The organism is Agromyces flavus, assembly GCF_900104685.1.
GTDB lineage: Bacteria > Actinomycetota > Actinomycetes > Actinomycetales > Microbacteriaceae > Agromyces > Agromyces flavus.
This window is the reverse complement of the sequence record NZ_LT629755.1, coordinates 221,628-449,418: the sequence shown is the minus strand read 5'-3', so window position 1 is coordinate 449,418 and position 227,791 is coordinate 221,628. Positions and strand designations below refer to the sequence as shown.

Below are 227,791 nucleotides of genomic sequence, written 5' to 3'. Positions count from 1 at the left end.
CGAGGATGTGGAGGACATCATCGCCGACCTCGACCAGGCGCTCGCCGTGGCGACGCACGGCCGATCGCTGGCCGGCGCGACGATCGGAGCAGACCGATGAGCACCGCGATCGACCCCACGGCCGAGCCGGCGACCCAGACGACGGATGCCGCGACCGACGGCGACGTCGAGACCGTGCGCCTCGTCAACGGCCTGTCCTGCGACCTGCCCGCCGATTCGCCGCTCGCGAAACTGCTGAAGTCGCAACGCACGTGGAACGGGCCCGACGCGAAGCAGCGGTTGCGCATCCTGAACGCGGCGAAGTCCGTGGCGATCGTCGGCGCCTCCCCCAAGCCGCAGCGCTCGAGCTACTTCGTCGGCACGTACCTGCAGCAGTCGAGCGACTACCGCCTGTACTTCGTGAACCCGAACGAGACCGAGATCCTCGGCGAGCCGGCGTATGCGAGTCTGGCCGACCTGCCCGAAGTGCCCGACATCGTCGTGGTGTTCCGGCGCGGCAGCGACATCCCGGCCGTCGTCGACGAGGTGGTCGCCGCCGGCGCGAAGACCATCTGGGTGCAGCTCGGCATCTGGAACGAGCAGGCGGCCTACTACGGCGAGGAGCGGGGCCTCACGGTGGTCATGGATCGCTGCATCAAGGTCGAGCACGCGCGCTTCCACGGCGGGCTGCACCTGCTGGGCTTCGACACCGGCCAGATCACGAGCCGGCGCGGCGGACGCTGACCCGCACCGGGCACGACGCGAATAGGCCCCGCGACCGAGGTCGCGGGGCCCGTCGCATCCGGAATCAAGACACCAACGCCTGCTGCCACTCGATCAGGTCGTCGATCTTGGCGACGAGCGCGTCGTCCTGCAGGCCGTGCGCCTTGCCCTTCGCCTGCACGAGCACCGCGATCGCGCCGGCGTGATCGCCCGAGTCGGCGGCGAGCTCGGCCGCGTCGAGGTACGCCTCGACATCACCGCCGAGCTGCCCGATGCGCTGCGATCCGTCCTCGAGGCCGCTGACGATGCCGTCGACCTCCTTGAACGTCACGCAGTCGCCGCCACCGGTGACCTTGCCGGCGGTCCACTCGATGCCGCCGAGGATGTGGTCGAGGAACAGCGGGTCCGTCCATGACGAGTCCACGTGGCCGGCGCCCTCGTACCACGAGCGGCCGCCCTCGAAGTTGTGGCACCACGCGAGCGGGTGGTCCTCGCCCATGGCGCCGTTGCCCGGGTTGTACGTGGACTCGTCGAGCGTGATGAGCACGTGCACGTCCTCGCGGGGGTTCGCCGTGAAGTTGTACCACTCGTCGAACCGCACCCACTCGGTCGGCAGCATCTCGGTCGACGGGTGGCCCGGGCTCTCGACGCGCATGGTCGCGGTCTGCTGCGCGGGGTGGTTGCGGAACCGTGCGCTGCCACCGGTCAGCTCGCTGTACCACGGCACCGTGTGCATGGAGTCGGTCGCGGCGTGCAGGCCGACGTACCCTCCGCCGCCGCGGATGTAGCCCTGGAACGCGGCGAGCTCGGCGTCGTTGAGCAGGCGCGGTCGGTTGGGGTCGAGGTTGTTCGTCGCGTCGACCGGTGAGGCGAAGATGATCGTCGCGTACTTCGACAGGTCCTCGGCGGTCGTGAACGGGGAACTCGGCAGCGTGAGGGCGGGCTGACCGGGTGACGTGCCCTGCGGCGGGTCCCAGACGTCGACGCTGAACCCGTGCTCCTCGCCGAGCTCGATGATCGCGTTCGTGGTGTCGTCGATGTGCGAGTGCCGGAAGCCGAGCGTCTCGCCGACGACGAGCACCTCGTACTCGTCGCCTTCGGCGTTGGCCGGGGTGGCGATGAGACCCAGGCTGAGTGTGATCGCGACGGCGCAGGCGCCGGTGATCGCATGTCGGACGTGTTGCTTCATCAGTCGTTTCTCCTCTTCGAGCGTGGACCGTGCCAACCGCCTGTGCAGGCGCGCGGGAACAATATGTTGCCTCAGGCGACAAATGGCTCCCGGGCATGAGACTATTGCCCCGTTCGGGGGGATGTCAACGGCTCGCCGACGTTAGATGAACGGCCACTGCGCTGCTTTTGCCGCTTCGTTGCTATAAGGCTGCCGGAGCAAGCCCGCCGTCACGCAACGGAAGCGGAAGCCGACGCGTCGGGCGCACGGCGAACCACCTCGCGGCCGTACGCCATCATCAGGAAGCTCGTCCCGTCGGCTCGCTCGAAGCGATACTCGCGCTCGGGCAGGCGCGCGAACCCCAGCCGCTCGTAGAGTCGCTGCGCCGACCTCATCTCGGGTCCGGTGTTGAGCACGACGCGACGGATGCCGCGACTCGCCGCCAGCGCGAGCACGTGCCGCACCAGCGTCTCGCCGACCCCGCGGCCGCGCGCGTCGGCCGCGACGCCGAGGAACCGGAAGTCGAGCTCGTCATCGTGGCGGGCGACCGGTGAGAGCCTCGCTCCGGCGCGCGGCGTGGTGACGCTTCCGAGCAGCGTTCCCGTCGACGCGTCCGCGGCGACCCACACCTCGGCGGTGAGCGCCCGCTCGGCGACGCGCTCGATCTCGGCCAGGTAGGCGGGGTTCAGCTCGAAGTCGCCGGCGTAGGCATCACGCACGAGCTCGCGAACGGCGCCGATCTCGTGCTCGCGCACGAGCCTGACTTCGGAAACGGGCGGCATGGGAGGCATCCGATCAAGCCTAGATGTGGTCCCATGCGAGTCGGCTGAGCGCGTGACACCGTGATGACACCATGTCGCATCAACACTGACACCAGAAACGTTGACATGACACCATATTGGTGTCATATTGGTGTCATGGACCTCACGGGATACGTCAACGAACTCCAGCGGCAGTTGGCCGTCGCGGCCGAGGCCGGCGGCGACGAGGCGCTCGGGCTGGCACAACGCCTGACCGCGCCGCTCGACGCCTCCGCGCGCCTCGTCCTGCTCGAGGCGCTCGCCGCCGCCGCGGCGGAGATCACGGCCGAACTCGCTCCCGGCGCCGTCGACGTGCGACTCCGCGGACGCGATCCCGAGTTCGTCGTCACTGTTCCACCCACGGCCTCGTTCGAGCCCGCGGCCGATCGATCTGCGACGGCGTCCGAGGCTCCCGCCTCAGTGGCATCCGCTGCCATGCCCGTCGCCGACGACACGTCGACGAGCCGCACCACGCTCCGCATCCCCGACCAGCTCAAGGCCCAGGTCGAACTCGCCGCCGCCCGCGACGGCGTCTCCGTCAACACCTGGCTCGTGCGCGCGATCGCCGCCGCTATCGAGCCCGCCCCGACACGGCCCACCGAGACCCGCCCGGCCGACGGTGACGCGAACCGCGTCACCGGCTGGGTCCGCTGAAACCCACACCACCGAGGAGTCATCATGACCACCTTCCAGACCCCGCACCCCGTCGTGATCGACGTCGATCTCGGGTGGGGCGACGTCCACGTCGTCGCATCCGACCGCGCCGACACCGTCGTCGAGATCCGGCCCGCCAACCCAGACAAGTCGGGGGATGTCAGGACCGCCTCCGAGGCCAAGGTCGAACTCGTCGGCGATGTGCTCGCCGTGCGCACGACGAAGGGATGGCTCCACTACACCCCGTTCGGCAACGCCGGCCAGGTCGACGTCACGATCGAGGTCCCCGAGGGGTCCGAGGTCCGCGGCGCCACCGGAGCCGGTCGTCTCCTGGTCGAGGGCGCAATCGGTGCGATCGCCTATCGCACCGGCGCCGGCGACGTGCGGGTCGACGAAGCCGAGCGCGTCACGGCGCGCACCGCATCGGGCGCGATCATCATCGGTCGCGCGACCGGGGCCGTCGAGCTCCATTCGTCGTCGGGCAGCGTCCGCATCCGCGAGCTCGCGGGCGAGGCGACGATCAAGAACCCGAACGGGTCGACGACCATCGGCGAGGTCACCGGCACGCTGGTCGTGCAGGGCGCGCACGGCGATGTCAACGTCGCCAACGCGAGAGGTGACGTCACCGCGAAGACCAGCTACGGCAACCTCCTCGTCGAGCGCATCGACGGCGGCCGCGTGCAGCTCGAGGCCGGCTACGGCGGCATCGAGGTCGGCGTGGCCGAGGGCACGGCCGCCTGGCTCGACGTCTCGAGCCAGCACGGCGCCGTCCGCAACAAGCTCACGCCGTCCGACGCGCCCGGCGCCGACGAGAACACCGTCGAGCTGCACGCCCGCACGAGCTGGGGCGACATCCTGATCCGCCGGCCGAGCTCGACGCCCGCCCGCTAGACCGACCCGCACCGCCACGCACGACCCGCCGGACGAATCGCGCCCGACGTCGGGGTGGTCGAGTGCGCCCGGAAACACCCGAACACGCACACCGAGAAACGGAGATCCAGATGACCACCGATCAGACCCAGGCGCCCGCCATCAGCGTGCAGGGCCTGGAGAAGTCCTACGCGAAGGACCTGCAGGTGCTCCGCGGCGTCGACTTCGACGTCGCCCGCGGCAGCATCTTCGCCCTCCTCGGCTCCAACGGAGCCGGCAAGACCACCGTCGTGAAGATCCTGTCCACACTGCTCCGGGCAGATGCCGGCTCGGCCGTCGTGAACGGCTTCGACGTCACCGCGAAGGGGGCCGAGGTCCGCGCGTCGATCAGCCTGACCGGGCAGTTCGCCGCGGTCGACGAGGTCCTCACCGGTCGCGAGAACCTGGTGCTCGTCGCCCGGCTGCGGCACCTCCCCGGCCCGGGCCGCATCGCCGACGACCTGCTCGCCCGCTTCTCGCTGACCGATGCCGGCAACCGCAAGGTGGCCGAGTACTCGGGCGGCATGCGCCGACGCCTCGACATCGCGATGAGCCTGATCGGCGACCCGCCGATCATCTTCCTCGACGAGCCGACGACCGGCCTCGACCCGCAGGCGCGGATCGAGGTGTGGCAGTCCGTCACGGAGCTCGCCGCCAACGGCACCACGGTGCTGCTCACGACGCAGTACCTCGACGAGGCCGAGCACCTCGCCGACCGGATCGCGATCCTGCACCAGGGCCGGATCCTCGTGAACGGCACCCTCGACGAGCTGAAGCAGCTGCTGCCGCCCGCGAAGGTCGAGTACGTCGAGAAGCAGCCCACCCTCGAGGAGATCTTCCTCACCCTCGTCGGCGACGACACCGCCACCGCGGACGCCGACGCCGACGCGGCCACGACCGCCACGACCCGGAAGGACCGATGATGACCACCGCAACCGCACCGATGGCCACGACCACGCATTTCTTCGGCGACACCGCCGTGCTCACGGGCCGATCCCTGCGGCACATCACCCGCAGCCTCGACACGATCATCACGACCGCGATCATGCCGATCGCCTTCATGCTGCTGTTCGTGTTCGTCTTCGGCGGGGCGATCGACACCGGCTCGGACACGCAGTACGTGGACTACCTGCTGCCCGGCATCCTGCTCATCACGGTCGCCTCGGGCGTGTCCTACACGGCCTACCGGCTGTTCCTGGACATGCAGGGCGGCATCTTCGAGCGGTTCCAGTCGATGCCGATCGCCCGCTCGAGCGTGCTGTGGGCGCACGTGCTGACCTCGCTCGTCGCGAACCTCGTGTCGCTCGCGATCGTCGTCGGGGTCGCGTTCATCATGGGCTTCCGCACCGGCGCCGACGTGCTGGCCTGGCTCGCCGTCGCGGGGATCATGGTGCTGTTCACGCTGGCGCTGACGTGGCTCGCCGTCATCCCGGGCCTCACCGCGAAGTCGGTGGACGGCGCGAGCGCGTTCTCGTATCCGCTCATCTTCCTGCCGTTCATCAGCTCGGCCTTCGTGCCGACCGAGAGCATGCCGGGCCCGGTCCGCGTCTTCGCCGAGTACCAGCCCGTCACCGCCATCGTCGACGCGATCCGCGCGCTGTTCACCGGCCAGCCGGTCGGCGCCGACATCTGGATCGCCATGGCATGGTTGGTCGGCATCCTGGTCATCGCGTACGCCTTCGCGATGCTCGCCTACCGCCGCAAGATCTCCTAGGGGCCAGCGGATGTCGCAGCACGCGCCCGGCTTCGCGCACGATTCTTCGACCGACCGGCGAATCCGTGCGCGTGCTGCGACGTACCCTAGGTTCGTGACAGCGTTCGTCTCAGCCCTCGATCTCTTCTCGATCGGGATCGGGCCCTCCAGTTCCCACACGGTGGGGCCGATGCGGGCAGCCCGAGCGTTCGTCGAGGAGCTGGCCGACGACGGACGGCTCGACGCGGTCCGCCGCGTCACCTGCTCGCTCTACGGCTCGCTGGGCGCCACCGGCCTCGGCCACGGCACGCCCGACGCCGTCGTCGCGGGCCTCGGGGGCCTGGTGCCCCACGACTGCGACCCCGACGACGTCCGCGGGGCGTGGACGCGGCTCGGCACGGCGGGCGCCGAGATCCGGCTCGCCGGCCGTCACGCCATCATGATGACCCAGTCCGACGTCAGCCTCGAGCCGCGGACCCGGCTGCCCGGCCACCCCAACGCGATGACGCTGCAGGCCTGGGGCGACGACGACGCCCTTCCGATCGCCGAGGAGACCTACTACTCGGTCGGCGGCGGGTTCATCCGCCGCGAGGGCGACACCCCCGAGCAGGCCGAGGCGCTGCGCCATCCGCTCCCTTACTCGACGGCCGCCGAGCTGCTCGACCTCTGCGACGCCCACGGCGTCAACTTCTGCGACGTCGCCTGGCGCAACGAGGTCGCCGTGCACGGCGAGGAGGGCATCGTCGCCGGCCTCGACGCGATCTGGGCCGCGATGGCCGAGTGCGTCGAGCACGGCCTGCGCACCGAGGGCATGCTGCCCGGCCGGCTCGGCGTCAAGCGCCGTGCCTCCGAGGTGCGCCGCCGGCTCGAGGAGTACGACCGCGACGACGCCGCGCGCACGCCGCTGGGGCGCGACACGTCGACCGAGTGGCTCCACGCATTCGCGCTCGCCGTGAACGAAGAGAATGCGTCGGGCGGCCGCGTCGTCACCGCGCCGACCAACGGCGCCGCCGGGATCCTCCCCGCGGTGGGCCACTACTACCTGCGGTTCGTGCCGGGTGCCGACCAGGCGGGCATCCGACGATTCCTCCTCACCGCCGCAGCGATCGCGAGCCTCGTGAAGAAGAACGCGTCGATCTCGGGCGCCGAGGGCGGCTGCCAGGCCGAGGTCGGCTCCGCGTGCGCGATGGCGGCGGGCGCCCTGTGCGCCGTGCTCGGCGGCACGCCGCGCCAGATCGAGAACGCCGCCGAGATCGCCATGGAGCACCACCTCGGCCTCACGTGCGATCCGGTCGCCGGACTCGTGCAGGTGCCCTGCATCGAGCGCAATGCGATCGCCGCGTCCACCGCGGTGTCGGCCGCGCGGCTCGCTCTCCACGGCGACGGCACGCACGTGGTCTCGCTCGACACCGTGATCGAGACCATGCGGCAGACGGGCCTCGACATGATGACGAAGTACAAGGAGACCAGCGAGGGCGGCCTCGCCGTCAACGTCATCGAGTGCTGACCGTCCGGCGCACGGCCGGTCGCGAGGGGCCGTGTCCCCCGATCGGGTCGCTACTGCCCGACCGCACCACTCTGGCAAGGTAGCCGGGTGGACCCGAACATCTCCCCCGACGTCATCGGCGGCATGAGCGCCGCCGCGCTCATCATCGGCTCGCTCATCTACTTCGCCCTGCTCGCGCTCAGCCTGTGGATCGGCTACCTGATCATCAAGACCGCCGTACGCAACGGGCTGCGGGATCACACGCTGTGGCTCGAGTCGCGACGCGGCCCGCTGCGCTGAGCGGATGTCGCGGCACGCGTCCGCCGCAGCGGCCCGTGTCCCCCATTCCGGCGCTCAGCAGGCGCACTCGATCGGGGGCGCGTCGGCGGCGACGTTCGTGAGGGTGTCGACCGGTCGCCGTTCACGGCCCGCGTCGCGCTCGACCTCGAAGCCCTCGCGCGCCCAGTACTCGAAGCCGCCGAGCATCTCCTTGACCGGGTACCCGAGGGTCGCGAACGCGAGCGCGGCGCGCGTCGCGCCGTTGCATCCCGGCCCCCAGCAGTAGACCACGACGCGCGTCCCGGCCGGGAACCGCGCCTCCGCCTCATCGGCGATCCTCCGCCCGGGCAGGTGCACGGCGCCGGGGATCCGGCCGGCGAGCCACGCCGCCTCGCTGCGCGTGTCGACGAGCACGAAGCCCGGTTCGGAAGCGGCGAGCGCGGCGGCCACGTCGGAGACGTCGGTCTCGAAGTCGAGCCGGGCCCGGAAGTGGCGCACCGCCTCCGAGGGGACGGCAACGTGGTCGAAGAGCGAGGAAGTCGCGGGAGCGGGTGCGGGGGTCGTCGTCGTCATGTCACGATGCTCGCACCCGTGAGGCGCGCGCCGCGGTGCGGATCCCGTCGGACGTGCGCGACATCCTGCCGTTCAGGCGACGGCGGCAAGCCGGCGTGCGGGTACCGACCCGCCTCAGGCGCCCGCGAAGAACGCGGCAAGGGCCGCGCCGAGCGCGCGCAGGTCGTCGACGTGCGCGAGCTCGCGCGCCGAGTGCATCGACAGCAGCGGCGGGCCGACGTCGACGGTGCGGATGCCGAGGCGCGTGGCCGTGAGCGGTCCGATGGTCGAGCCGCACGGGATCGCGTTGTTCGAGACGAACGGCTGGGTCGGCACGCCGGCCGCACGGCACGCCGCCGCCCAGCGCGCCGAGCCGGCGGCATCCGTCGCATATCGCTGGTTCGCGTTGAGCTTGAGGAGCGGGCCGCCGCCGAGCACGGGCCGGTTCACGGGGTCGTGCCGCTCGGGGTAGTTCGGGTGCACCGCGTGGCCGGCATCGCTCGAGACGTGCCACGACGCGGCGAACGCGCGACGACGCTCCTCGACACCGGCCCCGAGCCCGGCGCCGATCCGCGTGAGGACGTCGTCGAGGAATGGACCGCTCGCTCCCGAGCGCGACTCGGAGCCGAGCTCCTCGTGGTCGAACGCGGCGAGCACGCTGATGTGGCCGGCATCGTCGGGCGCCTCGAGGAGCGCGGTGAGTCCGGCGTGCACCGACGTCAGGTTGTCCATGCGGCCGGATGCGAGGAAGACGTCGCCGCGTCCGAAGCGGGCCGGTGCGGCGGCGTCGGCGACGTGCACGTCATGCCCCACGACCTCGTCGGGGTCGACGCCCGCCAGCCCGGCGAGGTGGCCGACGACGTCGGCCGGCTCGATCCCGGCCTCGACGCCCCAGATCGGCTGCACGTGCCGCTGCTTGTCAAGCGTGAGCCCGTCGGCGTTGACGCCCCGGTCGAGGTGGATCGCGAGCTGCGGGATGCGAAGGAGCGGACCGGTCGCCACGAGGTGCGTCGTGCCATCCGCCGTGACGAGCCGACCGGCCAGCCGGAGCTCGCGATCGAGCCAGGAGTTCAGCAGCGGGCCGCCGTACACCTCGACGTTCGCCTGCGAGAGCCCGGCCGCGGCGCTCGACGGGTTCGGCTTGAGCTTGAACGACGGCGAGTCGGTGTGCGCGCCGAGGATACGGAACGGCGTGACCGGACCGGCCGACTCGGGCTGCACCCACGCGATCACGGCGCCGTCGCGCACGACCACCCGGCGCCCTGCGCCGGAGGGCCACGCCTCGGCCTCGTCGAGGCGGTCGAATCCGGCCGCCTCGAGCCGCCGGGCCACCTCCTCGGCCGCGTGGTACGACGACGGCGATGCCGTGACGAATGCGGTGAAGTCCTCGATGTACGCGTCGACCGCAGGGATGCCCATCCCTCCATCTTCGCGTACGACGAGCGACCCGCCGGACGCGGTGCCGCCGGTCAGGCGAAGCGCAGGGTCGCCTGGAGGCGGGCCCGCACCTCCATCGAGTCGGCCCCGCCGAGGTGCGGCGCGCCGGGGAGCCCGTCGCGGATCGCGCTCGCCAGCCTCGACCGGCGCACCAGCGCGACGACCGCGCCCCGGTTCGTGCCGCCGATCTCCAGCGGCGCGGCGGCGTCCTCGTCGGGCACCACGATCACGAGCGCCGTCGGCTTGACCCTCGCGGGCCGCGTCACGGCCTTCGCGCGCGCCGCGAGCGCACGGATCGGCCGCTCACCGGCGAGCGCCTCGCCGATCAGCTCGCCGCGCTTGAACGCGACCGGGCCGCCCCAGTCCTCGGACTGGATGGCGATCAGGCCGGTCGGCCCCAGCACGAGATGGTCGAGCTTGGGCGGCATGCCCGGCCCCGCGGCGTCCGTCGCGAGATCGTGCCACACCGTGTACGCGATGCCCAGCGTGGCGAGCGCGCGGGCCGTGTCCTCCTCGGCGAGCGCGTCGGCGAGCACATGGCGGATGTCGCGCGGCGCGCTCCGCACGAGCGCCGGGTCGTACGGGTCGTCGAGGGTGACTCCGCGCCCCGCCCATTCGCGGATGAGCGCGAGGTAGCGTTCGCGCGTCCATCCCCCGGGGTGGCCGTAGGATCGCGCGAGCGGCCGCGAGTCGCGGCGAGGCTTCGGCGCGGCGGGCGCCCATGGGGCGTGCGGGGCGTCCGACGGAGCCACCGTGCGAACCCCCCGGTCGAAGGCGGCCCGCGCCTCGGGTGTGCCGACGAGCTCCCACGCCGCCTGCACGGCGTGGAACCGCACCGCGTCGCCGCCCGTGTCGGGGTGGGCGTGACGCAGCGCGCGCCGGTACGCGCGGCGGAGGGCCGCGGCATCCGCGTCGGACGGAACGCCCAGGACCTCGTAGGGCGACTGGGAGAGTGGGCTGTCGGGCATGGGCTCGCTTTCGGTGGCGAGCATGAGGATACCGCCGCGCGCCGCGAGGGCGCCGCGAACGCCGCGCGCTATCGGACGACCGGGCGCAGCAGGCCGCCCGCGACGAGTTCGCGCACGGCTGCAGCGAACTCGTCCCAGAGGTCGGCCGGCTCGACCTCGAGCAGTTGCGCGATCGCATCCGAGAGCACGCCGAGCGGCAGTTCTCCGTCGGCGGCGCCGACCAGGGCCGCGAGTCCCGTGCCCGCGTCCACGACCCGACCGAAGCCGCCGCCCTGCCGGAGCAGGATGACGGTCGGCCGCTCATCGCCGGGCCAGTGATGGCGCTCCTCGGTGACGTCGCCGGCCACTGCCACGCGCAGCGCGCGCATTCCGGCGTCGTCGAGGGGAGCGACCCGGTCGACGGCCTCGAGGCATTCGGCCAGGTGCGCGCCGAGGCGGCCGGGCGTCTCGCCGAGTGGGCCGTGCTGCCGTTCGGCGCGCGCGAGCCGCGGCCCGGTGTCGTCCACCGGACGTCGGAGCAGCACGTAGCCGAAGCCCACCGACTCGACGCCGCGCTCCGCGAAGTCGTCGAGCCAGGCGGCGTGCAGCGCCTCGAACTCCGGGGTGCCCGGTCGCGTGCCGCCGTCGCGGATCCATGTCTCGGCGTACTCGCTCGGGTCCTGGCGCTCGCGTTCGACGATCCAGTACTCCAGGCCGGATGCCGCGGCCCACCCGGCCGCGCGTTCCAGGCCGTCCTCGAGCTCGCCGGACTCGCTCGTGCCGCCGGCCCGCCGGTACTCCCAGTTGCCCAGCAACTGCGCGGTGCCACCCGGGGTGAGGTGCTCGGCCGCGCCGCGGACCACGGCCTCGACGATGCCGTCGCCGACCATTCCGCCGTCGCGGTACTCGTACGCGGGCACGCCCGCGCGGCGCGGCGTGATGACGAACGGCGGGTTCGAGACGATCCGGTCGACGCGCTCGGCGGCCACCGGGTCGTACAGGCTGCCGAGCCGGAACTCGATCCGATCCATCCGGTTGAGCCTCGCGTTGAACCGCGCGAAGTCGAGCGCCCGCCCGGAGATGTCGGTCGCGATCACGCGGTTGCTGAACCTCGCCGCGTGCATCGCCTGGATGCCGCAGCCCGTGCCGAGATCGAGCGTGGTGCCCGCGTGCGATTGCATGAGCAGGCCGCTCAGCGTCGTCGAGGCGCCGCCTACGCCGAGGACGTGCCCCTCGGGCAGCGGGCCGCCGGTTGCCAGCTCGCCGAGGTCGGACGCGAGCCACCACTCCCCCTCGCCGGCCGCGTCCGCGAAGGCGTACGGCCTGAGGTCGACGCGGGGCCGGACCGCCCCGCCGGCGTCGCCGATCGGCTCGATGAGGCCGAGGCCTGCCGCCCCCTCGATCCCGAGCGACGGCAGCGCCGCCTCGAGGTCGACGGATGCCACGGGCGCGCCGAGCACGAAGCAGCGCACGAGCGCGGCCAGCGGCCGGTCCGCGGCATCCACTCGTTCGAGCGCGCGCATCGCCGGGACCCGGTGCCCGCGTCGCAATGCGGCACCGGGATGCGTCGACTCCGCCTCTGCCGACCGCTCCCAGAGGCGCTCGATCGCCGCGACCGTGAACCGGGCAGCGCCGAGGTCGGCCGCGAGCGCGTCGACGAGGCGATCGTCGGTCACGGAATGCACGCGACCATTCAAGCAGGCCCGGCACCGCGGCATCCGTCCCGCGATCGTCACCGCGGGGACATCTCGTGTCCATTCCCCGACTCGAGGCGTAACCCCGCCGACACATGCGCCGCGTAGCGTCGGTTACCATCGGACGAGCGAGGGGAGGTCGCGACATGGCTGAGTCGTCCACACTGGAACGCCTGCGTCAGGATGCCCGCGACGAGCTCGCCGCGCTCATCGAGCTGCGCTGCCGCCTCGGCGAGGACCCGTGGTCCTTCCTGCCCGAGCTGCCCTCGGTCGACGAGCAGGTCGTCGCGACGCTTCGCGAGGAGCGGCTGCACTCCGACCGCTGGAGCCCGGCTCGGGCCCGCGCGTACCATCCGACCGCGCGCCGGGGCGAGGCGGCCCGCTTCGAGTTCGAGGTGCTGCGCGAGATCGCGCTCGACCATCCCGAGCTCAGCACCGCGGTGTGGAGCGTGCTCGGGCGCGTCCCGTCGACCTGGTGAGGCCCCGGGCGATCGCATCGATCCGGCGGGTCAGCCCACGGCCGGTGCGGTCGCGGCATCCGCTCGTCGCTGCACGCGCACCCAGGTGATGAAGCCGATGATCGTGAAGACGCCGTAGAACAGGTACAACAGCGCCGACGCGTAGTAGCCGGCGCTCACGAGCAGCGGCACGCCGACGATGTCGACGGCCACCCAGATCAGCCAGAACTCGGTCCAGCCGCGGGCCATGCCCCACGTCGCCAGCAGCGAGCCGACGAAGATCCACGCGTCCGCCCAGACCGGCTCGAACGAGCCCAGCATGCGGAAGATCGGGGTGAGCACGAGCGTGCCCCCGATGAGCACGACCACGAGCAGCAGGCGCTCGCGCCCCGACGCCCAGCGCGGCGTGACGGCGGCGTGCTCGCGACCCAGGCGGCGGTTGCGCGACCACTGCACCCAGCCGTAGATCGACACGGCGATGAACATGAGCTGCCGGCCGGCCTGGCCGAGCAGGTTCACCGGGTTGGGGGTGTCGAACACGGCGCCGAGGAAGACCGTGAACAGCAGCACGTTGCCGACGATGCCGACCGGCCACGCCCACACCTTGCGCCGCATGCCGCCCACCGCCGACGCGAGGCCGAACGCGTTGCCGACGATCTCGCGCCACAGGATCACCTGGTCGCCGATCACCAGTTGCGCGTCGAACAGCCACTCGATCGGGTTCACCGCGCGGCCGCCCCGGTGCGTCGGCGCGTACGGAACTCGAGCGCGGCGGCGACGGCAGCGCGCCATCCGATGAGGAACAGCGCGAGCGTGAGGGCCGCCACGATGATGAACGCCGTCGCCGTGCCCTGCCCGGTCAGGACGCGCAGCAGCATTCCTCCGACCAGCGCGCACGCCCAGACGACGACGCCCGTCGGCCACACCGCCAGCGGCCGCCGCCATGCGCGGATGGCGACCCATCCGATCGCGGCCCCGGCCAGGAACGGCCACGCCGTGCCGACGACGCCCAGGAGGTCGAGCCGCTCGTCGTGGCTGCCGCGTCCGGTCACGGCGAACGCGGCGATCAGGATGGCGTCGGCTGCGGCGGCACCGACGATCGCGCCGAGGCTGCGGGGGCGCGCACGGGTCATGCGTCCATCGTAGGGCGGCCCGTCAGGCGTCCGTGACGAGCGCCGCGAGCTCGTCGGCGGTTCCGACGGGAAGCGCGCACACGAACTCATGGCAGCGGTATGCGGCAGGGCGCGCGCCTCGTGCCGTCCGGCCCTCGAAGAGCTCGAATCCCGCGGCGGCGAACGCTCGGGCCTCACCCTCGGTGACGACGGTCGAGACGGATGCCGCGTGGCCGCGCGTCGCGTGGACGAGTGGATCCTCGTCGGCACCGCCCCCGCCGCCGCGTTCACCGTCGGGCACGACCGTCACGAGCTGCACGAGCGGTGCGGCCATGCGCGCCATGAGCTCGAGGGCACCGCCGAACGCGATCGGCCGCTCGACCGCGATGCCCGCGACCGCACGCATGGCGCGCTCGGCCAGCTCGCGGTACCGGTCGCCGGCCCCGAGGGCGTACAGCCGCCAGGCCGCGTCCGCACACGCGGTGGCTCCTGCCGGCGTCGCGCCCTCGGCGGGGTCCTCGGGCATCGCGAGGCCGCGGGCGACGAGCACGGGATCCGCGCCGCCCGGAGCGCGGAACGGCGACGACTGGCCCTCGCCGGTGGGGACGCCGTCGTCGTCGGATGCCGCGGCGTCGATGAGCGCGCGCGCGGCGACCGCGTAGGACACCTCGCCGGTCGCCGTCGCGAGCTGCACGAGTCCGCCGGCGAACATGCCGGTGTCCTCGAGCGTGGCGCGTGCCGGCGACGCGACGCCGTCGAGCGACGCGCGGACGAGCGTGCCGTCCGCGCGAACGTGCTGTTCGAGCAGCAGGTCGGCCGCGCCGCGCGCAGTGCGCTGTGCGGCCTCGTCGGCGAGCACCTGGCCCGCGTGCGCCAGTGCCCCGATCGCGAGGCCGTTCCATCCGGTGAGCACCTTGGCGTCGAGCGCGGGCGGCTCGAGGTCGGCTCGGCCGGCGGCGTCGCGCAGGTAGTACCCGCCCTCGCTGCGCATGCCGTCGATGACGCTCTCCGAGTCCTGCGCGCTCGCGAAGCCGCCAGAGGGCACGCGCATGCGCCCGGTGAGGAAGGCGATGAGCCCGCGCGCGACCGGGACGACCGCGTCGGATCGTGCAGGCTCGCTCGCCAGGTCGGCGGCGACGGAGAGCAGGAGCGCATTGTCGGTGAGCATCCGCTCGTAGTGCGGCTCGCTCCAGTCGGCCCGTGTCGCGTACCGGAAGAAGCCACCCTCGACGGGGTCGCGGAGCGGTGACGCGGCCATGGCGAGGAACGTGCGCGCGGCGAGTTCGCGGCCGGCCGTTCCGGATCGCGCGAGGAAGGCGAGGACCGGCGCGACGGGGAACTTCGGCGCGGTGCCGAAGCCGCCGTGCACCGGGTCCTCCTGGGCGGCGAGCTCGGTTACGGCATCCTGCAGCCGGGACGAGGTCGGAAGTTCGCCTTCGGTACGCGATGCGGATGCTGCGGCGATGGCCTCGCCGATCGCGTCGGCGGTGCGGTCGAGGTCGTCCCGTCCGTCACGCCAGGCCTCGCCGACCGCCGCGAGCACCTCGCGGAAGGACGGCACGCCACGCACGGGTCGCGGCGGGAAGTAGGTCCCCGCGTAGAACGCACGCCCATCGGGCCGGGTGAACACGGTGAGCGGCCAGCCGAGCTCGCGAGTGAAGGCGGACGCGGCGGCGAGGTAGCTGGCGTCCACGTCGGGGTGCTCCTCGCGGTCGACCTTGATCGCCACGTATCCCTCGCTGAGGATCGCGGCGACCTCGGGATCGCTGAAACTCTCGCGCGCCATGACGTGGCACCAGTGGCACGTGGCGTAGCCGATCGAGACGAGCACGGGGATGTCACGACGTGCCGCCTCCGCGAACGCCTCCTCGCCCCACGGATACCAGTCCACGGGGTTGTCGGCGTGTGCGCGCAGGTACGGACTGAGCGCGTCGGCGAGGCGGTTGCCCATCGCCCAAGCCTAGGCCCGCGCGTCCGGAGCGGCACGGGAAGCGGCTTAAATGCAGAAGAGCCGCCCAGCATTGGGCGGCTCTTCAGTGAAGAATGTCCGGCGGTGTCCTACTCTCCCACAGGGTCGCCCCTGCAGTACCATCGGCGCTGCGAGTCTTAGCTTCCGGGTTCGGAATGTGTCCGGGCGTTTCCCTCGCGCTATGGCCGCCGAAACTCTAGGACCAACGTGTCCCGCACCCGGGGGGGTGCGGGGGTTGGTGGTTTCGGTGCCCACCACGCCCCACGTGTGTGGTGGGGTGGTGGGGTGCTCTGTTCTGTTGAGTGTGTTTCCGTCTGTTGGGAACCACAGAGTGGACGCGAGTACATCAGGCTCCACACCGCTGCCTTACAACGATGGTGTGGATAGTGATTGTCAAGTTGTCGGCGTATTAGTACCAGTCAGCTGCACACCTTGCGGTGCTTCCACATCTGGCCTATCAACCCAGTCGTCTGGCTGGGAGCCTCTCCCCCGAAGGGATGGAAATCTCATCTTGAGGCCGGCTTCCCGCTTAGATGCTTTCAGCGGTTATCCATCCCGAACGTAGCTAACCAGCGGTGCTCCTGGCGGAACAACTGGCACACCAGAGGTTCGTCCAACCCGGTCCTCTCGTACTAGGGTCAGATCCTCTCAAATTTCCTGCGCGCGCAGAGGATAGGGACCGAACTGTCTCACGACGTTCTAAACCCAGCTCGCGTACCGCTTTAATGGGCGAACAGCCCAACCCTTGGGACCTACTCCAGCCCCAGGATGCGACGAGCCGACATCGAGGTGCCAAACCATGCCGTCGATATGGACTCTTGGGCAAGATCAGCCTGTTATCCCCGAGGTACCTTTTATCCGTTGAGCGACAGCGCTTCCACAAGCCACTGCCGGATCACTAGTCCCGACTTTCGTCCCTGCTCGACCTGTCAGTCTCACAGTCAAGCTCCCTTGTGCACTTACACTCGCCACCTGATTGCCAACCAGGTTGAGGGAACCTTTGGGCGCCTCCGTTACTCTTTGGGAGGCAACCGCCCCAGTTAAACTACCCACCAGGCACTGTCCCTGAACCGGATCACGGTTCGAAGTTAGATATCCAGAGTGACCAGAGTGGTATTTCAACAATGACTCCACGAACACTGGCGTGCCCGCTTCACAGTCTCCCACCTATCCTACACAAGCCACACCGAACACCAATACCAAGCTGTAGTAAAGGTCACGGGGTCTTTCCGTCCTTCTGCGCGTAACGAGCATCTTTACTCGTAATGCAATTTCGCCGAGTTCGCGGTTGAGACAGCTGGGAAGTCGTTACGCCATTCGTGCAGGTCGGAACTTACCCGACAAGGAATTTCGCTACCTTAGGATGGTTATAGTTACCACCGCCGTTTACTGGGGCTTAAATTCTCAGCTTCGCCGTGAGGCTAACCGGTCCTCTTAACCTTCCAGCACCGGGCAGGCGTCAGTCCGTATACATCGTCTTGCGACTTGGCACGGACCTGTGTTTTTAGTAAACAGTCGCTTCCCACTGGTCTCTGCGGCCTTCAACGCTCCGGGAGCAAGTCCCTTCACGAATCCGGCCCCCCTTCTCCCGAAGTTACGGGGGCATTTTGCCGAGTTCCTTAACCACGATTCTCTCGATCTCCTCGGTATTCTCTACCTGACCACCTGAGTCGGTTTGGGGTACGGGCGGCTGGAACCTCGCGTCGATGCTTTTCTCGGCAGCATAGGATCACCCACTTTTCATCCGCGTCACGTCTCAGCCTGGATGAGCGACGGATTTGCCTATCGCTCGGCCTACACGCTTGCCCCGGGACAACCATCGCCCGGGCTGGGCTACCTTCCTGCGTCACACCTGTTATCACGCTCACTCCACCAGATGGGGTCGCATGCCGCCCCGCGACGTTCCCCGAAGGGTCGGTCACGGCTTGGGATGCTTAGCACTCCTGGTTTCGTGTGGGCGGTTCTTCGCCGGTACGGGAATATCAACCCGTTGTCCATCGACTACGCCTGTCGGCCTCGCCTTAGGTCCCGACTTACCCAGGGCAGATTAGCTTGACCCTGGAACCCTTGGTCTTCCGGAGGACGGGTTTCTCACCCGTCTTTCGCTACTCATGCCTGCATTCTCACTCGTGTGCCGTCCACGGCTGGTTTCCACCGCCGCTTCACCCGGCACACGACGCTCTCCTACCCATCACCACGACTGGACCACGAAGGCCTATCGATATGCGGTAATGCCACGACTTCGGTGGCGTGCTTGAGCCCCGTTACATTGTCGGCGCGGAATCACTTGACCAGTGAGCTATTACGCACTCTTTCAAGGGTGGCTGCTTCTAAGCCAACCTCCTGGTTGTCTGTGCAACTCCACATCCTTTCCCACTTAGCACGCGCTTAGGGACCTTAGTCGGTGGTCTGGGTTGTTTCCCTCTCGACGATGAAGCTTATCCCCCACCGTCTCACTGCTGCGCTCTCACTTACCGGCATTCGGAGTTTGGCTGACGTCAGTAACCTGTTGGGGCCCATCGGCCATCCAGTAGCTCTACCTCCGGCAAGAAACACGCAACGCTGCACCTAAATGCATTTCGGAGAGAACCAGCTATCACGAAGTTTGATTGGCCTTTCACCCCTATCCACAGCTCATCCCCTCAGTTTTCAACCTAAGTGGGTTCGGTCCTCCACGACGTCTTACCGTCGCTTCAACCTGGCCATGGATAGATCACTTCGCTTCGGGTCTAGGACCTGCGACTGAATCGCCCTATTCAGACTCGCTTTCGCTACGGCTGCCCCACACGGGTTAACCTCGCCACAGATCACTAACTCGCAGGCTCATTCTTCAAAAGGCACGCCGTCACACCAACACGGGCGCTCCGACGGTTTGTAAGCAAACGGTTTCAGGTACTATTTCACTCCCCTCCCGGGGTACTTTTCACCTTTCCCTCACGGTACTTGTCCGCTATCGGTCATCTGGGAGTATTTAGGCTTATCAGGTGGTCCTGACAGATTCACACGGGATTTCTCGGGCCCCGTGCTACTTGGGATACCTCTCCGGCCGGCCGCGCATTTCGACTACGGGACTCACACCCACTCTGGTCCGGCTTTCAATCCGGTTCGTCTATACACGACACGTCACCGCCGCTGCCCGGCAGAACAGCGCGAAAGGTCCCACAACCCCGACCATGCAACCCCTGCCGGGTATCACACATGACCGGTTTAGCCTCATCCGCTTTCGCTCGCCACTACTCACGGAATCACGGTTGTTTTCTCTTCCTGTGGGTACTGAGATGTTTCACTTCCCCACGTTCCCTCTACCCGCCCTATATATTCAGGCGGGAGTCACCAGGTCACCACAAGGGGCCCGGCGGGGTTTCCCCATTCGGAAATCCTCGGATCACAGCTCGTTTATCAGCTCCCCGAGGCTTATCGCAGATTACGACGTCCTTCTTCGGCTCCAGATGCCAAGGCATCCACCGTTTGCTCTTAGAAACTTGAAATCACATGAGTTCGAATCGCACACCCGAACCCGAAGGCCCGGATGCGAAATTGACCAGTGAAGACGCCAGCACAGGCACCCCGAAAGGCACCCACCTGGCGACTCACCTATTGTGAAACAGCCCGAAGGCTGCTTCTAAGATGCTCGCGTCCACTATGTAGTTCTCAACAGACGGCCAGAACCCCCACCCCCGCCGGCAACCGCCGACCTCGGTGAAGGCCTGAAGAGTCCAAACCGCCCCACCACGAACCCGCACCCGAAGATGCGACCCGCAGCAGGACTGCGCCCGGTCCCTCAGGACCCAACAGCGTGCACGCACCAACCCCCTCGCCCCGACCCGTTCCAACCAGCCCCGAAGGACCGGCGTACTGAAACCAGGACGACTCAGCTGATGCCTATGTCAATGTTCCACCCATGAGCTGCCAGCAGCGAACGTATGCCGCTGATCTGGCATGCCTGGAAGGCCGAAACCTCCAGATGCTCCTTAGAAAGGAGGTGATCCAGCCGCACCTTCCGGTACGGCTACCTTGTTACGACTTAGTCCTAATCACCGATCCCACCTTCGACGGCTCCCTCCACAAGGGTTAGGCCACCGGCTTCGGGTGTTACCGACTTTCATGACTTGACGGGCGGTGTGTACAAGGCCCGGGAACGTATTCACCGCAGCGTTGCTGATCTGCGATTACTAGCGACTCCGACTTCATGAGGTCGAGTTGCAGACCTCAATCCGAACTGAGACCGGCTTTTTGGGATTCGCTCCGCCTTACGACATCGCAGCCCTTTGTACCGGCCATTGTAGCATGCGTGAAGCCCAAGACATAAGGGGCATGATGATTTGACGTCATCCCCACCTTCCTCCGAGTTGACCCCGGCAGTCTCACATGAGTCCCCACCATAACGTGCTGGCAACATGCGACGAGGGTTGCGCTCGTTGCGGGACTTAACCCAACATCTCACGACACGAGCTGACGACAACCATGCACCACCTGTATACGAGTGTCCAAAGAGTCCCGTATCTCTACGGTGTTCTCGTATATGTCAAGCCTTGGTAAGGTTCTTCGCGTTGCATCGAATTAATCCGCATGCTCCGCCGCTTGTGCGGGCCCCCGTCAATTCCTTTGAGTTTTAGCCTTGCGGCCGTACTCCCCAGGCGGGGCGCTTAATGCGTTAGCTACGACACGGAAACCGTGGAAAGGTCCCCACATCTAGCGCCCAACGTTTACGGCGTGGACTACCAGGGTATCTAATCCTGTTCGCTCCCCACGCTTTCGCTCCTCAGCGTCAGTAAGTGCCCAGAGACCTGCCTTCGCCATCGGTGTTCCTCCTGATATCTGCGCATTCCACCGCTACACCAGGAATTCCAGTCTCCCCTACACCACTCAAGTCTGCCCGTACCCACTGCAGGCCCGGAGTTGAGCCCCGGGATTTCACAGCAGACGCGACAAACCGCCTACGAGCTCTTTACGCCCAATAATTCCGGACAACGCTCGGACCCTACGTATTACCGCGGCTGCTGGCACGTAGTTAGCCGGTCCTTTTTCTGCAGGTACCGTCACCCCGAAAGGCTTCTTCCCTACTAAAAGCGGTTTACAACCCGAAGGCCGTCATCCCGCACGCGGCGTTGCTGCATCAGGCTTGCGCCCATTGTGCAATATTCCCCACTGCTGCCTCCCGTAGGAGTCTGGGCCGTGTCTCAGTCCCAGTGTGGCCGGTCACCCTCTCAGGCCGGCTACCCGTCGACGCCTTGGTGAGCCATTACCTCACCAACAAGCTGATAGGCCGCGAGTCCATCCCAAACCGAAAAAACTTTCCACCCAACCTCATGCGAGGAAAGGTCCTATCCGGTATTAGCTCCGATTTCTCGGGGTTATCCCAGAGTCCAGGGCAGGTTACTCACGTGTTACTCACCCGTTCGCCACTAATCCCCAGGTGCAAGCACCCGGTTCATCGTTCGACTTGCATGTGTTAAGCACGCCGCCAGCGTTCGTCCTGAGCCAGGATCAAACTCTCCAAAAAAAATGGTTCAACCAACCCCGAAAGGAAGGTCAAGTTCAATCACTGACAGAGAAACAACTGACTCGAAAATCAAATTGTCCATCAATCAAAGGAAACCCATCCCCCACCCCAAAAACGAGGCAAGAAACACGGGGTTCAAAAAATTGGCATTGAACATAGTGCACGCTGTTGAGTTCTCAAGAAACGGACGCACCCGGGTTGCAGCCTCGCGGCCTGCCCCCAGGGCAACCTCTCTACTGTAGCACCCCGCGAGCCATCCTCCGACAGCGGGATCCGCGGCCGGATGCACCTCGAGAGGTGCGGTTCGTGTTGGAGTGCAACTAGATAATCTTAGGCTTGAAGCAACCGAGTCGCAATGTGCGCCTTCGAGGCTGTTTGGCTAAGATCTTCGCCCGGTCTGCCAGGGCTTCTCGCTCCCGGCCGCCGCGGCGACAAGAAGAAATCTACGTGGCCCCGGCCGCGGCGACAAATCGAGCGTGCATCCCGGGCGTGTCGCGCGACCGCGAGCTGGCGACCGGGAGCCGGCGACCTGCGCCGAACCCCCGGTCGCGCAGCGAATCGATCAGCCGAAGTGCGCGGGATCCGGCCCCAGCCGGCCGTCGTAGGCGCCCTCGAGCGCCGTGATGGCGTCGACCTCGTCGTGCGTGAGCTCGAAGCCGAACACGTCGAAGTTCTCGGCCATGCGCTCGCGCCGGTTCGACTTCGGGAACACGATGAACCCGCGCTGGAGGTGCCAGCGGATGACGACCTGCGCCGGCGTCGCGCCGTGGGCCGCCGCAGCATCCGTCACGGCCGGGCTCTCGAGCAGCGGGTACTTGCCCTGCCCGAGCGGTCCCCACGACTCGATCGCGATGCCGTGCCGCGCGGCGAAGTCCACGACGGCCGGCTGCTGGTGCGCGGGATGCAGTTCGATCTGGTCGACGGCAGGCGTCACGCCGGTCTCGCTGATGATGCGCTCGAGGTGCGGCACCATGAAGTTCGAGACGCCGATCGACCGGGCGCGACCCGACTCGCGGATCTGCGCGAGCGCCTGCCACGCCTCGACGTACCGGTCCTGGGACGGCACCGGCCAGTGGATCAGGTAGAGGTCCACGTAGTCGAGGCCGAGCCGCTCGAGACTCGCATCGAACGCGTCGAGCGCCGATCCGGTGCCGTGGTCGTCGTTCCAGAGCTTGGTCGTGACGTACAGCTCGTCGCGGGCGATGCCCGAGGCGGCGAGCGCTCGGCCCACGCCCTCCTCGTTGCCGTAGATGCGCGCGGTGTCGAGGTGCCGATAGCCGACCTCGAGCGCATCGGTGACGACGCGCTCGGTCTCGGTCGGATCGACCTTGAACACCCCGAAGCCGAGTTGGGGGATGGAGTGGCCGTCGTTGAGTTGGATCAGGGGAACGGATGTCGCTGAGGTCTGCGTCATACCGTCATGCAACCGCAGGCCGCCCGAAGTTCCATCCCCTGTTCGCCGGTCGCGAAAGCTGATCGTCCGGCCCGTCGGCGCCTCGGACCGAGCCCCGGGCGCGTCGTAGGATGGATGGCTATGCCTGCGCCCATCCCCGCGACGATCACGTACCCGGCCGAGCTGCCGGTCAGCGGTCGACGCGACGACATCGCGCGCGCGGTCCGAGACCACCAGGTCGTCATCGTCGCCGGCGCGACCGGCTCGGGCAAGACGACGCAGCTGCCGAAGATCTGCCTCGAGCTCGGCCGCGAGTCCATCGCGCACACCCAGCCGCGACGCATCGCGGCGCGCACGATCGCCGAGCGCGTGGCCGAGGAGCTCGACACCGAGCTCGGCGGCCTCGTGGGCTACCAGGTGCGATTCACCGATCGCGTGAGCGAGTCCACGCGCATCAAGGTCATGACCGACGGGATCCTCCTCAACGAGATCCACCGCGACCGCGACCTGCGCCGCTACGACACGATCATCATCGACGAGGCCCACGAGCGCAGCCTCAACATCGACTTCCTGCTCGGCTACCTGACGCGCCTGCTCCCCCGCCGGCCCGACCTGCGCGTGATCATCACGAGCGCCACGATCGACCCCGAGAGCTTCGCGAGGCACTTCGCGGACGCCGCCGGCACGCCGGCTCCCATCATCGAGGTCTCGGGCCGCACGTATCCGGTCGAGGTCCGATACCGCCCGCTCGTGGCCGAGTCGGCGGGATCGGAGGCCGACGAGGACGACGAGGGCGCGGCGGCGGAGGACCGCGACATCCAGCGGGGCATCCTCGATGCGCTCGACGAGCTCGGGCGGGAGGCGCCGGGCGACGTGCTGGTGTTCCTCTCCGGCGAGAGCGAGATCCGCGACGCCGAGGCGGCCGTGCGGACGCACGCCACCCGGCGAGGGGCGGCCGACGTGACCGAGGTGCTGCCGCTGTACGGCCGGCTCTCGTCGGCCGACCAGCACCGCGTCTTCGAGGCGTCGAAGGTTCCGGGGCTGCGGCGAAGGGTCGTGCTCGCCACGAACGTGGCCGAGACGAGCCTGACCGTGCCCGGCATCCGGTACGTCATCGACGCGGGCACCGCGCGCATCAGCCGGTACTCGGCGCGCTCGAAGGTCCAGCGGCTCCCGATCGAGCCCATCTCGCAGGCGTCCGCGAACCAGCGCTCGGGGCGCTCCGGCCGCACGAGCGACGGCATCGCCATCCGCCTCTACTCCGAGGACGACTACGGCAAGCGGCCCGAGTTCACGGATCCCGAGATCCTGCGCACGAACCTCGCGGCCGTCATCCTGCAGATGGCCTCGCTCGGACTCGGCGCGGTCGAGGACTTCCCGTTCCTCACGCCGCCCGATCGCCGTGGCATCCGCGACGGCATCGAGCTGCTGCGCGAACTCGGGGCGATCGACGACTCGGATGGCACGGAGGGCCCGCAGCTCACCCGGATCGGGCGGCAGCTGGCCCGCCTGCCGATCGAGCCGCGATTCGCGCGCATGGTCCTCGAGTCGAAGACGCAGGGCGTGAGCCGCGAGGTGCTCGTGATCGTGGCGGGCCTGACCATCCAGGACCCCCGCGAGCGCCCGCTCGAGCGTCGCGAGCAGGCCGACGCGATGCACGCGCGCTTCGTCGATCCGACGAGCGACTTCCTGACGCTGCTGAACCTCTGGAACCACCTCGAGGAGCAGCAGCGCGAGCTGTCGGGCAACGCGTTCCGTCGGATGTGCCGCGGCGAGTTCCTGAACTACCTGCGCGTGCGCGAGTGGCAGGACCTCTACCGGCAGCTCGTCCGCCTCTCGAAGCCGCTGGGCCTCCATGTGGCGAATGCGGCGGGCGCGCCGAACCCCGACGGCGTCCATCGTTCGCTGTTGGCGGGGCTGCTCTCGCAGATCGGGCTGCGCGACGACGCCAGGACCTCGAGCGGTCGCGGCGGCGCGGGCGGGCAGCGCGAGGCCGAGCGTCGCGGTCGCCGCCCGCAGGCCGAGTTCGTCGGCGCACGCAACGCGCGGTTCGTGGTGTTCCCGGGTTCGGCGCTCGCGAAGAAGCCGCCGCCCGCGCTCATGGCGGCCGAGCTCGTCGAGACGAGCCGGCTGTTCGCCCGCACCGGGGCTGCGATCGACCCGGCGTGGGCCGAGCAGCTGGCCGGTCCGCTCGCCAAGCGCACCTACTCCGAACCGCGCTGGGAGCGGCGTCAGGGCTCAGCGGTCGCCGACGAGAAGGTCACCCTGTTCGGCGTGCCGATCGTCGCGAAACGGCGCATCCAGCTCGCCCGTGTCGACGCCGCGCTCGCGCGCGAGCTCTTCATCCGGCACGCCCTGGTCGAGGAGGACTGGGACTGGTCGCGGCTCGACCAGCGCGTCTACGCGTTCGTCCGGAGGAACCGCGAGCTGCGTCGCGAACTCGGCGAGCTCGAGGAGCGCACGCGCCGACGCGACGTGCTCGCCGGCGACGAGGCCGTGGTCGCGTTCTACGAGCAGCGACTGCCGGCGGATGCCACGGACGCGCGCGCGTTCGAGCGCTGGTGGCGCGGCGCGCACCGCCGCTCCCCGGAGCTCCTGACGATGACCGCGGCCGACCTCGTCGGCGACGAGGACGTGAGCGCCGACCGCGGGTTCCCCGACCGGTGGCGCCAGGGCGACCAGACGCTCACGCTCCGCTACCGGTTCGAGCCGGGCGCGTCCGACGACGGGGTGAGCGTGCTGGTGCCGCTCGTGCTGCTCCCCCGCCTCGAGCCGTCGGGCTTCGATTGGCAGGTGCCCGGGCTCCGCGACGAGCTCGTCACCGCGATGCTGCGCACGCTGCCGAAAGTCCTGCGCCGTCAGGTCGTGCCGGCGGCCGAATGGGCCGCGAAGATCGGGGCGGAGCTCCCGGACGGTCCGGAATCCGGTGAGGCCCGTCCGCCCTTCGCCGAGGCGGTCGCGGGCGTGATCAAGCGACTGACGTACGCGCCCGTGTCGGCCGACGACTTCGAGCTCGATCGACTGCCGCCCCACCTGCGCGTGACGTTCCGCGCGGTCGACGAGCGCGGTCGGGCCGTCGGCGATGACAAGGACCTCGCTGCGCTGCAGCGGCGCCTCGCCGAGCGGGCCGGGCGGGCGGTCGCCTCGACGTTCGCCGGCGACGGCGGCGGCCGACCGGGTCGGCGCGGTGGTCGATCGGATGGCGCGGACCGCGCCGGCCGCGAGGGCGCCCCCGGCCCCACTCACGACACCACACCCTCCCGCGGCGACGCGCGCAGTGCGGCGCCGGCCTTCGCCGAGCAGGCCGGCCTCACGACATGGCCGTGGGACGAGCTCCCGGCGCACGTCGACACGCGCCAGGCGGGGAACGTCGTGCGCGCCTATCCCGCGATCGTCGACGAGGGTGCCTCGGTGGCGCTGCGCCTGGTCGCGACCGCCGAGGAACGCGATCGCGCGTCGCGTCGCGGCATCCGTCGCCTGCTCGTGCTCGCCACGCCGTCGCCCGTCGCGTACGTGCAGGAGCACCTGTCGAACCAGGAGAAGCTCGCGCTCGCGACGAGCGCGTACGCCGGGCCGCGCGCCCTGCTCGAGGACTGCCTCGCCGCCGTCGTCGACGCCGAGCTCCGGTCGCGGCATCCCGACGGCCTCGTGCGCAGCCGCGCCGAGTTCGAGTCGGTGCGCGACGCCGTCTCGGCGAGCGTGATGGACCGCATGTTCGAGACGGTGGCGCTCGTCTCGCGCATCCTCGTCGCAGCACGCGAGGCCGATCGTGCGATCGCGAAGGCGTCCAGCCTGCAGCTCATGGCGGCGCTCGCGGACGCGCGCGCGCAGCTCGAGGCGCTCGTGCCATCCGGGTTCGTGTCGGCCACGGGTCTCGAACAGCTGCGGCACCTGCCGCGCTACCTCGAGGCGATCGTCGTGCGCGTGCGCCGCATGCAGGACAATCCGGGCCGCGACCGGCAGCTCACGACGGAGTTCGACCAGGCGCGCGCCGCGTACGAGAAGGCCGGCGGTACCGTGCCGATCGATCCGGAAGCCGAGCCGCGGCTCGTCCGCGTGCGCTGGCTGCTCGAGGAGCTGCGGGTCGGCCTGTTCGCGCAGGAGTTGCGCACCGCCGAGACGGTGTCGGTCAAGCGGATCGTCAAGGCGCTGGCCGACTGAGCGCCGCGAACCGCTCGGCGTACGACGGCTCGAGCTCGGCGATCCGCCGGACCCACTCGTCGCGGTCGCGTTCGGCGGCGGGATCGGCGACGTGGCGCGTCAGTCCCTCGAGGTGCGAATGCCATCCCGGCCCGTACTCGAGGCGGGTCACGTGCTCGTGCCGCAACCGCAGCCGCGTGCGCGCCCCCTCGGGTTCGAGCTGCACGGTCACGAGCGTGGGCTGCTCGCCGACCACGGTCCAGGTCGTCGTGAACCCGACGGGCCGTTCGCACGAGGTGACCTCGCCGTCGCAGTAGACGCCGCCGTCGCGCTGCATCGCCTGCCAGTGCCCGCCCAGGCGGAACTCGCCCTGATAGGTCGCCATCCATCGCGCGAGCCGCTCGGGCGTCGTGAGTGCCTCCCACAGGTCGTCGGGGTCGGTGTCGTACACCTCCTCGAATTCGAGCACGACACCCGGGTCATCGGGCAGGATCTCGCCGGTCACGCTCATCATGCGTCCTTCCGTCGGGCGCGCGTGCCGCGCGCGACCTCGGTGTGCAGCGCATCGAGCCGCTGTCGCCAGAAGCGCCGGTAGCGGTCGAGTTCGGCGGCCGCCTCGTCGACGCCCGCGCGCTCGAGCGCGTAGATGCGGCGCGCGCCGTCGGCGCGGACGCTCGCGAACCCGTGCTCGCGCAGGATCCGAAGCTGCCGCGAGACCGCGGGCTGCGTGATGCCGAACTCGCTCGCCACGACGTCGACCACCGCGCCGGCGGGCCGCTCGCCGTCGGCGAGCAGGTCGAGGATGCGGCGGCGCACCGGGTCGCCGAGGACGTCGAACGCGTGCACGACGACATCCTATCAGTCTCGCGTTATATATGCACAGCCTGATTCGCGCGGGCCGGAGCAGCGGATGACGCGACCGCGGCCGCGCCATCCGCCTCGGTCACAGCACCTTCGATAGGAACGCCTGCGTGCGCTCGTGCCGCGGGTTCGCGAGCACCTCGCGCGGATCGCCCGACTCCATCACGATGCCCTCGTCCATGAACACGAGCGTGTCGGCCACCTCGCGGGCGAAGCCCATCTCGTGCGTCACGACGATCATGGTCATGCCGCTCTTCGCGAGGCCCTTCATGACGTCGAGCACCTCGCCGACCAGCTCGGGGTCGAGCGCGGACGTCGGCTCGTCGAACAGCATGAGCTTCGGGTCCATCGCGAGCGCTCGCGCGATCGCGACGCGCTGCTGCTGCCCGCCCGACAGGTGCGCCGGATAGTAGTCGGCGCGCTCGGCGAGGCCGACGCGGGCGAGCAGTTCGAGCGCGCGCGCCTTCGCCTTCGCCTTGGGCACGCCCTTGACGGTGACCGGTGCCTCCATGACGTTCTCGATCGCCGTCATGTGCGGGAACAGGTTGAACCGCTGGAAGACCATGCCGATGTCGCGTCGCTGCTTCGCGGCCTCCTTCGGGTTGAGCTCGTAGAGCTTGCCGCCCGCCTCGCGATAGCCGACCAGGTGGCCGTCGACCGACAGCCGTCCGGCCGAGACGTTCTCGAGGTGGTTGATGCAGCGGAGGAACGTCGACTTGCCCGACCCGCTCGGCCCGACGAGGCAGAGCACCTCGCCTCGCTTGACCTCGAGCGTGATGTCCTTGAGCACCTCGTGCGAGCCGTAGCTCTTCGAGACGCCCTCGGCGAGCACCATGGGCGTCGTGCCGGTGCTTCCGGTGGCCGCGGACGTGCCGCTCTCGTGGACGTCGCTCATCGCGCGTCACCTCCGTGCTTGTCTGCGATGGGCGGCAGCTCCGGCGACGACTCGTCGCCCGCGACCGCGGGCACCACGCCGGTCGGCACCGTGCCCGCGACCGTGTTCGGGCGCGCGCCGATGCCGCGCGCGAACCGCTTCTCGAGGAAGTACTGGCCGACCATGAGCACGGACGTGAAGAAGAGGTACCAGATCGACGCCACGATGAGCAGCGGGATCGGGTTGAACGTCTCGGCCGAGATGTCGCGCGTACGCGTGTAGAGCTCGAGCGTGAACGGCACCGCCGTCACGAGCGACGTGGTCTTCAGCATCGAGATGACCTCGTTGCCGGTCGGCGGGATGATCACCCGCATCGCCTGCGGCAGGATGACGCGGCGCATGGTCTGGAACCAGCCCATGCCGAGCGCCGTCGCGGCCTCGTCCTGGCCCTTGTCGACCGACAGGAGGCCGGCGCGCACGATCTCGGCCATGTACGCGGCCTCGTTGAGCGCGAGCCCGATGACCGCGAGCCAGAACGGGCCGAGCACCTCCTTGGTCTCGAAGGACGCCCACGGCTCGGTGAACGGGAGGCCGATGTCGATCGTCTGGTAGATGATCGCGATGAGGCCCCAGAACACGAGCTGCACGTACACCGGGGTCCCGCGGAAGATCCAGAGGTAGAACCACGCCACCGACTTCACGACCGGGTTCGGCGAGAGCCGCATCACCGCGAGCACGACGCCGAGGATGATCGCGATGATCATCGACAGCACGGTCAGTTCGAGGGTGACGAGGGCCGCTGCCGAGACGCGACGGTCGAAGAGGTATTGGCCGACGACGGGCCAGTCGTACGCGGGGCGCTGCGCGGCGTCGATGACGAACAGCGCGAAGAGCAGCACGAGCACCACGGCGAAGACGTTCCGCCAGGGGTGCCGCAGCTTGACCGCCTTGATCGGCGCGCGCCCGGCGGCGGCGCCGGCCGGCGCGCGGGTGTCCCCGCTCGCCGGCCGGCCCGATCCGGTTGCGGACATGATCAGCCCTGCCCGGCCGCGTTGATCGTGATCTCGTCGATGCCGCCGTCGGCGACGCCCCACTCCTCGAGGATGTCGCCGTAGGTGCCGTCGTCGACGAGCGACTGCATCGCCGCCTGGATCGCCTCGGTCAGGCCGCGGTCCTTGCCGACGGCGATGCCGTAGGGCGCGACGTCGAACGACTCGCCGGCGGCCTGCAGCTTGTCGCCGGTCTGCTGGATCGCGTACAGGGTCACGGGCGAGTCGGCGCTGAGCGCGTCGGCCTGGCCGAGCGCCACGGCGTTGGTCGCGGCGTCCTGCGTGTCGAACGGCACCTTCTCGATCGGGTCCTTGCCGGCGGCGACGCACGCGTCGGACTTGGCGGGGACCTCGTCGGTGTCCTCGTAGGTCGTGGCCTGGACGGCGACCTTGAGGCCGCACGCGTTGTCGGGGTCGACCTCGTTGCCCTTGGCCGAGGCCCACATGATGCCGGCCTCGTAGTAGTTGACGAAGTCGACCTGCTCCTCGCGCTCGACCGTGTCGGTGAACGACGAGACGCCGATGTCGGCCTTGCCGCCCTTGATGCTCGGGATGATGTTGTCGAACTTCGCGACCTGGAACTCGGCCTCGAGGCCGAGCTTGGCGGCGACGGCCTCGGCGAGCTCGGCGCCCCAGCCGGTGGGGTTGCCGTCGGCGTCCTTGAACTCGTTCGGCGGGTACGTCGGGTCGATGCCGACGATGAGCGTGCCGGACTCGGCGACGTCGTCGGGCAGGAGCGCGACGGCCGCGTCGTCGGCGGCGATGGAGGCCTCGGGTGCAGAAGTGGAGCCGGTGCCGCCGGTCGACGAGTTGTCGACGCAGCCGGTCAGCAGCAGGGCCGCGGCCGCGAACGCGGCGGGAACGGCGACGAGTCGAGTGCGCATTTCATGTCCTCTGGGTTCGGGTGAATGGTCGGCACGACGGCCCAGCCGGTCGTCGTCGACACGGGAGACCCTAATACAGCCGGAGACGGATGGCGCTCGCCGCCGTGTCGAGCGACCGTCCGCTCTTCGCCACCCGGGCGCCCTGGGCCGCCGGAACCCCGCCGATAGGATCGAGCCACCGTGGGAAGCTACACCGAACTGCTCAAGACCTCGGGCGTCGCTCGCATCATCGCCGCCCAGCTCACGGCACGGTTCCCGTCGGGCATGCTCTCGCTGGCGTTCCTGCTGCACGTCGAACAGCAGACCGGTTCGTACGGCGCGGCCGGACTCGTGCTCGCCGCGACCTCGATCGGGCAGGCGATCGCCGGCCCGCTCACCAGCCGCCTCATGGGCCGGCTCGGCATGCGCCCCGTACTCACCGCGACGCTCGTCGTGTGCGCGAGCTCGGTCATCGCGATCGGCGTGCTGCCGCTCACCGTGCCGCTCTACATGGCGGTCGGCCTGCTGTGCGGGCTCGCGACCCCGCCCGTGCAGCCCGCGGTGCGGACCATCTACCCCAAGATGGTCAACTCGCGCCAGCTCACGCCGCTGTTCTCCCTCGATGCCTCCGCGCAGGAGATCATCTGGGTCGTCGGACCGGTGGTCACGACGTTCGTCTCGACGCAGATCGGCACGGTCTGGGGCATCCTGCTCGCCGCCGTGATGATGATCGGCGGCACGACCTGGTTCATCGCGTCGCCCGAGCTCGGGCGCGTCCGCATCCCGCGGTCCAAGCGGAGGTTCGGCACGGTGCTCGCACGACCCGCGGTGCTCCTCGCGACGGTCGTCGGCTTCCTCCTCATCGGCGCGTGCGCCGCGGTCGAGGCCGGGGTCGTCGCGGCGTTCGGGCACGACGGCGCCGAAGCCGGCATCGTGCTCGCGATCTTCTCGATCGGAAGCCTCGCGGGCGGACTCACGCTCGGGCACGTCCCGATCAGCCCCTGGTCAACCGCACGTCGCATGCTCATCGTGTTCGTGGGCGTCTCGCTCGCGGCGTTCGCGATGGAGTTCTGGTGGCTCGCCGTCACGCTCTTCATCGCCGGCATCGGCATCGCACCGGCACTCGCCGTGCTCTTCTCGATCGTCTCGGTGAGCGTCAAGTTCTCGGACACGGCCGAGGCGTACGGCTGGGTCGGCACGGGGCAGCTCATCGGCGCGGCACTCGGCTCGGCGGCGGCCGGCTTCCTCATCGACGGGTACGAGGCGGTCGGCGCGTTCTGGGCCGCCTCGGTGCTCGCATTCCTCGGCGTCGTCGTGCCGGCGCTCGCGCGGCGCTGGCATCCCGACCTCCGCGGGCGCGACGCGAGCCCCATCCCCGACACCGAGCCGGTCCCGGTCACTCCCAGCTGACCCCGACCGACTCCCCTTCGAGAGAGGCGTACGGATGGCACATCCCCCACTGGCTCCCATGATCCCGCTCGCCGACGGCCGCGCCATCCCGCAGGTGGGATACGGCATGTACAAGGTGCCCCGCACCGACGCCACCCGGCTCGCGCGCACCGCGATCGAGCTCGGGTACCGCCACCTGGACACCGCGGCGCTGTACGGCAACGAGGCCGAGGCCGGTGCGGCGGTGCGCGAGTGCGGGCTGCCGCGCGATGAGGTCTTCGTCACGAGCAAGGTCTGGAACGACGACCACGGGTACGACCGGACGCTCCGCGCGTTCGACGCGGCGATGCGGGCCTTCGGCCTCGACCGGCTCGATCTCTACCTCATCCACTGGCCCGTGCCGTCGCGCGACCGCTACGTCGACACGTGGCGCGCGCTCGTGCGCCTCCGCGAGGAGGGGCGGGTGAGCTCGATCGGCGTCTCGAACTTCCACGCGCACCACCTCGAGCGCATCATCGACGCGACCGGTGTCGCGCCTGTGGTCAACCAGGTCGAGCTGCACCCGTGGTTGCCGCAGCACGAGCTGCGCGCCGAGCACGAGCGCCTCGGCATCCGCACCGAGGCGTGGTCGCCGCTCGCCCGCGGGCGCCTGCTCGGCGATCCGGTGCTCGAGCCGATCGCCGCGAAGCACGGGCGATCGGTCGCCCAGATCGTTCTGGCGTGGCATGTGCGGCAGGGCACGATCGTGATCCCCAAGGCATCGAGCCCCGAACGCATCGCCGAGAACCTCGACGTGTTCTCGTTCGACCTCGACGACGCGGATGTCGCGGTGATCGCGACGCTCGAGAGCGGCGTCCGCACCGGGCGCGACCCCGACCACGACTGACGCGCTCCCAGCCGACCGCAACCCGATCGTGACCCGACTCCCAGCGGGCCTCCAGACATGGACTCGCGCCCCGGCAGTACCTTGACGGCATGACCCGCCGACGCGCTCATCATGCCGCGGCCATCGCCGCGATCGCCGCACTCCTCCTCTCCGGCTGCAGCATGGGCCAGGGCAGCTCCGAGAGCGGCGGCGACTCCGGCGTGGCACCTCAGCCCGATGTCGGGGTCGAGGAACCGGCCGACGGCGGCGACGCGAGCGGCGAGGAGTTCGCGCCCGAGCAGCCGGTCGACGACGATCGCAGCGTCATCACGACGGGCCGGCTGGCGATGACGGTCGACGACCCGACGGATGCCGCGGCGCAGGTGACCGACCTCGTCGACGCCGCGGACGGTCGTATCGAGAGCCGCAGCGAGACGCCCGGAACCGACAGCCAGCAGGCGCGCGCCACACTCGTGGTGCGGATCCCCGCGGACGAGTTCGAGCGCGTGCTCGCGGACCTCCGCGAACTCGGCGAGGTGGATTCGGTGCAGCTCGAGGCGTCCGACGTGACGCAGCAGCGACAGGACCTGGACGCCCGCATCGAAGCGCTCGAGGCCTCCGTCGACCGACTGCTCGCATTGCTCGCCGATGCCGACACCACGGCCGACCTCATCGCGATCGAATCCGAGCTCTCGTCGCGGCAGGCCGAGCTCGACAGCCTCGTCGCGCAGCGCGACTACCTCGCAGACCAGGTCGACTACTCGACGCTCACGGTCGAGCTGCTGTCGGAGGGCATCGCCCCCGACGCCGGACCCGACGACTTCTGGAGCGGACTCGTGACGGGGTGGGAGGCGCTCGTCGCCTTCGCCTCCGGGCTGCTCGTGGTCGCGGGCGTGCTCCTGCCCTGGCTCGCCGTGCTCCTCGTCGTCGCGGCGATCATCGCCGCCGTCGTGATCCTCGCGACCCGCCGCCGCCACCATCCCGACGGCGGCCAGGAGGCGGCCCGGACCGACGGCGATCGCCCGGCGTAGGCTGTCGACGTGAGCGCGCCCACCCCGGACTCCCTGCTCGACGACGACCTGCTCGAGCGCCTGCGCGCCCGGGCCGCCGAGTACGACCGGCGCAACGCGTTCTTCACCGAGGACCTCGCCGACCTCGGCGAGCGCGGCTACCTCCGCGCCCTCGTGCCCGTCGACTTCGGTGGGCTCGGATGGAACCTCGACGAGGTCGTGCGCGCGCAGATGCGCCTGGCCGGCGCGGCGCCCGCGACCGCGCTCGGCGTGAACATGCACCTCGTCTGGACCGGTGTCGCTCGGGTGCTGCACGACCGGGGCGACGACTCGCTCGACTTCGTGCTGCGCGAGGCGGCCGACGGCGAGGTGTTCGCATTCGGCATCAGCGAGGCCGGCAACGACCTCATGCTCTTCGGCTCCGGCACGGTCGCCGATCCCCAGCGCGATGGGAGCGTGCGCTACACGGGCCGCAAGATCTTCACGTCGCTCTCGCCCGCATGGACGCGACTCGGGGTCCACGGGCTCGACACGCGGTCCGACGACGCGCCCAAGCTCGTGTACGGGTTCATCGACCGCGAGGACCCCGACGTCCGAGTGCTCGACGACTGGGACACGATCGGGATGCGCGCGACGCAGAGCCGCACGACCGTGCTCGACGGCGCGGTCGCCGCACCCGACCGCGTCGTGCGCCGGCTCGACCCGGGCCCGAACCCCGACCCGTTCGTGTTCGCGATCTTCGCGTGCTTCGAGCTCTTCCTCAGCTCGGTCTACGCGGGGCTGGCTGCGCGGGCGCTCGACCTCGCGATCGAGTCGGCGAGGGCACGTGTCTCGAAGAAGACGGGCAAGCCGCGCTCGGAGGATCCCGACGCGCGGCGCCGGATCGCGTCGGCCGCGCTCGCGCTCGACGCCGTCCCGCCCCAGCTCCTGTCCCTGGCACGCGACGTCCGCGACGGCGTCGACCATGGTCCGTTCTGGTTCGCGAAGCTCTCGGGCGTGAAGGTGCGCACCGTCCAGACCGCGCGCGAGGTCGTCGAGCGCGCCGTGCAGGTCTCCGGCGGAGGCACGTACTTCGCGGGCGACGAGCTGGGGCGGCTCCAGCGCGACGTCCTCGCGGGCGTGTTCCATCCCTCGAGCGAGGACGCCGCGCTCACGACCATCGCGAACGCATGGCTCGGACCGGTGACGGACTGACGGCGGCACGGCCCCTCGATAGACTGGCGCCGCGGCGCGTGCCGCCCGTGCAAAGGAGTCCGTCGTGAGCCTGTTCCCCTTCCTCATCGCCATGGCCCTCTTCGTCTTCGGCCTCTGGCTGATGAGCGTCGCCGACGTGGTGGCCGGCTTCGAGGCGATCGTCTTCTTCGGCGGCATCCTGTGCGCTTCGGCCGCCCTCGCGATCCCGATCAACGTGCTCGGGCGCCGCGAGTCCGGCATCTGATGGCCCTGCCGGGCATCGATACCGTCGTCACGTTCCCGACCGGCGACCTGCGGGCCACCGCGAGCGTCGTCCACGTCGCCCCGCACGGTGAGCGGCTCGCGGTCATCACCGAGCGCACGAGCATCCACCCCGTCGACCACGCGTGGCCCGACCAGCCCGCCGACCGCGGCGTGCTGCGCAGGGGCGACCGCGAGTTCGCCGTCCGCGATGCGGTCGTGGCCGCGACCGACGGGACCGAACTGCATATCGGCGACCTCCCCGTGCGCACGGGCACCGACGGCTGGGCCTTCCTCGTGGCGCACCTGATCGACGCCGACGCGGCGATCGCCGAGGGCGACGAGGTCGAGGTCGAGGCCGATGCCGCGACGCGCCGCTCGCTCTCGATCGGCCACACGGCCTGCCACGCGGCATCCCTCGCCCTGAATCGCGCGCTCGCCGGCCGCTGGAGCAAAGCCGCACGCGAGGACGCGCTCGGCTCGCCCGACTTCGACGGAATCGCGATCGCGTCCTCGCGCATCCACCCCGAGGGGTCGGTCGACCGCTACCGGCTCAACAAGTCGCTGCGCCGGGCCGGCTTCGACCCGAGCGGGCTCGCCGACGGGCTCGACGCGCTCGCGGCGTCCGTCGACGCCACCCTCGCCGAGTGGGTCGCCGCCGACGCGGTCGTCCGGGTGGAGCGCGTGGGCGAGCACCTCACCGACCGGCGCACCTGGGTCTGCGAGCTGCCCGAGGGGTCGGCTCGGATCCCCTGCGGAGGGACCCATGCGGGCTCGCTCGGCGAGCTCGGCACCGTGCGCGTCGCCTTCGAGCTCGTCGACGACGGCGGGACGCCCGTGCTCGAGATGACGACGACCGCGGCCCCCGCCCGCGACTGAGCGCCGCTCAGCACCGACGTCGCCCGGCGGGGTTAGCATGTCGGGCGTGGGTATTCGCATCGAGAAGGTCGATCTGCCCGGGATCGGCTTCCGCCACGACCTCGTGACCGAGGGCGGGCGGCGCATCAGCGTCGTGTCGCACCGAGACGGCGAGCGCGATCTCGGCGTCTTCGACGACGACGACCCCGACGCCTGCCGCGATTCCATCCCGCTCAGCGACGACGAGGCCGCAGCGCTCGCCGACGTGCTCGGCGCCTCGGTGATGATGTCCCGGCTCACCAGCCTCTCCGACGAGACCGCGGGGCTCTTCACCGAGCAGCTCGCGCTGCCGACGGATTCGCCCTACCTCAACCGGCCGCTCGGCGACACCAAGGCCCGCACGCGCACGCACGCGTCGATCGTCGCGATCGTGCGCGACGGCCAGGTGATCCCGTCGCCCACGCCCGCCGACGTACTGCGCGCCGGCGACGTGATCGTGGCCGTCGGAACCCGGCACGGCCTCGACGGAGTGGCCAACCTGCTCGCACACGGCCCCGACTGATCCGGGGCCCGCGATGCACGAGACCACGCTGCTCCTCGTCGAGGTCGGCGCGCTGCTCCTCGCGATGAGCCTGCTCGGTCGACTCGCCCTCCGCCTCGGCATCTCCCCCATCCCGTTCTACCTCGTACTCGGCCTCGCGTTCGGCGAGGGCGGCCTCCTGCCGTTGCAGGCGAGCGAGGAGTTCCTCGCGACCGCGTCCGAGATCGGCATCATCCTGCTGCTCGCGCTGCTCGGACTCGAGTACACCGCGCCCGAGCTCTTCTCGAGCCTCCTGACCTCGCGGCGGGCCGGCATCGTCGATGCCGTCCTCAACGCGCTGCCGGGTGCCGCGCTCGCGCTCCTGCTCGGCTGGGGTCCGGTCGCCGCGGTCGCCCTCGCGGGCGTGACGTGGGTGTCCTCCTCGGGCGTGATCGCCAAGCTCCTGCGCGACCTCGGGCGCCTGTCCAACCGCGAGACGCCGTCGGTGCTCGCGGTGCTCGTGATCGAAGACCTCGCGATGGCCTTCTACCTGCCCGTGCTCTCGGCGATCGTCGTCGGCGTGAGCCTCGTGCAGGGCGCGATCGCCGTCGCCGTCGCGGTGGGCGTGGTGGCCCTCATCCTGTTCGTGGCGCTCCGGCACGGCCACGTGATCTCGCGGCTGTTCCCGGCCGAGCACGCCGAGCCGCTCCTCCTCGGCGTCCTCGGACTCGTCATGCTCGTCGCCGGCATCGCGCAGGAGGTCAGCGTCTCGGCGGCCGTCGGGGCGTTCCTCGTGGGCATCGCCCTCTCGGGTCGCGTCGCCGCGAACGCGAGCGCGGTGCTCACGCCGCTGCGCGACCTGTTCGCGGCCACGTTCTTCGTCTTCTTCGGGCTCACGACCGATTCGGCGGCCTTGCTCACGATGCTGCTGCCGGCGACGCTGCTCGCGGCGATCACGATCCTGACCAAGCTCGTGTCGGGCTCCTACGCGGCACGCCAGGCGGGCGTCGGCACGCTCGGCCAATGGCGCGCCGGGCTCGTGCTCGCGCCGCGCGGCGAGTTCTCGATCGTCATCGCAGGACTCGCGGTCGGCGCGGGCGTCGAGCCGGCGCTCGCGCCCCTCGCCACGGGGTACGTGCTCGTCACGATCCTGGCCGGCACGTTCCTGTCGAGGCTGCCGGATGCCGCGTGGTTCCGCGCCGCGGTGCGCCGGCGCCGCGCGGCGTCCGGTCAGGCCGGCACGGCCAGCGCCGCGCCCTGAGTCCGCGCCCGACCGCGCGCGTCGGGATCAGGCCTTCGTCGGGGTGTCGGCCGGCTCGTCGGCCGCCGCAGCGCCGTCCGCGCCGTCGGTTTCGGCGAGAAGCTCGCGCACGCGCGGCACGACCTTCGTCGCGTACAGCTCGATGCTGCGCATCATGACCTCGTGCGGCAGCGTGCCGTTGGAGTACTTCAGGTCGAACCGGTCGGCGCCGAGCGTGCGGAGCGCCGCGGCGATCTTCTGCGCGACGGTCTCGGGCGATCCGGCGTACAGGGCCCCGTGCGGGCTCGACTCGCCCTCGAAGTGCTCGCGGGTCACCGCGCCCCAACCGCGCTCGCGACCGATGCGATTCATGATCGTCTCGTAGTGCGGCCAGAGGATGTCGAGCGCCTCCTGGTCGGAGTCGGCGATGATGCCGGGCGAGTGCACGGCGATGGGCTGCGGGTCGTGGCCGAACTGCGTGAGCGCCTTGCGATACAGCTCGGCGAGCGGCGCGAAGCGAACCGGGCTCCCCCCGATGATCGCGAGCACGAGCGGCAGCCCGTAGTTCGCGGCGCGGACGACCGATTCGGGACTGCCGCCCACGCCGACCCACGTCTTCAGCGTGCGCTGCTCGATCCGCGGGTAGACGAGCTGGTCGGTCAGCGGCGGTCGCAGCTTGCCCTCCCAGGTGACCGGCTCCTGCGGCAGGAGTGCCGCGAAGAGGTTGAGCTTCTCCTCGAACAGGTCCTGGTACTGGCTGAGCTCGTAGCCGAACAACGGGAACGACTCGATGAACGATCCGCGGCCGAGGATCACCTCGGCGCGACCGTTCGAGAGCGCGTCGAGGGAGGCGAAGCGCTGGTACACGCGGATGGGATCGTCCGAGCTCAGGACGGTGACGGCCGATCCGAGGTGGATGCGCTCGGTGCGGCCCGCGATCGCGGCGAGCACGACCTCGGGCGCCGAGATCGCGAATTCGTGACGGTGATGCTCGCCGACGCCGAAGAAGTCCAGGCCGAGACGATCCGCGAGCTCGGCCTCGGCCACGACGTTGCGCAGCACCTGCGCCTGGGAGAGCAGGTCGCCGTCGGGCCCGACCGTGACGTCGCCGAACGTGTCCAGCCCGAATTCGTGGTGTCGCGTCATCCGCCTGCTCCCCGTCCGTGGTCGATGCGCCTGCCGGCATCGGACGGAACCCCGTCCACCCCGAGACTATTCCGGGCCGGTCCCTCCGGGAATGCCCGCATGCGGTGGGGCGTTGCCACGGGTGACGGCGTCGCGAGGCGCTGCGGCGGGTTGCGCCTTCCGGCTGCCCGCAGACGAGGAGGGACACGTGGCGGACCGACCGGTGATCGGCATCTTCGGAGCCGGCAAGGTGGGCACTGCGCTGGCCCGGCTGCTGGTCGACGGCGGCTACGAGGTCGCGCTCACGGGTTCGCCGCGCCAGACCGCGCTCGACCTGCTCGTCTCGGTCGTGGCACCGGGGGCCCGGGTCGCGACGCCGGCCGAGCTGGTCGAGCGATCCGACGTCATCATCGTCGCGGTTCCGTTCGGCAAGGCCGCCACCGTGCCGTGGGAGGCCTTCGACGGCAAGGTCGTCGTCGACGCCACCAACTACTGGCCGCCGGTCGACGGGCACATCGCCGAGATCGACGCCGACGAGCGCTCGACCAGCGAGATCCACGCGGCGCTGAATCCGCGCGCCCGGGTGGTGAAGTCGCTCAATCACCTCGGCTACCACGACATGGAGGACGACGCCATGCCGGCGGGCTCGCCCCTGCGGCGCGCGCTCGCGGTCGTCGGCGACGACGAGGGCGCTCGCGAGGTCGTGGCGCGCCTCATCGACGACCTCGGCTTCGATCCGGTCGACGGGGGCGGACTCGCGAACGGACGCGCGCTCGAGCCGGGCCACCCTGCGTTCGGCCGCGAGCATTCGGCGTCCGAACTCGCGGCGCTCCTCGACGCGGAGCGCGTGCTCGCCGCCTGATCGGCTCGCACGTGCGCCGGCTCGGGTCGGTCAGGTCCCCCGCCGGTCGGCGAGACGCTGCCGAAGGTCGACGAGGCCGACGACCAGCGCCACGACGAGGAGTCCGCCCACCGCCGCCATGCCCGCCGCGTACGCCGCGTGGAACACGTCGATGCGCGCCGCCTGGCCCTCCTCGCCGTAGATCGTCGAGTAGAAGAGCGAGAGCGCGACGGCCGTGCCGATCGCGGTGCCGATGCGTTGTCCGAGCTGGCCGACCGATCCGGCGAGGCCGCCCTGTACGACGGGGACGTCGGCGAGTGCGAGCACCTGGTTCGGCGCGATGACGAACCCGCCGCCGGTGCCGCCGATCAGCATCACGGCCGCCATGATCCACGGTGTCAGCTCGGGCGGGGTCCCGACCGCGACGAGCACGAGCAGCCCCTGGCCCACGAGCAGCAGCGCAACGCCCAGGACGACCAGCGGGCGTCCGATCCGGTTGACCAGGCGCCCGCCGATCCACGACGTGACCGCGCTCGTGAGCGCGAAGCCGATCGTGACCATGCCCGCATAGACGGGGGCGAGGCCGAGGCCCTGCTGCAGGAACAGGTTCGTCAGCAGGAACGACGCCGGCGTCGCGGCGAAGTACGCGGTCGACAGCAGCGTGCCGTTCCGGTACGAGCGAAGTGAGAAGAGACCGAGCGGCACGAGGGGCGCATGACCGGATGCCGCGTAGCGCCGTTCCCACCAGATGAACGCCACGGTCGCGACGACGAACGCGACGAGCGTCCACCAACGCGCAGGGTCGTCGTCGGGCGAACCGGTCGTGAACAGGAACGGCCACATGAGCGCCACGACGACCACGCCGAAGATGAGGACGCCGACGGGGTCCAGCGAGATGCGGGCTCGATCGCCCGGCGGTCGACCGGGCAGCAGCCAGGCCGCGAAGACGATGGCGACCAGCGCGAGCGGCACGTTCATCCAGAAGATGCCGCGCCATCCGTCGACCGGACCGCCGATCGCGATCGCCAGCCCTCCGAGCGTCGGCCCGAACGCGGTCGCGATCCCGATCGTCGCCCCGAACAGGCCGAACGCGGCACCGCGCTCGGCGCCCTGGAAGAGCTGCTGCACCAGGCCGAGCACCTGCGGCATCTGGATGCCGGCGGCGACACCCTGCAGGAGGCGGCCCACGAGCAGGACCCCGGTGGTCGGCGCGAGCGCGCACACCAGGCTGGTGAGCGTGAACAGCGACAGGCCGATCAGGAACATCACCTTGCGCGAGCCCTGGTCGCCGAGTCGCCCAGCCGGAACGAGCGTGAGCCCGAAGGTGAGCACGAAGCCCGCGACGAGGAGCTGCAGCTCGGTCGAGCCCGCGCCCAGCGCCTCCTCGATGGACGGGAGGGCGACGTTCACCTTGGTGAGGTCGACGATCGTGATCGCCGCGACGCCGACGCAGACCCAGTATGCGCGCCAGCGCTTGTCGTTCGCGATCGGGGCGGCGGAACCAGGCTGCTGCGGCATCCGTTCCACCCTACGCCCGGGGTCGCCGCCGCTCTCGCAGGCTAGGGCTGCAGTCGCTCGAGGCGCCAGCCCGCGGCATCCGCCCCCGGCTCGCGCGCGAACACCAGCCGATCGTGCAGCCTCGACGTGCGCCCCTGCCAGAACTCGACGCGCCACGGGCGAAGGCGGTACCCGCCCCAGCGTTCGGGCCGGCCGACCTCGTCGACGCCGGCGTACTGCTCCTCGAGCGCCGCGACGGCGGCCTCGAGCTCGGCGCGGGAGCCGATCGGCTGCGACTGCCGACTCGCGCTCGCCGAGATCCGGGAGCCGTACGGCCGACCCGCCCAGTACGCGTCGGACTCCTCGTCGTCGACCAGGTCGACGTCGCCCGTGACGATCACCTGCCGATGCAACGCGTACCAGGGGAAGAGGAGCGTGGCCGTCGGATGCGCGGCGAGCGCCCGCCCCTTGCGCGACTCGCGATCGGTGTAGAACACGAACCCGCGGTCGTCGACGCCGCGCAGCAGCACCGTGCGGCTCGACGGCGTGCCGTCGGGATCGACCGTGGCGAGCACCATGGCGTTCGCCTCGTACACGCCGCGCGCGTCGGCCTCGGCGAGCCATCGGTCGAACTGCACGAGCGGGTCGGATGCCACGTGCTCCTCGTCGAGCACCTCGGCGCCGTAGTCGCTGTGCCGGTGCAGTGCGTGCTCGATCCCGCGGTCCAGTCGCTCGGCGTCGACGGCATCGCTCATGGCTCCAGCGTACGAGCCGGACTTCCCCGCAATGCAGCGACGCCCCCGGATTCCGAGGAAACCGGGGGCGTCGCGACGATGGTGGACCCAGGGGTGTCTGGTTCCACGACCTTGTGAACGGGTGTCCCGCGACATTGTGAACGGTCGCCGCATCGGGGCTGGGATGTCCCGCGACATTGTGAACGGCTTCGCGGCACGGTCGGAGGGTGAGCAAGCCCGAGGTGCTGATCAAGGCCGTGACCGTGCAGAAGCTCTCCTACGGGCAGGTCGCCCGCCGGTACGGGGTGTCCAAGACGCTGGTGCATCGGCTGCATCACCGCTGGCTCGAGGAGGGCGATGCCGCGTTCCGGCCGCGATCGTCAGCGCCGCACTCGAACCCGAACCGCGTGCCGGGACCGCTTCAGGCGCGAGTGCTCGAGTTGCGCGACCAGCTCACTGCGGACGGCCTGGACGCGGGGCCGGACACGATCCACACCCACCTGCTCGGTGAGGGGCACCGGATCGGCCGGACGACGGTGTGGCGGATCCTGACCCGGGCCGGAAAGGTCACCCCGCAACGCCAGAAACGGCCCAAGAGCTCGCTGCTGCGGTTCGCGGCGGACCGGCCGAACCAGATGTGGCAGTCCGACTTCACGCACTGGACCCTCAGCACCGGGGCCGGGGTGGAGATCATCGGCTGGCTCGACGACCACTCCCGCTACCTGCTGCACCTGAGCGCGCACCGCCGCGTGTCGGGGCGGACGGTGACCGACACCTTCACCGCCGCCGCGGACAAGCACGGGTATCCGGCGTCGACGCTGACGGACAACGGAATGGTCTACACCACCCGGTACGCCGGCACGATCACCGGGACCGGGAACCCGAACGCGTTCGAGACCCTGCTGGCGCTGTACGGCATCGCGCAGAAGAACGGGCTGCCATACAAGCCCACCACCCAGGGCAAGATCGAGCGGCTCTGGCAGACGTTGAAGAAACACCTGCACGCCCACCCCGCCACGACGATCGAGGAGCTGCAGGTCGTGCTCGACGGGTTCCGCGACTACTACAACACCCAGCGCCCGCACCGGTCGATCAACCGGCGCACCCCCGCGTTCGCGTACGAGCTCATCCCCAAAGCATCCCCGACCGCGCCGGACGACCCGAACCTGTGGCGGGTCCGCTACGACCGCGTCGACCCCGGCGGGAAGATCTCACTCCGCTACGCCAACCGGATGATGCACCTGGGCATCGGACGACCCCACGCCGGCACCGACGTCATCGTCCTGATCCACAACACCGACGCGACCGTGATCGACGCCGACGGGACCGTGCTCAGCGAACACGAAATCGACCCGGAACGGACCTACCAGCCACAAACGAAAAACGGCTGAACCCGCGTTTCCGCGGGTTCAGCCGTTCACAATGTCCTGAGACATCACAATGGTGGACCCAGGGGGATTCGAACCCCCGACCTTCTCATTGCGAACGAGACGCGCTACCAACTGCGCCATGGGCCCGAGCCGTGAACGACTCTATCATCCCCGTGCGGGTGGTCCTGACCACCCTCGGTGGCGGATCAGACGGCGGTGCGCCGACGACGGAGCACGAGGTCGAGGTCGCCGATGCCCGGCTCGGTCGCGTCGACGATGCCCATGCTCGCGTACGGGTTCGCCGGCTCGGGGTCCGGCGACTCCGGCGCCGCGGGGCGCCCGGGTGCGGGTGACGGGGAGGCCGCTGCGGACGGCCGCAGCACGGGCAGCTTCGGTTCGCGGCGTTCGGCGCGCTCGACCATCTCGGCCTCGGCGGCGGCGCGCTTGAGCTGCTCGGCCTCCTCGATCGAGGCCATGACGCTCGCCGCGATCGTGCCGCGCGAGAGGTGCAGCGGCTTGGGCAACGGCTGGGGCGTCCAGCCGCTGGATGCCTCGGGCTCGGCTTCGACGTCGATGGGCTCGAACGGCTCGGCGACGGGTGGGGCGACCACCGTCGCCGGGGCGGCGGTCGGGGTCGCGCGGCGGCGTGCGAGTATCACCAATCCGGTGAGGGCGACCAGGATCCCGGCGGCACCGCCGAGGGCGATGAGCGGCGTGGCGCCGAAGGGCAGCGCGACCAGCCCGCCGACGACGGTGAGGAGGGACGCCAGCAGCAGAAGGGAGCACGTCGCGCGGCGCCGCCGCAGGCCGCGGCGCGTACCGCTCGCGCGAGCGGGCACCCGCACCGCGGCATCCGCCATCGACGGCACCACCGGAACCGGCGCGGTCACCGCGGATCGGGCGGCCTGCTGCGCGTGCTCGGCGCGCTCGGCGAGTTCGCGCTCGGCCGCGGCCGCCGCCTCCTCGGCGGCGATCCGCTCGGCGATCGCGAGGTTCTCGGCCGCCTGGGCCTCGAGGCGGGCCGCGAGTTCATGCTCGTGGAGGATGCGCTCCTGTGCGGCGACGTCGCGGGTCGTCATCTCGACGCGCACCTCATCGGGCGTCTCGGCCGTCTCGGCGAGGATGCGCAGCGTCTGCTGGAGGCGGACGGCGTTGCGCTCCGTCGCGAGGTACTGGCGCCGGCGAAGCCAGCTCGGCAGGAGGTACGCGATCCAGAGCGTCGCGGCCACAGCCACGAGCACCCCACCGCCGAGCGCGTCCATGGGTCAACGCTAGGTCACGCGCCAGCGCCCGATCCGCTCACCGCGGGCGTGTCAGCGATCCCGCACCCGAAGGGGGGTGAGCGCCGCCTCGCGGTCGGCCGCGGGGATGGTCGCGGCGTCGGTCGGCGCACGCCCCTCGCGCCAACGACGCAGCACGCCGCCCGGCACTTCCTCGGCGACGAGCGCGAACGCGAAGTGGTCGCGCCAGTCGCCGTCGATGTGGATGAAGCGGCGCCGGAGCCCCTCGTAGCGGAATCCGAGCTTCTCGACCACGCGCAGTGACGGGCCGTTCTCGGGGCGGATGCAGATCTCCATGCGGTGCAGCCGCAGCGCGAGGAAGCAGTGGTCGGTCGCGAGCGCGACGGCCGTCGGGGTGAGGCCTCGGCCGGCCATGTCCTTCGCGACCCAGTAGCCGATCGTCGCCGACGACAGCGAGCCGTGCGTGATGGACGACACGTTGAGCTGGCCGACGAGCTCGCCGTCCCACTCCATCACGAAGGGCAGCGCCGTGCCGGCCCTCGCGTGCGCGGTCAGGTTGCGGATCGTGGCCCGCGTGTCGATGACGGAACCGCCGCCCGGGTACGTCGCCTCCCACCGCCGCAGCCAGCCGCGGTTGTCGAGAAGCACCCGTTCCAACGGCCTGGCGTCGCGAGCGCGAACCGGCCGGAGCGTCAGCGACCCGTCGGTGAGGGTCGGAACGGATGCCGCAGGCACCTCAGCCTCGCTCGAGCCCGGCCGAGTACTCGACCAGCCACGGACGCAGCTCGGGGCCGAGGTCGTCGCGTTCGGCGGCCAGCTGCACGACCGCCTTGATGTAGTCGAGCTTGTCGCCCGTGTCGTAGCGGCGGCCCCGGAACACGACACCGTACACGCCGCCGGTGGCCTCGACGTCGTTCGCCATCTCCATGAGCGCGTCGGTCAGCTGGATCTCGCCGCCCTTGCCCGGCTCGGTGCGGTGCAGCACCTCGAACACCTCGGGCTTGAGCACGTACCGGCCGATCACGGCGTAGTTGGACGGCGCGACCTCCTTCGCCGGCTTCTCGACGAGGCCGGTGATGCGCACGACGTCGGCGTCGTCGGTGGTCTCGATCTGGGCAGCGCCGTAGAGGTGGATGCTGTCGGGGTCGACCTCGAGGAGGGCGACGATCGAGGCATCCCGTCGCACCTGCTCGTCGAGCATGCGGGTCAGCAGGACGTCGCGCGCATCGATGATGTCGTCGCCGAGCAGCACGGCGAACGGCTCGTCGCCGACGTGCATCTCGGCCCGCAGCACCGCGTGGCCCAGGCCCTTGGGATCGCCCTGGCGGACGTAGTGCATCTGCGCGAGGTCGGTCGACTGGTTCACCTTCTCGAGCTTGGCGGTGTCGCCCTTCGCCTCGAGCGTGGCCTCGAGCTCGGCCACCCGGTCGAAGTGGTTCTCGAGCGCGTTCTTGTTGCGGCCGGTGATCATGAGCACGTCGGTGAGGCCGGCGTCGACCGCCTCCTCGACGACGTACTGGATGGCAGGCTTGTCGACGACCGGCAGCATCTCCTTCGGCATTGCCTTCGTCGCGGGCAGGAAGCGAGTTCCCAGGCCGGCGGCAGGGATGACGGCCTTCGTGATCCGTTCGGTCATGGGCTTCAGCGTAGCCGTACCTGGTGCCCCCGCCGGCGCCGGCCCCGGCGACATCGCGTCCTAGGATGGCTCGCATGCGCGACGATCCGACGGTGGTGAAGCGGATCCTCCGCGCCGAGCTGCGCGAGCGACGGCAGAACATGCCGGCGCACGAGCGCGAGCAGGCGAGCGAGGGGTTCACGTCGCGCCTCCAGGAGCTCGTCGGATCGACCGGCGCCGAGTCGCTCTCCTGCTACCTCTCGATGCCGACCGAGCCCGACACGCGGCCGTTCGTGCGCTGGGCCGAGTCGAACGGCATCCGGGTGCTCTTCCCCGTCACGCGCGAGGACGGCCTGCTCGACTGGACCGTCGGCGAGGAGGAGGACGAGGTGAAGGGCCTGCACGGCATGCCCGAACCGGTCGGCGAGCTCCTCGGTCCGATGGCGATCAACGACGTCGACCTCATCCTCGTGCCGGCCGCGGCGGTGGATGCCACGGGCATGCGCCTCGGCTGGGGGCGAGGCTATTTCGACAAGACCCTCGGGTCGATGGGAAAATGTCCTCCGGTGTACGCCATCGTCTTCGACACCGAGTTCGTCGAGGAGGTTCCGCGCGAGGTCCACGACCAGCCGGTGAACGGCGTCGTGACGCCCACGCGCATCGTGGCGTTCTGACCCGGGCGTGCACCCCTCAATCCGCACCGAAACCCGAAAGCCACCACGCCGATGCCCACCTATTCGTACCGCTGCACCGAGTGCGGCCACGCCTTCGACATCCAGCAGTCCTTCACCGACGACAGCCTGACCGAGTGCCCCGCCTGCCACGGCGCGCTCCGCAAGCTCTTCAGCGCGGTGGGGGTCACCTTCAACGGCTCCGGGTTCTACCGCACGGACTCGCGGGCCGGCTCCGCCAAGTCCGGCAGTTCGACCGGTGAGACGTCCTCCTCGTCGGGCGCGACGGGTTCGGCGACGTCCGCCGGTGCGTCGAGCGGCACGAACTCGGGCGGCTCCTCGTCGAGCAGTTCGAGCAGCGCCGCGTAGCCCGCGCTCGACTCCGGACGACGCACACGAACGAACGAACGAACGAACGAACGAACGGGAAGGGATCCGCCGCGTGCTCAAGGGATTCAGGGAGTTCATCCTCAGGGGGAACGTCATCGACCTCGCGGTCGCCGTCGTCATCGGCGCGGCGTTCACCGCCGTCGTGAACTCGATCGTCGACAACGTCTTCAACCCGCTGATCGGTGCGCTGTTCCGGGCCGACAGCCTCGACTCCGCGATGATCCTCCGGATCCCGACGACCGATGGGGCCGTCGCCGAGGTGAAGTTCGGCGCGGTGATCGGCGCCATCCTCACGTTCCTCATCGTGGCGGCCGTCGTGTACTTCGTGTTCGTCCTGCCGATGAACGTCCTCAAGGAGCATGCCGAAGCGCGTCGGAAGGCCGGCGAGCCCAAGCCCGAGGATCCCGAGACCGAGCTCACGCTGCTGAGCGAGATCCGCGACCTGCTCGCGGCCGAGCGCGCCGGATCCGGAGCGCATCGGGCCGAGTAGCCGCCTACGGCGCCCGACCGCGACTCACCAGTGCGGCGGGCGCTCGCGCGTGATCCGCTCGTCGTCTGGCCGGGCGGGCTGCGGCGCGCCCTCGTCATCGGCCTCGTGCGCACCGGGCACCGCCGACTCGGGCGCCGGATCGGACCCGGGAGCCGGCGTCAGCTTCGCCCGCCGCCCGCGGCGCGCCCGCTCGACCCGCTGACGGGGCTCCTCCTCGTCGGTCATGAGGCCGGCGACTCCTCGGCCGGCTCCCCCGGCTGCCCCTTTCCGAGCACCGCGGCGACGCGTTCGGCGACCGATTCCGGATCCCCGAACAGCTCGAAGCTGTGCACGCGCAGGTGGTGCCATCCGAGTCGCCGCAGCACGTCGGGCCGAAGGCGAAGCGACTCGCGGAGGCTCCATCCGGCGAGCGCCGGGTCGGTCTCGACGACGACCGCCTTGCCGGCGTGCGCGGCCGCGAGCGAGAGCGTGCCGCGATGACCGACGCTGGTCCGGATGCCGCGTCGCTCCAGTCGCCGCGCGAGATCGACGAGCATCGGGTCGCCCACGCCCTGCGCGACGCGTGGCGAGGACTGCTGCTCCTCGGTCTCGGACAGGACGTTCGCGAGCGCGATCACGCCGTGGCGCTGCCGGTCCTCGTCGATGTCGTCGGGCCGGAACGCCGACACGATGTCCATCGATCGTCGGGCCCGCGTCATGGCCACCGCGAGGAGTCGTTCACCGCCCGGCTCGCCGAGCGAGCCGAAGTTCGACAGGAGGCGCCCGTGGGGGGTGCGCCCGAAGCCGATCGAGAAGATCACGCGGTCCCTGCTCTGCGCGACGGCCTGCTCGAGCGTGAGCACCGTGAACGGCTCGGCGCGGTCTCGCAGGATGAAGTCCGACAGGTCGGTGCGCTTGGCGAACGCGGCGAGGACGGCCTGGTGCACGCGCGCCGAGTGCCGGGCGCTCGCGGTGATGACCATGAGTGATTCGCGCGGGCGCTTCACCGCATGCTCCATCACGAGCTCGACGACCTTCGCCACCTCGGCGTCGAGGCTCTCGACCGTGCCGGTCACCGGATCGGGCAGGCCGTTGCCGCGCACGTAGTGCAACCCGAGGCTGCCGTGACCGAGGAAGCTGCCCGCCCAGGGCATCGAGACGATCCGCCCGCCGTAGAACCGGCGGTTGACGAGCTCGGCGAGGTCCTCGCCGCCGGCACGGTAGCTGCGGGTGAGCGTCATGGTCGGCAGCAGGTCGGACAGGCGCGCGAGAGCAGAGTCCGCGTGCAGCGCGTCGACGCTGTGCTCGGCGGCGGCCGGCTCGTCGGGTTCGGCGCGGACGGCGGTCTCGAACCGCGTCGGCGTCTGGGTGACGGGGTCGCCGAAGGCGACGACCTGCCGGGCGCGCCGGATCGCGCCGAGGTTCTCGGCGATCGTCGTCGCACCCGCGTCGACCAGCAGCACGGTGTCGAACGGGATCGCGTCGTCGATGAGCGGTACCTCGTAGGGCGACGCCAGCCAGACCGGCGCGAGGGCCCGGAAGAGGTGCGGGGCCTCGCGGTGCAGGCGGTCGGGACGCACGCGGTCGCCCCGCAGCATCCGCCTCAGCCGTTCGGCCTCTTCGTGGTGGTCGACGATCGCGACGCGCCAGGCCTCGGCGAGCCGCCAGGCCAGGAGCGGGCCGGCGGCCGACGCATGCGCGTCATCGACCAGCCGGAAGTCGGCCTCGAGCCGGTCGAGCACCGTCGTGTTGGCCCCGAGCAGCGCCGGATCGCCCGCCAGCATCGTCTCCAGCACCGACTGCCACCACGCGAGCTCGAGTTCGGCCGCGACCTGCTGCTCGGGCACGTGACGCTCGGCCAGGTCGACCAGCAGCGGGTCCAGGCCCAGTCCCCGCAGCTTCTGGAGCAGCGCGGTGCGCTCCTGCAGGTTGTGCAGCACCTCGGAGTCGGCGGCGAGTCCGGTGAGCGTGGCCTCGAGTTCGCGCAGGGGGCGCGCGGCGAGGCGCCGCGGCGACCCCTCGATGCCCAGCGGGCCGTCGAGCGACTGCAGGTCGGAGGAGACCGTGTGGTAGCCGACGTGGACGTCGTCGAGGCCGACCGGCACACTGGGTACCGCGCCCGCCTCGGAGTACCGATGCCACAGGGTGCGCTGCTGCTGGATGCCGCGGAGCGCCGCATTCAGGTCGCCGACGTGCACGCCCGGCCGCACGTACTCGAGCGCGAGTCGCTTGAGGCGTCGCCGGTTCGCGCCCGACATCCCCGTCTCGCGGCGCGGCGCGGTCGCCGCGATGAGTTCGCCGAGCGGACGGTCGTAGACCGCCGGCAGGAACTTGTCGAGCGTGTCGCGCACGTCGTGCAGGAGGCGCAGGAACACGCCGAGCTCGGCGATCGACTCGAACTGGCGGAGACGAGTCTGCGCGATCAGCGACCGGGCGCGCTCGAGCAGCCGCGGCACGTCGGTGCCGCTCAGGCGCTTGGCGAGCCCGTGCGCTGCCGACGCCTCCTCGGAGGTCGCGAAGGCCGCGCCGTACCACGGCGAGTCGCCCGGTCCGTACCGGAACTCGCCGAGGGCGGCCGCCCGTACGAGGTCGGCGGCCACGACGTCGCGGCCCGTCGCGAGGCCGACGAGCGAGCCGCGATCGAGTCGCGCCGTGGTGTCGGGGGGTGAGGGCATCGCCGCGAGGCCGGCCAGCGCGGTGAGCGCGTCGAGCACCGACGCCTGCAACTCGGGGTCGCGCCGCGTGAGTGCGTGCCGGTAGTCGAGCAGGACCTTGCGCAGCCGGACGAGCGCGTCGTCGACGTCGGCGACGCGCGGCTGCTCGGCCTTCTCGTTGCGGTTGATCGACTGGATGAGGTCGCGGCGGAGGCGCTCGGTCGTCACCGCGAGGCCGCCGAGGCCCACCTGGCCGAGGCGGTGGCCGATGCCGTCGAGGCTCGAACGACGCGCCCCGACGACGAGCACGCGCTTCTCGTTCGCGACGAGTGCGCCGATGGCGTTCACGATCGTCTGCGTACCACCGGTTCCGGGCAGCGTCTTCACGACGACCGAAGCGCCCTGCTCGATCCGCGCGATCACCTGCTCCTGCTCGGAGTCGGCGTCGAGCAGCAGCCGGTCCGTCGAGGGCGGCCGCTCGTCCTGGGGCACGGTCCTCGGCGGGTCGGGCGGCGTCGCGTACGCGGCGCGGGCGGACGGGTTGCCGGCGATGGCGTCGATGACCGGGTGCTCGAGGCGCGCGGCATCCGCCCCCATCGCGGGACCGACCTCGGCGAACGAGGACACCACGAGGCGCGGGGCGACCTGGAACGACGGGAGGTGGGACGTGAGCCCGCGGAGCCGGTCGATCACGGGCTGCGGCTTGAACACGCCGTTGCTGATCGCGAGGGCGACGAAGGCGTCGGCGTCGAGCGTGATCTGGAACTGTTGGTGCAGCTCGCGCGCGAGCGCGGGATTGAGGTACGGCTGGCCCTTCAGCTTCAGCTCGAAGTCGCGGCCGTAGCGGCGGATGGCGAGGGGCCGGAGCAGCACGGGCGCCAGGAACTCCTCACCGCCCTGATGCCACGATGCCAGTCCGATCGCGAGATGCACGGCGTCGATGCCGCGCACCGAGCGGAGCTCGATGCCCTTCTGCGTGATCTCCGCGGCCGCCAGTCGCGCATTCCTCAGGGCGAGCTCGTCGCGGATGAGGCTGGACAGCAGCGTCGAATGACCCGTGATGAACTGCGGCAGGCCTCCGGGGTGCGTGGTCGACAGCTCGATTCGTGTGCGCGACGAGTCCTCGAAGTGGACGAGCGGCGAGCGTCCGCCGAGCTCGCGGAGTTCGGCGTGCCAGCGGCGCCAGCTGGGCTCCGCGACATTCGCGGCGACCACGCCCGGGTCGCCGACGGTGACGGCCTGGGGCGCTGCGGGGTCGCGTCGTCGGCCCGAGGATCCGGCCGGCGCGGGAGCACGGGTCTCGGGCTCGTCCTCGAGGAAATCGTCCTCGTCGTCATCCCGATCGAGCCGTTGCACACCGACACCATACGGCGCGCTCGGCCGTTCGCCCGGAGCATCGCCGCGCGCGCGCAGATTTGGATACCCCGCGGGTATTGATACCATAGGGGTATCCGGATGACCGTCCCCGAGGAGCCCCCATGAAGTCGATCACCCCCGCAGAGGCGCACGCGACGAGCGGCGCCTTCATCCTCGACGTGCGCGAGCCCGAGGAGCTCGTGCAGGCCCGCGTCGAGGGCACGCACCACATCCCCCTCGGCTCCTTGGTCGAGCGCCTCGACGAGGTGCCGCGCGATCGCACCGTGTACGTGATGTGCGCGGTCGGCGGGCGCAGTGCCAGGGCGACGCAGTACCTCGAGCAGCAGGGCGTCGACGCGGTCAACATCGACGGCGGCATCGCCGAGTGGCACCGGGCCGGGCTGCCCGTCACGGTCGGAGGCGCGGCATGAGCACCACGACGACCGCCTCGAAGTCCGACGCGCAGCGGCGCATCGCCAACCGCCTCAAGCGGGCTCGCGGTCAGCTCAACGCGGTGATCGACGCCGTGGAGTCGGGAGCCGACTGCCGCACCGTCGTGACGCAGCTCGCCGCGGTGTCGAGCGCGCTCGATCGTGCCGGGTTCGCGGTCATCTCGACCGCGATGCGGGACTGCGCCACCGACCCCGAAGGTGCCGCCGACGGCGATCGACTCGACTTCGACGAACTCGAGAAGCTCTTCCTCTCGCTCTCCTGAGCCGAGGAGTCCTCGTCGACGATATGGGGAGCGGCCTCTTCACCGGGCTGGCGTGGCATCCGACGCCGCTGCCGTGAACGGGTTCGCATCGACATGACGGCGCCGACCGGTCGCAACCGGTCGGCGCCGTCGTCCGCTCACGGAACGCCGGTTCGGGCGCCCCGGCGTCAGGCGAGGGAGGCGAGCTCCAGTCCGTGGGCCTTCGCGACGCCCTCGTTGGTCAGCTTGCCGCCCGTGGCGTTCAGGCCCTTGGCCAGCGCCGCGTCCTCGGCGAGCGCGGCCTGCCAGCCGAGGTCGGCGACCTTCAGCACGTACGGCAGCGTGGCGTTCGTGAGCGCGGGCGTCGAGGTCGCGGGCACGGCGCCCGGCATGTTGGCGACGCAGTAGAAGATGGCGTCGTGCACGCGGAAGGTCGGCTCTGCGTGGGTCGTGGCGCGGGACCCCTCGAAGCAGCCGCCCTGGTCGATCGCGATGTCGACGAGCACGGCGCCGCGCTTCATGGTGGCGACCATCTCGTCGGTGACGACCTTGGGGGCCGCGGCGCCGGGTACGAGCACCGCGCCGATCACGAGGTCGGCGTCGCGCACCTGGCGCGCCGTCTCGTACGGCGACGAGGCGAGCGTCTTGATGCGGTGATCGTAGCGCGCGTCGAGCTCGCGCAACTTGGGCAGCGAGATGTCCATGACGGTCACGTCGGCGCCGAGGCCGAGCGCGGTCGCCGCGGCCTGCTCGCCGGCGACGCCACCGCCGATGACGAGCACCTTGGCGGGTGCCGTGCCGGGCACGCCGGCCAGCAGCACGCCTCGGCCGCCCTTCGACGCGTGCAGCTCGGCCGCGCCGACCTGCGGGGCGAGTCGGCCCGCGACCTCGCTCATGGGAGTGAGCAGCGGCAGGGAGCGGTCGGCGAGCTGGACCGTCTCGTACGCGATGGCGGTGACGCCCGAGTCGAGGATGGCGCGCGTCAGGGGCAGGTCGGCCGCGAGGTGCAGGTAGGTGAAGAGCGTGAGGTCCTCGCGCAGGAAGCGGTACTCCTGCTCGATGGGCTCCTTGACCTTGAGCACGAGCTCGGCCGCCCAGGCCTCCTCGGCGGTCGCGACGATGTGCGCGCCGGCGGCGCGGTACTCGTCGTCGTGGTAGCCCGCGCCCTCGCCGGCGCCGGTCTGGATGTCGACGCGGTGGCCGCGCAGCGAGAGCGCGTTCGCCCCCGCGGGCGTCATGGCGACGCGGAATTCGTTGTTCTTGACCTCAGCGGGCACGCCGATGTGCATGTGTTCGCTCCGAATGCTGTGTTGGTGTGTACCTCCATGGTCGCCTGTTGTTCGTCAGAGCGGAAGTCGCTCCGCATTCTGTTCGGTAGACTGGTCGCATCCGTTCCGAATGTTCGAAGGGAATCGTCGCCGTGACCGATCTGCCGCAGTTCAGCGAACCCGCCCGCGTGGCCCTCGACGCGATCGACCGGCAGATCATCGCCCGACTGCATGAGAACGCGCGCATCCCGAACGTCGAGCTCGCACGCGAAGTGGGCGTCTCGCCGTCCACCTGCCTCGCGCGCGTGCGCTCGCTCCGGGAGCGCGGCGTCATCACGCGGTACACCGCCGAGATCAATCCTGCGGCGCTCGGCTACACCCTCCAGGCGCTCGTCTCCGTGCGCATCCGGCCCGGCGCGCGGCACCTCATGGAGCAGATCTCCGACGAGCTGCGCCGCGAGCCCGAGGTGGCGCAGCTGTTCTTCCTCGGCGGCAGTGAGGACTTCCTCATCCACGTCCGCGTGCGCGACAGCGAGCACGTGCGGCAGTTCGTGCTGAAGAACCTCTCGGCCAACCCCGCCGTGGCGCTCACCGAGACCAACCTCGTGTTCGAGCACCACACCGCCAACTCCGCGGGACTGCGCACGGTGCTCTGACCCTGCCCGGATGACGCGGATGGGGCGTCAGCCCCGAACCGGCAGGATCTCGCCGAGGTCGAGACCGGCCGGGGCCTCGAGCTGCGCATACGTGCAGCTCTCGGGTGTGCGGTCGGCGCGCCAACGCCGGAACTGCGCGGTATGCCGGAAGCGATCGCCCTCCATGTGGTCGTAGGCGACCTCGACGACGAGCTCGGGACGCAGCGGCACGAACGAGAGGTCCTTGCCGGCGCTCCATCGGCTGACCGCCCCGGGCATCCGGCCGGTGCGTTGGGCCTCCTGGCCCGCCCACTCCCCCCACGGATGGCGCGCCAGGTCGGCTTCGACGTATGGCGCGAGCTCGTCGACCAATGCCCGACGTCGTGCCATCGAGAAGGACGCCGAGACGCCCACGTGCTGGAGGCGGCCGTCGTCGTCGTACAGCCCGAGCAGGAGGGACCCGATCACGTCGCCGCTCTTGTGCCATCGGTAGCCCGCGACGACGCAGTCTGCGGTGCGCTCGTGCTTGATCTTGAACATGGTGCGCTTGTCGGGCTGGTACGTGCCGTCGAGCGGCTTGGCCACGACGCCGTCGAGCCCGGCGCCCTCGAACCGCTCGAACCACTCCCGCGCCACGGCCGGGTCGGCCGTGGCCGGCGTCACGAAGACCGGGTCGGATGCGTTCGCGAGCGCCTGCTCGAGCCGCGCGCGTCGTTCGGCGAAGGGGTGGCTCGTCAGGTCGTCGTCGCCGAGCGCGAGCAGGTCGAACGCCACGAACGAGACCGGTGTCTGCTCGGCGAGCAGCCGGACCCGGCTCGCGGCCGGATGGATGCGCTGCTGCAGCGCGTCGAAGTCGAGCCGACCGTCGCGGGCGAGGATGATCTCGCCGTCGACGACGCATCGCTCCGGAAGGTTGTGCCGGAGCGCCTCGACGAGTTCGGGGAAGTAGCGGGTCATCGGTCGTTCGTTGCGGCTGCCGAGCTCGACCTCGTCGCCGTCGCGGAAGACGATCGTGCGGAATCCGTCCCACTTGGGCTCGACGTGCCCCACATCGGGGATGTCCTTCACGGACTTGGCGAGCATGGGAGCGACGGGCGGCATCACCGGCAGGTCCATGCGACCATCATGCTCCCTGGCACCGACGATCGAAGACACCCCCCGTCCGGGTAGCACCGGGTTGCGGGACGGTCAAGTCCCTGCCCCGCCCCCCACGGACCGCGTAGCTTCGGAAGCGGTCGCCGACCTGACCGTGCACGCTGGGGTGCGCGCCGCGACCAGACGAGATGGGGGATGACCATGTCCGACCCGCAGAGCGACGATCCCACGACGGATCGCGAGATGGACGCCGCGCTCGAGGAAGCCGAGCGCAAGGCACGCGCCGAGGAGGACGCCGACCCGGAGGAACGCGTCGCCGTGCGCGACGACGACACGGGCGGGATCACCGAGGAGCGTGCGCAATGACCTCGCTGCTCGACGAACCGGGCCAGGAGGCGCCGGCCGCGGAAGGGCCCCTGCCCTCGATCGGCATCTGGTGGCCGATGCTCGAGAGTCCGCTCCAGCTCGAGATCCTGGAGCACCCGACCGCGCCACTGCGCGGACTGGTCGTGCGACGCATCTTCGAGCTGTGCGACCTCGAGGACCAGCCGGTTCCGCGCTCCGGCGTCCGTCTCGGTCCGAACGAGCGTGCCTACATCGCCGGCTGGGTGCACGCCGTCGACTGGATCTGACCCGGTTGGCCGGGTGAGAGACGCACATGAGATCACGGCATGCCGGTCCGGCGCAAGATCTTGAGCCGATCCGGTGCAACCGGTAGACCTGCACCATGCAGCGGATCCATTACGCCGGGGGCGTGCTGCTCACCGGGAGCGACATCGCGGACGCGATCGTCGACTACGCGGCGGCCCTCGCCACCGGCCACAACGCGGCATCCGTCGACATACCCGTCCGCACCGCTGACGGCGGCGTCGGACGTGCCCATCTGCTCGTCGGCCCGGCGAGCCAACTGGTGACCGAACCGGTCGAGTCGGAGTTCGAGGAGCTCGTCGACGAGGCGCTCGTCGAACGGCTGCGCAGCGCCACGACCGGACTCTCATCGACGCGCCCGCTCGTCGGCGGCGCCGCCCCGTACGAGGAGATCGACGACGCCGACACCGACGACCTCGAGTGGCCGCCGATCCGCTGAGTCAGCCGAGGTCCTCTGCGACCACCCGCTCCGACTCCGACGCATCGTCGGTTCCACCGAGATCGTCATCGGGCGGGATCGGGATGACGCTGATGGGGATGCCGGGGCCCACGAGCAGGTCGGCAGGTTGCGGGCGCCCCTCGCCGAAGTTCACCGTGATCCAGCGAGCCGTGCCGGTCGCATGCGCCTGCTCGATCGTCGCCTTGATGGCCTCGAGGTCGGCGTGCCCGACCGAGTACTGGAGACCGTCGTAGAGGATGTTGACGCGCTTCATGACTCGTGCTCACGGACATGGTTCTCGCCCTCGACACGACCCTCGGGCTCGGGCACGAGCACGAGCCCACCGGGCGAGTTCGCCGTCGCCATGAGCGCGTCGACCCAGAGCCGGTTGATCGCGGGCTGCCGCCCGCCCGCGTACTTGAAGATGAGCGAGACGCGCGGGTGCATCCAGATGGTGCTGCGGCCGTCGCCGATCGACGGATCATCGCGCCAGCTGAAGTAGAAGGACTCGCCGCGCCGCAGCTTCGCCCCGATCACCAGCTGCAGGTGCGCGAGCACGCGATCATCGAAGTCGACGCCGAGCGACGAATCGTACGTGAGCTTTCCCACAGGCCACCTCCGGGCAGGACCCAATCGGCATCAGCGTAGCCGTGAGACGCCGAGCGCGTGCAAGGGGGTTGCGTGACCGCGCGGTGCCCCTGGAGGGACTCGAACCCCCAACCCTCTCCTTAGGACGGAGCTGCTCTTCCATTGAGCTACAGAGGCTGACCGGACGAGTCTACCGGGCGGTCAGTTGTAGCCCAGGACGACGATCGCCGAGGTCGCCGGGGCGAGTTCGTCGACGAACCCGGTCTCATCGGGCCGCCCCTGGTCGGATGGCTGCGTCATCGCGGTCACCTGCTTCCTGCGTGATCGTCCGCCCACGGTAGCCCGTGGAGCGCATCGTGCCTACCTGCCGCCGTGTCGAACCTCATGCGATGTGATCGCCGTCGTGTCGGCGCCGGTCAGACCGGCGGGTAGAGATAGAGGGCGTCGCCCACCGGGATGGTGCGGACGTGGTACGAGTGGTCGGAGTTCTGGTTGTACTCCTCGATCGTGACCGTGCCGTCGCCGTTCACCGACTGCACATAGGCCACGTGGTTGTACGGGAACCATGCGACCGAGCCGACCACCGGCTCGCTGCTCGTGGGCCAGCCCTTGGCCTGCCACTCGTCGGCCCACACCCAGGCACTGCCCGATGCGAGATTGCCCCAGTCCCACTTCCACGGTGCGCTCGTGACGCCGGCATCGCGGTTCAGACGCCACGCGACGAAGTCCACGCACTCGCGGTAGTAGTACCGCAGCGGCGAGAGGCCGCCGCCGTAGTCGTCGGGCGTCTCGTACCACCACGGGTAGTCGTCACCCTCGGCCTGCTGGGTGACCTGCGCGTACGCGCCGTCGCCGCGCGACGCGAGCTCGGCCTCGCGCGCCGCCTGCTCGGCTGCGGCGGCCTCCGCGGCGGCGGCGTCGATCTCGGCCTTGGTGGTGACCGAGAAGCTGTCGGCCGAGACGGCGGCGCCGCCGGCCTGGTCGGAGACGCTGAGGCCCTGGGCGCCGGCGACGGAGAGGCTGAACTTCGTCTGCACTCCGGGAAGCTGCCCGCCCGGGAGGAACGCGTACGCCGGCAACGCGACGGTGCTGACGAGCGCAGGCACGATGAGGAGTGCGGCAGCCACGCGCGCCGGGCCGTTGCGCCGACGAGACGGCGAGCTGGCGGGCGCCGACGCCCCGCGTGGGATCGCCGCCACGGCTCGCACGCGGTCGAGGAGGACCGCGCGACGCGGGCCGGCCTGCGCACGTCGCCGCCGAACCGGTGCCGGACCGTCGGGAGCCGACCGGCTCGGCTCGGGCGGGGCGGGTTCGGGAGCGCGCCGCATCGTCGGCTGCGGAACGGTGCGAGCCGGCGACCGGTCGAGGTGGTGTGCGGACGGCTCGGGACGGCGGATCGGCGGCGCGTCGAAGTGGTGCGGCCGCGGCTCGGGTCGGCGCACACCGGGATCGGGTCGATGGGCCGACGGCTCGGGACGGCGGACGGGCGGCTCGGCTCGATGCGCCGACGGCTCGGCACGGCGCACCGGCGCCTCGGCTCGATACGCCGACGGCTCGGCACGGCGCAACGGCGGCTCGCCTCGATACGCCGACGGCTCGGCACGACGGGCCGGCGGCTCGGACGCCCGCCGGCCCGATGGCGGCGGCGCACGATGCGGCTCGGGCGCGCGGTACTCGACGGGGCGTCCGTCGGCGTCGGCGGGCTGCGGCGAACGCGGGCGAGCCGACGGCTCGGAGGGGGCGGGACGCCGAACTGGGGGCGGCGCGAAGCGCGCTTCGGCGGGCGGTTCGGCGGCACGCCGCGGTCGCAGGCTCGGTGGGCGGCCGTGCGTGTCGTCACCGTTCAAGGGTCGTGAACCTCCGGGGCCTGCGCGCGGCCTGGGGAACCGGGACGCAGGTTGCTGCGGTCGTGGAGCTTCAGGGGCGCTCCGGACTCGTACCACCATAGGGCACGCCCCGACGCGTTGTCACCGGCTCTGTTCCGGCGCGTCGCGTCCCGAGCGTGTCGTCCTCGCAGGGCGGCCGTCGGGCCCTGTTCAGGCCGCTCGTTCGAGGAAGTCGCTCCACTGCGGCAGGGGTCGCTCGACGCCTCGGACCACCCAGCCGCGACCGTTCGGCATGCGCGGCGTGATGCGGAGGTTCCAGCCCATCTCGGCGGGCGTGTGGTCGCCCTTGGCGTTGTTGCATCGCAGGCAGCACGCCACGAGGTTCTCCCAGGTGTCCCGTCCGCCGCGCGACCGTGGCAGCACGTGGTCGATCGTCGCCGCGGACTTGCCGCAGTAGGCGCAGCGATGCTCGTCGCGTCGCAGCACGCCGCGACGGCTGACCGGGACCTGGTGGACGTGCGGCGTGCGGACGTATCTCGTGAGGAGGATCACGCTCGGCCGCACCCACTCGCGGCTCGTGCCGTGGACCGGATTGCCTTCGTCGTGCAGGATCACGGTCGCCTTCTCGTTCATGACGAGGAGCAGCGCCCGCTTGAAGGAGACGACTGCCAGGGGCTCATATCCGGCGTTCAGCACGAGGGTGCGCATGGGGTGCCTTTCGATCGGTGCTGGATGGCTTCCAGCCGCGTGAAGGGATCGACGACCCGTGCATCGGGAGGGTGAGGCCACGGCCCCGAAGACGCGAAACGGGCACCGTCGTGAAGACAGTGCCCGTCGGCATCCCGGCGCAGCCGCGACTCGGCTGACTGCTGCGCCGCTGGTCGTAGAGCGCGCGCGCACCCGCGGAATGGGTGCTGCTGCGCGGACCGACCATCGGACTTCCCCTACCCGGTATTCGGATCGTCAGGAGTCAAGGGTACGACACGAATGGCGCGCCGGGTTCCCCCGGCGCGCCATTCAGGACACGCTTCACGCGGTGTTCACGCGTCAGATGCGCACGATCCAGTAGTCGCTCGTCCAGATCGGCTGGGTCCGGACCACGGTTCCCTCGTACGGGGCGTGCAGGATCTGCCCGTTGCCCGCATAGAAGCCGATGTGACCGGACATGACCACGAGGTCGCCGGGCACGGCCTGGTCGATCGAGATCTGGGTGCCCGCGGCGCCCTGCGCGCTCGACGAGTGCGGCAGGTCGATGCCGAACTGCGCGTACACGTACATGACGAGGCCAGAGCAGTCGAAGCCGGCGGGGGTCGCGCCGCCGTAGACGTAGGGCACGCCGAGGTACTGCTGGGCGACGGCGAACACGCTCGCCGGGTCGGCGGACCCGTAGACGGCGGCCGGCGCGGAGTACTCGGCGGCGGATGCCGCGTAGGACGTCATGGCGGCCGCGGCGGCCTGGCGAGCGGCCTCGGCCTCGGCCGCGGCCCGCGCGGCCTCGATCTCGGCGGCCGTCGTCGCCGCATAGGCGTCCTCGGAGACGGGGGCCGCGATGACGTCCTCGGTGACCTCGACGTCCTGCGCCTGGGCCTGGGTGAGGCGGGTCTGCGCGGTCGCGCCGAACTGGACGCCGTCGGTGCCGGGCGCGAACGCGTAGGCCGGGATGGCGAGCGTGCCGACGAGTCCGGCGGCGACCGCCATCACCATGACGTTCTTGGTGCCGCCGCGGCGAAGTCGGCGAGCCAGCGAGTCCGTGCGGCGCGGCGGCGCGGCTGCGGTCGTCGTCGCGGCCGTCGACGGCGCGGCAGGCGACTCGCGTCGGACGAGTGCGGTTCGGGTAGTGGGCTTGGGGGCGATCGGTGCGCCGGAACGGCGCCGGGGGAATCGAGCCAAAACGTGTCCTCCGCCCCACGACGCCTGAGCGTCGTCCCACCGGTTGCACCCTCGGGCGCGTCACGGGTATCGGGGCCGAGCGGTGGGCGCCGGAGGCGTCTCGACCCTGTTCCGCCGGATGGCTTGTCGCCGGCGGACTCGAACGACAATAGGCGAAACTCCGCCGATTGTCACATTTCGATCACGGAGCGGCGGAATCAGTCGCCGATGAACAGGTGACCGGCGATCTCTGCGGGGAGCTCGAGGGTGTCGGCGCGACCCTCGACCTCGACCCGCACCGAGCGTCCGTCGCGGCGGAACGAGGCGACCGCACCCGGGACCAGGCCGGCGTCCTTGAACTGCGCCAGCAGCTCGGGATCGAACTGTGCGGGCTCGGCCAGCCGGCGGATGGCACCGCTCGCCGCTCCGTCGCCGTCGTCGAGCGCGATGAGCACGTTGCGGACGCCCTGCATGAAGGGCGCGGCCGGCGCGACGCCGAGTTCGTCGAGGCCGGGGATGGGGTTGCCGTAGGGCGAATGGGTGGGGTTCCCGAGGATCTCGACGAGCCGACGCTCGACCTGCTCGCTCATCACGTGCTCCCAGCGGCAGGCCTCATCGTGCACGTACTCCCAATCGAGCCCGATCACGTCGGCGAGCAGTCGCTCGGCCAGACGGTGCTTGCGCATGACGTGCACGGCCTTGCTGCGCCCCGCGGGCGTCAGCTCGAGGTGGCGGTCGCCCGAGACCACGACCAGTCCGTCCCGCTCCATGCGGGCGACGGTCTGCGACACCGTCGGGCCGGAGTGCCCGATCCGCTCCGAGATGCGGGCGCGCAGGGGCACGATGCCCTCCTCCTCGAGGTCGAGGATCGTGCGCAGGTACATCTCGGTGGTGTCGATCAGGTCCGTCAAGTCGCTCCTCCTCGGCCGCCGCGCGCGCCCACCGGACAACTCTACTGTCCCCCGCCGATCCCTCACCCGGGCGACCGGACCCCGCCGCTCGACGCGGCGACGGGTCGCCGTCGCGTCATCCGCCGCCATGGCGAACGGGGCGAGTCGTAGGATCGGACGCATGCCTGAGCTCGTCATCCCCTCGTCGCTCCTGCCCGCCGACGGACGGTTCGGATGCGGCCCGTCGAAGGTACGGCCCGAGCAGGTCGCGCACCTCGCGGAGGTCGGCCCGAGCATCCTCGGCACGTCGCATCGGCAGGCGCCCGTCAAGGAGCTCGTCGGCCGGGTCCGCCGTGGCATCGCCGACCTCTACGACCTGCCCGACGGATACGAGGTCGTGCTCGGCAACGGCGGCTCGACCGCGTTCTGGGATGCCGCGGCCTTCGGCCTCATCGAGCGCCGCGCGCAGCTGGCCTCGTTCGGCGAGTTCGGCGCGAAGTTCGCCAAGGCCGCCTCGGCGCCGTGGCTCGAGTCCCCCGACGTGCGGAAGGCCGAGCCGGGCACGCGCACCGACGCCGAACCCGTCGAGGGCGTCGACGTCTACGGCTGGCCACAGAACGAGACGTCCACGGGCGTCCAGGCCCCGGTGCGCCGCGTGCACGGCGACGAGGGGGCGCTCACCCTCATCGACGCGACGAGCGCGGCGGGCGGCATCCTCGCCGACCCGGCCGAGTTCGACGTGCTCTACTTCGCGCCGCAGAAGAACTTCGCCTCCGACGGCGGCATCTGGTTCGCGATCATGTCGCCGGCGGCCATCGAACGCGTCGAGCGCGTCGCGGCGTCCGGGCGCTACATCCCCGAGTTCCTCTCGCTCAAGAACGCGGTCGACAACTCGCGGCTCGACCAGACGCTCAACACGCCGGCGCTGGCGACGCTGCTCCTGCTCGAGAGCCAGCTCGAGTGGATGAACGCCTCGGGCGGACTGTCATGGGCCGACGCGCGCACGCGCGAGTCGTCCGCCGTCCTGTACGACTGGGCCGAGGCCAGCGAGGTCGCCACGCCGTTCGTCGCCGACCCCGCGCATCGGTCGCAGGTGGTGGTCACGATCGACTTCGCCGAGACGACGGATGCCGCGGGCCTCGCGCGCACGCTCCGGGCCAACGGCATCGTCGACACCGATCCGTACCGCAAGCTCGGACGCAACCAGCTCCGTGTCGCGACGTTCACCGCGATCGAGCCCGACGACGTCCGGGCGCTCACCGCGTCGCTCGACTGGGTGCTCGCGCAGTCCCGGTAGGGTGACGGCCATGCGGCTGTGGCTCTCCGAGTCCGAGCGGCGCCCCGACCCGGCGCCCGCCCGCACCGATGCGCGCAAGGCGCTGCTGGTCGGCACCGCGGCCTGGATCGTCGCGCTGATCGTGTCGATCGGCCTGAGGGGGCCCCTCGACGCCGCCGGATTCGGCTGGTTCACGACCGCGGCCGCGATCGGGGTCCTGCTCGGGCTGATCGGCCTCGTCGTGGTGCAGCTCCGGCGCCGGCGATACCGGAATCCGAAGATCTAGCCCCGAGCGCGATCAGACGTCGTCGTCGTCCGAGTCGTCGTCGTCCGAGTCGTCCCCGTCGGAGTCGTCCTCGTCCGAGTCGTCTCCGTCGGAGTCGTCCTCGTCGGAGCCGTCCTCATCCTCGTCGTCCTCGTCCTCCGAGACGTCGTCGAGGGCGTCGATGTCGATCCCGTCGAACACGTCGTCGCCGTCGGAATCGTCGTCGCCGAACTCCTCGGCGGCATCCTCGGCGTCGTCGTCGACCTCTGCCTCCTCGCCGAACCCATCGCCCGCCTCGAGCTCCGCATCGTCGGACTCGGGCTCCTCGCCGGACTCGGCCGCCTCGGCCGCCGCTGCGGCCTGGGCGGCCCGATACTCGGCGAGCCGCTCGGACCACGGCACCCACTCGGGCGCCAGCAGTGCCTGGCCGCCCGGGAGCAGCTCGGTCTCGAGGACGGTCGGCTCCTCGCCCTCCACGCGTGCGAGCGTCACGCTCCAGTGCCATCCGGGATACCCGGCGAGATCGGAAGCGAAGTGCAGCGAGAGCACGTGCTCGCCGTCGACGACGTGGCCGATCACCGAGCCGACCGTCTCGGGCGCGGTCACCTCGAGCAGGGCGCGCTGCGCGAGCGCGACCGCGCCGAGGAGCACCTCGTCGGCGGGCGGCGGCGGCGGCGGCGGCGGCGTCGCGGACTCGAGCGGTTCCTCGGACTCAGGCATCCAGCTCGTCCGCCACCTTGCGCAGCAGCGCGGCGATCTTGCGGCTGTGCGCGTTGTCGGGGTACCGGCCGCGCTTGAGGTTGGCGCCGATGCCGTCGAGCACCTTCACGAGGTCTTCCACGATGATCGCCATGTCGTCGGCGGGCTTGCGGTGCAGGCGCTGCATGCTCGGCGGCGCGTCGAGCACGCGCACCGAGAGCGCCTGAGCGCCTCGCTTGCCCTCGGCGACACCGAACTCCAAGCGGGTGCCCGCGCGCACGGTCGCGCCGGCGGGAAGCGCGGAGGCGTGGAGGAAGACCTCCTGGCCGTCATCACTGCTGATGAAGCCGAACCCCTTCTCCTCGTCGTAGAACTTGACCTTGCCGGTGGGCATCGTTGGAACTCCCGCTCTCGTCGTCGGCGTCGCCGGGATGCGCGGGCGACGTCCCGTCAAGTCTATGGTCCGGCACCCGCGCGGACGGCCCGCTGGCTATTCTGGACGAGTGAGCAGCCAACCTCCGGTCACCGACCATCGCACCGAGCGGGTCCTCGCCTACATGGTCGCGGCCACCGTGGGGCTCTCGATCCTCTCGTTCCTGGCGGTCATGATCGCCACGTTCGCGGGCGTCGGCGCGAACGACGGGTTCAGCCAGGGCATCTGGCCGGTCATCCTCGTGCTGCCGCTGATCGGCCTGCCGATCGGCTTCGTCCTCCTCATCGTCCTGCTCATCGTCAACGGCGTGCGACGCACGCGGGAGTCCCGGCAGGGCTCCGCCTGACGGCCATGCTGGTGCTCGCCGCGAGGCTCCGCGCAGTTCCGCGCGAGAGGCTCGCCGCCGCACTGTCGACCCGCGAGTTCGACCACTCGGGCGTCCGCGACCTCTTCGACCTCGCCGAGGCGCTGACCGCGCCCGAGTCGCTCGACCACGCGATCGACCGACTCGAACGGCCCACGCTCGCCACGCTCGCCGCGGCGCATGCGATCGCCGACGACGTCGGCTGGACCCAGGCCGACGCCATCGGGGCCGAGCTCGCCCGGCTGGGCGCCGCCGAGCCCGTCGTGGCCTCCGCGTCCGACGCCCTGATCCGGCTCGACGGCCGCTTCCTCGTCGTCCGCGACGGCGCCCGCGTGCACGTGCCCGCCGAGGTGCATGCCCGCCTCTCCGCACGTCTCGGCGTCGACCTGCCCGATCCCGAGGCCCTCGCCGCCCCGGCCCCGCCCGTCGCGGTCGCCCTCGAGCACGCCGACCGCGGCCTCCTCGAGCGCCGCGCGTCCGAGGCGGCGTACGCCACCGTCGCGGCGACCGCCGAGCTGCTCGCCGGCTTCGCCGCGCAGCCGGCCCGCGAGCTGGCGAAGGGCGGGCTCGCGCTGCCCGACGCCAAGCGGCTCGCCGAGGCCACGGGCGTCGAGCTCACCGAACTGCCCCGGCTCGTGCGGCGCGCCGTGGAGGCCGGGCTCGTCGTCCGGGAGGGGCCTGTCTGGCTCGAGTCCGATGCCGGCGCCCAGTGGGTGCTGCAGGGCACGGAGGCCCGGTGGACGCGTCTCGCGGACGCCTGGCGCGAGCGCATCCCGCCGGCGCTCCGCGATCTCGTCGTGCGTCGCAGCGATGCGATCAGCTCCAACTCGATCCGCGACGACGTGGCGTGGTACTACCCGGGCGGCGGCGCGTGGCTGCGCGACGGGCTCGACCGGCTGCTCGAGGACGCCGAGGCACTCGGCCTCGCGGTCGGCGGCGAACCGGTCGAGGCGACAGCGCTCGTCCTGGCCGGCGACGTGGCCGGCGCCGCGGAGCGCCTTGCCCGCCACTTCCCGCCGCAGGTCGACAAGGTCTACGTGCAGCACGACCTCACGATCGTCTCGCCGGGGCCGCTCGAACCGGCGCTCGACGCGCGCCTGCGCCAGTTCGCCGAGGTCGAGGGGCGCGACCTCGCGTCGAGCTACCGCGTGACCGCGTCATCCGTGAACCGCGCCCTCGCAGCGGGCGAGTCGGCGGAGTCGATCCGTTCGTTCCTCGCCACGATCTCGCTGACCGGCATCCCGCAGCCGCTCGAGTACCTCCTCGCCGAGTCGGCCGCCCGGTTCGGCAGCGTCCGCGTGAGTGCGGCCGATCCCTCCGACGCCCCGGCGAGGTCCTCGGTCCGCAGCGACGACGACCAGCTCATCGGCACGCTCGCGGTCGACCAGAGCCTCTCCTCGCTCGGCCTCCGGCAGGCCGGTCCGCACCGCCTGCTCTCGCGCTTCCCGCCCGACGTGGTGTTCTGGGGCCTGAGCGATGCCCGCTACCCGGTCGCCGCCGAAGATGCGGAGGGTCGCATCATCCGACTGCGCCGGCAGCACGTCGCGCACGTGCCCGCCGCAGCGCCTCGAGTCGACCCGATCGAGGCCATGCTCGACCGCCTCGACGCGTCCGACGCCGACGGCGGCACCGAGTTGGCCTGGCTGGCGCGCCAGCTCGAGGCCGCGGCCCGCGCGAAGGAGACGCTGACCGTCACCGTGCGCATGCCCGGCGGCGACACCGCCGACTACCTGCTCGCGCCCGCGAGCGTGGCCAACGGCCGCCTGCGCGCCCGCGATCGCAAGGCAGACATCGAGCGCACACTGCCGATCTCGGCCATCGCGGCGGTCTCGCCCGCGCCCGCCGGAAGCTGACCCGCCGACGCGCGGGCCCGGGGCATCGGGCGACCTCGGAGGAAGCGGGCCTAGACTGGTCCGCTATGTCAGACGGCCCCCTGATCGTCCAGAGCGACCGAACGGTGCTCCTCGAGGTCGCGCACCCGCTCGCCGAGGATGCGCGGCACGACCTCGCCATCTTCGCCGAGCTCGAACGCGCGCCCGAGCACATCCACACCTACCGCATCACGCGGCTCGGCCTGTGGAACGCGCGGGCGGCCGGCCACACGGCCGAGGACATGCTCGGCACGCTCGAGCAGTACGCCAAGTTCCCCGTGCCGCAGACCGTCGCCGTCGACATGCGCGAGACCGTGGCACGGTACGGCCGACTCGTGGTCGACCGCACCGACGACGGCGCGCTCCGGCTGCGCAGCGACGACATGGCGGTGCTGACCGAGGTCGCCGGCGCGAAGCGCATCTCGCCGCTGCTCACCGAACGCCTCGACGAGTCCAGCTTCCTCGTCGAGGCGTGGGCTCGCGGGCAGCTCAAGCAGGAGCTCGTCAAGCTCGGATGGCCCGCCGAGGACCTGGCCGGGTACACGCCGGGCACGCCGCACGAGATCGACCTGCAGGAGAACGGATGGCACCTGCGCGACTACCAGCAGAAGGCCGTCGACAACTTCTTCGACGGCGGATCCGGCGTCGTGGTGCTCCCCTGCGGCGCCGGCAAGACCCTCGTCGGCGCGGGCGCGATGGCCACCGCGAAGACGACGACGCTGATCCTCGTCACGAACACCGTCTCGGCGCGGCAGTGGCGCGACGAGCTGCTCAAGCGCACGAGCCTCACCGCCGAGGAGATCGGCGAGTACTCCGGCCAGTCGAAGGAGATCAAGCCCGTCACCATCGCGACGTACCAGATCCTCACGGCAAAGCGGAAGGGCGAGTACGCGCACCTCGCGCTGCTCGACGCGCTCGACTGGGGCCTCGTGGTCTACGACGAGGTGCACCTGCTGCCGGCCCCGGTGTTCAAGCTCACCGCAGAGCTGCAGGCGCGGCGTCGACTCGGCCTCACGGCCACGCTCGTGCGCGAGGACGGCCGCGAGGGCGACGTGTTCTCCCTCATCGGACCCAAGCGGTTCGACGCGCCGTGGAAGGAGATCGAGGCGCAGGGCTTCATCTCCCCCGCGGCCTGCTACGAGGTGCGCATCGACCTGCCGCAGTCCGAACGGCTCGCCTACGCGGCATCCGCCGACGACGAGCGCTACCGGCTCGCCGCCACCGCTCCCGCCAAGCTCGACGTCGTCCGGCAGCTCGTCGCCCGGCACGCGGGCGAGCGGATCCTCGTGATCGGCCAGTACCTCGACCAGATCGACGAGCTCGCCGACGCGCTCGGCGCGCCGCAGCTCACCGGCTCCACGCCGGTCGATGAGCGCGAGCGGCTCTACCAGGAGTTCCGCGACGGGCGGACGCCCGTGCTGGTGGTGTCGAAGGTCGCGAACTTCTCGGTCGACCTGCCCGAGGCCACCGTCGCCATCCAGGTGTCGGGCTCGTTCGGATCGCGGCAGGAGGAGGCGCAGCGCCTCGGCCGGCTGCTGCGGCCGAAGGAGTCCGGGCTATCGGCGAATTTCTACACGCTCGTCGCGCGCGACACGGTCGACCAGGACTTCGCGCAGAACCGCCAGCGGTTCCTCGCCGAGCAGGGGTACTCGTACACGATCCTCGACGCGCACGCCCTGGCGGCCTGAGCAGCGTGGTTGCGGCGCACGGGGAACGCGGTCACGCTCGCGCGTAGCGCAGGAACAGCATCCGCTCGCCCTGGATGGCGTGGACGAGGCGCAGGCGGTGCTCCACCTCGCGTGACGAGGTCGCGATGCGCGACGCTCCGCCCGCGACGAGCACGGGGCTCAGCGTCACGCACACCTCGTCGACGAGGTCGGCCTCGGCGAGCGCACCGAACAGGCCGGGGCCGCCCTCGGAGAGCACCGAGCGCAACCCGCGCCCGGCGAGCTCGGCCAGCGCGACGCGCAGGTCGACGCGCTCGGCGCCCGCCACGACGACGTCGGCGACCTCGGCGAGCGCCTCGAGTCGCCCGCGAGGCGCCCGGGCGCTCGTCACGACGAGCGGCCGGCGCACGGCCTCGGCGAAGAACGGATGGCGCGGCTCGAGCTCGAGCCGCGAGGACACCACCGCGAACCGGGGCTGCGCGTCCCGGCCGCGCGACGCCCGCCACGCGGCATCCGCCTCGTGGACGGCCGCTCCGCCGTATCCCTCGGCGGACACCGTGCCGGACCCGACGAGCACGACGTCGGCGTGCGAGCGCAGCACCGACATGAGCCGTTGGTCCTGCGCGTCGCCGAGCGTGCCGCTGCGCCCGCGGAGCGTCGCCGCGCCGTCGAGGCTCGAGACCATGTTGACGCGACAGAACGCGGCATCCGCCCTGCCGCCGGCGTCGACCACGTCGACGGCGTACGCGGCGTGCATGCGGTCGGCGTCGAACGGCGCGCTCATGCGTCGCCCCCCGGCGGCATGTTGTGCTCGAGGAACTCGGGCTCGCGCCATCCCTCGATCGCCTCGACCATGCGGACGGCGTCGACGGTCTCGCGCACGTTGTGCACGCGCAGGATCCGCGCGCCCTTGCCGATGCAGTACACGGCGGCCGCGAGCGAGCCCGCGACGCGGTCACGGCGGTCGCGACGACCGAGGCTCTCGCCGATGAAGTCTTTGTTCGAGAGCGCCACGAGCAGCGGCGGACCCACCGCCGCGATCTCGTCGAGCCGGCGGGTGAGCTCGAGCGAGTGCCGCGTGTTCTTGTTGAGATCGTGCCCGGGGTCGATCACGAGTCGCTCGTCGGGCACGCCGTGGGCGCGGGCGACATCGAGTCGCTCGCGCAGGAAGCCCGCGACCTCGGCGACCACGTCGCCGTACGCGGGGTTCGGGAAGGCCGTGCGCGGCTCGGCCAGGCTGTGCGTCACGACGAGCGTCGCGTCGCTCGCCGCCACGACATCGGCCATGGCGGGATCGTGGATGCCGGTGGTGTCGTTGATCACGTGGGCGCCGGCCCGGATCGCCATCCGCGCGACCTCGGGGTGGAACGTGTCGACCGACACGACCGCGCCGGATCCGGCGAGCGCGGCGACCACGGGGACCACGCGGTCGGCCTCAACGTCGACGGGGATCGGCGGGCCGGGCGCGAACTTCGCGCCGCCGATGTCGATCCAGTCGGCACCGGCCTCGATCGCGGCGTGCGCCGCCTCGACGGCCGCGTCGAGTGCGAAGGTCTCGCCCCGGTCGTAGAACGAGTCGGGCGTGCGGTTGACGATGGCCATCACGGCGACCTGACGCGAGAAGTCGAACGTGCGCGGCCCGATGCGGCGCGGCGCGCGCGGTGGTGGGGCGGAGCTCATCCGGCGACGCCGGCGAGCGCCTCGAGCGGTACCGCGGGGTCGGCGAGGGCCGCCGGATCCACGACGGCCCGCGAGCGGATCAGCTGCTGGACCGTGTCGTTCACCTTCCAGACGTTCACGTTCATGCCGGCCACGACCCGTTCGTCGCGAAGCCAGAACGCCACGAACTTCCGCCCCTCGCGGTCGCCCCGGAAGATCGGCGCCACACCGGACGCGAGCGGTCCGTAGCCGGAGTACTCCATGCCGAGATCGTACTGGTCGGTGTAGAAGTACGGGATGTCGTCGTACTCGACGGCCTCCCCCGCGAGCGAGCGCCCGGCGGCCTTGCCCGCGTGCTCGGCGTTGGCCCAATGCTCGGTGCGGAGATGGGTGCCGAGGAAGGGCAGGAAGACGCTCGCGACGTCGCCGACCGCGAGCACGTCGGGGTCGCTCGTGCGGAACGCGGCATCGGCCACGACGCCCCGGCCGACGTCGAGGCCGGCGGCCTCGGCGAGCTCGGTCCGCGGGATCGCGCCGATGCCGACCACCACGAGGTCGGCGGCGACGACGTCGCCGCCCTCGAGCTCGATGCCCGTCGCCCGCCCCTCCTCGCCGACGATGCGGGCGACGCTCGTCGACATGCGGAGGTCGACGCCGTGCTCGCGGTGCAGCGCCGCGAAGACCTCGCCGGCGTCGTCGCCGATCGCGCCGTTGAGCGGGACCGCCTCGAGCCCGATGACCGTCACGTCGTTCCCGTAGCCGCGTGCCGCTGCGGCGACCTCGAGCCCGATCCATCCGGCCCCGATGATCGCGACGCGCCGACCGCCCGGCTCGAGCGCCTCGCGGAGTGCGATCGAATCGTCGACGGTGCGCAGCAGGCGCACGCCGTCCAGGTCGCCTCCCGGACCACCGAACGGTCTCGGCGCGGCGCCGGTCGCGAGCAGCGCGCGTTCGTACGGCAATCCGGTCCCGTCGTCGAGCGTGATCCGGTGGGACCGGGGATCGAGCCGCTCCGCGCGCCGGCCGAGTCGCAGCTCCACGCGATGCTCGTCGTACCACTCGCGCGGATGCACGTCGATCGCGTCGCGGTCGTCCGTGCCCGCCAGGAACTCCTTGGACAGCGGCGGACGGATGTACGGCGGCACCGCCTCGGCGCCTACGAGCACCAGCGGGCCTTCGTACCCGGCCTCGCGCACCCCCTCGGCCGCCCGCGCCCCGGCGAGTCCGCCACCGATGATGACCAGCGATCGCGCCGTCTGCGTCATCGCAACCACCCCTTCCCGATCGGGCGCGACCTCAGGCCGCGCCGCCCGCGCGACAGCGCGCGAGGAACTCGGCGCGAGTGCGCGCATCGTCGTGGACCACTCCGCTGTAGGCGCTGGTCACCGTCCGCGTGCCGCGCGCCTGCACGCCGCGCAGCGACATGCACAGGTGCTCGGCCTCGATCACGACTCCGACGCCGCGCGGGTCGAGCTCGTCGTCGAGCCAGCCGACCACCTGGCGGGTGAGCCGTTCCTGCACCTGGAGGTCGCGCGCGAAGTGCTCGACGACGCGGGCGAGCTTCGACAGCCCGACCAGCCGATCGCCGGGAACGTAGCCCACGTGCGCGACTCCGCTGAACGGCAGAAGGTGGTGCTCGCACAGCGAGTCGAACGGGATGCCGGCGACCACGACGAGGTCGTCGTAGCCCTCGTCGTTGGCGAAGCTGGTGGGGGCGAACGGGCGTGGCGTGAGCATCTCGGCGAACGCGTCGGCGACCCGGCGCGGCGTGTCGGCCAGATGCGGCGAGCGGATGTCGCGACCGAGCGCCTCGAGCAGGTCGGCGACGGCGGCCGCCGCGCGGTCGCGGTCGACGGGCCGCGGACGGTCGGTCTCGGACCCGCCGGCGACCTCGACGGCGTGGAGCCGCGGCCGCTCGGCACCCGGCTCGACGAGCTCGATCGAGGTCATCGCACGCCCCCTTCCCTTGTGCCCGACGCTAGGCGTGTGCCACTCTTTTGTCAAGGGTTATTGATTTTAGAGAGCGGGTGTCCGATGACGTCCAGTGCAGGCGACTTCGAACGGCGCGTCAGCGCGATCTCCGCACTGGCCGACCCGCTTCGCCGACGCGTCTACGACCTCGTGGTTCGCAGCCCCGAGCCGCTCGGCCGCGACGCCGTGGCGGCCGCACTCGAGGTGCCTCGCAGCACGGCCGCGTTCCACCTCACGCGCCTGGCCGGCGAGGGCCTCCTCGACGTCGAGGCCCGGCGGTTGGGCGCACGCACCGGTCCGGGTCAGGGCCGCCCGGCGAAGCTCTACCGGCGTGCGGCAGGCGATCTCTCCGTCGAGCTGCCCCGGCGCCGATACGAGCTCGCCGGCCGCATCATGGCCGAGGCCATCGCGACCGCCGACTCCCGTCCGGCCCGCGACGCGGTCGTGACCGCACTCCGGGCCGCCGCCGCCAGCGAGGGAGCACGCCTGGCCGAGGCATCCGCCGATCTCGACGACGCGCTCGAGCGCGCGGGAATGGAGCCGACCGCCGAGGGCGACGACGTCGTGCTGGGGGTCTGCCCGTTCCACGTGCTCGCGCAGGAGCACCAGGACGTCGTCTGCGCGCTCAACCACTCGCTCGTCTGCGGCATGGCGGCGGGCGTCGGCGACGACCCCGCGCGCGTGCACCTGGACCCCGGAGCGGGGCGCTGCTGCATCCGCATCGCGGGGGCCTGACCCGCCGGCCCAACGAATTCCCAGCCCGGTTCCAGCCAACGCGCAGCAGAATCGTGGGTATGAGCGACGGACCCCGCATCCTGATCGTCGACGACGAGCCCAACATCCGCGACCTGCTCACCACCAGCTTGCGGTTCGCGGGCTTCGCGGTGCGCGCCGTCGCCAATGGCGCCCAGACCATCTCGGCGGTGCTCGAGGAGGAACCCGATCTCATCATCCTCGACGTGATGCTGCCCGACATGAACGGCTTCGGCGTCACCAAGCGCCTCCGCTCGGCGGGCTACACCGCGCCGATCCTCTTCCTCACCGCGAAGGACGACACCGAGGACAAGATCACGGGACTGACGGTGGGCGGCGACGACTACGTCACCAAGCCCTTCAGCCTCGACGAGATCGTGGCGCGAATCCGCGCCATCCTGCGCCGCACGATGCACGCCGAAGAGGACGCCGTCATCCGCACGGGCGAGCTGACGATGGACCAGGACACGCACGAGGTGCTCGTCGGCGACGTGCCCGTCGAGCTCTCGCCCACCGAGTTCAAGCTGCTGCGCTACCTCATGCTCAACCCCAACCGCGTGCTGTCGAAGGCGCAGATCCTCGACCACGTGTGGGAGTACGACTTCAACGGCGACGCCGGCATCGTCGAGAGCTACATCTCGTACCTCCGGCGCAAGCTCGACCAGCACTCCTCCGAGCCGCTCATCCAGACCAAGCGCGGCTTCGGCTACATGCTCAAGTCGTCGAAGTCGTAGCACAGGCCCGGTACAGGGTGCCTGCGTAGACTCGGCCCGCCATGCACCAGACCCTCGCCGACCGCTGGAACCGGATCTCGCTCCGGACCAAGATCACGGGCGTCACCGTGCTCATGCTGACGCTGGGCCTGCTCGTGTCCGGCATCGGCACGGCGGCCATGCTGCGCAGCTACGTCGAGAGCCAACTCGAATCGAAGCTCAGCGCGATCGCATCGGGCGACTACTACAAGTACTTCACGCAGGACGGCGCCGAGCCCGACGACGACGCCAACCTCAGCGGCCTGGACTTCAGCTCCTCCGACGACGTCTTCGTGGCGGTGTACGACCCCGAGACGGGCGACTTCCGCGGCCACAACTGGGCGAATCGCGATCGGTCCACCTACCCGAACCTGCCCGAGCACCTCACGCAGGCCGACGTCGTCCGGCAGAACAACGGCGGCGACTACCGCGTGTTCTCGCTGTCGGACGCCAACGGGGAGCCCACCTTCCGCGGCGTCTACGCACTCATGGAGGCCGATGAGCGCGGCCGTCTCGCGCCCATCATCCTCGCGATCTCGTCGCAGGACACCGAGCGGCTCCTCGCGGCGTACCTGACGATCTTCCTCGGCTTCGGCCTGGGCGTCGTCCTCGTGGGCGCGCTGCTCACGCGCATGCTGGTCACCTCGACGTTCATGCCGCTGCGCGAGGTGGAGCGCACGGCCGCGGCGATCGCCGACGGCGACTTCAGCCAGCGGCTCGGCGGCGCCACGCCGAACACCGAGGTCGGGCGCCTCAATCGCTCGCTCAACACGATGCTCAACCGCATCGACCGCGCCTTCCGCGACCGCGCGCGCACGATCGACCAGATGCGCCGGTTCGTCGGGGATGCCTCGCACGAGCTCCGCACGCCGCTCGTCTCGGTGCGCGGCTACGCCGAGCTCTACCGCATGGGCGCCCTGCAGTCCCCCGATGACGTGGCGCAGGCCATGGACCGGATCGAGAAGGAGGCCATCCGGATGGGCGGCCTCGTCGAGGACCTGCTCGCGCTCGCGCGCCTCGATGAGGCGAAGCCCCTCGACCTCGCCGAGGTCGACCTCGTGCCGCTCGCCCGCGACGCGGCGCTCGACGCCATGGCGGCCAACCCCGGCCGCACGGTGACGGTCATCGCGCCCGAGGACCTGCGGACCGACTCGATCGAGGTCGTCCCCGTCGACGTCGAGGTCGACCTCGACGCGGCGCCGGCGCGCAGCACGGCCGGGCCCATCGCGCTCGCCGGAGCCACGCTGGCGCGACTCCGGGGTCGCCGGACGCCCGCGGCCGTCGACGCCGCGGTCGCGGGCGGCGCGACACCGCGTGCACGACGCGGCGGGCGAGGCTCGTCAAACGGCACGCGAGCGGCTCGCGCCGAGGCGCGCGCCGCCGCCGCGATCGGCCGCTCGGCGAATGCGAACGCGGGTGTCGGCGGCGGCGACGACGCGGCGATGACCGGCCCGCTGCCGGGAGACCCGCCGACGGTGCCCGTGCGGCGCGCCGTGGTGCTCGCCGAGGAGAACAAGATCCGGCAGGTGATCACCAACCTCATGGGCAACGCGATGCGCTTCACGCCCGAGGACAGCCCGATCGAGATCCGCGTGTCGATCGACGACGTCGCCGAGCGAGCCATGCTCGAGATCGTCGACCACGGCGAGGGCGTGCCCGCCCAGATCAGGGAGAAGATCTTCCAGCGCTTCTGGCGCGCGGACACCTCGCGCACGCGCGAGACCGGCGGCTCGGGCCTCGGACTCGCGATCGTCTCGTCGATCGTCGCCGCCCACAACGGCCACGTCGACGTGGTCGAGACGCCCGGCGGCGGCGCGACGTTCCGAGTGGCCCTGCCGCTGGCGGGCTCCGCGGCGGCGCCGCAGCCCGTCGTGCCGGCCTGATCCGGGCAGGCCGCCGAACGCCCGTTCCGGACCGCTCCTCCACAGCGGCCCGCCGCGAAGACGGCACGACGGATGTCGCGCCCCGCACCCGCCCGCCGACTCCCCCGGCCTAGCGTTGCCGACGTACACCGAGCGAAGGGAACACGATGACGCGATACCAGGTCGACAGCGAACAGGTGCAGATGGCCACCCAGAGCGTGCAGGGCACCATCGGGCGGATCCGCTCCGAGGTGGGCTCGCTGCTCGCGCAACTCGGCGGACTGCAGGGATCATGGACCGGTCAGGCGTCCACCGCCTTTCAGGCCGCAGTCGACGACTGGCGGATGACGCAGCAGCACGTCGAGGAGAGCCTGTCGGGCCTGAGCCAGGCGCTCGGCGCCGCCGGCGCGCACTACGCCGAGGCCGAGCAGGCCAATGCGCGCCTGTTCCTGCGCTAGGCGGTCTCAGACCAGTCCCGTGTAGGCGTCCCAAGCCGGTCCGGGGTCCGGCGCGTCGTCGCGCAGCACGCTGGCCTGGATCAGCCCGTACGGGCGATCGTCGGCGTGGAACACCTCGCCCGGATTCTCGATGCCGAACGGTGACAGGTCGTAGAGGAAGTGGTGCTTGTTCGGCGCCGACAGACGCACCTCGACCACCTCGTCGTACGCCTCGAGCACGGCGCGGCCCATCTCGTAGAGCGTCTGCTGCAGGGCGAGCGACTGCACGGTGGCGTACTGCTCGACGAGTATCCGGCGGATCCCGGCGTACGCGGCGTCCCAGTCCACCTCGGCATGCGCGAATCGCCACTTGGCGACGAGCGAGGTCGCCATGATCCGGTCGGTCGTGGGCTGCAGCACGGTGTACCGGTCGACGAGGAAGCCGTGGAACTCCGATCCGGTCGACTTCAGGATGACGAGGTCCTTGAGTCCGCCCGTCACCCACGTCCGGCGGTCATCGCCTGAGCCCTCGACCGTGATCGACGCGGTGCGCACCTCCTGGCCCCGCCGCACCCAGGTGTGGTCGGCCTCGACGCCGCCGACCCGCACGCGCTCCCACGCGTACTCCTCGATCTCCACGCGCGCGCCCGTGACCGGGGGCACGTCGTCGACGAAATGGCGTGCGAGGTCGAGCCCGTACGACTCGATCGTTCCGAGGGGCTTCTGCTTGGCGAAGGCGTACGCCGTCTGCTTCTGGGTGTCGGTCGGCAGCACGTTGGACTGGTCTCCCACGAGGTGCGCTGCCGCGAAGTCGCCTCGCAGCGCCGTCGAGACGTTGAGGTCGCGGATCTCGTGCCGCGACTCGTCCCGGAAGATGCGCACGATGCGGTTCTCGGCCTTGCCGTACCGGTTGTCGCCCAGGATGATCGCCATCGCCGCTCCTCGCGCCTCGATGCTCAGCTGCCGCGATAGGTCGAGTACGCGAACGGGCTCAGCAGCAGTGGAATGTGGTAGTGCTCCGTGGTGTCGGCCACCTCGAACGCGACCGACACCTCGGGGTAGAACGAGGGTCGATCGCCGAAGTAGGCGGCGGTGTCGAACACGACCCGGTAGACGCCCGCGCCCAGCTGCGCGGGTCCGAGGTCGGCGACCCGACCGTCGGCGTCGGTGCTCGCCTCCGCGAGCGTCGACCAGGTTCCATCGTGGAGGGCGTCGAGCCGGATCGAGAGGCCCTGTGCCGGCCGACCCAGCGTGGCGTCGAGCACGTGACTGGTGACGTGGCTGCGCGTCGTCACGACGGCGTCCCGATGGGCGCGGCTGCGTCGGCGTGCAGCGACCTGAGCCGCAGCAGAGCGATCTCTCGGAGCTGCTCGCCCACGACCGCGAGTTCGGCGCCGTCGTCGAGGCCGAGCCGCCGGTGCAGCTCTTCGAGGATCTCGGCGCGCGTCCGCCCCGCGGCGCGGATCAGGAAGATCCGGCCGAAGCGCGCCTCGTAGTCGCGATTGCCCTGAGCGATGGCGGCGGCGAGCCGCGCATCGTCGGCGTCGGCCGCCGCAGCCTGCTCCGACCGCGAGAACCGCTCGGCGGCACCGTCGCCGGCGGCGCGTTCCCCGATCCGCGGGTGGGCCGCCAGCGCCTCGTCGATCTCAGCCGGAGACAGCGGGGTCGCGGCGGCGTCTGCCGCGGCGAGCAGGTCGTCGACGGTGTCGTACGGCGCGCCGCGCGCGACATCCCGGACCCACCGCTCGACGTGGAGGCAGGCGCGCAGCTCGTCTTCGAACGCGGTGGTCGCGTCGGAGCCCTGGGACATCGGCATCCCCTCCTGCCGCCGGGCTGGCGTGGCTCCACTGTAGCGGCCGCGACACGACGAAGGGCGCCTCCCGGAGGAGACGCCCTTCGCGTGGTGCGGTACGGACCGCGGTATGGACTAGAAGTCCATACCTCCGCCCATGTCGGCGGCTGCGGGCGCAGCGGCCTTCTCGGGCTTGTCGGCGACGACGGCCTCGGTCGTGAGGAAGAGGCCGGCGATCGACGCGGCGTTCTGCAGCGCCGAGCGCGTCACCTTCGCCGGGTCGATGATGCCCTGCGCGAGCAGGTCGCCGTACTCGCCGGTCGCGGCGTTGAGGCCGTGGCCCGCGGGCAGCTCGGAGACCTTGTTGGCCACGACGCCCGGCTCGAGGCCGGCGTTGAGGGCGATCTGCTTGAGCGGCGCCTCGATCGCGACCTTGACGATGTTCGCACCGGTCGCCTCGTCGCCCGAGAGGCCGAGCTTCTCGAACGCGACCTTGCCGGCCTGGATGAGCGCGACGCCACCACCGGCGACGATGCCCTCCTCGACGGCGGCCTTCGCGTTGCGGACGGCGTCCTCGATGCGGTGCTTGCGCTCCTTGAGCTCGACCTCGGTGGCCGCGCCCGCCTTGATGACGGCCACGCCGCCGGCGAGCTTGGCGAGGCGCTCCTGGAGCTTCTCGCGGTCGTAGTCGGAGTCGGTGTTCTCGATCTCGGAGCGGATCTGGGCGACGCGGCCCGCGATCTGGTCGGGGTCGCCCGCGCCCTCGACGATGGTGGTCTCGTCCTTGGTGATGACGACCTTGCGGGCCTGGCCGAGCAGGTCGAGGGTGGCGTTCTCGAGCTTGAGACCGACCTCCTCGGAGATGACCTGGCCGCCCGTGAGGATCGCGATGTCCTGGAGCTGGGCCTTGCGGCGGTCGCCGAAGCCCGGCGCCTTGACGGCGACCGACTTGAAGATGCCGCGGATCTTGTTCACGACGAGCGTGGCCAGGGCCTCGCCGTCGACGTCCTCGGCGATGATCAGGAGCTGCTTGCCCGACTGGATCACCTTGTCGACGATCGGGAGCAGGTCCTTGATGTTCGAGATCTTCTGGTTGGCGATGAGGATGTACGGGTCCTCGAACACCGCCTCCTGGCGCTCCGGGTCGGTGACGAAGTACGCCGACAGGTAGCCCTTGTCGAAGCGCATGCCCTCGGTCAGCTCGAGCTCGGTGCCGAAGGTGTTCGACTCCTCGACGGTGACGACGCCCTCCTTGCCGACCTTGTCGATGGCCTCGGCGATGATCTCGCCGATCTGCTGGTCAGCGGCCGAGATCGAGGCGGTCGCAGCGATCTCGTCCTTCGTCTCGACCTCCTTGGCGGCGGCGAGGAGCTCCTCGGAGACGGCCGTGACGGCCTTCTCGATGCCGCGCTTGAGGGAGATGGGGTCGGCGCCGGCGGCGACGTTGCGGAGGCCCTCGCGGACGAGCGCCTGCGCGAGCACGACCGAGGTCGTGGTGCCGTCACCCGCGACGTCGTCGGTCTTCTTCGCGACCTCCTTGACCAGCTCGGCGCCGATCTTCTCGTACGGGTCGTCGAGCTCGATCTCCTTGGCGATCGACACGCCGTCGTTCGTGATCGTGGGGGCGCCCCACTTCTTCTCGAGGACGACGTTGCGGCCGCGCGGGCCGAGGGTCACCTTGACCGCGTCGGCGAGCGTGTTCAGGCCACGCTCGAGGCCGCGACGGGCCTCCTCATCGAAAGCAATGATCTTTGCCATGTGTGTCTCTCGTCCCTTCCGGACGTTCAAGATTCCAAGGGGTTAGCACTCAAATCAGGTGAGTGCTAAGTCGATTCTGGCACTCTGCCGCGGTGAGTGCAAGCGCGCGGGAACCCGACGAGACGCACGCGGACATGCGGAAGCGCCGCCGTTCCCACGGCGGCGCTTCCGGAGTCGAGGCTCAGGCGGGGCGCACGGCCTCGGCCTGCGGGCCCTTGGAGCCGGAGCCGACCTCGAAGGTCACCTGCTGGCCTTCCTCGAGGACCTTGTATCCCGCCATGTCGATGGCGGAGTAATGGACGAACACGTCCTGACCTCCGCCGTCGACGGTGATGAACCCGTATCCCTTTTCAGCGTTGAACCACTTGACGGTTCCGTTCGCCATGCGTTGCTCCCATGTAGCCGTGTATCCGAGTCAGCACGTGCCTTCCGCCTGTACCGGGCCGTCCGACGTGCTGACGTGGCGCCTGGTGCGGCGCCGGGTGCTTCACACGGGTTCGAGCGACCGATTCCAGATAGTCACAGCCCACGAGCCGCGCACAAGAGCCTCGGCGTCACGAATGGTCGCAGAATGGCAACGATTCGATCACCGGTCAGCCGGCGACCTGCTCCGCGTAGTCCGCGCCGAGGACGACGACGATCTGCAGGCCCTCGGAGGCGAAGTCCTCGTTGAGCCGCACGTCGGCCTCGGGCAGCAGCTGGGCGACCCCCCGCGCCGCGCCCTCGAGGTCGGGGCCGGCGTAGTAGACGACCGTCTCCTGGAGGTCGGACGAGTCGGCGTTCGAGGCGACGCCGACCGTCACGCCACCGGCGGTGAGGGTCTCGCTCGCCTGCGCGGCGAGACCCGAGGTGGTCGTGCCGTTGAGCACGGTGACCGGGATGTCGGGCGCGATGGTCGGCGGCACCGTGGCGACGGGCGTCGCCGAAGCGGACGGAGCCGGCACGTCGTCGAAGTTCAGGCGGTCGTTGAAGACCGCGACGGCCGCGATGCCGGCGCCCGCGAGCACCACGGTCGCGAGCGCCGCCCAGCCGAACGCGATCCAGCGCGCCCCGCGCCGAGCGGGCGCACGGTGGGCCCCGACCCGCTCGATGCCGTGGGGAATCGAGTCGAATCGATCGCGGGGGAACTTCTGCGCCATGGGTCCAGTCGGGGTCGGGGCCGGGCTCAGGCGAGCGGATGGCCGTGGGGAATCGTACGACGTGCGCGGGCGTCCGCGCGCGCCTCGCGCTGCCGTTGCAGCCGCTTGACGAGCATGGGGTCGTGCCGCAGCGCGTCCGGGGAGTCGACCAACGCGCCGAGCAGCCGATAGTACCGGGCCGCCGACATGCCGAGCTCCTCGCGGATCGCATCGGCCTTGCGTGCCGGGTCGCGCCACGACCGGCCCTCGAAGGCGAGGATGTCGCGCTGGCGGGCGTCGAGCCCGCCGGTCGCCGCGACCCGTTCCGGTCGGCTCCCGCCCTCGCGGTCGGCGTCGTCCGGTCGGCGTTCCGCGTCCATCCCGCCTCCGTCCGCTCCTCGCACGTGACGCCATCCTAGGGACCGCACGCCGCGAACCCGCCGCACGCCACGCGTCGACGCGCGCCCGGGGAACACGGCCGCCGGGACAGGCGTTGCACCACCCGGGTCGCGGATGCGCGACGATGGAAGTCCCACGTGCACGAGGAGCAGGTCGCAATGGCATACCAGGTGAGCAAGTCCGACGACGAGTGGCGCGAGCAGCTCGGCGGCGATCGGTACGCCGTGCTGCGCGAGGCCGCAACCGAGCGCCCGTGGACGGGCGAGCTCCTCGACGAGGAACGCGCGGGCGTGTACGCGTGCGCCGCGTGCGGCGCCGAGCTGTTCAAGAGCGGGACCAAGTTCGACTCGGGATGCGGTTGGCCGAGCTTCTACGAGTCCGTCCGGCCCGAGGCCGTCGAGCTCATCGAGGACACCTCGCTCGGCATGGTGCGCACCGAGGTGCGGTGCGCGAACTGCGGCTCGCACCTGGGGCACGTGTTCCCCGACGGATTCGGCACTCCCACGGGCGACCGCTACTGCATGAACTCGATCGCCCTCGACTTCACGCCCGAGTCCTGAGCGTGGGCGCGGTCCGAACGGCGGCGCTGGCACGGCGGTCCTGGCCGAAGGTCACCGACGTCGCGCCCTCCGACGCCGAGCTCGCCGAGCTCCTCGAGGCGGCGGGGCGGGTCTCCGACCACGGCGGGTTGGTCCCCTGGCGCGTGATCGCCCTGCGCGACGAGGCGCGGAGCCGTCTGGGCGATGCGCTCGTGCAGGCCGCCGGCCTCGAGGGCGATGAGGCCGCCAAGCTCGCGGCGAAGCCGCTCCGAGCGCCCGTCCTCCTGGCGCTCGTCGCCGTCGTGCGTCCCCACCCCAAGGTTCCCGAGTGGGAGCAGGAGGCCTGCGCCGCGGGCGTCGGTCACCTGCTGACCCTCCTGCTCGACGAGGCGGGCTGGGGCGTCATGTGGCGGACCGGCCCGCACACGCGGCATCCGTCGGTCGCCCGCGCGCACGGCCTCGCCGACGGCGAGCGGCTCATGGGCTGGCTCTACGTCGGGGGCAAGCCCGAGTCGGGCCGGCCCGAGCGACGCCGGGCGCCGGTCGCCGAGGGCCGGCTCAGCGAACTGGCCTGACGGCCTCGGGCGACGCATGGCGCGCCCGGCGGCGAATCCCTGAGAGCGCGACGGCCGCCAGCGCGAGCACGGTGCCGCCCACGGTGGCGATGCCCACGGCATGGTCGGAGGTCGGCAGCAGCAGGTCGAGCGCGAGCGCGGCCGACAGCTGGCCGGCCACGACGCCGAGCACGAGCACGCCCACGCGTCGCACGAGGCCGGCCTGCATCGCGATGAACACGCACCCGACTGCGCCGCCCGCGTACAGCCAGGGCTCGGTCGGCATCGAGTCGGGCCAGCCGACAGAGGTCGCGTGCACCGCGAGGACGACGACGAGCGCGGTCGTACCGACCGCGAAGTTCACGAGCGTCGCGGCGAGGGCGCTGGATGCCGCAACCCGCACGCGCCCGTTCATCGCCTGCTGCCACGACACCGCGAAGCCCGCGGAGAACGGCAGCAGCAGGAGCAGGACGGGCACCGCCGTCTCGACCTGGGCCGACACGGCCCAGCCGACCGCCGCGAGCGCGAGGATCGCCGCGGCCGCCCGCGGGAGCGTGAGCGGCCGCCGCCCGCCCGGGCCGATGCCGATCACGTCGACCACGACGCCGCCGAGTGTCTGCCCCGCGACGATCGCGACCGTGAACAGGGCGACGCCCAGCACCGCCGCCGCGATGCCCTGCGTCGCGACGAACCAGGCACCGGCGAGCCCGCCGAGCAGCATCCACCACGCGAGCCGACGGTCGGCGAGGGCCTCGCGGACGCGACCGACTCCGCGTCGACCCGCCGGCCAGGCGGCGACGACCACGAGGAGGATCAGCAGGCCCGAGCCGAACGAGATCACCGCCGCGACCGCGAAGTCGTCGAGACGTCGCGCCAGTTCGCCGTTGATCCGCGACTGGACGGCCGTCAGCGCACCGGAGACGACGGTGAGGGCGACCGCGACCCACATCGGCAGGCGCGACACCTCGACGTGCGCGTGCCGGTGCGGCTCGGCGGGGACGTCGGTGGACGAGATGGCCGGGGTCGCGACATCCGTCGGACCGGGTGCTGGCGTGCTCGACATGGAGCCGGCTACGGGACTCGAACCCGTAACCACCGCTTTACAAGAGCGGTGCGCTACCAATTGCGCCAAGCCGGCAGGTGATTCCCGAACATCCTACCGATCCGCCGCCGGGGACGACGATGGCCCGGCCGGAGCCGGGCCATCGATGCGGAGGAGCGCTCAGCCCGCCGCCGGCGTCGGCGTGGGGGTGGGCGTCGGGGTGCCGTTGGACTCCGAGTAGCTCTCTCCGGCCGCCTGCAGGACGAACGCCTGGAACTCCGCGGTGTCCTCGAGGGAACCGACGTACTGCTTGCCGTTGACGAGCACGGTCGGGGTGCCGGTCACGGCGTCGAGCTCGGAGTTCGGAATCGGGCCCTCGAGCGCGCGCTGCGTGGCGGCCTGGACCCAGCCCTTGAACCGGGTCTCGTCGATGCACGCGTTCACCGACGACGACGCGCCGGCCTCGGCGGCGATGTCCTTGATCTCGTCGTTGGAGAGACCGGCCGAGAGCTCCTCGGGCTGGTTCTCGAACATGAGCCCGTTGAAGTCGAAGAACGCCTCGGGCGAGTACTCGGCGACGCACGCGGCGGCGTTGGCCGCTCGGAGCGAGTACTGCGTGCCCGCCGACTTGTTCGTGAGGATCGCGATCGGGTGCACCTCGAGCGTCGCCGCGCCCGACTCGACCATGGTGCGCATGGTCTCGTTGTTGGTCGTCTCGAACTGGCCGCAGTAGGGGCACAGGTAGTCGATGTAGGTGACGATGTTGGCGACCGTGCCGCTCTCGTCGGGCTCGGTCGGCGTCGGGTCCTCGCCGTCGGCGATGGCCGGGGTCGCGACCGCCTCGATCCCGTTCTCGCCTCCGACGAGGAGGATGCCGTCGCTGGCCATGTTCGCGGGACCGGGGCCGGCCGGCTTGGTGCTCTGCAGCACGAGGCCGATCACGAGGCCAGCCACCGCGAGGATCGCCACCACGACGCCGCCCTGGATGAGCAGGCGGTTGCGCCGATCGCGCTTCTTCTGCTCCTCGCGCAGGAGGCGGGCCTTCTCACGGGCCGCCTCGCGACGCTCGTTACGGGTGGGGCGTGGCTGGGTCGGTCCGCCAGTGCTCATCGATGGTCAACTCCGGGTCGCTGTGGGGCGCGCGCACGCGGGCACGCGCACCGGTCGAGTGTAGGAGCGATCGCTGGGAAACGCCCAAACGGCGCCCCGACGGCCGCTGGACGTCACCTCGGCGCCGCGCGGGCCGCCCGCCGCCGCCGGTCGTCGCGATTCATCGGAGCACAGGCGCGCATGACATACTGAGGGAGCGTCGACACCGATGTCGGCGTTTCCATTCACTACGGATCGTCCGGCACGTACCTGCCGGTGAAGGAGAACAGAACCATGGCGTCAGTCACGTTCGACAAGGCCACCCGCCTGTATCCCGGTGGCACCCGTCCCGCCGTCGACAAGCTCGACCTCGAGATCGCAGACGGGGAGTTCCTCGTCCTGGTCGGCCCCTCGGGCTGCGGCAAGTCCACCTCGCTCCGCATGCTGGCGGGCCTCGAAGAGGTCAACGAGGGCAACATCTTCATCGGCGAGCGCAACGTCACCGACGTGCCGCCGAAGGACCGCGACATCGCGATGGTGTTCCAGAACTACGCGCTGTACCCGCACATGACGGTCGCCGAGAACATGGGCTTCGCGCTCAAGATCGCCGGCGTCGGCAAGGACGAGCGCGCCGCACGCGTGCTCGAGGCCGCGAAGCTGCTCGACCTCGAGCCGTACCTCAACCGCAAGCCGAAGGCCCTCTCGGGCGGCCAGCGCCAGCGCGTCGCCATGGGCCGCGCGATCGTGCGCCAGCCCCAGGTGTTCCTCATGGACGAGCCGCTGTCGAACCTCGACGCCAAGCTCCGCGTCCAGACCCGCACCCAGATCGCGTCGCTGCAGCGCCGCCTCGGCGTCACCACGGTCTACGTCACGCACGACCAGACCGAGGCGCTCACCATGGGCGACCGCATCGCGGTGCTCAAGGACGGCGTCCTCCAGCAGGTGGGCACGCCGCGCGAGCTATACGAGCGGCCGAACAACGTCTTCGTCGCGGGCTTCATCGGCTCGCCGGCGATGAACCTGTTCCACGCCGACGTGGTCGAGGGCGGCATCAAGTTCGGCACTGCGACCGTCGACGTCGACCGCGACGCGATCGCGTCCGCCTCGAGCGGCGTCGTGACGGTCGGCGTGCGGCCTGAGGACATCCAGGTCTCGAGCACGCAGGGCGAGGGCCTCGAGGTCGTCGTCGACCTCGTCGAGGAGCTCGGCGCCGACGGCTACCTCTACGGTCACTCGACCATCGAGGGCAAGCGCACCGACATCGTCGCGCGCGTCGACGGCCGCGTGCACCCGTTCGCGGGCGACACCGTGTACCTCCTGCCGACGCCGAAGCACGTGCACGTGTTCGACGCCGAGTCGGGCGCGCGCCTCCTCGAGGCGCCGGTCGTCAGCTGACGTCGGTCCATTCGATCGCGATGCCGGTCGGGCTTCGGCCCGGCCGGCATCGTCGTTCCCCGGTACGCTGGGCCTGATGAGCGGCACACTCTCCATCACGTCGGCGATGACCGATCCGGCCCTGCTCGACCTCCCGTGGGACGTGCCCCTCGAGGCGTGGCCGAGCGAGCACATCGCGGCGCTGCCGAAGGGCATCTCGCGCCACCTCGTGCGGTTCGCGCACCTGAGCGGGCACGTCGTGGCGATCAAGGAGACCACGGCCGAGATGGCCCGGGGCGAGTACGACATGCTCCGCACGCTCCAGCGCCTCGAGATCCCCTGCGTCGAACCCGTCGCGGTCATCACCAACCGCACCGACGCCGACGGCGCCGAGCTCGCGCCCGTCCTCGTCACCCGGCATCTCCGCTTCTCGCTGCCGTACCGCGCGCTGTTCTCGCAGACACTGCGGCCCGACACCGCCACGCGCCTCGTCGACGCACTGGCGGTGCTGCTCGTCCGCCTGCACATCATCGGGTTCTTCTGGGGCGACGTGTCGCTGTCGAACACGCTGTTCCGCCGCGATGCGGGCGCGTTCGCCGCCTACCTCGTCGATGCCGAGACCGGCAAGCTCTACGAGGGCGGTCTCTCCAACGGGCAGCGCGAGAACGACCTCGAGATCGCGCGCGTGAACATCGCGGGCGAGCTGCTCGACCTCGAGGCCGGCGGCCGCGTGGCCGACGAGCTCGACCCCGTGCGGATCTCCGACGGCATCGTCGACGCCTACCGCAACCTCTGGAAGGAGCTCACGGGCAGCGAGTCGTTCGGCGTGGCCGAGCGGTGGCGCATCAACGAGCGCGTCAACCGCCTGAACGACCTCGGGTTCGACATCGAGGAACTGGCGATCCGCACCGACGAGACCGGCACGACCCTGCGCATCCAGCCGAAGGTCGTCGACGCCGGGCACCACCAGCGACGGCTCCTTCGGCTGACCGGGCTGGACACCGGCGAGAACCAGGCGCGGCGGCTCCTCAACGACCTCGACTCGTACCGCGCCGCGTACAACAAGCAGGCGCAAGACGAGGAGATGGTCGCGCACGAGTGGCTCATGCGCGTGTTCGAGCCCGTCGTCCGCGCCGTCCCGCCCGAGCTGCGGGGCAAGCTCGAGCCCGCCGAGATCTTCCACGAGCTGCTCGAGCACCGCTGGTACATGGCGCAGCAGCAGGGGCGCGACATCCCGCTCGCCGAGGCCCTGACGGCCTACGTCAACGACGTGCTCCGCCACCGCCGCGACGAGGCCACCGTGATCGGCCCGCCAACCGAGGCGATCACGACCGCGCTGCCCTCGATCGCGCCCGACACCAGCGCGATCCCCGTGCACGACCCCGACGACGAGGGCGACTGGCGCCTGAAGGTCTGAGTCGCGCGCGGCTACTCGGCGCGGAGCTTCGCGATCTCGTAGAGCGTGACGGATGCCGCGATGCCGGCGTTCAGGGACTCGGTCGCCCCCGAGATCGGGATCGACACGATCGCATCGCACGTCTCGGTCACCAGGCGCGAGAGCCCCTTGCCCTCGGAGCCGACGACGACCACGATGGGGCGGTCGGCGAAGTCGAGGCCGGGAAGCTCGACGTCCCCGCCCGCGTCGAGGCCGAGCACGAAGACGCCGCGCTGCTTGAGCGCCTTGAGGGTCTGCGTGAGGTTCGGCGCCATCGCGACGGGCACGCGCGCGGCGGCACCGGCCGACGTCTTCCAGGCGGCGGCGGTGACGCCGACCGAGCGGCGCTGCGGAACGATCACGCCCTGCCCGCCGAACGCGGCGGTCGAGCGGATGATCGCACCGAGGTTGCGTGGGTCGGTGATGCCGTCGAGCGCGACGAACAGCGGCGTGAGGTCGTCGGCGAGCACCTCGTCGAGCAGGTCCTCGGGGTGGGCGTACTCGTACGGCGGCACCTTGAGCGCGAGGCCCTGGTGCACGCCGCCCTCGCCCGCGAGCCGGTCGAGCTCGGGGCGCATGACCTCGAGGATGGGGATTCCGCGGTCGGTCGCGATCTTGACGGCTTCCTTCACGCGATCGTCCATCTCGATGCGCGCCGCGATGTAGAGGGTCGTCGCCGGGATGCGCGTGCGCAGCGCCTCGACGACGGCGTTGCGACCCGTCACGATCTCGGACTCGTCGCCGGACTTCGCCCGGCGCGACGCACCCGACGCGCCCCGCGGTGCACCTGGACGCGCCGGCGCGCGACCACCCGACTTCGCGGCCGCCCGCTCGGCGGCCGCCTTGCGCTTGTACGCCTGGTGGTACGGCCGGTCCTCGGCCTTGGGCGTGGGGCCCTTGCCCTCGAGCGCCTTGCGGCTGTGCCCGCCCGTACCGACCTTCTGGCCCTTGCCCTTCTTGCGCACGGCTCCCGCGCGAGGCTTTCCGCTGCTGCCCTTCATGAGGTGAGGCTCCAATGCGTTCCGGTCTGGCTGTCTTCGATGGTGATGCCGGCGTCCGCGAGCTCGGCGCGGATGCGATCGGCGGCGTCCCAGTCCTTGGCGTCGCGCGCGGCACGACGGTCGGCGATGAGTCGCATGACGAGGCCGTCGAGGGCGGATGCCGCGGGGCCGGCGTCGGCCGTCCAGTGCGGGTCGCTCGGGTCGATGCCGAGCACGCGCACCATGGCGAGCACCTGGCGGCGCAGGTCGGCCGCTGCCCCGAGGTCTTCGCCGTCGAGCGCCTGGTTGCCCGCGCTCACGGCTTCGTGCAGGACCGCGAGCGCCTGCGGCACGTTGAGGTCGTCGTCCATGGCCTCGGCGAACGCCTCGGGCCACGTGCCATCCGTTCCGGTGTCGGCGTACCGCGTGCCCGCGAGCCGACGCTCGACGCGGGTGAGGAACGTGCGGATGCGGTCGACCGCCGCCTCGGCCTCGGCGAGCGAGTCGGGCGAGTAGTCGAGCGTCGAGCGGTAGTGCGCCTTGCCGAGCAGGTAGCGCACCGCGAGCGGCGAGGCGAGCGCCGTCAGCTCGTACGCGTAGACCGAGTTGCCGAGCGACTTCGACATCTTCTGCCCGCCGACGTTCACGAGCCCGTTGTGCACCCAGTACCGCGCGAACGCCTGCCCGGCCGCGGTCGACTGTGCGAGCTCGTTCTCGTGGTGCGGGAAGCGCAGGTCGAGCCCGCCGCCGTGCAGGTCGAACTCGGGGCCGAGGTAGCGGGCCGCCATCGCGGAGCACTCGATGTGCCATCCGGGCCGGCCGGCCCCCCACGGCGACTCCCATCCGGCCGACACGGGCTCGCTGGGCTTGTGCCCCTTCCACAGCGCGAAGTCGCGCGGGTCGCGCTTGCCGCGCGGGTCGGAGTCGGCCGCGGCTTCCATCTTGTCGCGAGACTGACGCGTGAGCTCGCCGTACACCGGCCAGCTCGAGGTGTCGAAGTAGACGTCGCCCGAGCCGTCGGGCGCCGGGTACGCGTGCCCGAGCTCGATGAGCCGCTGGATGATCTGCTGCATCTGCGTCACGCTCGCGGTGGCCCGGGGCTCGTAGGTGGGCGGGAGGATGCCGAGCGCGTTGTAGGCCTCCGTGAACTCGAGCTCGTATCGGTACGCGAGCGACCACCACTGCTCGCCGATGCCCTCTTCGGCGGCGGCGTTCAGGATCTTGTCGTCGATGTCGGTGACGTTGCGGATGAACGTGACGCGGTAGCCGCGCGCGGCGAACCAGCGGCGCATGATGTCGTAGACCAGCGCGCTGCGCAGGTGCCCGATGTGCGGAGCCGACTGCACGGTGGGACCGCACACGTACATGCCCACGTGCCCCTCCTCGAGGGGCACGAAGTCACGCAGGGCCTGGGCCTTCGAGTCGTAGAGTCGCACGGTCACCCCGCAACTCTACCGGCGGGGCGCGCGGCGGGCCGGGCGATGACGGATGCCGCGTCGCCGGTGCCGCACGCGACGTTCGACCGAGGCCGTCAGGCGTCAGACCGCGACGCCGCCGGCTGGCAGGATCGTGGCGGTCGCGATCGCCGCGACGCCCTCACCGCGACCCGTGAAGCCCAGGCCGTCGGTCGTGGTCGCGGCGACGCTGACGGGCGCGCCGACGACGCGCGAGAGCACCGCCTCGGCTTCGGCGCGTCGCGGCGCGAGCTTGGGCCGGTTGCCGACGACCTGCACCGAGACGTTGCCGACGCGCCATCCGGCGTCGGCCAGGCGGCGCACCGTCTCGGCGAGGAACACCTCGCCGTGCGCGCCCGCGAGCCCCGGGTCGTCGGTGCCGAACATGCCCCCGATGTCGCCGAGTCCGGCGGCGGAGAGGAGCGCATCGCAGATCGCGTGCGCGGCCGCGTCGCCGTCGCTGTGGCCGGAGAGTCCGCGCTCCTCCCGCCAGTGCAGTCCGGCGAGCCAGAGCGGGGTCTCGTCGTCGTCGGCGAAGGCGTGCACGTCGATGCCCGTTCCGACGCGGGGCCCGGCATTGGATGCCGCGGACGGCGCGCGCTCGAGTGCGGGGCGCGTCGCGCCATCCGCTCGCCGCCGATCGGCCACGAGCTGCTCGGCCCGGTGCAGGTCAGCGGGCACGGTGATCTTGAAGGCGCGCGCGTCCCCCGGGACGACGTCGACGGCCACCCCGATCGCGGCGAACAGCGCGGCGTCGTCGGTGTGCTCGCGCGTCGCCTGGGCGTAGGCGATCTCGAGCGCCTCGCGCGGGAAGCCCTGCGGAGTCTGCATCGCCGCGAGCTCGGACCGGTCGACGGTCGCGAGCACGTGGCCCTCGGCGTCGACGCGCTTGATCGTGTCGACCACCTGCAGTCCGGGCACGATGCCGTGACCCCGCGCCCGGACGGCCGCCGCGACCTCGTCGAACACCGCCGACGGCGTGAGCGGCCGGGCCGCGTCGTGCACGAGTACGGTCTCGACGACGTGCGGCAGGACCGCGAGGCCGTTCGCGACCGACTGCTGGCGGGTGAGCCCGCCGGGCACCACGTCGAGGATCGCGGATGCCGCATCGGCCCGCGCCGCGTACCGTGCACGCACCTCGCCGACCCGTTCGTCGGGCGCGACCACCACGACGAGCGGCGCCTCGCGCATGCCGAAGACGGCATCCAACGCGACACCGAGGATGGTGTCGCCGCCGAGCGGCACGAACGCCTTCGGATCGGAGTGGCCGAGGCGGGTGCCGCTGCCGGCGGCGACGACGATGACGGCGACGGTGGAGGCGCTCACGCTTCGAGCGTAGCGCGCGGCTCGGCGCGCGCCGTCGGCGCAACTCGATCGCCGTGGCTACGAGGCGAGCACCTCGTCGAGGACGGTCGACGCCTGCTCCTCGTCGGTCTTCTCAGCGAGCGCGAGCTCGGAGATGAGGATCTGACGCGCCTTGGCGAGCATGCGCTTCTCGCCGGCCGACAGGCCGCGGTCCTGGTCGCGGCGCCACAGGTCGCGCACGACCTCGGAGACCTTGATCACATCGCCTGACGCGAGCTTCTCGAGGTTCGCCTTGTAGCGACGCGACCAGTTTGTCGGCTCCTCGGTGAACGGCGCGCGCAGCACCTCGAAGACCTTGTCGAGGCCCTCCTTGCCGATGACGTCGCGGACGCCGACGAGGTCGACGTTCTCTGCGGGCACCTCGATGACGAGGTCGCCCTGCGTGACGTTCAGCTTGAGGTAGAGCTTCTCTTCGCCCTTGATGATGCGTTTCTTGACTTCGACGATCGTTGCGGCGCCGTGGTGGGGGTAAACGACGGTCTCGCCAACCTCAAAAAGCATGAATCGGTGTCCTTTCGGCAACTTTCAGGATATCACACCGAGTTCCTGCTAGGGTTCCGCCCCCGCGCCCGGGCGGGCCTCTAGCCGTAGGCTACACTCGACCCGAACCCACGCGCGCGGGCTGCATGCGCCTGCGCGCACACGTCATTGGAGGTCCTGTGAAGGCGCGTCTCGCGGCATCGGCTGCTCTGGCTCTCGGCATCGCGATCGGCGGAAGCGGCTGCGCCATGATCACCTACCAGGCGACCACCGAGAAGTACGACGCGAGCGACGGGGTCTCGGCCGACCTCGGCACCATCGAGCTGCGCAACATGCTCGTCGTCAGCGACGACGGCGAGCAGGGCAACCTCGTCGTGGCGGTCGTCAACACCGGCGAAGACGACGCGACCGTCGAGTTCGAGGTCGTCGACAGCGGCGAGCGCTTCGAGGTCGACGTCGACGCGGGCGACGTCGTCTCGCTCGGCGCCGGAGACGAAGACCCGATCACCATCGAGGACCTCGGCGCCGAGGTCGGCGGACTCGTCGCCATCTACGCCCAGCACAGCGGTGAGGAGGGCCAGGAGATCCAGGTTCCGGTGCTCGACGGGCGACTCCCCGAGTACGAGGACCTCGCTCCCTGACCCGCCGCACGGGCGCTCACCCCGCCCCGTGCCGCACGAGAGCGGATGGCGCGACGCGAGTCGCACCATCCGCTCTCGTCGTCTGTGCGGCGCGCGTCGGACGCTACGCCTCGAAGCGGTAGCCGAGGCCGCGCACCGTGACGAGCTGCACGGGCTCGGACGGCGTGACCTCGATCTTCGAGCGGATGCGCTTGATGTGCACGTCGAGCGTCTTGGTGTCGCCGAAGTAGTCGCTGCCCCACACGCGGTCGATGAGCTGCCCGCGCGTGAGCACGCGGCCGGCGTTGCGCATGAGCAGCTCGAGGAGTTCGAATTCCTTGAGCGGCATGGCCACCGGGCGGCCGTCGACCTCGACGGTGTGGCGGTCGACGTCCATGCGGACGCGTCCGCCCGCGATGATGCCGTCGTCGAGTTCGTCGGGCTCGATCCGCCGGCGCAGCACCGCCCGGATCCGTGCGAGCAGCTCTCGCGTCGAGTAGGGCTTCGTCACGTAGTCGTCGGCGCCGAGCTCGAGCCCGACCACGATGTCGACCTCGGAGTCCTTGGCGGTCACCATGATGATGGGCACCGACGATCGCAGCCGGAGCTCGCGGCACACCTCGGTGCCGGGCAGCCCGGGGAGCATGAGGTCGAGGAGCACGAGGTCGGCGCCGTCCCGCTCGAACGCCGCGATCGCGGCCGGGCCGTCTGCGGCGACCTCGACCTCGTACCCCTCGCGTTCGAGCAGGAAGCTCAGCGGATCGCTCAGGGCGATCTCGTCCTCGACGAGCAGGATGCGGGTCACTCGGTGTCTCCTCGGGCGGGCGCCGACGGCAGGGCCGCGGCGATTCGGGCGGGGGGCTCGGCGCGGACCGGCGCCGGGGCGGACGGCACGGACGCGCCCGCGTCGACCTCATCGGCCGGCGCGGTCGCGTCGACCACGGGCACGGGCCGCTCGGCGAGCGGGAGCCGGATGGTGAAGGTCGACCCCTTGCCCGGGCGCGACCACACGCGGACGTCGCCGCCGTGGTTCTGGACGGTGTGCTTGACGATGCTGAGGCCGAGGCCCGAGCCGCCCGTGTTGCGAGAACGGGCCTGGTCGACGCGGTAGAACCGCTCGAAGACGCGGTCGAGGTCCTCGGTCGCGATGCCGATGCCCTGGTCGGCCACCGAGATCTCGACGGCGTCGCCGTCGACGCGGACGCCCACGCCGACGCGGCCGCCCTCGCTCGAGTACGCGATCGCGTTCGCGACGAGGTTGTGCACCGCGACGACCAGCAGCGCCTCGTCGCCGTACACTTCGGCGCGCGATTTGGCGCGGACCCGGACCTCGACGCCCTTCGCGGCCGCGACGACGCGGTTCTGGTCGACGGCGGCGGCGACGATGCGGTCGACGTCCAGCAGCACGTCGGGGCGGAGGGCATCGCGGGCCTGCAGTCGCGAGAGCTCGATGACCTCGCCCGTGATGTGCCCGAGCCGCTTGGATTCGGCCGAGAGCCGATGGGCGAAGCGCCGCACCTGCTCGGGCTCGTCGGCGGCGTGGTCGAGCGCCTCGGCGAGCAGGCTCACCGATGCGATCGGCGTCTTCAGCTCGTGGCTGATGTTGGCGATGAAGTCGCGACGGACCTCGTCGAGGCGGTGGGCCTCGGTGCGGTCGTCGGCGAGCAGCAGCACGAACCGGGTGCCCAGGCGGGCGACGCGCACCGCGAGCCGCATCGTGGCATCGCTGAACGGCCCGCGCGCCACGTCGAGCTCGGTGGCGATCGGCTCGCCGGTGCGGCGCACGGATGCCACGAGCTCGACGAGCTCGGGATGCACGAGCATCTGGTTCCGCACGAGCCCCAGCACGAGGGCGCCGGGCGAGGCCCGCAACACGTTGTTGGACGGGTCGAGCACGACGCCGGCCGACTCGAGGACGTCGAGCACCTGGTCGACGCCGTCGGGGATGGTGGGCGCCACGACGCGAGCGGCGCTCTGCCCTCGGCGCTCGGCCATGTGCAGCACGACCGTGAATCCGGCTCCGAGCAGGATGCCGAAGGTCAGCGCGGCCAGCACCGACCAGGTGGTGTCCATGGCACCACCCTAACCATGGGTGAACGGCCCTCCGGCCCGGGAAGGCCGCCGAACGGGGGTAGGTTGGGGAGTGTTCAGCAGGAGGGCACCTGCCGTTCACCTTCGACGGCGAGGATGTCGCGAGCCGGTTCATGCCGGTTTCCCGCGTGCCCGACGCGGGGGTTGAGACCGAAGGGGTCGGAAGAGACATGCGTGAGGTGTTCCAGCAGGAACTGCGCGAGGTGCAGGACGGACTCGTCGAGATCGCGGCCCTCGTCGCCGAGGCGATCGACAAGGCCACCCGTGCGTTCAACGAGTCGAACGTGAGCCTGGCCGAGGAGGTCATCGCCGACGACCACCTCATCGACCAGCGCACGCAGGCGCTCGACGAGCTGGCGATCACGATCCTCGCCCGGCAGCAGCCGGTCGCTCGCGACCTCCGCATCGTCGTGAGCGCGCTGCGCATCTCGGCCTCGCTCGAGCGCATGGGCGACATGGCGACGCACATCTCGCAGCTCGCGCGCTACCGGTTCCCCGACAAGGTCGTGCCGAAGTCGCTGCGTCCCACGTTCGCCGAGATGGGCGCGCTCGACGTCGCCATCGCGAAGCAGCTCGTCGAGCTCCTGCGCAACGAGGACGTCGAGCTCGCGGAGGAGATCCGCAACGAGGACGACAAGGTCGACGCGCTCCACCTCTCGGTCTTCGACAAGGTGCTCGGCGAGACGTGGAAGGGTGAGGCGGTCGACACGGTCGACGCCACGCTCGCCAGCCGCTACCACGAGCGCTTCGCCGACCACGCGGTCTCGATCGCCAAGAAGGTGCAGTACCTCGCCACGGGCGACTGGGTGCCCGAGCCGGTCTGACCCGGCGCAACACCGACATGACGAGGGCCGAGCGGATGCGACATCCGCTCGGCCCTCGTTCGCGTCGTGGGGCGCTACTTCTTACCCTGCGCCGCGACCGCGGCCGCACCCGCCGCCGCCGCCTCGGGGTCGAGGTACTCGCCCGGCTTGGTGGGCATGAAGTCGTCGCCGAGCTCGTAGACGAGCGGGATGCCGGTGGGGATGTTGAGCTCGGCGATGTCGTCGTCGCTGATGCCGTCGAGGTGCTTCACGAGCGCGCGCAGCGAGTTGCCGTGCGCGGTGACGAGCACGGTCTTGCCATCCTTCAGGTCGGGGATGATGTCGGACTCCCAGTACGGCAGCATGCGAGCGATGACATCCTTCAGGCACTCGGTGCGCGGCATCTCGCCGTCGGAGAGGTCGGCGTAGCGCGGGTCGCCGACCTGCGACCACTCGCTGTCGTCGTCGAGGGGCGGCGGCGGGGTGTCGAACGAGCGACGCCACAGCATGAACTGCTCCTGGCCGTACTTCTCGAGCGTCTCGGCCTTGTCGAGTCCCTGCAGCGCACCGTAGTGGCGCTCGTTCAGTCGCCACGAGCGGCGCACGTCGATCCAGAGCCGGTCGGCCTCCTCGAGCGCGATGTCGGCGGTCTGGATGGCGCGGGTGAGCACCGACGTGTGCAGCACCTCGGGCAGCACGCCCTTCTCGACGAGCAGCTCGCCGGCGCGCTTCGCCTCGGAGCGGCCGAGATCGCTGAGCCGCACGTCGACCCAGCCGGTGAACAGGTTCTTCTGGTTCCAGTCGCTCTGGCCGTGGCGCAGCAGCACGAGGGTGTAGACCATGCCGCCAAGCCTAGCGGCGCGCCATCCGCTCGCCCGTCGGCTCGGTCGCCGCGTGACGCCTGCGAGACTTGGGTGCATGCCGGTCGGATCGGTCACGCGAGGCACCACGAACACCAACCGCCTGCGCCGCGTCGACCGCTGGATCGCCGACCAGCCCCAGTTCCGCCGGGCCGCCGACCCGCTCGTGGTCGACCTCGGCTACGGCGCGAGCGGTGTCACCGCGTTCGAGCTCGCCGAGCGGCTGCGTCGCGCGCGACCCGACGTGCGCGTGCTCGGGCTCGAGATCGAGCCCGGCCGCGTACGCACCGCCGAGGCGCAACTGGCCGAGGTCCGTGCCGGACGCACGCCGTTCCCGGCCGACCTGCCGGTCGCGTTCGGGCTCGGCGGATTCGAGGTGCCCGTGCCCGGCGGCCGCTCCCCCGCGGTCATCCGCGCGTTCAACGTGCTGCGCCAGTACGACGAGGCCGAGGTGCCGGCGGCGTGGGCACGCATGTCGGATCGCCTCGCGCCCGGGGGGCTGCTCGTCGAGGGCACGTGCGACGAGCTCGGTCGCGTCGCGTCCTGGGTCGGCCTCGTGGATGGCGCACCGCGCACGTTCACGATCAGCCTGCGCCTGACCGACCTGGACGCCCCGTCGATCGTGGCCGAACGCCTGCCGAAGGCGCTGATCCACCGCAACGTGCGCGGCGAGCGCGTGCACCGCCTGCTGTCGGCGCTCGACCAGGCGTGGCGGGTGCACGCGCCGCTGTCGGTGTACGGCCCGTCCCAGCGCTGGATCTCGGTCACGCGCACGCTCCGCGACGAGGGGTGGCCGGTGCGGGGCACCGTGAACCGCTGGCGTCTGGGCGAGCTCACCGTCGACTGGGACGCGGTCGCGCCCGCCTGACGTCAGTCGCCGGGCAGCAGCGCTCGGGCATCGTCGAGCGCGACCCCCGTCGCCGTGAGCAGGTCGACGAGGTACGGGCGAAGTCCGCCGACCGTGCGACGGTCGCCGGGCGGCCCGTCGGGCAGGATGGTCGCCGGCTCGAGGTGTCGTGCGATCTCGGAGAGCCCTGCCTGCGCGACCGGTCCCTGCGCCACGTCGCGGAGCGATTCCTCGAGCACCCCGACCGCGACGGCGATGCGACCGACCACGTCGGCGACCTCGGGGCGCTGGCGCCCGTCGCGCAGGGTCCACTCGATGCGACGTGCGATGAAGCGCAGGTTCCGGGTCGCAAGGTCGAGTCCCGCGAGCATCGTGCGCTGGCGCTCGAGGTCGAAGCGGGTGCGCCGGACGATCGGCGAGACCCGTGCGATGGCGAGCCCGGAGTCGACGCTCGCCGTCCACGCCTCGACGAGCGGCTGCGTCGACCGCGCCCGCGAGAGCGCCCGCCCCGCGGCGTCGGCCTGCCCGGATCGCAGGGCGCTCGCGAGCTCGTGCAGCACCGCGACGTGCTCGCCGAGCAGCCGGCGGCCGTCTCGCGCGGCGGCGCGGCGCGGGTCGCGCGGGATGACGGCGGTCGCGAGCAGTGCGAACGCACCCCCGACGAGCCCGTCGATCGTCCGCACGAACGGCCCGCCCGGCGGTGCCGGCACGAGCATCACGAGCGAGCACTGGACCGCGGCCGCGATCGCGAACGCGGCGTTCGGGGAGAGGAAGCGCGCGACCGCGAGCGTGATCGCGAGCGCGACGGCGAAGGGCAGGAGCCCGGGGCCGACGGTGAGCAGCAGCACCTCGGCCAGCACGATGCCGAGGGTCATCGCGATCGCGGTCTCGAGGACGCGCACCGGCCGCGCGTCCCGCACGAAGCCGAGCGCCGTGATCGCGACGAGGGCCGAGATGAGCGGCTGGTCGTGCCCGAGGACGTAGTCCGAGAAGGCGTAGGCGGCGACCGCGGTGACCGTGATCTGCAGGATGGCGGGCAGCGAGTCGCGCACCCGGTGCAGGCCCGCGGCGAACCGCGTCGGCTGCCCGGGCGCGGTCGTCACGGACGGACGCCGAGCCGCGGCAGCCGCGGCACCTCCACCGCCGCCCCCGCGTCGGCGGGGACGATCTCGACCTGCGCCGCGGCGACGTCGATGCCGTGGCTCTCGACGATGAGCTCGAGACCGGGCGGAACGCTGCGCTTCACGACGGCGAGCGCGATGGGTCCGAGCTCGTGGTGCAGCGCCGCGCTGGTCACGTGGCCGACCGCGCGGCGTTCGGGCTCCTCGCCGGGTGCCGGCTCGGGCCGGACCTTCACACCCACGACCGTGTCGCCCGGCTTCGGCAGCACGGTGTCGCTGCCGTCGAGGTGGAGCAGCACGAGCCGCCGCGGCGGCCGGCCGAGGTTCACGACCTTCGCGACGGTCTCCTGACCCCGGTAGCAGCCCTTGTGCAGGTCGACGGCGCTGCGCAGCCAGTCGAGCTCGTGCGGCAGCGTCTTCTCGTCGACCTCGGTCGCGAAGCGCGGTCGCCACGCGGCGACGCGGAGCGCCTCGAGGGCGAGCACGCCGGCGGGTTCGGCCCGACCCGAGCGCACGGCCTCGGCGAGCTCGGCGAGCCGCGCACGGGGCACGATCGCCTCGACGGAGCGCCAGAACGCGCCGGGATGGTTCGGGTCGTGCGAGTACCGGTGCCCGTTGGACAGCTCGAGCCGCCATGGGTCGGTCCAGCGGATGGCGCCCTCGGGGAGGTCGATCGGGAACCCGTCGCCCTCGGGCATGGCGGCGACCACCGCGTACTGGCCGGTCACGTCGGCGACCTCGACGCGCAGCATGAAGCGCATCCGATCGAGCCACGAGGCGAGCGAGGGTGCCTCGGATCCCTCGACGACGAGCCAGGTGCGCTCGCCGTCATCGACCGCGTGGACCGCGTGCTCGACGTGGCCCGCGGCATCCAGGAACAGCGCCTCGGCGCTCTCGCCGGGTGCGAGTCGGTCGAGCCGCTGGCTCGCCATCGAGTTCAGCCAGGTGAGCCGATCGGGGCCGGTGACGGTCAGGACACCGCGATGCGAGAGGTCGACCACCGCACGCCCCTGCTCGAGGCGGCGCTGCTCGACCATGGGGTTGCCGTAGTGCGCGGCCACGCCGGCATCGAGGCCCTCGGCGGGCACCGCGCCGGGAAGCACGAGGAACGGCGAGCCGCTCATCAGTCGACCTTCGCGAGCCGCGCGGAGGCGTGCGTGCGGAGATCCTGCCCGAGCGCGGCGATGTCCCACGCCCAGAGCAGGTGGTTCTCGACCAGGCCGTACAACCGGGTGGCCGCGGCGTACTCCTTTGCGCCGGCCGCGCGCATGACAGCGTCGGTCACGAGGTCGATGCGCGGGCCCTTCACCTGGCCGAGGTACAGCTCACTCACCCCGCCCGGGTGCACGATGCCGACCTCGAGGTCGAAGCCGCCCGCATCGTTGCGCAGCGTCTCGACCGACTCGGCGTCGGGATACCGCGTGGAGCCCTGCGAGGGCAGGAGTCCCGGACCGGGGTCGCCCTGCCCGAGCGGACGGGCCAGGCGCCAGTACCCCGTCTCGGCCGCGAGGGCCGTCGGTTCGTCACCCTCGTCGGCGGGGAACAACCACGTCGACGACGTGTAGTTCAGGTACGGGAGTCCGTCGTGGCTGAAGCTCACGCGCTGGCCGAACTCGTGCGTGACCGAGTCGTCGCCGATCTTGTAGTCGATCACGCCGGAACCCTCCCAGACCCCGATGAGCCAGGAGAGCGGAACGAGCTCCGCGGGGAGGTCGACCGGCAGTTCGATCACGGGCTAGCGCTGCCCCTTGAAGAGCTTGTAGACCACGACGCCGCTGATCCAGGCGATCGCAAGGCTCGCGAGACCGAGCAGGCCGATGTAGAAGAGTTCGAGCGCGAGCAGCGAGGACATGGTGCGAGTCTACCCGGTGCTCAGGCGACGGCCGGCAGCAGCGCGAGGGCCCCGACGGCGACGACGATCGCGGCGCCGGTGACCGATGCACTCACCCGCCCGACGAAGCCGTGCGGCCGCCGAGAGGCGAGCTGCAGCGCGAGGGCGGCGACGACGGATGCCGCGAACACGAGGCTGAGCGCGGCGACCGAGGCGTAGTCGCCGTCGTCGCCGAACCATTCGCGCCGGCCCGCGTAGGCCGACACCACGACCCCGACGGAACCGAGTGCGGCGATGAGCCAGACCCCCGGGATCGCCCAACGCCCGAATCCCGTCGCGCGCCCTTCCGCCTCCGCCTGCACCGGACCGTTCCCCTCTGCGACGCCGCGCCCGAGCACGCCGTTCGTCGTCCCGTAGTATTGACCGCACCTTACTACTGGAGGGTGCTCGTGGCGCAGCTGCTGATCCTGACGCCGGCAGCCAACGATGACGTTCTCCCGGCCCTGTCTCTCCTCACCCATCGGGTGCGCGTGATCCCCGCGTCGCCCGACCAGTTGGTCCGCGCGCCCGAGGCCGACCTCGTCTTCCTCGACGCGCGCACCAACCTCGCCGGAGCCAAGGCGCTCTCGCAGATCCTCCGCACCACCGGGCTCTCGGTACCGCTCCTGCTCGTCGTCACCGAGGGCGGCCTCACGGCCGTCACGCCCGACTGGGGCATCGACGACGTGGTGCTCGAGCACGCGGGCCCCGCCGAGATCGACGCGCGGATCAGGCTCGCCATCGGCCGGGCGCAGGCGAGCCAGCCGGCCGAGCGCATCCAGACCTCGGGCGTCATCATCGACGAGGCGAGCTACTCGGCGAAGGTGCACGGACGCACGCTCGACCTCACGTACAAGGAGTTCGAGCTGCTGCGCTTCCTCGCGGCGCATCCGTCCCGGGTGTTCACGCGCGAGCAGCTGCTCAGCGAGGTCTGGGGATACGACTACTTCGGCGGCACTCGCACCGTCGACGTGCACGTGCGACGCCTGCGTGCGAAACTCGGCGACCTCGACAGCCTCATCGGCACCGTCCGCAACGTGGGCTACCGCTTCAACGTCCACGAGGAGGACGAGCGCGACGCGAACGTCACCGCCCGGTGACATCCGCTTCACCCCGCCGTCGCAGCCCGGTGGCATGATGTGGGGATGACGACGGAGAGCACGCTCGACGAAGACCGCACTGCCAGCGACTTCGACGACGACTTCGAGCCGCTCGACATCGACGGCGCGCCCGAGCTGCTCGCCGAGCGCTACCTCGACCGCGAGCTCAGCTGGCTCGCGTTCAACCAGCGCGTACTCGAACTCGCCGAGGACCCGAGGCTGCCCGTGCTCGAACGGGCCAACTTCCTCGCCATCTTCGCCTCGAACCTCGACGAGTTCTTCATGGTGCGCGTCGCCGGGCTGAAGCGCCGCATCAACACGGGCCTCGCGGTGCCGACCAACGTGGGTCGCACGCCGCACGAGGTGCTGAGCGACATCTCGCGCAAGGCGCACGAACTGCAGCTGCGGCACGCGCTCGCGTACCAGGAGCTCGTCAAGCCCGCCCTCGCCGACGCGGGCATCCACGTCATCTCGTGGGACGACCTCGACGAGCCCGAGCGCCAGCACCTGCACGAGTTCTTCAGCGCGCAGATCTTCCCGGTACTCATGCCGCTCGCGGTCGATCCGGCACATCCATTCCCCTACATCTCAGGGCTCTCGCTCAACCTCTCGGTCCGGGTGCGCAACAGCCGCACCGGCCGGCAGGAGTTCGCGCGCGTCAAGGTGCCCCAGATGCTGCATCGATTCGTCCGGGTCGACCTCGGCGAGTCGGTCGAGAACGCACGGTACATCGCGCTCGAGGAACTCATCGCGAATCACCTCGGCGACCTCTTCCCCGGCATGGAGATCCTCGACCACCACGTCTTCCGCGTCACGCGCAACGAGGACGTCGAGATCGAGGAGGACGAGACCGAGAACCTCATCAAGGCGCTCGAGAAGGAGCTGCTGCGCCGACGGTTCGGCCCGCCGATCCGACTCGAGATCTCCGACGACATGGACGAGGTGACCCTCGGCCTGCTCGTGCGCGAGCTCGACGTCACCGAGCAAGAGGTGTACCGGCTCCCGTCGCCGCTCGACCTCGGCGGACTGTTCGACCTCGCGCGGATCGATCGGCCCGACCTGCACTACCCCACGCACGTCCCCGCGACCAACGCGCAGCTCATGCCGTCCGAGCCGAACCGGCCGGCCGACGTGTTCTCGGCCGTCTCGCGCAAGGACGTCCTGCTGCACCATCCGTACGAGTCGTTCGCCACCAGCGTGCAGGCCTTCCTCGAGCAGGCCGCGACCGACCCCGACGTGCTCGCCATCAAGCAGACGCTCTACCGCACGTCGGGCGACAGCCCGATCGTCGAGGCGCTCATCGACGCCGCCGAGTCGGGCAAGCAGGTGCTCGCCCTCGTCGAGATCAAGGCCCGCTTCGACGAGGCCGCGAACATCACCTGGGCGCGCAAGCTCGAGAAGGCCGGCGTGCACGTCGTCTACGGACTCGTCGGGCTCAAGACGCACTGCAAGCTCGCGCTCGTGATCCGCCAGGAGAAGGGCGGCCTCCGGCACTACAGCCACATCGGCACGGGCAACTACAACCCGAAGACCAGCCGGATCTACGAGGACCTCGGGCTCCTCACCGCCGACGACCAGGTCGGCAAGGACCTCACGCGGCTGTTCAACGAACTGTCGGGCTACGCGATCGAGAAGAAGTTCAAGCGGCTGCTCGTCGCCCCGCTCCACCTCCGCAAGGGGCTGCTCAAGCTCATCGCGCAGGAGACGCGCAACGCCGAGGCGGGCCGGCCCAGCGGCATCCGGATCAAGGTCAACTCCATGGTCGACGAGGCCATCATCGACGGGCTGTACCGCGCGTCGAACGCCGGCGTGCCCGTCGAGATCTGGGTGCGGGGCATCTGCAGCCTGCGGCCCGGCATCCCGGGTCTCAGCGAGAACATCCGGGTCCGCTCCATCCTCGGGCGCTACCTCGAGCACTCGCGCATCTTCACGTTCCACAACGACGGCGACCCCGTCGTCTACATCGGATCGGCCGACATGATGCACCGCAACCTCGACCGGCGCGTCGAGGCGCTCGTGCGGCTCGTCGATCCCGACCACATCACCGAGATCGGCGCGCTGTTCGACGGCGCGATGAGCGAGCACACGAGTTCCTGGCACCTCGAGGGCGACGGCGTCTGGACCCGGCATTCGACGGATGACTCCGGCCGGCCGCTCGACGACCTGCAAGTGGCGCGCATCCAGCGCACCGCGCACCGCAGCACGCGAACGGCCAAGCGCCGATGAGCCAGGTCGCCACCGCCGTGTATGCGGCCGGTGCGGTGTGCTGGCGTGTCATCGGCGGTCGGATCCATGTCCTCGTGGTGCACCGGACCGTGTACGGCGACGTCACGATCCCGAAGGGCAAGGTCGACCCCGGCGAGACCCTCCCCGAAACGGCGGTGCGCGAGATCGGCGAGGAGACCGGCCTGCGCGTCGCCCTCGGCGTGCCGCTCGGCGTCTCGCGCTACGCGATGCCGAGCGGGCGCGAGAAGATCGTGCACTACTGGGCCGCGCACGTCACCGAGAAGGCGGTGCAGCGCTCGACCTTCCGGCCCAACGCCGAGATCGCGGCGCTCGAATGGATCACCATCAAGCGCGCGCGCAGCTACCTCAGCTACGAGCCCGACCGCGAGATCCTCGACAACTTCGCCGCGCTCGTCGAGCAGGGCGTGACCGACACGTTTGGCGTCATCGTGCTCCGGCACGGCAAGGCGCAGCCGCGCGGGGCGTGGAAGGGGACCGACGCGTCGCGTCCGCTCACCGAGCGCGGGGTGAAGCAGGCAGCCGCGCTCGTGGGCATGCTGCGGGCCTGGGCGCCGCGGAAGCTCGTGTCGAGCCCTGCGGTGCGGTGCGTCACGACCGTGGCACCGCTCGCCGCGGCATCCACCTTGTCGGTCAAGCGCGACGACGGGATCAGCCAGGACGCGTGGGAGGCCGGCAACGACGAGGTGCGGCGGGTGATCGGCAAGCGGGTGCGCGTCGGCAAGACCGCCGTGGTCTGCAGCCACGGGCCCGTGCTCCCCGAGATCATGCGCGAGATCGCGCTCGCGACCGGAACGCCGCTCGGCTCGTACGTCTCAGACGCCGCCGAGCTCGAGGTCGGCGGCTTCAGCGTGGTGCACCTCTCGTCGAGCAATCCCTCGTCGGGGATCATCGCGATCGAGACGCACGAACCGCGGGTTTGACGCACAGCCGACGCGCAGCCCGCCGCCGCCCGCACGTCGTCGCCCGTTCACCTTCCGTTCACCGCCGTGGGGGACGCTCGTCACGCACGCTGATTAGCGTCGCAGGCGGGTCGGCACCGGCCCTCCCCTGCATCCAGAACCCGGAAGGGAATCACGTGAACCTCAAGCGTTTCGGCGCGCCCGCCGTCATCGCCATGACCGCGGCACTCGCGCTCAGCTCCTGCGCAGCGAACGAAGGCGGCTCCGCCGCCGGAGACACCGGCTCGGAGTCGACGCTCTCGGGCAACCTGGTCGGCGCCGGCGCGTCGTCGCAGGACGCAGCCCAGCAGGCGTGGATCGCCGCGTTCCAGACGGCCAACCCCGACGTGACCATCGACTACGACCCGTCGGGCTCGGGTGCGGGCCGCGACACCTTCCTCGAGGGTGCGAGCGACTTCGCCGGCTCCGACCGTGCGTTCAACGACGAGGAGCTGGCCGCGGGCGGCTTCGCCAAGTGCGCTCCCGACACCGGCATCGTCGAGCTCCCCGTCTACATCTCGCCGATCGCGGTCATCTTCAACCTCGAGGGCATCGACACGCTCAACCTCGACCCGGCGACCATCGCGGGCATCTTCGCGGGCCAGATCACGAACTGGAACGACCCGGCCATCGCCGCCACCAACGAGGACGTCGAACTGCCCGACCTGGCCATCACGCCGGTGCACCGCTCCGACGACTCGGGCACGACCGAGAACTTCACCGACTACCTCGTCGCCGCCGCGGGTGACGTGTGGACCTACGAGGCCGACGGCGTGTGGCCGTTCGAGGGCGGCGAGGCCGCCCAGGGCACCTCGGGCGTCGTCGACGCGGTCACCAACGGCACCGGCACCATCGGCTACGCCGACGCGTCGCGCGCCGGCGACCTCGGCACCGTCGCGGTCAAGGTCGGCGACGAGTTCGTCGAGTACTCGCCCGAGGCCGCGGCCGCGGTCGTCGACGCCTCGCCGCTGGCGGAGGGCCGCGACGCGGGCGACCTCGCGATCGAGGTCGACCACGCGACCCAGGAGGCCGGCGTCTACCCGGTGGTGCTCGTCAGCTACCTCATCGGCTGCCAGGAGTACGCCGAGGACGGCAACGTCGAGATCGTGAAGTCGTACTTCTCGTACGTCGCGAGCGCCGAGGGCCAGGACGCCGCAGCCGAGGCCGCCGGCTCCGCCCCGATCTCCGACTCGCTCCGCGAGCAGATCACCGCGGCGATCGACTCGATCAAGTAGTAGGTTCGTGCCCGACCCCGAGCGTTCCGAGCAGGAAGCCGGGGTCGGGCACGGGCATGTCCCCAGCTTCGCAATCGGAGGATCACCCAGATGACCACCGCAGCAGCGCCGATCCGGGCCAAGCAGCGCCCCGGCGACCGCGTCTTCTCCAGGTCGGCGGTCTTCGCCGGCTCGATGATCCTCGTCACGCTCGCCGCCGTCGCGACGTTCCTCATCGTCCAGAGCATCCCCGCGATCTTCGCCTCGCGCGAGGAGGCGTCGCTCCTCGAGGCCGACTTCTGGTCGTACGTCGGGCCGCTCGTCTTCGGGACCATCTGGGCGGCAGCACTCGCACTCCTCTTCGCGGTGCCGATCTCCATCGGCATCGCCCTCTTCATCTCCCACTACGCGCCACGACGGCTCGCATCGGTGCTCGGCTACATCGTCGACCTGCTCGCCGCCGTGCCCTCGGTCGTGTTCGGCCTCTGGGGCATCGGCGTCCTGGCTCCGGCGGTGCAGCCGCTCTACTCGTGGCTCGTCGACAACATGGGCTGGTTCCCGCTCTTCTCGGGCCCGGTCTCGGGCACGGGTCGCACCATCCTCACCGCGGCGATGGTGCTCGCCGTCATGGTGATCCCGATCATCACCGCGATCTGCCGCGAGGTCTTCCTGCAGACGCCGGTGCTGCACGAGGAGGCGGCCCTCGCGCTCGGTGCGACCCGCTGGGAGATGATCCGGATGGCGGTCCTCCCGTTCGGTCGCCCCGGCATCATCTCGGCCGCGGTGCTCGGCCTCGGTCGCGCGCTCGGTGAGACGATGGCCGTCGCCATGGTCCTGTCGGCCACGGGCGCGGTCACCTTCCAGCTGCTCACGTCGGTCAACCCGTCCACCATCGCCGCCAACATCGCCCTCAGCTTCCCCGAGGCCTACGGCCTCAACGTGAACGTCCTGATCGCGACGGGCCTCATCCTCTTCATCGTCACCTTCGCGGTGAACGCGATCGCCCGCTGGATCGTCGCCCGCCGTGCCGAGTTCTCCGGAGCGAACTGATGACCACCACCGTCACCCCGCCCGAGACCCGGTCGCCCGCCGCGACGCCCGTGAGCAACTCGCTCACGGCCGGCAAGCTGCCCAACGGCGCGCCGTGGTTCGTGCTCGGGGCCAGCCTCGCGGTCTCCGCCGGCCTCTTCGGCGTGATCGCCTTCGCGGGTGCCGAGTTCAACTGGGTCGGCACGCTCGTCGTGGCCGCGCTCGTCTACGTCGTCACGATCACGCTGCTGTCGCGCATCGTCGAAGGACCGCGCAAGGCGACCGATCGATTCGTCACGGCACTCGTCACCGGCGCATTCCTCCTCGCGATGATCCCGCTGGTCTCGCTGGCGATCACCGTCCTCACCTTCGGTCTCGCCCGCTTCGACGCCGAGTTCTTCACCTACTCGATGCGCAACATCACCGGCGAGGGCGGCGGCATCGTGCACGCGATCGTCGGCACGCTCCTCATGACGGGCACCGCCGCGCTCATCTCGATCCCGATCGGGCTCATGACCTCGATCTACCTGGTCGAGTACGGGCGCGGTCGACTGGCTCGCGGCATCACCTTCCTCGTCGACGTCATGACCGGCATCCCGTCGATCGTGGCGGGCCTGTTCGCCTACGCGCTGTTCGCGATCTTCTGGGGTCCGGGCACGCGCACGGGCATCGCCGGAGCGGTCGCGCTCGCCGTGCTCATGATCCCCGTCGTGGTCCGGTCGAGCGAGGAGATGCTGCGGCTCGTGCCCAACGAGCTGCGCGAGGCGGCGTACGCACTCGGCGTGCCCAAGTGGCTCACGATCGTCAAGGTCGTGCTGCCGACCTCCATCGCCGGCATCACGACCGGCATCATGCTCTCGATCGCGCGCGTCATCGGCGAGACGGCCCCGCTGCTCATCGCCGCGGGCTTCACGCAGAGCGTGAACTACAACCTCTTCGACGGACGCATGCAGTCGCTGCCGGTGTTCGTCTACACGCAGTACGCCAACCAGGGCAATCCGCCCGAGGCGTACCTCGACCGCGCGTGGGCGGCCGCCCTCACGCTCATCCTCATCGTCATGGCGCTGAACCTCATCGCCCGCCTCGTCGCGCGGTTCTTCGCCCCCAAGTACGGTCGCTGACCTCCAGGCATCCCCAGTTAGGAAACGACGTGTCCAAGCGCATCGAGGTCCGTGACCTCAACGTCTACTACTCCAAGTTCCTCGCGGTCGAGGGGGTCTCCCTCGAGATCGAGCCGCGCAGCGTGACAGCCCTCATCGGCCCGTCGGGCTGCGGCAAGTCCACGTTCCTCCGCACGCTGAACCGCATGCACGAGGTCATCCCGGGCGCTCGGGTCGAGGGCGAGGTCCTCATCGACGGCAACAACCTCTACGACCCCGAGGTCGATCCCGTGCTCGTGCGTCGCCAGGTCGGCATGGTCTTCCAGCGGCCCAACCCGTTCCCCACGATGTCCATCAAGGAGAACGTGCTCGCGGGCGTGAAGCTCAACAACCGCCGGATGTCGAAGTCCGACGCCGACGACCTCGTCGAGTCGTCGCTGCGGGGCGCGAACCTCTGGAATGAGGTCAAGGACCGCCTCGACCGCCCGGGTTCGGGTCTGTCGGGCGGGCAGCAGCAGCGACTCTGCATCGCCCGCGCCATCGCGGTCTCGCCCGAGGTCATCCTCATGGACGAGCCGTGCTCGGCCCTCGACCCGATCTCGACCCTCGCGATCGAGGACCTCATCGAGGAGCTGAAGCAGGAGTACACGATCGTGATCGTGACGCACAACATGCAGCAGGCCTCGCGCGTGTCCGACAAGACGGCGTTCTTCAACATCGCCGGAACCGGCAAGCCGGGCAACCTCATCGAGTACGACGACACGACGACGATCTTCTCGAACCCGTCGGTGAAGGCGACCGAGGACTACGTGTCGGGTCGCTTCGGCTGATCCGGCGCTTCGGATGTCGCGGCCCGGTCCTCGCTCGGGGGCCGGGCCGTTCGCGTCTCAGTCGCGCGGGCTCAGCAGGTAGGCGTTGAGCTCGGCGGTGGCGTGGCGGTCGACCGGCATCGGCGTGCCGTCGACGGCGGCGATGGGCGCGGCCATGCGCACGCTCGACACCAGCCACGCGGCATCCGCCCCGAGCAGCTCGTCGACCGTGATGTCGCGATACTCGGCGTCGACGCCGCGCTCGGCGAGGTGGCCGAAGATGCTGCGCTGCGTCGTGCCGTGGAGGATGCCGGCCGCGGGCGGCGGAGTGACGACCACGTCGCCCATGCGAACGAGCACGCTCGAGGTCGGGCCTTCGAGTACGAATCCATCGGATGAGACGTACACCGCGTCGTCGGCGCCGCGTCGCTTCGCCTCGCGGATCGCGGCCATGTTGGCGGCGTAGCTCAGGGTCTTCGCGCCGAGGAGGAGCCACGGCGCTCGCTCCCCCGCGCCGCGGGCGACGCCGCGATCGAGCGTGATCACGCGGATGCCGTCCTCGCGCGCCGCGCGGAAGTCGGCGCCCGGCGTGACGTTGACCCATCCGGTCGGCTTCGGGCCCGGATCGAGGCCGCGGCTCAGCGCGAGCTTGAGGGCGTACTCGCCCGTCGCCGGCACTCGCTCTGCGGCGCGGGCGATGATGAGGCGCCACTGCTCGAGGTTCGGCTCGGGCAGCTCGCACAGGCGCGCGGAGTTCACGAGGCGGCCGAGGTGCGGCTCGACCTCCTGGACGTGCCCGTCGATGATCGCGAGCGTCTCGAAGACGCCGTCGCCGCGATGCGGGGCGAAGTCGTTCACGGCCAGCGCGCCGGATCCCGGCTCGATCTCGCGGAACGAGGCCTCGAGGAACTCGGCGCTCGCGTCATTGGGCAGCGGATCGACGAGGAATGACACCGTCTCGGGCATGCCCCCGATGGTACGCCGCGGCGTGGTCGCCGGAGGACATGATCATGGCCGGCCGCAGAACGCCTCTCGGCGCGAGGCCGCTCGGAGCGGCGAATTTTGGAGCCCGGGGTTACTGCGACCGGCCACGACAAGTGTAAACGAGGCACCCGGGGCACCTATTCCCGGGCGGTGGATTCCGACCGGATGCCCAGACGCGCTCGTCGGCCGGGCGTGTCGGGCGGATGGCTCAGGGTCAGTCGAGGCTCTCGTGGCGCCAGAGCCGCGCGCAGGCGGCGAGCTCCTCGCCGAGCGAGGAGAGCCGGAGCGCCCGGCGGGTGAGCATGCCGGGTCGATCGGGGTGCGCCGCGTCGGCCGCATCCGCATCGTCGGCGAGGCTCGCGAAGCCCGTCGACGCGACGCGGCAGAACGCGGCCGCGCGCTCGAGGGCGGCGGCGAAGTCGCCCGCGAACACGCCGCGCAGGATGACGTCGGCGAGCTCGCGAACCTCGGCGGGTCCGGCCGGCGTGGGGGCGCCCGCGACGACCTGGTCGATCGTGCGGGATACCTCGGTACCGCGCTGGAAGGCGAGGCTCACGCCCGCGGCATCCTGGCGGATCATGGTGCGCAGCAGGTAGATCCGCCAGAGCGCGCCCGGCAGGCTCTTGGGCGACGCCTGCGACCACAGCTCGGCGATCGCGTCGATGCCGTGCTCGTCGGTGTACGACACCAGTCGCGCCACGATCTCGGGGTCGGGATCTGCGCGCACGCGCGAGAGGACCGCCGCGGCGGTGTCGTGCGCGACGCGGCTCACCTGCGCCGGGTCTTGGGCGCCCAGGAACCCCTCGAACATCGTCGGAGGGAATCGCGTGGGCCGGTGGAAGTCTGCGGTCATCGCGGGCCACGATACCCCGCCGGCCAACGAGCCAAGCCGGATTCCGCGCTCGGCGGACTCCGGAACACGGGTTCAGGCACGACCCAGCGCGATGGTTCCGACGAATCCCACGACGATGCGGAACCACGATCACGTTGTCGAAGCAGTACGGAGAAAGACGCCCGAGCGCCAGTTGGCGCCCATACGCTCGTACGTGACGATTGCGTGGCAGTTCCGGCAACGGACATCGCACTTGGCGATCTCGTCGGCCACCCGCTGCCACGAGTACGCCGCCTTCGCGAGCTTCATGACTTCCGCCGACTTGTCTTCGCCTTGGCGATGGTCGAAGTCGAGCACGCGGATGTCGCCCTCCCCGCAGTCGACGCAAGGATGGCTGAGCAGGTACTCCCCGATCAGCTCGAGGTGCGCAGCCCGCGTCTTCGCCACCTGGGATGCGACCGCCTTGCGATGCTTCTCGAGGTTCTCGGCGTAGTAGCGCCGCGCCCGAGCTGCGTTGCAGGCACGGCACACCGATTGGCGCCCGTCCGGCGATCTCGCGCGCATGTTGAACTCCGATAATGCGAGTACGCGCCGGCAGGTCGAACACGTCTTCACGCGGCCTCCGTTCGATCGAGCCCAACGTACGGCCTGCCGGCGACAATTCCACTCCGCGAGGAGGAGCTGTTTCGGTGGTTCGAACGTCGGGCGCGGCGGCGCAGAAGCGGGCTGCTAGGGTGGTCACGCCCCTATAGCTCAGTTGGTTAGAGCAACGGACTTCAACAGAACAGATGGAGCGCCAGCGCCGAAATGCGTTGGATGACCGCCGCTATATGCTGGGACACCCTGAGAGCCCGAGGTACTCGCCCGTGGGCAGTGACAATCCGAGGGATTGGGCAATCAGCAGGTAACCGCAAGGGAACCTCAGAGACTACACGCGGCGCACCTGACCGGCTCGGCCGAAGGTGAAGATATAGTCCAGACTGCAAGCCGCGCAGCGGTGGCTGGGGAAACTCAGTGCAGCAAGTTAATCCGTGGGTCGAGAGTTCGAGTCTCTCTGGGGGCACCATGAGCCGAACGCGCCGGCGGAAGTTCGGCCGCGTCAGGGCGCGAGGCTCGGCAGCCGGGTGAGGCCGAACGTGTGGCGCAGCGCGCTGCGCGCGGCACGCCATCCGGCCAGGCCGTGCACGCCAGGACCCGGCGGGGTTGACGACGAAGCCAGGTAGATGCCCGAGAGCGGCGTGCGCCACGGGTCGGGTGAGATCACGGGCCGCCGGACGAGCTGCAGCATCGTGGCCGCGCCCGCGGCGATGTCGCCGGCGATGTAGTTGCGGTTGTCGTCCTGCATCTGCATCGCCGACCGCGACGACGACGCGAGGATCAGGTCGCGGAAGCCTGGCGCGAAGCGCTCGACCTGGCGCACGACGGCCTCGGTCGGGTCGACGGTCGAGCCGGCCGGAACGTGCGTGTACGTCCAGAGCGTGTGCTTGCCCTCGGGCGCGCGCGTCGGGTCGACGATCGACGGCTGCGACACGAGCACGTACGGCGACTTCGGATGGCGCCCCCGAGCGACCTCTCGCTCCCCCGCCGCGATCTCAGCCCGCGTGCCGCCGAGGTGCAGCGTGCCGGCTCCGGCGAGCGCCGCATTCGCCCAGGGCGCCGGTCCGGACAGCGCGAAGTCGACCTTGGCCGCGGCGTTGCCGTACCGGAAGCGCTCGAGCGCCCCGCGGTAGCGGTCGGGCAGGCGGCGACCGGCGATGCGCGCCAGCGCGCGTGGGGTCACATCGAGCACGACGGCGCGAGCGGCGGGCAGCGCCGCAAGGTCGTCGATCGCGACATCCGTCACCACCTCGCCGCCGTGCGCGACGAGGTCGTCGATCATCGCGCCGATGATCGCGCCGCTGCCCCCGACCGGGATGGGCCAGCCGCGCGCGTGCGCGTGCATCGTGAGCACCAGGCCGGCGCCCCCCGTCGCGAGGCTCGGCATGGGCCGGATGGTGTGAGCGGCGACGCCCGTGAGCATGGCGGGCGCGAGGTCGTCGCGGAACCGGGCGTTCCAGAGCGGCGAGCCCTGCTCGAGGGCCTTCAGTCCGAAGCGTGCGGCGACGAGCGGATGTCGCGGCACGCGCACGAGGGTCGACCCCGTGAACTCGGTCACCTCGTCGTCGTGCGCGACGAGCGGACGCATCAGCCGCGCGTACGCGCGCCCGTCGCGGCCGAGCTCGTCGACGGTCCGGTCGAGGTCGAGCCAGGCGAGGCCCGCACGACCCCCGTCGAGCGGGTGCCCGAAGGAGAGCTCGGGCACGCGAAGGTCGATGCGGCGCTCGAGGCCGAAGGCCCGGAAGAACGGCGACGCGAGCGCCATCGGGTGCACGGCCGAGCAGACGTCGTGGTGGAAGCCGGGCAGCGTGAGCTCGGCCGTGCGGGATCCGCCGCCCGGCTCGGGTGCCGCCTCGAAGACCTGCACCCGGAGTCCGGCGCGCGCGAGCGTGACCGCCGCCGCGAGCCCGTTGGGCCCCGATCCGACCACGACGGCATCGGGGGTCATCGGCGGGGGCTCCGGCGGGCGCGGTCGGCGATCCGGACGGCCGCCCAGACGATTCCGGCCGCCGCGAGCGCCCCGGCGGCGCGCCGATGCGTGACCGCCCACAGCTGCGGTGACCACCTCACGGCTTCGCGTCCGTAGACGCCGCGCGTGCCCACATCGCCGGGCGTCGGTTCCCACAGGTTGTCGGGGAGCATGTCCCCATCATGCCGCGGGCTCTGCTGCAGGCGTCGGCCGAATCGCGCGAAGAACCGGTCGAGGCCGCCGGGCCAGAATCGTCCGCCGAGCGCCATGATCGACGTCGGCTCAGCGACCCAGGTGCGGAGCCGTGGTCGGCGCACGACCGCGAGCACGGCGCGCGCGCATGCCTCGGGCGTGAACGGGATGGGCAGGGGTCGCGACGCGTGCGGAAGCCCGGCGCGGGCGATCCACCGGTACTGCGGCGTGTCGATGGCGGGGAAGTCGAGCATCGAGAGCCGGACGCGGCTGCGTCGCATGCGCAGCTCCGCCGCGACTGCTTCGCCGAAGCCCCTCGTCGCGGCCTTCGCGCCGGAGTAGGCGGCCATGAGCGGCACCCCGTGATGCGCGACGCCCGAACCGAGCACGACCACGTGGCCGCGGTCGCGCGGCACCATGCGGGCGAGCGCCGCGCGCGCCCCGTTGACGGTGCCGTGGTACGTGACGTCGGTCACGCGTTCGAAGTCGTCGGATGCCACGTCGAGGAATTCGCCCGCGATGCCGACCATCGGGCCGGTCACCCAGAGGTCGATCGGCCCGAGCGCACGCTCGACGGCGTCAGCGGCCGCGTCGACCGCGGCGCCGTCGGCGACGTCGACCCGAACCCCCAGAGCCGGACCACCCGCGGCCCGTTCGAGCTCGTCGGCCACCGACCCGAGCCGGCCCTGGTCGCGCGCGAGCACGGCGACGCGCCATCCGTCGGCGGCGAGCCCACGTGCGACGGCGAGGCCCAGCCCGGCGGTGCCGCCCGCGACCACCGCGACGCGGGCGGTCGGATCGGCGCGCCGCGCGCCACCCGCCCCGGTCACGTCGCGCCGGCTCCGGTCGTCGCGACGGCATGGGGCCGCACCCGCCATCGCCCCTCGGCGAGATGCGACAGCCGCCGGAGGGTTTCGCGGTTCCGGATGCGCATGAGCGGCTCGCGGATGAGCGCGGGCACGTACCGGCCGGGGCCTTCCGCCGGTCGCTCGGTGATGCGGACGAGGCATCCACCACCCGACGCCCGCACCTCGATCACGACGTCGGCCTCGCCGATCGGCCAACCTCGCGCGCGGAAGGCCGCGCGTTCCGGCGGTGCCCACGCGCGGCTGGAGGTCGTGTCGTCGAGCACGAGGGGCCAGGCGCCGACCGAGTGGTGCAGGCGCGAGCCCGCGGCGGGCCAGTCGGGGTCGACCGCGCGCATGCGGCTCGCGCCCACGACCCAGGCGGCGTAGAGCCATCCGTCGGCCAGCACGTCGAACACGGCCTGCGGCGGACAGTCGAACCGCCGGACGTTCTGCGACATCGCGCCTCCCGCGGCGCCGGCCGTGCGTCGACGCGGCGCCTGGACACGATCGTAGGAAGCGATGGCCGCGGCCCGGAGGGGGTTGACGGCCGGACGACGGGGCGTGGGCACCGCCCGGCGGGCCGAGAGGGCTACGGCCTCATCGCCCCGCCACGGCGGCTCCTCCCCAGGTTCCCCTTCCGCATCTCGCGAGCGGTGGACTGAGCGTACGCGCTGGCCTCGGTGCGACCTACACCCTCGAACTGGGGCTGGACGCGGGGGCCGATGGTGCGGAGAAGTCGAGGCACCCTCGCGATCGGTCGACGACGGCCGAACCGGCGGCGAGCTCAGCCGACGAGCCTCCGCAGGCCGGACATGATGGCCACGCGCTCCTCGGAATTCCGCGCCAACGGGGTGACGGTGAGCGTGGTCACGCCGGCGGCGGCGAACGCGGCGATGCGCTCGCCCACCTCGGTCGGCGACCCGATCAGCGAGATCGCCCGGACGAGCTCGTCGGGCACCGCGGCGATCGCCTCGTCCCGCCGTCCGGCGAGGTAGAGCTCCTGGATGCGGCCGGCCTCCTCGGCGTAGCCGTAGCTCGCGATCAGGTCGTTGTAGAAGTTCTTGCCGCGCGCGCCCATGCCCCCGACGTAGAGCGCCAGGTTCGGCTTGACGGCCGCGATCGCGGCGGCCGCGACATCCGCTCGGTCGGTGATCGCGACGGCCGGGCTCGCGAACACGTCGAGCGGGCCGAGATCGGCGGCGCGCCTCGAACGGCCGGCCTCGAGCGACGCGCCCCACACCTCGCCGGCCCGCTCGGGGTGGAAGAACATCGGCAGCCAGCCGTCGGCGATCGCGGCGGTCTGTTCGACCGACTTCGCGCCGAGGGAGGCGATCGTGATCGGGATGCGCTCCCTGACGGGGTGGTTGATCAGCTTCAGCGGCTTGCCGAGGCCGGTGCCCTCGCCCTCGGGCAGCGGGATGCGGTAGTGCCGGCCCTGATGCACGACTGGCTCACGGCGCCACGTCATGCGGCAGATGTCGACGATCTCGCGCGTGCGGCCGAGCGGGGCGTCGTAGGCGAGGCCGTGGAAGCCCTCGATGACCTGCGGGCCCGAGGCCCCGATGCCGAGCTCGAATCGACCGCCCGACACGTAGTCGAGCCCCGCGGCCGTCATCGCCGTGAGGGTCGGCGTGCGCGTGTACAGCTGCAGGATGCCGCTCATCAGCGTCATGCGCGCCGTGCGCGCGGCGAGGAACCCGAGCTGGCTCACCGCGTCGAACGAATACGCCTCGGGCACGGCGACGAGGTCGACCCCCGCGCGCTCGAGCTCCTCGACCTCGTCGGCGACCTCGCGGAAACCTCCGGCGTAGTTCAGGAACATGCCGACGCGCATGCGTCACTCCTCGTCGTCGCGGGTGTTCGGGATGGCGGCGCGCCCGGCGCGGCCACGCTCGACCCTAGTGGACGACGTGCGCAGGGGCGGCGTGATGCGAGGCCGTCCACAACTCCCCGCGAGTCGGAGTGTGCTCGAGTTGGTGCCCACCGACATCCCTCAGGTCTGGGCCGCCATTCGGAAGAGGTGCCATGCTCCGGGGACGCCCTTCAGCCGGTGCGATCCGACCGATTCGAATCGCAGGCCCGATCCGTCGACGAGGACCCGGACGGTGTCGGTGACGAACACCTCGCCGGCGCCTGCGTGCGATGCCACGCGTGCCGCGACGTGCACGGCGATGCCGATGAGATCCGCCCCGTCGACCAGCACCTCTCCGCAGTGCATCCCGGCGCGCAGCCCGAGGCCGATCCCCGCCGCATCCCTCACCGCCTCGCCGGCGAAGCGGAGCCCCGACGAGGGCAGCGGGAAGCACGCGACGAACCCGTCGCCTGCGGTGTTCACCTCGCGTCCGCCGTACCGGGCGAGCGACCTGCGAAGCGACTCGCGATGCGACGAGAGCTGGTTGCGCCACTTCAGGTCGCCCTCCCGGGCGAGTGTCGTGGTCGAGCCGACCACGTCGGTGAACACGATGCTCGCGAGCTCGCGCCGGCCGCCGCTGCGCGTGCCGACGAGGAACTCCTCGATGTCATCCACGGCGTCGTCGGAGGGGATCATGAACGGAACGGACGCTGGGGTTCTGGCAAGCCGTAGGCGTCCGCGGGGCAGCTCGTCCGCCAGCCACTCGAAGGGCTCGCTGGGCGCACCCGGCAGACCGACGTTGTGGATGACCAGCACGGGCACGTCGACGTGCGGGAGGTACGCGCGGATGTCGAGGTCGAGCGCGTCTTCGAACACCCGAACAGCCCCGCTCGGCGGCACTGAGAGACGCTCGTACCTCGCCACCCATTCGATCAGCCGAGGATCACTCGCCCATTCCGGCGCCATCAGTCGCGACGCGACCGTCTGGCCCCAGCCCAGCGTGATGAACTTCCGCATGGCCGCTTCACCCAGGCGAGACGTGAATCCCCATGGGAAGCCTTCGACCGGACGGCCCGCCGCGAGCACCTCATTCGCCACCACGGACTCGACGCGGCCCGGATGGCGGGCAGCAGTCACGAGGCACGTGGCCCCGCCGTCGAACCAGCCGAGCAGGACGGCCCGCGTGCTCTCGGCCGCGTCGAGTACCGCGATGAGGTCGTCGCTGTGCTGCTCGACCGTCACCCGCTCGGTGCTCCGGTCGGACATCCCCGTACCGCGCTTGTCGAAGAGGATCACCCTGCCGAGGTGGGTGAGCCGTTCGACGAACTCGGCGTTCTCGGTGAGTTCTAGGAACACGTCGACGTTCGAGACGAGGGGGAAGGCCAGGACGAGGTCGCGCGGTCCCTCGCCGATCACCTTGTAGGCGATATCGGCGTCACCACTGCGGACGAACTCGGTGGCGGGGATCACGATGCTCCGACGCATCGGCACCGATGGGCGCCGATGCGTGCGCGACTGATTGGAGCCGCCTCGCTCACCCGTCCACGGTAGTACCGTGACGCCCCCGACCTCGGGACCTGCGGCCTAGAGGCCGCCCTCGGTCGCCTCGCCGCGGCCGACGCGACGACGGTGCTCGCGCATGCGGACCACGCGCCTGACTACGAACGCCCCGACGGCGAGCACCGCGGCGACGATGACGACGAGCTGGAACGCGTCGGCCCACGGCTCGACGAGGTGCCAGCTCTCGCCGAGCGCGAAGCCCGCCAGGACGAACGCGGTGTTCCAGATGGCGCTGCCGACGGTCGTCAGGAGGAGGAACAGCGTGAGGCGCATGCGCGTGACGCCGGCCGGCACCGAGATGAGGGACCGGAAGAGCGGAATCATCCGCCCGAAGAACACCGCAGCGCGGCCGTGACGGCGGAACCACGCCTCCGTGCGGTCGACGTCGGCGACGTCGACGAGCGGCATGGCCTTCGCCACCGCGCGCGTGCGCTCGCGGCCGAGCATGGCGCCGACGGCGTACAGCGCGAGCGCGCCGACGACGGAGCCGAGCGTCGTCCAGAAGAGCACCTCCGCGAGCGTGAAGGATCCCTGGCTGGCGGTGAAGCCCGCGAGGGGCAGGATCACCTCGCTCGGCAGTGGCGGGAACAGGTTCTCGAGCGCAATCGCCAGGCCGGCGCCCGGAGCGCCGAGCGTCTCCATGACGTCCACGGCCCACGCGGCGAGGCCGGTGAGGTCGGATTCGGCGGCGGCGGTGGCGGTCGGGATCGCGATCGTCGTCGTCATGCGTTCGACGCTACGGGAACGCGCCTGAGCGGTCGGTGGGACCGGCTCCCGGGTCCGCGCGGGGGAAAACCCCCGGGTCTCGCGCCCACAGCGTGCTCCGAGCCGTGTGCGCGAGGCTGGAGGGCACAGCAGATCGGAGCGTCGCGATGCCCTGGAGCCTCATCCTCGACATCCTGCTCGTGCTCGTCCTCGTCGGCGCGCTCGTGCACGGATGGCGTGCGGGACTCCTGCGCAGCCTCGGCGGGCTGCTCGGGCTCATCGCGGGCGGCATCGCCGCGTATCTCGCCATGCCCTGGGTGGTGTCGTTCATCGCCGCGCCGGAGTGGCGGGCCCCGGTCGCGATCGCCGTCGCCGTGCTCCTGCTCGTGGCGGGCGTCGCCCTCGGCACCTCGATCGGACGCGCATTGCGGCGCGGCGCCGACGCCGTGAAGCTCGGGATCGTCGACCGGATCCTCGGCGCGATCGTGAACACCATGGTGGCGGCGTTCGTCATCGCGCTCGTCGGTGCGGGCGTGTCCACGATGGGCGTGCCGGTCGTGTCGCCCGCGGTCGCGAACTCGTGGGTCGTCCGCGGCATCGAACAGGTCACCCCGCCGCCCGCGCGCACCCTCATGGCCGAGTTGCGCACCGCGGCGGTCGGCGAGGCGATCCCCTGGCTCGTCGGCGTGCTCGACGGGCCGACCGTCGCACCCGACCTGCCGACGGGCGGCGTCGACGATCCCGAACTGTCCGCCGCAGCGGCATCCGTCGTGCGGGTCACCGGCCTGGCCTACGAGTGCGGCGGAAACCTGACGGGCTCGGGCTTCGTGGTGGCCGAGGATCGGGTCGTGACCAACGCGCACGTCGTCGCCGGGGTCGACGAGCCCATCGTCGAGGCGCCCGGACGCGGCCCGGTCGCCGGTCGCGTCGTCGCGTTCGACGCCGAGAAGGACCTCGCGGTGATCGCGGTCGACGGGTTGGGCGTCCAGCCGCTCGGGCTCGCCGACGCGCCTGCGGCCGATGCCGACGTCGCGGTGGCGGGCTATCCGTTCGGCGGCCCGCTCGAGCTTCGGCCCGCCCGCGTCATGGCGACCGGGCCGATCACCATCTCGATCGACGGCGACGACTCGTCGCGCGACGTCGTCACGCTCGCGGCCGACGTCGACCACGGCAACTCGGGCGGGCCCGTGCTCACGGGCGAGGGGCTCGTCGGCGGCGTGGTGTTCGCGAAGTCGCAGACGGTCGACAACGTGGGCTTCGCCGTGCCGGTCGGCACGCTCGAGCCCCTCGCCGACGAGGCGCCCTCGCTCAGCGAGCGCGTCGACTCGGGCAGCTGCGTCGGCTGAGGCTGAGCGTCACTCGGCGGTGAAGCCGGCGAAGCGGATGCCCCAGCTGAGCTCCCACTGCTCGCCCGGATCGAGCCACCGGAGCCCACGGCCCGAGTTGAACGCGTCGGCGGGCGCGGTCATGGGCTCGACCGCGATGGCCTTGCTCTCCCCCGGGTAGGACTCGGTCGTGAACACCTGGACGTAGGCGAACTCGTCGTCGGCCCACACCGACACGGTACGGCCGTCAGGCGCGACGAGCGTGTGCTCCACGGTGCCGTCGACGGCGGCGAGCCCGCCGAACGCGTCGTCGAGCTGCACGTCGCCGACGCGACGCCCCTCGCGGAAGTCCCACTCGGTGTCATCGACCGGCACCTCGCCGGTCGGCAGGAGGCGGTCGTCGACCTCGATGTGGCTCGCGGCGTCGAGACGCAGCACGAGCTCCTCGGTGGGGACGTCGCCGATCTTCAGGAACGGGTGCGTGCCCACCGCGACGGGCGCGGGCTCTCCGCCGAGGTTCTCGAGGAAGTGGGTGACCTTCAATCCGTCGGCGACGAGCTCGTAGCGCACCGCGGTGCGCACGGTGAACGGATACCCCATCTGCGGGTAGATGGTCGCGGCGAGGGTGACCGAGTCGCGGTCCTGCTCGACGGGGGTGTACTCGGCGTATCGGAGGAGCCCGTGGATGGCGTTGGCGCGCGCCGGCTCGGTGATCGCGAGCTGGTACTCGCGGCCGTCGTGGCTCCACTTGCCGTCGCGGATGCGGTTGGGCCACGGCACCAGCACGATGCCCGAGCCCGAGGGCGGCGTCTCGTCCTCGCCGTAGGCGGGAACGAGGTCGATGTCGTTGATCGAGAGCGTGCGGAGTCCGGCGGCGACGGCGGTGATGGCGGCTCGCACGTCTCCGGTGGAGGTGGACGTCTCGAGCACGAACTGGTCGCCCGTGGGGTGCGTCATGGAGACCACCTTAGGGCCGCTCGGGCTCGTGGGCGACGAGCACCTCGAGCCCGGCGTCGCGCAGCTCGCCGACGAGCACGGCCGGCGCCGCGGCATCCGTCACCAGTGCGTCGAACGCGTCGACGGGCCCGATGCGACCGAGGTGCGCCTCGCCGAGCTTGGATGCGTCGGCGACGATCACGGCGCGGGCCGCGCGTCGCAGCATGTGCGCCTTCACGGCCGCCTCGGGCAGGTTCGCGTTGGTCACGCCGAGCTTGGGATCGACGCCGTTGCAGCCGATGAACGCGAAATCGACATGCACGTCGTCGAGGATCGACCCGGCGAGCGGGTGCACGAGCGAGTGCTGCCGGGGCCGCAGCGTGCCACCCGTCACGATCACGGTGAACCGCGGGATCTCGGACTCGAGCTCGAGCGCGATGGAGAGCCCGTTGGTGAGGATGGTGACGTCATCGAGGTCGGCGCGGGCGCGCAGGGCGCGCGCAACCTGCAGGGTGGTCGTGCCGACATCGAGGATGACGCTCTGCCCGCTGCGCACGAGGGATGCGGCATGCTCGCCGATGCGCTGCTTCGGCACGACGGAGGCGGCGAGCGCCTCCTCGAAGCTGGGCTCGCGCTCGGGTCGCGCCTCGGCCGCGGGGGCGGACCCGGCGGGGACCGCGCCACCGTGCACGCGACGCACGAGCCCGGCACGCTCGAGCGCGTCGAGGTCGGCCCGTGCCGTGACGGGCGTCACGCCGAACGATTCGCTGAGCTCGGCGACGCGAACGAACCCGCGCTCGCTCACGAGGTCGGCGGCGAGCGAGCGGCGCCGTGCCGCCGTCAGGTCGGGGTCCATGTCGCTATTGTCGGATGCGCAAACAAACTTTGCAATACGAAACGCACTTGTTTCGCAAACGAAAACGGCGTACCGTGTCCGCGTGCACCAGACCGAAGCCGGCCTCCTCGACCCGCGCATCGCCGTGCGGAAGTCGACGCTCGCCGACGGCCGCGAGCTCATCTACTACGACGACGCCGACAGTGTTCTCCCGGCCGAGCGGGCCATCGACGCGCGCACGCTCGACGCCCGACCCGGCACCGCCGAGATGCGCCAGGACCCGCTGACCGGCGACTGGATCTCGATCGCCGCCGCCCGGCAGAACCGCGTGTTCCTCCCACCGGCCGACGCCGACCCGCTCGCGCCGCAGACCGAGACCAACCCGTCCGAGATCCCGAGCCTGTACGACGTCGCGGTCTTCGAGAACCGCTCGCCGTCGTTCGGCCCAGAGCTGCCCGAATGGGGCGAGGGGGCGGATGCCGCATCCGCCGCCGCCGCGGCGCTGACCGCGGTGCGCGACCTCGGCATCGAGCGCCGGCTCACGTCGCACGGGCGTTGCGAGGTCGTGTGCTTCAGCCCCGAGCACGAGGGTTCGTTCGGCACGCAGACCGTCTCGCGAGCGCGCACCGTGATCGAGGCGTGGGCCCACCGCACCGCAGCGCTGTCGGCGCTCCCCGGCGTGCAGCAGGTCTTCCCGTTCGAGAACCGCGGTCGCGACATCGGGGTGACGCTCCCCCACCCGCACGGCCAGATCTACGCGTACCCCTACGTCACGCCGCGCACCGAGCGGCTGCTCGACGCGATCGATGCGTACGGGCCGTCGCTGCAGGCCGACGTCCTCGAGCGCGAGCGCGCGGGCGAGCGCGTGCTCATCACGGGCGAGCACTGGACCGCGTACGTTCCGTTCGCCGCCCGCTGGCCGATCGAGGTGCACCTCGTGCCGCATCGGCACGTGCCCGACCTGGCGGCGACCGACGAGGCCGAGCGCGCCGAGCTCGCCCGGGTGTACCTGCGCCTGCTGCGCGGCGTCGACCGCCTCTACGACACCCCGACGCCGTACATCGCCGCGTGGCATCAGGCGCCCGTGCACGAGCGGCGCGACGAGGTGCGCCTGACGATGCAGCTGACGAGTCCGCGCCGCGGCGCCGAGCGGCTCAAGTACCTCGCCGGCTCCGAGGCCGCCATGGGCGCGTGGATCGGGGACGTGCCCCCGGAGGCGCAGGCCGCGGCATTGCGCGACGCGATCGAAGGAGTCGAGCTGTGACCGACCACGTGGCATCCGCCGAGCACGGATTCGCCGAGCAGTACGGCCGCCGGCCCGCGGGCGTCTGGTCGGCGCCCGGCCGCGTGAACCTCATCGGCGAGCACACGGACTACAACGACGGCTTTGTGTTCCCCTTCGCGATCGATCGCCGCACGACCGTGGCCCTCGGCGACCGCGACGACCGGCTCGTGCGGGTCGCCTCGACGTTCTCGCCCGAGACGGTCGAGGCGCACCTCGACACGCTGACTCCCGACACCGTGAGCGGATGGGCCGCCTACCCGCTCGGGGTGGTCTGGGCGCTCGCGGAGTTCGGCGCCGACCTCGAGCACGTTCGCGGGGTCGACCTGCACATCGACTCCGACGTGCCGGTGGGCGCCGGCCTCTCGTCGTCGGCCGCCATCGAGTGCGCCGTCGCGCTGGCCCTCGACGAGCACTGGGGCCTCGGGCTCGATCGGCCGACGCTCGCCAAGGTGGGCCGGCTCGCCGAGAACCGGGTGGTCGGCGCCCCGACGGGCATCATGGACCAATCCGCGTCGCTGCTCGGCGAGACCGACTCGGGCGTGTTCCTCGACTGCCGAAGCCTCGACGCCGACGTGATTCCGCTCGGCTTCGCCGAGGCGGGCCTCTCGCTGCTCGTCATCGACACGTGCGTGAGCCATACGCACGCCACCGGCGGGTACGCGGCACGTCGCGCCTCGTGCGAGGCGGGCGCCCGAGTCCTCGGCGTCGAGTCGCTGCGCGAGGTGCGAGTGGACGACCTCGACCGCGCGCGCGAGCTGCTCGACGACGAGACGTTCCGGCGGGTGCGCCACGTCGTGACCGAGGACCAGCGCGTGCTCGACACCGTGCGAACGCTCCGCGAACAGGGCCCCGGCGCGATCGGTGCGCTGCTCGACGCCTCGCACGTGTCGATGCGCGACGACTTCGAGATCTCGGTGCCCGAGCTCGACCTCGCCGTCGAGACCGCGCAGGCGGGCGGCGCCATCGGGGCGCGCATGACGGGCGGCGGATTCGGCGGCGCGGCGATCGCGCTCGTCGGCGACGAGCGCGTGCCCGAGGTGCGACGCCGCATCGAGGCGGCCTTCGCCGAACGCGGCTACCGCGAGCCGGCGATCTTCACGGTGCACGCCGCGCAGGGCGCGCGCCGCGACGCCTGAGCGGCTCAGCCGACCGGGTTCCATTCCTCCGCGAGGATCGCGTACGTGTACCCGTCGATCCAGCCGTGCTCGGCGTGCCAGGAGTCGCGCACGCCGTGCTGCTCGCGCCGCATGCCCGCCTTCTCCATGACGCGCCACGACGCGACGTTGTCGGCGAAGCAGGCTCCGGTGATCCGGCGCAGGCCCACCTCTGCGAACGCGATCTCGAGCAAGCCCGCGAGGATGTGGGTGGCGTAGCCCCGGCCGGCGTGATCGGGCGCGACGAGGTAGCCGATGAGCCCCTCTGCGTCGCGCCAGTCGTCACCGTCGAACTGGCCGATGCCGTCGATCACCTCGAGCGATCCCGTCCCGACGATCTCGCCGTCGAGCTCGGCCACGACCGAATGGTCGCGCGGGTCCTCGACGGCGCTGAGCCATCGCCGGCGGAAGGCGTCGGGCTCGACGGTGGTGTGCAGCAGCCATCGCGTCACCTCCGGTCGGTTCCGCCAGGCCAGGACCCGGTCGAGGTCCTCCCGCGTCGGCGGCCGGAGCACGAGCGGACCCGCCTGGCGCGGCCAAGTCACCTGAGCGTGCGTCATGTGCGCTGCGCGGGCTCGACCGCCGTCGGCGTGCCGCCCGTGATGCGGACGAGGTCGTCGTACGTGGTCGGGAACACCGTCTTCGCGTGCCCTGCGGCGGCCCACACCTCGTCGAACGCGGCGAGCTCGGTGTCGACGAACGTGCGTACCGGTGACGGGTGGCCCACGGGCGCGACGCCGCCGATCACCTGGCCGGTCGCCGCCTTCACGACCTCCTTCGAAGCACGGCCGAGGCGACCCCCGAGCTGCTCGCCGAGCCACTCGGTGTCGACCCGGTGCGCGCCCGAGGTCAGCACGAGGATCGGCTCGTCGTCGAGTGTGAACACGAGCGAGTTCGCGATCTGACCGACCTCCACGCCGAGCGCGTCGGCGGCGAGCTGCGCGGTGGTCACCGCGTCGTCGAACCACACGATCCGAGGCTCGAGGCCGTCGGCGGCGAGCGCGGCGACGACGCGGTCGACCGCGGCGTGCGAGGAGGCGGAGGTCTGCTCGGCAGGCATGCGTCGATCCTACGAGCGGATGCGGCATCCGCTCGCCTCAGTCGACGCGGGCCGTTCACCGGACTGTCGTAGGGTGCGAACGTGAACGCTTCCTCCTCGCCGTCGCCCTCGCACGACCGCCTCGCACGCCGGCTCGGACTACGCGACGCGGTCGCGATCGGCCTGGCCGCGATGATCGGCGCCGGGGTGTTCGCCGTGTGGGCGCCGGCCGCGCAGGCGGCGGGATCCTGGCTGCCGGCGGGGCTCGCGATCGCCGCCCTGGTCGCCTTCGCCAACGCCGGTTCGACGGCGCAGCTCGCAGTGCGCTACCCCGAGGCCGGCGGCGCGTACCGGTACGGCCGCGAGCGGCTCGGCGCGTGGCCCGGGTTCCTCGCCGGCTGGGGGTTCGTCGTCGGCAAGACCGCGAGCTGCGCGGCGATGGCGATGACGGCGGCCGCGTACCTCGTGCCCGCGGCGTGGCAGAAGCCGGTCGCGATCGTCGCGGTGGTCGCGCTCGTCGCCGTGAACGTGCTCGGCGTGACGCGCACGGCTCGCGTCGCGAGCATCATCGTGTCGGCGGTGATCGCAGTGCTCGTCGTGGTGGTGGCGGGCGGGATCGCAGCGATCGCCGACGGCGGGTGGGCGGCCGGCGATCCGGCGGCCGCCGCGTCCGGGGTCCCTCCCGTCGGGCTCGCGGATGACGCCGCATCGCCGATCGCGGGCGCGTACGGCGTGCTGCAGGCCGCCGCCCTCATCTTCTTCGCGTTCGCCGGCTACGCGCGCATCGCGACGCTCGGCGAGGAGGTGCGCGAGCCCACGCGCACGATCCCGCGCGCGATCGGGGTCGCGTTCGGCATCGTGCTCCTCGTGTACGCCGCCGTCGGGGTCGCTGCGCTCGGCGCCCTCGGGGCGAGGGCGCTCGCCGAGTCATCCGCCCCGCTCGTGGACGTCGTGGGCGAGGCCGGATGGCTCTGGGCCGAGCCCGTCGTGCGGATCGCGGCGGGCGTCGCGGCGCTCGGGTCGCTGCTGGCGCTCATCGCGGGCGTCGGCCGCACGAGCCTCGCGATGGCGCGGGATGGCGAGCTCCCGCGCCCGCTCACCTCGGTGCATCACCGGTTCGGCGTGCCGCACGTCGCCGAGCTCACGGTCGGCGTCGCGGTCGTCGTGCTCGTGCTCGTCGCCGACCTGCGCGGGGCGATCGGGTTCTCGTCGTTCGGCGTGCTGCTCTACTACCTCGTGGCGAACTCGTCGGCGCTCACGCAGTCGGCGGCCGAGCGGCTGGTTCCGCGCTGGCTGTCATGGCTCGGGGCGATCGGATGCGCCGTGCTCGTCGTCACCCTGCCGATCGCGTCGATCGTGGCGGGGGTCGCGGTGTTCGCGGCGGGTGCGGCGGTGCGCGCCATCCGCCTCGCCGTCGCCGGCCGTCGCCGCCCCTCATCGATTCAGGAGCACGGAGGAAACTCAGGACCGGATCGGCGGAATCGTCCTGAGCCGCCTCCGTCCTCCTGAAACGGGACCGCGCCGCGGGCCGGAATAGGCTGGCCGCATGAGCGCCGATCCGTCCGCCCGCATCCTCACCATCGCCGGCATCCCAGCGCCCGAGCTCGACCCCAGTGCGTTCGTCGCGCTCGGCGCGGTCGTCGTCGGGCAGGTGCGCCTCGCCGCACGCTCGAGCGTCTGGTACAACGCGGTGCTGCGGGCCGAGGCCGAGACGGTCACGCTCGGCGAGAGGTCGAACCTGCAAGACGGCGTGGTCTGCCACGTCGACGCGGGCTACCCCGTCACGGTCGGCAGCGGCGTCTCGGTCGGGCACCGTGCGGTGCTGCACGGGTGCACGGTCGAGGACGACTGCCTGATCGGCATGGGCGCGACCATCCTCAACGGCGCCGCGATCGGCCGGGGCTCACTCGTCGCGGCCGGCGCCGTGGTGCTCGAGGGCACGGTCGTTCCCCCGGGTTCGCTCGTGGCCGGCGTGCCGGCGAAGGTCCGGCGCGAGCTCACCGCCGACGAGCAGGCCGGAATCCGCCGCAACGCCGAGGCGTACCTCGCGCACGTCGATCGGCACTCCGCGCCCGTCGACTGAGCCGACGAGCACGCGGCGCAGCCGACGCAGGCGTCGGACGACGGCGCGGACCGGCACGCCCCCGACCCACGCGAGGCGACCCGTCAGGCTGCGGTCGTGGGCGCCGAGCATGCGACGCCGTTCGAAGGCCCGGCGCAGCGCGCCGCCCCAGAGGTCGTGGCGGCGCTCGAGCGGCGGCAGCGGCACGATCTCGCGCGCCGAGACGAGCGCCTCGAGCCGGCCGGCCCAGTCATCGGCGTCGGGCTCGTGGAAGTAGTTGTCGGCGAGCCACCCCGGATCGGCGTGTCGGAAACGTCCCGCGACGAGGTCGGTCGTCGAGCCGAACAGCCCGGCGCCCTCGAACACGGTGTTGATCATCGCCGGGGAGACGCCGAAGTCGTCGACGAGCAGCGCCGGCAGGTCGCGGGCGACGGCCTCGAGCGCGGCCGTCGAGCTCACGGTCACGAGCGCGGCAGCGCGATCGAGCTGGTCCGCCATGGGTCCGTCCTCGACGACGAGATTCGCCGGGGCGTCGTGGAGTTCGGCGAGCAGGTCGGCGTAGTCGTGCTCCTCGGCGTGCGTCTGCGCCTCGCCCCTGCGGGCGCGCACCTTCACGACGACGCGGTGCGGTGCCCGGCGGCGGGCGAGCTCGGCGAGTGCGGCGAGCAGCTCGAGCCGGTCGTCGCGCTCGGCGGGCACCTTGGCCTGGGCGGCGAAGACGATGTCGGTCGCGGCGGCGCGGTCGCCCGCCTCGCCGGCGAGGAACGGCAGGGTCGCGAGTCCGAACATGGGGTCGACGCCGAGGTCGTCGGCGTTCGCGCGGAAGTCGCGCACCTCGCGACGGCTGTGCAGCACGATCAGGTCGGTCTGCTCGCGATAGACGACGGCCTTGGGCACGGCGGGGATCGTCAGGCCGGGGAAGCCGCTGAGGATCGCGGGTCGGTTCGGTCGGCGGTTCAGCCGGGGCGCAACGACCCGCACGAACGGACCGCGGAGCGCGAGCAGCACCGCGTGCGGGTCGAACCCGTCGAGCTCGTCGTCGAGGCCGCCGGCGCCGCCGCGCGGCTCGAGCGGGATGGTCAGAACCTCGGCCGGCTCGAATCGGGTGCCCGCGAGCGCATGCCTGAGCTGCCGCGCGCTCGGCTGCACGGGCGAGGCGATCACGACGAGCCGCGCGGTCCATTCGGGGCCCAAGGTCGACGCGAGTGCGGCGCCCCACTTCACGTACGAGTCGGCGTCGGCGACGACGAGCAGGCGCCGCGCCGCGGCATCCGCTCGGGAACTCACGCGAGCACCCGGCGGAGCTTGGCCTTCGGCGCCTCCTCGCCCGGGTACACGCGCTTGACGCCGTCGCCGAGCGCATCGTCGATGATGCGGATGTCGCGCACGAGGTGGTCGAGGCCCTGCGGCTCGAGCGACGCCGAGTGGTCGGATCCCCACATCGTGCGGTCGAGCGTGATGTGCCGCTCGACCGCGACCGCGCCGAGCGCCACGGCGGCGAGCGAGATCTGCAGGCCGCGCTCGTGCCCCGAGTAGCCGACCGGCACGCCCGGAAAACGCTGCTTGAGCGCCGGGATCATGAGCAGGTTGGCCTCCTCGGGCGGCATGGGGTAGCTCGAGGTCGCGTGCAGGATCACGAGCCGCTCGGTGCCCAGCACCGTGACCGCGCGGTCGATCTCGTCCATGGTCGACATGCCGGTCGAGAGGATGACGGGCTTGCCGGTGTCGCGCACCGCCTCGAGCAGCTCGAGGTCGGTCACCGAGGCCGACGCGATCTTGTACGCGACCACCCCGGAGGACTCGAGGTCGGCGACGGCCGGGACGTCCCACGGCGAGGCGAACCAGTCCACGCCGTGCAGCGCGGCGTGATCGGCGATCTCGGCGTACTCGTCGCGGCCGAACTCGACGCGGTGCCGGTACTCGAGGTAGCTCATCGTGCCCCACGGCGTCTCGCGCGGCATGAGCCTCATGTGCTCGGGCGTCGAGATGTCGGGCGTGCGCTTCTGGAACTTCACCGCCTGGGCGCCCGCCTCGGCGGCGACCTCGATGAGGCGCTTGGCGATGCCGAGGTCGCCGTTGTGGTTGAGGCCGATCTCGGCGATGACGTAGACGGGCTCGTACTCGCCGATCGCGGCGTGACCGAGGCGCACGGACATGCGGGGCTCGCTTTCGTTCAGGGTGCGGTGACGGTGCCGGAGGCCGCGGCGGCGATGGCCTCGCGCTGCAGCCGGGTCGGGTGGGCGGGGTCGAGCTCGCCGGGCTCGCGGGTCGCGGCCCTGGCGTCGGTGTCGTCGGCGTCGGCGTCGTCGGATGCCGCGACGCGGCGCTTCGCTGCGCGGGCGGCGAGCACGAGGTCGGCGAGCTCGCGCACCGCGCCGTGCCCGCCGTGCCGCTGCAGCACGTGGCGCGCCCGTTCGAGCGCGTCGGGCGCGGCATCCGGCACCGCGAGGGGCCACCCGACGAGGTCGAGCGCGGGGATGTCGCCGCGGTCGTTGCCGAGGTAGGCGATGCGGTCGAGTCGGATGCCGCGGGCGGCCGCCCACTCGCGCAGCGCCGAGCCCTTGTCGGAGAGGCCCTGCACGCAGTCGACGCCGAGCTTCTCGGCGCGGCGGCTCACGACGGGGTTCGCCTCGGCGCTCAGGATCAGCACGGGGATGCCCGCGTCGCGCAGCCGTGCGACGCCGGCGCCGTCGGCGCGGCTCACCCGCACCGACTCGCGGCCGAGCTCGTCGACCGTCGCGGTGTCGTCGGTGTGCACGCCGTCGAAGTCGGTCACGACCGCGTCGACGTCGATGAACGGATGGCGCGGGTCCGCGATCCACGCGCTGCCGGCGCCCGCGCGCCGCGCCTGCGCGGAGCCGATCGCGGCGGCGAGCCGGCGGTCGATCCGTGGCGCGAGCGCCCGGGCGCGCGCGAGGTCGGCGGAGTCGTCGATCTCGATCGCATGGTCCGGGTGGACCGCCTGGATGCCGATGCGGCCGAAGAACCGATGCTGCGCCTGGAGGAACCCCGCGGTGCGGAACACGTAGAACGCACCGGTCTCGAGGTACTCGGGTTCGCGGTCCTGCCGGCGCGGGCGATGCGACGGATCGTGGTTGACGCCGATGGCGCTCGCGCCGTCCGCGTCATCCGCTCGCTCACGCCAGAGGAAGCCGTGCGTCGGCGTCGCGGCGAACACGATGTCGCGCTCGCCGATCGCGACCCGCTCGACGGCCGCCTCGAGGTCGGCGGGGTCGATGAAGGGCGAGGTCGCCTGCAGGAAGACCGTGATGGCGTCGGGCGCGCCCGGGGCGTCGAATCCGAGCGCCTCGAGCGCGTGCCGCACCGCCGACTCGCTCGACGCCGCCGGCCCCGCGAGCTCGGCGGGCCGGGCCACCACCTCGGCTCCCGCGGCGAGCGCGGCGTCGGCGATCTCCTCGTCGTCGGTCGTGACGACGACGCGGTCGATGCGCTCGGCGGCGAGCGCCGCGTGCGCCGCCCGGGCGACGAGCGGCACGCCGCCGATGCGGGCGACGTTCTTGCCCGGAAGGCCCTGCGAGCCGCCACGCGCGGGAATGATGGCGACCGTCGATCCGGCGCGCTCCCTGCTCATGCCGCGAAGCTATGCGCGCCATCCGTCCACGGGGTGCACGCCGGGTGAACGCCCGTCGACCGTCGGTGAAGTTCCGGTACGCACTGTGGGATCGGCAGAGAACTGCCGATCCAGCCACCCCATGTCGTCAATCAGGCGCTGAGGCGAGTGATTCGGTGAATTTCTGCCGGATTATCGACCCAGGCCGATACACTCTCGATGCAAACCCGACGTTCGGCAGGATCCTGCCGAATCGTTTGAGAGGAGGTGTCGGCGGTGGCCGTCCCCATCGACATCGGTCGGGCCATCCGCGCGGCCCGGCAGGCGCACGGGCTGACGCAGGAGCAGCTCGCCGAGCTGGCAGGCACGTCGACCCGCACCGTGCGTGAGATCGAGAAGGGCAGCGGAGGCACGAGCCTCGACACCGTCGTCGCCGTCGCGGCCGCGGTGGGACTCGAGATCGGGATCGTCTCGTGACGGTCGACCTCGAGGACCTCAGGCATATCCGCCGCGCTGATGTCCGGAAGCGCGGTCGGCTGACCGCTCGCCTCGAGCGCCGCGACGACGGGGCGATCGAGTTCCGCTACCTCGACGACTACCTGGCTCGGGCGGACGCCGAGCCCGTGGCGTTCACGCTTCCGCTGACCGACGCCCCGCTCGTGACCCCGTCGGGATCGCTGCCCGCGTTCTTCGCCGGCCTCCTCCCCGAGGGCCACCGGCTCACCGTGCTGCGTCGCGCGGTCAAGACGAGCGCGAGCGACGAGCTGAGCCTGCTTCTCGCAGTGGGCGAGGACGTGCCGGGCGATGTGCAGGTGGTCCCCGAGGGCCAGGCCCCCGCAGACCGAGAGACGCTGATCGGCGCGAACTCGCCGGAGGCGCTCGACTTCGAGTCGCTCATCGACGCGGTCGACCGCCACGCGATCCCCGGTGTGCAACGCAAGGCCAGCGCCTCCATGATCAGCACGCCGCTCGCCACGCGTTCCGGGCGATACATCCTGAAGCTGAGTCCCGACGAGTACCCGGACTTGGTCGAGAACGAGGCCGCCCACCTTCTCGCCGCGGCGCGGATGAAGGTCCCGGTCTCGCGCGCCGCCGTGGTGACCGACCGCACCGGGACGACCGGGCTGCTGGTGCAGCGGTTCGATCGCGTCGCGTCCGACGGCGGATTCCTCCGCCTCGCCCTCGAGGACGCGACACAAGTGCTCGGGCAGCCGCCCGCTGCGAAGTATGCGCTCGACGCCGAGCGGGTGATTCGGGCACTCGCCGAGGTCTGCCGCGCGCCCGCCGTCGCGACGCGCAACCTGTACCTGCAGTTCCTGTTCGCCTGGCTGACGGGCAACGGCGACCTCCATGCCAAGAACGTCGCGGTGCTGCGATCGGATGTCGCGACCCGCGCCTGGGCGATCGCGCCCGTCTACGACATCCCGTGCACGCTCGTCTATGGCGACGACTCGATGGCGCTGCCGATCGCCGGCCGCACGAGGAAGCTGCGCCTGCGGCACTGGCGCGAGCTCGCTGCGGCGGTCGGGCTGCCCGAGCGCGCAGCCGCCTCGGCGGAACGCGTGGCCGTGGCTGCGGCCTCCACCGTCGACCTCGCATCACTCCCGTTCAGCGGGTCGCCACTCAACCGTGCCGAGCGCGAGCTCAGGTTCCGACGAGCGGAACTCGAGGGCTGAGTGGCCACGACGGCGGCGGACCGCATCGCCGTCGACGACCAGCACGCCGATCACCACCCGTACTCGCGCCGACGGCGCAGCATCGCGATGAGCATGGCGGGCACCATGAGCACGTGGCCCGCGGTCATGAAGGCCATCGGAGAAATCAGTCCCGCCCAGGTGAACGGCAGGAAGACCAGGAACGACAGGTACATCGCCGCGGACATCTCCGCGATCGCAGGCAGACCGTGGCCGCGGATCCGCATCCACAGCGCCATGCCGATCGACATGTTCGTGGCCATCACGAGCGCCTGAGCGGTGAGGTCGGCGTGCAGTCCGGGCCACAGCCACGACCAGAGAGGCCCGAGCAGGACCATCCCCAGCACCATGGCGATGACCATCTCGAGCGCGTGCAGTGCGAATCGGGCCAACGACGGTCGGTGCCCGGTCGCCGCTTCGTGGTTCATGTCGACTCCTCGGAGGATCACGGTCAGGAACGCAGGAATCCTCCGTCGAGCGCACGAGCGGCGTCAGGTGCCGAACGTCATGGTGTGGGTCACGTTGAGGGCATGACCCGTTGTCGGGCCGATCCGGCGGTGCGGCGGCGCCGCGCCCCGTCAGACGATGCCGAGGTCCCGGGCTCGGATCGCCGCCTGCGTGCGGTCTCGCACCTGGAGCTTCGAGATCACGCTCGTCACGAGGTTCTTGACCGTGCCCTCGGCCAAGAACAGCGCGCCCGCGATCTCGCGGTTGCTGCGCCCGTCGGCGAGCAGGCGCACGACCTCCACCTCCCGGTCTGACAGCGGATGGTCCGGCGGCGGCGCCTCCTGCGGCATGCCGGCCACCCGCGCGATGACCTTCGCCGCCACCGACGGCTGCAGCACTGACTCCCCGCGGGCCGCCGCCTCCAGCGCGTCGACGAGGCGCGCCGAGGTGACGTCCTTCAGCAGGTACCCGACGGCGCCCGCCCGGAGCGCCGCGAAGACGTCCTCGTCGTCGTCGAACGTCGTCAGTGCGAGGACCCGCACGTCGGGTTGCTCGGCGCGGAGCCGTGCGGTCGCCGCGATGCCGTCGAGCACGGGCATCCGCAGGTCCATGAGCACGACGTCGGGGCGCAGCTCGCCGCTGCGCCGAACCGCCTCGTCGCCGTTCCCCGCCTCGCCCACGACCTCGATACCGGACTGCACCTCGAGCAGCGTCCGGAGCGCCTCGCGGAAGAGCGCCTGGTCGTCGGCGAGGAGCACGCGGATCGTCACGCCGGCACCTCCACGGCGAGGGTGGACCCGGTCGCGCCGTCGGAGTCCAGCGTCAGCCGACCGCCGAGGTTCGCCATCCGCTCGCGCAGTCCGGTGAGGCCGAACCCGTCGCCCGGCGTCTCGGGAACGCCGCGGCCGTCGTCGTGCACCTCGAGCCGGATGCGGTCCTCGGCGCGGAAGTCGAGGACGACGCTGGTGCGGCTCGCGTGCGCGTGCTTCCGGACGTTCGTGAGGCCCTCCTGAGCCGCACGGAAGAGCGACTCGTCGACCTCCGCCCGGACCGGGCGGACTTCGCCGCGGATCTCGAGCTCCGCGGGCGCGCCGGCCGCGGTCGCCTCCGAGACGAGCGTGCGCAGGGCGTCCTCGAGCCTCGGCCGCTCGTCCCGCAACGCCGCCACCGACCGCCGCACCTCGGCGAGCGCCTGCCCCGACTGCTCCTGCGCGGCGGCGAGCATCGCGTCGATCCGCTCCCGTTCCGCCGTGCCGAGGACGGCGCGAGCCGCCTCGAGCTGCATCTGCACCACGGTCAGGTGGTGTCCGACGCCGTCATGGATGTCGCGAGCCAACCGGTTGCGCTCGCGGATCGCGGCGAGCTGCTCGGCTTGGGCGGTATAGCCGCGCAGTTGCTCGTTCGCGTCGGCGAGCGCGGCCCGCGCGGTCTGCTCGCGCACGAGCAGCTCGGTCACGATGAGCGTGAACACCGTGACCGCGAGCGTGCCGAGGCCTTCGCGGATGCCGTCCTGCCAGTCCATGCCGAGATGGACCAACGGGATGACGGCGGCGACGACCGCCGCCGCGGGCAGCGGCAGGAGCAGCACGCTCTGCACCACCAGCACGACGAGGAGGAGGCTCGCTCCGACGGCCGCGCCCGAGAGGGAGTAGATCCAGAAGCCGAGGGCCAGTTGCACCAGGGCGAATGCCGCCCGCCACCAGATCGATCGCGCCCGCACGAACGGGAAGCCGAAGATCGCGAGCAGCACGAACGCCAGGCCCACGAGCAGGGTCGGCACCGGCTGCTGCTCGAAGCTCGACGACCCGAGCGGCAACGTCGCGTACGCGATGACGGTGAGGATTGCCAGCGCCCACTGCACCGTTCAACTGTGGTCGACACGGACTCGCGGGGTCAACCGCGCGGTGGTCGCGACGAGACGGCCGAGGGCCGCGTCAGCGCCCGTGCAGCTTGAACTCCGCGGCCTTCACGACGTTCGCGAGCAGCATGGCCCGCGTCATCGGGCCGACACCGCCGGGGTTCGGCGAGAGGTGGCCCGCGACCTCGGCGACCGCCGGGTCGACGTCACCCGTGAGCTTGCCCTTGCCCGTCTCCTCGTCGGCGACGCGCGTGATGCCCACGTCGAGCACCGCGGCGCCCGGCTTGATCCACTCGGGCTTCACCATGTGCGGCACGCCGACGGCCGCGACGACGATGTCGGCACGACGGACCTCGGCGGCGAGGTCCTCGGTACGCGAGTGCGTGAGCGTGACCGTGGCATCCAGCCCCTTGCGGGTGAAGAGCAACCCGAGGGGGCGGCCGACCGTGAGGCCTCGACCGATCACGGTGACATGCTGCCCGCGGATGGGCACGTCGTACCGGCGCAGCATCTCGACGATGCCCGCCGGCGTGCACGGGAGCGGCGAGTGCAGCTCGCCCTCGATGCCGAGCACGAGCCGGCCGAGGTTCGTCGGGTGCAGGCCGTCGGCGTCCTTGTCGGGGTCGATGAGCTCGAGCATGGCGTTCTCGTCGTGCCCCGCTGGCAGCGGCAGCTGCACGATGTAGCCGGTCACCTCGCGGGCCGAGTTGAGGTCGCGGATCGCCGCGCGCACGTCGGCGGTCGAGGCCGACCGGGGCAGGTCGACGCGGATCGACTCGATGCCGACCTCGGCGCAGTCGCGGTGCTTGCCGGCGACGTACGACCGCGACGCCGGGTCGTCGCCGACGAGCAGCGTGCCGAGGCCGGGCACGACGCCGTGGGCGCGCAGCTCGGTGATGCGCGTCGTGAGCTCGGACTTGACGGCCGACGCCGTCGCGACGCCGTCGAGGGTGATCGCGGTCATTCTGGGTACCTCTTCCGAGCTGGTCGGCGGAACGGAACGAAGGAGATCTCGGCCGACACGCCGATGAGCGGATGCCGCGACCGGCGGTGTCGCCGGCGACCTCCTCCGACGTGTCTGGCCCGGCTCGGGGGCGAGCGAGCGCTCACCCCCGAGCCGCGAGCGACTACTGCTGGAGGCCGGGGTAGAGCGGGAAGGCCGCGGTCAGCGCCTCGACGCGCGAGCGCAGCGCCGCGACATCCGGGTTCGCCTGCAGCGCGAGCGCGATGATGTCGGCCACCTCGGCGAACTCGGCGTCGCCGAACCCGCGGGTCGCCAGCGCCGGCGTGCCGATGCGCAGACCCGACGTGACCATCGGCGGACGCGGGTCGAACGGCACCGCGTTGCGGTTCACCGTGATGCCGACCTCGTGCAGGCGGTCCTCGGCCTGCTGGCCGTCGAGCTCGGACGTGCGGAGGTCGGCGAGCACGAGGTGCACGTCGGTGCCCCCCGTGAGCACGTCGACGCCGGCCGCGCGCGAGTCGTCGGCGACGAGGCGCTCGGCGAGGATCTTCGCACCGCGCACCGTGCGCTCCTGGCGGTCCTTGAACTCGGCCGACGCCGCGATCTTGAACGCCGTCGCCTTCGCGGCGATGACGTGCATGAGCGGTCCGCCCTGCTGGCCGGGGAACACGTTCGAGTTCAGCTTCTTCGCGAGCTCCATGTCGCGCGAGAGGATGAAGCCCGAGCGCGGACCGCCGATCGTCTTGTGCACCGTCGAGCTGACGACATCCGCGTGGGGCACCGGGTTGGGGTGCAGCCCCGCGGCGACGAGGCCCGCGAAGTGCGCCATGTCGACCCACAGCTTGGCGCCCACCTCGTCGGCGATCTCGCGGAACGCGGCGAAGTCGAGCTGGCGCGGGTAGGCCGACCAGCCGGCGATGATGACCTGCGGCTTGTGCTCGCGGGCCTTGTCGCGCACGACGTCCATGTCGACGACGAACGACTCGGGGTCGACGCCGTACGCGACCGCGTGGTAGAGCTTGCCCGAGAAGTTCAGCTTCATTCCGTGCGTGAGGTGGCCGCCGTGCGCGAGCTCGAGGCCGAGGATGGTGTCGCCCGGCGTGGCGATGGCGCTCAGCACCGCGGCGTTGGCGGTCGCGCCCGAGTGCGGCTGCACGTTGGCGTACTCGGCGCCGAACAGCGACTTCGCGCGCTGGATCGCGAGGTTCTCGGCGACGTCGACGAACTCGCAGCCGCCGTAGTAGCGGCGACCCGGGTAGCCCTCGGCGTACTTGTTGGTGAGCACCGAGCCCTGCGACTGCAGCACCGAGACGGGCACGAAGTTCTCGCTCGCGATCATCTCGAGCGTGGTGCGCTGGCGGTTCAGCTCCTGCTCGAGGACCTCGGCGATCTCGGGGTCGACCTCGGCGAGAGGCTGGTTGAAGACGGATGCGGCGCCCGCGACGGCGTCGGCGGGGGCGTCGGTGGTGAGGGACTCGGCCAAGACTGGCTCCTTCGAAGATGACATGCGGACCTGCGGTTCAGCGCCTCGTGCGACTCGCGCCACGAGGCCTCGCGTACCGGCCCAGGCGTGCGGTCGGTCCGTTGCCAGTCGCTCCCCGATGGTCACCCATCTCAACGCCAGTCGCGACCCGGCAAGCATAGCAACGGATGTCGCTGGCGGCCGCCCCCGTGACGCGCGGCCGCCTTCGCGCACGCGCGGTTTCAGGAACACGGAGGCTCATCAGGAGCGATCGGCAGATTCGGTCCTGATGAGCCTCCGTGTTCCTGAAACGAGGAATCGGTCTTCCCGTTCGGACTCGGCCTCCACAACGCGATCGCCGCGCAGGCGGTTCCCGGATGTCGCGACCGCCGGCGAGCATTCATCGGCGGCACGGCACCATCCGCATGTGGACCTCGTCGACTGGCTCAGCAGCAATGGCGGTATCGCGCACGTCGACGATCTCGTCCGCGCCGGCTTCACGCGTCACCGGATCCGCAACGCCGTTGCGGCCTCCCTGGTGCGACGAATCCGTCGTTCGTGGGTGTGCACATCGGCTGCGCCGCCGCTGCTGAAGAGAGCCGCGTCGGTCAGCGGCCGTCTCGCGTGTGTGACGGCCGCGAAGCATCACGGGCTGTGGACGCTCGACGATGACGACGACGAGCAGGTGCCGGATAGGACCCACCTCTCGGTGGCGCCGAACGCGTCGCGATTCGACGCCGGCGACGCCACTGTCCACTGGAACGCCGGGCTGGTCGAGACCAGTCGCCACGAGCTGGTCGAGCCGGTCTTGAACGCGCTCGTGCAGATCGCGGATTGCCGACCGTTCGATCACGCCGTCGCCACCTGGGAGTCGGCGATCAGAAAGGGTGCGATCCAGCGCGACTTCCTGGGCCGCCTCCCGCTCCGGACGGAGGCGTCTCGCCGAGTCCTCCTCGCGAGTTCCGAGCTGTCCGACTCGGGCATCGAGTCGCTGCCGCTCGCGCGTCTCAGACGGATCGGCATCGAACCGCGGCAGCAGGCCCGGCTCCTCGGTCACCGCGTCGACGGCCTCATCGGCGACCGACTCGTGTACCAGGTCGACGGGTACGAGTTCCACCGCTCGAGTGAACAGCGCAACACCGACATCGCGCATGACCGGGCGCTGACGCTCGCCGGATTCACAGTGTTCCGGTTCGACTACACGGACGTCATCTTCGGGTGGGCGGCGATCGAGCAACAGATCCGGGAGGCGCTCGCGATCGGGCTGCATCGGGCCGCCTGAACAGGGATCTGCGTGCGGCGGAGTGGCACGGGCGAACGATTTCAGGAAGACGGAAGCTGCTCAGGAACCTCGGCGCGGATCCTTCCTGAGCAGCTTCCGTCTTCCTGAAACCGTTCGGAGCGGCTGCAGCGGGCGGGATAACGTGGGCGCGTGAGCGCGCTGCCCGTGACCGTGATCCACTCCGCCCGCCTGGTGTCCGGCGGCGACACGGCGCTCGACGCGTGGGTGCGGTTCGAGGGCGACCGCGTGGCCGCTCGAGGCGTCGGCGACGCGTGGCGCGACGGGATCCCCGCCGGTGCCGAGGTGACGGATGCCGCGGGCCGCTGGCTCACGCCCGGCTTCGTCGACCTGCACTGCCACGGCGGCGGCGGCGCGTCGGCCGACGACGGCGAGGACGCCATCGCGACCGTGCTCGCCACGCACCGCGCGCACGGCACGACGCGCACGGTCCTCTCGCTCGTGACCGCGACGATCGCCGAGCTCGAACAGAGGCTGGGCGAGATCGCCCGCGTCGCGGCATCCGACCCGCTCGTGCTCGGCTCCCACCTCGAGGGGCCGTTCCTCGACCACGACTTCCGCGGCGCGCACGACCCTGCGCAGCTGCGCTCGCCTGACGCCGAGACCGTCGACCGGCTGTTGACGGCGTCGGATGGCACGCTCCGCCAGATCACGATCGCCCCCGAGCACGACGGGGCCGACGACGCCGTCGCGCGCTTCACCGAGGCGCGCGTCGCGGTCGCCCTCGGACACACGGGCGCCGACTTCGACACGGCGCTGCGGGCGTTCGAATCGGGGGCGTCGATCCTCACGCATGCGTTCAACGGCATGCGCGGCATCCATCACCGCGCGCCCGGGCCGGTCGTCGCGGCGATGCGCGCCGACCACGTCACGCTCGAGGTCATCGGCGACGGCGTCCACGTGCACCCCGACGTCGTGCGGCTCGCGTTCGCCGGTGCGCCCGGCCGGGTCGCGCTCGTGACCGACGCCATGGCGGCCACCGGCGCGGCCGACGGACGCTACGGGCTCGGGTCGCTCGACGTCGACGTGCGCGACGGCGTCGCTCGCCTCGTCGAGGGCGGCGCGATCGCCGGGTCCACGCTGACGCAGGATGTCGCGCTGCACCGCGCGGTCGTCGAGTCCGGCCTCACGATCGAGGAGGCCGTCGCCTCCGCGACCTCGACTCCCGCCGCCGCCATCGGCCGTGCGCACGATCTCGGCCGGCTCGAACCCGGGTTCGCGGCCGACGCCGTGCTGCTCGACGACGACCTGGCGGTCGAGGGCGTCTGGGGCGCCGGCCGGCGCCTCGCCTGAGCGGCTCGACCTAGACCGGGCGCGACACGACGCGACCCGAGCGTCACGCGTGGGGCGGGACCGCGGCGTGCTCCCCATCGCCCTCGGCCCCGACCCGCGTGCGGTCCGCATCCCCCGATCGGACCTCCGCGTCCACCCCCGGACGTCGGTTGCAGGACCATCGTGCCGTGCGGAACCCGTGGATTGGCTGTGACTCCGTCGAGCGACGGAAACGGGTACGAGCTACGCGCTCGACGTGCGCACCGAGCCGGTGGCTGCGGCGACGCGCACCCGCGACATCCGGAGCGTCGAGGACGCCACGATCACGGCCGCGAGCACGGCCAGCACGACGAAGGCGAGCGGGATGGATCCCACGCCGAACGAGCCGAAGAGCAGCCCGCCGATGAGCGCACCGCCGCCGATGCCGATGTTGAACCCCGTCGTGTAGAGCGCGCTCGCGGCGTCGCGTCGCTCGGGCGCGGCGGCCTGCAGGAGGCGGGTCTGGAGCAGGGGCGGCACCGCACCGAACGCGAAGCCCCACACGAGGTACGCGAAGACGGCCGGCCACAGCGCGGGCACCGATGTCAGCACGACGAGGGATGCCGCGATCACCGCCAGGGCGAGGACGAGCGTGCGGATGCCGTTCCGAGCGAACCGCGTGCCCGCCACCGCGAGGCCGGCCGCGCCCGCGATCCCGGAGGCGAACAGCAGCGGCGCGACGGCCGACGCCGGCGCCCCGACCACGTCGGTGAGGATCGGCGCGATGTAGGTGAGCGCCGCGTACTGCCCGGTCATCACGATCGCGGTCACCACGCACACGACGAGCACGGCGGTCGTGCCGGCGGGGCGAGCGGATGCCGCGTGCGCGCGAGCGGCGGACGAGGCGGCCGGCTCGTCCGGCACCACGGCACCCTCGCGCACCGTCGAGGTCGCGCCATCCGCCGGCAGCACGGCCCGCATCAGGAGCGCCCCGGCGAACGTCAGCCCCGCGACCACCGCGAATGCGGGGCGCCAGCCGAGCGCCTGGCCGAGCGCGGTCGCGAGCGGCACGCCCGCGATGAGGGCGATCGTGCCGCCGCCCAGCACGATCGAGATGGCCCGGCCGAGCTGGCCCTCGGCCACGACGCGAGCGGGGTAGGCGCCGACGAGCGCCCAGAACACGCCGTGCGCGATGCCGCCGACGACGCGCACGCCGATGAGCATCCAGTACTCGGGCACGACGGCACTCAGCAGGGTGGATGCCGCGAGCAGGACGAGCACCGCGGTGAGCAGGGTGCGCCGCGACATCCGCCGGGTGATCGCGGTGAGCGGCGTCGAGGTCACGACGACCGTGAACGCGAAGACCGAGACGAGCAGGCCCACGAGCGGCTCGCCGACCCCGAGGTCGGCGCTCATCTCGGGAAGCAGGCCGGTCGGCAGCATCTCGATCGTGATGGAGAGGAAGACGGCGGAGGCGAGGACGAGGAGCACACGCCACGGCAGGGCGGTGCCCTGGGCCTTCGCGGGGTCGGAGGTGGTGGTGCGCGCGCCGGCGCGCGCGAGTTCGGAGGTCGACATGGAGTCCATCCCGACGGCGTTCCCCGCTCGCGGCCGTGCCGGCGGCGGGTCGACTACGCGCTCACGTGCGCGCCCGGGGCCGACGGTGACCGCACGACCGTGACCAGTCTATCCGGTGTCGGCTGAGTGTCCGCCGGAGGGCCGGTACGCTGTGCGGATGACCACGGACGCCGAGCCGCACAGCCCGCACCTGAATCACTGGGTCGTCACGCTGAGCTGCACCGACGGACCGGGCATCGTGCACGCGGTGAGCGGCGCCATCGTCGCGGCGCGCGGCAACATCACCGAGAGCCAGCAGTTCGCGAGCCTCGACACCGGGCGGTTCTTCATGCGCGTGCAGGTGGAGTCCCCCGCCGGCCGCGACGAGTTCGAGGCCGAGCTGGCCCCGGTCATCGAGCGCTGGGGCATGGACCTGCACCTCGACGAGGTCGGCCGTCCGCTCCGCACGCTCGTGCTCGCCTCGACCGCCGGGCATTGCGTCAACGACCTGCTCTTCCGCCAGCGGGCGGGCCAGCTCGCGGTCGACATCCCGCTCGTGCTCTCGAACCACGGCACGCTGCGCGACCTCGTCGACTTCTACGGCGTGCCCTTCGAGTCCGAACCGGTGACCTCGGCCGAGACGAAGGCCGCGTTCGAGCGCCGGATCCTCGAGGTGGTCGACGAGCACGACATCGAACTGGTGGTGCTCGCGCGGTACATGCAGATCCTCTCCCCCGAGCTGTGCGACGTGCTCGCCGGACGGTGCATCAACATCCACCACTCCTTCCTGCCGGGATTCAAGGGCGCGAACCCCTACCGGCAGGCGCACGCGCGCGGCGTGAAGCTCATCGGCGCGACCGCGCACTTCGTGACGAGCGACCTCGACGAGGGCCCGATCATCGAGCAGAACGTCGTGCGCGTCGACCACTCGCGCTCGGTCGGCGAGCTCGTCGCCATCGGCCAGGACGAGGAGAGCCGGACCCTCTCGCAGGCGGTGAAGTGGTTCGCGGAACGCCGCGTGCTGCTCGACGGGCAGCGCACCGTCATCTTCCGGTGACGCGCATCACCCTGCGCTGAGCCGGCTCAGGCGCCGAGTTCGCGCCGCCCGTTGATGATCCCGCTCACGGCGGCCACGACGGCGAACACGACGGCGATCACGGGCTGGCCCATGAGCCACCACGCGATGGCCGCGGCCGAGAACACCGCGATCTCGACGAGCGCCTTGGCGAACGTGTCGACGTGGAAGACCGCCTTGGGCGAGCGGAAGAGCCCCCACAGCAGGATCGCGAGCGCCGGCAGGCCGATGCCGAGCAGGATTCCGGGCCACGGCAGCTCGAACTCGGTGAACCCGAAGATGCCGAGCGTCACGATCGCGAAGATCTCGAGCAGGAATCGCAGCAGGTCGTTGAACCCGACCTTCGGCTCGGGGGCGGGGGTGGCGTCGTTCACGGACGTCCAGCCTACCCGCGCCCCGATGGCCGAATGCCGAGCGGATGCCGCGACCTCGCGCTACGCGACGGGCGTCGCCTCCCGGTCGGCCGGCTCGGCCTGCTTCGCTGCGGGCTCGCGCAGCGCGTCGTCGGCGTGCGCCGCCTCGTCGTCGGACTCGGCTCCGCCTGCGGTCCGGAAGTGCCCGACGAGCGCGAGCAGGATGCCGCCGAGCGTCCATGCGGCGAGCACGAGCCACGGGAACATCGTGTCGGCATCCGGGAAGTAGGACAGGTCGCGAAGCAGGGTTCCCGCGGCCCCGGGCGGGAACCACTGGCCGACCGCACCCCACGGCACGGGCAGGAATTCGACCGGGATCGCCGCCGCGGAGATCGGGTTGGCCACCAGCATGAACGTGATCACGCCGACGGCGATGCCCGCTCGACCCATCAGCGCCACGAAGCCGATGATGGGTGCGGCGATCGCCGCCAGGGCGAGCGCGATCGCGGCGCTGTTCAGCCAGAAGTCGCCCTGCAACGCACCGAACCAGCCCTGCAGGATGCCGGTGAGCACGAGTCCGGCGGCAGCGGCGTACACGAGCACCGCCACGATGCGCCGGATGGCGCCGATGATGGTGAGCGAGATGGCGATGCCGCCGAGCATGCCGCCCAGCACGATCGGGAACATGGCGGCGGTCAGGCCCGTGCCGCGCGGGTCGGTGTCGGCGAGCGGCACCACGTCGGTGACGGTCACGGTGACGGACGGCAGCTCGGGCACGCTCGGGGCCGCCGGCGGAGTGGCGGGCGGCTGGCCGGCCGCCTGGGCGAGTGCCGCCTGGACGGCAGTGCGGACCGCCTCCTCGAGGACCGACTGCAGCTGCGTCGGGAGCTGCTCGCGCATCTGGTCGGCGATGCCCTGCTGGAGCTCGGCCGCCATGCCGCGCAGCATCTGGGCGACGGCGGGGCTCGCGGCCGAGGCGACCAGCACCTCGGGCGCATCGGTCGGCCCGTCGCCGAAAATGATCGCGCCGTAGACCTCGCGCTGCTCGATCGCCGCCACCGCGGCGTCGCGATCGTCGACGCGCTCGAGGGCGACCGCACCCTCGGCCTGGTCGGCGACGCGGGACTCGACCTGCTCGACGCTCGTGTCGGGGCCGGCGACCGCGACCGGCAGGTCTTTGGGCTCGGCGGTGACCGACGGCCACGCGAAGGCGAGCACGATGAGGCCGACCACCAGCGAGAGCGCGGCGCCGATGCCGATCGCGCGACCGAACGATGTCCTCCCGAGCGGTGCGGCGGTGCGGGACTCCATGACGACTCCTCTTTCAAAACGAATGTTCGTTCTTTATAGTGGACCCGCGACCTAAGATCGTCAAGAGCACGAGTCCGATCGCTCGCAGGAGGTGTCCGATGCCGAAGGTGACCGAGGCGTATCGCGAGGCGAGACGCTCCGAGATCGCGGATGCCGCACTCCGCTGCTTCGCCGCCAAGGGCTTCCGCGGCACCTCGATGGCCGACATCATCGCCGCGTCAGGGCTGTCCGCCGGCGCGATCTACGGTCACTACTCAAGCAAGGAGGAGCTGTTCTTCGCGGCCGCCCACCAGATCCTCTCCGCCCGATCGCTGGAACTCGACCAGCTCCGCGCCGACCACGGCCCGCTCGCTCCGGGCGAGGTCATGGCGGCGCTGATCGACGGCATGCATCGGGAGGCCTTCACGCCCAACCTGTTCCTCCAGGTCTGGGCCGAAGCCGCGATCGATCCGTCGCTGCAGGAGGTGGTGCACCGATTCCTCGCGCCCGTGCGACAGCTCCTCATCGGCCTCGTCACCGAGTGGGCCGCGGCGAATCCCGATGCGGCCCGTCCCGACGCCGACGCGTACGCGCGCCGCGTGGTTCCCGTGCTCATGGGCCTGGCCCCGGGATTCATGGTGCAGCGCGCCATCCTCGCCGACTTCGACGCCGAGGCCTACCTCGACACGGTCCGGCGGCTCGTCCCGAGCTGACCGGACGCCGTCAGATGCCCTGCCAGTCGGGCTTGTGCGTCCACGCGTGGCGGTAGTACGCCGCGTGGTCCAGGCGGGATGCCGCGGCCTCGTCGAGCACGACGGTGGCATGCGGATGCAGCTGGATGGCCGATCCCGGACGGCTCGCCGACAGCGGCCCCTCGACCGCGTCCGCGACGGCCTGCGACTTCGCCTCGCCGAACGCGAGCAGCACGAGGTGTCGCGCGCGCAGGATCGTGCCGATGCCCTGCGTGATGCAGTGCATGGGCACGTCGTCGGGTGAGTCGAAGAACCTCGCGTTGTCGGCGCGCGTCTCCTCGGTCAGCGTCTTCACGCGCGTGAGCGAGGCGAGGGAGGAGCCGGGCTCGTTGAACCCGATGTGCCCGGTGCGGCCGATACCGAGGATCTGCAGGTCGACGCCGCCGGCGGCCTGGATGGCGCGCTCGTAGTCGTCGGCTGCGGTGCGGATGGTCTCGGGTTCGCCGTTCGGCACGTGCACGAGTTCGGGCGTCAGGCCGAGGGGCTCGACCACCTCGCGTGCGATGACCGCGCGGTACGACTCGGGGTGACCCGACGGGAGCCCGACGTACTCGTCGAGGGCGAATCCGCGCACGCGCGCGACATCCGGCGCACCCTCGTCGGCGAGTCGGCGGGCGAGCGCGCGGTACGTCGAGAGCGGGGTCGAACCCGTCGCGAGGCCGAGCACGGCGTCGGGACGGCGCTCCACGAGCTCGACGATTGCGGATGCGACGAGCTCACCGGCCTCGGCCTCGTCGCGCACGATCACGACCTCTGCCACGCGGGCACCTCCGAATCCTCGCCGATGAGCGCAGCGCCGACCGCCGCGGCGGGGAAGCCGCGCGGGATCACCTGCACGCGGCGCGGCAGGTCGAGCGACGCGAGGAAGGCCGAGTCCGCCGCCCAGTCGTCCAGCACGCGGCGCGTTCCGGCGAGCAGCCGATCGCCGAGACCGGCCAGCCCGCCGCCGATCACGATGTCGTCGACGTCGGTGGTGAGCGCGAGCAGCCGGACCGCCGAGGCGACGCCCGTCAGGAACCGGTCGCGCACCTGAACGGCGGCGGGATCGCCCGCGTCGGCCCGGTCGAAGAGGTCGACGGCGGGATGGCGGCCCGAACCCGGCCAGAGCGCGGCGAGCGCGGAACCGGACGCGATCGTCTCGAGGCATCCGCGTTGTCCGCACGCGCAGAGCTCGCCCGCCGGGTCGACCGGGATGTGCCCGATCTCACCGGCGACGCCGCGCCGGCCGCGCAGCAGGTGCCCGTCGAGCACGATGCCGGCGGCGAGCCCGGTGCCGAGGTTGAGGTAGGCCATCGAGTGCGCGCGGATGCCGTCGGCGACGCCGAGCAGGTGGTGCGCGCCGAGCGCCGCCGCCTTCACGTCGTTCTCGACCCGCACGTCGACCCCGAGCCGATCCGCGAGCCGCGGGCCGAGGTCGAGACCCTCGAGGCCGAGATTCACGGCGTGCGTGACCCGGCCGGTGGCTGAGTCGACGGAGCCCGGGATGCCGATGCCGATGGAGCGGAACGCGTCGGGTTCGACGCCCGCGAGGTGCGACATCCGCTCGACCGTGCGCAGGGCCGTCTCGACGACGGCCTCGGCGCCGAAGCCCGTGGGCATGCGCACCTGGTCGCTCAGCTCGCCGTTCTCGCCCACCGCGACGGCCGCGGTCTTGGTGCCCCCGATGTCGATGCCGAGTCTCACGGCGCCTCCACCGGTGCGGACATCGGTGCCGATGCGGGTGCCGACCCGGACGCGGCGAGTGCGCGCTCGACCATGACGACGAACGCCTCGGCGACGGCGCGTGACGCGCCGAACGTCGAGATGTCGGCGAACGCCCGGTCGTCGCTCGGCCAACCCATGTCGACGGTCACGACGTCGGCGGCTCGCGTCTCGCGGAGGCGTGCGATGGCCGCGACCGCGAACGCATGGCGGTGCAGGTCCTTGCCCACGACGAGCACGGGCCCCTCGAGGGCGCCCGCGTCCCGGATCGGCGTCGTCGCGTCGAGCGCGACGACCTCGGCGTCGGCGAGCCACGCCGGCATCGTTCGCGCCCGATCGGAGTCGACCTCGGACCGGAGCGCGAACGGCCCCCACGGCACGTCGCCGACGGCGATGTTCGCCGCCGTGTCGACCCGCACGATCGTGCCGATGCGCCCCGCGCCGGCGAGGCGGTCGAGCACGCCGTCAGCGACGTCGAACGACGCGGCGATCCAGGCCCCGAGATCCATGGGGAGCTCGCCGGGCACGATCTGGGGTGAAGGGGTCTCGGATGGCGCGGGGTGCCGGCTCGCGAGCGAGCGCACGCGGGCCGCGGCATCCGCCACCCGCTCGACCGCGAGTCGCCCGGACGCCACGGCGTCCGCGATGGCGGCGACGATCTCCTCGAGCTGGGGCGCCGTGTTGCCGGTGCCGATGCACAGCAGGTCGCACCCGGCGACGAGCGCGCGCACGGCCGCCTCGGGGATGCCGTGCGCGCCGCTCGCCCCGGCCATGTCGAGCGCGTCGGAGACGATGACGCCCTCGAAGCCCAGCTCGCCGCGGAGCAGGCGCTGCAGGATGCGGGGAGACAGGGTGGCGGGCTGTTCCGCGTCGAGCTGCGGCAGCAGGATGTGCGAGGTCATGATCGAGCGGGTCCCGGCCGCGATCGCGGCGCGGAACGGTGCGAGCTCGCGCTCGCGGAGCTGCTCGAGGGGCAGGTCGACGACGGGCAGCGCGAGGTGCGAGTCGGTCGCGGTGTCGCCGTGGCCCGGGAAGTGCTTCGCGCTCGCGTCGATGCCCGCCGACTGCACGCCCTCGACCCACGCAGCGGTGTGATGCGCGACCGGCTCGGGCGAGGCACCGAAGCTGCGCACCCCGATGACCGGGTTGGACGGGTTGGAGTTGATGTCGGCGTCGGGTGCGAACGTCATGGTGCAGCCCACCGCGGCGAGCGCCTCACCGACCGCCCGACCGATCGACCGAGTGAGCGCCACGTCGTCGATGCGACCGAGCACGGCGTTGCCGGGGTACGGAGCGCCGCGGTCGGCGAACAGCCGGGTGACGTCGCCGCCTTCCTCGTCGATCGCGACGACCGCGTCGGGGTTCGCCTCGCGCAGCCGGCGGGTCAGGCCCGCGAGCTGCGCGGGCGACTGGACGTTCGTGCCGAACAGGCACACTCCGCCGAGGCCCTGGCCCAGCAGCTCGACCAGCCAGGCGGGCGCGTCGGGCCCCTCGAAGCCGGGCAGCAGGGTCGTGAGGATGTCGCGGCGCAGGCCGTCGCCCGCACCGCCCCGGATCTCGGTGCTCATCCTTTGACGGCTCCGCTCACGAGCCCGCTCGTCATGCGCCCCTGCACGAACAGGAAGAACACGATCACGGGGATGGCCATCAAGGTCGAGCCTGCCATGATCGCCGCCCAGTTCGTGGTGCCGTTGGCGACGAGGAAGGTGCGCAACCACACCGGCAGCGTCATCATGTCGGGCCTGGCGTTCAGCACGAGCGCCATGACGAACTCGTTCCACGCCTGGATGAAGCCGAACACGCCGGTCGCGACGAGGCCCGGCGCGAGCAGCGGGAACGTCACCCGCCAGAAGGCGCCCGCGCGGGAGCATCCGTCGATCATCGCCGCCTCCTCGAGGTCGACCGGGATGCCGTCGACGAATCCGCGCAGCGTCCAGATCGTGAACGGCAGCACGGTGGCGACGTACACGATCGTCAGGCCGATGAGCGTGTTGAGCAGGTGCCATCCGTCGATGACCCGGAAGATCGAGACCATCATCGCCTCGCCCGGGATCATCTGGATCACGAGGATCACGATGATGAACAGGCGGCGGCTGCGGAACCGGAACCGGGTGACGGCGAGCGCCGCGAGGAAGGCGAACACGAGGGCGATCACGACCGTGGTGATGGTCACGATGAGGGAGTTCGCGGCCGCGGGCAGGAACGGCGTGCGGCCCGGGTCGAAGAGCACGGTCTCGTAGTTCCGGAGCGTGAAGTTGTCGGGCCAGAAGTGGATCTCGGACCCGCGGATCTCGTTGTTCGGCTGGAACGACGTGTTCACCATCCAGTAGACGGGGAACGCGAACAGCACGAAGAGCACGACGGAGAGCACGCTGTACCCGATCGTCGCCATTCGGGTGCGACGCCGGCCGGGCCGGGCCGCGGCCGCCCGATCCTCGCGGCGACCCGGCGCGGCGGCCTGCAGGCCGGGGGTGATGGCGGCGGTCACAGTTCCTCCTCCTTGATCACCTGACGGATGTAGTAGAGCGACACGGTCATGATGATGATCGCCGTGATCACCGCGATCGCACCGCCCGCGCCGAAGTCGCCGCCCGCGATCGAGACCTGGTAGATGTACACGCCGAGCGTGTTGGTCAGCTCCCGGATGCCGCCGATGTCCTGGAGCGCGAAGATCTGCGTGAACACCTTGAGGTCCCAGATGATCTGCAGGATCGTCGTGATCAGGAAGATCGGCTTGAGGTACGGGAAGATGATGAGCCGGAACCGCTGGATGCCGCCCGCGCCGTCGAGCTGGGATGCCTCGAGCACCTCGTCGGGCACCTGCGTGAGGCCGGCGTAGAGTGCGAACGCGACGAACGGCACGGCACCCCAGACGATGACCACACCCGCGACCAGGAAGAAGCTCAAGGGCTCGATGAGCCACGAGTGCTGCGTGAACTGCTCGAGCCCGAAGGTGTTCACGAGCACGTGGTTGATCACGCCGTAGTCGGTGTCGAACATCCAGCCCCACACGATCGTCGCCGACAGCGGCGGCATCGCCCAGGCCAGCAGGAGGCCGATCGAGAGGAGCAGGCGGAAGCCCTTGGGCAGCCGCTGGAGCAGCAGGGCGATGAGCGTGCCGAGCACCATCGTGATGACGACGCATCCCGCGGCGAAGACGAGGCTGCGGCCGAGCACCTCGTAGAACGTGGTGTCGGTGAGCACGTCGACGTAGTTCTCGAACCACACCCAGGTGGGCGGGGCGCCGAACACCTGGGCCCGGCCGAACTCCTGCATCGAGGTGACGACGAGCTGGATGAGGGGCCAGCCGACGATCAGCCCGAGGACGATCGTGGCCGGGACGAGGAGGGCGTACGGGGTCAGTCCCCCGGATCGGCGGCCGCGGCGGCGGCTCGAGCCCGGGTCGCGGGGCTGCGGCGCCGTGAGGCGCTCGCCCTCGACCGAGCTCACGGCCGGCGTGAGGCCGGCGTCGGTGGTGGTCATCTGCAATCTCCTGCGTCGCACATGGGCAGGGTGCGGCCGCACCGCCATTCTGCGCGCGGCCGCACCCGATCGGAACGATCAGCCGTTGAGGATGTCCTCGATCTTCTGGTCGGCCTCCTCGGCGAGCGACGCGACGTCGCCCCCCTGCGCGATCTTGACGAAGAGGTCCTGCAGGATGCCCGCGGCCTCGACGTCGGCCCACTTCGGCGAGGCCGGGGTGAGCTTGGCGTTGCCGGCGGCGGCCGCGATCGCCTGCGCGACCTCGTCGGTGCCGAGCGTGTCGGCCAGCGAGAGCTTGGCGGGCACGAGGCCGTTCTCGCCGTAGATCGTCTGGAACTCGTCGGACAGGATGATCTTCAGCGCGTCGAGCGCGAGCTCGGGGTGCTGCGACTTCGCCGAGATGCCGACGTTGGAACCGCCCGCGAAGACCTGCGCCGCGCCGCCGTCCGCGCCGGGGAGGGCGTAGACGCCGAGGTTGGCCTCCTGGTCGGGGCAGCCCGGGGTCTCGGCGTCGGTCGGTGCGAGGATCGACCACTTGACCCAGCTCGGAGCGGACAGCTGCAGCGTGGTGCCGTCGCAGAAGCCGACCTGCGGGTTGGTCTCATTGCCGTCCTTGGGCGCGAGCGACGCTTCGGTCATGACCTGCTGGACCTGCTCGAGCCCGGCGATCGACTCGTCGCTCGAGAGCTGGGCGTCCCATCCGTCGCCGTCGGGCACGGCGACCTCGCCGCCGTTCTCCCAGATGTACGGGAGGGCGTTGTACCAGTCCTGGCCGGGCCACCAGATGCCCGACTTGCCGGGGTTCGCGTCGGCGAGCGCGATGCCCTGCTCGATGTACTGGTCGAGCGTGGTGGGCGCCTCGAGCCCGGCCGCGGCGAGTGCGTCCTTCTTGTAGAACACGAGCCGCGAACCGGCATAGAGCGGGGCGGCGTAGAACTTGTCGTCGTACGAACCCGCCTCGACGAAGCCGGGCAGCAGGTCGTCGCCGCCGAGCTCGTCGTAGTGCTCGGTGAGGTCGAGGAATGCCCCCGCCGACGTGAACGCCGCCGCCTGGGTGTTGCCGACCTCGACGATGTCGGGGCTGTCGGAGCCCGAGAGGCTCGTGGTGAGGCGGTCGACGAGGCCGTCCCACGACTGCTCCTCGATGACCAGCGTGGAGTCGGGGTGCTCCTCCTCGAACGTGCTCTCCAGGTACTCGCGCGCCTCGTCGGGCGTGTCGGTGCCGACCAGCCAGACGCGGATCTCGGCGCCCTCCTCGGAGGCGGCGTCGCCTCCGGAGGTGGCGCACCCGGCGAGGGTCAGCGCTGCCACGGCGCCGAGCGCCGCGATGCCGAGTTTCCTCATTGCGTGGTTTCCTTTCATAGGGCGAGGGTGGGAGCGGGGCGCCGCCACCCTTGGTGCGGGGTGGGGCCCTACGAGACCCCGAGTTGTCCGGACAGGACCATGACCGCCGCGCCGCGCAGGACGATGTCCTGGCCGTGCGCGGTCATCCGGAGCCTCAGATCGCGGTGGTGTTCCGCCATCGTCCGTATCCGGAGTGTCTCGACGGTCGCTTCGAGCAGCGGACCGTCAAGCAGTTCCGCCGGTCCGCTGACGACGACCTCGGAGAGGTTCAGCGCACCGACGACGGGGGCGAGCACGATGCCGAGGCGTCGGCCCGCTTCCCGCAGGGTCTCTTCACGAGCGGATGCCGCGGCATCCGTGTCGCCGAGCCGGTCGAGCTCGGCCGTCAGCCGGGGTACGGCCAGCCAGGCCTCGAGGCAGCCGTGCCTGCCGCACACGCAGCGCGGGCCGCCGTCGGTGCCGACCATGACGTGGCCGATCTCGCCCGCGGCCGAACCGGCGCCCAGCACGGGACGGCCGCCGACGATGAGGCCGGCGCCGACACCGTGGCCGACCTTGATGAGGATGAGGTCGCCGGGCGCACTGGCGTGCTCGGCGAGGACGGCGACGTTCGCGTCGTTGGCGACGTGCACGGGGAGGTGGAAGACGGCGGCGAGGCGCTCCTGCAGCGGCAGGTCGGTCCAGCCGAGGTTGGGGGCCGAGTGCACGACGCCGTTCGGCTCCACGATGCCGGGCGAGCCGACGCCGATGCCGAGCACACGCGCGGTCGTGAGGGCGAGGAGCCCGTCGAGGAGCTCGATCACGAGCTGGACGGCGTGCTCGCCCGTGGCGCCGTCGAGCGCGACCTCGGCCTGCGCGACGATGCTCCCGTCGAGGTCGAGCACCGCACCGCGGAACCGGGTGTGCTCGGACAGGTCGACCGCGACGACGTGGAAGCCCGTGCGGTCGATGTCGATGAGCGTGGCGGGCTTTCCCGGTCGGGCGTCCTCGCGCTGGCCGAGCTCGACCACGAGGCCCTCGGCGATGAGCTCGGCGACGAGGTCGGACACGGTGACGCGCGTCAGGCCCGTCTCGCGCGCGACATCCGCTCGGCTCTGGGCGCCCTGGGTGTAGAGCGTCTGCAGCACGAGGCTGCGGTTGTGGCTGCGTGCGTGCTCGGGGAGCACCTTGCCGGAGGCTCGCAGGGCTCGACCGGCGAAGAGGGGCACTGCGCCGGCCGAGGCGGGCGCGGGGGCCGGGGGTCGCGAGGCATCCGTTACGGTCACGTTTGTTAGTAAACCTTACGAACAAACTCTCCGCAAGACTTCGTTACCTCACCGTGACCTCGGCAGCGCGCCACTCTCCCGTCCGAGAGAGGTCGCACGTGGTCGGTCGCACCCGCCATCCCCGACCACTCGCGACGGCGTGCCCCAGACGCCCGCCGGTCCCGCGACGAGAAGTCGCACATGGCGGCCCGCACGCACCATCCGCGACCTCTCGATCGGTCGAACCGACGACGGCCGGCCGGCGCGCCGCCTAGCGAGCGGATGTCGCGGCGTACTCGGGCACGGGCGCCGATGCCGCGGCGTCACGCCGCCCGCCGATCGCGCGGAGCGCGGCGAGGATCGCCGCCAGGTCGACGAACTCCTGCAGGAGCGCGCCCGCCGTCGCCGGGATGAAGCCGAACGCCGCCACGAGCATCAGTCCGACGCTCACGATGATGCCGAGCCAGATGCTCTGCAGGGCGATGCGCACGGTGTCGCGGCCGATCTCGACGGCCTTGGCGGTGCGCGAGATGTCGTCGACGAGGATCACGGCGTCGGCGGACTCGCTCGCAGCCGTCGCGCCGCGCGCGCCCATCGCCACCCCGATGTCGGCCGCGGCGAGCACGGGCGCGTCGTTCACGCCGTCGCCGACCATGATCACCGGGCGCTCGGCGATTGCCGAGACCTCCTGCACCTTGTCGGCGGGGAGGCACTCGGCGCGCACCCGCTCGAGGCCGAGCTCGGCCGCGATGTGGTCGGCCGTCGCCTGCGCGTCGCCCGTGAGCATCATGGTGTGGCGCACGCCGAGCCGATCGAGTCGCTCGAGCGTCGCACGGGCGTTGCCCCGCAGCCGGTCGCGTGCGAGCAGGGCGCCCGCGAATCGGCCGTCGACGGCGACGTACACGGCGAGCTCGCCCGGCGAGATCTCGGTACGGCGCGCCTCCGGCGCCCGTTCCCGCACGTAGGCGAACTTGCCGACGGTCACGTCGCGACCGCCGATCCGGGCCGTCACGCCGTTGGTCGCCGATTCGCGAGCCCATTCGCCCTCGACGAGTCGCAGGCCCCGATCGGTCGCGGCCTGCATGATCGAGGCGGCGAGGACGTGCGAGGAGTACTGCTCCGCCGAGGCGACGAGCACCAGCAGCTCATCCGACCCGAAGCCCGGTTCGGTGCGCACGGCGACGAGTTCCGGCTCGCCGTGTGTGAGCGTTCCGGTCTTGTCGAACACGGCGGTCTTCGCCCTGGCGAGCTGCTCGAGCACTCCCCCGCCCTTGACGATGATCCCGTTGCGCGCCGCCCGGCTCATCCCGCCGATGAACGCCACGGGCGCGGCGATGAGCAGCGGGCACGGCGTCGCGAGCACGAGCACCTCGGCGAAGCGCACCGGATCGCCCGACACCCACCACGCGACGCCCGCGAGCAGCAGCGAGAAGACCGTGAAGGGCACCGCGTAGCGGTCGGCGAGTCGCACGACGGGGGCCTTGCTCGCGGCGGCCTCGGCGACGAGCGCCACGATCTGCTGGTACTGGCTGTCGGCCGCACGTGCGGTCGCCGTGATCTCGACGGCGACGGGCCCGTTGACGGACCCGCTCAGCAGCTCGTCGCCGGCACTCTTCTCGACGGGAACGCTCTCGCCGGTGATCGACGACTCGTCGACCGACGTCTCGGCCGAGCGCAGCTCGCCGTCGACGGGAACGATCTCGCTCGGTCGCACGAGCAGCACGTCTCCCGGTCGGACCTCGTCGACCGGGACATCCTCGAAGTGGTCGTCGACGACACGATGCGCGCGCTGCGGGGCCCGAGCGAGCAACGCGTCGAGTTCGCGCTTGGCCCGTCGGTCCGCGTAGTCCTCGAGCGCCTCGCCGCCCGTCAACATGAGCACGACGATCAGTGCCGCGACGTACTCGCCCACGGCGACGGTCGCGACGAGGGCGGTGACGGCGAGGATGTCGAGACCCCAGTGCCCGCCCAGGATGTCCCGCACCATCCCGACGGCCTGCCAGGCCGCGATGCCGAGCGCGTAGATGCTGAAGATCCAGGCGACGAGCCAGCCCTGCCCCGTGAGCGCGAGGACGATGCCCAGCACCCCGATCCCGAGCGTGAGCGCGACGATCGGGTATCGGCGGATGAGGCGCAGCGGCCGGGCAGCACGTGCCATGCCCTCCATCCTCCCCCGGATACGGCGGACGGGCCGGATGCACGTGGCATCCGGCCCGTCCGAGCCGCGAAGGGACCGGCTACGCCGCGAGGCGCGCCTTGAGGTTCGCGTCGATCGTGTCGAGGAACTCCTCGGTCGTCTGGTACGCCTGGTCGGGCCCGACGAGCAGCGCGAGGTCCTTGGTCATGGCACCCGACTCGACGGTCTCGATGATCACGTCCTCGAGCGTGTGCGCGAAGTCGATGAGCTCCTGGTTGCCGTCGAGCTTGCCGCGGTGCGCGAGCCCGCGCGTCCAGGCGAAGATCGAGGCGATCGGGTTCGTCGAGGTGGGCTTGCCCTGCTGGTGCTGGCGGTAGTGGCGCGTCACCGTGCCGTGGGCCGCCTCGGCCTCGACGACGCTGCCGTCGGGCGTGGTGAGCACCGAGGTCATGAGGCCGAGCGAGCCGAAGCCCTGCGCGACGGTGTCGGACTGCACGTCGCCGTCGTAGTTCTTGCACGCCCAGACGTAGCCGCCCTCCCACTTGAGGGACGCGGCGACCATGTCGTCGATGAGGCGGTGCTCGTAGGTGAGGCCGGCCTCGTCGAACTTCGCCTTGAACTCGGTGTCGAAGACCTCCTGGAAGATGTCCTTGAAGCGGCCGTCGTAGGCCTTCAGGATCGTGTTCTTCGTCGACAGGTACACCGGGTAGTTGCGGGCGAGGCCGTAGTTCAGCGACGCCCGCGCGAAGTCGCGGATCGAGTCGTCGAGGTTGTACATGCCCATCGCGACGCCCGAGCCGGGCGCCTGGAAGACCTCGAAGGACTGCGGCTCGGAGCCGTCCTTCGGGGTGAAGGTCATCGTGAGGGTGCCCTCGCCCTCGAACTTGAAGTCGGTCGCGCGGTACTGGTCGCCGAACGCGTGGCGGCCGACGATGATCGGCTTGTTCCAGCCGGGCACGAGCCGCGGGATGTTCGAGATGATGATCGGCTCGCGGAAGATCACGCCGCCGAGGATGTTGCGGATCGTGCCGTTCGGCGAACGCCACATCTTCTTGAGGCCGAACTCCTCGACGCGCGCCTCGTCGGGCGTGATCGTCGCGCACTTGACGCCGACGCCGTGCTTCTTGATCGCGTTGGCCGCGTCGACCGTGATCTGGTCGTCGGTCTCGTCGCGCTTCTGGATGGAGAGGTCGTAGTACTCGAGGTTCACGTCGAGGTACGGGTGGATGAGCTGGTCCTTGATGGCCTGCCAGATGATGCGGGTCATCTCGTCGCCGTCGAGTTCGACGACGGTGCCTTCGACCTTGATCTTCGACAAGGGGCGGTCTCCTTGGGATCTCGTGGGATTGCTTGGGAAGCGAGGAAGTCTCGGGGGTGTCCGACACGCCGCCTGCCAGCTTACCGCTTCGGCTGGATATCTCGACATCGAGAGAATTCCCGGCCTATCCGACGCGCCGACCGAACGGTTAGGCTGCGATGCATGGCAGAACTGCGACTGGAAGAACTGAACGCGACGAACATCGTGGCCGCGAACAACCTGTCGCTCAAGCCCGGGCAGGAGCAGTTCCTCGCCCCCGTCACCTACGCCGCCGAGACCGCGGTCGTGAACCCCGCCACCGCGTGGCAGCGGGTCGCCCTCAACGGCGATCGCGTCGTCGGGTTCATCCACGGCAACTTCGACCCCGACAACGCGCACGAGGAGTTCCGCGCCTGCATCTGGCGCATCAACGTCGACGCCGAGGTGCAGGGCAAGGGCGTCGGCCGGTTCCTCGCGCACGCGCTCGCCGAGGAGGCGAAGCGTCGCGGATTCCACCGCATCACCGTGCTCTGGGAGCCCGGCGACCAGGGCCCCGGCGAGTTCTTCCACCGCATCGGCTTCCGTGACGTCGGCGAGACGCAGTACGGAGACGTCATCGGCGCGCTCGAGCTGAAGAGCTGAGCGCGCCCGGGCCGCGCACGGTCGAGGGGCGACGGATGCCGCGACATGGCGAGGGCTTCGTCGACGCCGTCCTCGCGGTGGTCGACGACATCCCGCCCGGCCACGTCATGACCTATGGCGACGTGGCCGCGACGCTCGGCTCGCGGGGCGCGCGCGCCGTCGGCCAGGTCATGGCACGCTACGGCGGCGACGTGCCGTGGTGGCGCGTCGTCCGCGCGGGCGGGCGTCCACCGGCGGGCCACGCCGAACGGGCTCGGTCCCACTACGCCGACGAGGGCGTCCCGATCCGCCCCGTCGACGACGAGGACGGCTACCGGATCGACCTGGCCGCCTGCCGCTGGCGCGGCTGAACCGCGCGTTCGTGCAGGGGCGCGATCCCGCGATCAGACGTCGGCCGGAGTTCCGATGCCACCGGGCGCGAGGCCCGATGCGGCGCCCGCCTTGGCGTCGTCGGGCGACGGGTCGCCCGACTCGGCGGCCACCAGCAGCCCCGCCCCGGCGAGCGAGCGGGGGCGCTCCTCGGGACCGGAGCCCCCGCCCTCGGTGTCGGCGAGCTCGCGGGACTCGACGGGTGGGAGTTCGAGCGGCATCCGCACGGTCACGGTGGTGCCCGCGCCGCGCGGGCTCTCGAGCGTGATCGAGCCGCCGACGGCGTCGATGCGGTCGGCGATGCCGATCACGCCGGTGCCGGCGTCGAGCGACGCGCCGCCGATGCCGTTGTCGCGCACCGAGATCACGACCTCACCGCCTTCCCGGTACGCCCGGACCCACGCCCGGGTCGCCTGGGAGTGCTTGGCCACGTTCGCCAGCGACTCGGCGACGGCGAAGTAGGCCGTCGACTCGATGAGCTCGGGCAGCCGCCCCTCGGCCTGGACGTCGACCTCGACGGGCACCGGGCAGCGGCCGGCGAGCTCGGGCACCGCGAGCGCGAGCCCGCCCTGCGAGAGCAGGCTCGGATGGATGCCGTGCGCGAGCTCCCGGAGTTCGCGCAGGCCCTGGTTGAGCGTGTGGATGCTGGCCTCGAGCTCGGTCGCGAGCTCGTCGTGCCGAGCCTGGCGCGCGGTGTTCGCCGCGAGACGCAGGCGCATGCCGAGCGAGACGAGCTGCTGCTGGGCACCGTCGTGCAGGTCGCGCTCGATGCGCCGCCGAGCCTCGACGCCGGCTTCGACGATGCGCTGGCGTGACTGGCGCACCTGCTCGAGCGTGCGCTCGACCTCAGTGCGGAGCCGGCCGTTGTCGACCGAGAGCCTGAGCGCGCTCGAGACGCCGTCGAGCAGACGCATGTTGTCGGTGAGGGCCCGGTCGTGCCGGATGAGCGCGATCGGCAGACCCGTGGGCGACGCCACGGGGAGGATGCTGTGCCCGCCACCCGGGTCGGCGGAGTCGATGGGCTCCCCCGCGGCGTCGGCGTAGCGGCCGCGCTCCTCGTCCCACCAGTACACGCGGACGCTCTCGTCGCGGAGCGCGCGCGCCAGCGACTCCGCCCAGAGGCCCCGATCGGCTCCCTCACGGGTGACGCGCATGAGGTCGGCGACCCGGGCGCGCATGTTCCGAGCGTGCGCGACGCCGGCGACGAAGCTCACCGGAACCGCGGCCATCGCGATGAGTGCCACCGTGAGCAGCACGGTATCGGCCGTGTCGGAGAGCGCGTACGCCGCCGCTTGGATGACGGCCATGACCGCCCACGCGATGAGCGCGATGGGCATGAGGAATGCGACCGCGCGTGCCGGCACGCTGCCGCGCACCCACCGCACGAGCAGCCTGACCGCGATGGCGAGCACCAGTGCGGACCCGACGACCCGGTACCCGACCTCGACCAGCCACAACAGCTCCGGCGCATCCGCGATCTGGTAGGGGTTCGGCGCGCAGGCGCACCCCTCCACGGAGTCGGCCCCGGCGAGCGTGACCACGCCCAGGAGGTAGATGACCGAGATGCCGAGGGCGAGGGCCGCGACGGTGCGGTCGAATCGGTCGGCCAGCCAGCCGCGCGGATAGACCAGCACGAGGATGCCCGCGACCACGGCCCAGCCGAGGTGGACTCCGCGCACGATGGGCCAGAGCCATCCGATCGGGCCGATGACGTAGTAGAAGAAGGTCAGCGGGATCCAGAGCACGACGAACAGGATCATCAGGCGCGCCGGCACCGGATTCGGCCCGATCGCCCAAGCCACACCGGCGCAGGCGGCGAACACGATCGGCACGAACGCGTGCAGGGTCGTGTACGAGACCTCGGGGAGCGCGTCCGGCGGCGTGGCGAGGAAGCCCCAGATCTCCATCGTGAGGCTCAGCGCGATCACGGCCGCGATCGTGGCGCTCCGCCGCGCGACCTCACCTCGGCGCTCGGACGCCATCATGCCGCCTACCTCTGGCCGAGGAGCGTGAGCACCGCGAGCACGCGGCGGTGATGCTCCGGCGACTCCTCGAGATCGAGCTTCTGCAGGATGCTGCGGACATGCGTCTCGACGGTCTTCAGCCCCAGGAACAGGGTCTGCGCGATGCCGCCGTTGGAGTAGCCCTGCGCCATGAGCTCGAGCACCGACCGCTCGCGTTCGGTCAGGCGCGCGAGCGGGTCGTCGGCGCGCGTGCGCTGGACGAGCTGCTCGACGACCTCGGGGTCGACGACCGAGCCGCCCGACGCCACCGTCTGCACGGCGCGCACGAGCGTCTGCGGCTCGGAGACGCGCTCCTTGAGCAGGTAGCCCGTGCCGCTGCCGGCGCCCATGACGCGCAGCGCGTACTCGGGCGTCGCGTACATCGACAGCAGCAGCACGCCCATCTGGTCGCCGCGCTCGCGGATGCGTTCGAGCGCGACGATGCCCTCGTCGCGGTGCGTCGGAGGCATGCGGATGTCGAGGACCGCCGCGTCGAGGTCGAGCTGGTCGATCGCGTCGAGGAGCTCGTCGGCCGTGCCGACCGAGGCGACGACCTCGAGTCCCCCGCCCTCGAGCACCTTGGCGATGCCCTCGCGCAGCAGCAGCGCGTCATCGGCGATCGCGACCTTCAGGACGCGTTCGTCCCCGACCTGTGACATCAGCACCTCCGCTCGAAGGCGCGCGCGAGTCCTCGACGTCGATGCGCCGCCCTCTCGTGAGGCTACTCCTGGCAGGGCGTACCGCGCCGGGTCCCAGTTCTGGGGACAACTCGTACCGGGGGGAACCCGGATGCACGCGAGGCCCGGGTCTGCCACGCTGGGATCATCCCGCGTGCCCGCCCATGCGCGCGGCCCGACCACGGCGCGCCTGCGCCACCACCCGAGGAGCGCCATGGTCCTGCCCGATGCCGTCGAGGTCTCGTCCGAAGGCCCCGTCACCACCTCGACGCGCCGCGTGCGCGTGGTGGTCGTGCGCCCGGGCGAGCGGGTCGAGGAGGTCGCCGCGCGCCATCCGGGCGCCACGCCCTCGTTCAACCGGACCCTGCGCGTGGCACTCGCCATGCGCGGCGGCGTGAGCCTCGCGGTGTGGATCGGAGGCGCCGTCGCCGAGCTCGACCTCCTGCGCCGCATCCGGCTCCACGACGTCGGCGACGAGACCCTCGCGCTCGTGCCCGAGACGGCCGAGCGGCCGCTGACGCCGCCGGTCCTCGCCCGCCTGCAGGCGTACGCCGAGTTCCTCGACGCGGCGGGCTACGACCGAGTCGAGTTCGACCTCCTCGCGGGCGCGAGCGCGGGCGGCCTGAACGCGGTCGTGTACGCGGTCGCCCAGCGCGCCGGCACCGGCCTCGACGGGCTCCTGCGCGTCTGGGGGCGCGTCGGCGGTTTCTGGGGACTGCTGCACCCGCCCGGGGCGCGCGGGATCCTCGCGCTCATGCAGGGCGAGGACTACTTCCGCGCCCAGACGCTCACGGCGCTCCGCGACATCTACGACACGACCGACCGGCATCCCGACCTCGTCTCGCCGTACACGGGCGTCGACCTCTCGGCGACCGTCATCGACGCGCGCGACGAGTTCGAGGAGGATGCGAACGAGGGGCGCGGCCACTTCCACTTCGTCGGCAGCGACGAGCACCTGCTCGACAACCGCATCCCGCGACGGCTCGACGACCTCGACGAGACCCGGCTGAGCGACGACCACGCCAGCCTCTCGCGGCTCGCGCTCGCGGCCCGGTCGACGTCGTCGCTGCCGGGCGGCTTCGAGCCCGCGCAGATCGACTCGACGACGGGCGCGGCCGGTGAGCCGCAGGACGCCGAGGCGCGCGGCATGCGGTTCGCCTTCGCCGCGCACCGCGACGAGCCCGGGACGCCGTACCGCATCGTCGACGGCGCGGTGTTCGACAACGTCCCGATCGAGCGCGCGCTCCGCTCGGCCCGCTCGCGGGTGTCCGATCGACGCGCCGACCGGGTCATGCTGTTCCTCGACCCCGAACCCGACCCGCCCGTCGGCGGCGCCACGGAGTGGGACCCGAACGCGTCGCGCTTCTTCCGCGCGATCGGCGCGATGGTGTCGCGGCAGTTCCGCCGCGAGTCGGTCGCGCGCGAGGTCGCCGAGCTCGAGCGCTTCAACGCCGAACGCGAGGTCGCCGCCGCGCGCCTCGACAGCGCGGCCCCGCTCATCGCCGCGGCGTCCTGGTCGCACGACGCCATCCACGAGCGGCGGCGCGCGTACGTGCGCGCCCTCGGCACCGACCTCGCCGAGCACCTCGCCGCCACGGTGTCGGCACCGAGCCTCTGGCAGCTCACGTCGTCGCTCCCCGGACGGCGGCGCTACCGGCCGATCCCCCGGATCCGACTGACGGGCCTCGCCGCCGTCGCGAGCGAGCGCTTCGGGTCGCTCAGGGTCGCCGAGACGACGGCGGTCTCCCGATCGCCGCTGGCCCTCGCGGATGCCGCGAACTGCGTGCTGGCCTGGGCCCGCGCGCTCGAGGCGCTGCCGGCCGAGCGGGGCTCGCGCCGCGGGCTCGCGCTCACCGAGGTGCGCGAGGCGGCCTACGGCGCCCTGACCCAGGCGATCCGCTGGCGTGACCAGCTCACGGCGCGCGTGCTCGAGCTCACCGACGAGGCGGCGGCGCGCGACGCCGACCCGACCGGCGCCGACTTCGACGCGTGGGTCACGACGTGGCTCGCGGCATCCGCTCGCATCAAGGCGCCCGAGATCTGGAGCCAGCTCGACACCGCCGTCGCGCGGCTGAGGCTCCTCACCGCGCGCGTCGAACAGGAGGCCGAAGCCGGTCGGCGCCAACTGACGCCGGCGTGGCTCGGATCGGCGTGGCGCCCGCTCGGCGCGACCACCGCCCTGGCGGCCGCCGACCTGCCGCCGCTGTACCACTCGGCGGGCATCCCCGCCGCCCTGTCGCACGTGCGGTACTGGGCGATCGGCGTCGACGAGGCACCCGCCGACCCGGGCGGCTTCCGCTCGCTCGCGCGCGACCGCTGGTACGGGATCCTCGGTCGAGTGCTGCGCACCCCGGGCATCACGCCGGCGAGGGCCGCGGCCGAGGTGCGGCGCGCGTCCGAGCACGTCGCGCTCGACCGCCAGTCGAAGCTCGCCGGGTACGGCTTCGGCAACTTCCTCGGCTTCCTCGCGCGAGCGTGGCGGGTCAACGACTGGTGGTGGGGCCGGCTCGACGCCGCCGCGGGCATCGCCCGGTTCTTCACGGCGCTCGAACCCGAGGCGGTGATGACGGATGTCGCGGTGCGCCGCCTGCAGGACGCCGTGCTCGCCGAGTCCGACGACCCGGCCGTCGCGGCCGAAGGCCTGTCACCGCTCGAGCCGGTGACACCCGCCCCCGGGCCCGCTGCGGTCGCGGGTGCGGCTGCGGCGGATGGCGCGACAGCACGCGCCCCGCGAACGCGTCGCGAGCGGCTCCGCGCCGGAACCGACACGATCCTCGACCTCGCACCCGCATACCGCTTCGCGATCGCCTCGCGCACGGTGCGCCTCATCGACCGGGTCATCGTCCAGCCCGTCGGCAAGGGGATGTGGTGGATCGCCCAGGCCCTGCTCGCCCTGGTGCGCCCGCTCCTGGTCGCGGTGCCGGCCGTGTTCGATCCACCCCGGCTCGCGCTCGTCGCGGCGTTCGTCGCCGCCGTGGCGTGGCCGCTGACGTGGGAGCCCGTCGAACTGCCCGAGGTCGGCTGGCTGGTCGGGCTCAGCCTGGTCGGCGCGGGCGCGATCGTCGCGATCTGGGCCGGCGTGATCTCGACGCAGCGGCACTGGCGCCGCGTCGCGGAGGCGATCGGCGGTGAGCTCGGCGGGGTCGCCGAGGCCGCGCGCATCGTCGCCCGCAAGCGGGCCTACGTGATGGCGGGCGTCGCGACGGCCAGCGTCGTGCCGCTCGTGATCGCCCTGCTGCAGAGCAACTTCCTGCTCATCGTGCTCTGCGTCGGGGTCACGGCCGTGCTCGGCGCGATCGCCAAGCGGCTGGCGTCGTCGGCACGTCGCACGCCCGTTCCGGGACGCGACCGTCGCACCATCGCGATGGTCGTCGTGTTCGGCCTGCTCGGCGGGGTCCTGCCCCTTGTCCAGCTCGCGTGGGACCTCGTCGGCGACCTGCCGCCGTGGCTGGCGCCCGAGGAGCGCTGGAATCTCCTGGTGCTCGCCGTCGGCGCGGCGGCCGTGACCATCACGCTCACCGTCGGCTGGCTGCGCATCGGCCGGACGGCCGCGCAGGTCGCGGCGACGAGGGGCGTCGATTGGATCACGGTGACCGTGGCCTCCGTCGCCGTCGGAGCCGGCGCGCACTGGCTCGCCACCGACTTCTTCACGATCGGCATCGCCGACCTGCTGGCCGACGTCATCGCGGCCGCCGCGTTCATCGTGGCGTGGGCCAACGTGGTCTGGTGGATGCCCGACCTGGTGCGGCGCATCCCCGAGGCCGACGACCGCGTGGAGCGCGCGCCGCTGGACTGATCCGCACCCGTCCGGCCGCGGCTTCCGGCCGATCAGGGCTCCCACCGATCGGATTCGAGTGACCGCACCGACCGTATTCGGGTGACTGCCCCGATCCGCGCCGCACGCCGCCCTGCGAGGCTCTGGGCATCCTCATTCAGGCGCAACCCGCGCCCCGCTCGGAAGCCGCAGTCCCATGAGCATCGTGCACCCGCTCCCCCTCGACCGGACGGCCGTCCCGGCACCGGCGCGTCCGCGCAGGACCGACCGCCGCCGGTTCCGTCTCGCGACGGGCGCGCTGCCCGAGCTGCCGCCGCACCGTGAGCGCGTGCGTCGCGAACTCGCCGCGTATACGTCCCGCGTGCACCTCGCCGAACTCGTCCGCGAGCACGGCTCGCCGCTGTTCCTGCTCGACACCGACCGGATCACGACCCAGCTGCTGCGGCTGCGCGGTGCGCTGCCGCACGTCGCCATCCACTTCGCCACGTCCGCGCTGCCCCACCCGGCGGTGCTGCGCGCCGTGCATGCGTTCGGCGCATCGTTCGCCGTGGCCTCGCGCGGCGAGCTCGACCTGCTCGAGCGGCAGGGCATCGCGGTCGAGGGATGCCTCCACACGCATCCCGTGAAGACGGTCGCCGACATCACCGGCGCGTACCTTCGCGGCATCCGCACCTTCGTCATCGACAGCCCGTCGGAGATCGGCAAGTTCGCCGGCCTCAAGAGCGACGACCTGGGCGTGCTCATCCGGCTCTCGTTCCCGAACCCCGGTGTGAAGTCGGACCCCTCCCCGAAGTTCGGCGTGACGCCCGAGGATGCGCCCGCGCTCGTCGAGCGCTGCATCGCCTCGCGCCTGCCCGTGCGCGGCTTCACGTTCCACGTCGGCAGCCAGACGACCTCGGCCGAGCCATGGCGCCGCGCGATCGCCGCGGCGCTGCGGCTCATGCACGACCTCGAGGCCCGTCACGACCTGCGCTTCGACATGCTCGACATCGGCGGCGGGTTCCCGGTCGCGTACGACGAGCCCGTCCCGCCGTTCGCTGAGATCGCCCGCGGCATCCGCTCGGCCCTTGCCGCCGTGCCGTCGAACGTGCGCGTCATCGTCGAACCCGGCCGATTCGTCGCCGCTCCCGCGATGACGCTCGTCACCCGGGTGATCGGCACGAACGATCGACCCGACGGCCGCTGGCACTATCTCGACCAGGGCCTGCGCGGCGCGTACTCGAACATCCCCGCTGAGGACGTGAATGCGCTGCTCTTCGCCGCCGCGGAGCTCGGCGTGCAGCCGCTCGGCGACGACGCCGCCGAACGCGCGACCCGCCGCATCCTCACGCGGACGCGCGTGCCCGTCACGCTCGCCGGGCCGACGTGCGACCGCGTCGACGTGATCGCACGTCGCACGCCGCTGCCGCCGCTGGCCGACGGCGACCTGCTCGTCTCCCCCATGATGGGCGCCTACACCTGGGCCGCAACGACGGGGATCACCGGCGTCGCGCCGACGCCGGTGGTGGTCCTGCCGCACGGCTGACGGCACCTGTCCGTTTCAGGAACACGGAAGCTCCTCAGGACGCGATCCGGCGATGCGTCCTGAGTAGCTTCCGTGTTCCTGAAACGGTGAGCGAGCGGATGGCGCGAGCGCGAGCCCGCGCCATCCGCCGCCGCTCACACCAGCGAGTCGCGCCAGGCCGCGTGCAGGGCCGCGAAGCGACCCGTTCCGGCGATGAGCTCGGCCGGCGAGCCGTCCTCGACGATGCGCCCGTGCTCCATGACGAGCACGCGGTCGGCGATCGCGACCGTCGAGAGGCGGTGCGCGATGATCACCGCCGTGCGGTCGGCCAGCAGGGTCTGCAGGCCCTCCTGCACCATCCGCTCGCTCGGGATGTCGAGCGACGACGTCGCCTCGTCGAGGATCAGCACCGAGGGGTCGGCCAGGAACGCGCGCGCGAACGAGATCAGCTGGCGCTGACCCGCCGAGACGCGACCGCCCCGCTTGTTCACGTCGGTGTCGTACCCGTCGGGGAGGCCCTCGATGAACTCGTGCGCCCCCACCGCCTTCGCGGCCGCGACGATCTCGTCGGGCGTGGCATCGGGCTTGCCGAGCGCGATGTTGTCGGCGACCGACCCCGAGAAGAGGTACGCCTCCTGCGTGACCATGACGATCGCGCGGCGCAGGTCCTTCGGGTGGAGCCGGCGCAGGTCGACGCCGTCGAGCTCGACCACGCCGTCACTCGGGTCGTAGAACCGGGCGATGAGCTTGGCGAGCGTGGACTTGCCGGCGCCGGTCGAGCCCACGAGCGCGATGGTCTGGCCCGCGGGCACGTCGAGGTCGAACCGCGGCAGCACGATCCGATCGCGGGTGTAGGCGAACTCGACGCCCTCGAAGCGCACGTGCCCGTCCGCCGTCCAGAGGTCGACCGGCTCGGTCGGGTCGGGCACGCTCGGCTGCTCCTCGAGCACGCCCGAGATCTTCTCGAGGGCCGACGCGGCCGACTGGTAGGAGTTGTAGAACATCGCGAGCTCCTCCATCGGGTCGAAGAAGCGCTTCGTGTAGAGCACCGCGGCGAGCAGCACGCCCACCTCGAGCGCGCCGTCGACGACGCGGAATCCGCCGATCAACAGCACCGCCGCGACCGCGACGTTGCCGATGAGTGCGAGCGACGGGTTGTAGACCGCGAAGAGGCCGAGGACGCGCGCGTTGACGTCGCGGTATTCCTCGGTGAGCGCGCCGAACTCGCGCTCGTTGCGACGCTCCTTGCGGAACGCCTGCACCGCGCGGATGCCCGTCATGGTCTCGACGAACTGCACGATGAGCGTCGCGCTGGCCACGCGCGAGCGCCGGAAGAGCCGCTGCGACCGCATCTGGAACCACCGGGTGAGCAGCGCGAGCGGCACGAGCGTCGCGACGAGCACGAGGCCCGACAGCCAGTCGAGCCACACGAGCGCGATCGCCGTGAACACCATGTAGAGCACGCCGCGGACGAGCTGGTTGATGCCCTCGTCGAGCAGCTCGCGGATCGCGTCGAGGTCGCTCGTCTGCCGCGAGATGATGCGTCCCGACGTGTACGACTCGTGGAACTCCAACGACAGCTTCTGCGTGTGGAGGAACACGCGCGTCCGCAGGTCGATGAGCACCGCCTGGCTCACGCGCGCGGCCAACCGGATGTACCACGCGATGAGGAAGGCGCCGACCGTGCCGGTCAGCAGGTACGCGACACCGGCCAGGCCGACCGGCAGCCAGTCCTGCTGCAGCAGCGCCGGCAGACCGCGGTCGATGCCGTAGGCGATGATCGCCGGACCGGCGACCTGCGCGCCCGTGGACACCAGCACGATGGCCAGCGTGAGCCACAGCTGCGGCCGAAGCGGACGCAGCAGCGAGCCCAGCAGGCGCAGGCTGCGCGCCCGGAGCCAGCGGGACTCCGCCTTGGTGTACTCATGGCGCTCCTCGCCCTGCACGCCGGTCACGGTGCTCATCGGATCGCCTCCTTCCGGTCGTCCGCATTCGCGGCGGCGTCGGCCGCCTGCATCAGTTCGTCGTCGTCGATCAGGTCGGATTCCTCGACCCGGGCGCGGCGCTGCTCGTCCTCGAGGCTCGAGATGACGAACCGGTAGTGCTCGGACTCGCGGAGGAGCTCCGAGTGGGTTCCGACCGCCGTGATCCGGCCGTGCTCGAGCAGCGCGACCCGGTCGGCGAGCATGACCGTCGACGGCCGGTGCGCCACGATCAGCGCGGTCGTGTCGGCGAGGACCGTGCGCAGCTCGGCCTCGACCTTGGCCTCGGTGGCCACGTCGAGCGCCGACAACGGGTCGTCGAGCACGAGCACCGCGGGATTCGCGGCGACCGCGCGAGCGAGCGCGAGGCGCTGTCGCTGGCCGCCCGAGAGGCTCATGCCCTCTTCGCCGACCTTCGTGTCGACGCCGTCGGGCAGGCGGTACGCGAACCCGGCCTGGGCGATGCGAAGTGCCTCGTCGAGGACGCGTTCGGCCTCGGCCGCGACATCCGGGTCGGATGCCGCGTCGCCCGTCAGCTCGGGACGACCGAGCAGCACGTTCTCGCGCACCGACGCCGAGAACAGCGTCGCGTCCTCGAACGCCATGGCCACGTGGCGGCGGAGCTCCTCACGGCTCAGCGCCCGGACGTCGACGCCGTCGAGGGTCACCGAGCCGCCCGTCACGTCGTAGAGCCGCGTCGTGAGCGCCGTCATCGTGGTCTTGCCCGAGCCCGTCAGGCCGACGAGCGCCATCGTCTCGCCGGGCCGGAGCACGAGATCGACCCCGTCGAGCAGGTCGGCGAAGCGGTCGGGCGAATCCTGGTAGCGGAAGTGCACGTCGTTGAACGCGAGCTCGCCGCTCGGCCGCTCGACGGCGACGGGGCGATCCGGGTCGGTCACGGTGTTCTCGCTGTCGAGGATGTCGAAGAACCGGTCGGTCGCCGTGCGCGCGTCGAGCGAGAACGCGAGCAGGAAGCCGATCGACTCGATCGGCCAGGCGAGCACCGCCGCGGTCGCGAAGAACGCGACGAGCTGGCCCACCGAGAGCTCGCCCTGCGAGGCGAGCCACACGCCGACCACGAGGCAGATCGCGAGCGCGACGGTCGGGACCAGCAGGATCCAGACCCAGATGTTCGCGTCGAGCCGCGCCTTCTCGATCTCGGTGGAGCGCAGCTGCTCGGCCCGAGCCCGGAACGACGTGAGCGCGTGCTTGCCGCGCCCGAACGCCTTGAGCACGCGGATGCCGTGCACCGACTCCTCGACCGCCGTGGCGAGGTCGCCCGACTGGTCCTGGCTGCGGCGGGAGACCTCGGAGTAGCGGCCCTCGAAGCGGTAGCCGACGATCCACAGCGGCACCGAGCACACGAGGAACACGAGGCCGAGCACCCAGCTCATCGAGATGAGGATGACCGCGCCGACGATGATCACGAGGAAGTTGCCCACCAGCAGCACGAAGCCGAACGCGAGCCACCGCCGGACGAGGCTGAGGTCGCTCACGGCGCGCGAGAGCAGCTGGCCGCTCGGCCACCGGTCGTGGAAGCTCACCGGGAGATCCTGAAGCTTGGCGTACAGCGCGTTGCGCATGCGCGCCTCGACGCGCGTGGTCGGCGTGAGCACGAGCCAGCGCCGCAGCGCGAACATGGCCGCCTCGCCGACCCCGAGTGCGAGCACGAGCAGCGACAACGGCACGACCGCGCTGCGGTCGCCATCGGCGAGCGGGCCGTCGACGATCGACTCGAGCACCTGCGGGATCGCGAGCGCGATCAGCTGCGCGACGAGGTACGCGGCCGTGCTCGCCACGATCGCGGGCATCGCCGGACCGACGTACTCGCGAAGGCGCCAGAGGGCGCGCACCGTGCCGATGCGCTGCTCATGCGGTGGATGGGACGGGTGGATGGCGGTCACGCCGGGTCCTTCCGGAAAGCGCGACGGGTCACGTCGATGCGACCTCGTCGGATGGAAACGCGGGAGCTTGTACGATCGCGCACGAGCGAATGGTGCAGAGCCCGATGGACGTCTGCGGAGAGGTGCCGGCATCCCGCCGGCGGGACGATCTCGGCGGCTAAGCGGCGGAGACCGTGGCGGGGGCGACGTACGACGGGACGAACGGACCGAACGCCGCGACCGTGCGGGCGGGAATCTCGGTGGTCAGCATGTCGTCCTCCTGCGTCGTCGTGGTCGCGAACACCTCGGCCGACCGGATGGTTCCCCGGGAGGCCAGCCCTTCAGAGTACGGGGTCGGCAGAGTGGCGCGCAAGAGCGGATTGCGGCATCCGCTTCGCTCGGGGCCGCCGTCGAACCGCGGCGTCAGCGCACGCGGACGGACAGGCAGGTGACGCAGCCCTCGAGCTTCTCGAACTCGCTGATGTCGACCGTCACGACCCGGTAGCCGAGTCCGGAGAGCAGTTCGGCCGTCTGCGGCGCCGAGGCCGACATGAGCAGCGTCTCGTCGGAGAGCACGACGACCGCGACCCCCTCGATCTCGGGGACGGGCAGGAACCGCGTGAACAGGCTCGGCGTGTCGACGAGATCGGGGTGGCCGATGACGGTGCCGTCGGGCAGCGCGGTGACCGAGCTCTTGAGGTGCAGTGCCCGGGTCACGGGAACCGCCACGACGGTGTAGCCGCGGGGCACGAGGATGGCGCGGAGCTGGCGGATGCCCTCGGAGTTGGTGCGGCTCGACGCGCCGACGTAGACGGTGTCGCCGACCTTGAGCACGTCGCCGCCGTCGAGCGTTCCGGGGGCGGAGATGGACGCCACGGAGACGCCGGCCATGGCGCGCACCGCCCGCTCGACCGCCTCGACCTCTGCGCTGCGCGACTCGGCGCCGGGGTTCGCGACGACGGCGAGGTCGCCGAAGAACACGACCATGTCCTCGATGAACACCGAGTCGGGCAGGTCGGGCGCGGCGTCGACCTCGACGGTGTCCCACCCCTCGGCCACGAGCGCGGCGCAGTAGTCGTCCCACTGGGCGTCGGCCTTGGCCTGGTCGACCGGGCGGCGTTCGATGTGCGTGAGCTGCGCCTCGTCGAGGTTCGACGCGGGGATGCGGACCAGGGCGACGTGGCGCGTCACGCCGCGCTTCTGGCGGTGCAGCAGCACCGCCCGGCTCACGCGCGGCGCCAGGAACACCTCGGCCAGCACGGCCGCGATGATGAAGACGAGGTTGACGCCGACGAGGGTGGCGATCAGCAGCGAGAACACCTGCGCGGTGATGAGCACGCCGGAGGAGAGCACGTTCACGGTTCCCGCGAGGAGCGTCGCGAGCAGGGCCGACGTGACGCCGACGGGAAGCGCGAGGAACCACGCGCGCAGCGCGCCGGCGGCGTTGGCGACGCAGAGCAGCGCCCAGAGGACGACGGCCGCCAGCGCGAAGTACGGCAGCGCCGAGGCGAGGATGGCGGGGTTCTGCTCCCGCGCGATGAAGGTCGCGAGCACGCCGGCCCCGAACGCCACGAGCGCGACGACCGCCGCCGACGCGATCGCCGCCACCGTGCGCCGGGCCACGGACGCCTGTGCGTGGGTGCGATCGGGCAGGGCGGGAGGACGAGTCGCGGGGGGCGTCATGCGCATGAGCCTATCGGCCCGGACGCACCCGTCCGGACGGCGCCGGCGTCGGCCGGCACCGCCCGGAGGAACGGTCAGCGCGCGGCGGCCAGACGCGTCTGCGCGAGCCGCTCGGCGGCCTCGAGCGTCGTGACGCCCGCGGTGTCGGCGTCGCGGAGCACCGCCGCCACGACGTCGCCGATGCCCGCGATGCGGCGATCGAGCTCGTCCTGTCCGATGCCGGGCGCCGAGGCGAGGTCGAGGTAGACGACGCCGCCCGCGTTCACCACGAAGTCGGGCACCCAGACGATGCCGCGCTGGCGCAGCATGCGGGCCACGTCGCGCTCGGCGAGCTGGTTGTTCGCGGCGCCGACCACGGCGCGCACGCGCAGCTGCTCGACGACCTCAGGGGTGAGCACGCCGCCGAGGCCGCACGGCACGAAGACGTCGGCCTCGACGCGGTGCGCGTCGGCGGGCTCGACCCACTCGGCGCCGAGCTCGTCGGCCAGCGCGCGCTTCGCGGTCGCGACATCCGTCACGGTGAGGCGGGCGCCGCCGGCGGCGAGCGTGCGGGCGAGGCGACCGCCGACCTGGCCGAGGCCCGAGATCACGAAGTGGCGCCCGGAGACGTCGCGGGAGCCGAAGACGTGGTCGAGCGTGGCGAGGATGCCGGCGTGCACGCCGGCCGCTGTGGCGTCGGCGGGCTCGCCCACGCCGCCCTGCTCGGCGGGCAGGCCGCAGACGTGCTCGGTGCGCTCGTGCACGACCGACATGAGCTCGGCGCTCGTGCCGACGTCTTCAGCGGTCATGTAGGCGCCGCCGAGCGACTCGACGGCGTCGCCGAGGTCGAGCATCGCATCGTGGCGGCGCGCCTCGTCGAGCGTCTCGCCGGCCGGGATGCAGACGACGGACTTGCCGCCGCCGCGCGCGAGGCCGGCCGCGGCGTTCTTCAGGGTCATCGCCTGCGAGAGTCGGAGCGCGTCGGCGAGCGCGTCGGTCCAGTGCTCGTAGTGCCAGACGCGGGCACCGCCGAGGGCCTGGCCGAGTGCGGTGCTGTGCACGGCGACGATGATGGTGAGCCCGGAGCGCGGACCGCGCGTGATGAGCACGCGCTCGTGGTCGGGAGCGTCGACGGGCAGTGCGGCGTGGACTTCGTGGGCAGGGGTCGGGACGGGGGCGTCCATGATCGTCATCGATCGTTCTCCTTGTTCATCGCCTTGTGGGCGCGGCTGTGCAGGCGCTTCGTGGGCGCCCTCACCTCCAGCGTACCGCCGCGGCTAGTGGAAGAAGTGCCGCTCCCCGGTGAAGTACATGGTGACGCCGGCGGCCTTCGCCGCGGCGACCACTTCCTCGTCGCGCACCGAGCCGCCGGGCTGCACGACGGCCTTCAGGCCGGCGTCGAGCAGGATCTGCAGGCCGTCGGCGAAGGGGAAGAACGCGTCGGATGCCGCGACCGATCCGGCAGCGCGATCGCCGGCCCGCTCGACCGCGAGCTTGCACGAGTCGACGCGATTGACCTGGCCCATCCCGACGCCCACGGATGCGCCATCCGTCGCCAGGAGGATCGCGTTCGACTTGACGGCGCGGCACGCGCGCCAGGCGAACTCGAGGTCGGCGAGGGTCGCCTCGTCGGCCGGTTCGCCGGCCGCGAGGGTCCAGTCGGCGGCGGGCGCGAACGAGCGGTCGGCCTGCTGCATGAGGAGCCCGCCGGACACCTGGCGGATCTCGACGGCGGTCGGCGTGAACCCGTCGGGCAGGCGCAGCAGGCGCATGTTCTTCTTCTGGGTGAGCACCTCGATGGCGTCGGGCTCGAAGTCGGGCGCGACGAGCACCTCGGTGAAGATGCCGGCGACGGTCTCGGCCATCTCGCGCGTGACCGGGCGGTTCGCGGCGATCACGCCGCCGAACGCCGAGACGGGGTCGCACTCGTGCGCGCGACGGTGCGCGTCGGCGATCGGGTCGGCGGCGCCGGCTGAGGCGACGGCGATGCCGCACGGGTTGGCGTGCTTGATGATCGCGACGGCCGGCGCATCGAAGTCGTATGCGGCCCGCACCGCGGCATCCGCGTCGACGTAGTTGTTGTACGACATCTCCTTGCCGTGCAGCTGCTCGGCCTGCGCGATGCCGGGGCGCCCGCCGACCGAGGAGTAGCGCGCCGCCTTCTGGTGCGAGTTCTCGCCGTAGCGGAGGTCGGCGTCGCGGGTCCACGCGCCGCCGACCCAGCTCGGGAACGGCGACACCTCGACGGCCTGGTCGGGAGCCACCACGTTGCCGATCCAGGACGCGACGGCGATGTCGTACGTGGCCGTGTGGCGGAACGCCTCGCGCGCGAGGTCGCGACGCTGCGCGAGCGTGGTGCCACCCGCGCGCACGGCCGAGACGATCTCGTCGTAGCGGTCGGGCGAGACGACGACGGCCACGTTGGCGTGGTTCTTCGCCGAGGCGCGCACCATGGCGGGCCCGCCGATGTCGATCTGCTCGACGACCTGGTCGGGTGCGGCACCCGACGCGACCGTCTCGACGAACGGGTAGAGGTTCACGACGACGAGCTCGAACGGCTTGATCGCGAGCCCGGCGAGCTCGCGCTCGTGGTGCTCGAGCCGCAGGTCGGCGAGCAGGCCCGAGTGGACGCCGGGGTGCAGCGTGCGGACGCGGCCATCGAGGTGCTCGGGGTAGCCGGTGACGTCGGCGACCTGCGTGACGGGCAGGCCCGCATCGGCGATCGCCTTCGAGGTGCCGCCGGTGGAGACGATCTCGACGCCGGTCTCGACCAGTGCGGACGCGAGCTCGACGAGCCCGGTCTTGTCGCTCACGGCGATGAGCGCCCGCCGCACGGGGACCACGTCGCGGTCGCGGTAGAGGCTCGGGTCGATGCCGGGGCCGCTCATGATCGGCTCAGCTCCTTCAGGTCGAGGTGGGAGTTGGCGATGTCGAGCACGGCCTGGATCAGCAGGCGTCGCTCGACGGGCTTGATGCGATCGTGGAGGGTGGTCTCGGTGTCACCGGGCAGCACGGGGATCCGCTCCTGCGCGATGATCGGGCCGCCGTCGACGGAGTTGTCGACCACGATGAGGCTCGCGCCGGTCTCGGTGACGCCGGCGGCGAGCGCGTCGCGCACGCCGTGCGCACCCGGGAACTCGGGGAGGTACGCGGGGTGCGTGTTGATGAGGTGCGGACTGAACGCGTCGACCATGGCCGGCGGCACGAGCCGCATGAGCCCCGACAGGATGACGAGGTCGGGCTCCCACCGGCGCACCTGCTCGATGAGCGCCTCGCCCCACGCCTCGCGCGAGTCGTAGGCCGTGAACGGCACGGTGAAGGACGGGATACCGAACTGCTCGCCGAGCGCCAGGCCCTCCGCCTCGCGGTCGGCGCCGATGGCGACGACCCGCGCAGGGAACTCGGCGTCCTCCGACGCCTCGAGCAGCGCGCGGAGGTTCGATCCCGTGCCCGAGATGAGCACGACGAGCTTCAGCACCCTACGAGGGTACCCGCCGCGCGGTCGAGCGGATGACACGGGATCGGCCGCTCATGCGAGCGCGAGCGGGTGCGTCAACGGCTTGGGCCGCCGCCGCGCGAGATTCCCTCGAGCGGCACGGTGTCCGCCGACATGGCGCCGGACGCCCGCTCGGTTCGACGCTCCGCGTCATCCGGATCGGACCGCAGCGGCGATCCGCCGGCCTCGGCCGCGCCGTGCCGCGAGCGCGACCGCGCCGCGAAGGCGCCGGCGATCGCCCCGACGCCGACGCTCGCCGCCGCCGACGCGGCCACGAGGAGGGCATCCGGTCCGACCTCGGCGAGCCGCCCCGGCCCGACGGCGCCAGCCGAGCACGCCGCGAGGACCCCGAGGACGGCACCCGCGACCCCGCCGGATGCCAGCCCGACGGCCAAGGTCACCCACCACGGCTCCCCGTCGCGATCGGGGGCCGATCGCGCGACGAGGGCGGCGCCGCCGAATCCGAGCAGCACGGGCAGCGCAAGCCAGAGCACGCCGAGCGGTGCGCCCTCGGCCGGCAGCGCACCGAGCAGCGGCAGGCCGGGCACGGGGCCGATGAGCGTGACGCTCGGCGACACGGTGGTGCCGGCGCCGAGCGCGAATCCCGGACCCAGGATCCAGGCCGCCGCCCAGATGATGAGGTTCGGCAGCAGCGCGAGCTCGGCGAGCACGATCGCGATGCCGCCGTCGACGCCGGCGGCCAGTGCCTGCGACAGCCCGATGATGGTGGGGTGCTCGACCACGATCCGCACGGTCACGAGCACGGCCGCGACGGCGATCACGCCCATCGCCGAGCCGACGCCGATGCGGGTGGCGGAACGGACGCCCGCGCGGGCGGCCAGCGGGAAGGCATCGACCCGCCGGCGGACGGCGCCGGTCGTGGCATCCGTCGACCAGCCGCCGCGCGTGAAGGCGATCGCGATGCCGATCAGGACCCCCGCGGCCATGACGAGCGCGGGCATCACGGCGCCCTGCCAGACGACGGGCGTCGCGACATCCGTGGTGCCCAGGAGCGCCAGTCCCGCACCCAGCAGGCCGACGACCACGATCGCCGATGCCGCGCCGACGATCGGCGTTCCGCTGTCGGACGCGCGGCGGCCGATGCGGAGCCCGAAAGCGAAAGTGAGGAGGGAGAAGCCGAGCAGCGCGATGGTGATCGTGAACGGCGCAGCGGCGCCGTCGACCCCGAGGGATGCCGCAGTGAGCTCGTCGAGCCGCACGACCAGGTCGACGCCGTGGCCGACCAGCCAGGCGTCGGCGGCCGCGCGGAAGAACACGTCCAGGGGTGCGGCGAGTTCGAACCGCGTCGCCCAGAGCACCATGAGCGGCACGAGCGCGATGCCGTAGCCGACGAGCGTGCAGACGGCCGCCTCGAGCGCAGCCAGCAGGGCGATCGTCGTGCGTCTCATCCCACACGACTGTACGCGCCGCGCGGTGATCAGCCGGCAGGACGTGCGGTGTCGATGCGATGGAGCGCGTCGTCGACCTCGTCGGTGGTCGCCCCGGTCTCCGCCGTCGCGGTGCCCGCTGGGACGACCTCGTCGGCCGCGCCGTCACCGTCGACCGCAGCCGGCACGCCGGAGTCGGCCGGGGGCCGGCTGAGCAGCTCGACGAGGAGCACCGCCACGAGGGCGAGTACGACCGTCCAGACCACCGTCGACACCTCGAGCGGACGGTTGGCGATGAGGACGAGGGCTGCGATGACCGCGATCGCCGCGAAGATCGCCACGCGGTACTGGTGCAGCGCCTCGCCGAACCGGCCCGTGGTGATGCCGTGCGCCTCCGCGCTGCTCCGCACGGCTCCGAAGCCGTCGTCGGCGAACGACCGGACCGCACGCGCCGGCCGCCACGGACTCGACAGCCACGCGATGAGTGCGACTGCGATCGCCAGTACGGTCAGCGCGGCGATCGACGAGATCATGAGCTCGACGAGCTGGTCCCAGATCGACCTCGCGGTCGCCGCCGGCATGATCGACGGGCTCACCGTACTGACGAAGAAGAGCCGCCCGGTGCCGAAGCCGGCGAGTGTGATCAGCATCGTGAGCGCGAGGCCGCCCGCGGTCCACACCAACGCCGCGCTGCGCCGCTTCGCGACCAGGACACCCGCGACGAGCAGCAGCAGCACGATGAACGGCAGCCACGTGCCGACCGCGACGGCGAGCGTGTAGACCGTCTGGAGCAGCACGAGCGAGTCGGCCTGCGCGATCACGATGCTCTTGTCGATGGCCGGGATGGCGGAGGCGAACCCGAGGCCACGCTCCTGGAGCCGCTCCTTGACGCGCTCGATGATGGGGCCGAGCTGTATGCTCAGGGCGCCGGAATCGCTGATCGCGAGTGCGGCGTCGGGGTCGCCCTGGATGGCGGCGACGAACTGCCGGTGACTCGCGGTGAGCGCCGTCCGCCAGATCTCCTCGAAGGCGTCCGACGTCACGATCCGGTCGACGACGTTGCCGACGAGGGTCTCGAGGCCCTGCGCGGCCGGCGCCTCGAGCAGGCCCAGCGCATCCTCGGCGCGTGGCGGCAGGTCCAGGCTGCGGATGCCGTCGAACACGTCCTTCGTGAGGCCGGGGATGTCCACGCGCTCCTCGATGGCATCCGTCACCTGGGCGGAGATGAGCGCCTGGACGTCGGGATCCTCCGCGAGCGGGGCGAAGGTCGCGACGAACCGGTCGGTGTCGACGAGCTGCAGTCGCGCCCACGCGCTCACGACAGCGACGGGAGCGAGCAGCAGGCCGATGATGACGAGCGCGACGGCCGCGATCGTGCGGCCGCGACGGCGCCGGGGGCGCGGTGCGGCGGCGGATGTCGCGGGGCCGGCGGTCGCGCCATCCGTCGCACCGGTCGCCTCGCGAAGCGTCGCGTTCTCGGCCTCGAGCGCGGCGATGCGTGCGCGCAGGTCGAGCTCGGAGCTGGTCGGATCGGACATGGCGCACTCCTCCGGTCGTCGGACGCATCCGCGGCTGACGCTAGCGGCGCCCCGGGAACTGCGGCGGGGACGATGGTCCCATGGCGTCGCGGCGGGGCTTCGCGAGGCGCGCGTGGGTCAGTGCACGAACGCCTTGAGCAGGATCATCGCGACGCCGAAGCCGGCCGTCGCGAGTGCGCCCACGACCTGCATCAGCACGCTCGCGCCGCGGCGCCGGAACGCGATGAAGCCGAGTACGGCGAGGACGCCCACGCAGACCCACAGCGCGGTCCAGAGCGCCACGGAGTCGGGGACGGCCCGCGTCGCCCCGAGCAGCAGGATGAACGACGGGATCAGCGCGGCGGTGAGCATTCCGAGCGACCGCCGAAAGGCGTGACGGAACGCCTCGCCGAGGCCGACCATCCGGTGATCGTCCATGCCATGCGCCGCGACCGTGCCGGCGTACAGGTGCGCCGCCCAGAACACGAGGACGGTCGTCGTCACGGTCCAGAAGGTCGACCACGAGCTGTCGCCGTGGGCGCCGGCGACGACGATCATGCCCGAGACCAGGATGACGCCGTACACGGACTCCTCGGTGACGAAGCTCGCACGGAGGACGTGGCTCGCACTCCGTCGCTCGGTCCGCGTGGGCTCGGTCATGGCTTCATGCTGCCACGCGTCGGAGGTGGACGTGCCCCTATCTGGGGTGATGAGCTTCGCTCAGTTGGTCTATCGGCGGCGCACCGCTCCGGGGTAACGTTCGGACCGGCGTGAGACCCACTACGGCGCGATGCACGGCCGGAGACGTCCTTACCCCCGTCCCCGGACGCGCCGACGACGGACACCCGAGTCCGCCACGTCGCCCGCAGAGGACCGTTCGGCCCGCCCGGACCGGACGAAACTGCGAACCGGGAGGCGAAGATGCCCCTGACAACCCGACCCCCTGCCCGAACGCCCGAGGAACGCGCATCGTTCAGACGGCGATGTCTGCGGATCGCCGCGGCAGCCGGCTTCATCGGCCTCACCGCGACGGCCCTCGTCGCAGCGCCCGCGCAGGCGACCCATCCCGAGGTGAGCCTCACCGGCAGCAACTTCGAGATCGACACCAACGCGAACCTCGTTCGCAACGATCCGGCTCCGTCCGAGGACTGGGCCTCGATTCCCAACGATCTTCCTGATGTCACCACTGACGACGACAACCCTGAGAAGCGCAAGTTCGACCTGCCGTCCGGCGCTGGCGACAACTCGTTCACTCAGGGTTCCAAGGAAGACACGCCGGTCCCGCAGCCCGAGTTCGGCAGCATTCCGCCGAACAAGAGCGACCTGAGGACATTCGGCACCTACCTGGAGACCGTGGATGTCGACCCGGATCCCGACGTGGAGGAACTCAAGGACTTCCTGCACATGTTCTGGCATCGCGTCCAGGACCCGTCCGGTACGACGAACATGGACTTCGAGTTCAACCAGTCCGACGTGCTGTCGTCGAACGGCGTGACCCCTGTACGTACCGCCGGCGACCTCCTCATCCAGTACGACCTCGCCAACGGTGGGACGAACCCGCAGCTGTTCCTCTCCCGCTGGGTCGAGACCGGAAACAAGTCCCTATGCGAGGCGGCCAACGCCACTCCGTGCTGGGGCGACCGGGTGAACCTGTCCGGTCTCGGTGACGCGACCGGATCGATCAACACCACGGCGATCACCGCCGCCAACGCCGACGGGCTCGGCGCCATCTCGCCCCGTACCTTCGGTGAGGCCTCGGTCGACTTCTCGGCCATCGTCGGCGACGGCGGATGCGTGTCATTCGGCAGCGCCTACCTGAAGAGCCGCTCGTCCGACTCCTTCACGGCGGCGATGAAGGACTTCATCGCTCCACTGGACACCGACATCGACACGTGTGCGAAGGTCGTCATCCGCAAGGTGACGGACCCCAGCCCCGATCCGTCGGAATCGTCGTTCGCCTTCGAGACGAGCAACTTCTCGACGCCCGACGGCGACAACCCGACCTTCAGCCTGAAGGACACGGAGAGCCAGCAATACGACGAGGTCTTCCTCGGCACTGGCCTGACGGTGACCGAGGATCTCAGTCAGCTACCCGCAGGCTGGAAGCTCGACAGCATCGACTGCGGTGACAGCGAGGGCGTCGACCCGGTGGTGAACGTCGAAACCGGAACCATCACGTTCGATCTCGACGACAACAGCGATTTTGTCGACTGCACGTATTACAACGAGACCGGTGGCACGGTGATCGTGCACAAGGTCACAGATCCGACGACCGACCCCGAGGACTTCCAGTTCGGATTCACGAAGGCGTTCACGACGCTCGCCGCCTCGGACCCGACGTTCACGCTCGGAGACGGCCAGTCGATCCAGTTCGATGATGTCCTTCTCGGCGACGACCTCACCATCACGGAGGACGACCTGCCACCAGGCTGGGCGCTCGAAGACATCAACTGTGATGCGAGCACCGACGACGTCGAATTCGTCATCGACGAGACGACCGGAACGGTCACCTTCGACATCGAGGATGCCAGCGACACCCTTGAATGCACGTATGGCAACCAGACGGGCGGTCAGGTGATCATCCACAAGGTGACGCAACCGAGTGGCGACACCGTGACCTCGTTCGACTACTCGACCGCGTTCTCTACGCTGGAGGGCGAAGTCAATCCGACGTTCGTGCTGAAGGACGGCGAAACGAAGTCGTACTCCAACGTGCTGTTCGGCACAGGGCTCACGGTCACGGAAGACGCGTTGCCTGCGGGCTGGGAGCTGGTCGACGTCGACTGCGACGCGAGCTCGGAGGGAGTGGTCACGGACATCACTGATGCCGTCGTGACGTTCGACATCGATGACGCCGATGACACTCTCGAGTGCACCTACACCAACCGTGCGTCCGGCTCGATCACCGTCGAGAAGATCACCGACAGCGGCACCGGGTCGTTCGAGTTCACCTCGGGCACCCTCTCGCCATCGCCGTTCACGCTGGAGACCATCACTGCCGGTGCAGCGGTCTCGAGGACGTTCTCGGATCTCGACCCCGGCAGCTACGACGTGGCCGAGACGGTTCCGGACAGCTGGAACCTCGTGAGCGCGACGTGTGACGACGGTTCCGACCCGGCCGCCATCGCCCTCAGCGCCGGCGAGGCGATCACGTGCACGTTCCACAACGAGCGCGAGGTCGGTGCGATCGAGATTACGAAGCTCCGCAAGCACGCGGCCGACGGCCTGGGTGAGAACCACCCGCACGAGGGCGTCGAATTCGTGATCACCGGCGGTGAGCTGCCGGATGCGGGCGTCACCGTGACGACCGATGAGAACGGCGTCGCATGTGCCACCGGCCTGCTGGTGAGCGCGTTCGCTGATCTGTACACGATCACCGAGACGGTGCCTGAGGGCTATGCCGAGGTGGGCACGCAGACTGCGAATGTCACGGAAGCGGCCGATTGCGAGAACGCGAACGCGGGTGCGGTGAAGGAGTTCATCAACACGCCGCTGACGAAGATCACCGTGAGCGTCGACTCCCTCGTCGAGGGCGGCACGTTCTCGAGCATCGACTGCTATGTCACCGGTGACCCTGATGGAGTGATCGAGAAGGACGGCATCACCGACCAGGTGGATGACATCAGCCTCGACCTCAATGATCTCGAGCCGGGCAACATCACGTGCGACTTCGTGATCGACCCGTGATCGAAAGGAACTGATCCACAGCAAGGAAGCGGAGGTCCCGCCGGCGCCAGCCGGCGGGGCCTCCCGCATGCGACGACATCCGCATGTGTCACCCGATCTGGGGACATGAGTAATTCTCATTGACAGTTTCGGCGTTCCGAAGACGGGAGTAACGTTCGGACCGGCGTGAGACCCACTACGGCGCGATGCACGCCCGGAGACGTCCTTACCCCCGTCCCGGACGCGCCGTCGACGGACACCCGAGTCCGCCCACCGCCCGCAGCGGAACGTCCGGCCCGCCCGGACCGGATGAAACTGCGAACCCGGAGGCGAAGATGCCCCACACCACAACTCGCACGCCCGAGGAGCGGATCGCGTTCCGCAAGCGATGTCTACGCGCCGCCGCAGCCGTCGGCTTCACCGCGATCGTGGGCTCGGCCCTGATCGGCGGACCCGCATTCGCGAGCCATGGCCTCGTCAGCCTGGCCGGCAGCAACTTCGAAATCGACGCCGACGCAAACCTCAAGGTCGACCACACGGCACCGCCGTCGCTCGACTGGGCGAATGTCAGCGAGGTCCGTCAGGCCGACAAGGACTCTGGCGCCGGCGACGACTCTTTCGGCCAGGGCTCGAAGGAGGACACCCCCGTTCCGACGGTCGTCGATGGAAGCATCCCGCCGAACAAGAGCGACCTCAAGAATTTCGGGCTCTACCTCGAGGAGACGACGGGCGACGACTTCCTGCACCTGTTCTGGCACCGCGTCCAGGACCCGACGGGCACGACGAATATGGACTTCGAGTTCAACAAGTCGAAGACCCTCACGTCCAACGGCGTGACGCCGGTCCGCTCCGAAGGCGACCTGCTGATCCAGTACGACCTGACCAGCGGTGGAACGCATCCCGAGCTGTTCCTCTCGGAGTGGGTGACTGAGGGCTCAGCGAGCCAGTGCGAGGCGGCGAACAAGGTCCCATGCTGGGGTGATCGAGTGAACCTCACCACGTCCGGACTGGCGACCGGATCGATCAACACCAGCCCGATCCTGGCAGGCGAGGCCGACGGGCTCGGCGCGATCTCGGCGCGGACGTTCGGCGAAGCGACGGTCAACTTCTCGGCCATCGCCGGCGACGACTGCGTCGCGTTCGGCAGCGCCTACCTGAAGAGCCGGTCGTCCGACTCGTTCACTGCGGCGATGAAGGACTTCATCGCTCCGACGCCGACGAACATCAACAACTGTGGTGCCCTGGTGATCTCCAAGACGGCGAAGCACGCCGCATCCGGCCCGGGTGACCACCCGCAGCAGGGCGTGAACTTCACCGTCAGCAGCACGCTGCTGACCGAGGATCTCACCGGCACGACCGACGCAGATGGCCTCATCTGCTTCGAAGGACTCGACGCGGGCAGCTACACCGTCACTGAGTCCATCCCTGATGGGTACGTCTCAACCGACTCCGAGCAGACCGCCACGGTCATCGCGGACACCGATTGCGACACCGCAGATCCAGTCGAGTTCTCGAACACGCCGTTGACCGACGTCACGGTCAGCGTCGACTCGCAGGTAGATGGTGGCACGTTCTCGAGCATCTCGTGTGACGTCGACGGCTCCGACACGGTGTCGCTCGCGGACAAGCTCGACGACCCGTTCGTGACGATCCCGGATCTCGAGCCGAGGACCGTGGTCTGCACCATCGTGATCGACCCGTGATCCCAAGAGGAGGAATCACTTCTTGAAACCGAAGGGCCCCACCGGCGATCGCCGGGCGGGGCCCTTCCCTGAGCCGTGGCGCGCTACGCGCTGAGCCCCTCATACACCTCGCGCAGCAGGCGCGCCGTCTCGGACGGCGTCTTGCCGACCTTCACGCCGGCGGCCTCGAGGGCCTCCTTCTTCGCCTGCGCGGTGCCGGCTGAGCCTGACACGATGGCGCCGGCGTGGCCCATGGTCTTGCCCTCGGGCGCGGTGAAGCCGGCGACGTAGCCGACGACCGGCTTCGTCACGTTGGCCTTGATGAAGTCGGCAGCCCGCTCCTCGGCGTCGCCGCCGATCTCGCCGATCATCACGATCGCCTTGGTCTCGGGGTCGGCCTCGAACGCCTCGAGGGCGTCGATGTGCGTGGTGCCGATGATGGGGTCGCCGCCGATGCCGATCGCGGTCGAGAAGCCGAGGTCGCGCAGCTCGTACATCATCTGGTACGTGAGCGTGCCCGACTTCGAGACGAGGCCGATGGGGCCCTTGCCGGTGATGTTGGCCGGGGTGATGCCGACGAGCGACTCTCCGGGGCTGATGATGCCGGGGCAGTTCGGGCCGATGATGCGCGTCTTGCCGCCCTGCTCCTTGGCGTACGCCCAGAACTCGGCCGAGTCCTGCACGGGCACGCCCTCGGTGATGATGACCAGCAGCGGGATCTCGGCGTCGATGGCCTCGACCACGGCGTCCTTCGTGAAGGCCGGCGGCACGAACGCGATCGAGACATCCGCACCGGTCGCCTCGATGGCCTCGGTGACCGACGCGAATACGGGCAGCTCGACGTCGTTGCCGTCCTTGTCCTTGTGCAGCACGGTCGTGCCGGCCTTGCGGGCGTTCACGCCGCCGACCACCTGGGTGCCCGCCGCGAGCATGCGGGCGGTGTGCTTCGAGCCCTCGCCGCCGGTGATGCCCTGGACGATGACCTTGTTGTCCTTGTTCAGGAAGATCGTCATTGCTCTCGAATCCTTCTCTACGCGGCGTTCGCCAGCTCGGCGGCCTTGTCGGCGCCCTGGTCCATGTTCTCGGCGAGGGTGACGAGCGGGTGCGCGGCCTCCTCGAGGATGCGACGGCCCTCCGCCACGTTGTTGCCGTCGAGGCGCACGACGAGCGGCTTGTCGGCGGTGTGGCCGAGCTCGGCGAGCGCGCCGACGATGCCCTTCGCGACCTGGTCGCACGCGGTGATGCCGCCGAAGACGTTCACGAACACGGCCTTGACCTGCGGGTCGCCGAGGATGATCGAGAGGCCGTTGGCCATGACCTCGGCCGACGCGCCGCCGCCGATGTCGAGGAAGTTGGCGGGCTTCACGCCGCCGTGGTTCTCACCGGCGTACGCGACGACATCGAGCGTCGACATGACCAGGCCCGCGCCGTTGCCGATGATGCCGACCTCGCCGTCGAGCTTGACGTAGTTGAGGTCGAGCTCCTTGGCCTTCGCCTCGAGCGGGTCGGTCGCGGCCTTGTCCTCGAGGAGGGCGTGGCCCGCGTGGCGGAACTCGGCGTTCTCGTCGAGCGTGACCTTGCCGTCGAGGGCGATGATCTCGCCGTCCTCCGACAGGATGAGCGGGTTGACCTCGACGAGCGTGGCGTCCTCCGAGGTGTACACGTCGTAGAGCTTCACGAAGACGTCGGCGACCTTGTCGACGAGCTCGGCCGGGAAGTTCGCGGCCTCTGCGATCTCCCGAGCCTTGTCGGGCGTGATGCCGGTGCCGGGGTCGACGTCGATGCGCGCGAGCGCCTCGGGCTTCTCGACGGCGAGCTGCTCGATCTCCATGCCGCCCTCGACGCTCGTGAGCGTGAGGTACGAGCGGTTGGCGCGGTCGAGCAGCACCGAGAAGTAGAACTCCTGCGCGATGCGGGCGCCGCCGGCGACCATCACGCGCTTGACGACGTGGCCCTTGATGTCGAGACCCAGGATGTCGCGGGCTGCGGCCTCGGCCTCATCGGGCGTCTTCGCGACCTTGACGCCGCCGGCCTTGCCGCGGCCTCCGGTCTTGACCTGGGCCTTCACCACGACGACCCCGCCGAGCTGCTCGGACGCGGCGCGCACCGCCTCGGGGGTGTCGGCGACGATGCCCGGGAGCACCGGCACTCCGTACTTCTCGAAGAGGTCTCTCGCCTGGTACTCGTAAAGATCCACGCTCTGCTTCCAATCGTTCCGCGCGCCCGCGCGCAGGGATGGGTGGGATGGGAGGCCCGGCTGTGAGAGTCTCGACGTCAAGATACCTCGATATCGAGATAAGTCGAACCGCGACCATGGTACCCCGCCGCCGACGCGGCCTCGAACCGGCGGCGGCCCGCGGCACCTGGCGGACCGAGGCGCGGGGCTCGCGCAGGTGAGCCTCACCATGCTGGCGAGGCTCGCGATCGAGTGCGAGACTGCCCGAATGACGGATGCCACGGCCGAGCCGGTCCACCGCGTCGATCCGCACGACGGCAAGGTCCACGAGAAGCTCAACTGGTTGCGCGCCGGAGTGCTCGGAGCGAACGACGGCATCGTGTCGGTCGCTGCGCTCGTGGTCGGCGTCGCGGCCGCGACGACGGATGTCGGAGCCATCCTGATCGCCGGCGCCGCGTCGGTCGCGGCCGGCGCCATCTCGATGGGCCTCGGCGAGTACGTGTCGGTGTCGAGCCAGCGCGACACCGAGCACGCGCTCATCGCGAAGGAGAAGGCCGAGCTCGAGACGATGCCGCAGCAGGAACTCGAGGAGCTCGTCGAGATCTATCGCGGCAAGGGCCTCTCGGTCGAGACGGCGGAACGCGTCGCGGAAGAGCTCACCGCGCACGATGCCCTCGCCGCACACCTCGAGGCCGAGCTCCACATCTCCCAGGAGGACGTGGTCAACCCGTGGCACGCGGCGTGGGCGTCGGCGGCGGCCTTCCTGATCGGCGCGATCCTGCCGATGCTCGCGATCCTCCTCCCGCCTCCCGAGTGGCGCATCGTCACCACGTTCGTGGCCGTCATCATCGCGCTGGCGATCACCGGCTGGCTGTCGGCCTGGATCGGCGGCGCCCCGCGCGTGCGAGCGATCACTCGAGTGGTGGTGGGAGGCGCGCTCGCCCTCGCGGTCACGTGGGCGATCGGCGCACTGCTCGGCGGCGCGATCTAGCGAGTGCATCCGATGTCGGAGGCACGCGTCGGCATCTCGGGATGGCGCTACAAGGGCTGGCGTGGCGTGTTCTACCCGAAGGGGCTCCGGCAGGCCGATGAACTGGCCTACGCCGCCGCGCGCATGACCTCGATCGAGGTGAACGGCTCGTTCTACTCGCTGCAGCGGCCGGCGAACTGGCAGCGCTGGCGCGACGGGACGCCGGACGGATTCGTCTACGCCGTCAAGGGGCCGCGCTTCGTCACGCACATCAAACGGCTCCGCGACATCGAGGCGCCGCTGGCGAACTTCTTCGCGTCGGGCGTGCTCGACCTAGGGCCGAAGCTCGGCCCCGTCCTATGGCAGCTGCCGCCGACGCTCGCGTTCGATGCCGGGCTGCTCGATGCGTTCCTCGGTCGGCTTCCCCGGTCGAGGGCGGATGCCGCGGCGCTCGCGGCCCGCCATGACGAGCGGATGGAGGGACGCGCCTCGTTCGGGGTGGGCGAGGACGCCGGCATCCGGCATGCCGTCGAGGTGCGCCATCCGTCGTTCGAGGACGCCGCCGACGAGTGGGGCGCCGTGCTCGAGCGGCACGGCGTGGCGAGCGTGACGGCCGACACCGCGGGGCGGTACCCGCGCCTGGACCGGACGACGGCGGACTTCGCATACGCACGGTTGCACGGCGAGGAGGAACTCTACGCGTCGGGCTACGATGCCGAGTCGCTCGATCGGTGGGCGGCCTGGACGCGTACCCACCTCGACGCCGGGCGCGATGCGTACCTCTACTTCGACAACGACATCAAGGTGCGCGCGCCCTACGACGCCATGGGCCTGATCGCGCGGCTTCCGCTGCCGCCCGGGCTCGCCGCGCCCGCGACCGAGGCCGGCTGAGCGCGCGGCCACCCCGGCGTCGCGAGCAGTTCGCCGCCACGCGCGATCGCGAGGACGTCGACGTCGAACCGCTCGACGAGCTCGTCGAGCGACGCGCGACCACCGGCGACGATGGCCGTCGCGAGCACGTCGGCCGTCACGAGGTCGGCCGCGACGACGCTCACCTGGACGAACGGGCTCGGCCCCTCGCCCGCGCGCGTCCAGATGTGGTCGCCGCGCTCGGCGCTGCCCGAGGTGGCGATCGCGCGTCGGCGGGCGCCGTCGAGGTCGAACCGGGCGAGCAGGGCCGTGCGGTCGGACGGATCCACGATGCCGATGGCCCAGGGCGACGGCGTCCCGGAGGTCGCGTCCGCGGCCACGAGCACGTCGCCGCCCGCGTCGACCGCCCATTGGGCGAACCCCGCGCGGTCCAGCGCGACCCCCGCCTCCTCGACGGCGAGCGCCTTGACCACGCCGTTCAGGTCGATCACGCCGTCGCCGCGGTGCGGCGTGAAGACGCCGTCCGTGGCGTCCCTCCAGCGGAGCGCGAGCGCGTAGGCGTCCCGCACGTCGGCGCTCGCGTCGGTGAGCGCGAGCTCGCCCCGCCCGACGCGGCTGAGCTCCGACGCGGGATCGAAGAGGCTGCACCGCACCTCCCATCGCGCGAAGATCGCCGCGACGGCGGCCACCGCGGTGTCCGCGTGCACGCCGTCGACGTCGAGTCGGACGCTCACGACCGTGCCCATCGCGGCGAACGCACCGCGCGGAAGGGCCGCCCCATCCATCAGAACCCCGCCTGGTCGAGCGCCGCCTGCAACGACTGCAGGTACGCCGCGCTGGTGTACGTCGCACCGCTCACCATCGCGACCGACGTGGACTGCGCCTGCAGCACCTCGTCCTGCAGCACCGGCTCGGCGCGATTGCTGATCTGGATCGACCGGCCGTCGTGGTCGGTGAGCTGGAGCGCGGTCACGTCCGTGATCGCACCGCCCGAGATGGTGACCTGCACCTGCACGTCGCCGAACCGCGTCGAGACCGTGGTGCCGGTGTACGTTCCGTCCGACCCGCCGCTCGACGTGGTCGAGTCGGCGGATGTCGCGGAGCCGCCCGAGCCGGTCGACTGCGTCGAGTCAGTGCCCGAGGTTCCCCCCGAGATCGCCCCCGACGAGCTCGTGCTGCCGCTGCCTCCGGCCGCGATCGAGCCCGAGTCCGAGCCGGAGTCCGAGCCCGATGACGCGGTTGTGTCCGGCAGGGTCGCTTTCGTAGCGGCGTTGCCGAGCTGCCAGCCGCCGAGGAGGGCCGCGGCCGAGGCCGCGGAGGCCAGGATCATCGCACGTCGTCTCACCAGTCGAACCTCTCGTGATGGATCTGCTCGGGCGCGAGGCCGGCGGCTCGGGCCTCGGTGATCACGCCCTCGGCCCAAGCGCGCGGACCGCAGACATACAGGTCGCTCTCGGCCACGCGCGGCACGAGCGCCGTGAGGTCGAGACCCTGGCGCTCCGCGGCATCCGTGAGCCAGCCCCGACCGCGGCCGCCCGGAACCGTGAGGAGGGTCGCGCCGCGCGAGCGGCACAGTGCGCGGATCTCATCGAGGAGCCATCCGTCGGCCGGCGCCGGCGTGCGCAGCACCACGGTCGCCTCGCCGGGCCGGAACGTCGCCGACTCGAGCAACGAGCGGATGGGCGTCACGCCGATCCCGGCGCCGACGAGCGTCAGGCGCCGTCGGCTGCGCGACGCCTCGCTGAACACGCCGTACGGCCCCTCGATCGCGACCCGCGTGCCGGGGCGGATCCCGGCGATCGTCGCCGAGCCGTCGCCGAGCGCGCGAACCGTGATCCGCAGGTGATCGCCGCGGGGCACCGCCGAGAGGGAGTAGGGGTGCGCCTGCCACCACTGGCCCGCGGCGAGGAAGCGCCAGATGAAGAACTGGCCGCCCGAGGCTCGCAGGCGATCCAGCGTCCGGCCGCGCATCGTGACGGACACGATGCCGTCCCGCGGGTCGCCGACCGGCAGGACCGACTCGACCACGAGCCGGTGCCGCAGGCTGCCGGCGAGTGGCGCGACGACGCGGAATGCGACCACGGCGGCGAGCGTGGCGACGGTCGCGATCATCCAGTACACGCGCTGCCAGGTCCCCTCGGCGAACAGTCCGCCCACGCTGAACTGGTGGGGCAGCGCGGCGAGCACCGCGAGGTACGAGAGCAGGTGGATGAGGTGCCACGCTTCGTAGCGCAGTCGGCGGCGCACCGCCACGAGCGAGCTCACGACGACGGCGAGGAACAGCGCGAAGCCGAGGATCGCGAGCGGCAGGTCGGGCAGCGCCCAGATCGCCAGCGCCTCGGCGACGACGTCGACGCCGTCCGCGATCGCGTACCCGGCGAGCAGCAGCACGCCGTGGGCGATGAGCAGGTAGAGCACGGGCTTGCCGATCCTGCCGTGCAACGCCATCGCGGCGTCGTGGCCGACTGCGCGCTCGATGAGCGGCACGCGCGCCGCGAGCAGCAGCATCACGAGCACGAGGCCGGTCGCCGCGAGACCCGCGATGATGCCCAGCGAGCTCAGCGCGGCGCCGGGGTCACCGAATCGGCTCGCGCCGCCTTCGGCGAGGAACAACGCGATCGCGACCGCGACGGATGCCACGGCGAGCGCCTGCAGTACGTCCACGCGCCACAGCCGGCGCCGCGCACGCATGCCGTGCTCGTCGCCGACGGGGCGCAGGGGTCGCTCGAGGCCTCGAGCGTCGTGGACCAGGAATGCCATGGTGCCATCGTGCGCGTGCGTTCTATCGCCGCCCGATGGGTCGCCTGTGGGCCGGCTGGGAACGTGAGCGTCTGCGGCTCAGCCGACGCGGCCGAGCTCGAGCGCGGCGAACATGAGTGCCGCGACCGTCTCGCCGTCACGGATCTCGCCGTGTCGCAGCATCCGCATGACGTCGCCCCACGGCACGGTGCGGACATGCCTGATGCCCTCTTCGACGGCATCGTGCCCGGCGTGCGATGACGTCCGCAGGCCGGTCGCGAGGAAGACGACCTCGCTCGCGCGGCAGACGCCGTTCAGCGCGTCCATGCGGCCGACCTCACGCCAGTGCGTCGCCTCGAGCCCGGTCTCCTCGAGCAGTTCGCGCTGGGCCGCGACGAGCGGGTCGTCGCCGTCGGCGCCGCCCGCGGGCACCTCGACAGACTCGCCGACGGTGTGCCGGTCGAGCGTGACGAGCACGACCTCGTCGTCGTCGGTCAGCGCGACGACGAACACGGCGACGTTGCGCAGTTCGACGACGCCGTAGATTCCGTCGCTGCCGTCGGGGCGGACGACCGCGTCTTCGGTCACGCGGATCCACGGGTTCTCGTACACGGTCCGCTGCGACCGGACGGGCCAGGTCACAGCTTCTCGATCGGCGCGATCTTGATGAGCAGCTTCTTCTGCCCCGCGGTGTCGAACGCGACGTGCGCGATGCGCTTGCTGCCCTCGCCCGTGACCTGCCGCACGGTGCCCTCGCCGAAGTCGGTGTGCCGGATGCGGTCGCCGACCTCGAGGGTCAGGTCGCCGTTGTCGCGCACCGTGCCGGTGACACGGTTCGCCCACTCGGCCTTCGGCGCCGCGGCCTTCGTGACGCTGAACCGCTCGAGGTCGCGGTCGCGGAGCCCCCAGGCGCCGCCGGACCCGCCGCTGCCGTAGCCGCCGCGGCGCGCGTTGAGCGCTCGCGGCTGGGTGCCGCCGCGGCTGGTCGCCATGCCGGGCGACTGCTTCCAGTCGATGAGCTCGTCGGGGATCTCCTGCAGGTATCGACTCGGCATCGCGACCGACACCTCGCCGAACTGGGCCCGGCTCATCGCGAGCGAGAGGTAGAGCCGCTTGCGGGCCCGAGTGATGCCGACGTAGAAGAGGCGCCGCTCCTCGGCCGGCCCGCCCGGCTCGGTCGCGGACATCTGGTGCGGCAGCAGGCCCTCCTCGATGCCGGTGAGGAACACCGCGTGGTACTCGAGGCCCTTGGCGGTGTGCAGCGTCATGAGCGACACCGTGCCCGACGCATCGTCGAGCTCGTCGGCCGCAGCCACGAGCGAGACCTGCGTGAGGAAGTCGACCAGCCCGGCGCCCGGGTTCTCGCGGTCGAAGTCCTTGGTCTGCGCGAGCAGTTCCTCGACGTTCTCGGCGCGCGTCTCGTCTTGCGGGTCGCGGCTGTTGCGGAGCGTCTCGACCAGGCCCGAGCGGTCGAGCAGGTGAGCGAGCACGTCGGAGACCTTCGCGGCGCCCTCGTTCGTGCCCTCGTCGATGCCCTTCTGCGAGGGCACGAGCATCGCGGCCGCCTCGTCGAGCAGGTTCGCGAGGTCGAGGATCGCCTTCGTGACCTTCGGCCCGAGTCCGAGGCCGTCGGCAGCGCGCATCGCCTGCCGGAACGAGAGGTCGTTCTGCTCGGCGAAGCTCGCGATCGAGGTCTCGGTGGCGGGGCCGATGCCGCGCTTCGGCGTGTTCAGGATGCGACGGATCGCGAGCTCGTCGAGCGGGTTCGCGACCGCGATGAGGTAGGCCATCGCGTCCTTGATCTCGGCGCGCTCGTAGAACTTCGTGCCGCCGACGACCCGGTACGGCAGGGCGGAGCGGACGAAGATCTCTTCCAGCGCTCGGGTCTGCGCGTTGGTGCGGTAGAAGACCGCGATGTCGCGATAGGCGACGCCGGCGCGGTGCAGCGCCTCGATCTCGTCGGCGACGAACTGCGCCTCGTCGTGCGCCGAGTACCCCGTGTAGCCGGTGATCTTGTCGCCGTCGCCGTCGGCCGTCCAGAGCTTCTTCTCTTTCCGGTCGAAGTTGTTCGCGATCACGGCGTTGGCGGCGCTCAGGATGTTCTGCGTCGACCGGTAGTTCTGCTCGAGCAGCACGACCTTCGCGCCCGGGAAGTCGCGCTCGAACTCGACGATGTTGCGGATGTCGGCGCCCCGGAACGCGTAGATGGACTGGTCGGAGTCGCCGACCACCGTGAGGCTCGCGCCCGGGATCCGCCCCGAGGCATCCGTCATGCCCCGCACCAGCACGCCGTGCTCGTCGAGCTCGGCGACGACGTCGGGTTCGACGGGCCTCGTGAGTTCGCGGATCAGCGCGTACTGCGCGTGGTTGGTGTCCTGGTACTCGTCGACGAGGATGTGCCGGAACCGCCGCTGGTAGAGCGCTGCGACCTTGGGGAACGCCCGGAACAGGTAGACCGTCTCGCTGATGAGGTCGTCGAAGTCGAGCGCGCTCGCATCGCGCAGCCGCCGGGTGTACTGGCGGAAGATCTCGAGGAACATCACGTCGTTCGGGTCGTTCGTGTTGACGTTCCGGGCGTAGGTCTCGACATCGCTGAGCTCGTTCTTGAGCTTGGAGATCTTCGCCTGCGCGCTCGCGGGCGTGAAGCCGAGCGTGTCGGCGTCGAGCTCCTTGATGATGCGCTTGAGGATGGTGCGCTGGTCGGCCGAGTCGTAGATCGTGAAGGTGGTCGACAGGCCCATGGCCGCCGCCTCGCGGCGAAGGATTCGCACGCACGCCGAGTGGAACGTCGAGATCCACATGCCGCCGGCGGCCTCGCCGAGCAGCGCCTCGACGCGTTCGCGCATCTCGGCCGCGGCCTTGTTCGTGAACGTGATCGCGAGGATCTGGCTGGGCCACGCCTCGCGCCCGTCGATGAGGCTCGCGATCCGGTGCGTCAGCACGCGGGTCTTGCCCGATCCGGCGCCCGCCACGATGAGCAGCGCCTCGCCGCGATACTCGACCGCTTCGCGCTGCTGCGGGTTGAGCCCGGCGGTCAGGCGATCGGATGCCGCGGGGCCGGCGCCCTGCGGCCCGCCCCCGCGCTTATCGGAAGCCGCGACGGGCGCCTCGCGCCAGCCGGTGGGGTCGTCGGGGTGGAGGATCAGCGTCATGTCCTCTCAAGTCTAGGCGCGCCATCCGACAGCCCGCCCGAGGTGATGCTGTCGGGCGGGGGGCGGATCCTGCGCGCCGCGCAGGGCGGTCAGCCGCCCGCGGCCACGCGGCGGGCCTCGATGCCGAGGTCGGGGTGGTCGAGGAAGATGCCGTCGAGCCCGGTCTCGATGATGCGCGTGAACTCGCCGAGCCAGTCGCCCCACGCGGCACGCGCGGTGCCGCGACGGTTCGGCTGCGCGAGGAAGCGGTTCTCGGGGCGGAGCGTCCACGTGTAGACGGCGAGACCCGCGGCGTGCGCGGCGTCGACGAGCTCGGACCCCTGCAGCGGCGCACCGTTCGCCGCGCGTCGCCCGGCGGCTGCGACATCCGTCGACGACCCCGGCCCGCCGACGAGGCGCGACTTGCCGACGCTCACGCCGTCGACGGCCCCGGCGAGGCCGAGCAGCCCCTCCTCGGTGACGAACGAGTCGTACGTGCGTGCCCGCCCGTCGGTGCCGCCCGCCGCCGCGACGAGGTCCCAGGGTGCGCCGCGATCCTCGACGAGCAGCACCTTCGTGCCCGCGATCCCGCGGTCGCGCAGGCGCTGGAGCAGCGTCGGCTCGAACGACTCCGAGATGAGGCGCCCGTCGCCCCGGCCCCATCCGCCGGCGGTGAGCTCGGCCGCGAACAGCTCGTCGAGCGGCAGGCCCAGCCCCGCGAAGTGCGTCGCGTGCTTGAACTCCGCGACCAGCCGGATGTCGCGACCCGAGTCGTCGGACGCGGCATCCAGCAGCGTGAGCAGGTCGCGGAAGCGGATGATCGGATACCGGCCGTCGAACGTCGCGCTGTGCTGCCGGACGCCGCCGAGGCGCTCGGTCGCGCGGAGCGTGGACAGCTCGGCCCACGTGAAATCCTCGGTGAACCAGCCGGTGAGCGCCTTCCCGTCGACTTCGCGTGTGGTGCGCCGCGACGCGAACTCGGGGCGGGACGCGACATCCGTCGTGCCCGAGATCTCGTTCTCGTGGCGCAGTACGAGCACCCCGTCGCGCGTGGCGACCAGATCGGGCTCGACGGCGTCGACGCCGAGTGCGAACGCGAGCCGGTACGAGGCCTCGGTGTGCTCGGGCCGGTACCCCGGCGCGCCGCGGTGCCCGATCACGAGGGGACGCTCTGCGGGGCCGGCCTGCATCCCCTCAGCGTAGCCACGGCGCTCCGCGCGCCCGCGGAATTCCGCGCGGATTCACGGCGTTGACTCTGCTGAACCCGCTAGGTTGGAGGGACGCGGACAGATCCGTCCGCACGATTCCCCTCCACCCGACGGAAAGCCGAAAGCAGAGGAACCACAGCAATGGCTCTCAACAACCCCGCCTTCTCACGTAACGAGGCGTTCTCCAACCAGGGGGCGGTGGCTGTCGCGCAGGACATGTCCGCCCAGCAGCTGCAGGACATGTACAACCAGCCTGCGACCCTTCCCGACCGCGAGGTCATGACGATCGAGGACTCGATCGCGAAGTCGGCTGCCGCGTTCGGCGTGCTGCTCGTCGGTGCGGCGATCGGCTGGCTGACGTTCCAGTCCGTGCCGTTCCTCTGGGTCGGCGCCGGTCTGGTCGGCTTCGTGCTCGCGCTCGTCAACATCTTCAAGAAGGAGCCCTCGCCCGCCCTGGTACTCGCCTACGCGGGCGTCGAGGGCGTCTTCGTCGGCGGCATCTCGGCCTGGTACGAGTACATGTTCGGCGGCGGCATCGTCGCCCAGGCGGTCATCGCGACCCTCGTCGTCGTCGGCGTGACGCTCGCGCTGTTCGCCTCGGGCAAGATCCGGGCATCGGCTCGCGCGACGAAGATCTTCCTCATCGCGATGGTCGGCTATCTCGTCTTCTCGCTCGTCAACATCGGCCTCATGCTCTTCAATGTGACCGACGATCCGTGGGGCCTCCGCGGCGCCGAGATCATGGGCATCCCGCTGGGCGTCATCATCGGCGTCCTCGTCGTGATCATGGCCGCGTACTCGCTCGTGCTCGACTTCGACTTCATCCAGCAGGGCGTTCGCAACCGCGCCCCAAGGAAGTACGGCTGGACCGGCGCCTTCGGCATCATGGTCACGGTCGTCTGGCTGTACCTCGAGATCCTGCGCATCCTCGCGATCGCGCGCGACTAGCACTCGATCCACCCGAACGGGCCGTCCCCTCGGGGGCGGCCCGTTCCGCGTCCGCGGACTCCGCTGAAGTGCCGTTTCCGCGCTGGAGGGACTGCTGCTTCCCTCACTCCAGCGCAGGAACGGTACTCAGGCGGGAGGCGGTGCTCGGTGGGGTCAGCGCGCGTCGGGTCGCGACGCTCGCGCGAGCAGCACCGCGCGCTCGCGCTCGTTGGCCGTGAGTCGCGCCGCCTCCGCGAACGCCTCGCGCGCGTCATCCGCCCGCCCGAGCCGTTCGAGGAGCTCAGCTCGCACCGCCTGCAGCGGGTGGTAGTTCGCGAGGCGCCCGTCGGCCGCGAGCCCGTCGACGATCGCGAGTCCGGCCTCCGCTCCGTCGGCCATGGCGACGGCGACGGCGCGGTTGAGCTCGACCACCGGTGACGGCGCCACCTGCTCGAGCGCTTCATAGAGCGCGACGATCGTCGGCCAGTCGGTGTCGTCGACGGATGGCGCGATGTCGTGCTGCTCGGCGATCGCCGCCTGCAGGCTGTAGGCGCCCCGTCCGCGCCCGATCGCGTCGGCACGCGCGAGCGCCGCGCGCCCGCGCGTGATCGCCGAACGGTCCCACCGCCGCCGGTCCTGGTCTGGGAGCAGCACCGGATCACCGTGGGCGTCGAGCCGCGCCGGGAACCGCGCCGCCGTGAGCTCCATGAGTGCGACGAGGCCGTGCACCTCGGGCTCGCGGGGCACGAGCCCCGCCAGGATGCGGCCGAGTCGCAGCGCTTCGCGGCTCAGTTCGGGCCGCATGAGGTCGTCGCCGGCCGACGCCGAGTGCCCCTCGTTGAAGATCAGGTACAGCACGCCGAGCACCGTGCCGAGTCGCGCCGGGAACTCCGACCGCGGCGGCACCTCGAAGGGGACGCCCGCGTCGCCGAGCGTCTTCTTCGCGCGCACGATGCGCTGCTGCACGGTCGAGACGGGCACGAGGAACGCGCGCGCGATCTCGTCGGTCGTGAGGCCTCCGACGACCCGCAGCGTGAGTGCGACGCGCGCCTCGCGCGAGAGCACCGGATGGCACGACACGAACACGAGCCGGAGCACGTCGTCGTCGATCGCGTCGGGGTCGTACGGCAGGTCGCCGGTGGCATCGGCCGCCTCGGCCTGCTCGCGCTCGAGGTCGTGCGCGATCGCGGCGAGCCGCTCGTCGTACCGCTCGCGGCGGCGCCATCCGTCGATCGCCCGCCGCTTGCCGACGGCGGTGAGCCAGGCGCCCGGGTTCGACGGGATGCCCGAGGCCGGCCACTGGGCGAGCGCTTCGGCGAGCGCATCCTGGGCGAGGTCCTCGGCGAGCGCGAAGTCGCCGACTATGCGCGTGAGCGTCGCGACGATGCGCGCCGACTCGATGCGCCAGACGGCGGCGACGGCCCGCCGGGCGGACTCGGGGTCCACCGGACGAGCCGTCGCGTCGGTCGTCACGCCTTGGTCGCGGCGCGTCGGGCGTCCTCAGCGAGACGCTCGGCCTGCTCGGCGCGCCAGCCGACCTCCTTCTGGATCCATTCGTTGTCCTGCGGGAAGTCCTCGATCTCGGACACGCGACGCACCTCGAGCTTCGAGCCGGGGCCGAGCGGGCAGCGCTTGGCCCACTCCGCGGCCTCCTCCTTCGAGGCGACGTCGAGGATCCAGAACCCGTTGAACAGCTCCTTGGTCTCGCCGTACGGGCCGTCGGTGACGAGCGGCGGCTCGGAGGAGAAGTCGACGACGAACCCCTCGCTCGCGTCGGTCAGGCCCTCGCCGGCGAGCATCACGCCGGCCTTCATGAGCTCCTCGTTGTAGCGACCCATGGCCGCGATGACCTCGTCGAACGGCAGGTCCTGGTAGGCCTCGACGGCCTCGTCGCTGGCCCGCATGATGAGCATGTACCGCGTCATGGTGAATCTCCTCCGGTGTTCGGGTCGCCCTTCGACCCTCTCACTCATGGCGTCGAACGGGAAGCCGCCCGATCGACACCGTCGCCAAGAAATTCTGCTCAGATGCCGAGCGTCGCGCCCGCGGCCCTGATCGCGTCGGCGGATGCCGCGAGCAGCGCCTCCTCGTCGGCCGACATCGGCGTCTCCTCGACCGCGTTCGCGCCGTCGCCGCCGACGACGCTCGGCAGCGACAGCGCGACCCCGTCGATGCCTCGGACGCCCGAGAGCACCGTGCTCACGGGCAGCACCGCACGCTCGTCGCGGAGCACCGCCTCGACGATGCGCGCGCCGGTGAGGCCGATGGCGTAGTTCGTGGCGCCCTTGCCCCGGATCACGGTGTACGCCGCGTTGCGCACCTCGTGCGCGATGCCGTCGAGTTCCTGGCGCGTGAACGGCTCGCCGCCCTGCCAGTCGAGGATCGGCACGGGCCCGATGCGCGCGTTCGACCACAGGGGGAACTCGGTGTCGCCGTGCTCGCCCACGATGTCGGCGTGCACGCTGGCCGTCGTGACGCCGGCGCGCTTCGCGAGGAGCCAGCGAAGCCGCGACGTGTCGAGCACCGTGCCCGACCCGAACACGCGCTCGGGCGGAAGCCCGCTGATGCGCTGCGCAGCGAGCGTGAGCACGTCGACCGGGTTCGTGACGAGCACGTAGATCGCGTGGGGCGCGCGCTCGAGCAGCCCCGGCAGCAGCCGCTCGAGGATGCCGACGTTGGTGCCGGCGAGCTCCATCCGGCTCTGGCCGGGCTGCTGCTTGGCCCCGGCGGTGATGACGACGACGTGCGACCCCGCGACCACGTCGAGGTCGGCGCCGCCGATCACGCTCGACCGGGTGAACTGCGTGCCATGCGCGAGATCGAGCACCTCGGCCTCGACCTTCTCAGTCGCGATGTCGTAGAGCGCGACCTGCGACGCCGATTCGCGGATGAGCGCGGCGTAGGCGAGGCTCGTGCCGACGCTCCCCGCTCCGACGACCGACAGCTTCGAGTTCTCGACGACGCCCATGCGGCTCAGGCTAGCCGCTCACTCCCATTCGATGGTGCCCGGCGGCTTCGACGTGACGTCGAGCACGACGCGGTTCACCTCGCGCACCTCGTTGGTGATGCGGTTCGAGATGCGCGCGAGCACCTCGTAGGGCAGGCGAGTCCAGTCGGCCGTCATCGCGTCTTCCGACGACACCGGTCGGAGCACGATCGGGTGGCCGTAGGTGCGGCCGTCGCCCTGCACGCCCACCGAGCGCACGTCGGCGAGCAGCACGACCGGGCACTGCCAGATCTCTTGGTCGAGGCCCGCCGCGGTGAGCTCGGCGCGCGCGATGGCGTCGGCCTCTCGCAGCGTCTCGAGCCGGTCGCGAGTGACCTCGCCGACGATGCGGATGCCGAGGCCCGGGCCGGGGAACGGCTGACGACCCACGATCGCCTCGGGCAGGCCGAGCTCGCGGCCGATGGCGCGCACCTCGTCCTTGAAGAGGGTGCGCAGCGGCTCGACGAGCTCGAACTGGAGGTCTTCGGGCAGGCCGCCGACGTTGTGGTGGCTCTTGATGTTCGCGGTGCCGGTGCCGCCGCCCGACTCGACCACGTCGGGGTAGAGGGTGCCCTGCACGAGGTAGTGGATGGGCTCGCCGTCGGCCTCGGCCTCGGCGACGAGGTCGCGCTCGGCCCGCTCGAAGGCGCGGATGAACTCCCGGCCGATGATCTTGCGCTTCTCCTCGGGGTCGGTGACCCCGGCGAGCGCGTCGAGGAACGTGTCCCGGGCATCCACGGTGACGAGCCGGATGCCGGTCGCTGCGACGTAGTCGACCTCGACCTGCTTGCGCTCGTCCTTGCGGAGCAGACCGTGGTCGACGAACACGCACACGAGCTGGTCGCCGACGGCCTCGTGCACGATCGCCGCCGCGACGGCCGAGTCGACGCCGCCCGACAGGCCCGCGATCACCCGGCCCGCACCGACCTGCTCGCGGATGCGGGCCACCTGCTCGGCGATGACGTTGCCCGAGTTCCAGTCGGCGGGGATGCCGGCGGCGCGATGCAGGAAGTTCTCGATGACGTCCTGGCCGAACGGCGTGTGCTTGACCTCGGGATGCCACTGCACGCCGTAGAAGCCCTGCGCGTCGTTCGCGAACGCCGCGACGGGCGTGTCGGCCGTCGACGCGAGCACGTCGAAGCCCTCGGGCGCGACGGCCACCGAGTCGCCGTGGCTCATCCACACCGTCTGGTGCTCGGGCTGTCCGCCGAGCAGCGCGTTGCCGTCGACGCGCAGCGTCGCCTCGGTCGAGCCGTACTCGCGGCGGCCGGTATGCGCGACCTCGCCGCCGAGCTGCTGCGCCATGACCTGGAAGCCGTAGCAGATGCCGAGCGTCGGGACGCCGAGCTCGAGGATGCCGGGATCGAGCGCCGGCGCCCCCTCTTCATACACCGACGACGGACCGCCCGAGAGGACGATGCCGATCGGGTCCATCGCCCGCACCTCGTCGGCGCTGATCGTGTGCGGCACGATCTCGGAGTAGACGGATGCCTCGCGCACGCGTCGCGCGATCAGCTGCGCGTACTGTGCGCCGAAGTCGACGACGAGCACGGGGCGCTGCTGGGTCTCGCTCACTGGGCGGCCTCCACGGATTCGGATTCGGACTGAGGGCGCGTGGCCGCGGCATCCGCTTCACGCTCGGCGAGGTAGCCGCGCACCTCGCGCGCGATGCGCGCCTCGAGGAAGAACGACAGGAACGGCACGATGCCGCCGGACGCCAGGAGCAGCAGGCGCGGGAAGTGCCAGCGCATGAGGCTCCACAGGCGGAAGTTGCTGAAGAGGTACACGACGTAGAACCAGCCGTGCGCGATGAGGATGCCCGTCGAGAGATTCACCCCCGTGCCGGTGGACTCGAGGCCCTCGGGCGTCTCGACGACCGGCTCGAACGAGAGCAGCCCGTTCGGACCGAACGCGAACAGCTCGAGGTGCCACACGTACTTCAGCAGCATCTCGGTGCACAGCAGCAGCAGCATGACGCCCGTGATGACCGAGCAGACCATGTAGAACTTCAGGGCCGCGCGGATGCGCGGGAAATCAGCCGATTTGGGCTCGAGGGGCATGGCGTCCAGTCTACGGGGCGGTCGGGTGGGCGATGCCCGAGTCGGATGGCGCGGGTTCGGGCCGCGCGCGAGTCAGCGTCCCGGCATCCCGCCCGACTCCCCCGGCATGAGCCCGCCGCGCTCACCCGGCATCCCCGCGGCGCCCGTATCCGGCCGTTCGCCCGGCATGAGGCCGCCGGTCGGAGGCGCCTCGGGCGCGCCCTCCGGCCCCTCGTTCGCGGACTCCGTGCCGACCTCCTCGAGGCGCGCGACGAGCTCCTCGCTCGGGTTGACGGGCACCGCGGTCCGCGCGACCTTCCGGACGCCCTCGTCGGGATCGGCGACGAGCTCGGCGAGCACCACGCTCGCGTCCTCCTCGGGCAGGTTGGCCGCCGACGCGGCGGCAGCCACCCGCACGATCGGATCGTCGCTCGCCGCGGCGGAGCGCACGACCTCGCGCGCCTCGTCGCCCGTGAACAGTCCGGCTGCGTAGGCCGCCTTCGACGCGATCATGGGCTCGTCGGAGGCGATCAGCGCCTGCAGGTGCTTGAGCGCCCCGGGTCCGAGCTGCACCACCTCGGTGTAGTCGGGCTCCTCCGGATCGAGCGCGGCGCGAACCTGTTTCATCGTCACTGCCATGGCTCCCCCTAGATGTCCTGCGTGAGTGCGCTGTTCAGCATCGTCGTGCGCTCGGATCCGATGATGTCGGGCGGCGGGTTGGTGATGTTCGCCGTGCCGTTGCCCGTCATCAGCCGGTCGTTGTCGTTGACGTGGAACAGCCCGAGGACGTGCCCGACCTCGTGGCCGAGCGTCCACTGCGTCGCGCCCTGGACGACCACGGCACCGGGTCGGCCGGCCGGGTGCGCGGCACACCCGTTGAACGGCGGCACCGTCGAGCGGACGAAGTACACGACGACGTCGTTCGCGCCCGCGTTGTTGCGGTTGGCGAAGAGCGCGTTCTGCTCGGCCGTCGTGTTGCCGAGCGTGCACGCACCGACATCCACGTCGTTCAGGGTCGGCAGGTTGAGGTTCTCGGTGGACGCGTGCTCCACCGCGATGCCGACGCTCGCATACACGTCGCGCATGCGCTGCAGCATGGTGGCGATGGGGATGTTCGGCGCGGTGAGCACCTTGGCGTGCACCCGCACGGTGGGCACGGCCGACCACCACTTGTGCCACATCGCACTGTCGGTGCCCATCACGAACGTGTCGATGCGGTTCGGCCCCCACGACACGGCCGCCGGAGCACTCGTGAGCACGCCGCCCAGCGACTCCCAGCCGCTCCATCCGTTCTGGAACCACTTGTGCCACATGGCGCTGTCGGTCCCGGCGACGAAGACGTCGAGTCGGCCCGGCCTCCATGAGGAGACGGCGGGGGTCGAGGTGAGGATGCCGCCGAGCGACTCCCAGCCGCTCCATCCGCCGTCGAACCACTTGTGCCACAGCGCGCTGTCGGTGCCCGCGCCGAAGACGTCGATGCGGCCGCGGCCCCATGACACGGCGCCGGGGCCGGACGTCAGCACGCCGCCGAGGCTCTCCCACCCGCTCCAGCCGCCGTCGAACCACTTGTGCCACAGGGCGCTGTCGGTGCCTCGAGCGAACACGTCGAGACGGCCCGACGCCCACGAGCAGACCGCGGGCTCCGAGGTCAGTACGCCGCCCAGGCTCTCCCAGCCGCTCCATCCACCGTCGAACCACTTGTGCCACAATGCGCTGTCAGTGCCGCGCACGAACACGTCGATGCGCCCCCGGCCCCACGAGACCGCCGCGGGCGACGACGTGAGGATGCCGCCGAGGCTCTCCCAGCCGCTCCATCCGCCGTCGAACCACTTGTGCCAGAGCGCGCTGTCCGTGCCGCGCACGAAGCAGTCCAGGCGGCCGTTGCTCCACGAGCTGACCGCCGGACCGGACGTGAGCACGCCTCCGAGCGATTCCCAACCGAGCCACGTCATCTCGACCTCCCCCAGGTCGCATGCCGGATCGCCGATTCGGCGATTGTCCCCCGAGCCGCCGGCCCCCCGACCGTCCGACTCCGCCCGATTCTCCTCGCCCTCACGGTGGGCGTCAACAAGAGTTCGAGGTTTCCTCGCGTTCGCCGGGGATCATGCCCCGACGAGCTCGCGCGGGACCACGAACACGTCCACGAGCGCGCCGCCGCGCCACAGCGTCATCTCGACCTCGCGGTCGATCGCGTCTTCGACCATCAGTCGCTGGATGGAGGTCGCGGTCACGATCCCGGTGCCGTCGAGGCTCACGGCGATGTCGCCGGCCCGGATGTTCGCGACCTCCGCGGGACTTCCGGGCACGACGGCCGTCACCTGCAGGCCGGTGGTCGAGCCGATCCGTGCCGCGAGCTCGGGCGCGAGCCGGACCTGCGCGCCGGCGATGCCGAGCCACGCCCGGCGCACCCTGCCGCGGGCGACGAGTGCGTCGATGATCGCGCGGGTCGCCGGGTTGATCGGGACCGCGAGTCCGAGGCCGACCCCCGCGACCGCGGTGTTCACCCCGACCATGCGGCCGAGCCCGTCGGCGAGGGCGCCGCCGCTGTTGCCGGGGTTCAGCGCGGCATCCGTCTGGATCACCTCGTCGACGACGCGACCGGCCGCCGTCGGCAGCGACCGACCGAGGCTCGACACGATGCCGGCCGTCACGCTGCCGGCGAAGCCGAGGGGCGTGCCCAGCGCGACGACGAGCTGGCCCACGCGCAGCTCGCGCGCGTCGCCGAGCGGCACCGGCGCGGGCAGCGCGCCGTGCGCGCGCAGCACCGCGAGGTCGGAGAGCGGGTCGCGGCCGATGACGTCGGCGTCGACCGAGGTGCCGTCGCCGAACGACGCCTCGGCACGATCGGCGCCGACGACCACGTGCGCGCTCGTCAGGAGCACGCCGTCGTCGGAGATGACGCTCGCGCTGCCGGTGCCCTGGCCGCGCCGGGACCGCACGGCGAGGCTGGCCATGCTCGGCAGCAGGTCGTGCGCCACCTGGGTCACGATCCTGGAGTAGGCGTCGAGCGGCTCCTCGGCGCGTCCGCCGGTCGTGTCGTCGGTCTCGGGCCCGGTGCGGTCGTCATCGCTCACACCGGCATCCTCACCCCGTGGGCGGATGTCGCGACCGCAGTTCGCCGCAGGCGGAACGCGTCAGCGCCCGGTCGGCTCGCCGCCGGCCGTGCCCGAACCGCCGGATGCGCGGGTGGAGCCGGCCGCCCCGGCCTCCGCCGCCGCGAGCTCGGCCTCCTCGCGCTCGCGCTGGACCGCATCCTTCACGAGCCGGTACCAGAGGAACACCGCGAAGCCGGCGAACACGACCCACTCGATCGCGTAGAACACGTTGAGCCAGTTCAGCTGGGCCTCCTGCTCGGGCGGCGGCGAGGAGATCGCCTCGAGCCCGGCCACCGGCTCGGCGGCGGTGACGTAGCCGAAGTACACGGGCCGATCGTCGTAGTCGGCCCAGACGTTGATGAGGTGCGCGACCGCGACCGTGGTCATCGCGTTCGGGTCGTCGTCCTCGGCGGGCACGACGGGGGCCTCGCTCGGCAGGAAGCGGCCGACGACCTCGACCTGGACGGCCATGTCGGCGTCGACCGGGAGCCCGGCCTCGAAGTCGGCGAGGGCGTCGCGCGCGGTCTGCTCGTCGGCCGCCCAGCCGAGCGCCACCGGGAGGCCACCGGGTGCGGCATCCGTCACCTCGAGGTGGGCGACCACCCACCATCCGGCGACGCCGTCGTTGAGGCGGCCCTGGACGAGCACGGTGTCACCGGGCACGATCGTGCCGCGCACGGACACCCGCTGGCCGGTCGCCGACTGGTCGGTGGGACCGTCGGGACGGGCGACCTCGGCGAGGGGGCGGACCTGCTCGGTGGGCCGTTCGACGACCGTGGCCTCCTCGACGGCGCGGCCGACCTGCCACTGCGCGAGGATGGCGAACGCCGCCGCCACCCCGAGCGCGGCGAGCAGGGCGAGCACCCACCGCGGGCGCAGCATCATCCGGAGCATGTCCCGGCGATTCTATCGGCGCCCGATGCACGCCCCCTGCGAGCCCTCGGCTCAGTCCACCTGCACGATGTCGGGCGCCTCGAGCCGGACGCGATCGGCGGACTGGTCGTCGGGCTGCTGCTGCGACGCACGCTCGGCGGCGACGCGCTGCAGGTACCGCTCGACCTCGAGCGCCTCGCGGTCGGCGTCCCAGCCGAGCACGCCGGCCATGAGCTTCGCGGCGACAGGGGCCGCCGAGACGCCGCGGTCCCACGCCTCGATCGAGATGCGCGTGCGGCGCGCGAGCACGTCGTCGAGATGCAGTGCACCCTCGTGCGACGCCGCGTACACGACTTCGGCGCCGAGGTAGTCGTCGGCACCCGGCAGCGGCTCGCCGAGCTCGGGCCGCTCGCGGATCAGGTCGAGCAGGTCGTCGGTCATGGTGCCGTACCGGTTCAGCAGGTGCTCGATGCGCACCTTGTGCACGCCGAACGCGCGCGCGATCTTCCCGCGCTTGTTCCACGCCGCCTGGTAGCCCTCGGCACCGAGCAGCGGGATGTCCTGCGTGGTCGATGCCGGGACGCGCCCGTCGAGGGCGTCGGCGGCCGCGTCGATGGCGTCCTTCGCCATCACGCGGTAGGTGGTCCACTTGCCGCCCGCCACGACGACGAGGCCGGGCACGGTGTGCGCGACGATGTGCTCGCGCGACAGCTTCGACGTCTCGTCGCTCTCGCCGGCGAGCAGCGGGCGCAGGCCCGCGTACACGCCCTCGACGTCCTCGCGCGTGAGCGGGATGTTGAGGACGGCGTTCACGTGCTCGAGCAGGTAGTCGATGTCGGCCGCGGTGGCCGCGGGGTGCGCCTTGTCGAGGTTCCAGTCGGTGTCGGTCGTGCCGATGAGCCAGTGCCGGCCCCACGGGATCACGAACAGCACGCTCTTCTCGGTGCGCAGCAGCATGCCCATGTTCGACTGGAACCGGTCGCGCGGCACGACCAGGTGGATGCCCTTCGAGGCGCGCACCTTGAACGTGCCGCGCTCGCCGACCATGCGCTGGGTGTCGTCGGTCCAGACGCCGGTCGCGTTCACGACCTGCTTGGCGCGGATCTCGAAGTGCTCGTCGGTCTGCAGGTCGTGCGCCTTGACGCCCACCACGCGCTCGCCGACCTTGACGAAGCCCTCGACCTTGACGCGGCTCGCCACATGGGCGCCGTAGAACGACGCCGTTCGAGCCAGCGACGCCACGTACCGCGCGTCGTCGACCTGCGCGTCGTAGTAGGTGAGCCCGCCGATGAGCGCGCTCGGCGCGATCGACGGCGCGGCGCGCATGACCTGCCCCTTGGTGAGGTGGCGGTGGTGCGGCACGCCCGGCGGACGGCCGCCGCTGTAGCTGAAGATGTCGTAGAGCAGCATGCCGGCGCCGATGTAGACGCGCTCGAAGAACCGCTTCTTCAGCGGGTAGAGGAACCGCACCGGCTTGACGAGGTGCGGCGCGATACGTTGCAGCAGCAGGCCGCGCTCGATGAGCGCCTCGCGGACGAGCCGGAAGTCGAGCTGTTCGAGGTACCGGATGCCGCCGTGCACGAGCTTCGACGAGCGACTCGAGGTGCCCGACGCCCAGTCCCGGGCCTCGAGCAGTCCGGTCGAGAGGCCGCGTGTCACCGCGTCGAGCGCGGCTCCCGTTCCCACGATGCCGCCGCCGACGACGAGGATGTCGAGTTCCTTCTCCTTGAGCCGGGCGATCGCCGCCGCCCGCTCCTCGGGCCCGAGCTTGTTCGAACGCGCCACGGACTTCAGTCTCGCCATCGTCGCTCCCCACTCCGGGGCGGACCGCAGCGACCCGCCCGTCTGCTCAACGCTACCGGAGCCCTGCGGGGGGCACCATGGAACCCGCTGGGGGGTCGACGTGGATCAGGCTGACGTGTAGGGCGCGACGACCACTTCGACGCGCTGGAACTCCTTGAGGTCGGAGTACCCCGTCGTGGCCATCGACTTGCGCAGCGCGCCGACGAGGTTCGCCGTGCCGTCGGCGCCGGGCGCCGGGCCGTACAGGATCTCCTCGAGCGGAGCGGCCTGGCCGACCTGCACGCGCTGCCCGCGCGGCAGCTTGCCGTGGTGCGCCTCGGCGCCCCAGTGCCATCCGCCGCCGGGAGCATCTGTCGCTCGCGCGAGCGCGGCGCCGAGCATGACCGCGTCGGCGCCGCACGCGATCGCCTTGACGATGTCGCCGGCCTTGCCGACGCCGCCGTCGGCGATGACGTGCACGTACCGGCCGCCGGACTCGTCGAGGTAGTCGCGGCGGGCGCCCGCGACATCGGCCACGGCCGTCGCCATGGGTGCGTGGATGCCGAGCGTCGCGCGCGTCGTCGACGCCGCGCCGCCGCCGAAGCCGACGAGCACGCCCGCGGCGCCCGTGCGCATGAGGTGCAGCGCGGCCGTGTAGGTGGCCGCGCCGCCGACGATCACGGGCACGTCGAGCTCGTAGATGAACTTCTTGAGGTTGAGCGGCTCCTGGTTCTTGGAGACGTGCTCGGCCGACACCGTGGTGCCGCGGATGACGAACAGGTCGACGCCCGCCGCGACGACGGTCTCGTACAGCTCCTGCGTGCGCTGGGGCGACAGCGCGCCGGCGACGGTGACTCCGGCCTCGCGGATCTCGGCGAGGCGAGAGGTGACGAGGTCGGGCTTGATCGGCTCGGAGTAGAGCTGCTGCATGCGCGAGGTCGCCTGCTCGGGCGCGAGGTTGCGGATCTCGGCGAGCACCGGCTCGGGGTCCTCGTAGCGCGTCCACAGCCCCTCGAGGTCGAGCACGCCGAGGCCGCCGAGCTGGCCCATCATGATCGCCGTGCGCGGCGACACGACCGAGTCCATCGGCGCCGCGAGGAAGGGGATGTCGAACTGGTACGCGTCGATCGTCCAGCCGACCGAGACATCCTCGGGGTCGCGCGTGCGCCGGCTCGGCACGATCGCGATGTCGTCGAACGCGTAGACGCGTCGGCCCCGCTTCGAGCGGCCGATCTCGATCTCCTGGGTCACCCGTCAACCCTATCGAAGGGCCACGGTGGGCGAACGGATGGCGCGACCCGGGCGGCGCTCAGCGCGCCCGAGCCACGCGCGACTCGTCGAACACCGGCACATCCGTCTCGACGACCTCGCCGTCGGACCGGAACACCAGGAACCGGTCGAACGAGCGAGTGAACCAGCGGTCGTGGGTGACCGCGAGCACCGTGCCGTCGAATCGCGCGAGCGCCTCCTCGAGCGCTTCGGCCGAGACGAGGTCGAGGTTGTCGGTGGGCTCGTCGAGCAGCAGCAGCGTCGCGCCGGAGAGCTCGAGCAGCAGGATCTGCAGGCGCGCCTGCTGTCCGCCCGAGAGCGACTCGAAGCGCTGCAGCGCGGACCCGGCGAGCCCGTAGCGGTCGAGGGCCGAGCTGGCGGCCTCGCGGGCCATCCCCTCGCGGTTCGCGTCGCCGCGGTGCAGGATCTCGAGCAGCGTGCGACCGCGGAGCCCCGGAAGCTCGTGGCCCTGCGCGAACCAGCCGGGCACGATGCGGGCGCCCAGGGTCGCCGACCCCTCGTGCGGGACGTGCCCCAGCGTCGCACCGACATCCGTCACGTGGCCCTTCGCGGGATCGGGATCGCTGCCCCCGCCCGCGAGCAGGCGCAGGAAGTGGGACTTGCCCGAACCGTTCGAGCCGAGCACGGCGACCCGATCGCCGTACCAGACCTCGAGGTCGAACGGACGCATCAATCCGGTCAGCTCGAGCCGCTCGCAGACGACCGCACGCTTGCCCGTGCGGGCGCCGCGCAGCCGCATCGAGACGGCCTGGTCCGGCGGCCGCTCCTCGGGCGGACCCGCTTCCTCGAACTTGCGCAGGCGCGTCACGGCGGCCTGGTAGCGCGACGCCATGCCGTCGTTGTACGTCGCCTTGACCTTGAGGGTCTGCACGAGCTGCTTCAGCTGCGCGTGCTGCTCGTCCCACCGGCGGCGCAGCTCGTCGAGCCGCGCGAAACGCTCCTCGCGGGCGGCGTGGTAGCCGCGGAAGCTACCGCCGTGCACCCACGCGGTACTGCCCGCAGCGCCCGCCTCGAGCGTGACGATGCGGTCGGCCGCGCGCGCGAGCAGCTCGCGGTCGTGCGATACCAGCAGCACGGTCTTCGGCGTCGCGCGCAACTGCTGCTCGAGCCAGCGCTTGCCGGGAACGTCGAGCGAGTTGTCGGGCTCGTCGAGGAGCAGCACCTCCTCGGGCCCGCGCAGCAGCGCCTCGAGGGCGAGCCGCTTCTGCTCGCCGCCCGACAGCGTGGTGAGCTCGCGCCACTTCGCCCGCTCGAACGGCACGCCGAGGGCCGCCATGGTGCAGTGGTCCCAGACGACCTCCTGGTCGTAGCCGCCCGCCTCGGCGTACTCGGCGAGCGCCGACGCGTACCGCATCTGGGCGGCCGTGTCATCCGTCTCGATGAGCGCGTTCTCGGCCTGCTCGAGCTCGATCGCCGCGGCACGCACGCGCACCGGGGCCACGGAGACGAGGAGCCCGTGCACGGTGCGGTCGACCCCCTCGACGACCTCGCCGCGGCCCACGAACTGGTCCATCACGCCGAGGCCGCCGTCGACCTGCACGCTGCCCTCGTCGGGGCGTAGGTCGCCCCGGATGATGCGCAGCAGCGTCGTCTTGCCCGCCCCGTTCTGCCCGATGAGCGCGGTCGTGCGACCCTCGGCGACCCGGAAGGCGAGGTCGGCCAGCAGCGGCCGACCGTCGGGCAGCGAGAAGGAGACGCCGTTGACGTCGATGAAGCCCATGGGTCGATCCGTTCTCCGTTCGCGGTCTGCGCCGCGGCGCCCGATGGGCAGCCGACCAGATTACACAGGCGGATGGCGCGCCGCGACGTCCCCGCGACATCCGGCCCCTGAACGGGTGTCGCCACGGGCGCGACTGCGGCAGGCTGGAGGCATGCACCGCGTCGCCGCCGACCCGATCGACCTGCTCCGCACGCGCACGAGCGCGAAGTGGACCGCCTACGACCCCGACGTGCTGCCACTGCCCGTCGCCGAGATGGACTACCCGCTCGCCGAGCCGATCGCCGAGGCGCTGCACGCCGCGGTCCGCCGCTCCGACACGGGCTACAACCGGGGCAGCCGCCCGGTGGCCGAGGCGTTCGCCGAGTTCGCAGCCGCACGCCTGGGCTGGGAGCCCGACCCGGGGCAGGTCACCTGCACAGCCGATGTCAGCATGGGCATCGTCGAGGTGCTGCGCCGCGTCGTCGGGCCGGGTGCCGGCGTCGTCATCAACCCGCCCATCTACCCGCCGTTCTTCGACCTCGTCACGGAGGCCGGCGCGACGGTCGTCGAGGTGCCGCTCGCCGGCGGCATCGACGACGGATGGTCGCTCGACCTGGCCGGCATCGAGGCCGCGTTCGCCGAGGGTGCGCGCGCCATGGTGCTCTGCAATCCGCACAACCCCGTCGGGCACGTGCACCACCGCGACGACCTCGCGGCGCTCGCCGACCTCGCCGCACGCTTCGCCGTCACGATCGTCTCCGACGAGGTGCACGGACCCCTCGCCCAGCCCGACGCGCCGTACGTGCCGTTCCTGACCGTGTCCGATGCGGCGCGGGAGCATGGGATCGCGATCAGCGCGGCGTCGAAGGCGTTCAACCTGGCCGGACTCAAGGCCGCCATGATCCTGACCGCGAGCGAGCGCGGCGACGCCGTCCGGGCAGCCCTCCCCTACGAGGTCGAGTGGCGGATGGGGCAGTTCGGCGCGATCGCGTCCATCGCCGCATTCCGCCACGGCGCGTACTGGCTCGACGGCGTGCTCGCGTCGATCGACGACAACCGGCGGCTCCTCGTCGACCTGCTCGCCGACCTCCTGCCCGAAGTGCGGTACCGGATGCCGGACGCCAGCTACCTCGCCTGGCTCGACCTCTCCGCGCTCGGATGGGGGGACGACCCGGCCGAACGTGCGCTCACGCGGGCGCGTGTCGCGCTCGCGCCCGGGCCCGGATTCGGCGCCGAAGCCGGCCGCGGCCACGCGCGCCTCAACCTCGCGTGCTCACCCGAAGTCCTCTCCGAGGCGATCACGCGACTCGCCGACGCGCGCTGACGCTACCTCGTGTAGTTCGGCGCCTCGACGACGAACTGCACGTCGTGCGGGTGCGATTCCTTCAGGCCGGCCGGGGTGATCCGCACGAAGCGGCCCTTCGCCTTGAGGTCGGCGATCGTCCGTGCGCCGACGTAGAACATCGACTGCCGCAGGCCGCCGACGAGCTGGTACGCGACGGCCGAAACGGGGCCGCGGTAGGGCACCTGGCCCTCGATGCCCTCGGGGATGAGCTTCTCGTCGCTCGGAACGTCGGCTTGGAAGTAGCGGTCCTTCGAGTACGACGTCTTCTTGCCGCGGGTCTGCAGCGCGCCCAGCGAGCCCATGCCGCGGTACGCCTTGTACTGCTTGCCGTTCTGGAACACCAGGTCGCCCGGGCTCTCGGCGGTGCCCGCGAGCAGCGACCCGAGCATGACCGTGTCGGCGCCGGCGACGAGGGCCTTGGCGATGTCGCCCGAGAACTGCAGGCCGCCGTCGGCGATGAGCGGCACGCCAGCGGGCCTGGTGGCCTTGGACGCCTCGTACACGGCGGTGATCTGGGGCACGCCCACGCCCGCCACGACGCGCGTGGTGCAGATCGACCCCGGACCCACGCCGACCTTGACGGCGTCGGCACCCGCGTCGACGAGCGCCTTCGCGCCCTCGTACGTCGCGACGTTGCCGCCGATCACGTCGATGTGCGCGAACGTCGGGTCGGCCTTGAGCCGGCGGATGATGTCGAGCACGCCGGCCGACTCGCCGTTGGCGGTGTCGACGACCAGCACGTCGACGCCCGCGTCGCGCAGCGCCTCGGCGCGCTCCCACGCGTCGCCGAAGAAGCCCATCGCGGCGCCGACCCGCAGGCGGCCCTCGGCATCCTTCGTGGCATTCGGGTACTGCTCGGACTTGTCGAAGTCCTTCACGGTGATGAGGCCGGTCAGCCGGCCCGCGTCGTCGACCAGCGGGAGCTTCTCGACCTTGTGCTGCGCGAAGATCGCGACGGCCTCGTCGGGGTCCATGCCGACCCGGCCGGTGATGAGCGGCATCTTCGTCATGACGTCGACGACCTTGGTGGTCGGCTTCTCGAAGTCGGAGACGAAGCGCATGTCGCGGTTGGTGATGATGCCGACGAGGATCCCCTCGTCGTCGACCACGGGCAGGCCCGAGACCCGGTAGGTCGCACAGAGCTCGTCGACCTCGGCAACCGTGGCATCGGGCGTCGTGGTCACCGGGTTGGAGACCATGCCCGACTCGCTGCGCTTCACGCGGTCGACCATGTCGGCCTGCTCGGCGATCGAGAGGTTGCGGTGCAGGATGCCGATACCGCCCTGGCGGGCCATGGCGATCGCCATGCGGGCCTCGGTCACGGTGTCCATCGCGGCGGAGAGCAGCGGGGTGGCGACCGTGATGCGCTTCGTCAGGCGCGAGCTCGTGTCGGCCTCGCTCGGGATCACGTCGGTGTGTCCCGGCAGCAGGAGGACGTCGTCGTACGTGAGTCCCGTGAATCCGAACGGATCGGCCTGATCCATGTCGCCCCTTCGTGTCGAGTCGTGCTCGATCGCCCGCGCGCACCGCAGATCGCGGGGCACGGCGCGTCGATGCGGTACAGAGAGTTTAAGCGAGTTTGCGCGTGCGGCATTCCCCGGATAACAATCGAGGGCCGATCGTGAGCCTTGGTGAAACACTTGGGACATAATCGGCACGTACTGTCGACGACGTCGTCGTCAGGAAGCCGGACCCGACCGTAACCCCCGGTCGGGATCTTTGGAGGTGCAGTGGAACCCACGCGAACAGTCCCCACACGTTCTCGCGGGAGGTGGCTCATCCTCTTCGGACTCCTCGTCTCCGCACTCACTCTGTCCGGCATCGCAGCGTCCCCTGCGTTGGCGGACGAAGGGGGTACGGACACGGCGGCCGAAGAGGAGTTCGAGTACTTCTTCAGCGGCAACGTGCAGTACGAGGACGAGCCCCTGAGGGGCGTCGAGATCACGGTCGAGGGCAACGGATTCGAAGGATCGACCGAGACCGACGCCGACGGGCGCTGGACGATCGGCGTTCCCGAGAAGGCGACCTATGAGATCACGCTCAACGAGGACACGCTCCCCGAGGGCGTCGTCGTCGAGGACGGCCAGTCGACCGTCGAGGCCGAGTTCGGCCTGACGAACCGCAAGTCCGTCAACTTCTTCCTCGGCGAAGGCCAGCGAGTCACGACCGACCTCGGCGCGCAGGTGCTCATCCGGGTGGTGAACGGCCTGAACTTCGGCCTCCTGCTCGCGCTCGCCGCGATCGGCCTGTCGCTCATCTTCGGCACCACCGGGTTGTCGAACTTCGCGCACGCCGAGATGGTCACCTTCGGCGCCTTGATGATGCTGACCTTCGGGGTCGATCTCGCGCTGCCGGTCTGGCTCGCGCTGATCATCTCGCTGGTGCTCTCCGGCGCGCTCGGCTGGACGCTCGACGCGGCGCTCTGGAAGCCGCTGCGACGGCGCGGGGTCGCGCTGATCCCGCTCATGATCGTCAGCATCGGCCTCTCGCTCGCGATCCGGTACACCTACCAGTTCTTCTACGGCGGCGCGACGCGCCAGCTGCCGGGCGCCACGCTGCCCTCCGACATCCACATCGGGCCCATCACGCTCTCGTGGATCGACGTGATCAGCATGGCGACCTCCATCGTGGTGCTGCTCGCGGTCGCCTACTTCCTGCTCCGCACGCGCATCGGCAAGGCCACTCGGGCAGTGTCCGACAACGCGCCGCTCGCCGCCGCGAGCGGCATCGATGTCGACCGCGTCATCCGCATCGTGTGGGTCCTCGGCGCCGTGCTCGCGGGCCTCTCGGGCATCCTCTGGGCGTACTTCCGCCCGGGCGTGAGCTGGGACATGGGCTTCCAGATCCTGCTGCTCATCTTCGCCGCGGTCACCCTGGGCGGTCTCGGCACCGCGTTCGGCGCGCTCGTCGGCTCGCTCATCGTGGGCCTCTTCGTCGAGCTCTCCACGCTCTGGCTGCCGAGCGACATGAAGTACGTCGGCGCGCTGGTCGTGCTGATCCTCGTGCTGCTGTTCCGACCGCAGGGCATCCTCGGTCGCCGAGAGAGAATCGGATAAGGAGCGACCTCATGATCGACTGGATTGCGATCCTCTCCAACGCGTCGCAGCAGCTCATCAGCCCGACGACCGCCGCCTACGCCCTCGCGGCGCTCGGCCTGGCGATCCACTTCGGCTACACGGGCCTGCTCAACTTCGGCCAGGCGGGCTTCATGGCCATCGGTGCCTACGGCTACGCGATCTCCACGCTCACGTTCGGCTTCCCGGTGTGGGCGGCGGTGCTCACCGGCATCGGCGCCTCAGTGGTGTTCGCGCTCATCCTCGGTATCCCGACCCTGCGACTGCGAGCCGACTACCTGGCCATCGTCACCATCGCCGCAGCCGAGATCCTCCGCCTCATCTTCACCACGAACACGTTCGAGGACGTCACAGGCTCGGCGAGCGGCCTCCAGGGCTACAAGGGCGGGTTCGCGGCGCTGAACCCCATCCCCGACGGCACGTACGGGTTCGGTCCGTTCACGTACAACGCCTACGACTGGTGGATCCGGATCGTGGGCTGGACCATCGTGATCCTCGCGGCCCTCTTCACCTGGCTGCTCATGCGCAGTCCGTGGGGTCGCGTGATCAAGGGCATCCGCGAGGACGAGGACGCCGTGCGTGCGCTCGGCAAGAACGTGTACTCCTACAAGATGCAGAGCCTGATCCTCGGTGGCGTCTTCGGCACTGTCGCGGGCATGGTGTTCATCATGCCCCGCGCGGTCGTGCCGGCGAACTACCAGACGTCGCTGACGTTTTTCATCTACGCGATCCTGCTGCTGGGCGGCGCCGCGACGATCCTCGGTCCCATCGTGGGTGCGATGCTCTTCTGGGTGCTCATCTCGTTCTTTTCGGGATTCGTTGCCCGTGGGGTGGAGGCCGGCTGGTTCCCGTTCATGACGCCGGTGCAGGCGGGCCAGCTCACGTTCATCCTGGTGGGCGTTGGCATCATGCTGCTCGTGGTCTTCAGGCCACAGGGCATCTTCGGCAATAAGAAGGAGTTGGCCTTTGTCCGATAACGTCACTCCCGCGACCAAGCCGGTCAAGAGCACCGGCCTCCACGTCGGCGACGCCGCACCGGGCGTCAAGAAGGTCGATCCGATCCTCGTCGCCGACGGCGTCAAGCGCACGTTCGGCGGCCTCACCGCCGTCGACGTCGATCACGTCGAGATCCCACGCGGGGCCATCACGGCCCTCATCGGCCCGAACGGCGCCGGCAAGACCACGTTCTTCAACCTGCTCACGGGCTTCGACAAGCCCGACGAGGGCAAGTGGGAGTTCGACGGCCGTTCGCTCGCGCACGTTCCGGCGTACCGGGTCGCGCGCATGGGCCTCATCCGCACCTTCCAGCTGACGAAGGCGCTCGGCCTGCTCACGGTGCTCGACAACATGAAGCTGGGCGCGAAGTCGCAGACCGGCGAGAACCTCTTCCGGTCGATCCTGCCGTTCCTGTGGCGCAAGCAGGAGGACGAGATCGAGGCGAAGGCGAAGGAGCTGCTGACGCGCTTCAAGCTCGACGCCAAGCAGGAGGACTACGCGGCGAGCCTCTCGGGCGGCCAGCGCAAGCTGCTCGAGATGGCTCGGGCGCTCATGAGCGACCCCACCCTCGTGATGCTCGACGAGCCGATGGCCGGGGTCAACCCGGCACTGACCCAGTCGCTGCTCGACCACATCCTCGACCTGAAGTCGCAGGGCATGACCGTGCTGTTCGTCGAGCACGACATGCACATGGTGCGCCACATCGCCGACTGGGTCGTCGTGATGGCCGAGGGCAAGATCGTGGCCGAGGGCGACCCTCACACGGTCATGCAGGACCAGGCCGTGATCGACGCCTATCTCGGCGCGCACCACGACACGGATCTCGGCGCGACCGACACCGGCCACGTCGAAGCACTGAAGGAGCTCATCGATGACGAACAGTGAATCGGTCCCGGCCGCGGCCCCGCAGCCTGCGGGCGGCACCGCGGTCGCCCAGGACGACATGGTCGTCGAGGTGCGCGACGTGACCGCCGGGTACCTGCCGGGCGTGAACATCCTCAACGGCTGCTCGCTGACCGCCCGCCAAGGTGAGCTGATCGGCATCATCGGCCCCAACGGCGCCGGCAAGTCGACGCTCTTGAAGGCCATCTTCGGCCTGGTGCGCGTCCGCGAGGGTGGCATCTACCTGCAGGGCGAGGAGATCACCAACCTCAAGGCGAACCGGCTGGTCGCGAAGGGCGTCGGGTTCGTCCCGCAGACGAACAACGTGTTCCCCTCGCTCACCATCCAGGAGAACCTCGAGATGGGCCTCTTCCAGAAGCCCAAGGGGCTCAAGGAGCGCCTCGAGTTCGTGACCGAGATCTTCCCGGAGCTCGGCAAGCGACTCGGCCAGCGCGCCGGCTCGCTCTCAGGTGGCGAGCGCCAGATGGTCGCCATGTCGCGCGCGCTGATGATGGGGCCGCACGTGCTGCTGCTCGACGAGCCGTCGGCCGGTCTCTCCCCCGTCCGCCAGGACGAGGCGTTCCTCCGGGTCAAGGAGATCAACCGTGCGGGCGTGACGACCATCATGGTCGAGCAGAACGCTCGGCGCTGCCTCCAGATCTGCGACCGAGGGTACGTGCTCGACCAGGGTCGTGACGCGTACGAGGGCCCCGGGCGCGAGCTGCTGAACGACCCGAAGGTCATCGGCCTGTACCTCGGTACGCTCGGGCAGGACTGAGCCACCTCGGGTGGTCGAAGGGGCGGATGCTACGGCATCCGCCCCTTCGCCGTTCTCGGCACGTGACACGACACGGCGGCTGCGGATCGGCGACATCGCTACCGATCGACTGCCGACTCGCCTGTCCTGGACGGTGCCACGCTGTGACCGCCTCCCCTCGTCGCATGTCGATGGCGCCAGGCATGCGATCACCGCCCGCGATGGTCCCACGATGGCTCATGTGAACCGAACCTCACGTGAGGCGCATTGTACCGAGCGGGCGGCTGCGATCCACGGTGGTCGCCTCGGACCGGGTCGCGTCCCGGCATCACGTCGGCCGGAACCGGGCGCTTCGCACGGGTTCTGAGCGCCGGGCACGACCCCGACGGCATCCGCTCGACACCGCATCCTTCCATCCCATGGGCATTCCCGCGGACAGACGAAAGGGCCCCGGCCGGAGCCAGGGCCCTTCGTGTCGCGTCAGCGATCAGTTGATGCGGGTGTACTTGTTGTCGTCACCGTACTGGTAGATGCCGATGGTCGCCTCGGTCGGGTCACCCTTCTCATTGAGGGTGATCGGACCCGATGCACCGTCGTAGTCGACCTGCTGGCCCTCGGCGAGGAGCGCCGCGGCGTCGGCGAAGGACGTGACCTTCTCACCGTCGCCCGAGCCACCCGACACCTGCTGGAGGTACTCGCCGATGTCGGTGCCCTCGACGCTGTTCGCCGCATAGGCGGCCATCGCGATGAGCATGAGCGCGTCGTACGACTCGGGGCCGTAGCTGAAGTCGGTCAGGGCCGGGTCGACCTCGAGGAGGCGCTCGCGGAAGTCGTCCTCGAGCTTCGGACCGGGCAGCGTGCCCTTCGCATCGGCGATCAAGCCGGGGGCGAAGTCAGCGCTGTAGTCCTTCAGGTTGCCATCGACGAAGTACAGCTGGCTGCCGGGGTACCCGGAGCCGACGAGCGCCGGAACGACGACCTTGGACTCGTCGAATGTGATGACGGCCACGGCATCGGGGTTCGCGGCGTTGATCGCCGAGAGCTGCGAGTCGAAGTTCGAGTCACCGGTGTTGAACAGCTCCTCGGCGACGACCTCGCCGCCGGCCGACTCGAACGTCTCCTTCAGGGCACCGGCGAGTCCGGTGCCGTACGGGTCGTTCAGCACGAGCAGGCCGAGCGTGGACGCGCCGTCCTCGGCGATCAGGTTGCCGAGCACCTCGCCCTGAAGCAGGTCGGAGGGAGCCGTACGGAAGTACAGCCCGTTGTCCTCGTAGTCCGTGAAGTCGGGCGACGTGTTGGCGGGCGAGAAGTGCACGACACCGGCGGATGTGATCTGGTCGATCACGGTGAGCGACACACCGGACGACGCCGCACCGACGATGGCCGAGACGTCCTGCGAGAGGAGGTCGGTCACCGAGACGGTGGCGATGTCGGTCGTGGTGTCGCCGGAGTCGCGGTAGACGACCTCGACGTTGATGCCGGCATCGGCCTCGTTGATCTCCTGCGCGGCGAGCGCCACGCCGGCCTCCTCGGGCGGGCCGAGGAAGGCGAGGGTGCCGCTCTGGGGAAGGATGGTGCCGACCTTCAGGGTGAGGTCGCGCTCACCCGCCTCGATCTCCAGCGCGTCGCCAGTGTCGGCGGCTTCCTCCGACTCGGCGGGCTCCGGATTGCCGCCCGTGCTGCACGCGGTGAGGAGGAGGGCGGACACGCCGGCGATGGCGATGCCCGTCCAGGCCGCGCGAGCCGAGCGCGAGGCGGTGGCCTTCGCGAATACGCTCATGTTGCTCCTTGGGACTGAAGGATCGGTACACAGATTGCAGCGTCTTCCGACGCCGGTGGTTTGACAGTATTGCCCGGGTCTGGTCGAAACAAGCGATCCCGATCACAACCCGGTAACACCGGGCCAATCGTTACCCGAGCGACACATCGGTGCGCGGATGCGCATGAAATGCGCGTCGGCGGCCCGTTTCGCGCACGCAATCGCCGTCGGCTCCACCCGCGCGCAACCCCCAGATCGCGGGGTGCGCCAGGACCGCTCGCCACGGTCAGAGGGCCGCGAGCGCCGCCCGACGGGCGGCGCGTGCGCCCCTGGCGAGGTCGAACGCCAGCACGACGAGCGCGATCCAGACGAGTCCGAAGCCGATCCATCGCTCGAGCGGCATGGGCTCGTTCAGGATCACGACCCCGACCAGGAACTGGATGAACGGGGCGAAGTACTGGATGAAGCCCATGTAGATCAGCGGCAGGCGCCGGGAGGCGGCCGCGAAGAGCAGCAGCGGGATCGCGGTGACGGCTCCGGCCGCGAGCAGCAGCACCGTGTGCCAGGTGCCTTCGGTGCCCATGGTGAGCCCGGTGGTGAGGCCCTCGACGACGAGCAGCACGGCGGCGAGCGGCGCGAGCCACGCGGTCTCGAGCGTCAGGCCGGAGACGGCGTCGACCCGGGGGCCCACGTGCTTCTTGATGAGCCCGTAGAAGCCGAAGCTGAAGGCCAGCACCAGCGCGATCCACGGCACCTGGCCGTATCCGACGGCGAGCACGACGACGGCGACGATCGAGATGCCCACCGCGGTCCACTGCACGGCGTTGAGGCGTTCCCTGAGCACGAGCACCCCGAGGAAGACCGTCACGATCGGGTTGATGAAGTACCCGAGCGCGGCCTCGACGACTTGGCCGGACACGGCCGCGAAGACGTACGTGAGCCAGTTGACGAAGATGAGCGCGCCCGCCGCCCCCATGATGAGCACCACGCGGCGGTCTCGGAGCAGCCCGGCGAACGTGCGCCACGAGCGTGTCAGGGCGATGAGCAGGGCGCAGAACACCAGCGAGAGCAGGATGCGCCACGCGACGATCTCGACGGGCGTGGTGGGCGCGAGCGCGATGAAGTAGATGGGGAGGAAGCCCCACAGCGCGTAGGCGGAGACCGCGTAGGCGAGCCCTGCACGATTGAGGCTCGCACGCGGAGTTCGCGCCCGTGAGGCGGTCGGTGGAGCGGAGGTCACCGGATCAGCCTACGTGCGGCCGCCGACCCGGGCCGGCGGATCGCCTGCCGTCCTCCGTCGAGATCCGGCCGGGACGCGCCATCCGATCGCCGTCGTGTTCGGGCCCGGAGACGCGACGCGGCCCGGATGCCGAGTGGCATCCGGGCCGCGGACGATGTCGGTGCCGACTAGCGGACGACGACCGCCAGCACGTCGCGAGCCGACAGCACGAGGAACTCCTCGCCGCCGAACTTCACCTCGGTGCCGCCGTACTTGGAGTACAGGACCTTGTCGCCGACGGACACGTCGAGCGGGACGCGGTTGCCGTTGTCGTCGATGCGGCCCGGGCCCACGGCGACGACCTCGCCCTCCTGCGGCTTCTCCTTGGCGGTGTCGGGGATGACCAGGCCCGAAGCGGTGGTCTGCTCGGCCTCGACCTGCTTGATGACGATGCGATCCTCGAGCGGCTTGATGGAAACCGACACGGTTGACCTCTTTCTTGACGAAGACTGGGGTTAGCAGCCTCTGAGTGAGAGTGCTAACCCGAGTCTATGGTGGTTCTGGCACTCGTGCAACGTGAGTGCCAGCGGATGTCGCAGTGCTAGCGTGGCCGCGTGGAACGCGACGAGCTGGTGCAGCTGCTCTCCCCGCAGGGCCTCGACCTCCTCGACTCGCTTCCGGCCTGGACCAGCAGCGCCGACGTGGTGCGCACCGTGGCCGACCTGCGCAAGCAGGGCCACTCCCCCGGACTCGTGGCCGCCGTGCTGAGCCAGTCCAAACTGCGCACCCGGGCGCGCTCGAAGTTCGGCGAGTTCGCCGACCGCATGCTGTTCACCGAGGCCGGGCTCGAGCAGTCCACGAGGCTCCGCGTGGCCGCGCTCCACGCCGGGCGCTACGCACGCGCCGGGCTCCGGCACGTCGCCGACCTGGGCTGCGGCATCGGCGGCGATGCGCTCGCCTTCGCGGCGATCGACCTCGAGGTGACCGCGGCCGAGGCCGACGAGGTGACGGCGGCCGTCGCGGCCTTCAACCTCACCCCGTTTCCCCGCGTGCGCGTGCTCCACGCCCGCGCCGAGGACGTCTCGCTCGCCGGCATCGACGGCGCGTGGCTCGACCCCGCGCGCCGTACCACCGCGGGCGGCACCACGACCCGCCTCGCCGATGCGGCCGAGTACTCGCCCTCGCTCGACTTCGCGTTCGGCCTGGGCGAGCGGATGCCGGTGGGCGTCAAGCTCGGTCCCGGCACCGATCGCGGGGTGGTCCCGGCCGGGACGGAGGCGCAATGGGTCTCGGTCGACGGCGACGTCGTCGAGCTCGCGGTGTGGACGGGTGCGCTCGCCCGGAGCGGCGTCGGCCGTGCCGCGCTCGTCATCCGCGGCGACGCAGCGCACGAGCTGGTCGCGCCGGCCGACAGCGAGGATGCGCCCGTCGGGCCGCTGGGCGACTACCTGTACGAGCCCGACGGGGCGGTGATCCGCGCCCGGCTCATCGGCGACCTCGCCCGCTCCAACGGGGCGTGGATGCTGAGCGACGGCATCGCCTACTTCACCGGCGACCGACTCGTCGAGAGCCCGTTCGCGCGGGCGTTCCGCGTGCTCGAGCGGCTGCCCGCCGACGAGCGGCACCTCCGCCAGGCGCTGCACGCCCGCGGGGTCGGCACGCTCGAGATCAAGAAACGCGGCGTCGACGTCGACCCTGCGGCGCTCCGCACCCGGCTCAAGCTCAAGGGCGACGACGCCGCCACGATCGTGCTCACCCGTGAGGAGGGGCGGCACGTCGCCCTCCTCGTCGAACGTCTCTGACTCAGGGCCTCAACGCGCCGAACACGATGGCGTAGTAGCCGAGCCAGACGAACGAGAACACGAGGCCCGCGATGCCGGTGCCGATGCCGACGAAGGCGGGGATGCGGCCGTGCTCCTCACGTCGGAGGCCGAGCACGCCGAACACGATCGCGGCGATCGACAGCGGGAACATCCATCCGACGAGCAGGGACGCCGCGGCGCCGGCCACGCCGAGCACGGCAGCGACGTAGCTGTAGAGGCGGCGGTGCTCGTCCTCCTCGAGGTCGTCCACGCGGATCTCGGGCTCGGGGCGACGTACGGCGAGCAGCTGCCCCGTCGGCAGTCCGTGCAGCTCGCCGGTGTCGTACGGCCGATCGATCTCGCGCGGCGGAGCCGCCGAGGGTCTTTCCTGCCCGTCGGCGGGCGGCGCGGTCTCGGGCTCGATCGCGGTGTGCGGCCCGATGGGGGTCGGCGCCGTGTGCGTCGGAACCGCGGGCGGAGCGCCGGCGGCGGGCGCCTCGGCCGGATCCGCTCCGGTCGGGCGCTCGGCGGGAGGCATCCGCTCGTGGGTCACGGCGTCGGGATCAGTAGGGGTAGCCGCTGTAGCTGCCGCTCACGGCGAAGAGCACGCCCCACAGGACGAACGACAGGATGGCGAGCGCCAGGCCGATGAAGCCGAGCACGATGCCCGTGAGCCACATGCCCTTGGCGGCCGGCTCCTTGCGGCGCCCGATGAAGCCGAGCACGACCGCGGCGGCCGGCACGAACAGGCCGAGCACGCCGCCGACGAACGGCACGAAGAGGATCGGCGAGCCGATGATGCCGATGATGCCGGCGATCAGCGAGATGAGGCTGTAGACCGGCGTCGGCTTCGCCGACGGCGCCGTGTACCCGGGGACGCCCGCGCCGGGCGCGGCCCCGTACGCCGGCGGAGCCGCCGCGTACGGATCGGAGGGCGCGCCGTACTGCGCGCCCTGGCCGTACGCCGCGGGAGCCGCGCCGTACACGGGCGGCGTGGCGTCGGACGCCGCGCCGTACGGCGACGACGGGACGCCCGCCTCGTAGGAGGGCGGCGCCGGCGGTGCCGGCGGCTCGGGTGCGGATGGCGGCGGCGGAGCGCTGGGCGTCCCGGGCGCCGACGGGGGCGCGGGCGGTTCGGGCACCTCGAGCGGGTGGAACGGCTCGGGCGCCGCGGGGCCGGGCTCGGGGCTCGGCTCGGCGGGGATGGACGGCTCGGTCGGCTCGGCCGGGATGGTGGGCTCGACCGGCTCCGCGGGCACGGGGGGCTCGACGGGCTCAGCTGGAACCGTCGGTTCTGACGGGGTGACCGGCTGGGCCGGCTCGTCGGGATTCCTCGGATCGCTCATGTCGAGCCCCTTCCGTGCTGCGGGTGGATCAGTAGGTGGTGACGTTGCCGGTGCTGATCGCGGTGCCGATGATGGCGAACCACACGATCGCGACGATGATGCCGACGACGAGGCCGACGTACCCGATGATGAGTCCGGCGATCGCGAGGCCGCGGCCCTGCTCGCCCGTCTTCTTGATCTGGCTCAGGGCGATGTGCCCCGTGATGATGGCGACGAGCGAGATGAAGAACGCCGACACGAGCGACACGATCGCGAGGACGTTGGTCTTCTGCCCGGCCGGAGCGGCGGCGTACGAGGGCGAGCTCGTGTCGTAGGACGGGGCGTTGGTGCCGTACGACGGCGCGGTCTGGGCGGGCGGAGGCGGAGGAACGTTCGGCACGTTCGGGTCGGCGTTCGGATCGGTCATGTGAAGCTGCTCCCTCGGTGAGTGCATGGACTGGGCCATGCTGGCAGCGCCGCAGGACGGTGTCAACGACCGGCGGCGCGCGTCGGCACCCCGCATTCGCGGGTTCTCGCGCCACGATAGCGCGCACCGCAGACGGCCGGCAGGGGCAGAAGTCCCCATGTCCTCCAGCGTCGGAGTGCGACGCCGCGCTACGTCTGGATGTCGGTGACGGGCAGGGTCGAATCGGCTCCGAAGTCGAGCGTCGACGGCGCATGCCCGGCCATGACGAGCCGTGCGCCGAGGGCCGCGATCATGGCGCCGTTGTCGGTGCAGAGCGACAGCGGCGGGACGCGCAGGGAGATGCCCGCGGCATCCGCTCGCTGCTCGGCGACCTCGCGAAGCCGCCGGTTCGCGACGACGCCCCCGCCGAGCAGGAGCCGCGGCACGCCGAGGTCGGTGCACGCCGCGATGGCCTTCGAGACGAGCACGTCGACCACGGCCTCGCGGAAGCTCGCCGCGACGTCGGCCAACGGAACGGGCTCGCCAGCGGCGTCGCGCTGCTCGACCCAGCGCGCGACCGCGGTCTTCAGGCCCGAGAACGAGAAGTCGTAGCGATGCCGCTCGAGGTCCTTCGGCCGCGTGAGTCCGCGGGGGAAGCGAATGGCGTCGGGGTCGCCGCCGACCGCGGCGCGGTCGATCTCGGGCCCGCCGGGGTAGGGCAGGCCGAGCAGCCGGGCGACCTTGTCGAACGCTTCGCCGGCCGCGTCGTCGATCGTCTCGCCGAGCAGTTCGACGTCGGAGTCCAGGTCGCGCACGAGCAGCAGCGACGTGTGGCCTCCCGAGACGAGCAGCGCGACGCTCGGCGTCTCGAGCGGCCGGTCGCCGAGCAGGTCGGCGCCCACGTGCCCCACGAGGTGGTTGACGGCGTAGATCGGCTTCTCGAGCGAGAGCGCCAGGGCCTTCGCGGCGCCGACACCCACCATGAGCGCGCCCGCGAGCCCCGGCCCGCTCGTGACGGCCACGGCGTCGATGTCGGCGAGGTCGACGGATGCCTCGGCGAGCGCCGCACGGATGGTCGGCCCGAGCGCCTCGAGGTGCGCGCGTGCCGCGACCTCGGGCACGACGCCGCCGTACCGGGCGTGCTCCTCCATCGACGAGGCGATGGCGTTGGCGAGCAGCTCGGTGCCGCGGACGATGCCGACGCCCGTCTCGTCGCACGAGGTCTCGATGCCGAGCACGAGCGGGGCGTCGCGGTTCACGTCTGGTCTCCTGCGGGTGCGGCGAGGTGGTGTGCGGATGCGGCCGGGCGGGCGACCGCGGGCGGCACCTCGAGCCGCATGACGATCGCGTCGACGCCGTCGGGCTGGTAGTAGCCCCGTCGCACGCCGATCTCCTCGAACCCGAGGGACGCGTACAAGCCGCGCGCCACCGGGTTGTCGGCGCGCACCTCGAGGAAGAGCTCGGCCGCGCCGCGGCGGCGTGCCTCGTCGATCAGCGAGTGCATGAGGGCCCGCCCGAGGCCGCGCCCGCGGGCGGCCGCGTCGACCGCGATGGTCTGGACGTCGCCCTGGCCGGACCCGCGCGGCGCGAGCAGCCCGGCGTACGCGACGGCCACGTCGGGACTCGCGTCGTCGACGACCACGAGGTAGTAGGTGTGCTCGCCCTCGAGCTCGGCACGCATGGCCTGCTCGGGCCACGCGTCGGTCGCGAAGGTCGCCCGTTCGATCACCATGATCGCGGCGAGGTCGTCGGGGCGCGCGCGGCGCAGCATCAGGCTCATGGAGTCACCCGCTTGCCCGTCGAGGGCGTCACGTCGGGCGCGCGCAGGTAGAGCGGTTCGTCGCCGGCGAGCGGCAGCCGGCTCGCCGACCAGCCGAGTTCGGCGAGGAGCCCGAGCGAACCGGCCGAGACGGTGTCGGCGTCGAATCGGATGCCGCGGGGCGAGGGCACCGCGTCGCGGGGCTCGAGTCGCGGCATGCCGAGCCGCACCGGGAGCCCGGCGTCGTCGAGCCCGTCGTAGTCGGTCACCGCCGATTCGCGGCGCCGGGCGTCGGTGACGACCTGGAGCGGTCCGCGGCCGCCGTCGGAGTACCACGCGAGCGCGACCGCGTCGTGGCTCACGACGGGGACGACGGGGCGGTCGATGCCGAGGGCGAATGCGCGCGCGGCGGCGATGCCGACGCGAAGCCCGGTGAAGGGCCCGGGACCCATTCCCGCGGCGACCGCGGACAGCTCGGTCGCACGCACTCCGGCGCGCTCGAGCACGTCGCGGATGGCACCGCCGATCGCCTCGGCGTGGCGCATGGTGTCGTGGGTGCCTGCCTCGGCGAGGATCCCGGCATCGCGGTCGACCACGGCGACACTCGTGCCCGTGGAGGTGTCGATCGCGAGGAGCATGCGTTCCAGCCTAGACGCGCGGCGCGGCACGCCCGCCGGGTGGACGCTCAGGCGCCGAGCGCGGGTGCGACCGAGTACGGGGTGCCCGCCCACCGGGGTCCGTGCCCGAGGAGCTGGACCGATCTCGGCTCGTCGGCCTCGAGGTCGTCGGACGCTGCGACATCGGCCGCGTCGCCCCCGCGACGACGTTCGATGACCACCTCGAGCCACGAGTCGGCCACGTCGTCGAGCAGTCCCGCGCCCCACTCGGCGACGACGACCGAGTTCGCGAAGTCGAGGTCGAGATCCTCGAGCTCGGCAGCGCCCGAGAGGCGGTAGGCATCGACGTGCACGAGCGGCGCGGCGCCGACGAGGCTCGGATGCGTGCGCGCGAGCACGAAGGTCGGGCTCTGCACCGGGCCCCTCACGCGCAGGCCGTCGCCGATCCCGCGGGTCAGGGTCGTCTTCCCGGCGCCGAGCGGACCGGTGAGCACGACGAGGTCGCCGGCGCGCAGCTGCCCGCCGAGCTCGCGGCCGAGCGCCTCCATGGCCTCGGTGTCGGCGACCGTGCGGTGCATCACGACGCGTCCACGTGGGTGCGCGGCACGCGCGCGCCGACGCGGGTCACGATCTCGTACGCGATCGAGTCGGCCGCGTCGCCCCAGTCGTCGGCCGACGGCGCCCCCGTGGCGGGGTCGCCGAAGAGCACGACCTCGTCTCCCACGCGCACTTCGGCATCGCCGACGTCGACGAGGAACTGGTCCATCGCGATCCGGCCGACGACCGGATGCCGCGTGCCGCCGATCGCGACCTCGGCGCGACCCGACGCCTGACGCGGCACGCCGTCGGCGTAGCCGAGCGGCACGAGCGCGAGGGTCGTCTCGCGCTCGGCACGCCACGCGTACCCGTAGGACGCACCGGTGCCTGCAGCTACGCGTCGCACCGCGGCGATGCGCCCCCGGAGGGTCATCACCGGGCGGAGGCCGAGGTCGGCCGCCGTGGTGCCGTCGCCGAAGGGCGGGACGCCGTAGAGGCCGATGCCGATGCGCACCATGTCGAGGCGCGCATCGGGGAGGCGCAGGGCGGCGGCGGTCGAGGCGATATGGCGGACCTCTGCACGGAGGCCGGCGACCTCGGCGACCTCGACGCCGCGGAGGAAGGCGTCGAGCTGCGCGGCATCCTCGTCGGGGGACGTGTTCGAGAGGTGGCTGAACAGCCCGCGCACCCGGATGGGGCCCTCGCGCTCGAGCTCGGCCGCGCGCGCGACCACGTCGGGCCAGTCGGATGGGGCGATGCCGTTGCGGCTGAGCCCGGTGTCGAGCTTGAGGTGCACGTTCGCGACGCGCCCGGCCGCGGTCGCAGCGTCGGCGGCCGCCTCGAGCTGGCTCACGGAGGAGACGCCGAGGTCGATGTCGCGCGAGATGGCGGCCGAGAACCGCGCGTCGGGATCGTGCAGCCACGCGAGCAGCGGTGCGTCGATGCCCGCGCCGCGCAGCGCGATCGCCTCGTCGAGGTCGGCGACGCCGAGCCAGTCGACTCCCGCCTCGACCGCAGCGCGCGCGACCGCGACGGCGCCGTGGCCGTAGGCGTCGGCCTTGACGACCGCCATGACGCGCGCGGGCGCGACCGCCTCGGCGAGGTGCCGGGCGTTGTGGCGCACGGCATCGAGGTCGATCACGGCCTCGCGGAAGGGCGCGAGCACGTGACGCGGGTTCACGGCGCCTCCCCGGCAGGGCCGGATGCGCGCCCCTCGGCGCCGTCGGGCTCGCCCAGCAGCTCGCTCGACGTCACCGCCGGGCCGACGCCGCGCTCGAGCACGACGAACGCGCTCGCGATGCCCGCGTCGTGGCTCATCGACAGGTGCACGCGATCGATGCCGAGTGCGGCGACGTGCGCCGAGAGCGCCCCCGACAGCGCGAAGTCGGGGTTGCCCTCGTCGTCCTGGACGACGCGCATGTCGTGCCAGCGGATGACGGCATGTCCCCCGAGCGCCTTGATGAGCGCCTCCTTCGCGGCGAACCGCGCCGCGAGCGACCGGGCCGGCCGATGCCGTTCGCTCTCAGCGAACAGACGATCGCGCAGCGACGGCGTGCGTTCGAGCGACCGCTCGAAGCGCGCGATGTCGACCACGTCGATGCCGATCCCGGCGATCATGCGGCGCCCTCCGAGTCCACGACTCGAGTCTGCCGCACGGGCGCCGCGACGTCACCGGGCCGGCCCGGCCGGTTCACTCGACCGTGACCGACTTCGCCAGGTTCCGCGGCTGGTCGACGTCGAGGCCCTTCGCCTGCGAGAGCTCCATGGCGAAGATCTGCAACGGCACGACCGCGAGCAGCGGCTCGAAGAGGGGTCCGGCGAGCGGGATCCGGATCACCTCGTCGGCGAACGGCAGCACCGCGGCATCCCCCGCCTCGGCGATCGCGATGACGCGGGCGCCGCGCGCGCGGATCTCCTGGATGTTGGAGACGACCTTGGGGTGCAGCGCCGCGGAGCCGCGGGGGCTCGGCACGACCACGAACACCGGCTGGCCCGGCTCGATCAGCGCGATCGGGCCGTGCTTGAGCTCGCCCGCGGCGAAGCCCTCGGCGTGGATGTAGGCGAGCTCCTTGAGCTTGAGCGCGCCCTCGAGCGCGATCGGGTAACCCACGTGGCGACCGAGGAAGAGGACCGAGCGCGTGTCGGACATCCAGTGCGCGAGCTCGCCGACGCGATCGGCCTGCTCGAGCACGGTCGCGAGCTTCTCGGGAACCGCCTGCAGCTCGGCGACCTGGGACGCGAGCTGCTCCTCGGAGAGGGTGCCACGCACGCGCGCGAGGTGGAGGCCGAACAGGTAGAGCGCCGTGATCTGGGCGACGAACGCCTTCGTCGACGCGACGGCGACCTCGGGGCCTGCGTGGGTGTAGACGACCGCGTCGGACTCGCGCGGGATCGTCGCGCCCTGCGTGTTGCAGACCGAGATGGCCTTCGCGCCCTGCTCGCGCGCGTACTTGACGGCCATGAGCGTGTCCATGGTCTCGCCGGACTGGCTGATCGAGACGACCAGCGTGCCGTCGTCGAGCACGGGCTCGCGGTAGCGGAACTCGTGGCTCAGCTCGACCTCGACGGGGATGCGCGCCCACTGCTCGATGGCGTACTTCGCGACCATGCCCGCGTAGGCTGCCGTGCCGCACGCGATGACGGTGATGCGGCGGATGTCGCGCAGCGCGTCGTCGCCGTAGGCCTCGAGCTCGGGGATCGCCACCACGCCGTCGGTGACGCGGCCGCGGATCGTGTTCGCGACGGCGTCGGGCTGCTCCGACACCTCCTTGCGCATGAAGGACGACCAGCCGCCCTTCTCGGCGGCCGAGGCATCCCACGCGACGTCGAACGGCTCGACCTCGACGGTCGCGCCGTCGAAGTCGGTCACCGTCACGCCGTTGGACGTGATCGCGACGATCTGGTCCTGGCCGATCGCCACGGCGCGCTTCGTGTACTCGACGAAGGCCGCGACATCGGACCCGAGGAAGTTCTCGCCGTCGCCCAGGCCGATGACCAGCGGCGAGTTGCGTCGTGCGCCCACGACGAGGCCCGGCTCGTCCTTGTGCACCGCGAGGAGTGTGAAGGCCCCCTCGAGTTGCGACACCGTGCGACGGAACGCCTCGCGCAGGTCGCCCGACTCGCCGTAGAGCTTGCCGAGGAGCACGGCGGCGACCTCGGTGTCGGTCTCGGACTCAAATGCGAAGCCGTCGGCGAGCAGGGAGTCCTTGAGCTCGGCGAAGTTCTCGATGATGCCGTTGTGGATCAGCGCCAGCCGGCCCTCGTCGCCGAGGTGCGGGTGCGCGTTGCGGTCGGTGGGGCCGCCGTGCGTGGCCCAGCGCGTGTGACCGATGCCGGTGCCGCCCCGGTGGATCGGGTTGCGCTCGAGCTCGTCGGCCAGCACCTGCAGCTTGCCCGCGCGCTTGGCGGTCTCGAGGTCGCCCTCGTCATCGACCACGGCCACTCCCGCCGAGTCGTAGCCACGGTATTCGAGGCGGCGAAGGCCACCCATGAGGACGTCGAGGCTGTTGCGCTCTCCGACGTATCCGACGATTCCACACATGCGCTCGATCCTACCGGCGCCGGGATGGGCGAATGCCGGGAGCAGGCGGGAGCGCGCACACGCCGTGCCCGGGGGCGCGCAGGCCCGCCACTAGACTGTGCCGGTGCCCGATCCGCAGAGCCCGTCGTCGCACACGCCGCAGGCGTCGCCCTTCGTCGAACTCGACCGAGCCGACTGGGCGGCGCTCGCACCGTCGATGCCGTCGCCGCTTCGCGAGACCGAGATCGTCCAGCTCCGCGGGCTCGGCGAACCGCTCGACCTCAACGAGGTCGGCGAGGTCTACCTGCCGCTCAGCCGGCTGCTCAATCTCTACGTCGGCGGCACCAAGGCGCTGCACGAGGTCACCAGCACCTTCCTGCGCGAACGGTTCGAGTCGACGCCGTTCGTCATCGGCGTCGCGGGCTCCGTCGCCGTCGGCAAGTCGACCATCGCCCGGCTCCTGCGCGAGCTGCTCGCGCGGTGGGAGCACACCCCGCGCGTCGAGCTCGTGACCACCGACGGCTTCCTGTTCCCGAATGCCGAGCTCGAACGGCGTGGACTCATGGAGCGCAAGGGCTTCCCCGAGTCCTACGACCGCCGTGCGCTCCTGCGCTTCGTCAGCGCGGTCAAGGCCGGCGCGCCCGAGGTGCGTTCGCCCTTCTACTCGCACCTCGCCTACGACATCGTGCCCGACGCGCAGATCACGGTCCGCCGCCCCGACGTGCTCATCGTCGAGGGGCTCAACGTGCTCCAGCCGCCTGGTCCGGGCCACCGGCTCGCCGTGAGCGACCTGTTCGACTTCACGATCTACGTCGACGCGCGCACGAGCGACATCGCCCGGTGGTACGAGGAGCGGTTCCTGAAGCTCCAGCGGGGGGCGTTCGCCAACCCGCGCTCCTACTTCCACCGCTACGCGAGCCTCACCGAGGACGAGGCGCGTGCGCGTGCGCGCTCGATCTGGCAGTCGATCAACGAGCCGAATCTCCTGCAGAACAT

The 227,791-nt window shown here is 71.3% G+C and carries 212 protein-coding genes, 3 tRNA genes, 3 rRNA genes, 3 pseudogenes and 1 riboswitch (2 of these 222 only partly in view); of the genes and pseudogenes, 79 read left to right on the top strand and 142 right to left on the bottom strand.

Annotation, left to right across the window (positions count from 1 at the left end):
• Positions 1-100: the 3' end of an O-acetylhomoserine aminocarboxypropyltransferase/cysteine synthase family protein gene (locus tag BLT99_RS02245; protein ID WP_092668924.1), read on the top strand. It extends 1,226 nt beyond the left edge of the window; the window shows 100 of its 1,326 coding nt (coding positions 1,227-1,326); the start codon falls outside the window, past its left edge; it ends in the stop codon at positions 98-100.
• The gene (locus BLT99_RS02240; protein ID WP_092668922.1) at positions 97-723 is read left to right on the top strand and encodes a CoA-binding protein; all 627 of its coding nucleotides are present in this window, start codon (positions 97-99) and stop codon (positions 721-723) included. The genes BLT99_RS02245 and BLT99_RS02240 overlap by 4 nt, the downstream gene beginning before the upstream one ends.
• Positions 724-787: 64 nt before the next feature.
• Here BLT99_RS02240 and BLT99_RS02235 read toward each other — a convergent pair whose 3' ends face one another.
• Positions 788-1,891, bottom strand: coding sequence for a ThuA domain-containing protein (locus tag BLT99_RS02235; RefSeq protein WP_092668920.1), 1,104 nt, complete (start codon positions 1,889-1,891; stop codon positions 788-790).
• 209 nt (positions 1,892-2,100) lie between these two features.
• Complete coding sequence (locus BLT99_RS02230) at positions 2,101-2,661, bottom strand: GNAT family N-acetyltransferase (protein WP_157674909.1); 561 nt, start codon at positions 2,659-2,661, stop codon at positions 2,101-2,103.
• 126 nt (positions 2,662-2,787) lie between these two features.
• Here BLT99_RS02230 and BLT99_RS02225 point away from each other — a divergent pair, with 126 nt between their 5' ends.
• The 6 genes from BLT99_RS02225 (at position 2,788) to BLT99_RS02200 (ending at position 7,712) form a co-directional block, all read left to right on the top strand.
• The gene (locus BLT99_RS02225) at positions 2,788-3,324 is read left to right on the top strand and encodes a toxin-antitoxin system HicB family antitoxin (protein WP_092668916.1); all 537 of its coding nucleotides are present in this window, start codon (positions 2,788-2,790) and stop codon (positions 3,322-3,324) included.
• A gap of 24 nt (positions 3,325-3,348) precedes the next feature.
• Entirely contained in the window at positions 3,349-4,215 is an 867-nt protein-coding gene (locus BLT99_RS02220; RefSeq protein ID WP_092668914.1) for a DUF4097 family beta strand repeat-containing protein, read from the top strand.
• 110 nt (positions 4,216-4,325) lie between these two features.
• On the top strand, positions 4,326-5,156 hold the full coding sequence (locus BLT99_RS02215) for an ABC transporter ATP-binding protein (RefSeq protein WP_092668912.1): 831 nt from the start codon (positions 4,326-4,328) through the stop codon (positions 5,154-5,156).
• Complete coding sequence (locus BLT99_RS02210; protein ID WP_172802950.1) at positions 5,156-5,947, top strand: ABC transporter permease; 792 nt, start codon at positions 5,156-5,158, stop codon at positions 5,945-5,947. The genes BLT99_RS02215 and BLT99_RS02210 overlap by 1 nt, the downstream gene beginning before the upstream one ends.
• 94 nt (positions 5,948-6,041) lie before the next feature.
• On the top strand, positions 6,042-7,433 hold the full coding sequence (locus tag BLT99_RS02205) for an L-serine ammonia-lyase (RefSeq protein ID WP_092668910.1): 1,392 nt from the start codon (positions 6,042-6,044) through the stop codon (positions 7,431-7,433).
• A gap of 87 nt (positions 7,434-7,520) precedes the next feature.
• Complete coding sequence (locus tag BLT99_RS02200; RefSeq protein WP_092668908.1) at positions 7,521-7,712, top strand: hypothetical protein; 192 nt, start codon at positions 7,521-7,523, stop codon at positions 7,710-7,712.
• Positions 7,713-7,766: 54 nt separating this feature from the next.
• Here the strand turns inward: BLT99_RS02200 and BLT99_RS02195 are convergent, their stop codons facing one another.
• From BLT99_RS02195 to BLT99_RS02180, 4 genes are all read right to left on the bottom strand, one after another.
• The gene (locus BLT99_RS02195; RefSeq protein WP_092668906.1) at positions 7,767-8,264 is read right to left on the bottom strand and encodes a rhodanese-like domain-containing protein; all 498 of its coding nucleotides are present in this window, start codon (positions 8,262-8,264) and stop codon (positions 7,767-7,769) included.
• 114 nt (positions 8,265-8,378) lie between these two features.
• A complete protein-coding gene (locus BLT99_RS02190) occupies positions 8,379-9,662 on the bottom strand; it encodes a M18 family aminopeptidase (protein WP_172802949.1) in 1,284 nt (427 codons plus the stop codon).
• 50 nt (positions 9,663-9,712) lie between these two features.
• Complete coding sequence (locus tag BLT99_RS02185) at positions 9,713-10,648, bottom strand: DnaJ domain-containing protein (RefSeq protein WP_092675454.1); 936 nt, start codon at positions 10,646-10,648, stop codon at positions 9,713-9,715.
• Positions 10,649-10,716: 68 nt separating this feature from the next.
• Complete coding sequence (locus BLT99_RS02180) at positions 10,717-12,303, bottom strand: DUF7059 domain-containing protein (RefSeq protein WP_229724869.1); 1,587 nt, start codon at positions 12,301-12,303, stop codon at positions 10,717-10,719.
• 164 nt (positions 12,304-12,467) lie between these two features.
• On the opposite strand from BLT99_RS02180, the gene BLT99_RS02175 reads away from it, so the two are divergent.
• A complete protein-coding gene (locus BLT99_RS02175; RefSeq protein ID WP_092668902.1) occupies positions 12,468-12,800 on the top strand; it encodes a hypothetical protein in 333 nt (110 codons plus the stop codon).
• A gap of 30 nt (positions 12,801-12,830) precedes the next feature.
• Here BLT99_RS02175 and pnuC read toward each other — a convergent pair whose 3' ends face one another.
• From pnuC to BLT99_RS02140, 7 genes are all read right to left on the bottom strand, one after another.
• On the bottom strand, positions 12,831-13,505 hold the full coding sequence (gene pnuC, locus BLT99_RS02170) for a nicotinamide riboside transporter PnuC (protein WP_092668900.1): 675 nt from the start codon (positions 13,503-13,505) through the stop codon (positions 12,831-12,833).
• Positions 13,502-13,912: a DUF3054 domain-containing protein gene (locus tag BLT99_RS02165; RefSeq protein ID WP_092668898.1), complete on the bottom strand. Its 411-nt coding sequence runs from the start codon at positions 13,910-13,912 to the stop codon at positions 13,502-13,504. Before BLT99_RS02165 ends, pnuC begins: the two co-directional genes overlap by 4 nt.
• A 22-nt stretch (positions 13,913-13,934) precedes the next feature.
• Positions 13,935-15,842 carry a thioredoxin domain-containing protein gene (locus tag BLT99_RS02160; RefSeq protein ID WP_092668896.1) on the bottom strand — a complete coding sequence of 636 codons (1,908 nt, stop codon included), beginning with the start codon at positions 15,840-15,842 and terminating at the stop codon, positions 13,935-13,937.
• Positions 15,843-15,936: 94 nt separating this feature from the next.
• Positions 15,937-16,053 (bottom strand): 5S ribosomal RNA (rrf, locus tag BLT99_RS02155).
• Positions 16,054-16,249: 196 nt separating this feature from the next.
• A 23S ribosomal RNA gene (locus BLT99_RS02150) occupies positions 16,250-19,348 on the bottom strand.
• A gap of 487 nt (positions 19,349-19,835) precedes the next feature.
• Positions 19,836-21,363: ribosomal RNA gene (locus BLT99_RS02145) — 16S ribosomal RNA — on the bottom strand.
• The 16S, 23S and 5S rRNA genes sit together here, the layout of an rRNA operon.
• Before the next feature lie 562 nt (positions 21,364-21,925).
• Entirely contained in the window at positions 21,926-22,777 is an 852-nt protein-coding gene (locus BLT99_RS02140) for an aldo/keto reductase (protein WP_092668894.1), read from the bottom strand.
• Between the two features lie 120 nt (positions 22,778-22,897).
• On the opposite strand from BLT99_RS02140, the gene hrpA reads away from it, so the two are divergent.
• On the top strand, positions 22,898-26,917 hold the full coding sequence (gene hrpA, locus BLT99_RS02135) for an ATP-dependent RNA helicase HrpA (RefSeq protein WP_092668892.1): 4,020 nt from the start codon (positions 22,898-22,900) through the stop codon (positions 26,915-26,917).
• Here the strand turns inward: hrpA and BLT99_RS02130 are convergent.
• From BLT99_RS02130 to BLT99_RS02110, 5 genes are all read right to left on the bottom strand, one after another.
• On the bottom strand, positions 26,898-27,407 hold the full coding sequence (locus BLT99_RS02130) for an SRPBCC domain-containing protein (RefSeq protein ID WP_166670941.1): 510 nt from the start codon (positions 27,405-27,407) through the stop codon (positions 26,898-26,900). The genes hrpA and BLT99_RS02130 overlap by 20 nt on opposite strands.
• A complete protein-coding gene (locus BLT99_RS02125; RefSeq protein WP_092668888.1) occupies positions 27,407-27,742 on the bottom strand; it encodes an ArsR/SmtB family transcription factor in 336 nt (111 codons plus the stop codon). Before BLT99_RS02125 ends, BLT99_RS02130 begins: the two co-directional genes overlap by 1 nt.
• A gap of 97 nt (positions 27,743-27,839) precedes the next feature.
• On the bottom strand, positions 27,840-28,652 hold the full coding sequence (locus tag BLT99_RS02120; RefSeq protein WP_269456992.1) for an amino acid ABC transporter ATP-binding protein: 813 nt from the start codon (positions 28,650-28,652) through the stop codon (positions 27,840-27,842).
• Positions 28,649-29,662 carry an amino acid ABC transporter permease gene (locus tag BLT99_RS02115; protein WP_092668886.1) on the bottom strand — a complete coding sequence of 338 codons (1,014 nt, stop codon included), beginning with the start codon at positions 29,660-29,662 and terminating at the stop codon, positions 28,649-28,651. Before BLT99_RS02115 ends, BLT99_RS02120 begins: the two co-directional genes overlap by 4 nt.
• A 2-nt stretch (positions 29,663-29,664) precedes the next feature.
• Positions 29,665-30,564 (bottom strand): ABC transporter substrate-binding protein, encoded by a 900-nt coding sequence (locus tag BLT99_RS02110; protein ID WP_092668884.1) that lies wholly within the window; start codon positions 30,562-30,564, stop codon positions 29,665-29,667.
• Positions 30,565-30,744: 180 nt separating this feature from the next.
• Here BLT99_RS02110 and BLT99_RS02105 point away from each other — a divergent pair, with 180 nt between their 5' ends.
• From BLT99_RS02105 to BLT99_RS02070, 8 genes are all read left to right on the top strand, one after another.
• Complete coding sequence (locus BLT99_RS02105; RefSeq protein ID WP_092668882.1) at positions 30,745-31,953, top strand: MFS transporter; 1,209 nt, start codon at positions 30,745-30,747, stop codon at positions 31,951-31,953.
• 34 nt (positions 31,954-31,987) lie between these two features.
• A complete protein-coding gene (locus BLT99_RS02100; protein WP_092668880.1) occupies positions 31,988-32,818 on the top strand; it encodes an aldo/keto reductase in 831 nt (276 codons plus the stop codon).
• Positions 32,819-32,907: 89 nt separating this feature from the next.
• Positions 32,908-33,828, top strand: coding sequence for a DUF4349 domain-containing protein (locus BLT99_RS02095; RefSeq protein WP_092668878.1), 921 nt, complete (start codon positions 32,908-32,910; stop codon positions 33,826-33,828).
• Between the two features lie 9 nt (positions 33,829-33,837).
• Positions 33,838-35,001, top strand: a complete 1,164-nt coding sequence (locus tag BLT99_RS02090; RefSeq protein ID WP_092668876.1) for an acyl-CoA dehydrogenase family protein — start codon at positions 33,838-33,840, stop codon at positions 34,999-35,001.
• Positions 35,002-35,065: 64 nt separating this feature from the next.
• Positions 35,066-35,245: a hypothetical protein gene (locus BLT99_RS02085; protein ID WP_092668874.1), complete on the top strand. Its 180-nt coding sequence runs from the start codon at positions 35,066-35,068 to the stop codon at positions 35,243-35,245.
• A complete protein-coding gene (locus BLT99_RS02080; protein WP_092668872.1) occupies positions 35,245-36,120 on the top strand; it encodes an alanyl-tRNA editing protein in 876 nt (291 codons plus the stop codon). The genes BLT99_RS02085 and BLT99_RS02080 overlap by 1 nt, the downstream gene beginning before the upstream one ends.
• A 46-nt stretch (positions 36,121-36,166) precedes the next feature.
• Complete coding sequence (locus BLT99_RS02075) at positions 36,167-36,661, top strand: cation:proton antiporter regulatory subunit (protein WP_092668870.1); 495 nt, start codon at positions 36,167-36,169, stop codon at positions 36,659-36,661.
• 13 nt (positions 36,662-36,674) lie between these two features.
• Positions 36,675-37,880, top strand: coding sequence for a cation:proton antiporter (locus tag BLT99_RS02070; protein ID WP_092668868.1), 1,206 nt, complete (start codon positions 36,675-36,677; stop codon positions 37,878-37,880).
• A gap of 27 nt (positions 37,881-37,907) precedes the next feature.
• Here BLT99_RS02070 and BLT99_RS02065 read toward each other — a convergent pair whose 3' ends face one another.
• On the bottom strand, positions 37,908-39,005 hold the full coding sequence (locus BLT99_RS02065; RefSeq protein WP_092668866.1) for an LLM class flavin-dependent oxidoreductase: 1,098 nt from the start codon (positions 39,003-39,005) through the stop codon (positions 37,908-37,910).
• A gap of 187 nt (positions 39,006-39,192) precedes the next feature.
• Between BLT99_RS02065 and BLT99_RS02060 the strand changes: the two genes are divergently transcribed.
• Positions 39,193-39,846 (top strand): NADPH-dependent F420 reductase, encoded by a 654-nt coding sequence (locus tag BLT99_RS02060; protein ID WP_197675520.1) that lies wholly within the window; start codon positions 39,193-39,195, stop codon positions 39,844-39,846.
• Between the two features lie 30 nt (positions 39,847-39,876).
• Here the strand turns inward: BLT99_RS02060 and BLT99_RS02055 are convergent, their stop codons facing one another.
• Both BLT99_RS02055 and pdxH read right to left on the bottom strand, forming a co-directional pair.
• Positions 39,877-41,343, bottom strand: coding sequence for an MFS transporter (locus BLT99_RS02055; RefSeq protein ID WP_092668862.1), 1,467 nt, complete (start codon positions 41,341-41,343; stop codon positions 39,877-39,879).
• A gap of 41 nt (positions 41,344-41,384) precedes the next feature.
• Complete coding sequence (gene pdxH, locus BLT99_RS02050; RefSeq protein WP_092668860.1) at positions 41,385-42,077, bottom strand: pyridoxamine 5'-phosphate oxidase; 693 nt, start codon at positions 42,075-42,077, stop codon at positions 41,385-41,387.
• A 206-nt stretch (positions 42,078-42,283) separates the two neighbouring features.
• Here pdxH and BLT99_RS02045 point away from each other — a divergent pair, with 206 nt between their 5' ends.
• Entirely contained in the window at positions 42,284-43,447 is a 1,164-nt protein-coding gene (locus BLT99_RS02045) for an integrase core domain-containing protein (RefSeq protein WP_092668858.1), read from the top strand.
• A 50-nt stretch (positions 43,448-43,497) separates the two neighbouring features.
• On the opposite strand, the gene BLT99_RS02040 is transcribed toward BLT99_RS02045, so the two are convergent.
• The 4 genes from BLT99_RS02040 to galU all read right to left on the bottom strand — a co-directional run bounded on the left by BLT99_RS02040 (position 43,498) and on the right by galU (position 46,303).
• Positions 43,498-43,573: transfer RNA gene (locus tag BLT99_RS02040), tRNA-Ala, on the bottom strand.
• A 59-nt stretch (positions 43,574-43,632) separates the two neighbouring features.
• Positions 43,633-44,688, bottom strand: coding sequence for a hypothetical protein (locus tag BLT99_RS02035; protein WP_092668856.1), 1,056 nt, complete (start codon positions 44,686-44,688; stop codon positions 43,633-43,635).
• 51 nt (positions 44,689-44,739) lie between these two features.
• A complete protein-coding gene (locus BLT99_RS02030) occupies positions 44,740-45,402 on the bottom strand; it encodes a GNAT family N-acetyltransferase (protein WP_092668854.1) in 663 nt (220 codons plus the stop codon).
• A gap of 1 nt (position 45,403) precedes the next feature.
• Positions 45,404-46,303, bottom strand: coding sequence for a UTP--glucose-1-phosphate uridylyltransferase GalU (galU, locus tag BLT99_RS02025; RefSeq protein WP_092668852.1), 900 nt, complete (start codon positions 46,301-46,303; stop codon positions 45,404-45,406).
• 74 nt (positions 46,304-46,377) lie between these two features.
• On the opposite strand from galU, the gene BLT99_RS02020 reads away from it, so the two are divergent.
• Both BLT99_RS02020 and BLT99_RS18215 read left to right on the top strand, forming a co-directional pair.
• Positions 46,378-46,956 (top strand): 5-formyltetrahydrofolate cyclo-ligase, encoded by a 579-nt coding sequence (locus tag BLT99_RS02020; RefSeq protein WP_092668850.1) that lies wholly within the window; start codon positions 46,378-46,380, stop codon positions 46,954-46,956.
• A gap of 51 nt (positions 46,957-47,007) precedes the next feature.
• Positions 47,008-47,100 (top strand): annotated as a pseudogene (locus BLT99_RS18215) (FmdB family zinc ribbon protein); the annotation flags it as partial.
• Positions 47,101-47,162: 62 nt separating this feature from the next.
• Here BLT99_RS18215 and BLT99_RS18210 read toward each other — a convergent pair.
• The gene (locus tag BLT99_RS18210) at positions 47,163-47,348 is read right to left on the bottom strand and encodes a hypothetical protein (protein ID WP_308800455.1); all 186 of its coding nucleotides are present in this window, start codon (positions 47,346-47,348) and stop codon (positions 47,163-47,165) included.
• A gap of 47 nt (positions 47,349-47,395) precedes the next feature.
• Between BLT99_RS18210 and mscL the strand changes: the two genes are divergently transcribed.
• Complete coding sequence (mscL, locus tag BLT99_RS02010; RefSeq protein WP_092668846.1) at positions 47,396-47,833, top strand: large conductance mechanosensitive channel protein MscL; 438 nt, start codon at positions 47,396-47,398, stop codon at positions 47,831-47,833.
• Positions 47,834-47,857: 24 nt separating this feature from the next.
• On the opposite strand, the gene BLT99_RS02005 is transcribed toward mscL, so the two are convergent.
• Positions 47,858-48,058, bottom strand: a complete 201-nt coding sequence (locus tag BLT99_RS02005) for a hypothetical protein (RefSeq protein ID WP_092668844.1) — start codon at positions 48,056-48,058, stop codon at positions 47,858-47,860.
• Complete coding sequence (locus tag BLT99_RS02000; RefSeq protein WP_371874246.1) at positions 48,055-51,822, bottom strand: AAA family ATPase; 3,768 nt, start codon at positions 51,820-51,822, stop codon at positions 48,055-48,057. Before BLT99_RS02000 ends, BLT99_RS02005 begins: the two co-directional genes overlap by 4 nt.
• A 122-nt stretch (positions 51,823-51,944) precedes the next feature.
• Here BLT99_RS02000 and BLT99_RS01995 point away from each other — a divergent pair, with 122 nt between their 5' ends.
• On the top strand, positions 51,945-52,253 hold the full coding sequence (locus tag BLT99_RS01995; RefSeq protein WP_092668842.1) for a rhodanese-like domain-containing protein: 309 nt from the start codon (positions 51,945-51,947) through the stop codon (positions 52,251-52,253).
• Positions 52,250-52,537: a metal-sensitive transcriptional regulator gene (locus BLT99_RS01990; RefSeq protein ID WP_092668840.1), complete on the top strand. Its 288-nt coding sequence runs from the start codon at positions 52,250-52,252 to the stop codon at positions 52,535-52,537. The genes BLT99_RS01995 and BLT99_RS01990 overlap by 4 nt, the downstream gene beginning before the upstream one ends.
• A gap of 167 nt (positions 52,538-52,704) precedes the next feature.
• Here BLT99_RS01990 and ald read toward each other — a convergent pair whose 3' ends face one another.
• Positions 52,705-53,805, bottom strand: a complete 1,101-nt coding sequence (gene ald, locus BLT99_RS01985; RefSeq protein ID WP_092668838.1) for an alanine dehydrogenase — start codon at positions 53,803-53,805, stop codon at positions 52,705-52,707.
• A gap of 131 nt (positions 53,806-53,936) precedes the next feature.
• Between ald and BLT99_RS01980 the strand changes: the two genes are divergently transcribed.
• Positions 53,937-54,440 (top strand): Lrp/AsnC family transcriptional regulator, encoded by a 504-nt coding sequence (locus BLT99_RS01980; protein ID WP_229724786.1) that lies wholly within the window; start codon positions 53,937-53,939, stop codon positions 54,438-54,440.
• Between the two features lie 27 nt (positions 54,441-54,467).
• Here the strand turns inward: BLT99_RS01980 and BLT99_RS01975 are convergent, their stop codons facing one another.
• Positions 54,468-55,535 (bottom strand): ATP-dependent DNA ligase, encoded by a 1,068-nt coding sequence (locus BLT99_RS01975; RefSeq protein ID WP_092668836.1) that lies wholly within the window; start codon positions 55,533-55,535, stop codon positions 54,468-54,470.
• Positions 55,536-55,709: 174 nt separating this feature from the next.
• Between BLT99_RS01975 and BLT99_RS17530 the strand changes: the two genes are divergently transcribed.
• The 3 genes from BLT99_RS17530 (at position 55,710) to BLT99_RS01965 (ending at position 56,601) form a co-directional block, all read left to right on the top strand.
• Positions 55,710-55,880, top strand: coding sequence for a hypothetical protein (locus BLT99_RS17530; RefSeq protein ID WP_157674908.1), 171 nt, complete (start codon positions 55,710-55,712; stop codon positions 55,878-55,880).
• The gene (locus tag BLT99_RS01970; protein WP_092668834.1) at positions 55,877-56,146 is read left to right on the top strand and encodes a hypothetical protein; all 270 of its coding nucleotides are present in this window, start codon (positions 55,877-55,879) and stop codon (positions 56,144-56,146) included. Before BLT99_RS17530 ends, BLT99_RS01970 begins: the two co-directional genes overlap by 4 nt.
• A gap of 95 nt (positions 56,147-56,241) precedes the next feature.
• The gene (locus tag BLT99_RS01965; RefSeq protein WP_092668832.1) at positions 56,242-56,601 is read left to right on the top strand and encodes a hypothetical protein; all 360 of its coding nucleotides are present in this window, start codon (positions 56,242-56,244) and stop codon (positions 56,599-56,601) included.
• A gap of 1 nt (position 56,602) precedes the next feature.
• Here BLT99_RS01965 and BLT99_RS01960 read toward each other — a convergent pair whose 3' ends face one another.
• From BLT99_RS01960 to BLT99_RS01925, 7 genes are all read right to left on the bottom strand, one after another.
• Entirely contained in the window at positions 56,603-56,875 is a 273-nt protein-coding gene (locus BLT99_RS01960; RefSeq protein ID WP_092668830.1) for a hypothetical protein, read from the bottom strand.
• The gene (locus BLT99_RS01955) at positions 56,872-57,210 is read right to left on the bottom strand and encodes a DUF7882 family protein (RefSeq protein ID WP_092668828.1); all 339 of its coding nucleotides are present in this window, start codon (positions 57,208-57,210) and stop codon (positions 56,872-56,874) included. The genes BLT99_RS01960 and BLT99_RS01955 overlap by 4 nt, the downstream gene beginning before the upstream one ends.
• Positions 57,211-57,294: 84 nt before the next feature.
• Positions 57,295-57,366: transfer RNA gene (locus BLT99_RS01950), tRNA-Arg, on the bottom strand.
• 239 nt (positions 57,367-57,605) lie between these two features.
• On the bottom strand, positions 57,606-58,316 hold the full coding sequence (locus BLT99_RS01945) for a CHAP domain-containing protein (RefSeq protein ID WP_133988580.1): 711 nt from the start codon (positions 58,314-58,316) through the stop codon (positions 57,606-57,608).
• Positions 58,317-59,225: 909 nt separating this feature from the next.
• On the bottom strand, positions 59,226-59,723 hold the full coding sequence (locus BLT99_RS01935) for an HNH endonuclease (protein ID WP_092668822.1): 498 nt from the start codon (positions 59,721-59,723) through the stop codon (positions 59,226-59,228).
• Between the two features lie 339 nt (positions 59,724-60,062).
• Positions 60,063-60,719 (bottom strand): C40 family peptidase, encoded by a 657-nt coding sequence (locus BLT99_RS01930; protein WP_092668820.1) that lies wholly within the window; start codon positions 60,717-60,719, stop codon positions 60,063-60,065.
• A gap of 383 nt (positions 60,720-61,102) precedes the next feature.
• Entirely contained in the window at positions 61,103-61,795 is a 693-nt protein-coding gene (locus BLT99_RS01925; protein WP_092668818.1) for a metal-dependent transcriptional regulator, read from the bottom strand.
• Positions 61,796-61,955: 160 nt separating this feature from the next.
• On the opposite strand from BLT99_RS01925, the gene serC reads away from it, so the two are divergent.
• Entirely contained in the window at positions 61,956-63,071 is a 1,116-nt protein-coding gene (gene serC, locus BLT99_RS01920) for a phosphoserine transaminase (RefSeq protein WP_092668816.1), read from the top strand.
• 10 nt (positions 63,072-63,081) lie between these two features.
• The gene (locus tag BLT99_RS01915) at positions 63,082-63,336 is read left to right on the top strand and encodes a DUF2530 domain-containing protein (RefSeq protein ID WP_092668814.1); all 255 of its coding nucleotides are present in this window, start codon (positions 63,082-63,084) and stop codon (positions 63,334-63,336) included.
• 12 nt (positions 63,337-63,348) lie between these two features.
• Here the strand turns inward: BLT99_RS01915 and BLT99_RS01910 are convergent, their stop codons facing one another.
• Together BLT99_RS01910 and BLT99_RS01905 are read right to left on the bottom strand one after the other, a co-directional pair.
• Positions 63,349-64,035: a DUF3027 domain-containing protein gene (locus tag BLT99_RS01910; RefSeq protein WP_092668812.1), complete on the bottom strand. Its 687-nt coding sequence runs from the start codon at positions 64,033-64,035 to the stop codon at positions 63,349-63,351.
• Positions 64,028-64,408 carry a cold-shock protein gene (locus BLT99_RS01905; RefSeq protein ID WP_092668810.1) on the bottom strand — a complete coding sequence of 127 codons (381 nt, stop codon included), beginning with the start codon at positions 64,406-64,408 and terminating at the stop codon, positions 64,028-64,030. The genes BLT99_RS01910 and BLT99_RS01905 overlap by 8 nt, the downstream gene beginning before the upstream one ends.
• Positions 64,409-64,517: 109 nt before the next feature.
• Here BLT99_RS01905 and BLT99_RS01900 point away from each other — a divergent pair, with 109 nt between their 5' ends.
• From BLT99_RS01900 to BLT99_RS01890, 3 genes are all read left to right on the top strand, one after another.
• Positions 64,518-64,793 (top strand): hypothetical protein, encoded by a 276-nt coding sequence (locus BLT99_RS01900; RefSeq protein WP_229724787.1) that lies wholly within the window; start codon positions 64,518-64,520, stop codon positions 64,791-64,793.
• Between the two features lie 5 nt (positions 64,794-64,798).
• Positions 64,799-66,664 carry a helicase-associated domain-containing protein gene (locus BLT99_RS01895; RefSeq protein ID WP_092668808.1) on the top strand — a complete coding sequence of 622 codons (1,866 nt, stop codon included), beginning with the start codon at positions 64,799-64,801 and terminating at the stop codon, positions 66,662-66,664.
• A gap of 65 nt (positions 66,665-66,729) precedes the next feature.
• Positions 66,730-68,370, top strand: coding sequence for a DNA repair helicase XPB (locus BLT99_RS01890; RefSeq protein ID WP_092668806.1), 1,641 nt, complete (start codon positions 66,730-66,732; stop codon positions 68,368-68,370).
• 31 nt (positions 68,371-68,401) lie between these two features.
• On the opposite strand, the gene BLT99_RS01885 is transcribed toward BLT99_RS01890, so the two are convergent.
• From BLT99_RS01885 to folE, 4 genes are read right to left on the bottom strand one after another with little or no spacing between them, the layout of a single operon-like run.
• Entirely contained in the window at positions 68,402-69,133 is a 732-nt protein-coding gene (locus BLT99_RS01885; protein WP_157674907.1) for a pyrimidine reductase family protein, read from the bottom strand.
• On the bottom strand, positions 69,130-70,029 hold the full coding sequence (folP, locus tag BLT99_RS01880; protein ID WP_092668802.1) for a dihydropteroate synthase: 900 nt from the start codon (positions 70,027-70,029) through the stop codon (positions 69,130-69,132). The genes BLT99_RS01885 and folP overlap by 4 nt, the downstream gene beginning before the upstream one ends.
• Positions 70,026-71,273 carry an NAD(P)/FAD-dependent oxidoreductase gene (locus BLT99_RS01875; RefSeq protein WP_092668800.1) on the bottom strand — a complete coding sequence of 416 codons (1,248 nt, stop codon included), beginning with the start codon at positions 71,271-71,273 and terminating at the stop codon, positions 70,026-70,028. The genes folP and BLT99_RS01875 overlap by 4 nt, the downstream gene beginning before the upstream one ends.
• 31 nt (positions 71,274-71,304) lie before the next feature.
• Positions 71,305-71,958 carry a GTP cyclohydrolase I FolE gene (gene folE / locus BLT99_RS01870; RefSeq protein ID WP_092668798.1) on the bottom strand — a complete coding sequence of 218 codons (654 nt, stop codon included), beginning with the start codon at positions 71,956-71,958 and terminating at the stop codon, positions 71,305-71,307.
• A gap of 84 nt (positions 71,959-72,042) precedes the next feature.
• Here folE and BLT99_RS01865 point away from each other — a divergent pair, with 84 nt between their 5' ends.
• The 4 genes from BLT99_RS01865 (at position 72,043) to BLT99_RS01850 (ending at position 75,804) form a co-directional block, all read left to right on the top strand.
• On the top strand, positions 72,043-72,714 hold the full coding sequence (locus BLT99_RS01865) for a helix-turn-helix transcriptional regulator (RefSeq protein ID WP_092668796.1): 672 nt from the start codon (positions 72,043-72,045) through the stop codon (positions 72,712-72,714).
• Positions 72,715-72,773: 59 nt separating this feature from the next.
• On the top strand, positions 72,774-73,466 hold the full coding sequence (locus tag BLT99_RS01860; protein ID WP_092668794.1) for a response regulator transcription factor: 693 nt from the start codon (positions 72,774-72,776) through the stop codon (positions 73,464-73,466).
• Between the two features lie 41 nt (positions 73,467-73,507).
• Positions 73,508-75,367 carry a sensor histidine kinase gene (locus BLT99_RS01855; protein WP_092668792.1) on the top strand — a complete coding sequence of 620 codons (1,860 nt, stop codon included), beginning with the start codon at positions 73,508-73,510 and terminating at the stop codon, positions 75,365-75,367.
• 146 nt (positions 75,368-75,513) lie between these two features.
• Positions 75,514-75,804, top strand: coding sequence for a WXG100 family type VII secretion target (locus BLT99_RS01850; protein ID WP_092668790.1), 291 nt, complete (start codon positions 75,514-75,516; stop codon positions 75,802-75,804).
• 6 nt (positions 75,805-75,810) lie between these two features.
• On the opposite strand, the gene pucL is transcribed toward BLT99_RS01850, so the two are convergent.
• From pucL to BLT99_RS01815, 7 genes are all read right to left on the bottom strand, one after another.
• Entirely contained in the window at positions 75,811-76,716 is a 906-nt protein-coding gene (pucL, locus tag BLT99_RS01845; RefSeq protein WP_092668788.1) for a factor-independent urate hydroxylase, read from the bottom strand.
• A gap of 23 nt (positions 76,717-76,739) precedes the next feature.
• A complete protein-coding gene (gene uraH, locus BLT99_RS01840) occupies positions 76,740-77,078 on the bottom strand; it encodes a hydroxyisourate hydrolase (RefSeq protein WP_092668786.1) in 339 nt (112 codons plus the stop codon).
• Entirely contained in the window at positions 77,075-77,593 is a 519-nt protein-coding gene (uraD, locus tag BLT99_RS01835; protein ID WP_229724788.1) for a 2-oxo-4-hydroxy-4-carboxy-5-ureidoimidazoline decarboxylase, read from the bottom strand. Before uraD ends, uraH begins: the two co-directional genes overlap by 4 nt.
• 117 nt (positions 77,594-77,710) lie before the next feature.
• Positions 77,711-79,333: a chaperonin GroEL gene (groL, locus tag BLT99_RS01830; protein ID WP_092668782.1), complete on the bottom strand. Its 1,623-nt coding sequence runs from the start codon at positions 79,331-79,333 to the stop codon at positions 77,711-77,713.
• A gap of 181 nt (positions 79,334-79,514) precedes the next feature.
• Positions 79,515-79,718 (bottom strand): cold-shock protein, encoded by a 204-nt coding sequence (locus BLT99_RS01825; RefSeq protein WP_067948690.1) that lies wholly within the window; start codon positions 79,716-79,718, stop codon positions 79,515-79,517.
• Positions 79,719-79,926: 208 nt separating this feature from the next.
• Entirely contained in the window at positions 79,927-80,472 is a 546-nt protein-coding gene (locus tag BLT99_RS01820; RefSeq protein ID WP_092668780.1) for a LytR C-terminal domain-containing protein, read from the bottom strand.
• Between the two features lie 26 nt (positions 80,473-80,498).
• A complete protein-coding gene (locus BLT99_RS01815) occupies positions 80,499-80,831 on the bottom strand; it encodes a DUF3263 domain-containing protein (RefSeq protein ID WP_092668778.1) in 333 nt (110 codons plus the stop codon).
• Positions 80,832-81,008: 177 nt separating this feature from the next.
• Here BLT99_RS01815 and msrB point away from each other — a divergent pair, with 177 nt between their 5' ends.
• Complete coding sequence (gene msrB / locus BLT99_RS01810) at positions 81,009-81,410, top strand: peptide-methionine (R)-S-oxide reductase MsrB (protein WP_092675442.1); 402 nt, start codon at positions 81,009-81,011, stop codon at positions 81,408-81,410.
• Between the two features lie 2 nt (positions 81,411-81,412).
• Positions 81,413-81,964, top strand: coding sequence for a nitroreductase family protein (locus BLT99_RS01805; protein WP_197675519.1), 552 nt, complete (start codon positions 81,413-81,415; stop codon positions 81,962-81,964).
• On the opposite strand, the gene BLT99_RS01800 is transcribed toward BLT99_RS01805, so the two are convergent.
• From BLT99_RS01800 to BLT99_RS01790, 3 genes are all read right to left on the bottom strand, one after another.
• Positions 81,948-83,006: a DMT family transporter gene (locus BLT99_RS01800; RefSeq protein WP_092668776.1), complete on the bottom strand. Its 1,059-nt coding sequence runs from the start codon at positions 83,004-83,006 to the stop codon at positions 81,948-81,950. The genes BLT99_RS01805 and BLT99_RS01800 overlap by 17 nt on opposite strands.
• Positions 83,006-83,081 (bottom strand) — tRNA-Thr (locus tag BLT99_RS01795). The genes BLT99_RS01800 and BLT99_RS01795 overlap by 1 nt, the downstream gene beginning before the upstream one ends.
• A gap of 84 nt (positions 83,082-83,165) precedes the next feature.
• The gene (locus BLT99_RS01790) at positions 83,166-84,095 is read right to left on the bottom strand and encodes a DsbA family protein (protein ID WP_092668774.1); all 930 of its coding nucleotides are present in this window, start codon (positions 84,093-84,095) and stop codon (positions 83,166-83,168) included.
• Between the two features lie 273 nt (positions 84,096-84,368).
• Between BLT99_RS01790 and BLT99_RS01785 the strand changes: the two genes are divergently transcribed.
• Entirely contained in the window at positions 84,369-85,469 is a 1,101-nt protein-coding gene (locus BLT99_RS01785; RefSeq protein WP_092668772.1) for an ABC transporter ATP-binding protein, read from the top strand.
• Between the two features lie 76 nt (positions 85,470-85,545).
• Positions 85,546-86,865: a DUF4032 domain-containing protein gene (locus BLT99_RS01780; RefSeq protein ID WP_092668770.1), complete on the top strand. Its 1,320-nt coding sequence runs from the start codon at positions 85,546-85,548 to the stop codon at positions 86,863-86,865.
• Positions 86,866-86,876: 11 nt separating this feature from the next.
• On the opposite strand, the gene rlmB is transcribed toward BLT99_RS01780, so the two are convergent.
• From rlmB to BLT99_RS01760, 4 genes are all read right to left on the bottom strand, one after another.
• Positions 86,877-87,884, bottom strand: a complete 1,008-nt coding sequence (gene rlmB / locus BLT99_RS01775) for a 23S rRNA (guanosine(2251)-2'-O)-methyltransferase RlmB (RefSeq protein WP_092668768.1) — start codon at positions 87,882-87,884, stop codon at positions 86,877-86,879.
• On the bottom strand, positions 87,881-89,305 hold the full coding sequence (cysS, locus tag BLT99_RS01770; protein WP_092668766.1) for a cysteine--tRNA ligase: 1,425 nt from the start codon (positions 89,303-89,305) through the stop codon (positions 87,881-87,883). The genes rlmB and cysS overlap by 4 nt, the downstream gene beginning before the upstream one ends.
• Before the next feature lie 96 nt (positions 89,306-89,401).
• A complete protein-coding gene (gene ispD, locus BLT99_RS01765) occupies positions 89,402-90,643 on the bottom strand; it encodes a 2-C-methyl-D-erythritol 4-phosphate cytidylyltransferase (protein WP_092668764.1) in 1,242 nt (413 codons plus the stop codon).
• Positions 90,644-90,700: 57 nt separating this feature from the next.
• Positions 90,701-91,183 carry a CarD family transcriptional regulator gene (locus BLT99_RS01760; protein WP_067948714.1) on the bottom strand — a complete coding sequence of 161 codons (483 nt, stop codon included), beginning with the start codon at positions 91,181-91,183 and terminating at the stop codon, positions 90,701-90,703.
• A 158-nt stretch (positions 91,184-91,341) separates the two neighbouring features.
• On the opposite strand from BLT99_RS01760, the gene BLT99_RS01755 reads away from it, so the two are divergent.
• Positions 91,342-91,803, top strand: a complete 462-nt coding sequence (locus tag BLT99_RS01755) for a hypothetical protein (protein ID WP_092668762.1) — start codon at positions 91,342-91,344, stop codon at positions 91,801-91,803.
• A 103-nt stretch (positions 91,804-91,906) separates the two neighbouring features.
• Here BLT99_RS01755 and BLT99_RS01750 read toward each other — a convergent pair whose 3' ends face one another.
• Both BLT99_RS01750 and BLT99_RS01745 read right to left on the bottom strand, forming a co-directional pair.
• The gene (locus BLT99_RS01750) at positions 91,907-92,587 is read right to left on the bottom strand and encodes a response regulator transcription factor (protein ID WP_092668760.1); all 681 of its coding nucleotides are present in this window, start codon (positions 92,585-92,587) and stop codon (positions 91,907-91,909) included.
• The gene (locus BLT99_RS01745) at positions 92,584-93,855 is read right to left on the bottom strand and encodes a sensor histidine kinase (protein ID WP_092668758.1); all 1,272 of its coding nucleotides are present in this window, start codon (positions 93,853-93,855) and stop codon (positions 92,584-92,586) included. Before BLT99_RS01745 ends, BLT99_RS01750 begins: the two co-directional genes overlap by 4 nt.
• Before the next feature lie 188 nt (positions 93,856-94,043).
• Between BLT99_RS01745 and phoU the strand changes: the two genes are divergently transcribed.
• Positions 94,044-94,697, top strand: a complete 654-nt coding sequence (gene phoU / locus BLT99_RS01740; RefSeq protein WP_092668756.1) for a phosphate signaling complex protein PhoU — start codon at positions 94,044-94,046, stop codon at positions 94,695-94,697.
• A 74-nt stretch (positions 94,698-94,771) separates the two neighbouring features.
• Here the strand turns inward: phoU and BLT99_RS01735 are convergent, their stop codons facing one another.
• Positions 94,772-95,518 carry a phosphoglyceromutase gene (locus BLT99_RS01735; protein ID WP_092668754.1) on the bottom strand — a complete coding sequence of 249 codons (747 nt, stop codon included), beginning with the start codon at positions 95,516-95,518 and terminating at the stop codon, positions 94,772-94,774.
• A gap of 76 nt (positions 95,519-95,594) precedes the next feature.
• Here BLT99_RS01735 and BLT99_RS01730 point away from each other — a divergent pair, with 76 nt between their 5' ends.
• Positions 95,595-96,404 (top strand): class I SAM-dependent methyltransferase, encoded by an 810-nt coding sequence (locus BLT99_RS01730; RefSeq protein WP_092668752.1) that lies wholly within the window; start codon positions 95,595-95,597, stop codon positions 96,402-96,404.
• Positions 96,405-96,406: 2 nt separating this feature from the next.
• Here the strand turns inward: BLT99_RS01730 and BLT99_RS01725 are convergent, their stop codons facing one another.
• The 4 genes from BLT99_RS01725 to BLT99_RS01710 form a co-directional block, all read right to left on the bottom strand.
• Positions 96,407-97,486 (bottom strand): FUSC family protein, encoded by a 1,080-nt coding sequence (locus BLT99_RS01725; RefSeq protein WP_092668750.1) that lies wholly within the window; start codon positions 97,484-97,486, stop codon positions 96,407-96,409.
• Positions 97,483-98,628 carry a CAF17-like 4Fe-4S cluster assembly/insertion protein YgfZ gene (gene ygfZ / locus BLT99_RS01720; protein ID WP_092668748.1) on the bottom strand — a complete coding sequence of 382 codons (1,146 nt, stop codon included), beginning with the start codon at positions 98,626-98,628 and terminating at the stop codon, positions 97,483-97,485. Before ygfZ ends, BLT99_RS01725 begins: the two co-directional genes overlap by 4 nt.
• Complete coding sequence (locus tag BLT99_RS01715) at positions 98,628-99,236, bottom strand: nitrobindin family protein (protein WP_092668746.1); 609 nt, start codon at positions 99,234-99,236, stop codon at positions 98,628-98,630. The genes ygfZ and BLT99_RS01715 overlap by 1 nt, the downstream gene beginning before the upstream one ends.
• Before the next feature lie 140 nt (positions 99,237-99,376).
• The gene (locus tag BLT99_RS01710) at positions 99,377-99,697 is read right to left on the bottom strand and encodes a hypothetical protein (RefSeq protein WP_133988582.1); all 321 of its coding nucleotides are present in this window, start codon (positions 99,695-99,697) and stop codon (positions 99,377-99,379) included.
• Between the two features lie 87 nt (positions 99,698-99,784).
• Between BLT99_RS01710 and BLT99_RS01705 the strand changes: the two genes are divergently transcribed.
• From BLT99_RS01705 to pstB, 7 genes are all read left to right on the top strand, one after another.
• Entirely contained in the window at positions 99,785-100,474 is a 690-nt protein-coding gene (locus BLT99_RS01705; RefSeq protein ID WP_092675436.1) for a winged helix-turn-helix transcriptional regulator, read from the top strand.
• 45 nt (positions 100,475-100,519) lie between these two features.
• Complete coding sequence (locus BLT99_RS01700) at positions 100,520-102,700, top strand: RNA degradosome polyphosphate kinase (protein WP_092668742.1); 2,181 nt, start codon at positions 100,520-100,522, stop codon at positions 102,698-102,700.
• The gene (locus tag BLT99_RS01695; RefSeq protein ID WP_092668740.1) at positions 102,697-103,641 is read left to right on the top strand and encodes an NUDIX hydrolase; all 945 of its coding nucleotides are present in this window, start codon (positions 102,697-102,699) and stop codon (positions 103,639-103,641) included. Before BLT99_RS01700 ends, BLT99_RS01695 begins: the two co-directional genes overlap by 4 nt.
• 155 nt (positions 103,642-103,796) lie before the next feature.
• Positions 103,797-104,894 (top strand): phosphate ABC transporter substrate-binding protein PstS, encoded by a 1,098-nt coding sequence (locus BLT99_RS01690; protein WP_371874247.1) that lies wholly within the window; start codon positions 103,797-103,799, stop codon positions 104,892-104,894.
• A gap of 90 nt (positions 104,895-104,984) precedes the next feature.
• Positions 104,985-105,923, top strand: coding sequence for a phosphate ABC transporter permease subunit PstC (pstC, locus tag BLT99_RS01685; RefSeq protein WP_092668738.1), 939 nt, complete (start codon positions 104,985-104,987; stop codon positions 105,921-105,923).
• Positions 105,923-107,023, top strand: coding sequence for a phosphate ABC transporter permease PstA (gene pstA / locus BLT99_RS01680; protein ID WP_092668736.1), 1,101 nt, complete (start codon positions 105,923-105,925; stop codon positions 107,021-107,023). Before pstC ends, pstA begins: the two co-directional genes overlap by 1 nt.
• Before the next feature lie 29 nt (positions 107,024-107,052).
• Positions 107,053-107,832: a phosphate ABC transporter ATP-binding protein PstB gene (gene pstB / locus BLT99_RS01675; protein WP_092668734.1), complete on the top strand. Its 780-nt coding sequence runs from the start codon at positions 107,053-107,055 to the stop codon at positions 107,830-107,832.
• A 57-nt stretch (positions 107,833-107,889) separates the two neighbouring features.
• On the opposite strand, the gene BLT99_RS01670 is transcribed toward pstB, so the two are convergent.
• The 9 genes from BLT99_RS01670 to BLT99_RS01630 form a co-directional block, all read right to left on the bottom strand.
• A complete protein-coding gene (locus BLT99_RS01670) occupies positions 107,890-108,777 on the bottom strand; it encodes an aminodeoxychorismate lyase (protein WP_092668732.1) in 888 nt (295 codons plus the stop codon).
• A gap of 232 nt (positions 108,778-109,009) precedes the next feature.
• On the bottom strand, positions 109,010-109,648 hold the full coding sequence (locus tag BLT99_RS01665; RefSeq protein ID WP_092668730.1) for a DNA-directed RNA polymerase subunit beta: 639 nt from the start codon (positions 109,646-109,648) through the stop codon (positions 109,010-109,012).
• 129 nt (positions 109,649-109,777) lie between these two features.
• Positions 109,778-110,191 carry a hypothetical protein gene (locus BLT99_RS01660; RefSeq protein WP_092668728.1) on the bottom strand — a complete coding sequence of 138 codons (414 nt, stop codon included), beginning with the start codon at positions 110,189-110,191 and terminating at the stop codon, positions 109,778-109,780.
• 535 nt (positions 110,192-110,726) lie between these two features.
• Entirely contained in the window at positions 110,727-112,172 is a 1,446-nt protein-coding gene (locus BLT99_RS01655) for a phytoene desaturase family protein (protein ID WP_092668726.1), read from the bottom strand.
• Positions 112,169-113,215 (bottom strand): SDR family oxidoreductase, encoded by a 1,047-nt coding sequence (locus BLT99_RS01650; RefSeq protein ID WP_197675518.1) that lies wholly within the window; start codon positions 113,213-113,215, stop codon positions 112,169-112,171. The genes BLT99_RS01655 and BLT99_RS01650 overlap by 4 nt, the downstream gene beginning before the upstream one ends.
• Entirely contained in the window at positions 113,212-113,691 is a 480-nt protein-coding gene (locus BLT99_RS01645; RefSeq protein ID WP_092675430.1) for an SRPBCC family protein, read from the bottom strand. Before BLT99_RS01645 ends, BLT99_RS01650 begins: the two co-directional genes overlap by 4 nt.
• Positions 113,692-114,017: 326 nt before the next feature.
• Complete coding sequence (locus BLT99_RS01640) at positions 114,018-115,067, bottom strand: LLM class F420-dependent oxidoreductase (protein WP_092668723.1); 1,050 nt, start codon at positions 115,065-115,067, stop codon at positions 114,018-114,020.
• Positions 115,068-115,226: 159 nt separating this feature from the next.
• Positions 115,227-116,555 (bottom strand): adenylate/guanylate cyclase domain-containing protein, encoded by a 1,329-nt coding sequence (locus BLT99_RS01635; RefSeq protein WP_166670942.1) that lies wholly within the window; start codon positions 116,553-116,555, stop codon positions 115,227-115,229.
• Between the two features lie 114 nt (positions 116,556-116,669).
• Positions 116,670-117,371, bottom strand: coding sequence for a DedA family protein (locus tag BLT99_RS01630; protein ID WP_092668721.1), 702 nt, complete (start codon positions 117,369-117,371; stop codon positions 116,670-116,672).
• Between the two features lie 146 nt (positions 117,372-117,517).
• On the opposite strand from BLT99_RS01630, the gene BLT99_RS01625 reads away from it, so the two are divergent.
• Positions 117,518-118,696, top strand: coding sequence for a MarP family serine protease (locus BLT99_RS01625; protein ID WP_092668720.1), 1,179 nt, complete (start codon positions 117,518-117,520; stop codon positions 118,694-118,696).
• 9 nt (positions 118,697-118,705) lie between these two features.
• Here BLT99_RS01625 and BLT99_RS01620 read toward each other — a convergent pair whose 3' ends face one another.
• Positions 118,706-119,632: an aldose 1-epimerase family protein gene (locus tag BLT99_RS01620; RefSeq protein ID WP_092675427.1), complete on the bottom strand. Its 927-nt coding sequence runs from the start codon at positions 119,630-119,632 to the stop codon at positions 118,706-118,708.
• Positions 119,633-119,642: 10 nt separating this feature from the next.
• On the bottom strand, positions 119,643-120,467 hold the full coding sequence (locus BLT99_RS01615) for a DeoR/GlpR family DNA-binding transcription regulator (protein WP_092668719.1): 825 nt from the start codon (positions 120,465-120,467) through the stop codon (positions 119,643-119,645).
• Positions 120,468-120,549: 82 nt separating this feature from the next.
• Between BLT99_RS01615 and galT the strand changes: the two genes are divergently transcribed.
• Positions 120,550-121,710: a galactose-1-phosphate uridylyltransferase gene (gene galT / locus BLT99_RS01610; RefSeq protein WP_229724789.1), complete on the top strand. Its 1,161-nt coding sequence runs from the start codon at positions 120,550-120,552 to the stop codon at positions 121,708-121,710.
• Positions 121,707-122,867: a galactokinase gene (gene galK, locus BLT99_RS01605; RefSeq protein ID WP_229724790.1), complete on the top strand. Its 1,161-nt coding sequence runs from the start codon at positions 121,707-121,709 to the stop codon at positions 122,865-122,867. The genes galT and galK overlap by 4 nt, the downstream gene beginning before the upstream one ends.
• A 5-nt stretch (positions 122,868-122,872) precedes the next feature.
• On the opposite strand, the gene BLT99_RS01600 is transcribed toward galK, so the two are convergent.
• Entirely contained in the window at positions 122,873-123,445 is a 573-nt protein-coding gene (locus BLT99_RS01600; RefSeq protein WP_092668717.1) for a GNAT family N-acetyltransferase, read from the bottom strand.
• Entirely contained in the window at positions 123,442-123,945 is a 504-nt protein-coding gene (locus BLT99_RS01595; RefSeq protein ID WP_092668716.1) for a YbaK/EbsC family protein, read from the bottom strand. The genes BLT99_RS01600 and BLT99_RS01595 overlap by 4 nt, the downstream gene beginning before the upstream one ends.
• 81 nt (positions 123,946-124,026) lie before the next feature.
• Here BLT99_RS01595 and BLT99_RS01590 point away from each other — a divergent pair, with 81 nt between their 5' ends.
• Both BLT99_RS01590 and BLT99_RS01585 read left to right on the top strand, forming a co-directional pair.
• Positions 124,027-125,433 carry an APC family permease gene (locus BLT99_RS01590; RefSeq protein ID WP_166670943.1) on the top strand — a complete coding sequence of 469 codons (1,407 nt, stop codon included), beginning with the start codon at positions 124,027-124,029 and terminating at the stop codon, positions 125,431-125,433.
• A 37-nt stretch (positions 125,434-125,470) separates the two neighbouring features.
• Complete coding sequence (locus tag BLT99_RS01585) at positions 125,471-126,007, top strand: gamma carbonic anhydrase family protein (RefSeq protein ID WP_092668715.1); 537 nt, start codon at positions 125,471-125,473, stop codon at positions 126,005-126,007.
• Between the two features lie 216 nt (positions 126,008-126,223).
• Here BLT99_RS01585 and BLT99_RS18205 read toward each other — a convergent pair.
• From BLT99_RS18205 to BLT99_RS01575, 3 genes and pseudogenes are all read right to left on the bottom strand, one after another.
• A pseudogene (locus BLT99_RS18205) lies at positions 126,224-127,273 on the bottom strand (DUF6716 putative glycosyltransferase); the annotation flags it as partial.
• Positions 127,270-128,142, bottom strand: coding sequence for an N-acetylneuraminate synthase family protein (locus BLT99_RS01580; protein WP_092668714.1), 873 nt, complete (start codon positions 128,140-128,142; stop codon positions 127,270-127,272). The gene BLT99_RS01580 and the pseudogene BLT99_RS18205, both read right to left, overlap by 4 nt.
• Positions 128,143-128,159: 17 nt before the next feature.
• The gene (locus tag BLT99_RS01575) at positions 128,160-129,578 is read right to left on the bottom strand and encodes an acylneuraminate cytidylyltransferase (protein ID WP_092668713.1); all 1,419 of its coding nucleotides are present in this window, start codon (positions 129,576-129,578) and stop codon (positions 128,160-128,162) included.
• 255 nt (positions 129,579-129,833) lie between these two features.
• Here BLT99_RS01575 and BLT99_RS01570 point away from each other — a divergent pair, with 255 nt between their 5' ends.
• Both BLT99_RS01570 and BLT99_RS01565 read left to right on the top strand, forming a co-directional pair.
• Positions 129,834-130,034, top strand: coding sequence for a helix-turn-helix transcriptional regulator (locus tag BLT99_RS01570; protein WP_092675418.1), 201 nt, complete (start codon positions 129,834-129,836; stop codon positions 130,032-130,034).
• A complete protein-coding gene (locus BLT99_RS01565; protein WP_092668712.1) occupies positions 130,031-131,233 on the top strand; it encodes a type II toxin-antitoxin system HipA family toxin in 1,203 nt (400 codons plus the stop codon). Before BLT99_RS01570 ends, BLT99_RS01565 begins: the two co-directional genes overlap by 4 nt.
• A 50-nt stretch (positions 131,234-131,283) precedes the next feature.
• Here BLT99_RS01565 and BLT99_RS01560 read toward each other — a convergent pair whose 3' ends face one another.
• The 5 genes from BLT99_RS01560 to glyA all read right to left on the bottom strand — a co-directional run bounded on the left by BLT99_RS01560 (position 131,284) and on the right by glyA (position 136,003).
• Complete coding sequence (locus BLT99_RS01560) at positions 131,284-131,679, bottom strand: hypothetical protein (RefSeq protein WP_092668711.1); 396 nt, start codon at positions 131,677-131,679, stop codon at positions 131,284-131,286.
• 150 nt (positions 131,680-131,829) lie between these two features.
• Positions 131,830-132,468, bottom strand: coding sequence for a response regulator transcription factor (locus BLT99_RS01555; protein ID WP_092668710.1), 639 nt, complete (start codon positions 132,466-132,468; stop codon positions 131,830-131,832).
• Positions 132,465-133,559, bottom strand: coding sequence for a sensor histidine kinase (locus tag BLT99_RS01550; protein ID WP_092668709.1), 1,095 nt, complete (start codon positions 133,557-133,559; stop codon positions 132,465-132,467). Before BLT99_RS01550 ends, BLT99_RS01555 begins: the two co-directional genes overlap by 4 nt.
• Positions 133,560-133,632: 73 nt before the next feature.
• The gene (locus tag BLT99_RS01545) at positions 133,633-134,520 is read right to left on the bottom strand and encodes a bifunctional methylenetetrahydrofolate dehydrogenase/methenyltetrahydrofolate cyclohydrolase (protein WP_092668708.1); all 888 of its coding nucleotides are present in this window, start codon (positions 134,518-134,520) and stop codon (positions 133,633-133,635) included.
• Positions 134,521-134,683: 163 nt separating this feature from the next.
• The gene (glyA, locus tag BLT99_RS01540) at positions 134,684-136,003 is read right to left on the bottom strand and encodes a serine hydroxymethyltransferase (RefSeq protein WP_268238599.1); all 1,320 of its coding nucleotides are present in this window, start codon (positions 136,001-136,003) and stop codon (positions 134,684-134,686) included.
• A 72-nt stretch (positions 136,004-136,075) separates the two neighbouring features.
• A riboswitch (ZMP/ZTP riboswitch) is annotated at positions 136,076-136,158 on the bottom strand.
• Positions 136,159-136,409: 251 nt separating this feature from the next.
• Here glyA and BLT99_RS01535 point away from each other — a divergent pair.
• Positions 136,410-137,264, top strand: coding sequence for an endonuclease domain-containing protein (locus tag BLT99_RS01535; protein WP_092668706.1), 855 nt, complete (start codon positions 136,410-136,412; stop codon positions 137,262-137,264).
• A gap of 159 nt (positions 137,265-137,423) precedes the next feature.
• Positions 137,424-138,575: an N-acetylglucosamine-6-phosphate deacetylase gene (locus tag BLT99_RS01530; RefSeq protein ID WP_092675415.1), complete on the top strand. Its 1,152-nt coding sequence runs from the start codon at positions 137,424-137,426 to the stop codon at positions 138,573-138,575.
• Positions 138,576-138,797: 222 nt separating this feature from the next.
• Here BLT99_RS01530 and BLT99_RS01525 read toward each other — a convergent pair whose 3' ends face one another.
• A complete protein-coding gene (locus BLT99_RS01525) occupies positions 138,798-140,111 on the bottom strand; it encodes an MFS transporter (RefSeq protein ID WP_092675413.1) in 1,314 nt (437 codons plus the stop codon).
• Positions 140,112-140,268: 157 nt separating this feature from the next.
• On the opposite strand from BLT99_RS01525, the gene purU reads away from it, so the two are divergent.
• Entirely contained in the window at positions 140,269-141,147 is an 879-nt protein-coding gene (gene purU, locus BLT99_RS01520) for a formyltetrahydrofolate deformylase (protein WP_092668705.1), read from the top strand.
• 26 nt (positions 141,148-141,173) lie between these two features.
• Here purU and BLT99_RS01515 read toward each other — a convergent pair whose 3' ends face one another.
• Positions 141,174-141,539 (bottom strand): YrdB family protein, encoded by a 366-nt coding sequence (locus BLT99_RS01515; RefSeq protein WP_092668704.1) that lies wholly within the window; start codon positions 141,537-141,539, stop codon positions 141,174-141,176.
• 60 nt (positions 141,540-141,599) lie between these two features.
• Positions 141,600-142,829 (bottom strand): hypothetical protein, encoded by a 1,230-nt coding sequence (locus tag BLT99_RS01510; protein ID WP_188434417.1) that lies wholly within the window; start codon positions 142,827-142,829, stop codon positions 141,600-141,602.
• 98 nt (positions 142,830-142,927) lie between these two features.
• Here BLT99_RS01510 and BLT99_RS01505 point away from each other — a divergent pair, with 98 nt between their 5' ends.
• Positions 142,928-143,521 (top strand): TetR/AcrR family transcriptional regulator, encoded by a 594-nt coding sequence (locus BLT99_RS01505; RefSeq protein WP_092668702.1) that lies wholly within the window; start codon positions 142,928-142,930, stop codon positions 143,519-143,521.
• A gap of 10 nt (positions 143,522-143,531) precedes the next feature.
• On the opposite strand, the gene BLT99_RS01500 is transcribed toward BLT99_RS01505, so the two are convergent.
• From BLT99_RS01500 to BLT99_RS01460, 9 genes are all read right to left on the bottom strand, one after another.
• A complete protein-coding gene (locus BLT99_RS01500) occupies positions 143,532-144,320 on the bottom strand; it encodes a glucosamine-6-phosphate deaminase (RefSeq protein WP_092668700.1) in 789 nt (262 codons plus the stop codon).
• Positions 144,305-145,243: an ROK family protein gene (locus BLT99_RS01495; protein WP_092668698.1), complete on the bottom strand. Its 939-nt coding sequence runs from the start codon at positions 145,241-145,243 to the stop codon at positions 144,305-144,307. Before BLT99_RS01495 ends, BLT99_RS01500 begins: the two co-directional genes overlap by 16 nt.
• Positions 145,240-146,829 carry a glycoside hydrolase family 3 protein gene (locus BLT99_RS01490; RefSeq protein ID WP_092668696.1) on the bottom strand — a complete coding sequence of 530 codons (1,590 nt, stop codon included), beginning with the start codon at positions 146,827-146,829 and terminating at the stop codon, positions 145,240-145,242. The genes BLT99_RS01495 and BLT99_RS01490 overlap by 4 nt, the downstream gene beginning before the upstream one ends.
• On the bottom strand, positions 146,826-147,749 hold the full coding sequence (locus BLT99_RS17915; RefSeq protein WP_371874250.1) for a carbohydrate ABC transporter permease: 924 nt from the start codon (positions 147,747-147,749) through the stop codon (positions 146,826-146,828). Before BLT99_RS17915 ends, BLT99_RS01490 begins: the two co-directional genes overlap by 4 nt.
• Positions 147,746-148,744 (bottom strand): carbohydrate ABC transporter permease, encoded by a 999-nt coding sequence (locus tag BLT99_RS17910; RefSeq protein WP_092668694.1) that lies wholly within the window; start codon positions 148,742-148,744, stop codon positions 147,746-147,748. The genes BLT99_RS17915 and BLT99_RS17910 overlap by 4 nt, the downstream gene beginning before the upstream one ends.
• Positions 148,745-148,822: 78 nt before the next feature.
• Entirely contained in the window at positions 148,823-150,088 is a 1,266-nt protein-coding gene (locus BLT99_RS01475) for an extracellular solute-binding protein (protein WP_092668692.1), read from the bottom strand.
• A 68-nt stretch (positions 150,089-150,156) separates the two neighbouring features.
• Positions 150,157-151,353: an ROK family transcriptional regulator gene (locus tag BLT99_RS01470; protein WP_371874251.1), complete on the bottom strand. Its 1,197-nt coding sequence runs from the start codon at positions 151,351-151,353 to the stop codon at positions 150,157-150,159.
• A gap of 250 nt (positions 151,354-151,603) precedes the next feature.
• Positions 151,604-153,490, bottom strand: coding sequence for a heavy metal translocating P-type ATPase (locus BLT99_RS01465; protein ID WP_092668690.1), 1,887 nt, complete (start codon positions 153,488-153,490; stop codon positions 151,604-151,606).
• A 79-nt stretch (positions 153,491-153,569) separates the two neighbouring features.
• The gene (locus BLT99_RS01460; RefSeq protein WP_092668688.1) at positions 153,570-154,787 is read right to left on the bottom strand and encodes an NADP-dependent isocitrate dehydrogenase; all 1,218 of its coding nucleotides are present in this window, start codon (positions 154,785-154,787) and stop codon (positions 153,570-153,572) included.
• Between the two features lie 162 nt (positions 154,788-154,949).
• On the opposite strand from BLT99_RS01460, the gene BLT99_RS01455 reads away from it, so the two are divergent.
• On the top strand, positions 154,950-155,408 hold the full coding sequence (locus BLT99_RS01455; protein WP_092668686.1) for a GNAT family N-acetyltransferase: 459 nt from the start codon (positions 154,950-154,952) through the stop codon (positions 155,406-155,408).
• A 35-nt stretch (positions 155,409-155,443) separates the two neighbouring features.
• Positions 155,444-155,758 carry an MGMT family protein gene (locus BLT99_RS01450; RefSeq protein WP_092668684.1) on the top strand — a complete coding sequence of 105 codons (315 nt, stop codon included), beginning with the start codon at positions 155,444-155,446 and terminating at the stop codon, positions 155,756-155,758.
• Between the two features lie 33 nt (positions 155,759-155,791).
• Here the strand turns inward: BLT99_RS01450 and BLT99_RS01445 are convergent, their stop codons facing one another.
• Positions 155,792-157,762, bottom strand: coding sequence for a sensor histidine kinase (locus tag BLT99_RS01445; RefSeq protein WP_092668682.1), 1,971 nt, complete (start codon positions 157,760-157,762; stop codon positions 155,792-155,794).
• Positions 157,763-157,767: 5 nt separating this feature from the next.
• Positions 157,768-158,439 (bottom strand): response regulator, encoded by a 672-nt coding sequence (locus BLT99_RS01440; RefSeq protein ID WP_197675516.1) that lies wholly within the window; start codon positions 158,437-158,439, stop codon positions 157,768-157,770.
• Positions 158,440-158,671: 232 nt separating this feature from the next.
• Here BLT99_RS01440 and BLT99_RS01435 point away from each other — a divergent pair, with 232 nt between their 5' ends.
• Both BLT99_RS01435 and BLT99_RS01430 read left to right on the top strand, forming a co-directional pair.
• Positions 158,672-162,253, top strand: a complete 3,582-nt coding sequence (locus BLT99_RS01435; RefSeq protein WP_166670944.1) for a DUF3376 domain-containing protein — start codon at positions 158,672-158,674, stop codon at positions 162,251-162,253.
• A 175-nt stretch (positions 162,254-162,428) separates the two neighbouring features.
• On the top strand, positions 162,429-163,757 hold the full coding sequence (locus BLT99_RS01430) for a type III PLP-dependent enzyme domain-containing protein (RefSeq protein WP_092668678.1): 1,329 nt from the start codon (positions 162,429-162,431) through the stop codon (positions 163,755-163,757).
• 134 nt (positions 163,758-163,891) lie between these two features.
• Here the strand turns inward: BLT99_RS01430 and BLT99_RS01425 are convergent, their stop codons facing one another.
• The 9 genes from BLT99_RS01425 to BLT99_RS01385 form a co-directional block, all read right to left on the bottom strand.
• Complete coding sequence (locus BLT99_RS01425) at positions 163,892-165,700, bottom strand: ABC transporter ATP-binding protein (RefSeq protein WP_092668676.1); 1,809 nt, start codon at positions 165,698-165,700, stop codon at positions 163,892-163,894.
• Entirely contained in the window at positions 165,697-167,529 is a 1,833-nt protein-coding gene (locus BLT99_RS01420; protein ID WP_092675402.1) for an ABC transporter ATP-binding protein, read from the bottom strand. The genes BLT99_RS01425 and BLT99_RS01420 overlap by 4 nt, the downstream gene beginning before the upstream one ends.
• A 495-nt stretch (positions 167,530-168,024) precedes the next feature.
• On the bottom strand, positions 168,025-169,284 hold the full coding sequence (gene ddaH / locus BLT99_RS18150; protein ID WP_092675399.1) for a dimethylargininase: 1,260 nt from the start codon (positions 169,282-169,284) through the stop codon (positions 168,025-168,027).
• A 74-nt stretch (positions 169,285-169,358) separates the two neighbouring features.
• Positions 169,359-170,456 carry a Glu/Leu/Phe/Val dehydrogenase family protein gene (locus BLT99_RS01410; protein WP_371874252.1) on the bottom strand — a complete coding sequence of 366 codons (1,098 nt, stop codon included), beginning with the start codon at positions 170,454-170,456 and terminating at the stop codon, positions 169,359-169,361.
• An 84-nt stretch (positions 170,457-170,540) separates the two neighbouring features.
• Positions 170,541-172,151 carry a bifunctional phosphoribosylaminoimidazolecarboxamide formyltransferase/IMP cyclohydrolase gene (purH, locus tag BLT99_RS01405; RefSeq protein WP_092668674.1) on the bottom strand — a complete coding sequence of 537 codons (1,611 nt, stop codon included), beginning with the start codon at positions 172,149-172,151 and terminating at the stop codon, positions 170,541-170,543.
• Positions 172,148-172,741, bottom strand: coding sequence for a phosphoribosylglycinamide formyltransferase (gene purN / locus BLT99_RS01400; protein WP_092668672.1), 594 nt, complete (start codon positions 172,739-172,741; stop codon positions 172,148-172,150). The genes purH and purN overlap by 4 nt, the downstream gene beginning before the upstream one ends.
• A gap of 74 nt (positions 172,742-172,815) precedes the next feature.
• A complete protein-coding gene (locus BLT99_RS01395) occupies positions 172,816-174,168 on the bottom strand; it encodes a cell division protein PerM (RefSeq protein ID WP_092668670.1) in 1,353 nt (450 codons plus the stop codon).
• A gap of 29 nt (positions 174,169-174,197) precedes the next feature.
• On the bottom strand, positions 174,198-175,685 hold the full coding sequence (locus BLT99_RS01390) for a hypothetical protein (protein WP_188434421.1): 1,488 nt from the start codon (positions 175,683-175,685) through the stop codon (positions 174,198-174,200).
• A gap of 117 nt (positions 175,686-175,802) precedes the next feature.
• Positions 175,803-176,324 (bottom strand): hypothetical protein, encoded by a 522-nt coding sequence (locus BLT99_RS01385; protein ID WP_092668668.1) that lies wholly within the window; start codon positions 176,322-176,324, stop codon positions 175,803-175,805.
• Between the two features lie 261 nt (positions 176,325-176,585).
• On the opposite strand from BLT99_RS01385, the gene BLT99_RS01380 reads away from it, so the two are divergent.
• On the top strand, positions 176,586-179,351 hold the full coding sequence (locus BLT99_RS01380; RefSeq protein ID WP_092668666.1) for a prealbumin-like fold domain-containing protein: 2,766 nt from the start codon (positions 176,586-176,588) through the stop codon (positions 179,349-179,351).
• 314 nt (positions 179,352-179,665) lie between these two features.
• Entirely contained in the window at positions 179,666-181,033 is a 1,368-nt protein-coding gene (locus tag BLT99_RS01375) for a prealbumin-like fold domain-containing protein (RefSeq protein ID WP_092668664.1), read from the top strand.
• 83 nt (positions 181,034-181,116) lie between these two features.
• Here BLT99_RS01375 and sucD read toward each other — a convergent pair whose 3' ends face one another.
• Together sucD and sucC are read right to left on the bottom strand one after the other, a co-directional pair.
• Positions 181,117-182,025: a succinate--CoA ligase subunit alpha gene (gene sucD / locus BLT99_RS01370; RefSeq protein WP_092668662.1), complete on the bottom strand. Its 909-nt coding sequence runs from the start codon at positions 182,023-182,025 to the stop codon at positions 181,117-181,119.
• Between the two features lie 17 nt (positions 182,026-182,042).
• Positions 182,043-183,209: an ADP-forming succinate--CoA ligase subunit beta gene (gene sucC / locus BLT99_RS01365; RefSeq protein WP_092668660.1), complete on the bottom strand. Its 1,167-nt coding sequence runs from the start codon at positions 183,207-183,209 to the stop codon at positions 182,043-182,045.
• Positions 183,210-183,456: 247 nt separating this feature from the next.
• On the opposite strand from sucC, the gene BLT99_RS01360 reads away from it, so the two are divergent.
• Together BLT99_RS01360 and BLT99_RS01355 are read left to right on the top strand one after the other, a co-directional pair.
• Entirely contained in the window at positions 183,457-184,179 is a 723-nt protein-coding gene (locus BLT99_RS01360; RefSeq protein ID WP_092668658.1) for a VIT1/CCC1 transporter family protein, read from the top strand.
• 12 nt (positions 184,180-184,191) lie between these two features.
• Complete coding sequence (locus tag BLT99_RS01355; protein ID WP_092668656.1) at positions 184,192-185,049, top strand: DUF72 domain-containing protein; 858 nt, start codon at positions 184,192-184,194, stop codon at positions 185,047-185,049.
• Here the strand turns inward: BLT99_RS01355 and BLT99_RS01350 are convergent.
• The 6 genes from BLT99_RS01350 to BLT99_RS01325 all read right to left on the bottom strand — a co-directional run bounded on the left by BLT99_RS01350 (position 184,974) and on the right by BLT99_RS01325 (position 192,088).
• A complete protein-coding gene (locus BLT99_RS01350; protein ID WP_229724791.1) occupies positions 184,974-185,813 on the bottom strand; it encodes an FAD:protein FMN transferase in 840 nt (279 codons plus the stop codon). The two genes, BLT99_RS01355 and BLT99_RS01350, sit on opposite strands and share 76 nt — an antisense overlap.
• The gene (locus BLT99_RS01345) at positions 185,813-186,373 is read right to left on the bottom strand and encodes an FMN-binding protein (RefSeq protein WP_197675515.1); all 561 of its coding nucleotides are present in this window, start codon (positions 186,371-186,373) and stop codon (positions 185,813-185,815) included. Before BLT99_RS01345 ends, BLT99_RS01350 begins: the two co-directional genes overlap by 1 nt.
• Entirely contained in the window at positions 186,370-187,788 is a 1,419-nt protein-coding gene (locus tag BLT99_RS01340) for a ferredoxin reductase family protein (protein ID WP_229724792.1), read from the bottom strand. The genes BLT99_RS01345 and BLT99_RS01340 overlap by 4 nt, the downstream gene beginning before the upstream one ends.
• 78 nt (positions 187,789-187,866) lie before the next feature.
• Positions 187,867-188,409, bottom strand: a complete 543-nt coding sequence (locus BLT99_RS01335) for an NUDIX domain-containing protein (protein ID WP_092668650.1) — start codon at positions 188,407-188,409, stop codon at positions 187,867-187,869.
• Positions 188,406-190,919 (bottom strand): ATP-dependent helicase, encoded by a 2,514-nt coding sequence (locus BLT99_RS01330; RefSeq protein ID WP_092668648.1) that lies wholly within the window; start codon positions 190,917-190,919, stop codon positions 188,406-188,408. The genes BLT99_RS01335 and BLT99_RS01330 overlap by 4 nt, the downstream gene beginning before the upstream one ends.
• A gap of 89 nt (positions 190,920-191,008) precedes the next feature.
• Complete coding sequence (locus tag BLT99_RS01325; RefSeq protein ID WP_092668646.1) at positions 191,009-192,088, bottom strand: glycerophosphodiester phosphodiesterase family protein; 1,080 nt, start codon at positions 192,086-192,088, stop codon at positions 191,009-191,011.
• Between the two features lie 159 nt (positions 192,089-192,247).
• Between BLT99_RS01325 and BLT99_RS01320 the strand changes: the two genes are divergently transcribed.
• Positions 192,248-193,054, top strand: coding sequence for a Bax inhibitor-1/YccA family protein (locus BLT99_RS01320; RefSeq protein WP_092668644.1), 807 nt, complete (start codon positions 192,248-192,250; stop codon positions 193,052-193,054).
• A 153-nt stretch (positions 193,055-193,207) separates the two neighbouring features.
• Here BLT99_RS01320 and BLT99_RS01315 read toward each other — a convergent pair whose 3' ends face one another.
• The 12 genes from BLT99_RS01315 to BLT99_RS01260 form a co-directional block, all read right to left on the bottom strand.
• On the bottom strand, positions 193,208-194,479 hold the full coding sequence (locus BLT99_RS01315; protein WP_197675514.1) for an RNA polymerase sigma factor: 1,272 nt from the start codon (positions 194,477-194,479) through the stop codon (positions 193,208-193,210).
• A gap of 23 nt (positions 194,480-194,502) precedes the next feature.
• On the bottom strand, positions 194,503-194,958 hold the full coding sequence (locus BLT99_RS01310) for a YciI family protein (protein WP_092668640.1): 456 nt from the start codon (positions 194,956-194,958) through the stop codon (positions 194,503-194,505).
• Positions 194,959-195,056: 98 nt separating this feature from the next.
• Positions 195,057-196,001 carry an L-lactate dehydrogenase gene (locus tag BLT99_RS01305; RefSeq protein ID WP_092668639.1) on the bottom strand — a complete coding sequence of 315 codons (945 nt, stop codon included), beginning with the start codon at positions 195,999-196,001 and terminating at the stop codon, positions 195,057-195,059.
• 18 nt (positions 196,002-196,019) lie between these two features.
• The gene (gene guaA, locus BLT99_RS01300) at positions 196,020-197,594 is read right to left on the bottom strand and encodes a glutamine-hydrolyzing GMP synthase (RefSeq protein WP_092668637.1); all 1,575 of its coding nucleotides are present in this window, start codon (positions 197,592-197,594) and stop codon (positions 196,020-196,022) included.
• Positions 197,591-198,079: a DUF3817 domain-containing protein gene (locus BLT99_RS01295; RefSeq protein WP_092668635.1), complete on the bottom strand. Its 489-nt coding sequence runs from the start codon at positions 198,077-198,079 to the stop codon at positions 197,591-197,593. The genes guaA and BLT99_RS01295 overlap by 4 nt, the downstream gene beginning before the upstream one ends.
• A 72-nt stretch (positions 198,080-198,151) precedes the next feature.
• Positions 198,152-198,697, bottom strand: a complete 546-nt coding sequence (locus BLT99_RS01290; RefSeq protein ID WP_092668634.1) for a HEAT repeat domain-containing protein — start codon at positions 198,695-198,697, stop codon at positions 198,152-198,154.
• Positions 198,698-198,705: 8 nt separating this feature from the next.
• Entirely contained in the window at positions 198,706-200,010 is a 1,305-nt protein-coding gene (locus BLT99_RS01285; RefSeq protein WP_092668632.1) for a hypothetical protein, read from the bottom strand.
• 150 nt (positions 200,011-200,160) lie between these two features.
• Positions 200,161-201,132, bottom strand: a complete 972-nt coding sequence (locus BLT99_RS01280) for a S1C family serine protease (RefSeq protein WP_229724793.1) — start codon at positions 201,130-201,132, stop codon at positions 200,161-200,163.
• 60 nt (positions 201,133-201,192) lie between these two features.
• Positions 201,193-202,047, bottom strand: a complete 855-nt coding sequence (locus BLT99_RS01275; RefSeq protein WP_092668630.1) for an SURF1 family protein — start codon at positions 202,045-202,047, stop codon at positions 201,193-201,195.
• Positions 202,048-202,098: 51 nt separating this feature from the next.
• Positions 202,099-203,829: a glycerol-3-phosphate dehydrogenase/oxidase gene (locus tag BLT99_RS01270; protein WP_172802948.1), complete on the bottom strand. Its 1,731-nt coding sequence runs from the start codon at positions 203,827-203,829 to the stop codon at positions 202,099-202,101.
• 105 nt (positions 203,830-203,934) lie between these two features.
• Positions 203,935-205,059, bottom strand: a complete 1,125-nt coding sequence (locus BLT99_RS01265; protein ID WP_092668626.1) for a GuaB3 family IMP dehydrogenase-related protein — start codon at positions 205,057-205,059, stop codon at positions 203,935-203,937.
• Positions 205,060-205,117: 58 nt separating this feature from the next.
• Positions 205,118-206,818 carry an ABC-F family ATP-binding cassette domain-containing protein gene (locus BLT99_RS01260; protein WP_092668624.1) on the bottom strand — a complete coding sequence of 567 codons (1,701 nt, stop codon included), beginning with the start codon at positions 206,816-206,818 and terminating at the stop codon, positions 205,118-205,120.
• A 151-nt stretch (positions 206,819-206,969) separates the two neighbouring features.
• On the opposite strand from BLT99_RS01260, the gene BLT99_RS01255 reads away from it, so the two are divergent.
• The gene (locus tag BLT99_RS01255) at positions 206,970-208,121 is read left to right on the top strand and encodes a MalY/PatB family protein (RefSeq protein WP_092668623.1); all 1,152 of its coding nucleotides are present in this window, start codon (positions 206,970-206,972) and stop codon (positions 208,119-208,121) included.
• A gap of 2 nt (positions 208,122-208,123) precedes the next feature.
• Here the strand turns inward: BLT99_RS01255 and guaB are convergent, their stop codons facing one another.
• Entirely contained in the window at positions 208,124-209,626 is a 1,503-nt protein-coding gene (gene guaB, locus BLT99_RS01250) for an IMP dehydrogenase (protein ID WP_092668621.1), read from the bottom strand.
• Positions 209,627-209,920: 294 nt separating this feature from the next.
• On the opposite strand from guaB, the gene BLT99_RS01245 reads away from it, so the two are divergent.
• Genes BLT99_RS01245 through BLT99_RS01230 form a run of 4 tightly spaced genes read left to right on the top strand, consistent with a single transcriptional unit; the run spans position 209,921 to position 213,872 of the window.
• A complete protein-coding gene (locus tag BLT99_RS01245) occupies positions 209,921-211,198 on the top strand; it encodes a branched-chain amino acid ABC transporter permease (RefSeq protein WP_172802992.1) in 1,278 nt (425 codons plus the stop codon).
• 14 nt (positions 211,199-211,212) lie between these two features.
• Positions 211,213-212,193, top strand: coding sequence for a branched-chain amino acid ABC transporter permease (locus BLT99_RS01240; protein WP_092675385.1), 981 nt, complete (start codon positions 211,213-211,215; stop codon positions 212,191-212,193).
• Positions 212,183-213,097: an ABC transporter ATP-binding protein gene (locus BLT99_RS01235; RefSeq protein ID WP_092668619.1), complete on the top strand. Its 915-nt coding sequence runs from the start codon at positions 212,183-212,185 to the stop codon at positions 213,095-213,097. The genes BLT99_RS01240 and BLT99_RS01235 overlap by 11 nt, the downstream gene beginning before the upstream one ends.
• Entirely contained in the window at positions 213,084-213,872 is a 789-nt protein-coding gene (locus tag BLT99_RS01230) for an ABC transporter ATP-binding protein (RefSeq protein ID WP_092668617.1), read from the top strand. The genes BLT99_RS01235 and BLT99_RS01230 overlap by 14 nt, the downstream gene beginning before the upstream one ends.
• A 466-nt stretch (positions 213,873-214,338) precedes the next feature.
• On the opposite strand, the gene BLT99_RS01225 is transcribed toward BLT99_RS01230, so the two are convergent.
• The 3 genes from BLT99_RS01225 to groES all read right to left on the bottom strand — a co-directional run bounded on the left by BLT99_RS01225 (position 214,339) and on the right by groES (position 217,314).
• Complete coding sequence (locus tag BLT99_RS01225) at positions 214,339-215,631, bottom strand: ABC transporter substrate-binding protein (protein WP_092668615.1); 1,293 nt, start codon at positions 215,629-215,631, stop codon at positions 214,339-214,341.
• Between the two features lie 265 nt (positions 215,632-215,896).
• Entirely contained in the window at positions 215,897-216,850 is a 954-nt protein-coding gene (rarD, locus tag BLT99_RS01220) for an EamA family transporter RarD (protein ID WP_092668613.1), read from the bottom strand.
• Between the two features lie 167 nt (positions 216,851-217,017).
• Positions 217,018-217,314, bottom strand: coding sequence for a co-chaperone GroES (gene groES / locus BLT99_RS01215; protein WP_092668611.1), 297 nt, complete (start codon positions 217,312-217,314; stop codon positions 217,018-217,020).
• 129 nt (positions 217,315-217,443) lie between these two features.
• On the opposite strand from groES, the gene BLT99_RS01210 reads away from it, so the two are divergent.
• The gene (locus BLT99_RS01210; RefSeq protein ID WP_092668609.1) at positions 217,444-218,631 is read left to right on the top strand and encodes a class I SAM-dependent methyltransferase; all 1,188 of its coding nucleotides are present in this window, start codon (positions 217,444-217,446) and stop codon (positions 218,629-218,631) included.
• 1 nt (position 218,632) lies between these two features.
• Here BLT99_RS01210 and BLT99_RS01205 read toward each other — a convergent pair whose 3' ends face one another.
• From BLT99_RS01205 to glmS, 10 genes and pseudogenes are all read right to left on the bottom strand, one after another.
• Entirely contained in the window at positions 218,633-219,169 is a 537-nt protein-coding gene (locus BLT99_RS01205) for a DUF4190 domain-containing protein (protein WP_092668607.1), read from the bottom strand.
• Between the two features lie 25 nt (positions 219,170-219,194).
• Entirely contained in the window at positions 219,195-219,977 is a 783-nt protein-coding gene (locus BLT99_RS01200; RefSeq protein ID WP_133988585.1) for a DUF4190 domain-containing protein, read from the bottom strand.
• Positions 219,978-220,005: 28 nt separating this feature from the next.
• Positions 220,006-220,383 (bottom strand): DUF4190 domain-containing protein, encoded by a 378-nt coding sequence (locus tag BLT99_RS01195; RefSeq protein ID WP_092668603.1) that lies wholly within the window; start codon positions 220,381-220,383, stop codon positions 220,006-220,008.
• 188 nt (positions 220,384-220,571) lie between these two features.
• Entirely contained in the window at positions 220,572-221,621 is a 1,050-nt protein-coding gene (tsaD, locus tag BLT99_RS01190; protein ID WP_092668601.1) for a tRNA (adenosine(37)-N6)-threonylcarbamoyltransferase complex transferase subunit TsaD, read from the bottom strand.
• Entirely contained in the window at positions 221,618-222,142 is a 525-nt protein-coding gene (rimI, locus tag BLT99_RS01185) for a ribosomal protein S18-alanine N-acetyltransferase (protein ID WP_092668599.1), read from the bottom strand. The genes tsaD and rimI overlap by 4 nt, the downstream gene beginning before the upstream one ends.
• On the bottom strand, positions 222,139-222,759 hold the full coding sequence (tsaB, locus tag BLT99_RS01180; protein ID WP_092668597.1) for a tRNA (adenosine(37)-N6)-threonylcarbamoyltransferase complex dimerization subunit type 1 TsaB: 621 nt from the start codon (positions 222,757-222,759) through the stop codon (positions 222,139-222,141). The genes rimI and tsaB overlap by 4 nt, the downstream gene beginning before the upstream one ends.
• A 47-nt stretch (positions 222,760-222,806) precedes the next feature.
• Positions 222,807-223,316 (bottom strand): tRNA (adenosine(37)-N6)-threonylcarbamoyltransferase complex ATPase subunit type 1 TsaE, encoded by a 510-nt coding sequence (tsaE, locus tag BLT99_RS01175; protein WP_092668595.1) that lies wholly within the window; start codon positions 223,314-223,316, stop codon positions 222,807-222,809.
• Positions 223,316-224,455, bottom strand: a complete 1,140-nt coding sequence (gene alr / locus BLT99_RS01170; RefSeq protein ID WP_229724796.1) for an alanine racemase — start codon at positions 224,453-224,455, stop codon at positions 223,316-223,318. Before alr ends, tsaE begins: the two co-directional genes overlap by 1 nt.
• A 92-nt stretch (positions 224,456-224,547) precedes the next feature.
• Positions 224,548-224,892, bottom strand: a pseudogene (locus BLT99_RS01165) (holo-ACP synthase); the annotation flags it as partial.
• Positions 224,893-224,965: 73 nt separating this feature from the next.
• Entirely contained in the window at positions 224,966-226,816 is a 1,851-nt protein-coding gene (glmS, locus tag BLT99_RS01160; RefSeq protein ID WP_092668591.1) for a glutamine--fructose-6-phosphate transaminase (isomerizing), read from the bottom strand.
• Between the two features lie 103 nt (positions 226,817-226,919).
• On the opposite strand from glmS, the gene coaA reads away from it, so the two are divergent.
• On the top strand, positions 226,920-227,791 hold the 5' portion of the coding sequence (gene coaA, locus BLT99_RS01155; protein ID WP_092668589.1) for a type I pantothenate kinase. Its footprint extends 85 nt past the window's final position; only the first 872 of its 957 coding nucleotides appear in the window; the start codon lies at positions 226,920-226,922; its stop codon lies off the right edge, out of view.

Excerpts from the sequence above, each read along its gene's own strand:
- BLT99_RS01665 (WP_092668730.1), bottom strand. The coding sequence starts at position 109,648 with ATGACCGCAGACTTCCACCGGCCCACGCGATTCCCTCCGACGATGTTC.
- BLT99_RS01970 (WP_092668834.1), top strand. The coding sequence starts at position 55,877 with ATGACCTCGCTGCTCGACGAACCGGGCCAGGAGGCGCCGGCCGCGGAA.
- BLT99_RS01385 (WP_092668668.1), bottom strand. The coding sequence starts at position 176,324 with ATGACCGAGCCCACGCGGACCGAGCGACGGAGTGCGAGCCACGTCCTC.
- BLT99_RS02190 (WP_172802949.1), bottom strand. The coding sequence starts at position 9,662 with ATGGGCATCCCTGCGGTCGACGCGTACATCGAGGACTTCACCGCATTC.
- BLT99_RS01575 (WP_092668713.1), bottom strand. The coding sequence starts at position 129,578 with ATGAGCAGGGAGCGCGCCGGATCGACGGTCGCCATCATTCCCGCGCGT.
- groL (WP_092668782.1), bottom strand. The coding sequence starts at position 79,333 with ATGGCAAAGATCATTGCTTTCGATGAGGAGGCCCGTCGCGGCCTCGAG.
- BLT99_RS01585 (WP_092668715.1), top strand. The coding sequence starts at position 125,471 with ATGAGCGCCGATCCGTCCGCCCGCATCCTCACCATCGCCGGCATCCCA.
- BLT99_RS01465 (WP_092668690.1), bottom strand. The coding sequence starts at position 153,490 with ATGGCACGTGCTGCCCGGCCGCTGCGCCTCATCCGCCGATACCCGATC.
- BLT99_RS01205 (WP_092668607.1), bottom strand. The coding sequence starts at position 219,169 with ATGCCTCCCGCCGAGCGCCCGACCGGAGCGGATCCGGCCGAGGCGCCC.
- BLT99_RS01440 (WP_197675516.1), bottom strand. The coding sequence starts at position 158,439 with ATGTCACAGGTCGGGGACGAACGCGTCCTGAAGGTCGCGATCGCCGAT.
- BLT99_RS01625 (WP_092668720.1), top strand. The coding sequence starts at position 117,518 with ATGCCCTGGAGCCTCATCCTCGACATCCTGCTCGTGCTCGTCCTCGTC.
- BLT99_RS01595 (WP_092668716.1), bottom strand. The coding sequence starts at position 123,945 with ATGCCTGCCGAGCAGACCTCCGCCTCCTCGCACGCCGCGGTCGACCGC.
- BLT99_RS02225 (WP_092668916.1), top strand. The coding sequence starts at position 2,788 with ATGGACCTCACGGGATACGTCAACGAACTCCAGCGGCAGTTGGCCGTC.
- BLT99_RS01310 (WP_092668640.1), bottom strand. The coding sequence starts at position 194,958 with ATGACGCGGTACATGCTCATCATGCGGGCCAGCGACGAGGCCGTCGAG.
- BLT99_RS01600 (WP_092668717.1), bottom strand. The coding sequence starts at position 123,445 with ATGACGCACGCTCAGGTGACTTGGCCGCGCCAGGCGGGTCCGCTCGTG.
- BLT99_RS01420 (WP_092675402.1), bottom strand. The coding sequence starts at position 167,529 with ATGCCCGCGATCGTGGCGAGCACGGCCGCGTACCTCGTCGCGCAGCTG.
- BLT99_RS01915 (WP_092668814.1), top strand. The coding sequence starts at position 63,082 with ATGCGGCTGTGGCTCTCCGAGTCCGAGCGGCGCCCCGACCCGGCGCCC.
- BLT99_RS01895 (WP_092668808.1), top strand. The coding sequence starts at position 64,799 with ATGCTGGTGCTCGCCGCGAGGCTCCGCGCAGTTCCGCGCGAGAGGCTC.
- BLT99_RS01760 (WP_067948714.1), bottom strand. The coding sequence starts at position 91,183 with ATGCTTTTTGAGGTTGGCGAGACCGTCGTTTACCCCCACCACGGCGCC.
- BLT99_RS01230 (WP_092668617.1), top strand. The coding sequence starts at position 213,084 with ATGACGAACAGTGAATCGGTCCCGGCCGCGGCCCCGCAGCCTGCGGGC.
- BLT99_RS17910 (WP_092668694.1), bottom strand. The coding sequence starts at position 148,744 with ATGACCACCACCGACGCCGGCCTCACGCCGGCCGTGAGCTCGGTCGAG.
- BLT99_RS01295 (WP_092668635.1), bottom strand. The coding sequence starts at position 198,079 with ATGCCCCTCGAGCCCAAATCGGCTGATTTCCCGCGCATCCGCGCGGCC.
- BLT99_RS01350 (WP_229724791.1), bottom strand. The coding sequence starts at position 185,813 with ATGGATGGGGCGGCCCTTCCGCGCGGTGCGTTCGCCGCGATGGGCACG.
- BLT99_RS01630 (WP_092668721.1), bottom strand. The coding sequence starts at position 117,371 with ATGACGACGACGATCGCGATCCCGACCGCCACCGCCGCCGCCGAATCC.
- BLT99_RS01785 (WP_092668772.1), top strand. The coding sequence starts at position 84,369 with ATGGCGTCAGTCACGTTCGACAAGGCCACCCGCCTGTATCCCGGTGGC.
- BLT99_RS01990 (WP_092668840.1), top strand. The coding sequence starts at position 52,250 with ATGAGCACCACGACGACCGCCTCGAAGTCCGACGCGCAGCGGCGCATC.
- pdxH (WP_092668860.1), bottom strand. The coding sequence starts at position 42,077 with ATGAGCGATGCCGTCGACGCCGAGCGACTGGACCGCGGGATCGAGCAC.
- BLT99_RS02065 (WP_092668866.1), bottom strand. The coding sequence starts at position 39,005 with ATGACGCGACACCACGAATTCGGGCTGGACACGTTCGGCGACGTCACG.
- galU (WP_092668852.1), bottom strand. The coding sequence starts at position 46,303 with ATGACCGAACGGATCACGAAGGCCGTCATCCCTGCCGCCGGCCTGGGA.
- BLT99_RS01305 (WP_092668639.1), bottom strand. The coding sequence starts at position 196,001 with ATGGGCGTCGTCGAGAACTCGAAGCTGTCGGTCGTCGGAGCGGGGAGC.
- BLT99_RS02240 (WP_092668922.1), top strand. The coding sequence starts at position 97 with ATGAGCACCGCGATCGACCCCACGGCCGAGCCGGCGACCCAGACGACG.
- BLT99_RS01325 (WP_092668646.1), bottom strand. The coding sequence starts at position 192,088 with ATGCAGGCCGGCCCCGCAGAGCGTCCCCTCGTGATCGGGCACCGCGGC.
- BLT99_RS01825 (WP_067948690.1), bottom strand. The coding sequence starts at position 79,718 with ATGGCGAACGGAACCGTCAAGTGGTTCAACGCTGAAAAGGGATACGGG.
- BLT99_RS01275 (WP_092668630.1), bottom strand. The coding sequence starts at position 202,047 with ATGCTCCGGATGATGCTGCGCCCGCGGTGGGTGCTCGCCCTGCTCGCC.
- BLT99_RS01455 (WP_092668686.1), top strand. The coding sequence starts at position 154,950 with ATGGCAGAACTGCGACTGGAAGAACTGAACGCGACGAACATCGTGGCC.
- BLT99_RS01340 (WP_229724792.1), bottom strand. The coding sequence starts at position 187,788 with ATGGCATTCCTGGTCCACGACGCTCGAGGCCTCGAGCGACCCCTGCGC.
- BLT99_RS02095 (WP_092668878.1), top strand. The coding sequence starts at position 32,908 with ATGACCCGCCGACGCGCTCATCATGCCGCGGCCATCGCCGCGATCGCC.
- BLT99_RS02185 (WP_092675454.1), bottom strand. The coding sequence starts at position 10,648 with ATGCCCGACAGCCCACTCTCCCAGTCGCCCTACGAGGTCCTGGGCGTT.
- BLT99_RS01545 (WP_092668708.1), bottom strand. The coding sequence starts at position 134,520 with ATGACCGCGATCACCCTCGACGGCGTCGCGACGGCGTCGGCCGTCAAG.
- BLT99_RS01655 (WP_092668726.1), bottom strand. The coding sequence starts at position 112,172 with ATGACCCCCGATGCCGTCGTGGTCGGATCGGGGCCCAACGGGCTCGCG.
- BLT99_RS01790 (WP_092668774.1), bottom strand. The coding sequence starts at position 84,095 with ATGAGCACTGGCGGACCGACCCAGCCACGCCCCACCCGTAACGAGCGT.
- BLT99_RS01890 (WP_092668806.1), top strand. The coding sequence starts at position 66,730 with ATGTCAGACGGCCCCCTGATCGTCCAGAGCGACCGAACGGTGCTCCTC.
- rimI (WP_092668599.1), bottom strand. The coding sequence starts at position 222,142 with ATGAGCCTGATGCTGCGCCGCGCGCGCCCCGACGACCTCGCCGCGATC.
- BLT99_RS01850 (WP_092668790.1), top strand. The coding sequence starts at position 75,514 with ATGACGCGATACCAGGTCGACAGCGAACAGGTGCAGATGGCCACCCAG.
- BLT99_RS02165 (WP_092668898.1), bottom strand. The coding sequence starts at position 13,912 with ATGACCCGTGCGCGCCCCCGCAGCCTCGGCGCGATCGTCGGTGCCGCC.
- BLT99_RS02070 (WP_092668868.1), top strand. The coding sequence starts at position 36,675 with ATGCACGAGACCACGCTGCTCCTCGTCGAGGTCGGCGCGCTGCTCCTC.
- BLT99_RS01960 (WP_092668830.1), bottom strand. The coding sequence starts at position 56,875 with ATGAAGCGCGTCAACATCCTCTACGACGGTCTCCAGTACTCGGTCGGG.
- BLT99_RS02230 (WP_157674909.1), bottom strand. The coding sequence starts at position 2,661 with ATGCCTCCCATGCCGCCCGTTTCCGAAGTCAGGCTCGTGCGCGAGCAC.
- BLT99_RS01525 (WP_092675413.1), bottom strand. The coding sequence starts at position 140,111 with ATGTCGACCTCCGAACTCGCGCGCGCCGGCGCGCGCACCACCACCTCC.
- BLT99_RS01695 (WP_092668740.1), top strand. The coding sequence starts at position 102,697 with ATGAGCCAGGTCGCCACCGCCGTGTATGCGGCCGGTGCGGTGTGCTGG.
- BLT99_RS01620 (WP_092675427.1), bottom strand. The coding sequence starts at position 119,632 with ATGACGCACCCCACGGGCGACCAGTTCGTGCTCGAGACGTCCACCTCC.
- BLT99_RS01640 (WP_092668723.1), bottom strand. The coding sequence starts at position 115,067 with ATGCGCGTCGGCATGTTCCTGAACTACGCCGGAGGTTTCCGCGAGGTC.
- folP (WP_092668802.1), bottom strand. The coding sequence starts at position 70,029 with ATGAGCTCCGCCCCACCACCGCGCGCGCCGCGCCGCATCGGGCCGCGC.
- glmS (WP_092668591.1), bottom strand. The coding sequence starts at position 226,816 with ATGTGTGGAATCGTCGGATACGTCGGAGAGCGCAACAGCCTCGACGTC.
- BLT99_RS01490 (WP_092668696.1), bottom strand. The coding sequence starts at position 146,829 with ATGAGCACCGAGATCCGGGGCGGTGCGGGCGACGGCCTGCGCCGCGAC.
- BLT99_RS01930 (WP_092668820.1), bottom strand. The coding sequence starts at position 60,719 with ATGGTGATGGCGGTCGCCGCCGGACTCGTCGGCACGCTCGCCATCCCG.
- BLT99_RS02195 (WP_092668906.1), bottom strand. The coding sequence starts at position 8,264 with ATGACGACGACGACCCCCGCACCCGCTCCCGCGACTTCCTCGCTCTTC.
- BLT99_RS02140 (WP_092668894.1), bottom strand. The coding sequence starts at position 22,777 with ATGACGCAGACCTCAGCGACATCCGTTCCCCTGATCCAACTCAACGAC.
- BLT99_RS02120 (WP_269456992.1), bottom strand. The coding sequence starts at position 28,652 with ATGAGCGACGTCCACGAGAGCGGCACGTCCGCGGCCACCGGAAGCACC.
- BLT99_RS01395 (WP_092668670.1), bottom strand. The coding sequence starts at position 174,168 with ATGAGACGCACGACGATCGCCCTGCTGGCTGCGCTCGAGGCGGCCGTC.
- BLT99_RS01670 (WP_092668732.1), bottom strand. The coding sequence starts at position 108,777 with ATGCCCGAGACGGTGTCATTCCTCGTCGATCCGCTGCCCAATGACGCG.
- BLT99_RS01885 (WP_157674907.1), bottom strand. The coding sequence starts at position 69,133 with ATGAGCGCGCCGTTCGACGCCGACCGCATGCACGCCGCGTACGCCGTC.
- BLT99_RS02235 (WP_092668920.1), bottom strand. The coding sequence starts at position 1,891 with ATGAAGCAACACGTCCGACATGCGATCACCGGCGCCTGCGCCGTCGCG.
- BLT99_RS01390 (WP_188434421.1), bottom strand. The coding sequence starts at position 175,685 with ATGTCCGATCCGACCAGCTCCGAGCTCGACCTGCGCGCACGCATCGCC.
- pstC (WP_092668738.1), top strand. The coding sequence starts at position 104,985 with ATGACCACCGCAGCAGCGCCGATCCGGGCCAAGCAGCGCCCCGGCGAC.
- BLT99_RS01975 (WP_092668836.1), bottom strand. The coding sequence starts at position 55,535 with ATGGACCTGCCGGTGATGCCGCCCGTCGCTCCCATGCTCGCCAAGTCC.
- BLT99_RS02215 (WP_092668912.1), top strand. The coding sequence starts at position 4,326 with ATGACCACCGATCAGACCCAGGCGCCCGCCATCAGCGTGCAGGGCCTG.
- BLT99_RS01410 (WP_371874252.1), bottom strand. The coding sequence starts at position 170,456 with ATGACGATCATGGACGCCCCCGTCCCGACCCCTGCCCACGAAGTCCAC.
- BLT99_RS01780 (WP_092668770.1), top strand. The coding sequence starts at position 85,546 with ATGAGCGGCACACTCTCCATCACGTCGGCGATGACCGATCCGGCCCTG.
- BLT99_RS01905 (WP_092668810.1), bottom strand. The coding sequence starts at position 64,408 with ATGCCCACCGGCAAGGTCAAGTTCTACGACGAGGAGAAGGGGTTCGGC.
- BLT99_RS01815 (WP_092668778.1), bottom strand. The coding sequence starts at position 80,831 with ATGGACGCGGAACGCCGACCGGACGACGCCGACCGCGAGGGCGGGAGC.
- BLT99_RS02035 (WP_092668856.1), bottom strand. The coding sequence starts at position 44,688 with ATGGACGCGCTCGGCGGTGGGGTGCTCGTGGCTGTGGCCGCGACGCTC.
- pstA (WP_092668736.1), top strand. The coding sequence starts at position 105,923 with ATGACCACCACCGTCACCCCGCCCGAGACCCGGTCGCCCGCCGCGACG.
- BLT99_RS01935 (WP_092668822.1), bottom strand. The coding sequence starts at position 59,723 with ATGCGCACCCTCGTGCTGAACGCCGGATATGAGCCCCTGGCAGTCGTC.
- BLT99_RS01820 (WP_092668780.1), bottom strand. The coding sequence starts at position 80,472 with ATGGCGCAGAAGTTCCCCCGCGATCGATTCGACTCGATTCCCCACGGC.
- BLT99_RS01195 (WP_092668603.1), bottom strand. The coding sequence starts at position 220,383 with ATGACCGATCCGAACGCCGACCCGAACGTGCCGAACGTTCCTCCGCCT.
- BLT99_RS01435 (WP_166670944.1), top strand. The coding sequence starts at position 158,672 with ATGGTCCTGCCCGATGCCGTCGAGGTCTCGTCCGAAGGCCCCGTCACC.
- BLT99_RS02210 (WP_172802950.1), top strand. The coding sequence starts at position 5,156 with ATGACCACCGCAACCGCACCGATGGCCACGACCACGCATTTCTTCGGC.
- BLT99_RS01200 (WP_133988585.1), bottom strand. The coding sequence starts at position 219,977 with ATGAGCGATCCGAGGAATCCCGACGAGCCGGCCCAGCCGGTCACCCCG.
- ald (WP_092668838.1), bottom strand. The coding sequence starts at position 53,805 with ATGCACATCGGCGTGCCCGCTGAGGTCAAGAACAACGAATTCCGCGTC.
- BLT99_RS01645 (WP_092675430.1), bottom strand. The coding sequence starts at position 113,691 with ATGTCGCAGAACGTCCGGCGGTTCGACTGTCCGCCGCAGGCCGTGTTC.
- BLT99_RS01860 (WP_092668794.1), top strand. The coding sequence starts at position 72,774 with ATGAGCGACGGACCCCGCATCCTGATCGTCGACGACGAGCCCAACATC.
- BLT99_RS01745 (WP_092668758.1), bottom strand. The coding sequence starts at position 93,855 with ATGGACACCACCTGGTCGGTGCTGGCCGCGCTGACCTTCGGCATCCTG.
- BLT99_RS01730 (WP_092668752.1), top strand. The coding sequence starts at position 95,595 with ATGCCGGTCGGATCGGTCACGCGAGGCACCACGAACACCAACCGCCTG.
- BLT99_RS02115 (WP_092668886.1), bottom strand. The coding sequence starts at position 29,662 with ATGTCCGCAACCGGATCGGGCCGGCCGGCGAGCGGGGACACCCGCGCG.
- BLT99_RS01290 (WP_092668634.1), bottom strand. The coding sequence starts at position 198,697 with ATGGCAGTGACGATGAAACAGGTTCGCGCCGCGCTCGATCCGGAGGAG.
- tsaE (WP_092668595.1), bottom strand. The coding sequence starts at position 223,316 with ATGCACCGCACGGTCGCCGACACCGAGGCCATGGAGGCGCTCGGCCGC.
- BLT99_RS01865 (WP_092668796.1), top strand. The coding sequence starts at position 72,043 with ATGACGTCCAGTGCAGGCGACTTCGAACGGCGCGTCAGCGCGATCTCC.
- BLT99_RS01355 (WP_092668656.1), top strand. The coding sequence starts at position 184,192 with ATGTCGGAGGCACGCGTCGGCATCTCGGGATGGCGCTACAAGGGCTGG.
- BLT99_RS01910 (WP_092668812.1), bottom strand. The coding sequence starts at position 64,035 with ATGCCTGAGTCCGAGGAACCGCTCGAGTCCGCGACGCCGCCGCCGCCG.
- BLT99_RS01855 (WP_092668792.1), top strand. The coding sequence starts at position 73,508 with ATGCACCAGACCCTCGCCGACCGCTGGAACCGGATCTCGCTCCGGACC.
- BLT99_RS01425 (WP_092668676.1), bottom strand. The coding sequence starts at position 165,700 with ATGAGCACCGTGACCGGCGTGCAGGGCGAGGAGCGCCATGAGTACACC.
- BLT99_RS01660 (WP_092668728.1), bottom strand. The coding sequence starts at position 110,191 with ATGCGCGCGAGATCGCCGGACGGGCGCCAATCGGTGTGCCGTGCCTGC.
- BLT99_RS01360 (WP_092668658.1), top strand. The coding sequence starts at position 183,457 with ATGACGGATGCCACGGCCGAGCCGGTCCACCGCGTCGATCCGCACGAC.
- BLT99_RS01965 (WP_092668832.1), top strand. The coding sequence starts at position 56,242 with ATGCAGCGGATCCATTACGCCGGGGGCGTGCTGCTCACCGGGAGCGAC.
- BLT99_RS01475 (WP_092668692.1), bottom strand. The coding sequence starts at position 150,088 with ATGAGGAAACTCGGCATCGCGGCGCTCGGCGCCGTGGCAGCGCTGACC.
- BLT99_RS01800 (WP_092668776.1), bottom strand. The coding sequence starts at position 83,006 with ATGTCGAGCACGCCAGCACCCGGTCCGACGGATGTCGCGACCCCGGCC.
- BLT99_RS01735 (WP_092668754.1), bottom strand. The coding sequence starts at position 95,518 with ATGGTCTACACCCTCGTGCTGCTGCGCCACGGCCAGAGCGACTGGAAC.
- BLT99_RS01450 (WP_092668684.1), top strand. The coding sequence starts at position 155,444 with ATGCCGCGACATGGCGAGGGCTTCGTCGACGCCGTCCTCGCGGTGGTC.
- folE (WP_092668798.1), bottom strand. The coding sequence starts at position 71,958 with ATGACCTCGATCGAGCTCGTCGAGCCGGGTGCCGAGCGGCCGCGGCTC.
- BLT99_RS01430 (WP_092668678.1), top strand. The coding sequence starts at position 162,429 with ATGAGCATCGTGCACCCGCTCCCCCTCGACCGGACGGCCGTCCCGGCA.
- BLT99_RS02160 (WP_092668896.1), bottom strand. The coding sequence starts at position 15,842 with ATGGGCAACCGCCTCGCCGACGCGCTCAGTCCGTACCTGCGCGCACAC.
- BLT99_RS01560 (WP_092668711.1), bottom strand. The coding sequence starts at position 131,679 with ATGAACCACGAAGCGGCGACCGGGCACCGACCGTCGTTGGCCCGATTC.
- rlmB (WP_092668768.1), bottom strand. The coding sequence starts at position 87,884 with ATGAAGGGCAGCAGCGGAAAGCCTCGCGCGGGAGCCGTGCGCAAGAAG.
- serC (WP_092668816.1), top strand. The coding sequence starts at position 61,956 with ATGCCTGAGCTCGTCATCCCCTCGTCGCTCCTGCCCGCCGACGGACGG.
- BLT99_RS01445 (WP_092668682.1), bottom strand. The coding sequence starts at position 157,762 with ATGATGGCGTCCGAGCGCCGAGGTGAGGTCGCGCGGCGGAGCGCCACG.
- purH (WP_092668674.1), bottom strand. The coding sequence starts at position 172,151 with ATGAGCGGCCCCGGCATCGACCCGAGCCTCTACCGCGACCGCGACGTG.
- sucD (WP_092668662.1), bottom strand. The coding sequence starts at position 182,025 with ATGACGATCTTCCTGAACAAGGACAACAAGGTCATCGTCCAGGGCATC.
- BLT99_RS01700 (WP_092668742.1), top strand. The coding sequence starts at position 100,520 with ATGACGACGGAGAGCACGCTCGACGAAGACCGCACTGCCAGCGACTTC.
- BLT99_RS01875 (WP_092668800.1), bottom strand. The coding sequence starts at position 71,273 with ATGACGCAGACGGCGCGATCGCTGGTCATCATCGGTGGCGGACTCGCC.
- guaB (WP_092668621.1), bottom strand. The coding sequence starts at position 209,626 with ATGGATCAGGCCGATCCGTTCGGATTCACGGGACTCACGTACGACGAC.
- BLT99_RS01270 (WP_172802948.1), bottom strand. The coding sequence starts at position 203,829 with ATGGCGAGACTGAAGTCCGTGGCGCGTTCGAACAAGCTCGGGCCCGAG.
- BLT99_RS01375 (WP_092668664.1), top strand. The coding sequence starts at position 179,666 with ATGCCCCACACCACAACTCGCACGCCCGAGGAGCGGATCGCGTTCCGC.
- BLT99_RS01580 (WP_092668714.1), bottom strand. The coding sequence starts at position 128,142 with ATGTCCGTGCGCCTCGGTCACGCCGCGATCGGCGAGTACGAGCCCGTC.
- BLT99_RS17530 (WP_157674908.1), top strand. The coding sequence starts at position 55,710 with ATGACCATGTCCGACCCGCAGAGCGACGATCCCACGACGGATCGCGAG.
- BLT99_RS01380 (WP_092668666.1), top strand. The coding sequence starts at position 176,586 with ATGCCCCTGACAACCCGACCCCCTGCCCGAACGCCCGAGGAACGCGCA.
- BLT99_RS02005 (WP_092668844.1), bottom strand. The coding sequence starts at position 48,058 with ATGACCGACGAGGAGGAGCCCCGTCAGCGGGTCGAGCGGGCGCGCCGC.
- BLT99_RS02100 (WP_092668880.1), top strand. The coding sequence starts at position 31,988 with ATGGCACATCCCCCACTGGCTCCCATGATCCCGCTCGCCGACGGCCGC.
- BLT99_RS01330 (WP_092668648.1), bottom strand. The coding sequence starts at position 190,919 with ATGACGCTGATCCTCCACCCCGACGACCCCACCGGCTGGCGCGAGGCG.
- BLT99_RS01255 (WP_092668623.1), top strand. The coding sequence starts at position 206,970 with ATGCACCGCGTCGCCGCCGACCCGATCGACCTGCTCCGCACGCGCACG.
- tsaB (WP_092668597.1), bottom strand. The coding sequence starts at position 222,759 with ATGCTCCTCGCGATCGACACCTCCACGGGCACGAGTGTCGCCGTGGTC.
- BLT99_RS02220 (WP_092668914.1), top strand. The coding sequence starts at position 3,349 with ATGACCACCTTCCAGACCCCGCACCCCGTCGTGATCGACGTCGATCTC.
- BLT99_RS02020 (WP_092668850.1), top strand. The coding sequence starts at position 46,378 with ATGCGCGACGATCCGACGGTGGTGAAGCGGATCCTCCGCGCCGAGCTG.
- hrpA (WP_092668892.1), top strand. The coding sequence starts at position 22,898 with ATGCCTGCGCCCATCCCCGCGACGATCACGTACCCGGCCGAGCTGCCG.
- msrB (WP_092675442.1), top strand. The coding sequence starts at position 81,009 with ATGGCATACCAGGTGAGCAAGTCCGACGACGAGTGGCGCGAGCAGCTC.
- BLT99_RS01510 (WP_188434417.1), bottom strand. The coding sequence starts at position 142,829 with ATGGAGTCCCGCACCGCCGCACCGCTCGGGAGGACATCGTTCGGTCGC.
- BLT99_RS01320 (WP_092668644.1), top strand. The coding sequence starts at position 192,248 with ATGGCTCTCAACAACCCCGCCTTCTCACGTAACGAGGCGTTCTCCAAC.
- BLT99_RS01505 (WP_092668702.1), top strand. The coding sequence starts at position 142,928 with ATGCCGAAGGTGACCGAGGCGTATCGCGAGGCGAGACGCTCCGAGATC.
- BLT99_RS01285 (WP_092668632.1), bottom strand. The coding sequence starts at position 200,010 with ATGACGTGGCTCGGTTGGGAATCGCTCGGAGGCGTGCTCACGTCCGGT.
- pucL (WP_092668788.1), bottom strand. The coding sequence starts at position 76,716 with ATGGCGATCATCCTGGGCGACAACCGGTACGGCAAGGCCGAGAACCGC.
- ygfZ (WP_092668748.1), bottom strand. The coding sequence starts at position 98,628 with ATGAGCGGCTCGCCGTTCCTCGTGCTTCCCGGCGCGGTGCCCGCCGAG.
- BLT99_RS01615 (WP_092668719.1), bottom strand. The coding sequence starts at position 120,467 with ATGGACCCCGACCTGACGGCGGCACGGCGCCGCTCGCTCGCCGCCGAC.
- BLT99_RS01260 (WP_092668624.1), bottom strand. The coding sequence starts at position 206,818 with ATGGGCTTCATCGACGTCAACGGCGTCTCCTTCTCGCTGCCCGACGGT.
- phoU (WP_092668756.1), top strand. The coding sequence starts at position 94,044 with ATGCGTGAGGTGTTCCAGCAGGAACTGCGCGAGGTGCAGGACGGACTC.
- BLT99_RS02110 (WP_092668884.1), bottom strand. The coding sequence starts at position 30,564 with ATGCGCACTCGACTCGTCGCCGTTCCCGCCGCGTTCGCGGCCGCGGCC.
- BLT99_RS01225 (WP_092668615.1), bottom strand. The coding sequence starts at position 215,631 with ATGAGCGTATTCGCGAAGGCCACCGCCTCGCGCTCGGCTCGCGCGGCC.
- purU (WP_092668705.1), top strand. The coding sequence starts at position 140,269 with ATGACCACGGACGCCGAGCCGCACAGCCCGCACCTGAATCACTGGGTC.
- BLT99_RS02055 (WP_092668862.1), bottom strand. The coding sequence starts at position 41,343 with ATGCCGCAGCAGCCTGGTTCCGCCGCCCCGATCGCGAACGACAAGCGC.
- ddaH (WP_092675399.1), bottom strand. The coding sequence starts at position 169,284 with ATGACGCCCCCCGCGACTCGTCCTCCCGCCCTGCCCGATCGCACCCAC.
- BLT99_RS02130 (WP_166670941.1), bottom strand. The coding sequence starts at position 27,407 with ATGAGCGTGACCGGCGAGATCCTGCCCGATGACCCGGGTGTCGTGCTC.
- BLT99_RS01995 (WP_092668842.1), top strand. The coding sequence starts at position 51,945 with ATGAAGTCGATCACCCCCGCAGAGGCGCACGCGACGAGCGGCGCCTTC.
- BLT99_RS02175 (WP_092668902.1), top strand. The coding sequence starts at position 12,468 with ATGGCTGAGTCGTCCACACTGGAACGCCTGCGTCAGGATGCCCGCGAC.
- uraD (WP_229724788.1), bottom strand. The coding sequence starts at position 77,593 with ATGTCCCAGGGCTCCGACGCGACCACCGCGTTCGAAGACGAGCTGCGC.
- BLT99_RS02080 (WP_092668872.1), top strand. The coding sequence starts at position 35,245 with ATGGCCCTGCCGGGCATCGATACCGTCGTCACGTTCCCGACCGGCGAC.